The sequence below is a fragment of the Nodosilinea sp. P-1105 genome, assembly GCF_012911975.1.
Lineage (GTDB): Bacteria > Cyanobacteriota > Cyanobacteriia > Phormidesmidales > Phormidesmidaceae > Nodosilinea.
In genome coordinates this window covers 1-219,555 of sequence record NZ_SMDQ01000001.1, presented here as the reverse complement: position 1 = coordinate 219,555, position 219,555 = coordinate 1, and the positions used below count along the sequence as shown (strand labels likewise).

Annotated in this window: 188 protein-coding genes, 1 tRNA gene, 3 pseudogenes, 1 CRISPR repeat array and 1 riboswitch; of the genes and pseudogenes, 94 read left to right on the top strand and 98 right to left on the bottom strand. The window is 55.4% G+C overall.

All coding sequences use genetic code 11. The features are described 5' to 3' along the window. The first annotated feature begins 150 nt into the window (after positions 1–150). Positions 151–423, top strand: coding sequence for a DUF3493 domain-containing protein (locus E1H13_RS00950; RefSeq protein WP_169611505.1), 273 nt, complete (start codon positions 151–153; stop codon positions 421–423). A 144-nt stretch (positions 424–567) separates the two neighbouring features. Here the strand turns inward: E1H13_RS00950 and uvrC are convergent, their stop codons facing one another. Beyond that, a complete protein-coding gene (gene uvrC / locus E1H13_RS00945; RefSeq protein ID WP_169611504.1) occupies positions 568–2,478 on the bottom strand; it encodes an excinuclease ABC subunit UvrC in 1,911 nt (636 codons plus the stop codon). Positions 2,479–2,830: 352 nt separating this feature from the next. Between uvrC and E1H13_RS00940 the strand changes: the two genes are divergently transcribed. Continuing rightward, positions 2,831–3,031, top strand: coding sequence for a hypothetical protein (locus tag E1H13_RS00940; RefSeq protein ID WP_169611503.1), 201 nt, complete (start codon positions 2,831–2,833; stop codon positions 3,029–3,031). A gap of 46 nt (positions 3,032–3,077) precedes the next feature. On the opposite strand, the gene E1H13_RS00935 is transcribed toward E1H13_RS00940, so the two are convergent. Both E1H13_RS00935 and E1H13_RS00930 read right to left on the bottom strand, forming a co-directional pair. Continuing rightward, a complete protein-coding gene (locus E1H13_RS00935; protein WP_169611502.1) occupies positions 3,078–4,241 on the bottom strand; it encodes an LL-diaminopimelate aminotransferase in 1,164 nt (387 codons plus the stop codon). A gap of 11 nt (positions 4,242–4,252) precedes the next feature. Continuing rightward, positions 4,253–5,026 (bottom strand): PspA/IM30 family protein, encoded by a 774-nt coding sequence (locus E1H13_RS00930; protein ID WP_169611501.1) that lies wholly within the window; start codon positions 5,024–5,026, stop codon positions 4,253–4,255. 355 nt (positions 5,027–5,381) lie between these two features. Between E1H13_RS00930 and E1H13_RS00925 the strand changes: the two genes are divergently transcribed. Continuing rightward, on the top strand, positions 5,382–5,588 hold the full coding sequence (locus E1H13_RS00925; RefSeq protein WP_169611500.1) for a hypothetical protein: 207 nt from the start codon (positions 5,382–5,384) through the stop codon (positions 5,586–5,588). A gap of 30 nt (positions 5,589–5,618) precedes the next feature. Here E1H13_RS00925 and E1H13_RS00920 read toward each other — a convergent pair whose 3' ends face one another. Then, positions 5,619–6,113, bottom strand: a complete 495-nt coding sequence (locus E1H13_RS00920; protein ID WP_169611499.1) for a hypothetical protein — start codon at positions 6,111–6,113, stop codon at positions 5,619–5,621. 282 nt (positions 6,114–6,395) lie between these two features. Next, positions 6,396–6,890, bottom strand: a complete 495-nt coding sequence (locus E1H13_RS00915) for a DUF1269 domain-containing protein (protein WP_169611498.1) — start codon at positions 6,888–6,890, stop codon at positions 6,396–6,398. Positions 6,891–7,055: 165 nt separating this feature from the next. Between E1H13_RS00915 and E1H13_RS00910 the strand changes: the two genes are divergently transcribed. The 3 genes from E1H13_RS00910 to E1H13_RS00900 all read left to right on the top strand — a co-directional run bounded on the left by E1H13_RS00910 (position 7,056) and on the right by E1H13_RS00900 (position 8,918). Beyond that, entirely contained in the window at positions 7,056–7,646 is a 591-nt protein-coding gene (locus E1H13_RS00910) for a GIY-YIG nuclease family protein (protein ID WP_169611497.1), read from the top strand. Between the two features lie 90 nt (positions 7,647–7,736). Continuing rightward, positions 7,737–8,015 (top strand): hypothetical protein, encoded by a 279-nt coding sequence (locus E1H13_RS00905; RefSeq protein WP_206069828.1) that lies wholly within the window; start codon positions 7,737–7,739, stop codon positions 8,013–8,015. Positions 8,016–8,450: 435 nt separating this feature from the next. Further along, positions 8,451–8,918, top strand: coding sequence for a hypothetical protein (locus E1H13_RS00900; protein WP_169611496.1), 468 nt, complete (start codon positions 8,451–8,453; stop codon positions 8,916–8,918). 76 nt (positions 8,919–8,994) lie between these two features. On the opposite strand, the gene E1H13_RS00895 is transcribed toward E1H13_RS00900, so the two are convergent. Together E1H13_RS00895 and E1H13_RS00890 are read right to left on the bottom strand one after the other, a co-directional pair. Further along, complete coding sequence (locus tag E1H13_RS00895; protein ID WP_169611495.1) at positions 8,995–9,231, bottom strand: CDGSH iron-sulfur domain-containing protein; 237 nt, start codon at positions 9,229–9,231, stop codon at positions 8,995–8,997. A 37-nt stretch (positions 9,232–9,268) separates the two neighbouring features. Then, positions 9,269–9,973: a pirin family protein gene (locus E1H13_RS00890; RefSeq protein WP_169611494.1), complete on the bottom strand. Its 705-nt coding sequence runs from the start codon at positions 9,971–9,973 to the stop codon at positions 9,269–9,271. Positions 9,974–10,174: 201 nt separating this feature from the next. Between E1H13_RS00890 and E1H13_RS00885 the strand changes: the two genes are divergently transcribed. Further along, the gene (locus tag E1H13_RS00885; RefSeq protein ID WP_169611493.1) at positions 10,175–11,080 is read left to right on the top strand and encodes a LysR family transcriptional regulator; all 906 of its coding nucleotides are present in this window, start codon (positions 10,175–10,177) and stop codon (positions 11,078–11,080) included. Here the strand turns inward: E1H13_RS00885 and E1H13_RS00880 are convergent. The 9 genes from E1H13_RS00880 to E1H13_RS00840 form a co-directional block, all read right to left on the bottom strand. Further along, positions 11,077–12,384 (bottom strand): D-Ala-D-Ala carboxypeptidase family metallohydrolase, encoded by a 1,308-nt coding sequence (locus tag E1H13_RS00880; RefSeq protein ID WP_206069826.1) that lies wholly within the window; start codon positions 12,382–12,384, stop codon positions 11,077–11,079. The genes E1H13_RS00885 and E1H13_RS00880 overlap by 4 nt on opposite strands. A gap of 273 nt (positions 12,385–12,657) precedes the next feature. Then, positions 12,658–13,437 carry an ABC transporter permease gene (locus tag E1H13_RS00875; protein WP_169611492.1) on the bottom strand — a complete coding sequence of 260 codons (780 nt, stop codon included), beginning with the start codon at positions 13,435–13,437 and terminating at the stop codon, positions 12,658–12,660. Then, positions 13,434–14,357: an ABC transporter ATP-binding protein gene (locus tag E1H13_RS00870; RefSeq protein WP_169611491.1), complete on the bottom strand. Its 924-nt coding sequence runs from the start codon at positions 14,355–14,357 to the stop codon at positions 13,434–13,436. The genes E1H13_RS00875 and E1H13_RS00870 overlap by 4 nt, the downstream gene beginning before the upstream one ends. Before the next feature lie 320 nt (positions 14,358–14,677). Beyond that, a complete protein-coding gene (locus E1H13_RS00865) occupies positions 14,678–16,015 on the bottom strand; it encodes a ferric reductase-like transmembrane domain-containing protein (protein WP_206069824.1) in 1,338 nt (445 codons plus the stop codon). A 407-nt stretch (positions 16,016–16,422) separates the two neighbouring features. Then, positions 16,423–16,644: a hypothetical protein gene (locus E1H13_RS00860; protein WP_169611490.1), complete on the bottom strand. Its 222-nt coding sequence runs from the start codon at positions 16,642–16,644 to the stop codon at positions 16,423–16,425. Positions 16,645–16,801: 157 nt separating this feature from the next. Then, positions 16,802–16,975 carry a hypothetical protein gene (locus tag E1H13_RS00855; protein ID WP_169611489.1) on the bottom strand — a complete coding sequence of 58 codons (174 nt, stop codon included), beginning with the start codon at positions 16,973–16,975 and terminating at the stop codon, positions 16,802–16,804. A gap of 81 nt (positions 16,976–17,056) precedes the next feature. Further along, a complete protein-coding gene (arsB, locus tag E1H13_RS00850; protein WP_169611488.1) occupies positions 17,057–18,208 on the bottom strand; it encodes an ACR3 family arsenite efflux transporter in 1,152 nt (383 codons plus the stop codon). An 18-nt stretch (positions 18,209–18,226) separates the two neighbouring features. Then, positions 18,227–18,559, bottom strand: a complete 333-nt coding sequence (arsD, locus tag E1H13_RS00845; protein WP_169611525.1) for an arsenite efflux transporter metallochaperone ArsD — start codon at positions 18,557–18,559, stop codon at positions 18,227–18,229. A gap of 69 nt (positions 18,560–18,628) precedes the next feature. Further along, positions 18,629–19,000: a helix-turn-helix domain-containing protein gene (locus tag E1H13_RS00840; protein ID WP_169611487.1), complete on the bottom strand. Its 372-nt coding sequence runs from the start codon at positions 18,998–19,000 to the stop codon at positions 18,629–18,631. A gap of 91 nt (positions 19,001–19,091) precedes the next feature. On the opposite strand from E1H13_RS00840, the pseudogene E1H13_RS00835 reads away from it, so the two are divergent. After that, a pseudogene (locus E1H13_RS00835) lies at positions 19,092–19,361 on the top strand (hypothetical protein); the annotation flags it as partial. Between the two features lie 105 nt (positions 19,362–19,466). Here the strand turns inward: E1H13_RS00835 and E1H13_RS00830 are convergent. Beyond that, positions 19,467–19,643 (bottom strand): hypothetical protein, encoded by a 177-nt coding sequence (locus tag E1H13_RS00830; RefSeq protein ID WP_169611486.1) that lies wholly within the window; start codon positions 19,641–19,643, stop codon positions 19,467–19,469. Between the two features lie 100 nt (positions 19,644–19,743). Beyond that, positions 19,744–20,535: a M15 family metallopeptidase gene (locus E1H13_RS00825; RefSeq protein WP_169611485.1), complete on the bottom strand. Its 792-nt coding sequence runs from the start codon at positions 20,533–20,535 to the stop codon at positions 19,744–19,746. A gap of 351 nt (positions 20,536–20,886) precedes the next feature. On the opposite strand from E1H13_RS00825, the gene E1H13_RS00820 reads away from it, so the two are divergent. Next, positions 20,887–21,876 carry an AEC family transporter gene (locus E1H13_RS00820; protein ID WP_169611484.1) on the top strand — a complete coding sequence of 330 codons (990 nt, stop codon included), beginning with the start codon at positions 20,887–20,889 and terminating at the stop codon, positions 21,874–21,876. Next, the gene (locus tag E1H13_RS00815; protein ID WP_169611483.1) at positions 21,873–22,376 is read left to right on the top strand and encodes a peptidoglycan-binding protein; all 504 of its coding nucleotides are present in this window, start codon (positions 21,873–21,875) and stop codon (positions 22,374–22,376) included. The genes E1H13_RS00820 and E1H13_RS00815 overlap by 4 nt, the downstream gene beginning before the upstream one ends. A gap of 89 nt (positions 22,377–22,465) precedes the next feature. Here the strand turns inward: E1H13_RS00815 and E1H13_RS00810 are convergent, their stop codons facing one another. Together E1H13_RS00810 and E1H13_RS00805 are read right to left on the bottom strand one after the other, a co-directional pair. Beyond that, positions 22,466–23,167, bottom strand: a complete 702-nt coding sequence (locus tag E1H13_RS00810) for a pre-peptidase C-terminal domain-containing protein (RefSeq protein WP_169611482.1) — start codon at positions 23,165–23,167, stop codon at positions 22,466–22,468. 80 nt (positions 23,168–23,247) lie between these two features. Beyond that, positions 23,248–25,113 (bottom strand): ABC transporter ATP-binding protein, encoded by a 1,866-nt coding sequence (locus tag E1H13_RS00805; RefSeq protein WP_169611524.1) that lies wholly within the window; start codon positions 25,111–25,113, stop codon positions 23,248–23,250. A gap of 168 nt (positions 25,114–25,281) precedes the next feature. Between E1H13_RS00805 and E1H13_RS00800 the strand changes: the two genes are divergently transcribed. After that, a complete protein-coding gene (locus E1H13_RS00800; protein ID WP_169611481.1) occupies positions 25,282–26,334 on the top strand; it encodes a hemolysin family protein in 1,053 nt (350 codons plus the stop codon). Positions 26,335–26,459: 125 nt separating this feature from the next. On the opposite strand, the gene E1H13_RS00795 is transcribed toward E1H13_RS00800, so the two are convergent. Beyond that, entirely contained in the window at positions 26,460–26,951 is a 492-nt protein-coding gene (locus E1H13_RS00795) for a CsbD family protein (RefSeq protein ID WP_169611480.1), read from the bottom strand. A 202-nt stretch (positions 26,952–27,153) separates the two neighbouring features. On the opposite strand from E1H13_RS00795, the gene dnaG reads away from it, so the two are divergent. Continuing rightward, a complete protein-coding gene (gene dnaG, locus E1H13_RS00790) occupies positions 27,154–29,094 on the top strand; it encodes a DNA primase (protein WP_169611479.1) in 1,941 nt (646 codons plus the stop codon). 55 nt (positions 29,095–29,149) lie between these two features. Here dnaG and E1H13_RS00785 read toward each other — a convergent pair whose 3' ends face one another. The 9 genes from E1H13_RS00785 to E1H13_RS00750 all read right to left on the bottom strand — a co-directional run bounded on the left by E1H13_RS00785 (position 29,150) and on the right by E1H13_RS00750 (position 40,787). Then, positions 29,150–29,698, bottom strand: coding sequence for a GAF domain-containing protein (locus tag E1H13_RS00785; protein WP_169611478.1), 549 nt, complete (start codon positions 29,696–29,698; stop codon positions 29,150–29,152). A gap of 420 nt (positions 29,699–30,118) precedes the next feature. Next, positions 30,119–30,418, bottom strand: coding sequence for a hypothetical protein (locus E1H13_RS00780; protein ID WP_169611477.1), 300 nt, complete (start codon positions 30,416–30,418; stop codon positions 30,119–30,121). A gap of 661 nt (positions 30,419–31,079) precedes the next feature. After that, positions 31,080–31,862, bottom strand: a complete 783-nt coding sequence (locus E1H13_RS00775; protein WP_169611476.1) for a transglutaminase family protein — start codon at positions 31,860–31,862, stop codon at positions 31,080–31,082. A gap of 27 nt (positions 31,863–31,889) precedes the next feature. After that, a complete protein-coding gene (locus E1H13_RS00770) occupies positions 31,890–32,660 on the bottom strand; it encodes a sterol desaturase family protein (protein ID WP_169611475.1) in 771 nt (256 codons plus the stop codon). Positions 32,661–32,726: 66 nt separating this feature from the next. Next, positions 32,727–35,084: an amylo-alpha-1,6-glucosidase gene (locus E1H13_RS00765; RefSeq protein WP_169611474.1), complete on the bottom strand. Its 2,358-nt coding sequence runs from the start codon at positions 35,082–35,084 to the stop codon at positions 32,727–32,729. Positions 35,085–35,191: 107 nt separating this feature from the next. After that, positions 35,192–36,298 (bottom strand): glycosyltransferase family 4 protein, encoded by a 1,107-nt coding sequence (locus tag E1H13_RS00760; protein ID WP_169611473.1) that lies wholly within the window; start codon positions 36,296–36,298, stop codon positions 35,192–35,194. Between the two features lie 1,127 nt (positions 36,299–37,425). Further along, positions 37,426–38,616: a GNAT family N-acetyltransferase gene (locus tag E1H13_RS00755; protein ID WP_169611472.1), complete on the bottom strand. Its 1,191-nt coding sequence runs from the start codon at positions 38,614–38,616 to the stop codon at positions 37,426–37,428. Positions 38,617–38,684: 68 nt separating this feature from the next. Beyond that, positions 38,685–38,813 carry a hypothetical protein gene (locus E1H13_RS27615; RefSeq protein WP_256378475.1) on the bottom strand — a complete coding sequence of 43 codons (129 nt, stop codon included), beginning with the start codon at positions 38,811–38,813 and terminating at the stop codon, positions 38,685–38,687. Between the two features lie 63 nt (positions 38,814–38,876). Beyond that, positions 38,877–40,787 carry a bifunctional diguanylate cyclase/phosphodiesterase gene (locus tag E1H13_RS00750; protein ID WP_169611471.1) on the bottom strand — a complete coding sequence of 637 codons (1,911 nt, stop codon included), beginning with the start codon at positions 40,785–40,787 and terminating at the stop codon, positions 38,877–38,879. A 351-nt stretch (positions 40,788–41,138) separates the two neighbouring features. Between E1H13_RS00750 and E1H13_RS00745 the strand changes: the two genes are divergently transcribed. The 7 genes from E1H13_RS00745 (at position 41,139) to E1H13_RS00715 (ending at position 48,168) form a co-directional block, all read left to right on the top strand. Continuing rightward, a complete protein-coding gene (locus E1H13_RS00745; RefSeq protein ID WP_169611470.1) occupies positions 41,139–41,618 on the top strand; it encodes a DUF309 domain-containing protein in 480 nt (159 codons plus the stop codon). Positions 41,619–41,858: 240 nt separating this feature from the next. Continuing rightward, on the top strand, positions 41,859–43,025 hold the full coding sequence (locus E1H13_RS00740; RefSeq protein WP_169611469.1) for a cysteine desulfurase family protein: 1,167 nt from the start codon (positions 41,859–41,861) through the stop codon (positions 43,023–43,025). Positions 43,026–43,044: 19 nt separating this feature from the next. Continuing rightward, the gene (locus E1H13_RS00735) at positions 43,045–43,770 is read left to right on the top strand and encodes a DUF1995 family protein (RefSeq protein ID WP_169611468.1); all 726 of its coding nucleotides are present in this window, start codon (positions 43,045–43,047) and stop codon (positions 43,768–43,770) included. Between the two features lie 115 nt (positions 43,771–43,885). Next, a complete protein-coding gene (gene cphA, locus E1H13_RS00730; RefSeq protein WP_169611467.1) occupies positions 43,886–46,591 on the top strand; it encodes a cyanophycin synthetase in 2,706 nt (901 codons plus the stop codon). Between the two features lie 51 nt (positions 46,592–46,642). Further along, positions 46,643–46,942: a hypothetical protein gene (locus tag E1H13_RS00725; RefSeq protein ID WP_169611466.1), complete on the top strand. Its 300-nt coding sequence runs from the start codon at positions 46,643–46,645 to the stop codon at positions 46,940–46,942. 212 nt (positions 46,943–47,154) lie between these two features. After that, a complete protein-coding gene (locus tag E1H13_RS00720; RefSeq protein ID WP_169611465.1) occupies positions 47,155–47,475 on the top strand; it encodes an RNA-binding protein in 321 nt (106 codons plus the stop codon). A 333-nt stretch (positions 47,476–47,808) separates the two neighbouring features. Next, entirely contained in the window at positions 47,809–48,168 is a 360-nt protein-coding gene (locus tag E1H13_RS00715) for a hypothetical protein (protein ID WP_169611464.1), read from the top strand. Positions 48,169–48,301: 133 nt separating this feature from the next. Here the strand turns inward: E1H13_RS00715 and cobS are convergent, their stop codons facing one another. Further along, a complete protein-coding gene (gene cobS, locus E1H13_RS00710) occupies positions 48,302–49,093 on the bottom strand; it encodes an adenosylcobinamide-GDP ribazoletransferase (RefSeq protein ID WP_169611523.1) in 792 nt (263 codons plus the stop codon). A gap of 286 nt (positions 49,094–49,379) precedes the next feature. Here cobS and E1H13_RS00705 point away from each other — a divergent pair, with 286 nt between their 5' ends. Next, on the top strand, positions 49,380–49,835 hold the full coding sequence (locus E1H13_RS00705; RefSeq protein ID WP_169611463.1) for a hypothetical protein: 456 nt from the start codon (positions 49,380–49,382) through the stop codon (positions 49,833–49,835). Between the two features lie 112 nt (positions 49,836–49,947). Continuing rightward, positions 49,948–50,340 carry a plastocyanin/azurin family copper-binding protein gene (locus E1H13_RS00700; protein WP_278002489.1) on the top strand — a complete coding sequence of 131 codons (393 nt, stop codon included), beginning with the start codon at positions 49,948–49,950 and terminating at the stop codon, positions 50,338–50,340. Positions 50,341–50,462: 122 nt separating this feature from the next. Here E1H13_RS00700 and E1H13_RS00695 read toward each other — a convergent pair whose 3' ends face one another. The 5 genes and pseudogenes from E1H13_RS00695 to E1H13_RS00675 form a co-directional block, all read right to left on the bottom strand. Next, positions 50,463–50,639, bottom strand: a complete 177-nt coding sequence (locus E1H13_RS00695; RefSeq protein WP_169611461.1) for a hypothetical protein — start codon at positions 50,637–50,639, stop codon at positions 50,463–50,465. 315 nt (positions 50,640–50,954) lie between these two features. After that, a pseudogene (locus E1H13_RS00690) lies at positions 50,955–51,548 on the bottom strand (transposase); the annotation flags it as partial. Positions 51,549–52,073: 525 nt separating this feature from the next. Further along, positions 52,074–52,145: transfer RNA gene (locus tag E1H13_RS00685), tRNA-Gly, on the bottom strand. A gap of 105 nt (positions 52,146–52,250) precedes the next feature. Then, positions 52,251–55,373: an efflux RND transporter permease subunit gene (locus tag E1H13_RS00680; RefSeq protein ID WP_169611460.1), complete on the bottom strand. Its 3,123-nt coding sequence runs from the start codon at positions 55,371–55,373 to the stop codon at positions 52,251–52,253. Positions 55,374–55,867: 494 nt separating this feature from the next. Beyond that, the gene (locus E1H13_RS00675) at positions 55,868–57,091 is read right to left on the bottom strand and encodes an efflux RND transporter periplasmic adaptor subunit (protein ID WP_347404098.1); all 1,224 of its coding nucleotides are present in this window, start codon (positions 57,089–57,091) and stop codon (positions 55,868–55,870) included. 396 nt (positions 57,092–57,487) lie between these two features. Here E1H13_RS00675 and E1H13_RS00670 point away from each other — a divergent pair, with 396 nt between their 5' ends. The 8 genes from E1H13_RS00670 (at position 57,488) to E1H13_RS00635 (ending at position 65,776) form a co-directional block, all read left to right on the top strand. Continuing rightward, positions 57,488–58,336 carry an Npun_R2479 family HD domain-containing metalloprotein gene (locus tag E1H13_RS00670; RefSeq protein WP_169611459.1) on the top strand — a complete coding sequence of 283 codons (849 nt, stop codon included), beginning with the start codon at positions 57,488–57,490 and terminating at the stop codon, positions 58,334–58,336. A 91-nt stretch (positions 58,337–58,427) separates the two neighbouring features. Next, positions 58,428–59,471: an ABC transporter permease gene (locus E1H13_RS00665; RefSeq protein WP_169611458.1), complete on the top strand. Its 1,044-nt coding sequence runs from the start codon at positions 58,428–58,430 to the stop codon at positions 59,469–59,471. A gap of 534 nt (positions 59,472–60,005) precedes the next feature. Beyond that, positions 60,006–60,554: a bidirectional hydrogenase complex protein HoxE gene (gene hoxE / locus E1H13_RS00660; RefSeq protein WP_169611457.1), complete on the top strand. Its 549-nt coding sequence runs from the start codon at positions 60,006–60,008 to the stop codon at positions 60,552–60,554. 416 nt (positions 60,555–60,970) lie between these two features. Further along, positions 60,971–62,611 carry a NuoF family protein gene (locus tag E1H13_RS00655; protein WP_169611456.1) on the top strand — a complete coding sequence of 547 codons (1,641 nt, stop codon included), beginning with the start codon at positions 60,971–60,973 and terminating at the stop codon, positions 62,609–62,611. A 167-nt stretch (positions 62,612–62,778) separates the two neighbouring features. Further along, positions 62,779–63,495, top strand: coding sequence for a bidirectional hydrogenase complex protein HoxU (hoxU, locus tag E1H13_RS00650; RefSeq protein WP_169611455.1), 717 nt, complete (start codon positions 62,779–62,781; stop codon positions 63,493–63,495). Beyond that, positions 63,483–64,034, top strand: coding sequence for an oxidoreductase (locus E1H13_RS00645; RefSeq protein WP_169611454.1), 552 nt, complete (start codon positions 63,483–63,485; stop codon positions 64,032–64,034). Before hoxU ends, E1H13_RS00645 begins: the two co-directional genes overlap by 13 nt. Positions 64,035–64,054: 20 nt before the next feature. Next, positions 64,055–64,288, top strand: a complete 234-nt coding sequence (locus E1H13_RS00640) for a Calvin cycle protein CP12 (RefSeq protein ID WP_169611453.1) — start codon at positions 64,055–64,057, stop codon at positions 64,286–64,288. A 63-nt stretch (positions 64,289–64,351) separates the two neighbouring features. Then, positions 64,352–65,776: a Ni/Fe hydrogenase subunit alpha gene (locus tag E1H13_RS00635; RefSeq protein WP_169611452.1), complete on the top strand. Its 1,425-nt coding sequence runs from the start codon at positions 64,352–64,354 to the stop codon at positions 65,774–65,776. A 219-nt stretch (positions 65,777–65,995) separates the two neighbouring features. Here E1H13_RS00635 and rbsK read toward each other — a convergent pair whose 3' ends face one another. From rbsK to E1H13_RS00610, 5 genes are all read right to left on the bottom strand, one after another. After that, positions 65,996–66,955, bottom strand: coding sequence for a ribokinase (gene rbsK / locus E1H13_RS00630; RefSeq protein ID WP_169611451.1), 960 nt, complete (start codon positions 66,953–66,955; stop codon positions 65,996–65,998). 2 nt (positions 66,956–66,957) lie between these two features. After that, on the bottom strand, positions 66,958–67,233 hold the full coding sequence (locus E1H13_RS00625) for a hypothetical protein (RefSeq protein ID WP_169611450.1): 276 nt from the start codon (positions 67,231–67,233) through the stop codon (positions 66,958–66,960). A gap of 75 nt (positions 67,234–67,308) precedes the next feature. Further along, positions 67,309–67,467, bottom strand: coding sequence for a hypothetical protein (locus E1H13_RS00620; RefSeq protein ID WP_206069816.1), 159 nt, complete (start codon positions 67,465–67,467; stop codon positions 67,309–67,311). A gap of 169 nt (positions 67,468–67,636) precedes the next feature. Next, on the bottom strand, positions 67,637–69,199 hold the full coding sequence (locus tag E1H13_RS00615; protein ID WP_347404097.1) for an ATP-binding protein: 1,563 nt from the start codon (positions 69,197–69,199) through the stop codon (positions 67,637–67,639). A 1,517-nt stretch (positions 69,200–70,716) separates the two neighbouring features. Further along, positions 70,717–71,937 (bottom strand): TIR domain-containing protein, encoded by a 1,221-nt coding sequence (locus E1H13_RS00610; RefSeq protein WP_169611449.1) that lies wholly within the window; start codon positions 71,935–71,937, stop codon positions 70,717–70,719. A gap of 403 nt (positions 71,938–72,340) precedes the next feature. On the opposite strand from E1H13_RS00610, the gene E1H13_RS00605 reads away from it, so the two are divergent. The 3 genes from E1H13_RS00605 (at position 72,341) to E1H13_RS00595 (ending at position 77,003) form a co-directional block, all read left to right on the top strand. Beyond that, positions 72,341–72,883 carry a DUF3122 domain-containing protein gene (locus tag E1H13_RS00605; RefSeq protein WP_169611448.1) on the top strand — a complete coding sequence of 181 codons (543 nt, stop codon included), beginning with the start codon at positions 72,341–72,343 and terminating at the stop codon, positions 72,881–72,883. Between the two features lie 166 nt (positions 72,884–73,049). Beyond that, entirely contained in the window at positions 73,050–74,105 is a 1,056-nt protein-coding gene (locus tag E1H13_RS00600; protein WP_169611447.1) for an aromatic ring-hydroxylating dioxygenase subunit alpha, read from the top strand. Between the two features lie 189 nt (positions 74,106–74,294). Next, complete coding sequence (locus E1H13_RS00595) at positions 74,295–77,003, top strand: cation-transporting P-type ATPase (RefSeq protein WP_169611446.1); 2,709 nt, start codon at positions 74,295–74,297, stop codon at positions 77,001–77,003. 135 nt (positions 77,004–77,138) lie between these two features. On the opposite strand, the gene E1H13_RS00590 is transcribed toward E1H13_RS00595, so the two are convergent. Next, entirely contained in the window at positions 77,139–77,699 is a 561-nt protein-coding gene (locus tag E1H13_RS00590) for a Uma2 family endonuclease (RefSeq protein WP_347404096.1), read from the bottom strand. Positions 77,700–77,785: 86 nt separating this feature from the next. Between E1H13_RS00590 and E1H13_RS00585 the strand changes: the two genes are divergently transcribed. Together E1H13_RS00585 and E1H13_RS00580 are read left to right on the top strand one after the other, a co-directional pair. Further along, positions 77,786–78,574 carry a DUF4058 family protein gene (locus E1H13_RS00585; RefSeq protein ID WP_169611444.1) on the top strand — a complete coding sequence of 263 codons (789 nt, stop codon included), beginning with the start codon at positions 77,786–77,788 and terminating at the stop codon, positions 78,572–78,574. A gap of 24 nt (positions 78,575–78,598) precedes the next feature. Continuing rightward, positions 78,599–79,510 (top strand): NAD(P)-dependent oxidoreductase, encoded by a 912-nt coding sequence (locus tag E1H13_RS00580; RefSeq protein WP_169611443.1) that lies wholly within the window; start codon positions 78,599–78,601, stop codon positions 79,508–79,510. A gap of 56 nt (positions 79,511–79,566) precedes the next feature. Here the strand turns inward: E1H13_RS00580 and E1H13_RS00575 are convergent, their stop codons facing one another. The 3 genes from E1H13_RS00575 to E1H13_RS00565 form a co-directional block, all read right to left on the bottom strand. Next, positions 79,567–79,935 (bottom strand): hypothetical protein, encoded by a 369-nt coding sequence (locus tag E1H13_RS00575; RefSeq protein ID WP_169611442.1) that lies wholly within the window; start codon positions 79,933–79,935, stop codon positions 79,567–79,569. Between the two features lie 221 nt (positions 79,936–80,156). Then, positions 80,157–80,792: a type I restriction endonuclease subunit R gene (locus E1H13_RS00570; protein WP_169611441.1), complete on the bottom strand. Its 636-nt coding sequence runs from the start codon at positions 80,790–80,792 to the stop codon at positions 80,157–80,159. Positions 80,793–81,309: 517 nt separating this feature from the next. After that, positions 81,310–82,599, bottom strand: a complete 1,290-nt coding sequence (locus E1H13_RS00565; RefSeq protein WP_169611520.1) for a glucose-1-phosphate adenylyltransferase — start codon at positions 82,597–82,599, stop codon at positions 81,310–81,312. A gap of 186 nt (positions 82,600–82,785) precedes the next feature. On the opposite strand from E1H13_RS00565, the gene E1H13_RS00560 reads away from it, so the two are divergent. From E1H13_RS00560 to E1H13_RS00545, 5 genes are all read left to right on the top strand, one after another. Beyond that, positions 82,786–83,478, top strand: coding sequence for an isochorismatase family cysteine hydrolase (locus tag E1H13_RS00560; RefSeq protein ID WP_169611519.1), 693 nt, complete (start codon positions 82,786–82,788; stop codon positions 83,476–83,478). Between the two features lie 145 nt (positions 83,479–83,623). After that, a complete protein-coding gene (gene nadC / locus E1H13_RS00555) occupies positions 83,624–84,487 on the top strand; it encodes a carboxylating nicotinate-nucleotide diphosphorylase (protein ID WP_169611440.1) in 864 nt (287 codons plus the stop codon). A gap of 237 nt (positions 84,488–84,724) precedes the next feature. Next, the gene (locus tag E1H13_RS28240) at positions 84,725–84,913 is read left to right on the top strand and encodes a hypothetical protein (protein WP_240966336.1); all 189 of its coding nucleotides are present in this window, start codon (positions 84,725–84,727) and stop codon (positions 84,911–84,913) included. A 92-nt stretch (positions 84,914–85,005) separates the two neighbouring features. Then, complete coding sequence (locus tag E1H13_RS00550; RefSeq protein WP_347404095.1) at positions 85,006–86,061, top strand: ATP-binding protein; 1,056 nt, start codon at positions 85,006–85,008, stop codon at positions 86,059–86,061. A 3-nt stretch (positions 86,062–86,064) separates the two neighbouring features. After that, positions 86,065–86,646: a hypothetical protein gene (locus E1H13_RS00545; protein WP_169611439.1), complete on the top strand. Its 582-nt coding sequence runs from the start codon at positions 86,065–86,067 to the stop codon at positions 86,644–86,646. 100 nt (positions 86,647–86,746) lie between these two features. Here E1H13_RS00545 and E1H13_RS00540 read toward each other — a convergent pair whose 3' ends face one another. After that, on the bottom strand, positions 86,747–87,130 hold the full coding sequence (locus E1H13_RS00540; protein ID WP_169611438.1) for a DUF2237 domain-containing protein: 384 nt from the start codon (positions 87,128–87,130) through the stop codon (positions 86,747–86,749). Between the two features lie 139 nt (positions 87,131–87,269). Between E1H13_RS00540 and dusA the strand changes: the two genes are divergently transcribed. After that, positions 87,270–88,277 (top strand): tRNA dihydrouridine(20/20a) synthase DusA, encoded by a 1,008-nt coding sequence (gene dusA, locus E1H13_RS00535; RefSeq protein ID WP_169611437.1) that lies wholly within the window; start codon positions 87,270–87,272, stop codon positions 88,275–88,277. Between the two features lie 94 nt (positions 88,278–88,371). Here dusA and E1H13_RS00530 read toward each other — a convergent pair whose 3' ends face one another. Beyond that, positions 88,372–88,761, bottom strand: coding sequence for a nuclear transport factor 2 family protein (locus E1H13_RS00530; RefSeq protein ID WP_169611436.1), 390 nt, complete (start codon positions 88,759–88,761; stop codon positions 88,372–88,374). A gap of 123 nt (positions 88,762–88,884) precedes the next feature. Between E1H13_RS00530 and E1H13_RS00525 the strand changes: the two genes are divergently transcribed. The 3 genes from E1H13_RS00525 to E1H13_RS00515 all read left to right on the top strand — a co-directional run bounded on the left by E1H13_RS00525 (position 88,885) and on the right by E1H13_RS00515 (position 90,879). Further along, the gene (locus tag E1H13_RS00525; protein WP_169611518.1) at positions 88,885–89,826 is read left to right on the top strand and encodes an ABC transporter ATP-binding protein; all 942 of its coding nucleotides are present in this window, start codon (positions 88,885–88,887) and stop codon (positions 89,824–89,826) included. After that, on the top strand, positions 89,823–89,993 hold the full coding sequence (locus E1H13_RS00520) for a hypothetical protein (protein WP_169611435.1): 171 nt from the start codon (positions 89,823–89,825) through the stop codon (positions 89,991–89,993). The genes E1H13_RS00525 and E1H13_RS00520 overlap by 4 nt, the downstream gene beginning before the upstream one ends. A gap of 109 nt (positions 89,994–90,102) precedes the next feature. After that, the gene (locus E1H13_RS00515; RefSeq protein WP_169611517.1) at positions 90,103–90,879 is read left to right on the top strand and encodes an ABC transporter permease; all 777 of its coding nucleotides are present in this window, start codon (positions 90,103–90,105) and stop codon (positions 90,877–90,879) included. A gap of 39 nt (positions 90,880–90,918) precedes the next feature. Here E1H13_RS00515 and E1H13_RS00510 read toward each other — a convergent pair whose 3' ends face one another. Beyond that, the gene (locus E1H13_RS00510) at positions 90,919–91,734 is read right to left on the bottom strand and encodes a pentapeptide repeat-containing protein (RefSeq protein WP_169611434.1); all 816 of its coding nucleotides are present in this window, start codon (positions 91,732–91,734) and stop codon (positions 90,919–90,921) included. Positions 91,735–91,945: 211 nt separating this feature from the next. On the opposite strand from E1H13_RS00510, the gene E1H13_RS00505 reads away from it, so the two are divergent. The 3 genes from E1H13_RS00505 to E1H13_RS00495 all read left to right on the top strand — a co-directional run bounded on the left by E1H13_RS00505 (position 91,946) and on the right by E1H13_RS00495 (position 94,854). Next, positions 91,946–93,250, top strand: a complete 1,305-nt coding sequence (locus E1H13_RS00505) for a lipid-A-disaccharide synthase (protein WP_169611433.1) — start codon at positions 91,946–91,948, stop codon at positions 93,248–93,250. A gap of 101 nt (positions 93,251–93,351) precedes the next feature. Beyond that, positions 93,352–94,008, top strand: a complete 657-nt coding sequence (locus E1H13_RS00500; RefSeq protein ID WP_169611432.1) for a VWA domain-containing protein — start codon at positions 93,352–93,354, stop codon at positions 94,006–94,008. A gap of 9 nt (positions 94,009–94,017) precedes the next feature. Next, positions 94,018–94,854, top strand: coding sequence for a PP2C family serine/threonine-protein phosphatase (locus E1H13_RS00495; RefSeq protein WP_169611431.1), 837 nt, complete (start codon positions 94,018–94,020; stop codon positions 94,852–94,854). 280 nt (positions 94,855–95,134) lie between these two features. On the opposite strand, the gene E1H13_RS00490 is transcribed toward E1H13_RS00495, so the two are convergent. The 3 genes from E1H13_RS00490 to larE all read right to left on the bottom strand — a co-directional run bounded on the left by E1H13_RS00490 (position 95,135) and on the right by larE (position 97,866). Then, the gene (locus E1H13_RS00490; RefSeq protein WP_169611430.1) at positions 95,135–95,902 is read right to left on the bottom strand and encodes a YebC/PmpR family DNA-binding transcriptional regulator; all 768 of its coding nucleotides are present in this window, start codon (positions 95,900–95,902) and stop codon (positions 95,135–95,137) included. Between the two features lie 66 nt (positions 95,903–95,968). Further along, positions 95,969–97,030, bottom strand: a complete 1,062-nt coding sequence (locus E1H13_RS00485) for a glucokinase (protein WP_169611429.1) — start codon at positions 97,028–97,030, stop codon at positions 95,969–95,971. A 23-nt stretch (positions 97,031–97,053) separates the two neighbouring features. Beyond that, positions 97,054–97,866, bottom strand: coding sequence for an ATP-dependent sacrificial sulfur transferase LarE (larE, locus tag E1H13_RS00480; RefSeq protein WP_169611516.1), 813 nt, complete (start codon positions 97,864–97,866; stop codon positions 97,054–97,056). 170 nt (positions 97,867–98,036) lie between these two features. Here larE and E1H13_RS00475 point away from each other — a divergent pair, with 170 nt between their 5' ends. The 4 genes from E1H13_RS00475 to E1H13_RS00460 all read left to right on the top strand — a co-directional run bounded on the left by E1H13_RS00475 (position 98,037) and on the right by E1H13_RS00460 (position 100,661). Continuing rightward, complete coding sequence (locus E1H13_RS00475) at positions 98,037–98,741, top strand: GUN4 domain-containing protein (RefSeq protein WP_169611428.1); 705 nt, start codon at positions 98,037–98,039, stop codon at positions 98,739–98,741. Positions 98,742–98,744: 3 nt separating this feature from the next. Beyond that, positions 98,745–98,885 (top strand): DUF2256 domain-containing protein, encoded by a 141-nt coding sequence (locus E1H13_RS00470; RefSeq protein WP_169611427.1) that lies wholly within the window; start codon positions 98,745–98,747, stop codon positions 98,883–98,885. 188 nt (positions 98,886–99,073) lie between these two features. Next, positions 99,074–99,574: a hypothetical protein gene (locus E1H13_RS00465; RefSeq protein WP_169611426.1), complete on the top strand. Its 501-nt coding sequence runs from the start codon at positions 99,074–99,076 to the stop codon at positions 99,572–99,574. Between the two features lie 160 nt (positions 99,575–99,734). Beyond that, complete coding sequence (locus E1H13_RS00460; RefSeq protein WP_169611425.1) at positions 99,735–100,661, top strand: YihY/virulence factor BrkB family protein; 927 nt, start codon at positions 99,735–99,737, stop codon at positions 100,659–100,661. A 244-nt stretch (positions 100,662–100,905) separates the two neighbouring features. Here E1H13_RS00460 and E1H13_RS27605 read toward each other — a convergent pair whose 3' ends face one another. Next, complete coding sequence (locus tag E1H13_RS27605) at positions 100,906–101,037, bottom strand: hypothetical protein (RefSeq protein WP_256378474.1); 132 nt, start codon at positions 101,035–101,037, stop codon at positions 100,906–100,908. A gap of 14 nt (positions 101,038–101,051) precedes the next feature. Between E1H13_RS27605 and E1H13_RS00455 the strand changes: the two genes are divergently transcribed. The 4 genes from E1H13_RS00455 to E1H13_RS00440 all read left to right on the top strand — a co-directional run bounded on the left by E1H13_RS00455 (position 101,052) and on the right by E1H13_RS00440 (position 104,156). Beyond that, positions 101,052–101,303 (top strand): hypothetical protein, encoded by a 252-nt coding sequence (locus tag E1H13_RS00455; RefSeq protein ID WP_240966335.1) that lies wholly within the window; start codon positions 101,052–101,054, stop codon positions 101,301–101,303. An 8-nt stretch (positions 101,304–101,311) separates the two neighbouring features. Further along, positions 101,312–102,973, top strand: coding sequence for a tetratricopeptide repeat protein (locus E1H13_RS00450; RefSeq protein ID WP_206069815.1), 1,662 nt, complete (start codon positions 101,312–101,314; stop codon positions 102,971–102,973). A 548-nt stretch (positions 102,974–103,521) separates the two neighbouring features. Continuing rightward, positions 103,522–104,040 (top strand): Uma2 family endonuclease, encoded by a 519-nt coding sequence (locus E1H13_RS00445; RefSeq protein ID WP_169611514.1) that lies wholly within the window; start codon positions 103,522–103,524, stop codon positions 104,038–104,040. Beyond that, positions 103,998–104,156: a Uma2 family endonuclease gene (locus tag E1H13_RS00440; protein WP_347404094.1), complete on the top strand. Its 159-nt coding sequence runs from the start codon at positions 103,998–104,000 to the stop codon at positions 104,154–104,156. Before E1H13_RS00445 ends, E1H13_RS00440 begins: the two co-directional genes overlap by 43 nt. A gap of 179 nt (positions 104,157–104,335) precedes the next feature. Here the strand turns inward: E1H13_RS00440 and E1H13_RS00435 are convergent, their stop codons facing one another. Next, positions 104,336–104,590 carry a peptide ABC transporter substrate-binding protein gene (locus tag E1H13_RS00435; RefSeq protein ID WP_169611424.1) on the bottom strand — a complete coding sequence of 85 codons (255 nt, stop codon included), beginning with the start codon at positions 104,588–104,590 and terminating at the stop codon, positions 104,336–104,338. Positions 104,591–104,686: 96 nt separating this feature from the next. Between E1H13_RS00435 and E1H13_RS00430 the strand changes: the two genes are divergently transcribed. Further along, positions 104,687–104,935, top strand: coding sequence for a helix-turn-helix transcriptional regulator (locus E1H13_RS00430; RefSeq protein WP_169611513.1), 249 nt, complete (start codon positions 104,687–104,689; stop codon positions 104,933–104,935). 1,179 nt (positions 104,936–106,114) lie between these two features. Next, on the top strand, positions 106,115–106,294 hold the full coding sequence (locus E1H13_RS27825; RefSeq protein WP_169611512.1) for a diguanylate cyclase: 180 nt from the start codon (positions 106,115–106,117) through the stop codon (positions 106,292–106,294). Here the strand turns inward: E1H13_RS27825 and E1H13_RS00420 are convergent. The 5 genes from E1H13_RS00420 to E1H13_RS00395 form a co-directional block, all read right to left on the bottom strand. Next, a complete protein-coding gene (locus E1H13_RS00420; protein ID WP_169611423.1) occupies positions 106,232–106,540 on the bottom strand; it encodes a ssl1498 family light-harvesting-like protein in 309 nt (102 codons plus the stop codon). The genes E1H13_RS27825 and E1H13_RS00420 overlap by 63 nt on opposite strands. 437 nt (positions 106,541–106,977) lie before the next feature. Further along, complete coding sequence (locus E1H13_RS00410; RefSeq protein ID WP_169611421.1) at positions 106,978–107,490, bottom strand: response regulator; 513 nt, start codon at positions 107,488–107,490, stop codon at positions 106,978–106,980. Positions 107,491–107,907: 417 nt separating this feature from the next. Continuing rightward, complete coding sequence (locus E1H13_RS00405) at positions 107,908–108,393, bottom strand: allophycocyanin (RefSeq protein WP_169611420.1); 486 nt, start codon at positions 108,391–108,393, stop codon at positions 107,908–107,910. Between the two features lie 138 nt (positions 108,394–108,531). After that, a complete protein-coding gene (locus E1H13_RS00400) occupies positions 108,532–108,801 on the bottom strand; it encodes a GlsB/YeaQ/YmgE family stress response membrane protein (RefSeq protein ID WP_169611419.1) in 270 nt (89 codons plus the stop codon). 305 nt (positions 108,802–109,106) lie between these two features. After that, positions 109,107–109,289: a CsbD family protein gene (locus E1H13_RS00395; protein WP_169611418.1), complete on the bottom strand. Its 183-nt coding sequence runs from the start codon at positions 109,287–109,289 to the stop codon at positions 109,107–109,109. Between the two features lie 318 nt (positions 109,290–109,607). On the opposite strand from E1H13_RS00395, the gene E1H13_RS00390 reads away from it, so the two are divergent. Continuing rightward, positions 109,608–110,939, top strand: a complete 1,332-nt coding sequence (locus tag E1H13_RS00390) for a DUF2254 domain-containing protein (protein WP_169611417.1) — start codon at positions 109,608–109,610, stop codon at positions 110,937–110,939. Positions 110,940–111,148: 209 nt separating this feature from the next. Here the strand turns inward: E1H13_RS00390 and E1H13_RS00385 are convergent, their stop codons facing one another. From E1H13_RS00385 to cobU, 8 genes and pseudogenes are all read right to left on the bottom strand, one after another. Then, positions 111,149–111,817, bottom strand: coding sequence for a hypothetical protein (locus tag E1H13_RS00385; protein WP_206069814.1), 669 nt, complete (start codon positions 111,815–111,817; stop codon positions 111,149–111,151). 421 nt (positions 111,818–112,238) lie between these two features. Further along, the gene (locus E1H13_RS00380; RefSeq protein WP_240966332.1) at positions 112,239–112,964 is read right to left on the bottom strand and encodes a fatty acid desaturase; all 726 of its coding nucleotides are present in this window, start codon (positions 112,962–112,964) and stop codon (positions 112,239–112,241) included. After that, on the bottom strand, positions 112,954–113,163 hold the full coding sequence (locus E1H13_RS00375) for a hypothetical protein (RefSeq protein WP_169611416.1): 210 nt from the start codon (positions 113,161–113,163) through the stop codon (positions 112,954–112,956). Before E1H13_RS00375 ends, E1H13_RS00380 begins: the two co-directional genes overlap by 11 nt. A 243-nt stretch (positions 113,164–113,406) precedes the next feature. Further along, the gene (locus E1H13_RS00370; protein WP_169611415.1) at positions 113,407–115,716 is read right to left on the bottom strand and encodes an NACHT domain-containing NTPase; all 2,310 of its coding nucleotides are present in this window, start codon (positions 115,714–115,716) and stop codon (positions 113,407–113,409) included. 308 nt (positions 115,717–116,024) lie between these two features. Further along, the gene (ureC, locus tag E1H13_RS00365) at positions 116,025–117,734 is read right to left on the bottom strand and encodes an urease subunit alpha (RefSeq protein WP_169611414.1); all 1,710 of its coding nucleotides are present in this window, start codon (positions 117,732–117,734) and stop codon (positions 116,025–116,027) included. Positions 117,735–117,917: 183 nt separating this feature from the next. After that, a pseudogene (locus E1H13_RS00360) lies at positions 117,918–118,190 on the bottom strand (Uma2 family endonuclease); the annotation flags it as partial. Positions 118,191–118,231: 41 nt separating this feature from the next. Continuing rightward, positions 118,232–119,599, bottom strand: coding sequence for a mechanosensitive ion channel family protein (locus E1H13_RS00355; protein WP_240966331.1), 1,368 nt, complete (start codon positions 119,597–119,599; stop codon positions 118,232–118,234). 72 nt (positions 119,600–119,671) lie between these two features. After that, positions 119,672–120,259 (bottom strand): bifunctional adenosylcobinamide kinase/adenosylcobinamide-phosphate guanylyltransferase, encoded by a 588-nt coding sequence (gene cobU / locus E1H13_RS00350; RefSeq protein ID WP_169611412.1) that lies wholly within the window; start codon positions 120,257–120,259, stop codon positions 119,672–119,674. A gap of 588 nt (positions 120,260–120,847) precedes the next feature. On the opposite strand from cobU, the gene mgtE reads away from it, so the two are divergent. From mgtE to ftsY, 4 genes are all read left to right on the top strand, one after another. Further along, on the top strand, positions 120,848–122,224 hold the full coding sequence (gene mgtE / locus E1H13_RS00345) for a magnesium transporter (RefSeq protein WP_169611411.1): 1,377 nt from the start codon (positions 120,848–120,850) through the stop codon (positions 122,222–122,224). A 342-nt stretch (positions 122,225–122,566) separates the two neighbouring features. Then, positions 122,567–123,367 (top strand): DUF502 domain-containing protein, encoded by an 801-nt coding sequence (locus tag E1H13_RS00340; protein WP_169611410.1) that lies wholly within the window; start codon positions 122,567–122,569, stop codon positions 123,365–123,367. Between the two features lie 93 nt (positions 123,368–123,460). After that, positions 123,461–124,114: a transcription antitermination factor NusB gene (gene nusB, locus E1H13_RS00335; protein ID WP_169611409.1), complete on the top strand. Its 654-nt coding sequence runs from the start codon at positions 123,461–123,463 to the stop codon at positions 124,112–124,114. 136 nt (positions 124,115–124,250) lie between these two features. Continuing rightward, on the top strand, positions 124,251–126,053 hold the full coding sequence (gene ftsY, locus E1H13_RS00330; protein WP_169611408.1) for a signal recognition particle-docking protein FtsY: 1,803 nt from the start codon (positions 124,251–124,253) through the stop codon (positions 126,051–126,053). 504 nt (positions 126,054–126,557) lie between these two features. On the opposite strand, the gene E1H13_RS00325 is transcribed toward ftsY, so the two are convergent. The 5 genes from E1H13_RS00325 to E1H13_RS00305 all read right to left on the bottom strand — a co-directional run bounded on the left by E1H13_RS00325 (position 126,558) and on the right by E1H13_RS00305 (position 132,928). After that, the gene (locus tag E1H13_RS00325; protein ID WP_169611407.1) at positions 126,558–126,974 is read right to left on the bottom strand and encodes an aspartyl protease family protein; all 417 of its coding nucleotides are present in this window, start codon (positions 126,972–126,974) and stop codon (positions 126,558–126,560) included. Between the two features lie 82 nt (positions 126,975–127,056). Further along, complete coding sequence (locus E1H13_RS00320) at positions 127,057–128,145, bottom strand: iron ABC transporter permease (protein WP_169611406.1); 1,089 nt, start codon at positions 128,143–128,145, stop codon at positions 127,057–127,059. Positions 128,146–128,518: 373 nt separating this feature from the next. Beyond that, a complete protein-coding gene (locus tag E1H13_RS00315; RefSeq protein WP_169611405.1) occupies positions 128,519–129,304 on the bottom strand; it encodes a metallophosphoesterase in 786 nt (261 codons plus the stop codon). Next, positions 129,301–130,602 carry an ABC transporter substrate-binding protein gene (locus E1H13_RS00310; protein WP_240966330.1) on the bottom strand — a complete coding sequence of 434 codons (1,302 nt, stop codon included), beginning with the start codon at positions 130,600–130,602 and terminating at the stop codon, positions 129,301–129,303. The genes E1H13_RS00315 and E1H13_RS00310 overlap by 4 nt, the downstream gene beginning before the upstream one ends. 43 nt (positions 130,603–130,645) lie before the next feature. Next, positions 130,646–132,928 carry a TonB-dependent receptor gene (locus E1H13_RS00305; RefSeq protein ID WP_169611404.1) on the bottom strand — a complete coding sequence of 761 codons (2,283 nt, stop codon included), beginning with the start codon at positions 132,926–132,928 and terminating at the stop codon, positions 130,646–130,648. A 542-nt stretch (positions 132,929–133,470) separates the two neighbouring features. Beyond that, positions 133,471–133,675, bottom strand: a riboswitch (cobalamin riboswitch). A 156-nt stretch (positions 133,676–133,831) separates the two neighbouring features. Between E1H13_RS00305 and ligA the strand changes: the two genes are divergently transcribed. Next, positions 133,832–135,895 carry an NAD-dependent DNA ligase LigA gene (gene ligA, locus E1H13_RS00300; RefSeq protein WP_169611403.1) on the top strand — a complete coding sequence of 688 codons (2,064 nt, stop codon included), beginning with the start codon at positions 133,832–133,834 and terminating at the stop codon, positions 135,893–135,895. Between the two features lie 318 nt (positions 135,896–136,213). Here the strand turns inward: ligA and E1H13_RS00295 are convergent, their stop codons facing one another. The 4 genes from E1H13_RS00295 to cas4 form a co-directional block, all read right to left on the bottom strand. After that, on the bottom strand, positions 136,214–136,525 hold the full coding sequence (locus E1H13_RS00295) for a hypothetical protein (RefSeq protein WP_169611402.1): 312 nt from the start codon (positions 136,523–136,525) through the stop codon (positions 136,214–136,216). A gap of 115 nt (positions 136,526–136,640) precedes the next feature. Beyond that, positions 136,641–138,620: a CRISPR direct-repeat array (repeat unit 37 nt; unit sequence GTTTCAATCCCTGAGAGGGTTTGGGGGGGTTTGGCGC). A 265-nt stretch (positions 138,621–138,885) separates the two neighbouring features. Then, a complete protein-coding gene (cas2, locus tag E1H13_RS00290) occupies positions 138,886–139,158 on the bottom strand; it encodes a CRISPR-associated endonuclease Cas2 (RefSeq protein ID WP_169611401.1) in 273 nt (90 codons plus the stop codon). A gap of 108 nt (positions 139,159–139,266) precedes the next feature. After that, entirely contained in the window at positions 139,267–140,268 is a 1,002-nt protein-coding gene (gene cas1d / locus E1H13_RS00285; protein ID WP_169611400.1) for a type I-D CRISPR-associated endonuclease Cas1d, read from the bottom strand. A 201-nt stretch (positions 140,269–140,469) separates the two neighbouring features. Continuing rightward, a complete protein-coding gene (gene cas4, locus E1H13_RS00280; protein ID WP_169611399.1) occupies positions 140,470–141,063 on the bottom strand; it encodes a CRISPR-associated protein Cas4 in 594 nt (197 codons plus the stop codon). Between the two features lie 69 nt (positions 141,064–141,132). On the opposite strand from cas4, the gene E1H13_RS00275 reads away from it, so the two are divergent. Then, positions 141,133–141,516: a four helix bundle protein gene (locus E1H13_RS00275; RefSeq protein ID WP_169611398.1), complete on the top strand. Its 384-nt coding sequence runs from the start codon at positions 141,133–141,135 to the stop codon at positions 141,514–141,516. 69 nt (positions 141,517–141,585) lie between these two features. Here the strand turns inward: E1H13_RS00275 and cas6 are convergent, their stop codons facing one another. Further along, complete coding sequence (cas6, locus tag E1H13_RS00270) at positions 141,586–142,506, bottom strand: CRISPR-associated endoribonuclease Cas6 (RefSeq protein ID WP_169611397.1); 921 nt, start codon at positions 142,504–142,506, stop codon at positions 141,586–141,588. Between the two features lie 112 nt (positions 142,507–142,618). On the opposite strand from cas6, the gene E1H13_RS00265 reads away from it, so the two are divergent. Continuing rightward, entirely contained in the window at positions 142,619–143,020 is a 402-nt protein-coding gene (locus tag E1H13_RS00265; RefSeq protein WP_169611396.1) for a hypothetical protein, read from the top strand. 4 nt (positions 143,021–143,024) lie between these two features. On the opposite strand, the gene E1H13_RS00260 is transcribed toward E1H13_RS00265, so the two are convergent. The 10 genes from E1H13_RS00260 to E1H13_RS00215 form a co-directional block, all read right to left on the bottom strand. Beyond that, positions 143,025–143,636 carry a hypothetical protein gene (locus tag E1H13_RS00260; protein ID WP_169611395.1) on the bottom strand — a complete coding sequence of 204 codons (612 nt, stop codon included), beginning with the start codon at positions 143,634–143,636 and terminating at the stop codon, positions 143,025–143,027. Between the two features lie 33 nt (positions 143,637–143,669). Next, on the bottom strand, positions 143,670–144,116 hold the full coding sequence (locus tag E1H13_RS00255; RefSeq protein ID WP_169611394.1) for a DUF86 domain-containing protein: 447 nt from the start codon (positions 144,114–144,116) through the stop codon (positions 143,670–143,672). Then, a complete protein-coding gene (locus E1H13_RS00250; RefSeq protein ID WP_169611393.1) occupies positions 144,113–144,556 on the bottom strand; it encodes a nucleotidyltransferase domain-containing protein in 444 nt (147 codons plus the stop codon). Before E1H13_RS00250 ends, E1H13_RS00255 begins: the two co-directional genes overlap by 4 nt. Positions 144,557–144,558: 2 nt before the next feature. Continuing rightward, a complete protein-coding gene (gene cas3 / locus E1H13_RS00245) occupies positions 144,559–146,889 on the bottom strand; it encodes a type I-D CRISPR-associated helicase Cas3' (RefSeq protein WP_169611392.1) in 2,331 nt (776 codons plus the stop codon). After that, positions 146,882–147,667, bottom strand: a complete 786-nt coding sequence (gene cas5d, locus E1H13_RS00240) for a type I-D CRISPR-associated protein Cas5/Csc1 (RefSeq protein ID WP_169611391.1) — start codon at positions 147,665–147,667, stop codon at positions 146,882–146,884. The genes cas3 and cas5d overlap by 8 nt, the downstream gene beginning before the upstream one ends. Positions 147,668–147,670: 3 nt before the next feature. Next, positions 147,671–148,678, bottom strand: coding sequence for a type I-D CRISPR-associated protein Cas7/Csc2 (gene cas7d, locus E1H13_RS00235; RefSeq protein WP_169611390.1), 1,008 nt, complete (start codon positions 148,676–148,678; stop codon positions 147,671–147,673). An 11-nt stretch (positions 148,679–148,689) separates the two neighbouring features. After that, positions 148,690–151,389 carry a CRISPR-associated protein Csc3 gene (locus E1H13_RS00230; protein WP_169611389.1) on the bottom strand — a complete coding sequence of 900 codons (2,700 nt, stop codon included), beginning with the start codon at positions 151,387–151,389 and terminating at the stop codon, positions 148,690–148,692. A 68-nt stretch (positions 151,390–151,457) separates the two neighbouring features. Continuing rightward, the gene (locus E1H13_RS00225; protein WP_169611388.1) at positions 151,458–151,646 is read right to left on the bottom strand and encodes a hypothetical protein; all 189 of its coding nucleotides are present in this window, start codon (positions 151,644–151,646) and stop codon (positions 151,458–151,460) included. 335 nt (positions 151,647–151,981) lie between these two features. Then, complete coding sequence (locus E1H13_RS00220) at positions 151,982–152,167, bottom strand: hypothetical protein (RefSeq protein WP_206069811.1); 186 nt, start codon at positions 152,165–152,167, stop codon at positions 151,982–151,984. Positions 152,168–152,287: 120 nt separating this feature from the next. Continuing rightward, on the bottom strand, positions 152,288–152,545 hold the full coding sequence (locus E1H13_RS00215) for a DUF433 domain-containing protein (RefSeq protein WP_169611386.1): 258 nt from the start codon (positions 152,543–152,545) through the stop codon (positions 152,288–152,290). A 104-nt stretch (positions 152,546–152,649) separates the two neighbouring features. On the opposite strand from E1H13_RS00215, the gene E1H13_RS00210 reads away from it, so the two are divergent. Next, positions 152,650–153,516: a WYL domain-containing protein gene (locus tag E1H13_RS00210; RefSeq protein WP_169611385.1), complete on the top strand. Its 867-nt coding sequence runs from the start codon at positions 152,650–152,652 to the stop codon at positions 153,514–153,516. A 10-nt stretch (positions 153,517–153,526) separates the two neighbouring features. Here the strand turns inward: E1H13_RS00210 and E1H13_RS27820 are convergent, their stop codons facing one another. Further along, positions 153,527–154,438 (bottom strand): transglutaminase family protein, encoded by a 912-nt coding sequence (locus tag E1H13_RS27820; RefSeq protein WP_169611384.1) that lies wholly within the window; start codon positions 154,436–154,438, stop codon positions 153,527–153,529. A gap of 163 nt (positions 154,439–154,601) precedes the next feature. Continuing rightward, positions 154,602–156,374: an NACHT domain-containing protein gene (locus E1H13_RS00200; RefSeq protein WP_169611383.1), complete on the bottom strand. Its 1,773-nt coding sequence runs from the start codon at positions 156,372–156,374 to the stop codon at positions 154,602–154,604. A gap of 252 nt (positions 156,375–156,626) precedes the next feature. Between E1H13_RS00200 and E1H13_RS28235 the strand changes: the two genes are divergently transcribed. Continuing rightward, positions 156,627–156,908, top strand: coding sequence for a DUF2949 domain-containing protein (locus E1H13_RS28235; protein ID WP_169611382.1), 282 nt, complete (start codon positions 156,627–156,629; stop codon positions 156,906–156,908). Here E1H13_RS28235 and E1H13_RS00190 read toward each other — a convergent pair. After that, a complete protein-coding gene (locus E1H13_RS00190) occupies positions 156,869–157,225 on the bottom strand; it encodes a rhodanese-like domain-containing protein (protein ID WP_169611381.1) in 357 nt (118 codons plus the stop codon). The two genes, E1H13_RS28235 and E1H13_RS00190, sit on opposite strands and share 40 nt — an antisense overlap. 145 nt (positions 157,226–157,370) lie before the next feature. On the opposite strand from E1H13_RS00190, the gene E1H13_RS00185 reads away from it, so the two are divergent. Continuing rightward, entirely contained in the window at positions 157,371–158,060 is a 690-nt protein-coding gene (locus E1H13_RS00185; RefSeq protein WP_169611380.1) for an aspartate/glutamate racemase family protein, read from the top strand. Between the two features lie 53 nt (positions 158,061–158,113). On the opposite strand, the gene E1H13_RS00180 is transcribed toward E1H13_RS00185, so the two are convergent. The 3 genes from E1H13_RS00180 to E1H13_RS00170 form a co-directional block, all read right to left on the bottom strand. Beyond that, entirely contained in the window at positions 158,114–160,471 is a 2,358-nt protein-coding gene (locus tag E1H13_RS00180) for a sensor histidine kinase (protein ID WP_169611379.1), read from the bottom strand. 78 nt (positions 160,472–160,549) lie between these two features. After that, positions 160,550–164,014 (bottom strand): response regulator, encoded by a 3,465-nt coding sequence (locus tag E1H13_RS00175; protein WP_169611378.1) that lies wholly within the window; start codon positions 164,012–164,014, stop codon positions 160,550–160,552. A 133-nt stretch (positions 164,015–164,147) separates the two neighbouring features. Then, positions 164,148–165,299 (bottom strand): response regulator, encoded by a 1,152-nt coding sequence (locus E1H13_RS00170; protein ID WP_169611377.1) that lies wholly within the window; start codon positions 165,297–165,299, stop codon positions 164,148–164,150. A gap of 497 nt (positions 165,300–165,796) precedes the next feature. On the opposite strand from E1H13_RS00170, the gene E1H13_RS00165 reads away from it, so the two are divergent. From E1H13_RS00165 to E1H13_RS27815, 25 genes are all read left to right on the top strand, one after another. Continuing rightward, on the top strand, positions 165,797–166,849 hold the full coding sequence (locus E1H13_RS00165) for an EAL domain-containing protein (protein WP_169611376.1): 1,053 nt from the start codon (positions 165,797–165,799) through the stop codon (positions 166,847–166,849). Positions 166,850–166,895: 46 nt separating this feature from the next. Next, a complete protein-coding gene (locus E1H13_RS00160) occupies positions 166,896–169,025 on the top strand; it encodes an EAL domain-containing protein (protein ID WP_169611375.1) in 2,130 nt (709 codons plus the stop codon). Between the two features lie 355 nt (positions 169,026–169,380). Continuing rightward, entirely contained in the window at positions 169,381–169,638 is a 258-nt protein-coding gene (locus E1H13_RS00155; RefSeq protein WP_169611374.1) for a hypothetical protein, read from the top strand. A gap of 174 nt (positions 169,639–169,812) precedes the next feature. Beyond that, entirely contained in the window at positions 169,813–171,906 is a 2,094-nt protein-coding gene (locus E1H13_RS00150; RefSeq protein ID WP_169611373.1) for an ATP-binding protein, read from the top strand. Then, a complete protein-coding gene (locus E1H13_RS00145) occupies positions 171,903–172,940 on the top strand; it encodes a diguanylate cyclase (protein WP_169611372.1) in 1,038 nt (345 codons plus the stop codon). The genes E1H13_RS00150 and E1H13_RS00145 overlap by 4 nt, the downstream gene beginning before the upstream one ends. 10 nt (positions 172,941–172,950) lie before the next feature. Then, complete coding sequence (locus tag E1H13_RS00140; protein ID WP_169611371.1) at positions 172,951–177,351, top strand: PAS domain-containing protein; 4,401 nt, start codon at positions 172,951–172,953, stop codon at positions 177,349–177,351. A gap of 40 nt (positions 177,352–177,391) precedes the next feature. Continuing rightward, entirely contained in the window at positions 177,392–178,909 is a 1,518-nt protein-coding gene (locus tag E1H13_RS00135) for a response regulator (protein ID WP_169611370.1), read from the top strand. A gap of 111 nt (positions 178,910–179,020) precedes the next feature. Then, positions 179,021–179,398, top strand: a complete 378-nt coding sequence (locus E1H13_RS00130; RefSeq protein WP_169611369.1) for a response regulator — start codon at positions 179,021–179,023, stop codon at positions 179,396–179,398. A gap of 563 nt (positions 179,399–179,961) precedes the next feature. Continuing rightward, the gene (locus E1H13_RS00125) at positions 179,962–180,285 is read left to right on the top strand and encodes a hypothetical protein (protein ID WP_169611368.1); all 324 of its coding nucleotides are present in this window, start codon (positions 179,962–179,964) and stop codon (positions 180,283–180,285) included. Between the two features lie 89 nt (positions 180,286–180,374). After that, on the top strand, positions 180,375–181,946 hold the full coding sequence (locus E1H13_RS00120; protein WP_169611367.1) for a response regulator: 1,572 nt from the start codon (positions 180,375–180,377) through the stop codon (positions 181,944–181,946). A gap of 9 nt (positions 181,947–181,955) precedes the next feature. Then, positions 181,956–185,852 (top strand): ATP-binding protein, encoded by a 3,897-nt coding sequence (locus E1H13_RS00115; protein ID WP_169611366.1) that lies wholly within the window; start codon positions 181,956–181,958, stop codon positions 185,850–185,852. Further along, positions 185,845–188,955 carry a CHASE2 domain-containing protein gene (locus E1H13_RS00110; RefSeq protein ID WP_169611365.1) on the top strand — a complete coding sequence of 1,037 codons (3,111 nt, stop codon included), beginning with the start codon at positions 185,845–185,847 and terminating at the stop codon, positions 188,953–188,955. Before E1H13_RS00115 ends, E1H13_RS00110 begins: the two co-directional genes overlap by 8 nt. A 115-nt stretch (positions 188,956–189,070) precedes the next feature. Further along, a complete protein-coding gene (locus tag E1H13_RS00105; RefSeq protein WP_169611364.1) occupies positions 189,071–190,186 on the top strand; it encodes a response regulator in 1,116 nt (371 codons plus the stop codon). Positions 190,187–190,439: 253 nt separating this feature from the next. Beyond that, on the top strand, positions 190,440–192,887 hold the full coding sequence (locus E1H13_RS00100) for a hypothetical protein (protein ID WP_169611363.1): 2,448 nt from the start codon (positions 190,440–190,442) through the stop codon (positions 192,885–192,887). A 103-nt stretch (positions 192,888–192,990) separates the two neighbouring features. Further along, the gene (locus E1H13_RS00095; protein ID WP_169611362.1) at positions 192,991–193,575 is read left to right on the top strand and encodes a DUF11 domain-containing protein; all 585 of its coding nucleotides are present in this window, start codon (positions 192,991–192,993) and stop codon (positions 193,573–193,575) included. 317 nt (positions 193,576–193,892) lie between these two features. Next, a complete protein-coding gene (locus E1H13_RS27110) occupies positions 193,893–196,280 on the top strand; it encodes a hypothetical protein (protein WP_240966329.1) in 2,388 nt (795 codons plus the stop codon). Beyond that, a complete protein-coding gene (locus tag E1H13_RS00085; protein ID WP_169611361.1) occupies positions 196,277–199,801 on the top strand; it encodes a TonB-dependent receptor in 3,525 nt (1,174 codons plus the stop codon). The genes E1H13_RS27110 and E1H13_RS00085 overlap by 4 nt, the downstream gene beginning before the upstream one ends. 432 nt (positions 199,802–200,233) lie before the next feature. Further along, positions 200,234–202,705, top strand: a complete 2,472-nt coding sequence (locus E1H13_RS26740) for a DUF11 domain-containing protein (protein ID WP_206069810.1) — start codon at positions 200,234–200,236, stop codon at positions 202,703–202,705. A 181-nt stretch (positions 202,706–202,886) separates the two neighbouring features. Further along, the gene (locus E1H13_RS00075; protein WP_169611360.1) at positions 202,887–203,954 is read left to right on the top strand and encodes an NAD(P)-binding protein; all 1,068 of its coding nucleotides are present in this window, start codon (positions 202,887–202,889) and stop codon (positions 203,952–203,954) included. A 246-nt stretch (positions 203,955–204,200) separates the two neighbouring features. Next, positions 204,201–204,446, top strand: a complete 246-nt coding sequence (gene psaC, locus E1H13_RS00070) for a photosystem I iron-sulfur center protein PsaC (RefSeq protein WP_012307203.1) — start codon at positions 204,201–204,203, stop codon at positions 204,444–204,446. 168 nt (positions 204,447–204,614) lie between these two features. Then, positions 204,615–205,253, top strand: a complete 639-nt coding sequence (lexA, locus tag E1H13_RS00065; RefSeq protein WP_169611359.1) for a transcriptional repressor LexA — start codon at positions 204,615–204,617, stop codon at positions 205,251–205,253. Further along, positions 205,250–205,936, top strand: a complete 687-nt coding sequence (locus E1H13_RS00060; RefSeq protein WP_169611358.1) for a glutathione S-transferase N-terminal domain-containing protein — start codon at positions 205,250–205,252, stop codon at positions 205,934–205,936. Before lexA ends, E1H13_RS00060 begins: the two co-directional genes overlap by 4 nt. Positions 205,937–206,028: 92 nt before the next feature. Further along, positions 206,029–206,595, top strand: a complete 567-nt coding sequence (def, locus tag E1H13_RS00055; RefSeq protein ID WP_169611357.1) for a peptide deformylase — start codon at positions 206,029–206,031, stop codon at positions 206,593–206,595. Between the two features lie 68 nt (positions 206,596–206,663). Next, positions 206,664–206,861, top strand: coding sequence for a hypothetical protein (locus E1H13_RS00050; RefSeq protein ID WP_169611356.1), 198 nt, complete (start codon positions 206,664–206,666; stop codon positions 206,859–206,861). 23 nt (positions 206,862–206,884) lie between these two features. Continuing rightward, positions 206,885–207,778, top strand: a complete 894-nt coding sequence (locus E1H13_RS27815; protein ID WP_169611355.1) for a M23 family metallopeptidase — start codon at positions 206,885–206,887, stop codon at positions 207,776–207,778. Positions 207,779–207,961: 183 nt separating this feature from the next. Here E1H13_RS27815 and E1H13_RS00040 read toward each other — a convergent pair whose 3' ends face one another. The 4 genes from E1H13_RS00040 to E1H13_RS00025 all read right to left on the bottom strand — a co-directional run bounded on the left by E1H13_RS00040 (position 207,962) and on the right by E1H13_RS00025 (position 212,389). After that, positions 207,962–210,274 carry a nitric-oxide reductase large subunit gene (locus tag E1H13_RS00040; RefSeq protein ID WP_169611354.1) on the bottom strand — a complete coding sequence of 771 codons (2,313 nt, stop codon included), beginning with the start codon at positions 210,272–210,274 and terminating at the stop codon, positions 207,962–207,964. Between the two features lie 68 nt (positions 210,275–210,342). Next, positions 210,343–211,182: a YwiC-like family protein gene (locus E1H13_RS00035; protein WP_169611353.1), complete on the bottom strand. Its 840-nt coding sequence runs from the start codon at positions 211,180–211,182 to the stop codon at positions 210,343–210,345. 11 nt (positions 211,183–211,193) lie between these two features. Further along, positions 211,194–211,523, bottom strand: coding sequence for a cupin domain-containing protein (locus tag E1H13_RS00030; RefSeq protein ID WP_169611352.1), 330 nt, complete (start codon positions 211,521–211,523; stop codon positions 211,194–211,196). 83 nt (positions 211,524–211,606) lie between these two features. After that, the gene (locus tag E1H13_RS00025) at positions 211,607–212,389 is read right to left on the bottom strand and encodes a class I SAM-dependent methyltransferase (protein WP_169611351.1); all 783 of its coding nucleotides are present in this window, start codon (positions 212,387–212,389) and stop codon (positions 211,607–211,609) included. A gap of 96 nt (positions 212,390–212,485) precedes the next feature. Between E1H13_RS00025 and E1H13_RS00020 the strand changes: the two genes are divergently transcribed. Then, a complete protein-coding gene (locus tag E1H13_RS00020; RefSeq protein WP_169611350.1) occupies positions 212,486–213,178 on the top strand; it encodes a Crp/Fnr family transcriptional regulator in 693 nt (230 codons plus the stop codon). A gap of 218 nt (positions 213,179–213,396) precedes the next feature. Here E1H13_RS00020 and E1H13_RS00015 read toward each other — a convergent pair whose 3' ends face one another. Then, complete coding sequence (locus tag E1H13_RS00015) at positions 213,397–215,709, bottom strand: bifunctional metallophosphatase/5'-nucleotidase (protein ID WP_169611349.1); 2,313 nt, start codon at positions 215,707–215,709, stop codon at positions 213,397–213,399. Positions 215,710–216,072: 363 nt separating this feature from the next. Between E1H13_RS00015 and E1H13_RS00010 the strand changes: the two genes are divergently transcribed. Next, entirely contained in the window at positions 216,073–217,629 is a 1,557-nt protein-coding gene (locus E1H13_RS00010) for a mercuric reductase (protein WP_169611348.1), read from the top strand. A 207-nt stretch (positions 217,630–217,836) separates the two neighbouring features. Here E1H13_RS00010 and E1H13_RS00005 read toward each other — a convergent pair whose 3' ends face one another. Next, entirely contained in the window at positions 217,837–219,348 is a 1,512-nt protein-coding gene (locus E1H13_RS00005) for a hypothetical protein (RefSeq protein ID WP_169611347.1), read from the bottom strand. Between the last annotated feature and the right edge of the window lie 207 nt (positions 219,349–219,555).

Sequence of the window (219,555 nt, the reverse complement as noted above, 5' to 3'; positions counted from 1 at the left end):
TCAACTTCCCGGTGAGTATTTACACTCGGCTGGGGCCAGAATCTGAGGAACCTCCTTAGAAATGAGCGAACCGGGAGGTATAACAGTGCCAAGCAGCAAATCTTAGCGCTACTTGGGTTGTTCTATGTACTGACATTACAGGTTTTGTTGATGACCCCTAACCCTTCCCCCAGAGAGACACCACCTAAAGGCATGAGCCAGGAGAAATACGCCCGCCTCAAGGCAGAGGCAAAAGCGCCCTATAAAGGCTTACGCAAGTTTATCTACGGGGCCGTTGGAGCTTCAGGGATGATTGGAGCATTTATTTTTTTCACCCAGTTGCTGGCCGGACGAGATGTGAGTAGTGCTTTACCGAACCTGGCGGTACAGCTGGGGGTAATTGCTTTGGTGGTAGTCCTCTATCGGCTTGAAAAAAAAGACTAATAGTCTGTGACATCAGCCGCCCTGCCCTACCTGATACCTGGCACCTAGAACCTGACGCCATCGGCAAAGGTGGTCATATTTTTGGCAATTGGTATCGATACTTCCCACCTGCTCTGGGCAATCGCTCTATCAGGCCTGGACCGGTCAGCTGACCGGGTTGACCGACTCATCTGCGGGTTCAGCCTGGGGGTGAAAGTACTCATAGATTTGTCGAGCCAGTTGAGGCCCAATCCCTGGTACCTGGGCTAGTTGTTCGGTACTGGCTTCGCGAATGTAGTCGATGGAGCGAAAGGCGGCTAACAGTTCTTTTTGGCGGTGCTGCCCTAATCCTGGAATGTCAGAGAGGCGCGATCGCCGCATGCGGTCTGTGCGCTTTTTACGATGAAAGCTAATGGCAAAGCGGTGGGCCTCATCCCGCAGGCGGCGCAACAGTTGCACACCGGGTTGCTCGGCGTCGGTATTAAGGGGGTGAGACTCACCGGGCAAAAAGATTTCTTCTCGCTTTTTGGCCAGACTGACCACCTTTAGGTCTTGCAGCAGGTTGAGGTCTTTCAGCACCTTGACGACCGCCGACAGTTGCCCCTTGCCGCCGTCAATCATCACCAGGTCTGGCCAGTCGGGGTTACCGACTCTGGGTTGGTCGGGGTTAGCGGCATAGCGACGAAAGCGGCGGCGAATCACCTCAGCCATACTGGCAAAGTCGTCGGAGTGCCCGGCCTTGACCTCGGGATTTTTAATTTTGTAGTGGCGGTAGTGCTGCTTGGCGGGCATGGCATCCACAAATACCACCTGGGAGGCCACGGCGTCTGAGCCTTGAATGTGGGAAATGTCGTAGCCTTCGATGCGCTTGGGTAGATCAGGTAAATCAAGGGCGATCGCCAGATCCTGTAGCGCCTGGGTATTGCGATCGGCCACCGCCTGGGTGCGGGCCAGTTCATACTGGGCATTGCGCTCGACCATATCAATTAGGTCGGCCTTGCTCTGACGCTGGGGGATCTCCACTGACACTTTGCGGCCCCGTCGCTGGCTCAGGTATTCTGCCAGGATGTCCCCGTCTGGCAGGTCATGCTGGGCCAAAATGACCGAAGGAATTTCCACCGCATCAACGGTTTGGTAGTGGTCTTCCAAAACCCGTTGTAAAATTGCCCCCGGTGAGCCCGATTCAGCATCGGCTACAAAGCCCAGGCGACCCACCAATCGGCCGGCCCGCACCTGAAAGATCTGGACACAGGCATGTTTGGCGTCTGCCGCCAGGGCGATCGCGTCTCGGGAGACCGTATCGTCCGGCAGGGCGACTTTCTGGTCGGCACAAAGGCGCTCTAACCCACGAATCTGGTCTCGTAGGCGGGCCGCCTGTTCAAACTTCATCTCCGCTGCCGCCTTTTCCATGTGCTGGGTCAAAATATCCACCAACTCAGTGGTGCGGCCCTGAAACACCATCACCACCCGCTGCAGGGTCTTGTGGTAGTCCTCTGAGGAAATCAGCTGCTGACATACCCCTGGACAACGGCCAATGTCGTAGTTGAGGCAGGGTCGGTCTCTATGGACTGGCTGGGGCCGTTGCCGCAGGGGGAAAATTCGCTTTACCAAACTCAGGGTGCTGCGCAGCAACCCGACATCGACGTAAGGGCCGTAGTAGCGGTCTTTCAGGCTTTTGCGCCGCTTCCGGGTAATAAAAATGCGGGGATAATCTTCGGACCAGGTGACGCAGAGATAGGGATACTTTTTGTCGTCTTTGAGTAAGACGTTGAAGTGCGGTTGGTACTGCTTGATCAGATTGGCCTCTAGGGCCAGCGCTTCCGCCTCAGTGTCGGTGACAATAAACTCAATCTCCACCACCTGCATCACCATTACAGCAATGCGCGGCATGTGGCCGTGAAAGTCCCGGAAGTAGGAGCGTACCCGAGTACGCAGGCACTTGGATTTACCGATATATAGGGTTTGGTCCCGGGCATCCTTCATGAAGTAGACCCCAGGCTCCTTGGGGATCTCCTTGAGGCGAGCATCTAGACGCTCAGGATCATTCACTAATGTGGGCTGAACCGCAGAACTCACTAGGCTATGACAACTGTTAAACCACTGTATTTACTAGGATACTGGTAAACCCCCTGACCGTGATCGTGAGGCTGTGCCCTCTTGGCTACTTAATTCTGGCTCCTGGCCTAGTCAGGATTTCTCGGCTTAACTGTCACGCCTTTAGAGCAAACCCCTGCTGTCTCTGGCTGATCAGTACTTACACGGAGTCGATCCCACCGCCAACCACTCAATAGATAAAACGGGTTCAGCCATAACAACTAACTTTTGCCAGAAAATCTAGACTTTTGGCCCTATTCCAGGAAAGCGTCTTCAGCTAGAGTGTAGTAATTGTCACATCGTTTCTGAATGGTCGTCACAAGGAATTATGATTATGGATTGGCAAGAGTTTGAGACCAGCTACCGAGAGCAAACACGGGATATTTTGAACCGTTTGCAGTCAACCATGTTGGTATCGTCCCAGTTGGAGGCCGCCCTAGCGGAGATTCACGAGTCGGTACAAAGCTTAACCCGTGATGTGGAGGCGTTTCTAGCCGAGCAACGGCCAGATGCTAACTCGGAGAATGGGGTATAGGGAGGGGTCCTGAACTCAGCCTTTCGCGGTTGAGCAGAAACCAGCCCTACACAAATTGAGCCAGCTTTTGGATTGCAGCTTCTAGCGTTTCAGGGGGATGCACTAGGGCAATGCGCACATACCCCTCACCAGTTTTGCCAAAGCCAATCCCAGGGGCTAAGGCCACCCCGGTTGCTTGCACCAGTTGGGTGCAAAACGCCATGGAGTTCTGGGACCAAGCTTCGGGAAGTTTGGCCCAGATGTACATCGTGGCCTGGGGCTGGTCCACAGTCCAGCCGATCTGGTGAAGTGCCTGTACAGCCACATCTCGCCGTTGGCGGAAGGTGTGAATCATGTGCTGTACGGTATCTTGGGGACCGGTCAAAGCGGCGATCGCCCCCCGCTGAATGCCGGGGTATTGGTTAAAGTCCACATTGGCTTTCACTTGGCGCAGGGCCTTGATGATGGCGGCGTTGCCGATGGCATAACCGATGCGAAACCCGCCCATGTTGTAAGACTTAGACATGGAGAAGAACTCGATGGTGCAGGTCTTTTGGGGATCCGCCTGTAGCACCGACAAGGCCGGTTGGCCGGTAAAGGTCAGGTCGGCATAGGGAAAGTCATGGGCCAACACCAGGTTATGGTGCTGGCAAAAGGTCACCGCCTCCTGCCAAAAGCTCAAGGGAGCCATGGCGGTAGTGGGGTTATGGGGATAGCTCAAGACCATCAAGCGGGCTTGCCCTAGAACAGCCGCAGGAATATCCTCAAAGTTGGGTAAGAAGCCATGGTCAGCCCTGAGGGCCATGGGATAAATCTGACCATTAGCCAGATAAACGCCGCCAGCATGGGACGGGTAGCCCGGATCCATCAGCAGGGCAAAGTCCCCGGGGTTGAGCACCGCCAAGGGAAGGTGGGCTGTACCTTCCTGAGAGCCAATCAGCAACAGTACCTCGGTCTCGGCATCCACCGGCACACCAAATTTACGGGTATACCAGGCAGCGGCTGCTTGACGAACGGCCTGGGTGCCCGAGAACAAGCAGTAGCCATGGGTACTGGGATCGGGCAGGGCAGCGGCGATCGCCTCTAACACATGGGGCGGGGTCGGCAAGTCTGAAGAGCCTAGAGACAAATCGATAATGGTCTGTCCTGCGGCCCGGGCGCTGGCCTTAGCCCGATCCATGTCGGCAAAGACGTTCCCCTGCAGCGGCTGCAGTCGTTGGGCAAGTTGCATGGTGTTTTAGCTTAATCCAGCTGATCAATTTGGGCCCTGAGCTCTTCTAATTCAGCATCCACGTCGGCCCCTTGGGGAGAGGACTGAGCGGTTTCGCTGCCGGGCAACTGCCCTTGATCGACGCTGCCCCCAGATAGCTGAGCCTTCATCGCCGCCAACTCTAAGTCCACATCGCCGCCAGCTTCCAACTTGGCAAACTGACTTTCTAGATCTGACCCGGCCAACTCTGCGGCTGCTTGGGAGGTGGCCTCCATTTGCATCACTTTTTCTTCCATGCGCTCAAACGCAGCCATGGCACTGCTGGTGTTCATGCTGGCAGTGGTGTTTTGCAACTGCTCGTTAGCCTTAGCGGCACTGGCCCGAGCCTTGAGCATATCTTTCTTGGTCTTAGCTTCTGAGAGCTTACTTTCAAGGCCAATTAAGTTGCGCTTAAGCTGCTCTACCGTAACACTCTGGGTGTCAAGCTGGGCTTTCAGGGCGGCGGCCGTTTCCGCTTGGGATTTTTTGCGGCCTAGGGCCTGACGGGCCAGGTCTTCATCGCCTTTTTGCAAGGCTAACTGAGCTCGCTGCTGCCAGGTGTTGGCATCATTCTGAGCCTTATCATATTGCTGCTGAACCCGCTTCTGACTGGCGATCGCGCCAGCAACAGCCTGACGCATTTGCACCAGGTCCTCTTGCATGTCGATGATGGCCTGATCCAGAATCTTTTCTGGATTCTCCGCCGAACTCACCGCGGCATTTAGGTTAGAGCGAATCACTCGGCTGACGCGATCAAATAACCCCATGATGTGCTGCTTCCTTAATCTGGTGTTGCCATGGTCCATCCCTAGTCTACAAAAACTCTGGACGATCGACTGACCGAACCGCCCAACTAAAACTCATTGCCTGATTTTAGGACGGCACAAGTAGGACGGCACAGGAGCAGTTGAGTAGAGGCCGTCGCCAACATGGGACAAGATACTGCAAGTGTGTAATCAGCGATGACGGACAACGACGTTTCCCCTACTCCACCGCCCCAGCAGGCTGTTGGAGCTAAGCAAATTGCCCTCGGCTGTGGCGGATGTTTAACCCTATTGTTGCTCATCGGCCTCGGGGTAGGGGTGCTGAGTAGAAGGCAATTATCAGCTGGCGGAGGAACGGGTGGAGGAGCGCACCCTCTGTGGTCAGCCAGTCGCGGTTGTGGCGCAAACTGGACGGTTTGAGCAAGCGCAAAGTACCCATGACGCCACCAGCCTATTGGCCTTTGTGGAGCACAACGACCAAGCCCAGTTTGCCTGGATACTAGCCCAAGGAGAAGCGCCTGAAGCCACAGCCGATCAGGTCTTCAACAGTTTGGATTGCCACTAAGTATCGGCCTATTTGTACGAGGAAAGGTGATTAGGGGCAAGCAGCCACGCCAATCGTATAGACGTTGCCATTAACGCCCCCTACCCGGACGTTGACCACTGATGGCTGTCGTCCAGTGGGTGACTGAAACGGAATTGAGAAGGTGACCCCAGCTTGCACATCCGCTCGGGTGCTAAAGGCTGGTTCTGAGGCCCCTGTGGGCAACCGCAAATTAACCGACATTTCGTAGGTGGCGGTATTTTCGGGGGTAATAATGGCCACAAAATACCGAAAGGGTTGGTTACCAGGCACTAAGAAATCCGTATTCCAGTTGTTGCTGCCCAGCACCCGATTTTCAATCCGTTTACGGACTTCAGTATCCCCAGTAGTGATTTCCTGTAGGGCCACACAGGTAGGGTCTGCGGTAGCTTGTGCCACTGCAGAAGGGGACGGCGATGGCTTGGCGGCGGCGATGGCTAGCCCTGGTAACAGGGTGAAGCCAAGGCCAAGGCTGATGCCTAAAACCCCAATCTTGCGCAGATTCATGATAGCGGTCCTTAAACTAGCGAAAATGAAAGATTAAATCTACAGGCTGGCGAGAGACATGAAAACTAGCGGCATTAATAATACCTGAATGTCCCCCCAATGGCGGTGGACATTCAGGCATTGTTTCGACGATGGTTAAGCCCACGGCGATCGCAGTTCCCGGCCATGACACCCTACTGTAACAGCGGGCTGACGGGCTCTGTCCCCTCCCTCGGAGGGGTGTTCGGAGGGCAGGGTGGGTCACTACAGCTGTCGGCCCTAAAATTAAAACTTGACGCCACACTAGATTTCAGCGCCGAAGTCTTCCCGCAGTTTTGCTTCCTGCTCAGTGGAGAGGTTGGATTGAATTAGCTCACCTTTTTCTGAATCAGAAAAGGCCGCGCTAACTTTATCCACTGTGACCTGGCCGGTCAGCAGGAATAGGGCCGAGGTGCCTTCGGTGACCTTGTCCCGCAATTCTTTGATGAAGTCGTCGTCAATGCCATAGTCGGTAAATTTGCCAGATAAAGCTCCTGCGGTGGCACCGACAATCATGCCGAATAGCGGCACCAAGAAAATCAGGCCAAACAGCATCCCCCAAAAGGCACCCCCTAAGGCCCCAACGCCCACTGTGCTGACCGCTTGATAGGTTTTAGGTTTTTTCCGCCCTGTGGGCCACGTGACGACGGCGGCGTCTAGCACCTGAATCAACTCTTGCTTGGTTAGACCTTTCAGCTTTTCCAGGGCATTTTCAGCCCCGTCAGCGGTATCAAACTTCCAAACCGTTAACGTTGACATATGATTCTCCGAATAGACAGCAAAACATTGGCAGACCAACCATAGGACAAGAATGTAAGAAAGTTATAGGGCCATGGGCTCATACCTGTGAATATTTTCTTCTGGGCCACCACACCTAGTGAATTTAGCCTATCATCAGGACCGATAACCGCTATCCCTAGGTCTATGCCCTCCGACTATCAACCCTCTTTATTGTCTGATGCTGATCAACGGGCGGCCGATGTGTCGTGGGCCTATAACCGCTCATCGGCCTCAGCGATTCCCCGATCGGAGTTGGTCACCTGGAAGCAGCGGGTGGCCCAGTATCAGCACCAGGTGCGATTAACCCCTCAGGCCCAACAAGGGGCATTGTTTGACATGGCCCCGGCCCCGGCCTCGGTGGAAACCATCGATCCCTTTACCTTGCCCCCTCAAAATGCAGCGTTTTGGCGCGGGCAGTTCGACGAAGCCGGGGGGCCGGCTCTCTACTTTGTGATTGATGACGCCGCGGTTGTACTGCTGTACGTGGGTGAAACGATTAAGGCGAATCAACGGTGGAAAGGGGTGCATGATTGTAAGCGCTACATTCTCAGCTACATTGAGGCCCACCGTAGTCACCAACTGTCGGTAGCGGTGAATATTAGCTTTTGGCCCCATGCCGCCGCCGATCGTCAGGCCCGACAACGGCTAGAACTAGACCTGATTCGACACTGGCGATCGCCCTTTAACAAAGAAAATTGGACCCTGTGGAATACCCCATTTGTGCAAGCGGAGTAGGGGGCTTGTTCACGACTTTTTAAGTTTTCCCGACTTGCCCGGTGTCCTTCGTTAGGCTAAAAGATGATCCCCCTTCAGGCAGGTGCTGCCGTGAGCATTACGAACGATTTGTTTCAGCGGGCCAATGACCTATGTCGTCGCCGTGCCTACGAACAATGGCACCGTGGTCAGAGTAAGCAGCAAATTCTGCGATCGCAAGTTGGCTTTAAAGATCCCACCTCCAGCCGCCCTAAGCCTTGCCAGGGGTGTCAGAACTACCACGGCATCGCCTACGGTCAGAGCAAAGCCAAACGGCAACTTTTGGTATGTGCCCTGCACCCTTACGGCTGGGCAGCCCCCGCCCCTTGCCCCGACTGGACGGGTGATTGATCCTAGTACATTGTGGCATGAGTCGGTCAACTATTCCTGATACCTGACACCCAGAACCTAACACCCTCTATGAATGTGGTCGTATTTCTGCTAAAACGCCGGTACAGATCCCAGGGTTCTGTCCTGGAGTGCCCCAAAGTTAATGGTCAATGAACTCAAGAACCCTGGGATCTTGGCATACTGTACCGATTCCCTAGGCGTTACTAACGCCATACTAAGACTTGTAAAGGAGAATGTAGTGGCGTTTTCTCGTTGGGAACCTTGGGTAAGCAGTGGTAAGGTGACTTCTAGGAAACTTTCTCCCGAGTGGTGGGCATTGCCCACCCTACGAAAGCTATGATCGCTGACAACAAGCGGGATTGTCTTTCTCAGAAATCTCCTAAGTACTGCATTGATAGAGTGGCCCCAGGCCAATTGCACCCAAGGAAGGACGCCATGAACAATACATTAATGGACGCGATTAAAGAAGCCGATGGACGTTATCTAAACGACATTGAACTACGCTCTTTTGACGAGTTAGCCACAGCGTTTCAGACTCGGGTAGCGACCTACACCTCTATCAAAGAGCAGAACAAAACGCTGGTACTCAATGCCCTCCGCCGCCTGATTCAAACCCCCCATCGCCAAGTCGTACAGGAGCATGGCCCCCAATGCCAGCGGGATATGATGTTTACCCTGGAATATATTGCCAAAGGGGTGCTGCTAAACGATCAAGATGGATTTATGGAAGAGTATTTAGTGTGGATGCAGAACATCATCCGGGCTTTTCACCGTCAAGACGCTTGTGTGGTGGCCTATCGCATGTTGAAAGAGGAAGTGCGCAGCAACATCCCTGGGGAGCAGGCGAATTTGATGGGTATTTATTTAGATAAGTTAATTGAAGCGCTGGATACCGGTATCTAAGTCCTTGTGATGTCCCGATGGGCACGGAAGCTTTGCCTACAGAGGCATGGTGTTATTCTGAAATTCCCTTAAGCCCTCACAGCTGGGCGTGGTTACCGTCGCAGAAGGGCGGGTTATCGGTATGCTTGCAGGCACACAGAGCCACCTGCTGCTTTTCTTCAAGGGTAAATTTCATGGGAGTAAAGTCAGTGCCCTGGTGTGACCCGTCACAAAACGGCTGATTACTGGATTGACCACAACTACACCAAAAATAGTCTCCCGCCTCCAGTTCCATCACCACAGGCTTTTTGTCGGCAATAACTGGTTCAGACATAGTTCTCTCCTTAAAACAATAACAATCGGATCAAACCCTACACAGCCAGATCAAACAGCAGCACTTCGGCTTCAGTGGCGGTGCCTACCAGGGTTAAGCCCGCCACATCTGTGATCTCAGCCCCATCCCCAGCGGTTAGGGGATGACCATTGAGGGTAATGCCTCCTCGGACGACCTGCACCCAGACGCCTCGTCCAGGGGCAATGGCATGGTCCACCGTTTGCCCCGCAGTCAAGATCGCTGCATACAGGTTGACATCTTGATGAATGGTGACTACTCCATCCCCCCCCTGGCGTGAACCAATCAGGTGCAGGTGCCCTTGTTTGGCTTCAGGGGAAACATGAATTTGCTCGTAACTGGGCCGAAGCCCAGCGGTTTCTGGCAGAATCCAAATTTGGAGGAAGTGCACTGGTTCTGTGGCGGAGGCGTTGAATTCGCTGTGGCGAATACCTGTGCCGGCAGACATCCGCTGCACGTCGCCAGGGTGAATGGTGGAGCCCCCACCAAGGCTGTCTTGGTGGTCTAGCCCCCCCGATAGCACGTAAGTCATGATCTCCATGTCGCGGTGGCCATGGGTGCCAAATCCCTGTCCAGGGGCTACCTTGTCTTCGTTAATCACCCGCAGGCTGGCAAAGCCCATGTGGCGAGGATCGTAGTAGTGGCCAAAGGAAAACGTGTGGCGACTATCTAGCCAGCCAAAGTCAGCAACGCCGCGATCGCTGGCTGGACGAACAGTAATCATCAGATACCTCCTACCTGGGTCATGTCCATCCATGTCACCGCTATCTGTGTCAATGGATGGTCTTTGTTCGACTCAATGATCCAATTAAAATCATCCTATACTGATTCTGTTTAAGAGACAATAGTAGATTTTATTGACGTATTGTCTCTTTTAGGTCGACAATTGAGATCGTCTTTCTGTGACCAGTTGGCACGTTTACCCATGGATAAGCTTGAAAGCCTCCGCGCCTTTACCCAGGTGGTTGAGTCTGGCGGGTTTGCCGCTGCGGCCCGGGCTATGGGGCTGTCGCGATCGGCCGTCAATAAGTTGGTGCTAAACCTGGAGGCCTATTTGCAAACCCAGTTGCTATACCGCACCACTCGCAAAGTCACCCCCACCGATGCCGGTCGCGCTTTTTATCAACGGTGCACAGCGATTCTGGCCGATTTAGAAGAAGCGGAGCTTGCCCTTTCGCGCTTGCAAGCAGAGCCCAAGGGGAGCCTGCGCATCAATGCGCCGATGACCTTTGGCACCCTGCACCTGGCCCCCAGGCTGGGGGAGTTTATGGCCCAGTACCCTGACCTGAAAATCGAGTTAGTGCTCAACGATCGCTTTATTGACCCAATCAATGAAGGTTTTGACGTTACTGTACGCATTGCCCAAGCACCGGTAGCCAGTGGTCTGATTGTGCACCAGCTGGCCCCCAGTCCAGTGGTGCTTTGTGCGGCCCCCGCTTACCTGCGCCAACACGGTAGTCCCACCACCCCCGAACAGTTGCAGCAGCATGCCTGTCTACATTACGGCCCGATGGCACCAGGTATCCCCTGGTACTTGACGGGGCCTGATGGCACCAACCATGGAGTTATGGTGCAAGGTCCGCTGTGCAGTAATAATGGTGAAGTGCTGCAAGCATCTGTTTTAGCTGGGTTAGGCATTGCCCTGTTGCCCACATTTATTGTGGGCGATGATTTGCGACAGGGGCGCTTGCACCGTATCCTAACGGACTACCAACCGGCACCGTTAAGCATTTATGCCCTGTACCCAGTGAACCGGCATCTATCCACCAAGGTGAACGTATTCATAGAGTTCTTGCAACGGCGTCTGGCCAATCCAGAGGCCATCCCTTAAAACCCCCAGGTCCGGCGGGGACCAATATCCAGGTGAATCACCCTAGGCATGTTGCTGTAAATGCCGATGCCCCCAGGCCAGGTGAGCATAATCGCATTGGCGACCTGTCGGCCATTCAGCCCTTGCACCTGCACATCAACGGCACGACCTGAGAGATGTTGACTGAAGGGGGCACCACCCACTGAGGCATTAACATCCGGCGGGCGATACCAAGAGTTGACCTGAAATGGACGACCCAGGCGGTTGCGTACAGGTTGCAGGGCACTGGCTAGGGCCAGAATGTTCTCTACAATGTCGCGGGTGGGTGGAATTCGAGTGGCGTTGCGGGTGGCCTCACCCCAGGTGAAGCTACCATTGGGGATGATTGGCTGGTCGGTGTAAAAGGTGGAGGTAAAGCCGGGTAGCCGAAACGGCGTGCCGGAGTATTGGGGAGCGGTGGGTGGCGGGGTTGGGGGTGGGGTGGTGGGGCGAGGATAGACCACCTGTCCGGCCTGTTCGACCCGGGCGTGGCCGTCGAAGATGTACCAGGTGTTGAAGCCAAAAATATTGTCTTTGACATATTTCAGAGAAAACCGAATGTGGCGGTTGAAGGATCCCTGGGCATCGGCAAAGGCATAGCTGCCCAAAACCAATTCGGTACCGGCACTGGCGGGGGGACGCTCGTTGGCGGGAAGCTCAGCGGCAGGCACTGGGCGGCGCTTGAATACCGTGTTCTCTGTCACCCGTAAAATGAAGGCGTTGGGATCTTCGGGAGGGTAGACAATATCGTCGTCAAAGGTAACGAAGGCGTGGGGGGTAAACACAAACCAGGTGCTCAGGCCATTCACAAAGTCGATGGTGTTGCGAATGGCAAACTTGATGTGGTTGTTAAAGTTGCCCTGGGAATCGGCAAAGGCATAGGAGTGGAGTTGGAAGGTTTGCCCCCGCTGCACCGGTACTGTCTCACTGGAATCCAGCAGACTTGAGTCCAGGGGGCGGCGCTTGAGTAGCGTGTATTGGTTTATCCACAGAATCGGCATACTTTCCTGGTCTTCCAGGGGGTAAACCACTTCCCCGTCCGCTTCCACCTGGGCGTCGAGGCTAGAGACAAACCAGGTGTTGAAGCCGTTAATGGTGCGATCGCGCAGGGCAAATTTAATGTGGCCATTAAAGCTACCGTCAATGTCGGCATAGGCGTAGGAGTGCAACGGGTAGGTACTACCCGCATTGATGGACACTTGCTCGTTGGGTTGTAGCAGTGCCGTGGGTTCAGGCCTGAGCTTGAACACGGTGGCTCGATTCACCCGTAATACTTTTTCAGCCATAGGTTTGCTGTCTATCCTTCGCGATCGCTGGTCAGCCTGGCCGGCTGAGGGATATGGCGCTGGTTAGATAGCTGGGCATCAGCGAGCTGGTTAGCTCAGACCTGGGGTGCTATCTGACTGGCAATGGCCATATCACCCGTAGGTGCTGTGGTTTGCCCCAAACTCGGTGGCAATGGCCATAGCAGAGCTACAAATCCCACCCATAATAGCGGAGGGATCGACAACCGCTTATACCCAAGGGCATATACTTGGGGCTGCCCTGCTGCCATGGGCTTAGCTGAACAAGCGGGGATAGATGCGCAGAGCGGCCAGGCGGGCCATCAGCACCAGCCACCCCAGCAACCACAGCAGGGACCATGGCCACCAGGGGGGCAGCCCCAAAGGCCAGCGGAGTAAATCTACCAGGGCGGCGAGGGGCAGCAAATCAGCCACCCTTTCCAGTAAGGGAGGTAGGGTATCCCGGGGAAAGTAGGTGCCTGAGAGGGTAAACATGGGAATCACCACCAGGAAGATGGGCACATTCACCTGGTCAACCTTGTTTACGGCCCCCGCTACCAGCAGGCCAAAGGCCCCAAATAGCAAGCTGCCCAACACAATCAGCGGTAGGGACAGCACCAGGCTAGAGGGGGCGTAGAGGTTGGCAATCACCGCCACCAGGCCAGTCAGAGTGCCAGCGATGGTACCCTTGGTGGCGGCCCAAAACCAGTCTCCCAAAAAGACATCTGTGAAACTGAGGGGGGCGGTGAGCAGCGCCTGCCAGGTCTTTTGGAAGTTCAGCCGAATAAAACTGCTGTAGGCTCCCTCAAAAAATGATTGAAACAGTACGCCCACGGCAATCATGCCGGGGGCAATAAAGGTGGCGTAGGGGACCTGCTGGCCCAAATAGTCTACGCCGCCAATCAGGGGGGTGAGGCCGTAGCCAAAGGCCAGCAAATAAACCACGGGCTCTGAAATTGGCGGCAGACAGTTGACTAACCAGGTGCTGCGATACACCTGAAAATGTCGCCACCAGACCGAATAGACGCCCCAGGGGGTGGCACTGGTTAATTTCATTCCAACAAACTCCCGGTCAGGCGCAGAAACACATCTTCTAAGTTAGCGGGTCGCCGCAGCAACCGCTGGGGGTGGTGGGCCTCGATGGCATTCCACAGCAGGTCGGCGGTGGGACTGGGTAGGGTAACCAGGTGACCGCTGCCAAAGCTGCGACACCAGGCCCCATGGCGCTGGGCCAGGGTTTTCAACAGGTCGGCGGCGATGCCCTCCACCTCGGCTACCTCTTGGCCAATCACCCGTTCCACCAACGCTTCTGGCGAGCCTTCATCGATCACTTTCCCCTGTTGGAGCAGGAGAATGCGATCGCACAGGCGCTGAGCCTCATCCATGTAGTGGGTGGTGAGCAAAATGCCACAGCCGCTGGCCTTGAGGTGCTGCACCAGGCGCCAAAAATCCTGCCGGGCATCGGGGTCAAGGCCGGTGGTGGGTTCATCTAAGAACACCAGCTGAGGTTGGTTGAGCAGGGCTCGGGCCAGCACCAACCGCCGCTTCATGCCGCCGGAGAGTTCATCCACCTGGGCCTGGGCGCGATCGCTCAAGTTTACTAGGGCCAGTAGTTCGCCGGCCCGTTGTTTGGCCGCTTGACCGGTAATCCGGTAGTGGTGAGCAAAATGGGTGAGATTTTTAAACACCGTAAAGTCAGGGTCCAGGTTGTCTTCCTGGGTGACGATGCCCATCTGGGTGCGAGCCTGGGGGCCCTGAGTCGGCATCTGCCAGGGGCCAAACTGGACAAAACCGCGACTGGGGACAACGGTGCCAAATAACATACCCACGGTGGTGGTTTTACCGGCCCCGTTGGGTCCCAGTAGGCCGACAATTTCCCCCGGCTGTAGGGTAAAACTAATGCCCTGCACTACGGGGGTGTCGCCGTACTGCTTCCATAGGTCATAGGCGGTTAGATTCAGCATTTCAGTAGCCATCGGGCAGCTTGGAAACAGAACATTATGGAAACTTTATCTAGATAACATTCAAATCATCCTGATTAGTCTAGCGATTTGAGAATGATGAAACGGTAGATGCACCCTGATTAATTCCCTGGCCTCTGGTTGGGGAATTTTTTTTATCTGCAATGCAGGCACCAGACTATAGGCATCAGGCCCCTGCTATCCCTTCATTCTTTGGGGGCGCTGCGCGTTTCACGTCGCTTGCGCAACGACATTCCCCCTCCTGCGACAAGCTCAGCACATCACCTGGGGTTGCTGCGTAAACAGGGCATGCTTTTGTCTTCTGCCTGACTGTTTTAGGCCAAGTTAAAGTGTTCCATATGGACGTGGGTGACTGGTACCTCCAACTCAAACAGGGCCCGCTCTACCACATCCATCATCACAGGAGCAGCGCAAATGAAATACTGACGACTGCCACGGTGGTGAGGAATATGGCGTTCTAGGAGGGCTTTGTCCACATAGCCGGTTTCCCCCTGCCAATCTTTGGGGCCTTCACGGGGAATGTAGACAATGGTCAAGTCGAGCTTGGCTTTGAATGCTTCTAAGTCTTCGCGGTAGGTAAAGTCGTCCCACGATTGGGCCGAGTAAATCAGCAAGAAGGGGCGATCGTCTTTGCGTTCGGCGGCGGTCACCAGCATGCTATGCATGGGGGTAATGCCGACCCCACCAGCAATTAACACAAACCCAGCAGTATCCCAGTAGCGCTCGGTGGTAAAGACGCCGTAGGGACCGTCCAGGTAGGCCTTGGTACCCGGCTTCACATCTTTGATGCGGCTAGTAAAGTCCCCTAGGGCTTTGATGCCAAACTCGATGCGATCGCCGCGATCGCCATTGGAAGACATGGAAAACGGATGCTCTCGCATACTCAGGGGCGTAATGCCTAGGGTGAGCCAAGAAAATTGCCCCGGATCAAAGGTGAAGCCGTCATGGCCCATGGGCCGCAGAGCCAGGGTCCAGACGTTACCCCGCTGGGGTTTAACCTCTTCTACTAAGTAGGGCTTTTTGGTTAGCATCCAGGGTTTGACCAACCGCACATACAAAATCAGCCACAGGGCGATCGCGATAAACCCAGACCAGAGCACAATGGTCCAAAACTGACCCAGATAAAACCCCACCCCAATACCATGGCCAAACCCCAGGCCAACAGCCACCACGGCCAGTCCGGAGTGAGCGGCTCGCCAGGGTTCGTAGGGAATACGCAACTGTCTGCGCCAAATGGTGGTCACCACCATGAGACAGAACGCCAGGGTGCTGATCACCGCCAGGCGGGCTCGCCATGGGGCCTCTGGAAAATTGAGCAGTTCTAAGGTTTCCGGCCGAGTGACAAACAGAATCAGCGGATGAATGATCACCAGGCCAAAGGCAACTACCGAGGTGTAGCGGTGAAACAACAGCAAAATATCAATGCCATAGGAGGCTTCGATGCGGTTAACTCTGGCGGCTAGAACAAACTGTAAGGCCATTAGAGCCAGGCCAATAAACCCCAGTGCCACGGAAAACTCAGTCCAAAAGCCTCTGGGGTCTGGGGCAGGATGCAATAGCACTACCCCCAGGGGCAGCAGACAGATCACCATATAGGCCAAAATCCACAGGGCGGCTAGGGCAATGGGGTTGTGCATCAACAACCGTTGCATGGTAAGGGCTCCAGATACATTCAGCGGTTTTTCTCTGACCGGATTACCTCTGCGCTAGTCGCCCAGGTTAATGCACCCAAGGGATGACCGATTTGAGGACAGCGATCATGCCCCTAAGCTTACTCGGAACCCTGGTTCCTTCGATATATCCCAAGATAGACATCCGCAGAGCGTGGCTTTTGATGCCAACGGTAACCAGTCTTATTTTGGGTTTCCTGCCCATTCATCTCTTTGTTTGAGGAGGCGATCCTTAGGGTCTGCCATTTCCCCGGCCCCAGCACCAGCGAGTAGTGGGGCGAGACTTGACGGTGCCCCACTGGCGATCGCTCAGGTACGGCCCCCACTTTTGCTAGGGAGTCTGGGGGTTTTGGGCCGCTTGCAGACGCTGATGTTCTGGGATCATGGGGTCAGCTCGTGAAATAGGTCCACACATCGATACCGTCAAAGATTAACGAGATTGTCGTCAGCCCCGACCAGAGGAGCAGATAGCTCTGAAACAGACCGCTGGCATTGGGAATGGCCAGCAACACCACGATCAGCAGGGGCACCCACAGACTATGGCCCAACCCCAAAATTTTGGTGAACCCAAACTGGGCATAGAGGGCCATCATCGCCAGGGCAGAGACCATAAATATGGCCAAAATAGCTTGAGCTAGTGGCTCAGCTCAAAAGGCAAGGCTGATCAGGTTAACGGCCATTAGCAGCATCACCCAAATTGGTATCCAACGGGGCTGCTGAAACAATTCTGTGAAAAAGTTAAGGGAATTTTTCATGTTACCTATCGGCTTAAATTTCGCGCTCGCCCTCAAGCCTGAACCTGGGTTCTGGGGCGGGGGCCTGGGTGGTGCCAAAGGACAGTCCTTCGCTGGAATAGCTGGTGCCAAAGTTTTCAGCTAGTTTCACTACCTGGTGTAGGGCTGAGCGCAGATCGTTCGCTTGCAGTGAGGAAAGCGGGTGCATAAACGCTGCCCCGCACCGACACCACGGAACCGCTATTGCTGGGTGGCTCGACTGGGTTCGGCAGGGGCGTGATCATGCTTCTTAGCTCAAGATTTGGCAGCGGGGATCGTGCAGACTGGCTTTCTCGGGTTCGCGGGGAAACCAGAAGGCGGTGCGTTTACAAATTTCCACCAGCATCAGCATTACCGGCACTTCAATTAGCACCCCGACCACCGTAGCGAGGGCCGCACCAGAATTGAGCCCGAACAGGGTAACTGCCGTGGCGATCGCCACCTCGAAGTGGTTGCTGGCCCCAATCATCGCCGCCGGGGCCGCATCTTCATAGGATAGCTTGAGTTTTTGGGCCGCCCCGTAGCCAATTAAGAAAATGAAGTTGGTTTGAATAAACAACGGTACCGCAATCAGGACAATGTGCAGCGGGTTGTTGACGATCAGCTCGCCCTTAAAGGCAAACAGCAGCACCAGGGTAATCAGCAGGGCCGAAATCGCCACCGGGTCGAGGTACTTCAAAAACTTGGTGTCAAACCATTCTTGCCCCTTGTGTTTCAAAATCCAGTGGCGGCTGTAAACCCCACACAACAGCGGCAGTCCCACATAGATCAGCACTGATAGCACAATGGTGGCCCAGGGCACCGATAGATCGCTGGCCGAGAGCAACCAGCGGCCCAGGGGGGCATAGATAAACAGCATGGCCAGCGAATTCACGGCCACCATCACCAGCGTTAACCCCTGGTTACCAAAGGAGAGGTAGCCCCACATCAGCACCATTGCCGTGCAGGGGGCAATGCCCAGCAAAATGGCCCCGGCAATGTAGGAATCTGCGATCGCAATCTCTTGCCCTCGAATTAGCTCGGTGCCGGTGATCAAAGGCCGAAACAAATAGCCCAGAAAAAATTGGGCAATCACCAACATGGTGAAGGGCTTGATCAACCAGTTGACCACCAGGGTGAGGGCCACGGGCTTGGGAGCGCGAAAGGCTCGATCAATCTGGGTGAAGTCAATTTTCACCATGATCGGATACATCATGAAAAATAGGCAGATGGCGATCGGGATCGACACCTGGTAGATGCTCATGGCATCTAGCGCAACGGCCACCCCCGGTAACAACCGCCCGATGGCAATTCCCACCACAATACAGATCAGCACCCACAGGGTGAGATAGCGCTGAAACACACTGAGTGTTGCATTGGGTTGATTGATGGACTGCTGGTTATTAGGATCTGAAAGACTCATGCATCACTCCTGAATTATTCAATGGCTTGACCCATGAGCTGAACTAGGGGCAATCCCAATCCAGGCGCCCAGTTCCTCCCGAGTGGGATAGCGACCCGACAGCAGCGCTTCGCCATCTACCAGCACCAGGGGTAGCGCAGCTTCCCCGGTTGTTTCTAAGGCGCTTTTCACCACTGGGTTTTCGGCAAAAGCCAGGGGCTGCTGGGTCAGGCTGAATCGCTCGATCTGCCCTCCAGCTTGCTGTGCCCAATCCACATCCGCCGCAAAACTGACTAACGCTTGATCGACATCGGCACCACACACCCCGGTGTTGCAGCACAAGGGCGGGTCATACAGTTGGATCATTTTGATTTTCCTTGAAATATTGAAATAAAAGTCATAGGGCAGAATTGGCCAATCTGATCGCGCTCCTGTCAGAGGTCAGGCATTCTCGAGGGCTAGAGCGATCGAGGGCTGTACCGCTTCTGAGCAACTCGACATCACAGGTACCTCCGGGCAGGGGCCAAGGCTATCCACACAACATTCCGCCGTTAGGTAGTTAACCAAGTCCATCATCAACGCCGTGTTGGCCCGATAACGCTGAAAGCGTCCCTCTTGCTCGACGCTCAATAGGCCAGCGTGGGTCAGCGCCTTAAGGTGAAAGGAGAGATTGCTGGGCGGCACATCAAGGGCGACGGCAATATTCCCTGCGACCATGCCCCGCGCTCCCTTCCTGACTAGCAACCGGAACACATCGAGCCGCACACCGGAGGAGAGGGATTCAAAAATAGAGGTGGCTGTATTTCGTTCCATAGGCACAACCATACCACTCTATTCAACTATCCAATAACTATTGAAATATTTTTTCATGAGTAGATATACTTAACTACATAATATCTGGGCAGCGTTGGCCATGGTGATGGGTTTAGCGGTGATGGTCTATACTCTGGCCCAACGGCAACTCCGGCAGGCGTTGGCAGAGGCCAATGAAACGGTGCTCGACCAGCGCAAGCAGCCTACCCAAACGCCTACTTTACGCTGGATTTTTCAATCGTTTCAGGCCATTCATCGGGTTGGGCTCAACGGCCAAGTTCACATCTCTAATTTAACCCCTGAACGACTGAAGGTCTTGAGGTGCCTCGGGTGCATCCCACTTTTGCAGCCCTCACCCTAAATCCCTCTCCCAGAGCGGGAGAGGGACTTTGAATCCGGCCCCCCTTCTCCCAAAATGGGAGAAGGGGCTGGGGGATGAGGGCCAACTTACAAAACTGGGATGCACTCAGGTTCCTCGGCGCTCCTTGCCAAAAATATTATCTGACGGGTTGATCAACCTGCGGAATGTCCGCTTTAAGGTTCCATCAACTAATTTTTGGGAGTGATCAACGGTGCCATTCTGGTAGGCCAGGTAATCTTCAAACCTCAGCACCTGATTCACGTTAGGGTTGGTGGCAGCCATCAGACCAGGGTTGCTATGGGCTAGCGCTACTAAGAATTATAGTTATTTTCCTATGCCCACCTGGGGGGCTGGCGTGAAATTCAAGCCAGAAAATTAACGATTAATCACCGTAGAATGTTTCTAGGCTGTGGCGATCGCCCACATAGCGCCAGTGCCAAGGTTCAAAAGCTACCCCTTGAAAATTGTCGGGTGGAAAGGATAGTTCAAACCCAAACCGCACCGCATTCTCCTCTAACCAGGCGTAGGCGCTGGTGTCGGCAAAGCTGGTATTCAGGTGGGTATTGGGCTGGTTGGCATCGCCCACATCGATAGCATAACCAGTATGGTGCTCGCTGTAGCCGGGGGGGGCGCTGACTTCGGCCCGGGTTTCGGGGGTTTGGCGACGCTGGGCCCTAAGGCTAAAGAAAATCGTTTCTTGCTCGGCGTGGGAGCGATAGCCCGACAGGGGAACCAGCCGTATGCTGGCCGCGGCTGCCGCCTGGGTCATGGCCTCAAATTCTCTGGCCGCTGCGGGTCGCAGGCGAATGCTGCGGTTGGCGGACAAACTAACCAGATCGTCCTCAGGGGCTTCCTGATGGGCGCGATGGCCCAGTAAGAACCGACTAGAGGGAGCCCATTGGACGGCCCGATCGCGATCGCTAGGTGTTTCCCCCTCAATATCGCTCAGTGCCCCTGGATTGACCATCGTTTGAAACGGGGCCACAAATACGGTGCTAGACACCCGACTGGCTTGCAGCCAAACGACAAAACTGGTCACAGCGATGGCCAGCAGTACCAGTCCCAAGAGCTTGCCCAGCAGCTTAGAGCGCCGGTACCACGGCAATGACTGCCCCGCTCCAGGGGTTAGGGGCAGGTCGCGGGTGGCCTGGGGAATGTCGTCGAGGTGCGCCATAGATCAACCGTTGCTGAGACCCGTCAAAACTCTACTATTATGCCTGCTGAATTCCCCACTCAAGTCCACCGTCGCCATCAACTTAGTGGACTTCTGGAAAACTGTCTACCCAATGATGGCCACAACCCACCCCAACTAACCATCCCTGACCCCTGACCCCTAAAACGCCGGTACAGATCCCAGTGTTTCCTGGGGCTGGTGGGCAGAACCCTGGGATCTTGACATACTGTACCGATGCTCTAGAGCCCGACATCCTCCGCCTGGTCTTCGAAAAGCTGCGATCGCTCGCCCCTTGACGTCACCCAGTTATCCCCCCACCATAAAGACGCCGTCACACCATCATGGACTGCCGTGCTGCCACCACTCTGGGTTTTGCTCCAGCTTTATTTGCCCATTGCCATGGGGGTGTTGGCCGGGGTTGGCCTGGGAACCCTGTTGGCCCGACTGGCTTACCGGCCTGGCTATATAAGTACCCTGCACCAGCAAGTTCCCCTCACCCTGGGAAAATTTCTATTTTGGGTGGGCATTCCCCTGAGCATTGTCGGTTTTATGCGGCGGGCAGACCTGTCGGGGAATCTCTATCTGGCCCCAGCGGTAGCTTGGGCGGCTATTTTTTTAGGGCTGGGGTGCAGTCGCCTGTGGATTCACCTGCACCACCGTCAGTGGCCACGGCCCACCCAAGGTAGCTTTTCCCTGGCGGCCATGCTGGGGAATACGGGCTACATTGGCTACCCTGTGGTGCTGCTGCTGCCCCAACTGGGGGTTGAGGTGTTTGGCTGGGCCCTGTTTTACGACGCCCTGGGTACCCTGCTCGGATCCTATGGTCTGGGGGCCGTGTTGGCCTCGACCATGGGCCGGCAAAGCCCTAAAGCAACCGGCCAATGGTGGCAGTGGCTACGGGAAATTGTGCGCAACCCGATTATTCTGGCCTTTGGCGCTGGGCTGGGCCTCCAAGCTCTGACCCTGCCAATTTGGTTAGACGACGGGCTTTACCGCCTGGCTTGGATAATTGTGATGCTTTCATTGGTGTTAATGGGTTTACGAATTCAGCAGCTGACCTCCTGGCGGTTACTGCGCCCGGCTGCCGCCGCTGTGGGCATTAAGATGCTGGTTTTACCCCTGGCGGTGGGCCTGGGGTTAACCGCCCTCGGGGTCGATGGCCCTCCCCGGTTAGTGATGATTTTGCAGGCCGGTATGCCCTGTGCCTTTTCTAACTTAGTCTTGGCCGAGGCCTACAACTTGGATCGGGATCTAACCGTCACCTGCGTGGGGTTAAGTTCTGTCAGCTTATTGCTCACCCTGCCCCTGTGGCTTTGGGGCTTTGCTGGAGGCTGGCTATGACCCTTCCTGCAAGCCAACTCCCCCTTTTCCTGATGGTCCCGCCTTCCGTTGATGGACTGATCGAGGTCGGGAACCAGGGGGATGTGGTCGCCCAGGTGCAAACGATCTTAGTTTACCTAGGCTTTTACGATGGCCCCGTAGATGGGGTCTACGGCCCCAGTACTGTGGCGGCGGTGGTGGCCTTTCAACAGCAGCATGGCCTCAATGGTGATGGCATTGTAGGGGCTAGGACCTGGCAGGCTCTGGCGATCGCTCAGGTCCCGCAATCGGCCCTACAGTCGCTGACGACGGTCAATACCCAGACCCTAGACTTCACCCCAATGATCTTTAATTACGGTACACCGCCCCCTTCTCCCCTGTGGTTGGTACTGATGCCCTTAGTGCCGGTGACTGGCGCGGGGCTCACCTATCTGTATCATCAGTGGCATCACCGTCGGTCTGCCTCTGTCTCCCAACGGCGCAAACCACGAAAAAAGCGCAAAAAAAATCCCATGGCATAGCCGATGGGACTTTCTGGGTGCATCTACCATTCACCTCTTCTTCCCTGACGCTGGCCGATCCGGAAAGGTTGCCCGAAACGCCGGAATTTCTATGGGTCAACCAGGCGGAGTAGTTGCGCTTGTTCCCGTAGCGACTCAGCCCAGTTGTCCGACCCACTGGCTTCCATTAAGTCGGCGGCCTGCTCAAAGTCGGCAATCACCGCTTCCCGGGCCGCCGCCGGAATGTCTGCGGGGCTTTCAATTTGATCCCCTTGTTCCAGATAGACTTGACCTAAAACCGCCTGGGCTCGCCCCAAATAGGCAGAGGACTGCTCAGGGTCCAGATCAATGGCTTCGGTGTAAGCGGCGATCGCCCCGTCAAAGTCTTCCACCATCATCAAGTCTTCGGCGGTGGCAAAGGTCAACTCAAAGGGAGTGGAGGCGCGCACCACCAAATCATAGTCGCCACCATCGCCGGCAAAGGAACGGGCGACGACAGTATAGGTATCATCGGCGGGCAGGGTGACAATAATCTTGGAGTTTAAAGACCCGCCAAAGTCGTCGTTAAAGGCAACCTCTTCACCATTGGAGTCCAACAGCAGTAACACTGGATCAAAATCATCACTCTCCAGGGTGATGGTCAGTTCCTGCCCTTCTGTGCCCTCAAAGGTGTAGGTGGCCTCGGCCGGGGTAATAGTACCCTGATTTTCCAGTAGGGTTTCAGCTAGCAGCGGTTGGGGCATCGCCATCCCCAGCCCGCTTAAGGTGACTGAGATCGCGATCGCCTGCAAAAAGCGCCGTGCAGAACCCATGGGGCCTCCAGAATAAGAATAATAAGTGTCAGCAGCCTAACACAGGCGGTCAGCTGGAGAAAACCGAGGTGGACAGCCGCTTAACTGGCTAAGGCACGACTTGCTTGCAGCATCTGAATCCGCTCCAGAGTACCCACCGGAATAGCATTGATCAACTGTTGAGTGTAAGGCTTTTGCGGCTGGTGATAAATGGCATCGGCGGGGCCGATTTCTTCCACCCGGCCCCGGTTCATTACCATAATCCGATCGCTCATAAATTTCACGACCGCCAGATCGTGGGAGATAAAGATATAGGTGAGGCTGAATTCCACTTGCAGTTCCTTCAGCAAGTTCAAGACCTGGGCCTGTACCGAGACATCCAGGGCTGATACCGACTCGTCACAGATAATGAATTTGGGATTGAGGGCCAAGGCCCGAGCGATACAAACCCGTTGCCGTTGCCCCCCAGAAAACTCGTGGGGGTAGCGATTCATGCAGTCGGTGGGGAGCCCAACTCGCTCTAGCAAATAGGCCACCCGCTGCCGCTGGTTGGCTTTACTCTTGACCACCCCATGAATTCTAAGCGGTTCAGCAATGGCCGCCCCCACGCTCATGCGCGGGTCGAGGGAACTGTAGGGGTCTTGAAAGACAATCTGCATATCTCGCCTAAGTTGGCGGAGTTGGCGTGAATTTTGAGCCAGCACATCGCGCCCTTCAAACCAGATTTTGCCCCCCATAGCCGGGACCAGTCGCAGCAGGGCTCGACCCAGGGTGGTTTTACCACAGCCCGACTCTCCCACCAGGCCAAAGGTTTCCCCTTTCTGGATCTGAAAGGAAACATCGTTCACCGCCATCACATAGCGGCGAGTTTTGCCAAATACCCCCCGCACGGGGTAACCCACCTGCAAATTTTCCACCGCTAGCAGGGGACCGTTGGTGTCTAACCGGTGGACCCGAGCTTGCAATTCGGCGTCAGTCACCGGGGCAAAACGCACCTGGTCATCGGCATCCAGGGATTTTTCTTGGCCATCAGCCGCCATAAAGTCGGCCACGGTGGGCAATAGTCGCAGTCGCTGGTCTGGCTGGGGGCGACAGGCCAGTAGCCCTTTGGTGTAGGGATGTTGGGGATGGGCAAAAATATCAAACACTGACCCGGCCTCGACAATTTCCCCCTGGTACATGACCGCCACCTGGTCGGCAATTTCGGCAATGATGCCCAGGTCGTGGGTGATGAAGATTAACGACATGCCCCGGCGATCGCGTAATTCCCGCAGCAGATCCAGAATGGTCGCCTGGACAGTCACATCCAGGGCGGTGGTGGGCTCATCGGCAATCAGCAGGGCCGGGTTACAGGAAATGGCCATGGCAATCATCACCCGCTGAATTTGGCCCCCCGACAACTCGTGGGGGTAGCGCTCCAGTATGGCCTGCTGGCGCTGGGCGATGTCAGCCTGCACAGCTTCCGGGTCTAAGTTAGGAGAGTCTTCTAGAATCGTGGCCCGCAATTCTGCCACGGTCGGCAGTAGCTTCACCTCGGTGAGTCGGGCGATCGCCTGCTGACGAGCCGCCTCCTTGGTGATGGTCTGGTGCTGGCAAATCGCTTCCACCATCTGAAAGCCAATGGTATACACCGGGTTCAGGGAGCTCATCGGCTCCTGGAAAATCATCGACACCTGCCCGCCCCGATACCCTTGTAACTTCTGCTCAGGCAAGGTGGCCAAGTCAACCCCGGGGTCCTGGCCTGGTTTAAACCAAATTTCCCCGCCCACAATCTGCCCCGGAGGAGAAGGCACCAACCCCATCACCGCCAAAGAGGTGACCGACTTACCCGAGCCCGATTCGCCGACAATTCCCAGGGTTTGCCCCCGACCCACCTGAAACGAAATGGACTTGACGGCCTGAATCAGCCGATCGTCCACATGGAAATGAACACTGAGATTTTTAACGGCGAGAATGGTGTCATTCATCGGGTTTGTGTCAGACGTATCCACAGGCGTACAGTTTACTTATTATTTAGCGCTAATCTAAGTCCAAGAGTGGTGCTCTATCTGGAAACCGGTCAGATTCCTGCCTGGACTGGATATGGATGCATCATAGCAGTGTCTTTCTTTTGGTTTGTGGGCCCCGGCTGACCTATGCTAAATCTGGCGATCGCAATTTCCGTCATGTTGCTGGGGTCGGCACTGTGTTCAGGCACTGAAACGGCTTTGTTGTCAGTGCCTTTGCTCAAGGCGCGGCAGTTGGCTCAATCCAACCGCCCGGCTGAAACGGCCCTCTATGCCATCCGCGAACAGATTAACCGCCCCATCGCCACCATTGTTATCCTCAACAACCTGTTCAATATTGTGGGCAGCATTGCGATCGGCAGTATTGCTGCCCAAACCTTTGGCGATGCCCTGCTAGGAGTATTCTCTGGCATTCTCACCTTTTTGGTGATCGTCCTCGGAGAAATTTTGCCAAAAACCCTGGCAGAACGCTACGCCATCCCCATCGCCCTGGGGGTGGCTATTCCAGTGCGCACCCTCACCTGGCTGTTTAGCCCGGTGGTGTGGTTTTTAGAAAAAATTACGGCCCCGTTTATGGCCCCTGGCCGCCATCCCATCACTAACGAAGCGGAAATCAAGCTGATGGCCGCCATTGGCCATCAAGAAGGGATTATCGAAGCGGACGAGGCAGAAATGATTCGCCGGGTCTTTCGGCTGAATGACATGAAATCGATGGACATTATGACCCCCCGGGTGGCGATTACCCACCTGCCCGGAGACCTGACTATCGCCGAAGCCGAGGAGCAAATTCTCAACTCTCAACACAGCCGCATTCTGGTCAGCGACCACGATATTGACCGCATTGTTGGCTTGGTGCTTAAAAATGAGCTCCTGTCTGCCCTGATCCAGGGGCAGGGCGATCAGTTCCTGTGCGAAGTGGCGCGCCCAGTAAGGTTTGTGTCTGAAACCGAGCGAGCTGACAAGCTGCTGCAAGACTTTCAAACCGCCCGTGAGCACTTGGCGGTGGTGGTCGACGAGTACGGCGGCGTGTCTGGGGTGGTTACCCTGGAGGATGTGCTGGAGGTGTTGACGGGCGAAATTGTGGACGAAACCGATCGCAGCATTGACCTGCAAACCCTAGCCCGCCAGCGAGGACGACAGATTTTGCGCACCCGGGGGTTCAACTGGCCTTCTGAGGGCTAGGGCAGAAAGGCAAAAGGCAAAAAGGGCACTACGCTCTACGCAAGGACTTGGGCTAGCAGAATCACAGCCGCTATCCCGGCTAGCCCCCATAGCCTATGCCTAGCTCAATGAGTTACATGGTGCCGCTACTGACCAAAGAAACTCTTGATAGAATCCACAAACCCGCCTGTGGAATCTTCCACGGCATCGGCGGCGTCTTCAGCGGCGGCCTGGGTGCGGCCAATGTCTTGCTGGGCCCGACCTTGAACTTGCTTCGCCGCCCCTTCCACGGCATCGGCGGCGTCTTCAGCGGCGGCCTGGGTGCGGCCAATGTCTTTTTGAGCTTTACCTTGAAGTTGCTTCGCGGCCCCTTCCACCTGACTGGTGGCTTTATCCACTTCTCGCTGGACCCGGCCTAGGTCTTCCTGGGCTTTGCCTTTAATTTGGTTGGTGGTACCCGATCCGGCCACGCTGTCGATATCTTGTTCAGCTCGGTTTTGAATGGCGTCCATGGCCTCTGCGGCATCTGATGCGGCGATCGCAGGGGCGCTAATCCATACGCTAGCGCCAAGTACCAGGGCGACCAGGGCCAGTCCAAGCCACTGCTTGCCACGCGATACTATTGAGGTAATCAACATAATTAAATCTCCTGAAAATAGATTGGTTTTCTAAACCTGTTACTGCTCAACTTATAGAGCAATTCAACCCATTGCGAATCGCCCCTGGGACATAGTCCTTGTAACTATCTGGTGTCTTAGGACACAAACGGACGCTATATCTAGATTTCAGGCTACACTGAGACAGCGCCCCTGCCTGCTGTTGCCCCCGTTCGTCCCGGCTATGGATACCCCTCGCCTTCACCCCGACACCATTGATGCAGTGCGCGATCGCGCCGACATTGTGGATATTGTTTCCCAGCATGTGGTGCTCAAAAAGCAGGGTAAAGACTTTGTCGGCCTCTGCCCCTTCCACGACGACAAATCCCCCAGCTTTAGCGTCAGCCCTGGCAAGCAGTTTTACTATTGTTTTTCCTGTGGGGCCGGGGGCAATGCCTTCAAGTTTTTAATGGAGCTAAACCAGCGCTCCTTCGCTGATGTAGTGCTGGATCTAGCCCAGCGTTACCAGGTGCCGGTCAAGACCCTGGAACCGGCCAAGCGCCAGGAACTGCAACGGCAACTTACCCTGCGAGAGCAGCTGTATGAAATCGTGGCGGTCACCGCCCGGTTCTACGAACATGCCCTGCGCCAGAGCGATGGGGCCACTGCCCTCAGCTACCTGAAGGACCAGCGAGGGTTGGACGATACCACCATCCAGCAGTTTCAGCTGGGCTTTGCCCCCGGCGGCTGGCAAACCCTCTATGGCTATCTGGTGGAGCAAAAACGTTATCCGGTGAACCTGGTGGAGCAGGCGGGGTTGATTGTGCCCCGGCAAAAGGGCAGCGGTTACTATGACCGCTTTCGAGAGCGGCTGATGATCCCGATTCGTGATGCCCAGGGGCGGGTGATTGGCTTTGGCGGTCGGGCTTTAGGGGATGAAAAGCCCAAGTACCTGAACTCCCCCGATACAGAGCTGTTTGATAAGGGCAAAACCCTGTACGGGCTGGATTTGGCCAAAGGGGCGATCGCCAAGCAGGACCGGGCCATCGTGGTCGAAGGCTACTTTGATGTGATTGCCCTACACGCCGCCGGGTTTGCCAATACCGTCGCCGCCCTGGGGACGGCCCTAAATGCGGCCCAGGTGCGCCAGTTACTGCGCTATAGCGAATCAAAGCAGGTGGTGCTTAACTTTGATGCCGACGCCGCCGGGGTGAAAGCCGCCCAGCGGGCCATCGGTGAAGTGGAAGATATGGCCTACCGAGGGGACGTGCAACTGCGGGTGCTAAATATTCCCGATGGCAAAGACCCGGACGAGTTTCTGCAACACCACAGCCCTGCCGACTACCAGGATCTGGTGAATAGCGCCCCCCTCTGGATTGATTGGCAAATTCACAACCTGATCAAGGGCAAAGACCTACGCCAGGCGGACCAGTTCCAGCAGACCACCCAGGCGGTGGTCAAACTGCTCAGCGATATCGCCAACGCCGATACCCGCACCCACTATGTGCGCTACTGCGCCGAAATCTTTAGCAATGGCGATAGTCGCCTGGTGCCCCTACTGGCCGAAAACCTCATCACCCAGGTGCGCCGTCAGCGGCGGGCTACCTCCAGCCCGCCCCAGCGGGCGGCCCCCACCCCTACCCCCAGCACCACTGGCCTAGAGCAGGCAGAAGCTGCCCTACTACGGGTGTTTCTCCATGCGCCTGACCAGCGCGACCCCATCTGCCAGGTGCTGGAAGACCGGGATCTGCAATTTAGCTTTTCCCACCATCGGGCCCTGTGGCGACAGATGCAGCGGCTACTGAGTGAAACCGATGCTGGGGATTTAGTCAGCCTACTGCGCAATCACCTGGCCGAGTCGGGGCTGGCCAGTACCCCCCTGCAAGCCTTACTACATCTGAGCGAAAAGTCCAAGCGCGACATCTTGCGCGCCCCCTTAATTGTGCGGGCTGCCGCCGCCTGCATGGAGAAAAACCTGTGCGAAAAGCGCTATCGTCACTTCCTGGCCCTGTGGGAAAAGACCGACTGCAGCGCCGCCCCGGACCAAGTGGCCTATTTTCAAAACCAAATCTATGCCGAAAAACGCCGAATTGAAGCCCTGGAGCGCGATCGCCAGGTCACCTTTGAAGATCTGGTGGCCATGCCCTGGGTCGGGGAGCAATACGACTCGCTAGACCGCTTTTAGGACTCATGAGGATGTCTACGCAGTCCATCAGACCCCACAACCCTAAAGGCATTCCCTATGGCTCTACTGTCCCTCGAATGGCGGGAGCCATGGACAGCGTCTCGGCCCCGTGACGCATGGCGGCAATATCCACATCTGCCCAGGCCCGGGTAGATTGACAATGGTGGGCTACCAGTAACCCCCAAAGACCATCGGGAACTAGAACCGGCACGACTAAATTGGCCCGAACCCCCAGATCCCGCAGAAAATCGCGATGACAGTCAGCAATGGGTTCAGCGTCAATATCAGCGATCGCCCGCACCCGCCCAGCTAAGTACAGCGACGCATATTCGCCGTTAAAGCAGTCATCTGGCCCGGTCGAGCCAAGAATAGAAAATTGCTCATCGCTGAGGGCTTCAAAGGCCACACGCCCTTGCCATTGGCGATAAAAATAATACAAAAGTACGCGATCCACGGCGAGGGTTTGCCGCAAATCACGGATAACTTGGGTCACTAGACTGTCTCTCTCCAGGGTTGTAGAGAGATGGGTGATGATCCGCTGTAGACCGGAATCTGCCTGCAAGGATGCATCAAGATTAGGTTTCTCAGGAAAGGGCTGTTGCACAAATTGAACCGCTGTAACCGCTAGGGAGATAATGATTAGTCTATGTTAAGTTAGCGACAGCGATGCCACAGGTTTTTATGGACTAGTGCACACACAAAGGCAGAAGGATGAAGGATGAAGGCAGAAAGTGGATTTTCTGTATCCTAGGAGTTCCGCTGCTTAAGACTAGCAGGGCTATTTATGCCGCAGAGTACTAGTAATCTGGCCTATTACTCTATGGCATAAGTCCTCTATGGCATAAGTCGGCCAACCCTTCCTGATACCTGATACCTGACACCCTCAGCAACGGTGGTCATATTTCTGCCTTCCTGTACTAAACCAAATCCAAGTCCAGACCTGGAGCTCTGCCTGTGGGAAAACTCCAGATCTCGAACTGGACTTGCTATGGTTGTAGTCGCGTCTGCAATCGGCTTTCAATCATTAGTCAAACAGACCTTCTACGGTTTGGCGAAAGACAATTAGGGCGTGGGTGTCTTGAAAGGGCTTTAGGGCTTCCAGCAGCTGATCGGAGAGGTCGGCGGTGACCAGGGTTTTAAGCTCGATGTTGGTGTTGTAGCCAGCAATATCACCCATACGTCTGCCGTGGCTGCCAGCCCCCTGGGCTGGCACCAGGGTATAGCCAGAGACCTTAAGTTCAGTGAGCAAGTTGATCAGCCGATTTTGCAGCACGGCTTCGCCAATGATAGTGACAAGAGTTCCTTTGGCTAGGGAAGATGACATAGTTGAAAGCCTCCAGGCTGGGTGGTATTGCAATGGGATCCATTAGAGACTAGTACTTCACGGCAGCAATGACTCACCTACTTCCGTCAGCCCAAACCTCTGCCTAGAGCGGGATTCCCTTTCTGCCGACTGCGCACGGCCCATGTCCTTCGGACAGCAAGCAATGGCCTACGACCAGGGATCGTCGCTCCAAAGGGGCGCCAGCATAATCGTTGCCAAAGGGGCGCCAGCATAACCATTACCGCCCTGGACCCAACGGAAAGGTACCACCAGGACAACATGTCCGGTGAATACCATGCTTTCGGTGAATACTATGCTTTCAATGTGTTTCTTCCACATTGTGCTCACCCCAGCGGGGGTAGCGGGAAGCTGCCTTTCTGTAGATTGACTATGGAAACTTATGAGGGAAAGTCGTAGCGCTTAGGATCTTTCTTCGGCTTTTTATCGCTGGCATCGGCTTTCGGCTTCTTAGCTTCCTTATTGCCTTTCTTTTCTTTTCCCATGACCGTTTACCTGGTTAAGGACTTAAAAAAATCGTCTTAGAAGTTAGTTCATGGGCAGCCAGAATGGATGCCTTGCTAATGTGTAGCGTTGTTGCTTTGGTTACCTTCCATTCTAGTGGGTATTGATCGGCTTGAACCAATCGCCGTTTAATGATTGATTAGGACGTAGCCTGCACCCAGACCTCCATCTCGGTTAACGTGACGGGGCCATACTGGGTAGCCAGGGCCACGTCGGCGGCGTCGCGACCGTAGGCGATTATAATCCGATTGCCCCGGGGTTCTGCCTGGGTGGGGTCAAAGGTGTACCAGCGATCGCCCACGTAAGCCTCAAACCAGGCATGTAGATCCATCGGCTTCAGGTCGTAGAGGTAGCCCACCACCATGCGGGCCGGAATGGCGAGGCTGCGGCAGAGGGTGAGGCCAAGGTGCACAAAATCGCGACAGACCCCGACCCGGTTTTTCTCGGTCTCCAGGGCCGAGGTGGAGGCATCGCTGGTGTCGTAGCGGTACTCGATGTGGGTATGAATCCAGTGGCGGATGGCGTCGACCTGGTCGTAAGCGGGCTCGATGTTAGCCACAATGGCGTTGGCTAAATCGGCCATCAGGTCTGATTGGCAGTAGCGGCTGGGCAAGAGAAACGGCAGCGTGTAGGCGGGCAGATCCTGCACGGGCACAAACTCGGCCCCAAACTGGACATCAATGCTGTCAGCGACATCAGCGGTGACGGTGCTGCGCACCCGCAGTTGACCTGGGGGCGCCACCAGCCGCTGACAAAGGTTGCCGTAGCTATCCGCATAGTCGATGACGGGCACCTGGGGGTCAAACTGGAGGTGGTTTTGAATAATCCGCTGGGCATCACCATCGCGCGATCGCAGCATCAAAATCAGCGGCGTCGGTTCCGCTGTCTCAAACAAAAGCTCGCACCCGGCATTGAGTCGCATCACATCTCCTGGTATTTTTTAGGCGACCTACTTATCTGGCAAACAATGGCTAAGGGCTTGGGTATATCTAGGGTCTTGGGTGCCCAGCAGGCGATCCCAAAACGTAAAGTAAAGCCCATAGTGAACGGTATATTTGAGGTGATGAATAGAGTGGTGAGCCGGGCCAATCACCCACGGCCCTAGCCAGTGGTGCGGGAACGAGGCCGGTAGGCGATCGGTGCCAAGATGATTTAATACGGCCCACACAGTCATGGTGCTTAAGACCGCGATTAAGGTGATGAAATGTAGGGGAACGGCACAAATGATGCCGATTAGAAATAGTGATTGCCCCGCTGCCTCAGTTGGGTCAAAGGCAAAGGATGTCCAGGGAGTTGGATAGCGCGATCGATGGTGCCCCTGATGTACCCAGGAGAAGAGCCTAGGGTGATGAAAGAGCCGATGGGTAAAGTAAAAGTAGGTATCTTGCAAAATCAGCACTCCCCCATAGCTTATGCCCAGATACCACAGCCCATAGCGATACGGATCGGTATATAGACGAGTAAAGCCCTGATGGTAGGCGGAGAAAATAACGGCCGCTGCTAGGGCAAACACCGCTGCTGAGAACACTGAAAGCTTAATATCGTGGCCAATGATGCGCCAGGAAGGGTAGCGACGCTTCAGTGTCTGGTTTGCAAATGACTGGCTGCACGGCGAATAAAAAAACCAGTAAGTTACTCCTGCCACTAAAAAATATCGAAACAGAATGATGCCAAAAAAGGCAATATTGTAAAACTCGAACGAATGATGCCTTAATTCCATGTTTTATTACGTTACGTGTTTATAGTGCAGCGCCCTTCATCTACTCATCTATTATCTCCTACCCCCTCACACCTCGATTACTACCCGCAGGTTGCCCCGCTTGCGGACGACGCGGCAAGCGGTGGCTTCGTGCGATCGCTCAAACTCCAGATCCAAGAGCGTCTGCCCCACCTTAAAGTTGTTGATCGCCATGTAGCTCACCGAAGCGGGCAGTGTCGGCTGTACAATTCGCAGGCAGTTGTTGGCCACATCGGGCACCAAGTTCACCATAATCTGCAACAGCTGAAACACCGTGCCCGTGGCCCAGGCCTGGGGCGAACAGGCCACCGGGTAGCGCACGGGCCGGTTGGTAGGGGTGCGATCAAAGCCGCAAAACAGCTCCGGTGGGCATTGGTAGGGTTGCAGGCTGGTCATGTCAAAAATACCCTGGGCAATTTCCAGGGCCTGGTCGGTGTAGCCCAAGGCCCGCAGCCCGGCGGCAATGATGCCGTTGTCGTGGGGCCACACCGAGCCCACGTGGTAGCCCATGGGGTTGTACGCGGGGGAACTGCTGCTGAGGGTGCGAATGCCCCAGCCGCTAAACATATCGGGGGCCTGCAAGCGCTCTGCCACACTGCGGGCTTTTTCTGGCGAGAGAATGCCCAGCCCCAGGCAGTGGCCGGGGTTAGAGGTAATGCTGTCCACTGGGTGGCCCTCTCCGTCGAGGGCGAGGGCGATGTAGCCCTGGTCAGGCAGCCAAAAGTCTTGTTCAAAACGACTTTTGAGGGCCTGGGCCTCTATCCGCCAGCGATCGCCCAAATCCGGTCGCTCCATCAGTTCCGCCAGGGGGGCCAGTCGCACCTTAGCGGCGTAGACATAGCCTTGTACCTCCGAGAGGGCGATCGCCCCCGTCGCCAATTTCCCCGCTGCATCCACCATGCAGTCCCCCGAGTCCTTCCACCCCTGGTTGCCCAGCCCCCCCGGCGATTTGCACAGGTAAGTGACATAGCCGGTGGGCGACCGGTTGCGATCGATCCAGTCCATGGCGGCCAGGGCATGGGGCCACAGTTGGTCGAGTAAGGTGCGATCGCCCTTCCAGGCGTAGTAGTCGGCATAGAGCATCAGCCACAGGGGAGTGGCATCCACCGTGCCGTAGTAGGGGGTGTGGGGTACCTCGCCACTGCGCGACATCTCGCCAAAGCGTAGCTCGTGGAGAATTTTACCTGGTTCTTCGTCCCGCCAGTCATCGGTTTTTTGGCCCTGGTACTCGGCCAGCACCATCAGGGTTTGCCGCGCCAGGGCCGGGTTAAACATCAAGGTCTGCATCGCCGCAATCAGCGAGTCGCGGCCAAACAGGGTGGCAAACCAGGGAATGCCCGCCGACAGCACCTTGCCATCGCCAAAGGTTTGCCCCAGCAGGTAAGTATCCTGCTCGGCCCGTTCGATAATCTGGTTCAGGGCCCGATTGTCGGTGCGAATGCAGGTCACCCCTTCGCGCCACTGCTGCTCTTCCATGGTTTCTGCTGCCAACGCCTGGCTCAGGGTGGCCGGTAGGCTCACGGTAGAAGCTGGGTGGCTGTCGAGAAAGGGCTGCAGCCGGTACCCCAAGACTTCTGTCGCCTGGGGCTGAAGCACCACCCGCCAGATCGCCGTATGGCCCTTGAGTTGATCGGGTGGCCGCTGATAAAACCGAATTCTCGCCTCCATCAGCAGTTGGTCTACCCCCTGGTAAGCCAGGGTGAGTTCGTCCTCTTCCCCCGGCGGGCTGTCATCAGGCAGCGCCAGAATCGATGCCGCCGAGTTTTCTGGTAGGCGAATGGACCGCAGCAGCGTGCCTGTGTGCTGTCGTGCCCGTCCCCGAATCTCAAACAGGTCGGCAAAGTCGGCGTCAAAGCTGAGGCTGAGCTCAAACGTCACCGGCTCGGTGCTGTAGTTGGTCAGGGTCAGCTCCTCGAACAGACCCCCTTGCAGCACTAGATCCCTCTGAATACCAATGGTCTCGGCCCGAATGTCGCGACCCGTGACCTTCTCTCCGGCAATATAGGGGTTGGCGCAGAGGGCCGACAGGGCAAACCCCCGCTGGGAAGTGCTGCTGAGCAAAATCGGCGGTAGCCCCTCCACTTGCAGATCCAGGCGGCTGAGATACCGGGTATCGCGGCAAAACAAACCCAAGCTAGAGGCGGCCTGATCGTCACCACAGGCAATGTTGCCTAGGGTGTCGGTAATCAAAAATAGGTCGTTGTCTTTAATGGTCAATGTCGGTTGCTGTCGCCGGGTGGTGGTGCAGGGCCACTCGGGAATCGGCACCTGCTGGGCCGGGGCAAAGGTGCGCCCATCCACTTCGACAATATTTAGAGACTTTAGAGATGCACTATTGAAAGCAGGATTGAGGGCTGAGGCGGCTAAGTCAGCCCCCGGCGTGCCCTGATGGGAAGACTCGCTCATGGTCATGTCCTTAAAAAGTATCTGGCAGGCGGAGAGAGGGAGGGCATTACCTACCCTCAGGACAGCGGGATTGTTTTCCAAACGAATTGTCTTATGCTGAGTCCTGGTTAAGTGGACAATAGATTGGGGCGGCGGGGATGTACATTGATGACGCGATCGCGGCTTTCACCCGCAGGCCGGTGGTGCAGGTTGATGACCTTGCGGTACACCGCCTCATAGCCGTCTACCATACGCCCCACGCCAAAGTTAAGGGCCACATGGTCGCGACAGGTCTGGCGACTGATTTGGTGAGTTTGCTCTACTGCCGCCACGCAGTCCTCCACGCTGCGGCACAGAAACCCGGTCTTACCGTGGGCCACCACCTCCGGAGCCGAACCCAGGGCCATGGCAATCACCGGAGTGCCGCTGGCCATCGATTCAACCATCACCAGCCCAAAGGGCTCGGGCCAGGTAATTGGGAACAGCGTCGCCGTGGCGTCGCCTACCAGGGCTTTTTTCTGCGATTGACTGACCTCACCAAGGTACATAATTTGCTCGCCATCAATGTGGGGGGCCACCTCACGGTCAAAAAATTCCTGGTTTTCAAAATCGAGTTTGCCCGCCATCTTCAGCGGCCAACCGGTGCGCTTGGCGATCGCGATCGCCAGGTGAGGGCCTTTCTCTTCTGACATACGCCCCAAAAAAGCCAGGTAGGGCGGGTCTTGGGGCTGGGGATAAAAATTGAATTGATCAATGGCGATCGCGTTGTATACCGTGGCCACATAGTTCAGCCCTAACTCGTGCCGCTGCTGAGAGTTCGACACGCTGACTAAATTCTGCCGCCGATGCTGGCCAAAACTCTGTTCAGAGGCAACGCTAAACGACCCATGCAGGGTGTGCACCACTGGCGTCAGGCTGCGGTGGGTGTGGGCCAGTGCCGCCGCATCCATATGGGAGTGAATGATGTCAAAGTTGCGGGCGTGGCCAAAGACGTGGCCCAACTGCCGTTGCTCGTAGCCCTCATAGGCGGGGGGTAGTATTCCCAGGGGGCGTAGCGCCTGCTCACATCCTGGCTCCAACAACGCCAGCGTCTGCGAATCGCCCGAGGCAAACAGCGTCACCTGGTGCCCCCGCCGCACCAACTCTTCTGTTAACAAACTCACGACCAACTCTGTACCACCATAGGCCAAAGGAGGAACCTGTTCCCACAGCGGTGTAACCTGGGCAACGCGCATAACGCCTCTCAATAAAATAAGGTGAAGCTAAAAATATGAAGCTAACCTGCTCAGCACAGAGCTGAGGGTCTTGGTTCATCAACAACGGTTCAGCCTAAGACCAGCCCAACGATGACTCATAACAGTCACTAGTACTCAGAGGCAGAAATAACCCACCTATTTCCGTCAGCTCAAACCTTTGCATGAGTGAGATTTTCTTTCTGCCTTCTGCCTTTTTGTACTAGGACGTGTTGACATTTAACATTTCTACCCAATCAGTAGTGCTTTAGACTAAACGGCTCACGCTATGACTAGAGCCAAGGATGAGAATGTTAACAGAACCTAGTACTGGCTACTTAAAATCTTTTAAAATTTGTCTTTTGAAATTCCAATGGATCAAAAACCGACGTGACAGATCTAAAAGAAGCTGATATTTCTGACCTCATCTACTGTCTGAACTGTTATATCCTCGAAACCTGATTGACTGACAAAGCTTGTTGGGTGTATCCCAGTTTTGCAAGTCTGCCCACCCTTTCCTGCGGAACGCTTCGCGAACGGGAAGCGCAAGCTCTACATCCCCCAGCCCCTGCTACGCACATCCTACGGCCTACTCCCAAAATGTGAGAAGGAGAGCCGGATTCAAAGTCCCTCTCCCGTTCTGGGAGAGGGATTTAGGGTGTAGACGCGAAGCGGCTTCTCTGGGAGTGGGCCATAGGCTTCTCTCAGGCGAGGTGTACCTGATGGGTCCAGGAACCGATATAGAAGGCTATTTAAGAGATATGTCATGAAAAAACAACTTCATAGCAAGTCATTTATTTCTACAGTTGGTCAAGCTATTAGCTTGAAATCAGTGTTTTTCGTTATTTATCATTTGTTATCTTTCACCATAAAATCGTGGTTTTCAGTGATTGCCGTCACGCACTCAATGCCAGGTGAAATTCATTATTGACCTGACTCATGCTGTTATCATAGCTTGTTTAATCTCAGGCATGTGATAATTATGAAACGAGGAATATATCTAACGTCGCCGTCATTTTTTCTACATAACGGTAGATTACAACGAGACTGTTACGGGTCGGGTTAAAATCCAAATTGAAATCCAAACTGAAATTCAACAAAATGACAGTTCCGTTTATCCGTTTATCGGTTTAAAAGAAGTCAGTCATCCAGGGGGAGTCTCCGGCAAACAAGGCCGTGGCCAGGCTGGCGGCTTCTGGGGTAGCGTCTATGAGCTTCAGGGTACGCAGGGTCTGGGCCGACCTCAGGCCGGTAAACAGGGTGGCCAAGGCATCAATGGGAACCACCAGATCTCCCCACCCCCCAGGGGTTACCTGGCCTCGACCATGCCGTACGGTCAGTACAAAGCGCCCCTGGTTGGTGGCCACCAGCGAATCCTGAATATCCAGATGCAACTCCACCGCCAGACCGTGAGGGTAGCCCCGCTGGGCCAGGGCCGTCTCTACGGTCACAATCCGGGTCATCCACTGGCTGCTAGACCGTAGGCTAGCCCGCTGTTCTGGCAGCGCCATGGCCAGGGGATCGACCACGCCCCCGGTCCACTGAATCCGATCAATTTGGGAGCGGTGCTGAGCTAAAAATGCCCAGAGACTGGCGATCGCAGCTTGGGAAGCCGCCGCCCAGGCTTGAATGGTTAGGGTAGTTTGGCCCTGGCGATCGCGGTTTTGCCGATACATCACATAGCCTTGGGGCGATTGACTGGACCCCAGGCCATAGGCAAAACTATCGCCCTCGCCAGGGTTAACCAAGCGCTGCCACAGAAACGGATGGCGATCGAGGCCGCCGGCATGGGTTTGGCCCCAGGACTGCTGGCGGTCGGCCTGTAGCAGTTGATCCGGATCTAGGGCGAGTGGATATCGATCTAAGCTAGGGCGCTGCTCAGGGAGCTGGGCGGTGGCTATGTCCCACAGACAATAGGTGCCCCCTAGCCCGTAGCCCACCTGTTGATAAAGCCGTTGCACCGCCGGATATAGCGTCGAGATTGGCACTCCAGCCTGGGCCATCTCCTGCACCGCTGAACCCATCAGAAACGTGGCCGCCCCCTGCCCCCGTACCTGGGGAGCAATGGCCACAGAGCCCACCCCGGTCATGGCCACCCGCTGGCCGCCAAACCATTGACCCATGGGCAATAACACCAGCCCGCCCAAAATATCGTTCCCCTGGTGTACCAGCCGCAGGTTGTCGTGACCCAGGGTGTCTATGTAGGTTTGCTCTTGCTCGACAGTGACCACAAAGCTCTGGGCCATGATGGCTGCTCCAACAGCGGCCTCCCCTGGAGCGGCGGGGGGGCTATAGCGGTAGGTTTTATCGGTGCGATGCAATAGGTTTCACCTTTGCCCTGGATTGGCTGTGCATTACTAATACTACTGATAATATCTGCCCCTATATCTCAGTCATCGCTGAGTCTGGGATCACTGCGGTTAGCCCTCAAACAGGCGATCGCCCCGGTGTAGGCGGTAGGCAATGTCGTAGGTTGGGGCCTGGGATCGCTAGGATCAAAAGTATGGGGACTACCCACAGCTTATCCCCTGAATTTGTTGACAGCAGAAGCATATTGCAAAGTGTGTATACCCCACTCCCCTCACTGCGGCGACAAACAAATCCCCTTCTCCAGCAGCGTCGTCAATTTTTGAGGCGTCATCGGCTGAGAAAACAGGTATCCCTGGCCGTACTGGTACTTGAGGCCCAGCATCAGAACGCGCTGGTCATTGTGCTCGATGCCTTCGGCCACCAGGGTAAAGTTAATGCCCTCTGACAGGTTGGCGATCGCCCGACAGATCGCCACTTTCTCTAGATCCTGCGCGTTGGTGGGAATGAAGTAACGATCGACTTTGACCTCATCAAAGCGAAACTGCAACAGCTGGGCCAGCCCCGACTGCCCGGTGCCAAAGTCATCGACCTTGAGCCGCAGCGACATATCGCGTAAGCTTTGCAGACTTTGCAGGTAGCGATCCAGGTTTCTGTAGATACCCCGCTCGGTGATCTCAATACCGAAGTGGTTGCTGTCGATGCCCGCCCCCGAAACCCGCTGCATGATCCGGTCTAAAAAGTCGTCGTCTTCCAGCTCTAGGGGGCTGATGTTGATCGAGAGGGTGAACTGGGGAGCGATATCTTGCCATTGGGCCAACTGCTCTAGGGCGTTGCAGAGCACCCAGTCGCTGATCCGGTGCACCAGCCCGGTGGTCTCGGCTACCGGAATAAACTCCGATGGCGATACTCGGCCCAGCCGAGCTGAATTCCACCGAATCAGGGCTTCGGCCCCGACAATGGCCCCAGTTTGCATATTGCAGATGGGCTGGTAGACCAACGAAAACTCTGTCTCACTACTGCGCTGCGCCAGATAGGCTTCGAGGGTAATCTGGCGCAGCCGCAACCGGGCCAGGTCGCTATTCCACACCTGAATGCGGTGCTGAGGCAGGTTGGAGCGACGGTTGCGTTTGGCTTCCCGTAGGGCGGTTTCGGCGGCCTGGAGCAGCCGGTTAATCGGGGTGTCTTCTTCAAAGGCGTCAATGGTGCCGCTGGCCACCCCGATGGAGGCCCCCACATTGGCCCCCTCGATCTCGATCGCCAGGATGCCCTTGAGCACAGTGGCGGCGATCGTTGCTGGGGTAGGACAGAGCTCGACCGAGTCGGAGGCAGGCAACAGCAGCAAAAATTCGTCGCCACCATTGCGCACGGCAATGCCGTTGTAGGTCTGAACATGGTCTTGGAGTACGGTGGCCACTGCCACCAACAGCCGATCGCCCAGAATGTGGCCCCGCTGATCGTTGATCAACTTGAAGCGGTCTAGGTCAATGAACAGGCAGACCTCCCACGGGCCGAGATCCATCTCTAGCACCCGGCGGTTGTAGAGACCAGTGAGCGGGTCGTGGATGACGCCACTGACCTCGGTAAAGGTCATGTAGAGCAACTCGGATGACAGCGGCGTGACCAGGGTCATGTACCAGCCCGAGATCTCGTCGCCCTTGTACTGGTATTCCAATTGGCGCGCCTCGCCCGACTCCAGGACTTCTAAGTAGAGGTCAATCAGGGGCATATCATAGGGGTAGACCTCTTGCCGGTGAACGGGCATTTTTTCGCAGAGGCGATCGCCCGGCTTGAGCAAGTCTTTAGTGATCAGCTTGGCGGCAGGGTTAAGCTTAATCATTTTCAGGTCATTGCCACTGCGCTCGCAGAGCAGCTTGCCCGTCAGCGCCTGTTCCCAAGTGGCTTCTAGCAGATGAAAAGTTTCGCCCAGGTAGCGCAATCGATTGCGGCTGCGCAGCAGAACAATTACTGCCGCCCACGACACCCCGGCGGTAATCCAGTGCCAGGGGGTGCTGTGCCGGTGCATGGCGCTGAAGATGTGACCGACGCCGCAGCTAAAGACAAACGCAACCAGCAGCAGCAGGTTGAGCCAGATGGCTCGCTTGGCGGTCAACAGCAGCGGCAGTAGCGTCAGCGGAATAATAAAATACGCCGCTGCGATCGCACCATTGGCGAAAGTCTCCATGCCCTTTATTCCCCTTCAACAATTCCCCTTTGGCTTTTTCAGCCTAGGAGCTAGGCAGCACTTTGGCATCCGCCCAGTGAAAAGACTTAATCAGAGTCAGAGTAAAAAAGGGCGTGAAATTTAAGCCGGGAAATTCTAAATAGGCCAGATTCCAGGAGCCAGAACCCAGCCACATCTACGGGTCATTCAGCTCAGCCATCCCTGACCCGCGATCGCATCTAACCCCCTGTTGTGAAGCACAACTGTGAAGTACAACCAACTTTGAGGCGGCATCAAGGGTCGGCTTTTGCCATGGTTGTTGGTCAACCACTCAAACAAAAATAGAATCTATTTAAGTTCAAAACAAATCCCATGGAATCTGACCCGACCCTAAAGACTGGCATCACCCTGTTCAATCAGGGAGATTACTACGCCTGCCACGATGTGCTAGAAGCGATCTGGATGGAGGCCAAAACCCAGGAAAAGCCCTTCTACCAGGGCATTCTGCAGATTGCCGTAGGGCTGTACCACCTGGGTAACCACAACTGGCAGGGGGCCAGCATTTTGCTAGGGGAAGGGGTCAACCGCCTGCGCCCCTTTGAACCCACCTACGCCGGGGTCGCCGTTGCCCCCTTAGTGGACTGCGGCTGGGCTTGGCTAACCGCCCTACAGCAGACTGGCCCGGACCAGGTCGCTGCCCTCGCCGCCGCGATCGCCTCCGCCCAGGTGGATGACATCGCCGTCCCCAACCCAACCCAGCAGACGATTACCTGGTCGGTCAACAACCAAACTCTCTCTCTCCCCGTCCTGTACATTCAAAAGGAAGAACGAAGAGGGAAGAACGAAGAATGAAGAACGAAGAGGGAAGAACGTAGGGCGTAGCCCGTGCGCAGCAGAATCCAAAATCCAAAATCCAAAATCCAAAATTCCCCATCCACCCATCCACCCATCCACCCATCCACCCATCCACCCATCCACCCATCCACCCATCCACCCATCCACTCCTCCACTCCCCACCCTGCTAGGATTAACCTGTACCGTGACAGCGCCACCGTCCAACCACTCCATTCGTCGCTAACCTTCCAGGTCGCCATGCAAATTTATCTGGACTACAGTGCCACTACCCCACCTCGGCCCGAGGTGATGACGACCATGCAGCAGGTGATGGCTGAGCAATGGGGCAACCCCTCTAGTCTGCATGCCTGGGGCAACCGAGCCGCGACGGTGGTAGAGCGGGCGCGACTGCAGGTGGCGGCTTTAGTCAATGCCCCGGCAGAGGCCATGGTATTTACCGCTGGAGGGACCGAGGCTGACAACCTGGCGATTATGGGGATCGCCCAGCGCTATACCCAGCCGCAGCATCTGATTATTTCTGCCGTAGAACATTCTGCTGTGGAAAAACCAGCCCAGCAGCTCGCCTACCAGGGGTGGGACGTCACGCGCTTGCCAGTGGATCGCCAGGGTCGGGTGGACCCGGCTGACCTGCGTCGAGCCCTACGGGACAATACGGTGCTGGTGTCGGTTATCTTTGGCCAGAGTGAGGTGGGTACCCTGCAGCCCATCGAAGCCCTGGGCCAAATCACGCGGGATCATGGGGCGTTATTCCACACCGATGCGGTACAGGGGGCAGGGCGACTCCCCATTGATGTGCAGACCCTACCGGTGGATTTACTCGCCCTGTCTAGCCACAAAATCTATGGTCCCCAGGGGGTCGGGGCGCTATATGTGCGGCCAGGGGTAGAGCTGGAGCCCCTACTGCGGGGCGGCGGTCAGGAGTTTGGCTGGCGATCGGGTACCCAAGCGGTGGCCAATATCGCTGGGTTTGGGGTGGCGGCAGAGTTGGCCCAGCGGGATATGCCCAGCGAAACCCTGCGGTTAATCCAACTGCGCGATCGCCTATTTGATCAATTAGCGGCCATCCCAGGGTTAACCCCCACCGGGGATAGGCGACAGCGTCTGCCTCACCATGCTAGTTTTTGTATTCAGTCTGCCGATGGCGATCGCGTCAGCGGCAAGACCCTGGTGCGCCAGATGAACCTGGCTGGCATTGGCATTAGTGCCGGGTCGGCCTGTCACAGCGGCAAGCTTTCCCCCAGCCCTATCTTGCAGGCCATGGGATACAGCGATCGTGCCGCCAAGTGCGGGATTCGTCTAACTCTGGGGCGACACACCACCGCCGCCGACATCGACTGGACTGCCCTGGTCCTGCGGCAGGTGCTAGACCGCTCCCTGGCCACCCTTCCTTTGTCTCCTGTCTAACCCCTTAGTCAACATGCCCATGACCGACATTCCCACCAGCCTGGAAACGGCCATTGCCCAAGCCCGCGAGGCCACCCGGGCCGCCATCCAGGCCGGTGTACCCCGGATGACCGTTGAATTTGTCTACCCCGAATTAAAGGGAATGCCTGTAGCCCAGCAGTTTTATCCAGTCCTGCAAGATCTAGGCTTGAGCTTCAAACTCTTTTTTCCCGATGCCGGAGCGGCAGCCTTGGCCCGCCGGGATTGGCAGAATCCCGAGTTTGTGGTGCGGGGGATTGGTGAACTCCAGGGGCAGGTAGAAGCCGACGATCAGGCCTATATTTTTGTGGAGCCATCTTCCATCGAGGTCTCCCAAGTGGAAGATATCTGTAACCAGGCTGGGGACAAGTTTGTGATCATGCTCAACCCCAAGCTGGAGGATGTCGCCACCATTGGCATTGGCTATGCGGGTCGCCAGCTACGGGAGCGGTTTCTCAACACCCTGGAGGCCGTGTATTATCTGAGGCCCATGGCCGATGCCGTACTGTTTCGCTGCTATCCTAACCCTTGGCAGCTGTGGCAGGAAACTGACGCTGGCGCTTACACCTGTCTAGCCGAGTTTCCCCAGCGGCCTTCTGGGGAAGCCCTAGATCGAATTTTGTTGGGTGAGGCAGCCACTGGTGCGGATGGCGAATCCGTTGTCAAAGCCAAGCGAGGCGGTTTTTTATCAGAACTGCAGAGCTTCATTCGGGCCTTAACCCAATAGGGTTGCCCTAGATTTCTGTTGCAAATGGTCTAAACGGCTACATTGAGCACGACGAATCTGTCCGAAAGTCCGCATAATACTCAAATATCACTCGACCGGTAAGGGACTGCACCCCATGCGTATTCTGAAAACCCAGACTTTGCGAGGCCCTAACTATTGGAGTATCCGCCATCCCAATTTGATTCTGATTCGGCTTGATTTAGAAGATCTAGCCGATCGCCCCTCCGACCAAGTTCCCGGATTTTATGAGGCCCTTGCGGATACCCTGCCCAGCCTAATTGAGCATTTTTGCTCGCCAGGGCATCGGGGCGGCTTTCTCAGTCGGGTGCGCCAGGGCACCTATATGGGTCACATTGTTGAGCACATTGCCCTAGAGCTACAAACCATCGCCGGTATGCCTGTGGGGTTTGGCCGTACCCGTAGTGTGGTAGACCCTGGGGTTTACCAGGTGGTGTTTGAGTATCAAAACGAGCAGGCGGGGCGCTATGCGGCTCGTGCGGCTGTGCGGCTGTGCAATAGTTTGGTGGAAACCGGCCACTACCCAAGCGCCGAACTCGAACAAGACCTGGCTGACTTAAAGGAGTTCCGCCAGGAGGCTGCCCTTGGCCCCAGTACCGACGCGATCGTACAAGCCGCTGAGAGTGCGGATATTCCCTGGATGCAGTTGCCAACCCGAGCCATGATTCAACTGGGGTATGGCCGCTACCAACAACGGATACAGGCTACCCTCAGCAGCAAAACGAGCATCCTGGGGGTGGAGTTAGCCTGCGATAAAGAAGGCACTAAACAAATTCTACGGAATGCAGGGGTGCCCGTCCCCCGAGGCACTGTCATTTACTATTTAGATGAGCTAGAAAACGCCATTGAAGATGTGGGCGGATTCCCGATTGTGATTAAGCCCCTAGATGGCAACCATGGACGGGGTATCACCATTGATATTGACACCTATGGCGATGCGGAAGAGGCCTATGAAGCGGCCAAAGATATCTCTAAAGGCGTGATTGTTGAGCGTTTTTATCGGGGACGCGACCACCGGGTACTGGTGATTAACGGTCGGGTGATTGCTGTGGCCGAGCGGGTGCCTGCCCATGTGGTCGGTGATGGTCACTCCACCATTGAAGAATTGATTGACCTGACCAATCAAGATCCCCGGCGGGGTGAAGGTCACGACAACCTGCTAACCCGGATTGAGGTAGACCGCACCACCTGGCAGCTGCTCGATCGCTTCGGCTATAGCCTGGACACCGTCTTGCCAGCAGGCGAGGTGTGCTATCTGCGAGCCACCGCCAACCTCAGTACCGGGGGAATTGCCATTGACCGTACCGATGACATTCATCCTGACAACCTGTGGGTGGCCCAGCGCATCGCCAAAATCATTGGTCTGGATATTGCCGGCATTGACATTGTGACCACCGATATTTCCAGGCCCCTGCGTCAGGTTGATGGTGTCGTGGTTGAGGTGAACGCTGCCCCAGGTCTGCGCATGCATGTTTGCCCCAGCGAAGGCATTGCCCGCAATGTGGCCGAACCCATTCTGCATATGCTGTTCCCCCCCGGTACTCCCGCCCGCATTCCGGTGGTAGCGATCACCGGTACCAACGGCAAAACCACCACCACCCGCCTGATTGCCCATATTTTCCGGCAAACGGGCCAGGTGGTGGGCTACACCACCACCGACGGCATCTACATTGGTGACAACCTCGTGGAACCAGGGGATACCACGGGGCCTCAGAGTGCTCAGGTGATCCTCCAGGACCCCACGGTAGAGGTGGCGGTGCTCGAAACCGCCCGAGGGGGCATTTTGCGATCGGGGCTGGCTTTTAAAGATTGCGACATTGGGGTGGTGCTAAATGTGGCGGCTGACCACCTGGGCATCGGTGACATTGAAACGGTCGAAGATTTAGCCCACCTCAAGAGTGTGGTGGCCGAAACTACCCGACCCAGCGGTTATGCCGTGCTCAATGCTGATGATCCGCTGGTGTCGGCGATGGCCCAGCGGGTGAAAAGTCAAGTGGCCTACTTCTCCATGGATCCCCATAACGACCTGGTCCGCAACCATACCCAGCAGGGGGGCTTGGCGGCCATCTACGAAAATGGCTACCTGTCTATCCTGAAGGGGGACTGGCTGTTGCGCATCGAGCAGGCCGAGAAAGTGCCGCTGACCATGGGGGGAATGGCTCCATTCCAGATTGCCAATGCCCTAGCCGCTAGCCTGGCCGCCTTTGTCCAGGGGGTGGATATTGACCACATTCGTCAGGCGCTGCACAGTTTCCAGGCGTCCTCTCAGCAAACCCCAGGGCGCATGAACCTATTTAATTTGGGTCAGTTCCATGCCCTGGTGGACTATGCCCACAATCCAGCCAGCTACGAAGCCCTGGGGGGCTTTGTGAAAAACTGGCCTGGCCCCTGTGTGGGGGTTGTGGGGGGACCTGGCGATCGCCGAGATGATGACTTCATTACCCTGGGCCGATTGGCCGCCCAGATGTTTGACGAGATTATTATCAAAGAAGATGATGACACCCGGGGTCGGCCCCGAGGCGATGCCGCCAAGTGGATTACCCACGGCATTGAGGAAATCGAGTCTTCGGCCCCCTATCGCACTATCCTGGACGAAACTGAGGCGATTAACACTGCCCTCGACAGCGCAGCAGCGGGCAGTCTGGTGGTGATTTTGCCAGAGAGTGTAAGTCGGGCCATCGGCCTGATCAACGCTCGTAATCCGCTGCCGCCAGAGGTGGATGAGGTCGGCATCCCTCAGCCTGAGGGAGATACCGTCCTATCAGAACCCGTGAGCGATCAATTCGTAAATGTTCACAGTTAGCGCTTGTCGACTACTATATCGATCAACCTAGTTGTAGCAGGCTCAGCGATCGTGGCGACCAAGAAATCTTCCAGCAAAGGGAGCAGCAAGCCCAGCGACAGTACAACGGCTAGTGTATCGGCAGGCAAGGGATACAAAGTCCAGGTCTTTTATCTGGCGGCCCGGAGCAATAGCCCCAGTGCCCCGATTAAAGACGCGCTTTGGTTTGCCACCTACCCGATTATTCCCCGGATTGGTGACTGTGTCTTTCGAGACGGGGTCTATTATCGCGTGGAGCGGGTTTTCCTCTACGAAAACATGGCAGCCGGTTGGTGCGCTGATGTAGAGGTTTCATTCTATGGCAGACGCTAGGGCTAGGGCCTATAACTCTTGCTGACACTGTGTTACAGAAGTATGTCTGTCTAGAATGCTTGTGCTAGAGTAAGCGGGTAACATGTTTTGCTTTCGGTAGACTGGTTAATCACAGTCTGATCTCAGCCCCCGGTTAATCGACGGGTCATCGATGTGTACCACTCCGAATCGAACTTGTCTACATTTCATGTCTAATTTGGAGTTGATGTACCATGTCGATTTATGTAGGGAACTTAGCCTACAGTGCTACAGAAGGGGATATTACCGAAGTCTTCTCTGAGTATGGGGCTGTGAGCCGGGTGACAGTACCCACCGACCGAGAAACCGGTCGTCCCCGTGGATTTGCCTTTGTCGAAATGGAGAAAGAAGCCGACGAGGACGCTGCCATTGAGGCGCTCGACGGAGCTGAGTGGATGGGCCGCGAGCTACGGGTTAACAAGGCTCGCCCCAAAGAAAAGCGCGGCTCTGGTGGCTCCCGAGGCAGTTTTGGGGGCAGTCGCGATGGAGGCAGTCGGGAGTTTTCTCGCTGGTAGACTGTTCATTGCCGATCACCTAGTGCGGTCTGGCAGAACTATCGTCGCCGTTACTGAGGGTATCAGGGTGTCAGACTCCAGGTGCTAGGTACCCAGAAAGGTTGGGCAATTTATGCTCCAGGGTACTAGCGCAACGAACTGGCACCACGTACTGGTATCGCAGGCTGGTACAACAGAATAATCGCGGTGGTATAGCAGTTATATAGCTCAGCTATACGATACAGCGGTATAGGGTAACCATCCTATGCCGCTTTTGTTTACCCTAGGGCTAAGGGAGAGCTGACGTTAACGCCCGCTTATACCGAATTCCTTGCCTTTGCTGAAGATTGTGCTATGCCATCGTGCCCCCGCTGTCAAACGGCGATCGAATCAACAACCATTCAGTGCCCTAGTTGTGGGCTCACCTTCAAAGCCCATGGACATCCTGGTATTCCCCTTCATCGCAGCGATCGCGACAGTCAGTCCCTCTGTGCCACCTGTCGCTATGATGCCGATGACACCTGCAACTTTCCCCAGCGGCCCCATGCCCAAACCTGCACCCTTTACCGGTCACAGAATGCTGACTTAGAGGCTGAGCTCCCCCCGCTACCCCTAGGGCAACAGGTCAGTGAATGGTTGCGCCGTCACCGGGGGGCGGTGGCGTTGGCAGGGTTGCTGCTGGTCAGTTTAGCCCTCGTGTTGCTCGGCAATTAGTGGTCTATCAAGTTTCTATCAAGCAAGTTAAAGATGTCGGACTGGCAGGGTTCACGGTGAGCGGTAAACGGTTTAAGGTGAGCCGTTGACTGCTCACCGTAGACCGTTCACCCTTTGTTGACTAAGCCATAAGCTACAGAACCGTGGCCAAACCCAGCACCAGGGCCTCGGTCCACTCCACCACGGCCCCGTAGGTGTCACCGGTATGGCCCCCCAGACGACGGTAGAGCCAGTATCCAGTCAACCAGGCTAGCCCAGCGCCGCCCCCGAAGCTGACCAGCCCCAGGGAAAGGCTGGCGACAGGGTACCCCAGGGCCCAGCTACCGAACCACAGCCCATAAAACCCTAACAGGGGCAGTGTTCCTAGCCATAGGTCGTGCGGTAGGCGCAGGAACTGGCGGTGTAGGGCGCCCTTGCCTTGGGCTTTGAGATAGGGGTAACGGGCGATCGCTAGCAACTGCCCCCAGCGCCCCCACAGGGGCGCCGCCACCAACAACCATGGCCCTGCCTGATCGAGCTCTGCCAGGGCAACTGTCTTTAAGCCCAAAATAGCGATCGCCACCATCACCCCAAAGGCCCCCGTATGACTGTCAGCCATCACCGTCAGCCGTCGCCGGGGGTCAAGAACAGCCAGGCCATCTGCGGTATCCATGGCACCATCCAAGTGTAGCCCAGCAGTCAGCCACAGCCATAGCCCCACCACCAGTGCACTGCGGGTTAGGCTCGGCATCCCTAAGCCGGCCAACCCCACAATCCCTAGGGCCAGACATGCCCCCAGCCCTAACCCCACGGTCGGCGCTAACGCGGCAATTCCCTCAAACTGTGGCGGCCACCAGCGGGGCAGCGGTAAACGGGTGTAGAACAAAATGGCTCCCCCCAACCGAGCCCCCAGGCTAGGTCTTGGGGGCTGAGGTGGTCGTTCCATAGCCGCTCCATCCGAAGTTGCCCGTGCCCCCGACTCTGAGGGTGACTGGTCAGCCATACAATACCTCTTAGAGAAATTCCGCAGATTTGAATTTCTGGGTCAAAAGGCTTATGCCGAGAGGATTTGCCACAAATAGACCCACTTTACAGAACAACCAGGTCAATCCTGAACGGATCATTCCCTACGAGATCGAGTATCGTGGATATAGAGCAGCACGGACAAAAGTGACCAACAAAATGGTTATCAGCCCGGCTTATTGAGCTGACGTAGCGTGGTTAAAAACACCATGAATCACGAGCGTGTTAGTGACTTGAGCATGCCGGCCCCTTGTCTAGTAGATACTGGCGTCGTCGTTAATAAAAACGACATGCTGAGACTACTGCAAGACCTGAGCCAGGTAAGCTACCGTCATTTACAGGACGATAGGGTAATGGCTGAGGGCCAGGGGCTGGTTATGGAGGTGTTTGCTGACAGCCAGCAGGCTACGCTCGTCGCCAATCATACCCTTTATATCAACGTTTACAGCTTTGATTTTCTAGAAATTGGCAAAGCTGGTGCTGATCAGAGTTATTTTGACCTGGTACAAGATAATCGACGGTTGCGTTTGATCCCCATGTCAAACCCGATGAAAGATCATTTAACCCGCACTGCTAATACTGCGGCCTTTGAGGCCATGGTCGTTGACGTGCTATCGGCCAGTTGGGATGCTTGCCTGGATGACGATCGCAATTTTTTAGATTAAGCTTTCCGATTAAATGCCATTAAAATACACGGTACGGATAGCCATGCTGACTCTCAGAGACATCCTCCGCCCCCTTTGGGTCCTAGGCCTAAGTCTCAGTTTGGTGGTCTGGATGGGATGGTTAGGGTGGGGTGGAATGGCGATCGCGGCCTCAGCCCCCGCCGAAACCGTCTTGGTTCACTTAGGGGCTGCCGACGGCCAGCTCGTCTTTCAGCCCAACCAGTTCGACTTTACAACAGGGCAGCGCTACAAGTTGGTGCTAGATAACCCGAGCGATCAAAAGCATTACTTTACCGCTAAAGATTTTGCTGACGGCATTTGGACCCAAAAAGTTGAGGCGGCTGGGGTCGAAGTTAAAGGGGCCATCCACGAACTGGAACTGAAGCCTGGGGCTAGGGCAGAATGGGTATTTGTTCCCCAAAGACCTGGCCAATATGACTTACGTTGTACAATTCCTGGCCATGCCGAAGCCGGTATGACCGGCCAGATTACCATTCAAGGGTAACTGGTCAGGTACTTCAATCGGCTCAGTGTAGACACTATGACCGGTACATTTGGCTGTTGTCTCAGGTAGATCTACCACGACTAGCCAAATGCACCGAATCTATTCACCGGTCTATCTGCTACCTATGGGGTTTCGCCGCCTGGGTCAGCCGGGTCAGCTGGGTCTTCAGGGGTTTCCATCGGCTCAGTCGGGGGTGCTTCTTCCGGAGGGGGAGCCATGTCGCCACCACCATCACAAGCTACCCCAAGCACAGACAGACTAATTAAAACAGGCAATGTAGCCCAAAGCTTCATTCGCATTTTGAATACTCCAATACGTCATCTGACATCACAAAACAAGCTTTCGCGTACCTACTCTAGGCGATTTCAGAGCAGTAAATATCTATCTCAGGGCAAGTGTCTTGGTTAAAACACCCAGCGCCTGAGTACTCAACCAGGTTAACATTAGACTGCTACCATTGAGGATCCACTGCTTCGTAAAAGCTATTAACTAACCCATGGGTTTAGTGATTGCGAAATTTGTCCAATATATATTAGTCAATTCAGTTGACAAAATCATGTCAAGCCCATGTCATTTCCATGACTAGTACTCTAAGGCAGAAATGAGTCTATCATTCACGAGACTAAGGGCTTACCGGTATAATTCCACTTGAAGGGCTTGGCCAAGGTGCGATTAAAGTAGTCTACGAAGGCGAGGATCTTGGCTTTGAGGTCAGCCTGACTGGTGAAGCTAGAGCGGCGTAGGAGTTTGTGCACCAGGATGCTGAACCAGACTTCGATTTGATTGAGCCAGGAGCACTGTTTAGGGGTGAAATGCACGACCAGCCGATGGGAGGGGTCTTGCAAGAAATCCGAGCGAGTGGCCATTGAGGCCAGGATGCCCGATTTACCCTTTTCGCCTAGCTCAATGGGCTCAGGTTCAAGTTCAGCGACTAAGCGCACCAAGGACTCGGATTGATGGGTGTTGAGACAATCCATCACGAGGTGAATTTTTGGGGCGGTGGGTGCTGGGCCAAGGAGGGCTTTGAGATGAACATCTAAATCAGCCTCCGTCCGGGCATCCCCGACGCTGGCCTGGTCGATCTGTTCGGTCGCGACATTCAGCAAGGCAATTAAGGTCTGGGTGCCATGACGGATGTACTCAAACTCGACCTTTTCACAGCGCCCTGGATTCATCTCCAGATTGGGCATGGTTCGCTCCAGAGCTTGAATAATGGCATCTCGCTCCTGTAACGAAAACGGATTGATGTCATTCAGTCCATCTGTCGCTACTGACTTAGGTTTTTTGAGCTTGCCAGCCACACCAAGAAACGGATACGGATTCAACCTATCGAAAGCCATATCAGCTTCTATAAGCTTTGCCTTGGCCTCGACAATCCTTCGATTAATGACCGTGTCAGGCAGCTCAAGGCTTAGGTAGTGACGCTGCCCGCCATAGGAGGAAACCAGTTGCAAGCGGTTATTTGACGACTTGACCTGAACGGTTCCCTTGGATGCTTTTGGATGCTTTGCGTTTCTTAGGGGAGCTAGTCATGGGCATCTCCGCAAAATTAATGCATGTGTACTGCTTTTGGCCATCTCGACTCTACCCCAAACTTACCCCAATAATGGGCTTAAAGTGGTGCAAAATGACCTAACGCTTACCCCAATTTTCGACGATTTTGAGGGTTGACGAGTTCCATCAAGAACTTTAAGAGCCCTGGAAACAAATGTTTCCAGGGCTCTTCAGATTAAAGCGGGTGATGAGACTCGAACTCACGACATTCAGCTTGGGAAGCTGACGTTCTACCACTGAACTACACCCGCAGGGAGAAATTTTGAGCTGTAAATTTTAAGTTTTGAATTAGGATTGCCGCCCGAACTCAAAACTCAGTACTCAAAACTCGCTTCCCCATTATACGGCCTGGGCCGCTATTTGCTCAGGGTATATTCCTTCGTCGCAGGCTCTGGGGGCGGCGGCGGGGGGGAGCCAGAATCTTGGCCGGTCAGACCATCGAAAAGCTTGGCGATCGCCCCATTGGCCCGGTCAATATACGTAAATAGCACCGGCACCACCACCAGGGTCAGCAGGGTAGAAGTGGTAAAGCCGCCGATCACCGCGATCGCCATGGGGCTGCGGGTTTCCCCTCCGGCCCCCAGTTCCAGGGCAATGGGCACCATCCCGGCCATGGTGGAAATGGAGGTCATCAGAATCGGGCGCAGGCGGGTCACCCCAGCTTCCATCACCGCTGTCTTACGGGATTTGCCCTGCTGCTTGGCCATCAGGGCATAGTCCACCAGCAGAATCGCATTTTTGGTCACCAGGCCCATCAGCAGCACAATGCCGATCAGGGCAAACAGACCCAGGGGCTTTTGGAAAATCAGCAGACCCATCAGCGCCCCGCCCACAGATAGGGGCAGGGCCGCCATTACCGCCACCGGGTAGATAAAACTGTTGTACAGCAGCACCAGCACCGCAAAGATCATTAGCACCGCTGTGCCCAGGGCCAGGGCAAAGCGACTAAAGATATCCCGCATGATCTCGGCTTCCCCGGCAGGTTGTTGGGTAACGCTGGCGGGCAGATTTTGCATGGTGGGCAGGTCATCCACCAGGGCCATGGCCTGGCCCAGGGTAATATCCACCAGGTTGCCCCCCACAGTGACCTGGCGAGACCGGTCAAAGCGGTCGATCTGGGCGGGGCCACTGCCGAAGCGGACGTCAGCTACGGCCGCCAAAGGCACCAGGCGGCCATTCTGGCTGGGCACCCGCAGGGTCTCCAGCAGGGTGGGGTCGTCGCGGAAAGCAGGGTCGATTTGCACCCGGATTGGGATTTGCCGGTCTTCGAGGTTAAAGTCGGCCAGGTTGGCATCGCTGTCTCCCAGGGTGGCCAGGGAAGCAGTAGAGGCGATCGCCTGCACGGTCACCCCCAAATCCGCTGCCCGCTCTATATCCGGCACGATTTGTACCTCGGGCCGCACCAGGCTGGCGGTGGAGCTGACATCCACCAACCCCGGAACTTGCCGCATCTCCCGCGTCAGTGAGTCCGACACCTGACGCAGGGCCACTGGGTCATCACTCTTCAGCACCACGGTCAGGTCCTGGCTTTCACCCCCTGCCCCCTGGCTCTGGAAGGTGATGCGAGCCCCAGGGACTTCGGCAAACAGAGGACGAATCTGCTGCTCAAACTGGTTCTGGGAAACATCCCGCTGATTGCGGGGCAACAGACGGGCGAAGACCGTGGCCCGGTTAACGCCGTCCTCGCCACCCTCTGTAGCCAGCACCGCATCCACCGCCGGATTAGCCAGCAGTTCTTCAGTCAGCCGGGTGGTGACCTGCTGGGTATCGGCCAGGGTAGCCCCGGGCGGTAGTTCCACGGTGATGGTGGACAGACCGGCATCGCTGGCGTCAAACAAGTTAGTGGGGATGAAGGGCACCAGCCGCAGACTGCCGATGAAGAACACCAGGGCGATCGCCAGGGTCAGCCCCCGGTGCCGCAAGGCCCAGCCCAGGAGACCCCGGTACGGCCCTGGTCTGCCGCTAAAGGCCTCCATTGATTCCCCGGCCTGGATGGTGCGGGGTTTAGATTTGAGCAAATAGGCAGCCATCATCGGTGTCACCAGTCGGGCCACCACCGTAGAGAAAATCGTCGCCGTGGCCACCGTCACCCCAAAGGGTTGGAAGAACTGTCCCGGCACCCCGCCCATAAACGCTACCGGCAAGAACACGGCCACGATGGTGGCGGTGGTGGTCAACACCGCCAGGCCCACCTCTGCCGTGGAATCCAGGGCCGCCTGGAAAGGCCGCTTACCCATGCGAATGTGGCGCTCCACATTCTCAATTTCCACGATCGCATCGTCGACCAAATTCCCTACGGCCAGGGTCAGGGCCAGCAGGGTCATGCTATTAAGGGTGTAGTCAAACCAGCGCAGCACCAGAAAGGTCGGGATAATCGACAGGGGCAGCGCCGTGGCCGTAATTAGCGTCGCTCGCCAGTCCCGCAGAAAGCAGCCCACCACCACCACCGCCAGGATACAGCCCAGGATCAGAGCGTTGATGGAGGCCTGGTAGGAGTCACGAATGTCTGTGGCCCGGGTGAAGATCAGCTCGATATCGATGTCCTCGGGCAGGGTTTGATTCAGCCGTTCTACCGCCGCTATTACTCCGTCCTCCACCGACACCAGAATGCTGCCCGTGCTGCGGAAAATCTGAAAGGCCACCACCGGCTGATTGCTGAGCTGGGCGGCCTGGCGCGCCTCGGCATAGCCCAGGTCAACCTGCCCCAGACTGGTGATAGGAACCGTCGTGCCACTCGGTAGGGTGACTCTTGCCGATTGCAGGGCTTCCACGGTCTCAGCACTGCCCAGGGTGCGAAAGCTCTGCTCTTGGCCCCCCAGGGTGGCCCGCCCGCTGGGCAAATTGATGTTGAGGGCACGAATCTGATCATTCACCTGGGTGGCGGTAATGCCCAGGGCGTCCAGCTGCTCCGGGTCCAGGTCAACGCGAACTTCCGGGTCAACCCCCCCCACCCGGTCCACCCGCGCTACCCCCGGTACCGTCAGAATTTCCTGGCTAATGGTGCGATCCACCAGGTCACTGAGCTCCTCCACAGAGCGCTGGGAGGAATTCACAGCGTAGGTCATCACCACGCCGCCACCAAACTCCAGCCGCTGAATCACCGGCTCTTGAATCCCCCCCGGCAAGTCCTGGCGAATGCGAGTGACCGCGTCCCGCACATCGTTGGTGGCCCGGTCCACATTGGTCCCCAGCACGAACGAAATCACCGTTGTAGATGACCCATCCCTCACCGTAGAGCGAATCTCGTCAATGTCCCCCAGCCCTGACACCGCATCTTCGATCGGCCGGGTGACCTGGTTCTCTAGTTCCTCTGGCCCCGCCCCGGTCTGGGTGACGGTGACAGTAATGGCCGGAAACTCAATGTTCGGGTTTTCGTCGATGCCCAACCGCCCAAAGGACACCAACCCGGCCAGGGTCAGCACCAGAAAGAGGACGATGATTGGAATGGGACGTCGGATAGACCAGCCGGAGAGGTTCATAGGGGAGTGGATGGGTGGATGGGTGGGCGGGTGAAGAAGTGGGGAGATGAAGGGTGGATGGGTGTAGACGCGGAGTGGCTTCCCGCAGGGTAGGGGGGATGGGAATGGGGTAGGGGCAGACCTGTGTGTCTGCCCTAGCGATGAAATTGTAGGTGGGGAGGTGGGGAAGGTGGGGAGGTGGATGGGTGGATGGGAATGGGGTAGGGGCAGACCTGTGTGTCTGCCCTAGCGATGAAGTTGTAGGTGGGGGAGGGTGGATGGGGGGAAATTGGGCCTGTCCACTCCTCGGAGGGGGTGGGTCAGTGGTGGGGCAGCCAGGAAGGGGCGTAGGCCACATCAGGCGTTACAGAGACTGGTGCAGTCACCGGTAAATTCTAGGCTCGCTACCCATCCACCCTTCGACAAGCTCAGGGCAGCGCCCATCCACCCATCCACCCATTACCCCACCACCCCACCACCCCACCACCCCATCACTTCATCACTTCATCACTTCATCACTCCCCCACCCTAACCACATCACCGTCTTCTAAGAACCCGACGCCAGAGGTGACTACCTGTTCCCCGGCGGTCAGCCCTTCGCGAATCTCCACCCGGGCGGCTTGGTCGCCGTTGGCGGCGATGCGGTTACCTGTTTCCACGGTGCGGGCCTCCACCACATCCCCTTCCCCCAGCACAAACACCTGGGTGGTGCCGTCGGGTTGGGGCTGTAGGGCGGCGGCGGGAATGGTCAGCCCCTGACGGGAGCTGGTGGTGATTTCGCCGCGCAGGAAGATGCCGGGCCGCAGCAGGTCGCTGGCTGGCAGGGCGATGTTGACTCGGGCGACGCGGGTTTCAGCTTCCACCAGAGGATCGATGGACTGGACGGTACCCTGCAGTTGAATGCGGCTATCAGCCCTGGATCGAATGGCCACGGGAGCCCCCACAGAAACTTGCTCTAACTGAGCCTGGGGCACTTCGGCGACCAGTTTCAGTTGATTGTCTTGAATCAGGGTAACAATTGAAGTGCCAGAGGCAGAGACATCGCCGACGGTGGCCTGGCGTTCGGCCACCACCCCGGCTACGGGGGCACGGACGGTGGTTTGGTTGAGCTGGGTTTGCAATCGGTCGATGGTGGCTTGCTGCGATCGCACCCCCGCCTCGGCACTGTCCACCTCCGCTCGCGACAGGCTGATGGCCTCTTGGGCCGTGACCACCTCGGTCTGTTGACGGGTTAACTCCTGCTGGCTAATGGCCCCCTGTTCAGCCAGGGTGCGCAGCCGCTCCAGGTTTTGCTGGGATTCTGACAGACTGGCCTGGGCCTGGGATAAGGCCGCCCGTCGCTGGGTCACCTGGGCCTGGGAGACCGACAGCTGGGCCTGGGCCTGGCGCAGATCGGCTTGCAGGGTGGCATCATCCAGGGTAGCCAACACCTGTCCGGCGGTCACCTGATCCCCTTCCCGCACCAAGATTTGTTGAATTTGCAGGCCACTGGCCTGGGGCGACACCGTCAGCAGATCGATCGCTTGCACCGTCCCATTCACCGTCAGGGTATCGGCGACGGTGGCAGATTCCACGGGGGCCACGGTAACGGTTTGGGAGGCGACAGCCACCTCGGGTTGAGGGTCAGCATCGTTGACTGGGGCAGCGCGATCGCCCCATAGACGGGTACCCAGGAGGGTTAACAGCACCCCGGCTCCAAGGCCTGCCAGCACCCCCCACCAGCGCCCTTTAGACGCCACTGGCCCGGCGATTGTAGCCGAGTCATGTGAGGTTGGCTCATCTCCGTTGGTTGTTGGGGTTTGGGATGGCAGCCCAGATTGGGGAGCGTGGATATTGTGCACAACGGGATCCTTGGATGCGGTGACCAAAAAAGGTTACGAAATGTTTATTTTCCATTATGGCTTAAACTCTGTCATCCCTGGGATCGTTGATTGGGCTAGGGATCGCGCCCCCAGGCCCGATTGTTTAAGGGAATGCCAGCGGTGGAGCTGATTGGAATCACAGCGCTATATCAACCCGGTTTGGTGTAATACAACAAGTAATCAGTTGCGTGAGTATCGTTCGGACCCTGTCGTCACTCTCCCCCTCACGCCAGTGGTTAACCCCATTCGACTCAGAGAAGGCAGGTCTTAGGCATGTTTAACGCCACCGAAATCCTAATCAGCGACTTTGTGACCAAGTTGCGGATTGGCTACCACCGCACCTATGGCGGTCAGAATCCCGACTACGAAGACATTATTGCCTGGGCCGGCAGTATGGCCCTAGAAAACATTGCCAATAGTGATGCCCTTTACCACAATGTCGAACACACCATTCTAGTTACCCTGGTGGGTCAGGAGTTGCTGCGGGGCAAGCACATCCGGGAAGGGGGCGTCACCTGTAAAGATTGGCTGCACTTTATTATTTCCCTGGTGTGCCATGACATTGGCTACGTCAAAGGGGTCTGCCGCTGCGACCAGGACCGCAACCACCTGTACTCCACCGGTCAGGGGGATGAAATGGTGATGCTGCAGCCGGGGGCTTCTGACGCTTCCCTCACCCCCTACCATGTGGACCGGGGCAAGCAATTTATTGAAGAGCGGTTCGGCGCCAACCCACTGATTGAGGCCAGTGTGGTGAAGCACAATATTGAGCTGACTCGCTTTCCGGTGCCCAAGGAAGAAGACCACCAGGACACCCAAAACTTTCCGGGGCTAGTCCGCGCCGCTGACTTGATTGGCCAGTTGAGCGATCCGCGCTATCTGAAGAAAATTGCGGCCCTATTCTATGAATTCGAGGAAACCGGCCAGAACAAGTACCTGGGCTATCAGAACCCTGGCGATTTGCGAGCCAACTACCCCAAGTTCTACTGGAATGTGGTGCATCCTTACATCCAAGATGGGTTACGTTACCTGTCCCTAACCCAAGAAGGCAAGCAAATCATTGCTAACCTTTATTCAAATGTGTTTATGGTGGAGAACGAGCAAACCGTAATCCACATCTAAACCCAATCCAAGTTCAGGCCTGGAGCTCTGCCTGTGGTAAGTCTCCAGGTACCAAACTGGACCGCATACACTTCTAACCTTAATTCTGGCTATGACCTGGTGGCGCAAGCTTAAAACCAATCGCCTGGCCCAACTCGGGGCAATGCTGCTGATTGTCCTGTATCTGGCCGCCTTAGGGGCTGGCTTTGTTGCCCCCTACAGCCCCTACGAGGCCCAGCTAAATGGCTCCTTGCTGCCCCCCACCCAAATCTACTGGCGCGATGCGGACACGGGGCGGTTTTTCCCCCATGTGTATCCCACCACCCAGGGGCCGGTGGATTTGGTAACTGGCGATCGCGAGTTGGTGGTCGATCGCAGCCAGCCCTCCCCCATCCGGCTGTTGCACCGTAACGAAGCTGGCCAACTGAAGTTGTTTGATACCGCTGGCCCCGGTCGCCTGAACCTGCTGGGGACCGACGAGCAAGCCCGAGATCAATTTAGCCGCCTGGTGCATGGCAGTCGGGTCAGCCTCAGTGTGGGGCTGATTGGCATTGCTATTTCTTTTCCCCTGGGTATGATTGTCGGCGGCCTAGCCGGCTATTTTGGTGGTGCCGTAGATGCGGTGCTGATGCGGCTGGTGGAAGTGATGATGACCATCCCCGGCATTTACCTGCTGGTGGCCCTGGCGGCGGTGCTGCCCCCCGGCATTTCCAGTACCCAGCGATTTCTCTTGATTGTGCTGATTACCTCATTGATTGGCTGGGCGGGCCTAGCCCGGGTGATTCGCGGCCAGGTGCTTTCCATCAAAGAGCAAGACTTTGTTCAGGCTAGTCGAGTGATGGGGGGCCAGCCTCTGTACATTATTACCCGCCACATTCTGCCCCAAACCGCCACCTACGGTATCATTGCCGCTACCCTGGCCATTCCCGGCTTCATTCTGGCCGAAGCCGTGCTCAGCTTCATTGGCCTGGGCATTCAGCAGCCGGATGCCTCTTGGGGTAACATGCTCAGCCTGGCCACCAACGCCTCAATTTTGGTGCTGCAACCCTGGCTGGTGTGGCCCCCAGCCATTCTGATTGTGGTGACGTCCCTGGCCTTTAACCTGCTGGGGGATGGTCTGCGAGATGCTCTTGATCCCCGAACATTGAAGCAGTAGCCATTTAGTGTATTTCTGTAAATTGACCCCGCTTTTTCTGGTGGGATCAGATAACGTGAACGTGGGTTCAAAAGCCCAACCAAAGGACTTTTGCAACCCCTAGATTGTTAAATTAAAGGGCTTAAGTAAGATTGGTGAAAGAGGTCTAGAAAGTTCAGATTGGGTTCTGATTAAAACGTCTATAGACATCCGAAAACCCTCTGAGGTTACGCCAACCAGCTATAGCTAAATACCACAGAGCCAAGCGGCTAAGCTGTCTCTAGGAGGATGTTCACGACATCTACCACAGTGTGTCAGGAGATGATAACGGCTCCCCCGACAGTCCAACCAGATCGCCGAAAACTATGGCTCAGACCGTGTAGCCAGCCCACTGCTGATCGCTTTACAAAAGGCATAACAAGCCTGAATAAAACCTTAATTATTTTTAGGTCTACTGAAGGCTTTGATAGTCTGTTTTTGAGGTTTCTGATCAACGCTTTATTGGAGGATTAACCGTCACTGCAACGCTAGATTTAATGTTTAACGGTTTTCGCTATGCCACCTACCGCCACTACCTCGCAGGTTGAGTCTGCCCAAGCCAAATCGGCTGCCCAACCGACCAAAGCCAAGGCCAAACCCGATCTCCGCTTCAAGCGCCTCGACATCACCATGAAGCGGCACCAGCATCAGCCCGATGCCTTGATCGAAGTCCTCCATGTGGCCCAAGAAGCCTTTGGTTTTTTAGAAGAAGATGTGCTTCAGCACATTGCCCATGGCCTGAAGCTTCCCCTCAGCAAGGTGTATGGCGTCGCCACGTTCTATCACCTGTTTTCCCTTAAACCCAGCGGCGCTCACACCTGTGTGGTGTGTATGGGCACCGCCTGCTACGTCAAAGGTGGGGACAAAGTGATGGAGAAATTACAGGAAGAATTGGGCATTGAACTGGGTGAAACCACCCCCGACGGCAAGGTCTCCCTAATGGCCGCCCGCTGTCTGGGGGCCTGCGGTATCGCCCCCGCCGTAGTGTTTGATGGCACCGTCGGCGGCAAGCTCTCCCCCGAGCAGGCCGTCGCCAAGGTCAAAGTCTGGGAAGGGGAGGGGTGATTGGGTAGGGCGTAGTTGAAGAACGTAGGGCGTAGCCCGTGCGTAGCAAAAGGAAGAATCCAAAATCCAAAATCGAGCTGACCCACCCCTGCCTACTTCGGCAAGTTGCCCCTCCGGGGCCGCTACACGAACAGCACAGGCCTCCCAGGAGGGGATGCCAAAATCCAAAATCCAAAATTCCTCACCGCCTCCATTCCCCCGCCAGGGCGGACACACAGGTCCGCCCCTACGTATTTGAAGAACGAAAAACGAAAAGGGAAGAATCCAAAATTCAAAATTCCTCACCGCCTCCATTCCCCCGCCAGGGCGGACACACAGGTCCGCCCCTACCCATCCACCCATCCACCCATCCACCCATCCCCCCATCCACCCATCCACCCATCCACCCCTTCACCTCCCCCCCAAGGAACACTCCCATGGACCTACAAACCCTCCAAGATATTGCCAAGGCTGAGCGCGATCGCCAGAAACCGGTGCGAGTCCACTGTTGTACCTCCACGGGCTGTCGGGCCGCAGACGCCATGGGTATCTATGGCAACCTGCAACAGGCGGTCAAAGACCAGCACCTGGACGATCGGGTGGAGGTGGTGGGGGTAGGTTGCATGGGGTTTTGTGGCCGGGGGCCGCTGGTGCAGATAGACCCGGATGATCGGCTGTATGAAGAGGTGGTGCCTGACGAAGCTGCCAGCATCATTGAGGCAATGACCGGTGGCGAGGCCAAGCCGATTCAAGGGGATCCTCAGCATCCATTTTTTGCCCGTCAGATGCGGGTGGTAAGAGAGTACAGCGGCAAAATTGATCCCGAACGGATTGAGGACTACATTGCGGTGGGGGGCTACCAGGCGTTGCACAAGGCCATCTACGAAATGACCCCCGCTGAGGTGGTGGATCAGGTTTCCCAGAGCGGCCTGCGGGGGCGGGGCGGGGGCGGCTACCCCACTGGACTAAAGTGGGCCACGGTGGCCAAAATGCCCGAGGGCCAGAAGTACATCATCTGCAATGGGGATGAGGGTGACCCCGGGGCCTTCATGGACCGCAGCATTCTAGAGAGCGATCCGCACCTGGTGCTGGAGGGGATGGCGATCGCAGGCTACGCCGTCGGGGCCAACCACGGCTACATCTATGTGCGGGCCGAGTATCCACTGGCGATCGCCCGACTGCAAAAAGGGATTCAGCAGGCCAAAAAGTATGGCCTGCTGGGCAGCCAGATCTTCGACTCCCCCTTTGACTTCAAAATCGATATCCGCATTGGGGCCGGGGCCTTTGTCTGCGGCGAAGAAACCGCCCTGATTCAGTCCATCGAAGGCGGGCGAGGCAACCCGGTGCCTCGGCCCCCATACCCTGCCGAAAAGGGCCTCTATGACTACCCTACCTTGATCAACAACGTCGAGACCCTGGCCAATATCACGGCGATTATTCGCAACGGGGCCGACTGGTACGCCAACATCGGCACCGACAACAGCAAGGGCACCAAAATCTTTGCCCTCACCGGCAAAATCCGCAACAACGGCCTGATCGAAGTACCCATGGGCATTACCCTGCGGCAAATTGTGGAAGAGATGGGTGGCGGTGTGCCCGACGGCGAGGTGAAAGCCGTCCAAACTGGGGGTCCTTCCGGCGGCTGCATTCCCAAGTCCATGCTGGATACCCCGGTGGACTACGACTCTCTGCGGCAAGTGGGCTCGATGATGGGGTCTGGGGGCATGGTGGTGATGGATGACGCCACCAGCATGGTAGGCATTGCCCAGTTCTACATGGAGTTCTGCCGGGGAGAAACCTGCGGCAAGTGTGTCCCCTGCCGCACCGGCACCGTACAGCTCTATGCCATGCTGTCTAAAATTCTCAAGCGCCAGGCCACCGCTGCCGATTTGACCAAAATGGAAGCCCTGTGCGAAATGGTGCGCGATACCAGTCTCTGCGGCCTGGGCCAAACTGCGCCCAACCCCGTCCTCAGCACCCTGAAATATTTCCGGGAGGAGTATGAGGAACTGCTAGTCGAGCCTGACTACCTGAGCGCCCTCAACGGCCAAGCCACCCCCAGCGAGGTGAACGCATGATGCCAGACCAAAGACCCCAGGATGCTGCCCTAACCCCCGACTCTTTACCCAAGTCCCTCCCTAGAACCCTGGATTCTGGAACCGCCCGGAGGTTGCCATGAGCTATCAGCGCGTGATCATTCCCCGGCACGGTAACGCCGAAGTGCTGCACCTTAAGGAGATTAACCATGGCCGTAAGAACCCTAAGTATTGATGGCAAGGATATTGCCGTAGAGGCGGGCACTAGCATTATGGATGCGGCCAAAGAAGCGGCAGTACCCATCCCCAAACTCTGCCATCTGGAGGGGTTGACCCCGGTGGGGGCTTGCCGCCTTTGCCTGGTGGAAATTGAGGGCTTAAACAAGCTGCTGCCCGCCTGTGTCACCGAGGTGTGGGAAGGCATGGTGATCCACACTCAGACCCCGAAACTGCAAGAGTATCGCCGCATGGCGGTGGAGCTAATTTTTGCTGAGGGCAACCATGTGTGCTCTATCTGCGTGGCCAACGGCAACTGTGAGCTACAAGATGTGGCCATCGAGGTGGGCATGGACCACAGCCGCTTCCCCTACCGCTTCCCCGATCGCGGCGTTGACCTGTCCCATCCCCTGTTTGGCATTGACCACAACCGCTGCATCCTCTGCACCCGCTGCGTCCGCGTCTGCGACGAGGTAGAAGGGGCCCATGTGTGGGATGTGGCCCAGCGGGGGGCCGCCTGCTACATTGTCTCAGGTCTAAACCAACCCTGGGGGGAGGTGGACGCCTGTACCTCCTGCGGCAAATGTGTGGATGCCTGCCCCACGGGGGCCATCTTCAAACAGGGCAGCACCACTGGCGAAAAGCAGGCCGATGCCGACAAGTTAGAATTTTTGTACACCGCCCGGGAGAAGCACCAATGGACAAGATAAGGTTTGCCACGGTTTGGCTGGCGGGTTGCTCGGGCTGTCACATGTCGTTTTTAGACCTGGATGAGTTTTTGATCGACCTGGCGGACCAGGTAGAGGTGGTCTATAGCCCCGTGGGCTGCGACCTGAAGCACTACCCCGAGGCTGTGGATGTCTGCCTGGTGGAAGGGGCTGTGGCCAACGAAGACAACCTGGAATTGATCTATCAGGTACGGCGCAACACCAAACTGCTCATTTCCTTTGGAGACTGTGCCGTCACCGCCAATGTGCCCGCCATGCGCAACATGCTGCGCAACAGTGCCGAGGGGGTGTTGAAGCGGGGCTACCTGGAACTGGCGGATGCCAACGCCCAACTGCCCCACGCCCCGGGCATTGTGCCCGAGCTGATCGACCGGGTGACCCCGGTGCACGAAGTGGTACCGGTCGATATCTTTATGCCCGGCTGCCCTCCCTCAGCGGATCGCATCCGGGCTACCATTGAACCGCTGCTACATGGGCAACAGCCTGAAATGGCAGGTCGCGAGATGATTAAGTTTGGTTAGTTAGTTTGAGGAACCTATCTATGAGCGTTGACAGCAAAGAGTTCAACGAAGAGCTGCAAAAGGCGATTGACTACGCCCACCAGGTGACCGCAGAAAAAGGGGAAACGTCCTCCGAGGCCGCCGCCGCTTGGGACGCCGTTGAAGAAATGCGGGCCGAAGTCTCCCACCAGCACCAGCAACCGAAGAAAACCAACTTCGATAAGTACCTGGAAGAAAACCCGGAAGCGATCGAAGGGTTGATGTACGACACGTAATCGCGATAGCGGCGCACTGCCGTGCGCCGCTATCGATCCTTTCTTAAAGGCCGGAGAACAACCATGGCAAAAACCGTAGTTATCGACCCCGTTACCCGCATTGAAGGCCACGCCAAGATTTCGGTCTTTTTGGATGATGCGGGTGAAGTGTCTAATGCCCAGTTTCATGTGGTGGAATACCGGGGGTTTGAGAAATTTTGTGAGGGTCGCCCCTATACGGAGATGGCGGGAATCACAGCCCGGATTTGTGGCATTTGCCCAGTGAGCCACCTGATTTGCTCGGCCAAGACTGGGGATAAGATTCTAGCGGTACAAATTCCTAAAGCGGCGGATAAACTACGTCGCCTGATGAACCTGGGCCAGATCACCCAGTCCCATGCCCTGTCCTTCTTCCACCTCAGCAGTCCTGACTTTCTGCTGGGTTGGGATAGTGACCCGGCCAAGCGAAATGTATTCGGCCTGATTGCCGCCGACCCCGACCTGGCTCGGGCAGGCATCCGTCTGCGCCAGTTTGGCCAAAAGGTGATTGAGATTCTGGGGGGTCGCAAAATCCATGCCGCCTGGACCGTACCCGGCGGCGTGCGAGAACCCCTGAGCGAAGAGGGGCGAGCCTGGATTGTCGATCGCCTGCCGGAATCCTTTGCCACCATTCACAAGGCCCTGGATATTTTCAAGGGGTTGATCACTGGCCCTATGCAAGCAGAGGTGGAGGTGTTCGGCGAATTTCCCTCCCTATTTATGGGCCTAGTGGGAAAAGATGGCCAGTGGGAGCACTACGACGGCCATCTGCGGTTTACCGATAGCCACGGCAATATTGTGGCCGATGGCCTCAGGGAAGATGATTACCAAGACTTTTTGGGGGAAGCGGTAGAGAACTGGTCTTACCTGAAGTTCCCTTACTACAAGCCCAGGGGGTACCCGGATGGCATCTATCGGGTGGGTCCGTTGGCGCGGCTGAATATCTGCGATCGCATCGGCACCCCCCAAGCCGACACTGAACTGCAAGCCCTGCGGGACTATGCTGGCGGCGTCCCCACCTCGTCGTTCCTGTATCACTACGCTCGGCTGGTGGAAATTCTGGCCTGCCTGGAACATATCCAGCTGTTGATGGATGACCCCGAGATTATGTCCCCCCGGGTGCGATCCCATGCTGGGGTGAACGCCCTGGAGGCCGTGGGCGTCAGTGAGGCCCCTCGCGGCACCCTATTCCACCACTACAAGGTGGACGACAACGGCCTGATCCAGAAGGTGAACCTGATCATCGCCACGGGCCAGAATAACCTGGCCATGAACAAAACCGTCACCCAAATCGCCAAGCACTACATCCACAGCGAAGATATCCCAGAAGGATTTTTGAACCGGGTAGAGGCAGGCATCCGTTGCTATGACCCTTGTCTCTCGTGCTCGACCCATGCGGCGGGGCAAATGCCCCTGCATGTGCAACTGATGGCGGCGGATGGCGGTGTGATCAAAGAGGTTTATCGGTAGTACAGAAAGGCAGAAGGCGAAAGGCAAAAGGCAGAAGGCTCGCTATCCTTTCCTCGTGTTCAGTTGAACAGGAAAGGGCGGGGTGGTCCCCTCCCACGGAGGGGTGCCCGGAGGGCGGGGTGGGTTCTTCGGATTTGCTTGACCCACCCCTGCCTACTTCGGCAAGCTCAGCACAGGCCTCCCAGGAGGGGATTTTGGACCTTGGCCAGGTCAAATGATTCATTCACCGTAACTTTCGGGGCCACTTGGGGCCGCTCCCTTCGCCATCACCGCCTCCACCTGGGGGCGGCTGGGCATAGCCGCCTGCGCCCCTGGGGCCATCACCGCACAGGCGGCTACTGCTGTGGCGAATTCACAGGCCGCAACTAGGGACTGCCCTGCCCCCAGGGCGGTGGCTAACCCGCCATTAAAGGCGTCTCCGGCAGCTACCGTATCGACCACCGGCACCGCCAAGGCGGGCTGGTGAAACCAGGTCTCTGGGGTGGCCACCACCGTCCCCTGGGCTCCCAGCTTAACGATCGCCACCGCCACCCCCCGCTGCACTAGGGCTTGGGCGGCTTGACAGGCGCTGGGGATGTCGTTGACCTCAAACCCGACCAGGTGGCTGGCCTCTAGTTGGTTAGGGGTAATGATGTCGATATTGGCCAAAACTGTATCGGGCAGCTGGGGCTGGGCCGGGGCTGGGTCGACCATCACCCTGGCCCCTTTCGCTTTTGCCGCTGCTGCTGCCGCCATCACCGCATCCAGGGGAATTTCAAACTGAAGCAGCAGCCAGTCCTGGGGGTGGACCTGGGCCATCAGCCGGGCCACATCGGTGGCGTCCACCTGGCCATTCGCCCCTGGTACCACCACAATTTGATTATCCCCGGCCTGGTCCACCACGATGGTGGCAATTCCGGTGGCGGTAGTGGGGTCTATGGTCACCGCTGTCGTATCAACCCCCGCCTGGTTCAAACTGGTCAGCAGAGGTGGCCCAAAGGCATCATCCCCCACCCGACCCACCAGCCGCACGACTGCTCCCAGTCGAGCGGCGGCCACCGCCTGGTTAGCACCTTTGCCCCCTGGCACGGTGACAAACTGGCTGCCCAGCACCGTTTCGCCCGGGGCTGGCAACCGGGGAGCCTGGCACACCAGATCCATATTCAAGCTGCCCAGGATATGTAGGGTGGGGCTGGCCATGGCTAAAACAATCCATCGTCATCCAGGGTGCTGGTTTCAGCGTCGTAGGGGGAGGGGGGGCGATCGCTGCTCCAGGCCCACCAGGGGGTTTCGCATTCCCCACAGTGGTAAAACTCTTGCCATTTGCGTCGGTGGTGCTCTCCATAAACCGGCGATCGCCGGTTGATCCACACCGCCTTGGCTTGCTGGCTGCTGGCCCCACAGCGGGGGCAACAAAATTCGGTGGCGTGGGTGGCGGCCTGGGTCCAGTCGGGAGGCAGAGGTGAAAAAGCGTCCATAGGGTTCTTGCTGGGATAGATCCATTATGGAGGCATTGATCCAGATTGTCCCCCGCTGATCTTACTGGCTCTGGCTTACTGGCTCTGGGCTCGCAGTCCCTGCTGAAAGGTCTTGGCTGCTGCTAAATCGGCCACCAGGGCTTGATACTGTTCCCAAGACACCCGACTGAGTACGCGCCGTTCTTCGGGGTCGTCCAGGGCGATTCGATTGGCCAATTCGTTCAGGAGAACCATCACTGTCAACCCCAGGGTATTTCATTCAGCAATTCTCAGTATGACTTGACTGATTGACGAAAGACCGCTCAGGCTGAGCTTGTCGAAGCCCGTTCACCCTTCGACAGGCTCAGGGCGAACGGCCAATTTACCAAAATGAGAATTGCTGTATTTCATTTATTGGTTTTGTTTATTGTAGATGCGTCTGCAATACCCAGCGGCGAAACACCTCAACAATAATCGCTACCTGCCCCTGGTCTTGGCGCACCACATCGTGATTTTCTAGGGTTTGTACAGCCGCCGCGCAGGCGGCCTCGTCCAGGTCAACCGCTTCCCAGAGGGCTTCTATGGGTAGTCCATCCGGGTGGGGAGCCAGGGCCGCCAGCAGCGCCTGCTGACCGGCTGGGTCCTGGCCCGCCTGAGCCCACACCCCCTGGAAGTAGGGCTTGCCCTTGTCAAAGAAGTCGGGCTGGTCGATCACCGCCTGCACGTCTGCGACCATGAATTTAGGCTCGCGGGACTGCTGGCGCTCGAACACCTGGTCGTTGTAGCGGCGCACCAGTTGGAAGCCCACCAGTTGGGTGAGGTAGGGCTGGCCAGCGGTGAGTTCCCAGATGGCATCGAGGGCATCGTAGTCGTAGTCGAGGGGGAAGTCGCCGCCGGGGTTGGGCAGCAGGTCTTGCACCGTAGTGGGCTGAAAGAAATCGACTTTGATCGGAATGACGCTGGCGAAAAAGGGCTGAAAGTAGTCGGCGGACATTTCTTCCAGGGTGTGCAGCCCGGCAAAGGCAAAGCCCACCCTGGGGCTATCCTGCACCAGCCCCCGCAGGTAGGCCAAAAAGCTGGCCTCTAGCTTACCGGCGTCGATCAGTTCTTCAATTTTCTCGAACTCATCTAGGGCAATAATTAGCCCCTTGCCGTCGGCAAGGGCGTCGGTGGCCCGCTGCATAAACCGCTGGAAGCTGCGGGCCGGGCTGGTTTCCATGTCGGCATCCCTGGGGGGCGCAATGACCAGGGTCGCCGCCACCTGGTCGCTGATGGCAGACAGCACATCGCTGAGGTTTTCGGCCATGGCGCTTTGCAGCAGGTTGACGTAGGCGATATGGATACCTGAACCCAGCCGAGACTCGATGTTTTTGAGAATGGAGGTTTTACCCATGCGGCGATGGCCGAAGATCACCACCGATTGCAGATTGTGATCTTCGGCCATCATCCACAGCTCTTGGAGTTGCCGCATGATGTCGTCGCGGCCTACAAACTGCTCCCCCTCGACGGGATCGCCGATGACGTAGGGATTTTGCACCGGCTGGGTAATCGCCAGATCGCCTACTTCAGCGGTGATTTCCAGCAAGGCATTACGCCAGGTTTTGGCAATTTCGATCACCAGGGAACGTTCGGCTTCGGGCAGGTCGGCTTCGTTTTCAATAATGTGTTGCAGTTCGCCAAGGGCACGATTGGTGGCGAAAGCGCGGGCAGTGCGGGAGGCGCTGATCTGGACAGTTTTGGTATCTTTGACAACCTGGTAAAACCGATGGATGGCGGCCCAGGTTTGAGAACGGAAGGTGCAATCCTGGGGGAGTTCAGGCAGCTCGATGGCGGCAATTTCCTTGACCATCCTAGCAGCATCGAAGCGAGCGAGGAGCCAGGCAAGGCCATACATTTCTTCGCCATGGCGAATATTGCGAATGTTTACGAAAGCTTTGACGGCGGCGGCGGCTTGTTCTTCATGGAGAAGCCAGAAGCCAGCGGCCACAGCACGGGCGGGGGTATCAAAGCGGAGAGGAGGATATATAACAAATGAATGAAAGAACGACCTCTTATATTTAAGAGCTGCATCCAAGGATATGGAATTGAATTTAATTAAAGACCATGCAAAAGAGCTCTCGGCCAGCTGAGCCATGTGTTCGACTAGTTGACAAGTAGGTGTTTTAGCTAAATGTTCGTTAAAAAGGCTAATAACAGGGATAAATTGACGAGTATAAGTTATAATTTGATCGGTGTTTTCAAGACTAGCTTCCCAGCTTTCATTCATATTTTTTCGCAAGTACCGGCAAATGAAGGGTAGCGACAATAGTGTAACTGAGCCAGCTTTTGGGATATGCCTTTCGCAAAAAAATGGACTTAGCAACATGGCAATGAGCCAGCTGTCAGGCCGTGAAAACACCACATCAATAATAATTGCTGAAGCCAGGGTAAGCACTGTAAATCCTGCCATGTAGGAAAGCATGGCTCCTGTGAAGATGAGAGAACCGATGAACGTGCCGAACTCTGTTACAGAAGCTTCCCGAAAATTGCTTGCCGCGACACTACCAGTTACCCCAATTAACGCAGTTGACATCAAGGCTGAGAAAGTTAAAGAATTTATGATTTTGACATAACTGAATTCCATTCTCAACGCCATGCCTGTCGCCACGCTCAAAACTACTCCATAAGATGCGCTCAAGGCTGCAACGAATGAAATGCTTGATGCAACTGTTTCTACCCCTCCTATTGACATGAATTCAGATATGACAAATGCAATGACTCTAGCAGGGTCTTTTAATAAGTATTCTGCTACGCCGAGCACTATATCTTTTGCTACAGCTTCCGTTACAGGAAATACAGCAGAAAAGGTAATAACAAACGCCATGCCTTCAGATATACCTCTCGCTACCCCTCTCGCTGCGCTCAATACTGAAATCCCCATCACGCTCCCTACTAGACCTCCTATTACAATGAGCCACCTAATAGGAATCCCGGCTTGCTCTGCTAGTAGTCCCAGTAATAGCGACATCGAGATTGTAAGTAATATTCCTTGGATCATAAGGCGGCGCTGCACCCAATTGCTACTTAAGGCATCACGTAGGATATACATCTTTTCGCGCCAGCTAAATTCGCCATTTAGTATGTAACTGCCGCCAAAGCGATCCACATACCACCGCAACGCCTGGGGAAAATAAAACACCCAAAACAGCAGCCGCAGGTAGTCGAGGGGGTTCCACAGCGACAGGGGGCGATCGAGTTTGGGGGCCAGGTCCAGGCGCAGGTTGGCCAGGTCGTCTTTAGTCATGGCAGGGCACCTCCGCTTCCAACATCCCCTCCTGGGGAGGCCTGTGCTGTTCGCGCAGCGACCCCAAAGGGGTAACTTGCCGAAGTAGGCAGGGGTGGGTTAGCTCAGTCTGGGGGACCCACCCCTCCCTCCGGGCACCCCTCCGAGGAGGGGATGGGGGATCAGTTGCTAGGGAGTTTGCCGTTGAGATAGTCATGACAGGAACAAGGTGAAACGATGCCCTACGGGAGTTTGGTGCGAAAGCAGTCGTTGCAGAGGCGCATTAGCTGTTTGGGTTTACCGGCAGAGGCGGTGAGGCAGTGGGTGATCTCATTGTCACTGAAGGTGACTGGGGTGGTGGCCAGGCGATCGCGGATAAACGCCCGCATCACCTCTGGAGACCAGGGTTGCAGATATTCTTCGATACAAACATCCTCAAAAGGCGACACCATCCCTTCTGCGTGGCTATCGGGAAACAGGCGCGCCAGGGGGGTGCTGGCGGCAATTACCAGTTTAAGGGGGGCATCGCCACCTTCGGCCAGGCCCCGCAGTTGCTCGCGCACCCGGCGACTAAAGTCGTCCTGGCTAATGCGTTCCACTTCATCCAGCAGCAGTAGCAGGCGCTTGGGGCTAAGAATCCGGTCTAGCTCGCGACCGTTGCAGGGGGGAACCCCAATTGCTTCGCAGAGGGCATGGTAAAAGTCATCTTCGCTGTAGATGCGGGTCAGGTTGATTAGCACCGTTTGGCGGGGGCGGTGCAGTCGCTCTGGGACTTGCCGGTGGACGGCGCGCAAAATCGATGATTTGCCCAGGTTGCGATCGCCGATCAACGCCACACTACTGCCACTATTTAGCAGCTCAAAGATACGGCTAAGGGTGGGTTCGCCATTGAAAAACTGGGCCGGGTTTTCCACCGCTCCAGACAATGGCAGAAAGGGATTCGACATAGCCCCTTTCGCGTGACTACGGCTCAAATCTTGGGTTGAAAGTGTAGGCTCTGCGGGAAACGCCTTGTCTTCCAAGCCAGGAAACCCTGGTTCCTTGGCAGGTTTTAGTCGATCGGGCAAGGCGTTGAGAACGGCTTCCCTAGCCTCATCCTGGGACTTGCCCACCAAATCGACATACACAATCGGGGCTAGCAAGCCCTGGGGCTGACAGGGTTTAACTCGAATGGGAATCAGCTTTCGCTCGATGGACTCGGCATCTTGCTTCAAGGCAGCAGCCCATTCTGGCTGGGTATAGGTCGCGTTTAGGTAATCTTCGGATAACACGGCAATGGTGCGATCGCAGCCAGTAGCCCGTTGCATATCCAGGATAAAGTTACCCCCTGGACGAAAGTCCCAGCCCTGATAGATAACGCTATGGCCAGCATCTTCCAAAATCCAGGCGATCCATTCGGCCCAGGCTTTGTCAGCGCTGTTGTAGCTGACAAAAAAGTCATGGGGCGGAGCGGCATCAGGCATTGGGCACAATCTTGAGCAGGGGGGGCGCTAGGGCCATTGCTCCCTATTGTGCCGGATGAATCGCTAAAATTCGAGATTTTCCTAGTTATTCCCAGGTGGTTCTCGGCGGCTGGTTCTGGATGAGGCAGGCAGGCCCGTGGACCGGCCTCAGGGAAGACTTTGCTGTTAACTCGCCGTCCTACCGGCGGGCATCACTGTTCCATAACCTCAAACCCCAGTACCGATCAAACTGCCTTGCAGCTATATAGCCATTTAGCTATATTGAAAGCAATCATAGCCTTGTGCTGATGCTAATACCCTGCGGCAGAGGTCGACCAACCCTTCCCGTCGTCTGTCCCCTGGCACCTGCCCCCTCAGCCATGGTTGTCATAAGTCTGCTGTCTTGCTTTGAGGATATGTCTCTATGAAATACTGGCGGCAAACAATATTTCCTTGGGTATCCAAGCTGAGTCTGCTGCTGTTGGCCATTGCCTTTGGCTGGGGATGGTTAAGCTCTCCGCCTGCTATGGCCACGATTCGCCAACTCGAAGAAGCCCCGGGTCAGGTAGTGTATCAGTCTCGGCAAACATTGCAAGATCAAAATAGAAACCAGTGGCAGGCGATCGCCTTCAAGCGCATCCGTCCCGATGGTCATACCAGCCTTGCCTTGCGACTGGTGGGCTTCCCTGGCCTGGCCGCCATAGATCGCAGCCAACCGCTTACCCTGACAAATTCCCTGGGTCAGACCTGGACGGCAGCGGGGGATTTTGGCCAAATGTTTACCGACCAGGGGGCCCCCAAGCCCAATGTGGGACAATACGACTTACAGCCTTTACTGCCAGAGCTGCGGGCCGAAATTCCCCTACAGTTGGCACTCCCTACCCTAAACGGGGAAGCGATTACGCTCAACATTCCAGCGGCACTGCTCAAAGAGTGGCAAACAATGGCAACGATGTCTCAATCGTAGCGATTATGCGGTCTGTACCCAGTCCAGCCCTGGCGTTGTCCCACCAATAGATATACCAAGTCCAGCTCGGGATCTGGCCTTTTCCCACAGGCAGAACTCCAGGTCTGGACTGGGATTTGGTTTAGATCAAGCCATCCTGTTATCGTCTTGAGGTTGAGAAAATACTGTGGTCGCCGCCAACGACATCTACCTGCTACGGAATATTTGGTATCACGCCCTGCCCAGTCGCGAGCTGAAGCGCGGCCAGGTGGTTGCTAAGGTGCTGCTGAATGAACCGATTTTGTTCGGTCGTACCCGCCAGGGCCAAGCCTTTGCCATTCGCGATATTTGCCCCCACCGGGCCGTACCCCTGAGCTGTGGCCGGTACGACGGTGACACCATCCAGTGCTGTTACCATGGCTGGCGATTTAACGCCAACGGCCAGTGCATCGATATTCCGTCTCTGATGCCTGAACAGGCGATGGACCTGAGCCGGTTCGATGTGCCGCGGTATGACCTGAAAGAGGTGCAGGGCAATATCTGGATTTACATGCCCGATGGCGATCGCCACCCGGTTAGACCGCCTCGGTTTGATGTGCCTCGGGTACCTGGCTTTGACGACACCCAGCTACCGGCTATTAGCTACACTATGCGGTTTCCCTGCTACCTGGATCATGCGGTGGTGGGGTTACTGGACCCGGCCCACTCCCCCTTTGTGCATCGCTCCTGGTGGTGGCGGAGCGACAGCCTGAACGAGGAAATCAAGTGGTTTGATCCCTCTCCCTATGGCTTCACCATGCGCAAGCACCGGATGGCTAACATGGGTCGGGCCTATTGGTTGATCGGGGGGGTGCCCCACAACGAAATCAGCTTTTACCTGCCAGGGGTACGCACGGAAGAAACCACTACGGACCAGTATCGCGTCGTCAATTTGACCACCGTCACCCCCATAACCGAAGACCAAACCGATGTCACCTTCCAATTTTATTGGCACCTGCCCTGGGGAAATGTGCTGAAGCCCCTGCTGCCGTTTTTTATCCACAGCTTTTTGAAACAAGATCGAGACGTGGTGATCAAACAACAACAGGGGTTGCAGTACGAATCAGTGCTACGGCTGATTAAGGATTCTGACACCCTGGCCCGCTGGTACTACCAACTGAAGCAGGAATACCAGCGATCGCAGCAGGAAGATCGGGAGTTTGTCTCGCCGGTAAAAACCCAGCAGCTCAAGTGGAGAGCTTGACATCGCAGGGGAAAGGGGATCTCGTACAAAACATATTGCATTGTGATGCAGCTTTGCTCCAGCGCCTCCCTGGCGTCCTAGGCTAGGGTTAATGTATATCAAGTCCAGCTCGGAATCTGGGATTTGTCTCCAGGCAACCCCCCAGGGCTGACTTGGGATTTGTTTTAATTCCTTTGTCCCCGCCTTTCTATGGCCTTTGACCTCAATACCCGCCAGGACACCCCTACGGCCCAGGCTGCTTCAGTGGCCTGGCACAGTTTGCCCCTGGAAGCCGTGCTGAATCAGTGGGAGGTGGATGGCGATCGCGGTTTGAGTCCCGAAACTGCCCGCGATCGCCTGGAACGGTATGGACCCAACGCTCTCGCCGCCAGCCAATGCCGCTCGGCCCTGGGCCTGTGGGTCGAGCAGTTTATCAGCTGGCCGGTGGGGCTCTTGTCCGTGGCGGCACTGCTGTCGGTGGCCACCGGCAACCCGATTGATGCGGTGGTGATTATGGGGGTCGTGGTGATCAACGCAATCATTGGCTATACCACCGAGAGCCAGTCCGAACGGATTATTCGGGCGTTACAGGACGAACTGCCCCCCACCGCCCTGGTGCGGCGGGATGGTCAAGACCTGACCCTAGACGCGACTCAGGTGGTCCCTGGCGATCTGTTGCTGTTGCGGGCGGGGCAGGCGGTGGCCGCTGATGCTCGCCTGGTTGACAGCGATCGCCTGGCCCTAGATGAATCGGCCCTGACCGGGGAAAGCTTGCCCGTCACCAAACAGCCGGGGCAACTGGCCGAGGATGTGCCCCTGGCGGACCGGTGCAACCTGGTGTTTAAGGGCACCCTGGTGACTCGGGGGGTGGGGCAAGCGATCGTCGTCGCCACGGGCACCGACACTGAAATTGGCCAGATCCAGGCCCTAGTCAACAGCACCGACACCCTAGATACCCCCCTCCAACAGCAGCTGGGGCGGGTGAGCGGTCAACTGGTGCTGCTTTGCAGCGGCGTCTGCGCTGGGATTTTTGCTGTGGGGGCGCTACGGGGCTATGGCCTGCTGCACACCCTAAAAATTGCTATTTCCCTGGCGGTGGCCGCTGTGCCTGAGGGGCTACCGGCGGTAGCCACCACCACCCTGGCTCTGGGGATTCAAGCCATGCGACGGCACAAGATTCTGATTCGCGCCCTCAACGCTGTGGAAACCCTGGGGGCGGTGCAGGTGGTCTGTCTCGACAAAACTGGCACCATTACCGCCAACCACATGGCAGTGCAGGCGGTGGCCCTGGGCCAGGGGGATGTGCCGGTGGTGGCGGTGGATCTCCCTGGCCTGGCGATCACGACCCCTGCTTTTGATCGCTTACTGACGGCGGCGGTGCTCTGTAACGAAAGCCAGGTGTTACCTGGGCTAGAGGGGGATGCCCAGATCCAGGGGTCAGCCACCGAAAATGCCCTGGTCGCCCTGGCCCTAGAGTCTGGAATAGCGGTTGATTCTCTCCGCCAGCGGTTTCCCCTGGTGGCCCTGACCCCCCGCCAGGAAGATCGAATGTTAATGAGTACCCTGCACCGTACTGCCACTGGCGAGGGGCTGGTGGCGGTCAAGGGTAGCCCCAGTCAGGTGCTGGAGCGCTGTAGCCACTGGTTGGTGAATGACCAGGTAATGCCTTTGCAAGGGGCCGATCGCCACGCCCTCAAGCTCCGTAATCAGACGATGGCGAACCAGGCCCTGCGGGTCCTGGCGATCGGCGATCGCCCCCTAGAAGCCGCCCCTGCCCTAGACAGCCTTGCCCCCACCCACTACGAGCAAGACCTGATCTGGTTGGGGCTGGTAGGCCTGGCCGACCCGGTCCGGGAAGAGGTTCCAGACCTGATCGCCGCTTTCCACCGGGCGGGCATTGACACGGTGATGGTCACCGGGGACCAGCGGTCCACCGCCAAGGCGATCGGCGAGCAGGTTAACCTCGGCCGCAACGGCGAATTGGCCATTGTCGATGCCTATGACCTGGCGGCCCTGACCGACGGCGATCGCCATGCCTTGACCCACCGCATCGATATCTTTGCCCGCATCACCCCCGCCGATAAGCTGTTGGTGGTGCGCACCCTGCAATCGGCCCAGAAGGTGGTGGCCATGACCGGCGATGGCATCAACGATACCCCCGCCCTCAAGGCGGCCAATGTGGGTCTGGCCATGGGGTCTGGCAAAGCCGATGGGGTCCACGATGTGGCCGATGTGATTATCCAGGACGATAACTTAGGTACCCTGATTGACGCGATCGCCCAGGGCCGCACCATTTACACCAACATCCGCAAGGCGGTCCACTACCTACTGGCCACCAACCTGAGCGAAATTGTCGTGGTGGCGGTGGCCACCCTGGTGGGCCTGGGGGAACCCCTCAACGCCATTCAACTGCTGTGGCTGAACCTGGTCACCGATATTTTTCCAGGCCTGGGTCTGGCCCTGGAACCCGCCGACCCCACGGTGCTAGAGCAATCCCCCCGCCCCGCCAATGAACCGATTATCAAAACCAGCGACTTTGGCCGCATGGCCTGGGAAGCCAGCGTCATTTCTGTCGCTGCCCTGGGGGCCTATGGCTATGGGCTGTCTCAGTACGGGGCCGGGATCGCCGCCAGCACCATCGCCTTTATGGGGTTAACCCTGGCCCAGGTGCTCCATGCCCTCACCTGCCGCACCGAAACCCGCCTGCCCCCTGGCCGTTCCCCCCTGGCCCCTAACCCTTTCTTGGCCGTAGCGGTGGTGGGCTCCCTGGCCCTGCAACTGCTGCCCCTGGCGATTCCGGCCCTGGGGGACATTTTGCACATCACCCCCCTGGCCCTGGGAGATTATGGGGTAATTGCCGTCGCGGCCCTGGTACCCCTGGCGATCAACGCCGTGACCAAGCCTGGTGCAAAAAACTAGTACCGCTACGCGGAATTCAAAATGCAAAGTTCAAGGTGAAAAATTATTGCTGTGCATTGAACAATAGTACAGAAAGGTAGATAGAGTTGTGAGCTGTACCCCGCCCTAGAAGGGCGAGATACAGCTCACCAGCAGCTAGCCCAGCAAACCCGCCCGCTCGAACAACTCATTAGGGGTAATGCTCAAATCGGGAAAATAGTCATCGTTCAGGGTGCGATCGCCCCGGTAGGTCATAGGCAATGCAGCCGGGGCAAAAACCGTAATGGTTTTGGCTTTGGGGTCTACCACCCACACTCGCACCACCCCCGCCGCCAGATAATCGGTAGCTTTTTCGGCTATAACGCCAAAAGCTTGCTCTGGGGAAATGATTTCAACGGCTAAATCGACTGGTACCGGGCAGGCCTCATCCCCCAGGTCGGCGGGTAGGCGCTCAGCATAGACAAAGGATAGATCGGGCACAGGTACCCAGTCTTTTCCCCGTCGGGTGAGCTGCACCGCCCACTCTACGCCGATCTCTCCTTTACTGTCGCCCCAGGCTTCGAGGTAGCGCAGCAGCGCTCGCTGGGTTTTTGAGTGAAAGCGCTTTGGGGCCACCTTGGGAATAACGTCTCCATCAACAAGTTCGCAACGGTTGCCCACCTCCGGTGAGGCCAGAAAGTCTTGGAGCGTGATTTGGGTTTTAGCAGTATGAACCACGGGATAAGCTGGCGAGGGTGGTATTGCAGACCTATAATACCTCCCCATGCCCATAGAATAAAGGAACAGTAGAGTGAGGTAAGTTGATGCCGTCGCCGCTGCCGGGTATGGATCTGTATCTTGAACAGCCTGCTTTTTGGGCATCGTTCCAAAGTCGATTCGTGGTGGCTATGGCCGATGCGATCGAGGTCTTGCTAGACTCCGCTTACTATGTCGAGGTGGAGGTGCGCACCTACCTCAGTCAGACCGATGGCAGTATGCTGATTGGCATTCCTGACGCCGTGGTGGCGCAAGCTGCCGATCTGCCGACGGGGGTAAATCCCGCTACGGCATCGGTGGCGGTGCAGGCTCGTCCCCAGCGGGTGACGGTCCCCTTACCAGAGACGGTGAAGGAACGTTATTTAGAAATTCGCGAACTTGAAACCGGTGCGGTGGTAACGGCCATTGAGCTGCTGTCTCCGGCCAACAAGCGCCCTGGCCCAGGGCGCAATGCCTACGAAGCAAAGCGCAGGCAGATTCTAGGCAGCCTGACCCACCTGGTAGAGCTAGACCTGTTGCGCGGGGGGCAGCCGATGGCGGTGGGAGGCCACACCGCTGACACCCCTTATCGAATTTTGATTAGTGCCAGTGACCAGCGCCCTGCGGCCGATTTGTACGGTGTTTGGTTACAAGCGCCTTTGCCCACGATTCCCATCCCCCTCAAACCACCCCATGGGCCGATTTTGCTTGACCTGCAGTCGGTGTTGAATGGGGTCTATAATCGCGGTCGCTACCATGCCAGGCTTGACTACACCCAGCCGCCCCCGGCCCCAGCTCTCTCTCCGGATACCCAGGCTTGGTTAGACGACGTGCTGAAGCAGGCCGGGTATCATTAGGGATCGTAGCGGCAGGGGGGCAGGTTGACTCAACTATCGGGGCAACGGCGTTTACTGATCACCGGGGTTAGTGGCTTTTTGGGCTGGCCCCTGGCTCGCCTGGCCCAGGCCACCTGGCAGGTGGAGGGCACCTACCACCGCCACCCCATTGATCTGCCGGGGGTGGGCCTGCACTGGGTCGATCTCACCGATACTGATGCCCTGATGGCGTGGCTTCAAGCCCTGGCCCCGGATGCGGTGATTCACACCGCCGCCCTTTCCCAGCCCAACCGCTGCGAACAGCAGCCGGAGGTCTCCTACACGGTCAATGTGGAGGCGACTCGCACCCTGGCTACCTATTGTGGCCAGCGGGGGATTCCCCTGGTGTTCACCTCCACGGACCAGGTGTTTGATGGCCAGGGAGCGCCCTACGATGAAACCAGTGCCCCCAACCCGATCAACCGTTATGGTCAGCACAAGCTGGCCGCAGAACAGCTGATTCAGTGCCTGCATCCCCAGGCGGTCATTTGTCGGCTACCGCTGCTGTATGGCCCTGCCACCCCCACCGCTGAATGTTTTTTGCAGGGGTTCCTTCGTACCCTGGCCGCCAGACAGCCGCTGCGGTTGTTCATCGACGAGTTTCGCACCCCCGCCCATGGGGAGGATGTGGCCCAGGGCCTGTTGCTGGCCCTGGAAAAGGCGTCGGGGCTACTGCACCTGGGGGGACCAGAGCGCCTGAGCCGCTACGACTTTGGTCTGAAGATGGCGGCGGTGTTTCAGCTAGAGGCGGGGTTGATTGTGCCCAGTCGCCAGGGGGATGTGGCGATGCCAGCGGCTCGACCGGCGGATGTGTCGACCCACAGCCGGTTAGCCCTGGGGCTGGGGTATCGTCCCCGGGGAATTGAGGCGGGGCTGCGGGCGGTTTTGCAGACTATGACCCAGGAGCCTAGGCCATAAAAAAGGGACGAACTCGGTCCGTCCCTGCAATGCGCGATCGCAAGACCACGGATGGATTACCACCACTGGCGATCGCCGGATTCATCGACCCGGGCCTGGCGAATAACGTCGGAAATTTCCTCGGCGTCTTTCACGTGGTGTAGAGCTTTTTTGCCTTCCTCAGGGTCATCAACCACAAAGTAGGTGGGAACCACAACGCGATCGCCGACAATGTCCCCGACATTAACCGCCACTTGCTGAGCCTTCTCCTGCAAAGACTTCTCTTCGTTTACCTGATCTCCAGGGTTTACGGTGGGATTGCTGTTATAGAGCACCTGGCGATGGGCCGCTTGCTGCTCGGGGGAGACTTCCTCAGGGGTCAAGGGCTGGCGAATGTCATCAGAGTTAGACGTGTTAGGGCTAGGATTCTTGTTGTGCTTATCCATAATTTGAGCTGATTTCAACAGTTATTTTTACCTTAGTCAACAGCCATTCAGGTGCCATCCCTCAAAGGGGACAAACCTCCATAGCACCTCGCCCGTGCAGACATCTTGTGTGGCAAGCTTTAGGCCTCGCTATGGTGAACATGATCGCGACTAACTGAGCCCCCAATGATGGACCTGAGAGCTTGGAGTTCAGCCACACTGAGCTGCTGAGGCGTAATCTCCTACATTTCTTTAGTCACTTGCTCTCCCAAGCCCTTCATCACCTGTAGCACCTGGTGCAGAACATTCCGCCCCGGCAGCAACAGCATGACATCGGAGATCTCGTAAACAGGATCAGGAGTCTGAGCCAGCTTCAAAAACGCAAAACTGCTTCCGTTCGTGATCAGTCCATAGGTAAATCGATCCGGATTGGGATTTGCCAGCATGTATCCCAAAGCTTGGGGAATGGCGATATCGATTCCGAATGCTGAGTGCTTAGCCCCAACCACCAAAACCCAAAAATAATCCTGAATCACCAGGGCATCAATCCGCCCTCTCCACACCTCATTGGCCTCAGTCGCTTCAACCTGTACTGATTCCTCCAACCTGACTTCGAACGGTCGCCGATAAAACCCCGCCAAATGCAGCAGTGGAGAGATGACAACCAGCTTGACAAGCCCTTCAGAGATCTGCCCATTCCGGGTTTGGTCAAAATACTCTCTCTGCACCTGATCAAGGTAGCGTGTTTCCTCATCATTGAGATCGGGCAACTGCTGCCGCCACTCGGTAAAAAAGTCTGGGTCATCCGCCAGCTTGAGGTGCTTGGCTTCCTCCAACTGAGGTAACGTCAAATTACTGATAGCCAGACTTTGTACCATTACCTGTTTCCCGAAGGTTGGCGGTCAAGCAGCTAACCTTTGTTCTCCTTAACTCAATACTGCCTCAAATCGACGTCCGCTGCCGTGAAAAACCTATACCCGTGATCGGAACGTTCACCCTAAGCGAGATGCATCCCGACCAACTATTCAGCAAATCTTCCGCGACAAGCTAGTGGTCTGTCAAGGCTAAAAATTAGGGTGAGCGGTTTGCAAAAGCCTTTTATCTTCAGGGAGTTTGCTTCAACACATCAGGACTTACCATCCCCTCCCACGGAGGGGTGCCCGTTCGCGTTCGCGAAGCGTTCCGAGGAAAAGCGTTCCGCAGGAAAGGGCGGGGTGGGTCCCCTCGGGCTTGCTTGACCCACCCCTACCTACTTCGGCAAGCTCAGCACAGGCCTCCAAAGGAGGGGATTTCGGACCTTGGCGGCACCAAATCTCTACATCTGGAAACCCTAAATTCAAGACTTGACGCTGCACTAGCCTGATGTACCCCGTAGAACCTTCCTCGACCCCTTGCCTAAATGACAGTGCCATTGGGGATAGTCGCCCCCCGCATCACAGTCACAATGCCGCTGCGAATGCAGAACCCCAAATCCTCTCGATCAGCCTCTTGTATGCGCTCTTTATTCACGATGTGCACATCGCAGCCGATGCGAGCATTTTTATCGACGATGACGTTGTCGATGGTGCTGCCCGCCCCGATCCCTAAGGAAACAGGGTTAAGGTTACACTGGCCCTGCTGTTCAAACCCTGACTGGTAATAATCAGCCCCCATGATCAAGCTATTGGTAATTGTGCAGCCAGATTCAATTCGAGAACGAATACCAATCACAGAATTAGAAATCCGACAGTCCTTAAGTACACAGCCCTCACTGATCATCGACTGACTGATCTCACACTCTAGATATTTGGTCGGGGGTAGATAGCGCGCCCGTGTGTAAATTGGGGCAGACTCGTCATAGAAGCTAAACGCCGGCTTTGGCTGTTTGACCAGGGCCAGATTTGCGTTATAAAAAGATTCAATGGTGCCAATATCTTCCCAATAGTCATTAAACAGGTAGGCTTGCACATTCAGCGACCTAGCAGAGGTAGGAATGATCTCTTTGCCAAAGTCAGTGTGGTCAGGGTTCTGACTCAGTAAATTGATCAATACCTCCCGTTTGAATAGGTAAATTCCCATGGAGGCAATGTAGGGTTTCACCCGAGCTTCCTCGGAATTTAGTCCCAACACCGTGGTGTCTGCCTGCATGTGCTGCAAGGCCTCCCCCTGGGGCTTTTCACTAAAGTCAATGATCCGTCCAGTTTGGTCGATCTTCATTAAGCCAAAGCTGGAGGCTCGGGTTTGATCGATCGGCAAAACCGACAGGGTGATATCTGCATTGCTATCACGGTGGTGCTGGACAAAATCCCGATAATCCATGCGGTACAGATGGTCGCCGGAGAGGATTAGATATTCATCCACATCTAAACTCTTGAACAACCACAGGTACTGCCTGACGGCGTCGGCTGTGCCCTGAAACCACTCCCGATTTTCGGGGGTCTGCTGGGCTGCCAGAACATCCACAAAACCCTGTTGAAATCCAGAAAATCCATAGGCTCTTGCTATGTGTTGGTTCAGAGAGGCAGAATTAAACTGAGTCAGTACATAAATCTTTAGAATATCTGAGTTGATACAATTGCTGATGGGAATATCTATCAATCGATGCTTGCCGCCCAGGGGCACCGCAGGTTTGGCACGGGTTTTCGTGAGTGGATAAAGGCGAGTTCCAGCGCCGCCCCCCAGCACAATTCCTAACACACGTTTCATCATAAGACTATCCTTTAATTTGCTTAGCCTAGGCCCTTATTGTCAGGGTGAAATAGTGATGGCAAACCAGCATGTACCCATGGGCAGAGTTTTCAGTCTAGACCTGTATTTTGGTAATTACTCCAGGTATGATCGTCTAAATTCTCGCCAGCTCAGATCTTAGTAGATGTACATTATTTGTTTATGTTGGTAACAATCCAGGCTCAACCGTATCCCTATGTGGTGCCGGATTCGTCGAAGCTGGCCCTGGTGATCATGGATATGCAGCGGGATTTTTTAGACCCGGGTGGCTTTGGCGATGCCCTGGGCCATGACGTATCGCGCCTGCGGACGATTGTGCCAACGGTGCAGCGGTTGCAGCAAGCGTTTCGACAGCAGGGGCTAACGATTTTTCAAACCGTAGAAGGGCACCGTCCCAATCTGGCGGACTGTCCCCCGGCTAAGTTGCAGCGGGGCCGAAGGGATCTCACTATCGGCGATCGCGGCCCCATGGGGCGAATGTTAGTGCTGGGGGAGCCAGGCAGCGCCATTATTCCTGAACTGGCTCCTTTACCGCAGGAAACGGTGATTACGAAGCCAGGCAAGGGGGCGTTCTACAACACCCACTTGGGGTTTTTGTTGCAAACCTACGACATCAGCCACCTGATTCTGGCAGGGGTGACCACTGAGGTCTGTGTGCAGACCACCATGCGGGACGCTAACGATCGCGGCTATGAGTGCCTGCTGGTGGACGATGCCACCGAGAGCTATGTCCCAGAGTTTAAGCAGGCTACCCTGGCGATGGTGCGGGCCCAGGGAGGGACGGTCGGTTGGACGGCCACTGCCGACCAGGTGTTGGCCGGATTAGGGGCAAGTCCTCTATCCACCACCACCAGCTGACGGATGCCGGAAACAAACGGCAGTGTTAATGGATTTAGAATTCCTCTAAACTAAATCAAATCCAAGTCCAGACCTGGCGTTCTACCTGTGGGAAAACGCCAGATCCTGAGCTGGACTTGGTATAAATCTGCGTGTAGTGCTATCGATGTTTCTGCCTTTACCCTTACCGATTCCGGCGATCGCCCTCGACCCCCACCTCCAAACCTGGCTACAGGAAGACTTGGGTCGAGGGGACTGGAGCACCCTTGGCCTCGGGGCCATGGCCCAAAAACCCGGTAAAGCGGTGTGGGTGGCCAAAGCCCCTGGGGTGATTGCCGGCTTACCGATCGCGGCCCGGGTATTTCAGCTGCTGGATGCCACCATTGAGTTTGAAGCTCAGGTGGCCGAAGGTACCCCCTGCCCCGCTGGCACCGCGATCGCCCACCTGACTGGCCCGCTGAACGCCCTATTGATGGGGGAGCGGGTTGCCCTCAACCTGGCCATGGCCCTGAGCGGCATTGCCACGGCCACCCGGAACTATGTCGATGCGATCGCGGATTTACCGGCCCAGCTGGTGGATACCCGCAAAACTACCCCTGGCCTGCGCCAGCTCGAAAAGTACGCCGTCCGGGTGGGGGGTGCCCTAAACCACCGCCTGGGCCTGGACGATGCGATCATGCTCAAAGACAACCACATCGCCGTAGCAGGGGGCATCCAGGCCGCCGTCGCCCAGGTGCGCCAGAACGTGCCCTACCCCCTGGCGATCGAGGTGGAAACCACCACCCTGGCGCAGGTGGCAGAGGCCGTGGCCTGCGGGATAGACATCATTATGCTGGATAACATGGATTTGGATACCCTGGGGCAAGCAGTGCAGCGGATTCGCCAGGGCAACCCCAAAATCAAAATTGAAGCCTCGGGCAACGTTACCCTAGACACCCTGCGCCCCATCGCCCTGACCGGGGTGGACTATATTTCCAGCAGTGCCCCCATCACCCGCTCCCCCTGGCTCGATTTGAGTATGCGGATATAGCAAAAGGCAGAAGGCAAAAGGATAAACTGGGAAAATAGCTGTGACAAGGATTGGGAAAATTCAGAGTGTTCTAACGTGAGTTCGGGGTCAGGACGTTCTCTTGATAAAAAGCGTTCATAAGATCCTCAGCCTCGACAGTGGTAGCAGCTGGTTGCGCGTAATCTGGCTACTCACTGACTGGACTCATCCCTTAAAATGGCGGTAATCGGTGTCTGCACGCTATTGAACCATGCTGCTGTGAGCGAAGATCTTCTTGTCCAAATTTATAACGCCTTCGACCCCAAGCGCCCGTTGGAGCCAGATAGCCCTTTCTATGTCACCTGCCATGATGTGCGCGGACAGGAGAACATCATCAATGAGGTGGGCAAAAATATTGTCCTCTCGGATCAGCCGACATATCAGCTCTATACCGGGCACCGAGGGTAGGCAAATCCACAGAGTTACGTCGACTGCGCCAGTATCTAGAACGAGAACAGTGCAAGGTCGTCTATTTTGAAGCCACCGATGACCTGGATGATATGGACGTGCAGTACACCGATATTTTGCTGTCCTGTACCCGTCATCTATTAGAGTCGTTGAAAAAAGAAGCCGATCCAGGACCGCTGGTGAACTGGCTGAGGTCTCGCTGGCAATCGCTGAAAGATCTAGCTCTGACGGAGGTGGAGTTCGACAAATTACAAGTCGATGGGCAGATTGCCCAATTTGCCAAACTAACGGCGACCCTGCGTCAGGTACCGAGTACGCGCCAGAGAATTCGCGATCAGGTGGATATTCACTCTGTATCCCTGATTGAGGCGCTGAATGAATTTATTGGTGAGGCTCAGCGAAATCTACACGCCCAGGAACTGGTGATTATTGCCGATAATTTGGATCGCATTGGGCTGATTCCCCGTGAAAATGGCAAGAATAACCACGACGAGATTTTTATTGACCACAGCAGTCAAATGTGTCGGTTAGCCTGCAATGTAATCTACACGGTGCCGATTTCTCTGGTCTATTCCAATCGAGCCTCTCAATTGCGGGATAACTATGGCAATTGCCATGTGCTGCCAATGGTGATGGTGCGATCGCAGGATGGAGCTATCTATCCACCAGGCCTAGCCACGATGAAGCAATTGATTCAGCAACGGATAGGGGAGTTCACAGCTATGGCCCTGGTGCCAGAGGTATTTGAAAGTGAAGCGGTGTTGGATAGCTTGTGCTTAATCAGTGGTGGTCACATGCGAGAGCTGATGCAGTTGGTGCAAACGGCCTTGAACTGGACCGACCAACTGCCGATTCGACGACCAGCCATGCTACGCGCCATGGCCAAAGGGCGGGATGACTATCGCAATACAGTGGACGAGGTGGACTGGGACAAATTAGCGGAAGTGGCCCAAACTAAGCGGATTCCTAACGATGATGACTATCGGGGTCTGTTGTTTAACCGTTGTGTGTTAGAATATCGCACCGTCGAAGAGAGCGATGACGATTTCCGCACTGTGCGTTGGCATGATGTACATCCTTTAATTCGTAAAATCGAGGCGTTTGAGCGAGCCGTCGAGCGCTATCAGTCATCTCTCCAGGAGGGCTAGGTCATGGTGTTAGATCCCCTAGAGCATCTCGATTTATCGGACTTACCTGACTACGACGCCGACCAAGAGTACCAGGCCCTGTTACGAGCGGTGCGGCGACAGCAGGGATTCGGCATTATTTTTGTGCGCTGTTCACCTGATCGGGGCAATCGGTTGATCAAGGATTTGACCCGTGACTTACCCCGCAAGCATTGTGACGTGTTGACCTTAACTGAACCATTGCCAGAAGGCGATTTCTTTAGCCGAGCAGAGAGCTTCCTGGCTGAACATCCTGCCGATGTGGTATTTGTCCAAGGACTAGAACATTCGCTGTTGGACTATGAAGAAACCAAACGACAAAGTGGTTGGACAGCTGCAGAAAGTCGAGGCTATAGCTGGAAAGGAGTACCGCCCATTCTCCGCAACCTCAACCAGCAGCGGGATAAGTTTCGCAATCAGCTTCCGGTCTGCTTTGTGTTTTTGGTGCCGTTGTTTCTGGTGCGCTATTTAACCCGTCGAGCCCCAGACTTCTTTGATTGGCGATCGGGCGTGTTTGAATTTCGGGAGGATTTGGCATCGATTCAGCCTCAACCCCATAAGTCTTAGCGTATCAGTACATTCGACCTAGATTCCAGGTTCCTGACTGAGATGACTCCCAAGGTTTTGCCAGTGGACCAATACCCCTGGGAGCTTTGCTGGCTAACGGTTAAGACCCTACTGCGTGAGCTTTCAGTTCCGCCATAGAAACATATTCCAGGGCCGAGGCGTGGGTGGCCTCCAACACCACCGGGGGAGCCACGCCAGCGTCCAGGGCTTCCTGCCAGCGGGGGGCACAGAGACACCAGCGATCGCCGGGTTTTAGCCCTGGAAACTGAAACGCTGGCATGGGGGTCGACAGATCATTACCCTGCTGTTGGGTGAAGGTCAAAAACGCCTCCGTCATTTGGGCACAGACCACATGGGCGCCCATGTCGCCAGCGCCGGTATTGCAGCAGCCATCCCGGTAAAAGCCGGTCATGGGGGCGGTGCAGCAGGTGCCCAGGGGGGTACCCAACACGTTGCTAGCTTGGGTGGTGGCGGAGTTAGTCATGGGTAGTTGTCTCGCAGCAGTACTTTCCCCTGTTGTACTACGGTTCCTGGGCGGGCGGGGAGAGGGGCAGCGGGAAACCGCTAAAATCCCAGACGAGATAGGATAGGCTGGATGGGTTACGCCGCCTGAGTTAGCCCGGATGATCGCCCCTTTGACCTCACCTGTACCCTCAACCGCCGCCATTGAGGTGCCCCTGAGTGTGGCCCCGATGATGGATCGCACCGATCGCCACTACCGTTACGTCATGCGGCAGATCACTCGGCGCACCCTGCTGTACACCGAAATGGTGACGGCCCAGGCGATTTACCACGGCGATCGCGATCACCTACTTGGTTTTACCGCCGACGAAAAACCTCTGGTACTGCAAGTGGGGGGCGACGACCCCAGGTTGCTGGCGGAAGCGGCCCGGGCGGCGGTGGCCTACGGCTATGACGCGATTAATTTAAATGTGGGTTGCCCCAGCGATCGCGTCCAAAACGGCAACTTTGGCGCTTGCCTGATGGCCCAGCCCCAGCGGGTCGCCGACGTCATCGCCGCCATGATGGCAGCTAGCCCCCTGCCGGTCAGCGTTAAGCACCGCATCGGGGTGGACGAGCTGGATAGCTATGACCACATGGCCCAGTTTGTGGCCACCGTCGCCCAAACCGGCTGCCGCCACTTTACCGTCCATGCCCGCAAAGCCTGGCTGCAAGGGCTCAGCCCCAAAGACAATCGCACCATTCCCCCCCTGCGCTATGGCGAGGTACACCGACTCAAGCAGGACTTCCCCCAGCTGTGGATTGAGATTAATGGTGGCTTTACCCACCTGGCCCAGGTGACAGAGCAGTTGACCCAGGTGGATGGGGTGATGATTGGTCGGGCCGCCTACGACAATCCCTATCTGTTTGCCACGGTCGATCAGCAGTACTTTGCCGGCCCCAGCCCACCACCTAGCCGCCAGCAGGTGGTGGAGGCAATGCTACCCTACATTGATCACTGGACCAGTCAGGGGCTGAAGCTGAACAAAATTACCCGCCATATGCTGATGTTGTTTACCGGGCAGCCGGGCAGCCGTCAGTGGAAGCGAATGTTAACGGAGCAATCCTGTAAGCCTGGGGCTGGGGTGGAGGTGGTGCAGCGGGCCCTGGCAGCGGTAATGAGTTACTAGTGGTCTGCGGCATAAGTCAGCCAACCATTTCTGATACCTGACACCTGACACCTGCCACCCTCGATAACGATGGCCGTATTTCTGCCAGGTGGTACTAGTCAATCACGGGGCTGCCATGGTGATGAATCATGTACCAGCGCCCGGCCATGCGCTCAAACCCGTTAGTGGCCATCGATCGGGCTTCCAGGCGGCGACCATTGCTAATTTGCAGAACATTTTCTATCAGCACCACGTAGGCCAGGTCGCCACTAACTTCCACGGTCAAAATATCAGTATCAATTTCTAAGTAGCTGGTGTTCTTAAAGATGCGGGCCCAGGCGTCACGGATGTCATCCCAGCCTTTCAGGGCGTCGCGTCCAGGATGAATACAAAGGCAGCCCATCCCTTTCGACCATAGTGCTTCCATTGCCTCCAGGTCCTTCTTCTCGAAGGACCGATAAAACGTCTGGTTCGCGGCTAAAACAAGTTCACGGTCACCAGCCATAGGGTCCTCACTGATAAGATACAAGGGCTTTCCTTGCCTCCAGTCTTGAGCATAGCTAACGGCAAGGGGGTCTAACCAGGGTTACCCAAGAGATTTCATACCTCGACGTTTAAATAAATGCCTATGCTTATCCTCGATCGCCTCTGCAAGCACTATGGCTCTAAGCCAGTTCTGCAAGATCTCAGTCTGGCCTTGCAACCTGGGGAAATCTACGGATTGCTGGGACCGAACGGGGCCGGCAAAACCACCACGATCAACATTATTTGCGGGCTTTTGCAGGCCGACTCGGGCACGGTCATGATTGACGGTAAGCCGGCTGGCCACAGCACTAAGCGGGCGGTGGGCATCGTGCCCCAGAGCAACTTGCTGTACACCAGCCTCACCTGCCGCGACAATTTGGCTTTCCTAGGGCGGTTGTATGGCCTGTCTCGCCAGGAATGTCGTCAGCGGATTGAGGTCTGCCTGGAGGCGGTGGACCTGCTGAGCCAAAAGTACACCCCGGTGGAACGGCTGAGCGGTGGCATGCAGCGGCGGCTGAGTCTGGCGGCCGCGATGTTACATCGACCCAGACTGGTGATTTTGGATGAACCCACCACTGGCCTAGATATTGAAGCCCGCCATGACCTCTGGCAGTTGATTCGCCAGTTCAAGGCGATGGGGGTGACGGTGCTGCTGACCACCCATCTGTTCGACGAAGTGGAGCGACTGTGCCAGCGGGTCGGCATTTTGCGAGAGGGGCAACTGTTGGCTGAGGGCACCTTAGGGGATCTGCGATCGCAGATTCCGGCCCATGAAATTGTGACCATAGAGACCGCAGACCCCGAACAGGCGATTGCCCGCGCCCGACACCTGGGCTATACCCATCGCAACTATGGCGGCGATCTGGCCTTCTGGGTACCCGACAAGCTGACTCTAAAGGATCTCCTGGATCGGTTCGACGGTGTTCCCCTCGACTCCATTGCGCGCCACCCGGTGAAACTAGAGCATGTTTATTTAGAGGTAACGCGCCAGCTCGGGGCCGATACCCCCGTTCAGGTGGCAGGCCCCCTGGGAGGCCGAGGATGACCTCAGTGCGCTCCTCAACCTCTATTCTTTGGGCTCAGGTGTGGGGGTTGGGGCTGGTACAGGGGGCTACGGATTTGCCCCCCACCCTAGCGACAGGGTTGGCGGCCTTAGCGTTTCTAGGTGCAGGGGTCTGTGTGTGGGGCAGCCGCTATTGGGAACTGCGCTGACTTTTGGCGGGAAGTCCCCCAGGGCGTAAACTATTAAGAAAGGTTACAGGATAGTGTTGTGGTAAATACCCTTTCTACCTCCAAGGCTCGTCAAACGGTACGGCTATCCCTGCGCACCCTGTGGAGCGATACGTTGACGATTTTCTGGGGCGACTGGTTGGATCTGCGGGTGCGGATTCCCCAGGTGGCGGCCTCGGGGTTGGTGTCGCCGCTGATCTACATCCTGGCTTTTGGTCTGGGGCTGGGCAGCGCCATTGACCAGGTGTCTACGCCCCCGGTTGGGGATACCTACCTGGAATTTATTTTGCCGGGGATGGTAGCCCTGTCGTCTATGGTGATTAGCTTTGGAGGCACGACCTTTTCCATCTGTGGCGATCGCCTGTTCACCAAGACCTTTGAAGAAATGCTGCTGTACCCAGTGCATCCCCTGGCGTTGCACCTGGGTAAGATGCTGGCGGGGATTGTGCGAGGTATGATGACCGCTGGAGCCGTGATCCTGGTGGCGGTGCTATTTACCGGCCGGTTTTGGAGCTTCTTGAACCCGCTGTTTTTGTTGCTGGTGGTGCTCAACTGCGCCGTCTTTGCGGGGCTGGGGGTAATTGTGGGACTGAATGTGAAGTCCCTGGAAAGCGTGGGTCTTTTCAACAACTTTCTGATTGTGCCCATGTCCTTCTTGGGGGGGACCTTCTTTGACCCCAGTACCCTACCCCTGACCTTGAAGGGGATTGTCTATCTGTTGCCCCTGACTTACACCACGTTGGGGCTGCGGGCGGCCGCCTACAAGCCAGTGCTGGAGTTTCCCTGGTTTACCATTCCAGTGTTAGTGGCGGTGGCTGGAGGGTTGGCTGCGATTGGAGCTCACCAGTTTGCTCACCAGCAAGACTAGTATGGGAAGGCAGAAGGCAAAAGTCAGAAGGGTGAGCCTCTACTTGTTAATCAGGCCCAGGGTCTGGCAGTCACGGTTGGGGTCTAGCTTAATCCCTCGGGGCAGGATGGTATGGCAAAGCTTGGCCAACCCCGGTAAGGTGTGGCTGAGGTTAGCCTCGCTGAGGTTGGCATAGCTGAGGTTAGTGCGGCTGAGGTTGGCGTAGCTTAAATTGGTGGCCTTGAGGTTGCCATGGCTACAGTCGGCCTGGCTGAGGTTGGCCCGAATCAGTACGGCCCGCGTCAGAATGACTTCCATCAGGGTGGCCCCATGCAGGTTGGCCTGAATCAGAATCGCCCCTCGCAGGCTGGCATTACTTAAATCAGCATGGCGTAAATCGGCCCAGTCCATGGTGGCGTTGTTCAGGTAAGCCCCAATCAAACTAGCTTCGGTGAGGCTGGCTTCGATCAGTTTGGCCCCGGTTAAGTCCGCTTCAATCAGAATCGCTCCTTTAAGGTTGGCTTTCTTGAGCAGGGTTCTGAACAAGGTGGCTTTAATCAGAATCGCCCGAAACAGCGTCACCTCACTGAGGTTGGCCCGGCTCAACTCGGCCCCATGTAGATGGGATTCTGACAAATTGGCCCGACTTAAATCCGCTCGACTAAAGTTAGCCTGACGCAGCATGGCCTGACTGAGGTTGGCCTCTCTAAGGTCGGCACCGCTGAAGTCAGCTCCGGTCAGGTTAGCCCGTTTCAGGTTGATCTGGCTGAGTTCCGCATCCCGAAAGTCAGGGCTGGGGGCGTCATGGTCTTGTCTCCAGTTATTCCACTGTGGAACACCCTGTTTTAAAATGTTGAGATGTTCAAAATTAGCCACGGTCAGTCACAGCGTGAGTCTGGTGTCAAGTCGAATGAGTAGCGCTCTAGGGCTCAACATTTGATTGCGATGCTTAGACGATTTTGCTGATGTGAATTAACCCATTGGATCTCCCCTCGTTATGTCCATAGGGCATAGTGCCTGTTCATCAGGTTATTGTGGCATTGATTGACGGTAACAGAACAATCCAGATGCCGCCCCGTATTCGATTATGGTTCCCTACGATATTTTAATTTTGTCCAATGGGCCGGGGGAGGTATCGACCTGGGTCAGACCGGTGGTTAAAGCCCTGCGATCGCAGCTGCCTGGCTCCGCCCAAGCTCGTATTTCTGTGGTCCTATCCCCCTGTACCAATGCCTCGGGCCGTGAAGCTGACATTGTCCGTGGCTTCCCAGAGGTGGACCGGGTGCAGGGGGCAAACCATTTCTTCCCCTTTTTGCTGAGGGGTAAAACGGCCACCAACTGGGATTGGCGTCCCCAGGGGGTGGTGGTGTTTTTAGGGGGAGACCAGGTCTACCCCCTGGTGATTGGTAAACGCCTGGGCTATCGCACGGTGGTCTATGCCGAGTGGGAGGCCCGCTGGCACCGCTGGATCGACCGGTTTGGCTGTATGACCCCTAAGGTGATGGCGGCCGTACCCACCCAATCTCGCCCCAAGTGCGCGGTGATTGGCGATTTGATGGCCGATGTTGGGGCCGACGCCACCGCCACCCAGTCGATTCGCCAGGAGCTGGGCCTAGAGCCCGGCGATGACCTGGTCGGACTGATGCCGGGGTCTAAGAAAAATAAGCTGAGTGTGGGTTTGCCCTTTGCTCTAATGGTGGCGGCGGCCATGCAGCAACAACGGCCCCAGACCAAATTTGTGATTCCCGTGGCCCCGATGTTGCCCCTAGCAACGTTGGCCCAGTTGGCTGATCCGGGCCAAAACCCTGACATTGGCCTGTTGCAGGGAGAGGTCCTGGGCCAACCTGCCGCCCCCCTAGCCACCCTGGTGGAGGCCGATTCTCCCTTACCGAAGCTGCGTACCCCCGCTGGGCTGGAGGTACTGCTGTGGCAGACCCACCCGGCCTACGACCTGCTCAGTCAATTTCGCCTGTGTCTGACCACTGTGGGGGCCAACACCGCCGAGTTGGGTGCCCTGGGGGTGCCGATGATCGTCCTGCTGCCCACCCAAAAGCTGGAGGCGATGAAAGCCTGGGATGGCATCCCCGGTATGCTGATGAACTTGCCAGGGGTAGGCAATCCCCTGGCTAGGGTGATCAACCGCCTGGTGCTAAAGCGAATTTACCGAGAAGGACAGCGGTTCGCCTGGCCCAACATTTGGGCAGGCCGAGAGGTTGTGCCGGAGCTGATTGGGCCTTTAACCCCGGACCAGGTGGCCAAGCAAGCCGTGAACTACCTGGAGCAGCCGCAGCAGCTAGAGGCCATGGGCCAGGACCTGCTAGCGGTGCGGGGGAAACCGGGAGCCTCAGACAAGCTGGCCGCGATCGTGATTGAGGAATTAACCAGGGCTTGATTGCTAAGAATCTTCGCTGCTGCCTTGGGGAGTGACCCATCGGCTAATATGATTAGCCCATGACAAATCAGACGGTAGCTTGACGTCGAAGGGGGAATTCCATGCCGGTAGGCTTACCCGAATTCGTTGAAAACCCAGAGAACCGCTGCCCGGTGATCTTGCTGCTGGATACCTCTAACTCCATGGCGGGGGAGCCGATCCAGCAGCTGAGCCAGGGGGTACAGGTGTTTAAGCAAGATGTGCTGAAAGACACCAAGGCAGCCCTGAGTGTAGAAGTGGCGATTGTCGCCTTTGGCCCGGTGCGACTGGTGCAGGACTTTACCACCATTGACCACCTGACGCCCCCCGAGTTGGTGGCTGATGGGCTAACCCCCATTGGAGGGGCGGTTGAATACGCCCTGGAATTACTGGAAGGGCGCAAAGAAGTGTATAAAACCAATGGCATTCAGTACTATCGGCCCTGGATTTTTTTGATTACCGATGGGGCCCCCACCGATGTTTGGCAAACGGCAGCCGAAAAAATTCGGGCCGGGGAAGCGGCTCGCAAGTTCTGCTTCTTTGCGGTGGGGGTCGAGGGGGCGGATATGAAGACCCTCAGCCAGATTGCCCCAGCCGAGCGACCGCCACTCCTGCTGAAGGGGCTCGACTTTAGCCCTATGTTTGTCTGGCTGAGCACCTCGATGAAACGGGTGTCGAGCAGCAAGGTGGGGGAGGCCCTGGCCCTACCCCCGGTGGAATGGGGTCAAATCACGACATAGGAAACCATTGTGGGTTGGAGAGCAATTGCCCGATCGGCCACTGGCACTCGCCATCAACAGCAGCAGCAGCCCTGTCAGGACTATGGGGCGGTGATGGTGCCAACGGGCGATCGCCAGGGGGTGATTGTGGGGGCCGTAGCCGATGGGGCGGGCAGTGCCCCCCATGCCGATGTGGGAGCCAAGCTGGCGGTATCCACCAGTTTGAATTTTTTGACGGCCAGTGAAGCGTGGCTGCAAAAGCACCAGCGATCGTGGCAGCGCTGGCCAGAGTCGCCCTCGGCAGAGCTGATTCAAAATTTGTTTTTGAAGGTGGTAACGCGGGTGCGATCGCGACTGCAGCAACAGGCGGATAGCCAGGGCTATGCCATCGATGATCTGGCCTGCACCCTGCTGGCCTTCCTGGCCACCCCAGATTGGATAGCGGCGATGCAAATTGGCGATGGGTTTATGGTGGTTCGCTGTACCCCCCAGGGTACCCGCTCCATCGGCATGCCAGCGGAGCCCCAGTACCACCTGATGTTTCAGCCAGATCGGGGGGAATTTGCCAACCAGACCACCTTTGTTACCGCTGCCAATGCCCTGGAGGCCATGCAGGTGCGGGTGGTCACAGAACCGCCGCAGTTTATCTGTGCGGCCACCGATGGCATTGAGCGGGTGGCCCTGCGCTTTAAAGACTGGCAGCCGTTTACCCCCTTCTTTCGCCCCCTGGAGGAGTATCTGTGGGAGACGCCTCATCCTGAGGCGGATGACGCCTATTTAGTTAGCTTTTTGACTTCCGAGCGGCTGAATCAAAAAACGGATGATGATAAAACGTTGGTGTTGTGCTGCTACGATCGCCAGACTTAACGGCCGGTTTTCAGGTTAAGGCTGTTGACTAGTTTTTTGCTCACAAGCATGAAACAGCCCTGCTCCCACGGCGGGGTGCCCGTTCGCGTTCGCGTTCGCGAAGCGTTCCGAGGAAAAGCGTTCCGAGGAAAAGCGTTCCGCAGGAAAGGGCGGGGTGGTCCCCTCCTGGGAGGGGTGCCCGGAGGGCGGGGTGGGTTCTTTCGGGCTGGAGTTGACCCACCCCTACCCACTTCGACAGGCTCAGCGCAGGCCTCCAAAGGAGGGGATTTCGGATCTTGCCCTAGGCGGCCATCGCCTCTAGTAGTTCCTCCGCCAGGTCAAAATTGGCCGTGACCGACTGCACGTCGTCCAAGTCCTCCAGGGCGTCCATCAGTTTCAGCAGCAAGCGGGCTTGATCCGGGTCGTCGACCATCACAGTGTTACTGGGGATCCACCGCAGTTCCACTTGCTTGACCGGGTAACCATGGGTCTTCAGGGCGGTGTCCAGCTGTTCCAAATCAGCAGGATCGCAAAACACATCGGCGCCGGGGGTGTCGTCATCCAGGTCCGTGGGTTCATAGGACTCAGCACTACCGGCCATGGCGGCTTCCAGCAGGGTGTCTTCGTTGCCGGGCTCAGCGATGGTGACCACTCCTTTTTGATCAAACATCCAGCCGACGCAGCCGGTTTCCCCCAGGTTGCCATTGCTTTTGCTAAAGGCGGCCCGGAGATCGGCGGCGGTGCGGTTACGGTTATCGGTCAGGGCTTCAATTAAGATGGCCACTCCCCCTGGGCCATACCCCTCGTAGCGAATTGCTTCGTAGTTATCGTCTGCCCCCAGTTGGCCGGATCCCTTAGCGATCGCCCGATCGATGTTGTCATTGGGTACCCCGGCGGCCTTAGCTTTATCGATGGCGGTGCGCAGTTGAAAGTTGCCAGCGGGGTCGGGGCCGCCCAACCGAGCGGCCACAATAATTTCCCGCGACATTTTGGCAAAGACTTTGCCCTTGACCGCATCGACTCGGGCCTTTTGTCGTTTGATATTGGCCCACTTGCTATGACCTGCCATACCCCACAGTTAAAACAACAGCATGGTTTATTTTATCTTGTGGGGTTGGGATTCTTGAGGCGATCCCTAGCTGGCCGCCGCCCGCATCGCTGCCCCAATCAAACCCACCTGGGGATTGAGCACAATGTGGACCGGCACTTTGTCCAGCAGGTGACTGACGCGGCCCTTGTGGCCAAAGGCCTGCATAAATAGGCCCGCTTGGATCAGGGGCAGGTTTTTAGCGGCAATACCCCCAGCCACGTAGAGGCCACCATAGGGCAGCAGTTTTAGGGCCAGGTTGCCCGCTTCCGCCCCATAGGCTTCGACAAAAATTTCCATCGCCTTGTGGCAGAGGCGATCGCGCCCTTCTGCCGCCGCCTGGGCAATCACAGCGGCTGGGTCTATGGTTTTGGTCTTCAGCCCCGTTTGTCGCTCCCACTGGGTGATGGTGTCAGCGATGTCAGGGGATTCGCTGGCAAATTCGCGATCGCGCAGAAATTGATAGATCGAGACAATCCCCTGGCCCGACACCACCCGTTCCACTGACACCCGCGAAATTTGGTGCTTATCCAGCAGGTAGCGCAGCAGTTGAAACTCCAGCTCAGAGCGGGGGGCAAAATCCGCATGGCCCCCTTCCGAGGGAAACACCACCTGCCGCTGCCCCTGGGGAAGGGCAAACCCCTGGCCCAGGCCTGTCCCCGCTCCCAAAATCGCGACGGGGGCCTGGGGATGGAGGTCTCCCGATTGCAGGGTGTGTAAATCCTCTGCTTCTAGGCCAAACACACCATAGCCCACTGCCTCAAAGTCGTTGATCAGCTCAACGCTTTGCAGCTCCAATTCTGCTTGCAGGCGATCACCCTCCAGGGACCAGGCCAGGTTGGTCAAACTAGAGCAGTTATCAACCACCGGACCGGCAATGGCAAAGCAGGCCCGCTGCGGCAGGTAAGCCTGACCCAGGGATGCTTCCGCCTGCTGCAAAAACGTTTTGACCATGGGCACCAGGTCGGGGTAAGCCTGGCTGGAGTAGGTGGCTTCAAAGCAGTTAGCGAGGCTAAGCTTTTCAGCCCTGGCGGTATCGGTGGTGGTGTACTTGACCAGGCGCAGAATGGTTTTGGTGCCGCCAATATCACCGGCCAGTAAATAGGTCATTGGACTTGCTTACCCTAGAAACACTAAACAACAACTGGTAAGTCTTGATTGAGCTTGCCGCTACGAAAGCCTTCCAGATCCAGTGTGACATAGGTAAACCCGTAACTTTGAAAGGCGGCCACCAGACTGGCCATGTCGGTATTGGCAACAAAGGTTTTGATGTCGGTAGCAGGTAGCTCGATCCGGGCGGTATCCGCCGCTGACCTCACCCGCAGGGTCCGCAACCCCAACTGGCGCAGGTAGCGTTCGGCCCGCCCCACCCGCTGTAATTTTTCCTGGGTAATCGCCTCGCCATAGGGAAACCGGGAACTGAGGCAGGGTTGGGCGGGTTTATCCCACCAGGGCATCCCCAGGGCCTGGGCGATTTGTCGTACCTCCAATTTACTGATGCCCACCTCAGCCAGGGGCGATCGCGCCCCCCGCTCTTTGGCTGCCTGAATGCCTGGGCGATAGTCGCTGAGGTCGTCGGCATTCACCCCATCTACCACGTAGGGGTAACCCCGCTCTAGGGCCAGGGGGCGGAGGGTGTCGTGCAGCTCGCTCTTGCAGAAATAACAGCGATTCACCGGGTTGCTGGCGTAGTTGGGGTTATCCAACTCGTGGGTCCGGACAATCTCGTGGGCAATGCCAATGGTGGCCGCTTGCAACTTAGCGTCCTCCAGGTCCTCGGGCAGCAATGATGGCGAGTCAGCGGTGACGGCCAGGGCGCGATCGCCCAACACATCGTAGGCCACCTGGGCCACTAGGGTGCTGTCAATGCCGCCAGAATAGGCAATCAAGGCCTTATCCATGGTGGCAAAGAGGGCTTTAAGCTGGTCAAGTTTGTGGTTCACCATAACAATCAGGGCGGGGTACCGTGCTGCAATCATTCAAATCACTACCATCCTAGTGGGATTAGCTGCCCCCCAGGGGCAACCCATGGACTCATCCTCCCTTCCCCAACAACCGCCGATATTGCCATATCATTGAACAAGGGCAAATTTTCGGCACATATCACTCAGTATCTATGGTTTCGGATAGCGACACATTGGAGGGACTACGGGCGCAGCTCGGGGGCGATTCACTTAAAAAGCAGCTCTCGGCTGTCCATGAGCTGGCCGCCTTGGGGGGTAGCGGCATGGAGGTGTTAACCAGAACCTTGAGCGATCGCAACGATCAGCCCGCGACGGTGCTGGATGGGCGGATCGTCCAAGTGCTCTACGCCTCTCAAAATGAAGACTTGCGTGATTTTTTGGCCCAACATTGGCCCCAGGGGCGGCTACCGATGGCCACAGCCTCTGGCGTTGACTACTGGCCCCTACAAGACAGCTTGATTCGGCAAGACTTTCAAACCGCTGACCGGCTCACCCTCGAAAAGCTCTGTGAGTTGGCTGGACCTGGGGCGGTGCAACGGAAGTGGGTATACTTTACCGAAGTCGACCAGTTCGCCTCTGTAGATTTACAGACCATTGATCAATTGTGGTTAGCCTACTCTGAAGGCAAGTTTGGATTTTCCGTGCAGCGGCGGATCTGGCTGGGTCTGGGGCAGAATTGGGACAAGCTTTGGCCTCGCCTGGGGTGGAAAGATGACAACATCTGGACCCGCTACCCCGGTGAGTTTATTTGGGACCTCAGCGCCCCCGACGGTCACCTGCCCCTATCTAACCAACTGCGGGGGGTGCGGATGCTGGCGTCGTTACTGTCTCATCCTGCCTGGAGCCAAGGGAGTTAGGCGGTGGCCAAGCAACGGCGCAAAGCTGATTTGCCCACCAAAGTCTGTCCGGTCTGCCAGCGGCCCTTCACCTGGCGCAAAAAATGGGCTGGCTGCTGGGAGCAGGTGAGGTACTGTTCTGAACGCTGCCGCCGCCGCCGCTAGCCTTGGCTAGATATGGTCAGTATGCTCTGGTTGTACTAGACCACCGGACAGATCCCAGGGTTCTTTCCTGGGATACCCTGAAGTTCCTAGCCAATAGGCTCCAGAACCCTGGGATCTTGGCATCGGGATCTCGGCCTTGTGTACCGGGGCACTAGCGGCAACGTTCTTACCCCCAGGAGGCCCCTGAAATGACTCACGATGAAACCAATTACGACAGAGACGTGCAGCAAGAATTGCGCCTAGGACGTCAGTTTTCCCTGGCCGATGCCATTGGCCAAGAGGCCGGAAATTTCATGAAAGGGGAGTCGCCGGTCCCTCGCCTGGTGCAGGCCAAAAGCCAGGTGCGCCAGTGTTTAGCCAGCCATCTAAAGGATTTACATGGAGCGCTATACCAGGTGTTGTTGCGGTGGATTGATGGCGATGACAGCCGCATCAGCCGCCACTTAGATGACCCTGAAAATGCTCTAAAGGAGCTGTTAGAAGGGGTATTGCAATCCTCTGAAACGCTGTATGAACTGGTACGGCAGGCTGATGTCACCTGGGGTCAGCTCTACGATGAGCGCCCCCACTTTCAGCAGCCAGGGCAAGCTCCCCACCCTGATGACGAGTACACCCATGAGTCGGTACGAGTTGCCCTGCAGGCGTGTTTGCAAAGGCTGGCCTCTGAAACTAAAGGGGAATTGTCATGATGTACCTTACCCAAGTGAGATTCGCTACAGGCTAAAACCCACTACTATTAGGTAGAAATATGAATTCTGAAGACAGATTTCCCCAGGCTTTCTTATTCAAACCTAAGCCATTTTGTGCAGGGTTCATACGTCAGAGAAAAGTAGCTTAGACATCAAGCCGATGATTGATTACGTTCGACACACTCTCCTGCCCTCGAAGCCAGCCCAGCTGATGATCAAAACTGTGATGAAATGGTTACAGGATAACTGTCTAGAAATGGGGGCCGCCCTGTCTTACTACGCCATATTTTCCCTATTTCCAGTGCTGCTAGTGATTTTGAGCGTGACCGGTTTTTTGCTGGGACCAGAGAGCGATGCCTTTCCCCAGGTGCTGAATTTCGTTGATGAAACCTTGCCACCGGGGGCAGTGGGCATCGTCGAAGATACACTAACAAACCTGAACCAGGATAGCGTCGCCGCTGGAGCTATTAGTTTTGTGGTGCTGCTGTTTACAGCAAGTAGTGTTTTTGGGGCGCTCGATCGATCGATTGATCGGATTTGGCAAATAGAACCCTCTCAAAATGATAATGAAGGTCTTAAAGCAACAGCGATCGCGGTGGTGAGTAAAAAGTTGGTTTCCTTTGCCCTGGTCTTGGGTACGGCGGCCTTACTCTTACTCTCCCTTTTGTCTACGATCATTATTCGAGTGGTGATGACAGTGATTGCTCAGTTTGAAGACACAGTGCAGTTCGTAGACCTCGATAACCTGCCCATTGCTCGGTTGTTGCAGCTCGGGTCTTCGACGTTGATTTTAGCCCTAGCGGTGCTGCTACTCCTGCGATTTTTACCCTCCACTCATACCCCCTGGAAGGATGTATGGCCAGGGGCGTTACTATCGACGGTGTTGTTGCTTGCCTTGCAACAACTAGTGAGTAACAGTGTGATTGAAATTGGGGCCCAGTACAGCTCCTACGGGGTGATCGGCGGGGTGATGATTTTGATGATGTGGATCTATTTAACTTTTCAGATTTTTTTCTTGGGGTGTGAGTTTTCTTATATCTATGCCTACCTGTTTGGCAGCCGTCGCAACCGCTCTCTAGAGCTGTAGGAAGGCAGGAGGAAGGAGACAGGAGACAGGAGACAGGAGACAGGAGGCAGAGGAGCAAGATCCCAGGGTTCTGCCTCAGGGTGCCGGGTAACTCACACCCATGAGTTCAAGAACCCTGGGATCTGTACGGGGGAGTTAGTAGCCAGATAGCCCATCTCTTGTTGATACTCGGTGAACTCTTTTTGAGACCCAAATTGAATCACCTGAGTCTAGCTCTAAGAGGGATTACCAGTTCGATGGAATCTCATGCAGTAGGACAGTCGGCCACATCCCCTCCTGGGAGGGGTGCCCGGAGGGCGGGGTGGGTCTCTTCAGGCTTGAGTTGACCCAAGCTGACGCAGCCATGGGCTTTGGCGGTACCATAGAGGGGTTTCATCGGTGTTGGGTGGTATGGATCAGGCGCTTTTAGAGCGATTTCAGCAAGCCTACAAAGACTTGGGCCTGTTCCCCCTGGTGGAGCCGGAGGATATCGAGCGGTTTCGGGTGGACTATGGCTTGGCGGTGATGGTGCGGCTGAAGCGCGAGATCGAGGCGTCGGTGAAGAATGGCAAGTTTGTGTTTGCCGGGCACCGGGGCTGCGGCAAGTCGACCCTGCTGAAGCGGTTGGCCATTGACATGCAGCCGAAACAGCTGATTAAGTGAGGTTGTCCATGGAGGATGGGGCGGCCGAAAATCAACACCAGTTGCGCCGGTTGGTGTGGTCGATTCAGTCCAGCTATGGGCGGCTGAACCTGCTGGTGGCAATCTGCGATAACTGGAAGTATCGAGATGAGATTATCGCTACCTATGAAACGGAACTGCGGGGTAAAGGAGCCCGCTGCGATCGCCTGCGCCTGGACCCCCAGCAACCCAGCCTAAAACGCAGTCTGCAAGCACATCTGGCACAACAGCCCGACCTGGCCACCCATCCGGCAACGGTGGTGACGGTGTTGGGGGCCGACGAACTGCTGGGGTTGCGGCTAAACCAGGACAAATCGGCCCTGGAGCAGTTTTTGTTTTCGTTGCAGTGGACTCGGGAGTCGTTGCGGGGGTTTCAGTTGCCCCTGGTGCTGTGGCTGACCCCCAGAATTGCCGCCGCCCTGGCAAACCAGGCCCCAGACTTTTGGAGCTGGCGGGGAGGGGTGTTTGAGTTTTCCCAGCCGATGGCCTGGGCCTTTGCCCCAGAGCGTTACCCGAGCCAGACCCAGATACAACGCCAGGAGCAGACCGCCACCACCGCCGACCCGGCTAACTTGCAGCGGCAGATTGATGAGTTGCTGGTCCAGGACCCCGACTCGCCGCTGTTGGCGAGCCTGTATCACAGTTTGGGGCAAGCCCTGAAAGACCAGGTGCGCTATGCGGAGGCTGAAGGGGCCTATCGTCAGGCGCTACAGCGGCGGGAGCAACAGCTCGGGGCAGATCATTCTGATGTGGCCACCAGCTTGAATAACCTGGCCGAGTTGTATCGTGCAATGGGCCGCTATGGGGAGGCGGAACCGCTATACCTACGGGCGTTGGCGATTTATGAACAGCAGCTCGGGGCGGACCACCCCTCTGTGGCCATTAGCCTGAATAACCTGGCTGCGTTGTACTACGCGATGGGCCGCTATGGGGAGGCGGAACCACTCTATGAGCGATCGCTGGCGATTCGAGAACACCAGCTCGGGGCAGATCACCCTGATGTGGCTAACAGCCTGAATAACCTGGCCGAGTTGTATCGTGCAATGGGCTACTATGGAGATGCCGAACCGCTTTATGAGCGATCGCTGGCGATTAAGGAACACCAGCTCGGGGCAGATCACCCTGATGTGGCCCAAAGCCTGAATAACCTGGCTTTGTTGTACAAGTCGATGGGCCGCTATGGGGAGGCGGAACCGCTCTTTGAGCTGTCGCTGGCAATTTATGAACACCAGCTTGGGGCAGATCATCCTGATGTGGCCACCAGCTTGAATAACCTGGCCGAGTTGTATCGTGTGATGGGCCGCTATGGGGAGGCGGAACCGCTTTATGAGCGATCGCTGGCGATTCGAGAACACCAACTCGGGGCAGATCACCCTGATGTGGCCACCAGCCTGAATAACCTGGCTGCGTTGTACGAGTCGATGGGCCGCTATGGGGAGGCAGAACCGCTCTATCTGCGGGCGTTGGCGATTTTTTCAAAAGCTCTCCCAGAAAATCATCCCTCTCTTAAAACCGTTTACAACAACTTCAAGACCTTTATCCAGGCTGTCCTGGAGGCGGGACAGGCGGATCAACTCTCGGACCATCCTGTGACCCAGGCGCTGATTAACGGCGAAGAGGCCTGGGCGATGATTGAGAGATCTGCGGGTTAATAGTGTACCCAGTGGCCAGGTTTCGACTTCGCTCAACCTTCAGTGATCGAGGGCTGAGCGAAGTCGTTCATGTCATGGCTCCCCTGGGGAGCAAGCCCGATCAGCGGGTAGTTTATTTGCCTGCACGTCCCTAAACAAGATCTATCTCAACCTGAGACCAGTCCTGCCAGTTAAAAGACCCAATAAAATACGCTTGAGTCTCATAACTGACTTTCAAATCGGTTAAGCGGTGGGGAGCTAGGCCACCGGTATAGATCCCAGCGGTTGACTAACGGCGGTGCCCTTCGATGGAGCGGGCAGAAACCTTGTGAGGGTGTTTCCTGGGGCTGGTGGGCAGAGCCCACCCTACGATTGGAGCACTGTTTCCTTAGGAGGGTTCTGCCCTGGAATACCCAGAAACTCATGGCCAATCAACTTAAGAACCCTGGGATCTTGACCTACTGCACCGCTGCTCAAGGTAGGTGGTTAGAATGGGGAAAAGTTTTCACAAAGGGGAACAGTTTTCACCACGCTTAATGCCCAGTAGTGGTTATGAGGCCGCGATCGCAATGATGTCTGCCAACACAAATGTCCGTTGGACGGTTGCGGATTTAGAGGTGTTGCCTGAGGACGGGCGGCGCTACGAAATTATTGATGGAGAGCTGTTTGCGACCAGAGCCCCTCACTGGAAGCATCAAAATGTCTCTGTCAAAATTGGTATGGCTTTAGAAGGCTGGTCGGTACAGATCGGCTTGGGCGAGGCCGCAGTCAACCCAGGATTGGTGTTTTCTGAGATTGATAGTGTGATTCCAGACATGGTGTGGGCCAGTCATGAGCGGTTAGATACCATGCTGGACGAGGCCGGGCACTTGATTGCCGCCCCAGAACTAGTCGTGGAAATTTTGTCGCCTGGGGAAAAGAACGAACGGCGGGACAAAGACGCAAAGCTGAAAATCTACTCTGCCTATGGGGTGTTGGAATATTGGATCGCAGACCGCAAACAGCGTAAGCTAGAGGTCTATCGCCGCGAGAGCCTGCCTATGGGGTGTTGGAATATTGGATCGCGGACCGCAAACAGCGCAAACTAGAGGTGTATCGCCACGAGGGGGGGCTACTGAAGTTAGCGGTTTCTCTCTATGCTGATGATCAACTGACGAGCCCCGTTCTGCCTGGGTTTAGGGTGACTGTGAGTCAATTCTTTTGACGGTGCGCTGGGGTCAGGGTTAGGCCACGCAGCGTCAAGACTGTAGCGTCAAGACTAAAACTAATGCTCCGCCTGGACACCAGGGTGGGGACTGTCAGCATTATTACTGGGCCGCTTTCATTGGCCCCGAGAATTAGCGGCCCTGACAAATAGGGCAATAGGGGCTTGTCGATCAGCGCTCAATCAACCCACACTCGCTTTATCAGAACTGTCATAACCTCACCTACCTTGCCAGTGGGTACTAGGGGGCACCAGTCGTTAGCTTCAGCAAAGCGGCGGCTGTGCAGGTCGTAGATGACGGCTTTTACCCCTTCAGGGGAGCCGGTGACGGTAATGCGAACGGTTTCTTGATGGGGCTGGGGCACAGGAGCAGGCTGCTCCAGAGGGTTTAGGGATTTGGATTTCGCGTCAGTGGCCTGGAAGTTAGAGATCATGATGGACACTCATTGGCTTACACTGTCATCATATAGTGAATGTACGCCATTAAGTGTCCATTTACGACGTTTCTTCCCTCTGAGATCATTCAGGGCATGGGAAGAGCCGGGCATGCCTTGAAAACAGTTTTGGAAACCTACGAGATTAGCCAGAACAAGTTGGCGACGCTTTTGGGCGTGCGTCGGTCAGTGGTGTTTCGGTGGTTTCACGAGCAGCGAGATCCTACAGCGGAGACTGTCTCCGAGATTGTGAAGGCGCTAAATTCTGTGAATCCCAAAGCGGCACAGGAGTTTGTGACGCTTTACTTAGGAGAGCTAATCAGCCCTGAGGATTTGGAGGACTGATCTCAGGGGCTATGGCAATCCTGCATGAATCGTGAGGATCCGTATAGTAGGTGGCCCGCCTATATAGGCAAGATGCTCATCCCACTTTGACGAATCACCTCGATTGCTAACGCCAGATAGAGTACATCTCAAAATGAGACTAATTCATATTTTATCTAGTCTTCTTTTGGCTTGCTCTGGTCCCAAATAAAGATAGTGGAGATGCTTAATTCCCGGACTGGTGCTTAGTGCAGCGTCAAGACTTGAATTTAGGGTTTCCAGATGTAAAGGTTTGATGGCATCAAGGTCCAAAATCCCCTCCTTTGGAGGCCTGTGCTGAGCCTGTCGAAGTAGGTAGGGGTGGGTCAAGCAAGCCAGAAGAACCCACCCCGCCCTCCGGGCACCCCTCCGTGGGAGGGGACCACCCCGCCCTTTCCTGCGGAACGCTTTTCCTCGGAACGCTTCGCGAACGCGAACGGGCACCCCTCCGTGGGAGGGGATGAAAGGTCCTGATGTTCAGTTCACCCATCCCGCACCCTGTCCGTGAATAGACACTTTAATGTGACGGTTGAGTAGTTGTGGGTAATGCAAATAGTCAAATTGCTAGAACTGCTTCTTGAAAAGGGTTTCAGGGCGGGTTGATATTGACAGGACTATAAATGGACTAAATTTTTGGCCCCTGCAGACCCTGTTTTGGCCCATTACTCTGGCGATCGCACCTACATGAGCCCCTTTACCTGCCTGGGCGATCGCTGCTTTCACCCTCGATCTTATCTAACCCCAGCAAACATTACCCGCATTTTTCACGTCCTCTGGGTAGCTACCAGGCGGCTGACTAATTGCACCAATATGAGACTCAGCGTTGTTTTCATGGGACTCATTACTCCTAAGCCTAGTCTTGGAATGAGATCCTTTGATTAGTTTTTCCTGTCTTTAGAGGAAAACGTTTAAACCCCTGGCAAAATCACCGTGAACCCAAAGTACACCTAGAAGACTCATGGGTCTTATATGGAGACCCATTTTAGGATACTAGAGTCTTTTTGTAAGACTAGATCCCAGATCTTGTTGTCGGTCCATCAATCGGCGGTCGTTCTATGCCAGCAACCTGACCCGTGACCAGTGGGATTTCTTATCCTCCTTGTTACCTGGCCCAAAAACCACCGGTCGGCCTCGAACAGTTGACCTCTACCTTCGCCATCGATAACCATCAGCTGCACATCAGCACCAGCTATTGGCATTACCCTATTTCCGCAAGATGGTGCTAACCTCACTACCCTGCTTCGCCACGCCGATCAGGCCCTCTACCAGGCCAAAATTTTAACTAACCGAGACAGAAATCAGCACCAAAATAGCCACCAGCAAAATGGCTGCGGCCCCTAGAAAAATATATCGTCGCTGCTGCCGGGGTGAAGGGTAAGTCGAGGGGTATACCGTGGGCTCGGTGGCGAAATTGTTAATCAGCCCTTCATCGTCTACCGTCGTACCTGGGATGGCAACATCGCTAGTGAGCTGATCATCGTCGTGGCGAAGATTGGCCTTCACCTCAGCGGGAATCAGCTCGCTGCCGTCACTAGCATTTTTAGGAATTGAGTTTGCATCCTGTGCCTGGGCTTTTTCATTAGTCATGGGGCCTCCTGAGAAAAACTACCGTTAGGGATTTAGCTTTCATTGACCTGAAACAGTCTGCACTCAGATCGAGTTATTCGAGCCCCATCTGGAAGAGGTGAATAAATTTCTAGATAAGACTCTAAAAATGCCTCAAATAAGACTCTCTCTTCTGGAAAGACGATGCGCTCAAAATAGTGTACTGAATCACTTATCATCCGAATAATTTGCGTATCTACCGTATTGTTGATGTAGTAGCAAAGAATCGGTGAAGAGACTGGACTCGGTAATTGATCGGGCGATCTAGACTTTAATAGAGAAAGGATGTAAGCCATGATTTTTAGAAGGCTATGCCGACATAAATGATTACCTACAAACTTCCCACCGGGCTGTCTAATTGGATGTATGATTTGTTTGACAATGTAGCTAATGTTTACATTTAGACAAGCTCCTTTAATTCAGCATGCTGCCAAGTGAGCTGTGGCTGCAGCGTGGGACTTCTTCCAGGCTCTGGGCTTGACAACTCGGTCTTGGCTGTTGACGGTCTGGAGTACCTGTGTTGGGCGAACTAAGTTCTGAACCTCGTCGACGAGATCGCCAATGTCAATGGGCTTGAGCAGGTGGCCTTCCGCCATTGCCAGCAGGTCATGAGAAAAACTAGCTGCACAGAAGGCTGAAACCATCAAGATTGGAATCGCCTCCTTCTGGCCTAAAATAATATTTTTTGCTTTCTGAATCAGTGGTAAAAAGTCTTCATTGAAAAACCTAATTTCACAGATCAATATATCGGGAACTAGGTAATCTAAAAGAGTCACTGCATCGGCGATCGACTCCAGGGTTGTCACCTGAGCGCCGCAGGTTTCAAACAAAGTTTTGCAAATACAGCGGCTGTCGTCATCGTTGTCAACGACCAGTATCTGAGCACCCGCTAGAATGCTAGGGTTGAGAAGAAGCTGACTGTCATAGATCATCGTGACAACCCACTATAAGGTATAAGGAATTCTTCAGGGGCAAAGACTGCCATGGGGTACGGATTACGTAACCGTCCCCTGAGCGGAGTCGAAGGGAACTTTCGACTAGGTTTTGGCTTCGACTTCGCTCAGCCAACATAGTTCTAGGGACGCTTACCGGATTACCTAGATCGTAAAGTCTACGCTATCTCCGAGTAAGGGCATGGTTTGATAGCAGTGGCCGCAGCGCCAGTAAACCTGGTTTGATCGTGCATGCCGCAGCAGTACATTTGAGCAGCAGGGGCACAGGTGTCTAACGCCTAGGGACCGCTTTTGCGCGATCACGCTGGGACAACCGTAGGTTTTCTCCAAAGTCGATACAGCTGTGGCAAGGTTGGTGTTCATAAAATAATCTGTCTAAAGGTCAGGCTGGGCGACCTACCGAAATACCTGAATCAGGTAGTCGAAATACGCGCCCACTTCACTGCTGTCAGCCGAAGACAGCAGTGAAGTGGTGGCGGTTTTCATGGCGCGAATGCTTTCGCCTATTCCCGCCAGCGGGGTGCCCAGGGAGTTGTACATTTGGCGCACGCCAATTACGCCAATCTCTTCGATGGGGGTGGTGTCTCCGGCGGCGACTCCGTAGCTGACCAACCGCAGGTAATAGTCCATATCGCGCAGGCAGGTGGCGGTCATGTCTTTGCCGTAGGCGTTGCCGCCGGGGGCCACTAAACTGGGGTTCTTTTGAAAGAGTTGGTTGGCCGCTTGTTTGACGATGCGATCGCGCCCATCCGCCAATGCCTGCACCAACCGCACCCGCCGGCTACCGCTAGCGACAAAAATCTTGATCTGATCCACTTCCCCAGGGGTCAGGTAGCGGCACTCGGCATCGGCATTGACAATTAGAGTTTTTACAATGCTCATTTCTATCGCCTTTTTAGGTTGCTGGACCACGGGCAGCGGAGCCGTCCGTCCTAAATAGTTTGCTGGGATGGGCGGTGCCCTGCACCTCTTCTGATCGCAGCTCGGGCCGTGGCCAAAGCTGCGATCGCCTGCACCGATCTACACATTTCTGTGCGTCAGTGTGCCGTAGAGGAAAATCGCAATGATTGCCCCCAGAACGGCTAAAAACACCCCAAAAAAGCTCAGCCCTGGGGCCGTAATTTGGAAGTTGCCATTCTGAAGAAACGTGTGCAGGGTGCCGCCGATAAACGCGCCGACAATGCCCAGCAGCATGGTGGCTAGCCAGTTGCCGCCCTGATAGCCGGGGACGATTGCCTTTGCGATCGCTCCCGCCAGCAGCCCTAAAATAATCCAGGCAATGATGTTCATAACTTACTCCTTAAGGTTGACTTGCTTTCGCGTGACTTGCTTTCGCAGCAGTAGTGCTGGCCCCAAAAGCATCGCTGACAAGCACAAGGTGCTACCTTCCTCCCAGGGCGGAAGGGGCTGGGGGATGGAGGGAAAGCCCTGTCCGCGAGGGTTTCGGGACTTATGTGACTTAGTAGCCCTCCCTGGGAGAGGGTCTAGGGTGTAGCTTGCTTCTCTGGGAGTGGGTTACAAAAGTGGGATGCACCCTGAGTTGATTCCCCGGGGAATCAACTCAGACCGTTGATGTTGGTGGGCTAGTCGATGGGCTAGTCGATGACTTTTTTGACCTTGTCTTTGCCGTCTTCGACGGTGTTGCGCAGGTCACCTTCGGCCTGTTTAGCCTTTCCCTTGGCCTGGGTTTCGTGGTTTCCGGTTAGATCGCCAGCAGTTTCTTCAACTTTGCCTTCAACTTTTTTGGCAGCGGCCTTAGCTCTATCTTCAATGCTCATGGAGGTATCCTTCTGTAAGTTGGTCTAGACCGACTCTGTCTGTCCAGATTTATCGGCCTATGGGTCTATTGTTACCTGTGGAAGTTCTATTTCATGCATGAGTTGTTTGACAGCGTCAACTGATTACAGGTTGAATCAGTCAACTTAGTCATCGAGAAAAAAAGCGTTGAGACTTTGCGTATACCTGGGGTCTTGGGTGCCGAGAAGTTGAACTACTGTTTTAGTCCTGTTCGAATTGATTGATTTAGCTAAAAATGTAGCAAATTTCCTCAATTCTATTATTAGATTAAGGAAGGTTCTCAGGAGGTTTAACGTTTGATGGAAGCTGCAAAGTTAAGCAAATGGTGGGATTCCTTAAACTCTAGCTTTTGGTTTTTGCCGTCACTAATGGTAGGGCTAGCCATCGGGCTTTCGTTTTTTACCATTGGTATTGACCACTGGCTAGGGTCTGACGTCATCAGTGAGGTGAACTTGATATATTCATTGGGGCCTAGCGGGTCGCGGGCGGTGCTCTCTGCGATCGCGGGTTCTATGGTGAGTGTGGCCACCACCGCATTTTCCATCACGATTGTGGCGCTGCAGCTGGCCTCTTCCCAATTTGGGCCGCGTCTGCTGCGAAATTTTATGCAAGATACTGGCAACCAGGTAGTGCTGGGTACGTTTATTTCTACCTTTGTGTACTCCCTGATGGTGCTGCGCACGGTCAATGAATCAGAGGGCCGCGAGTTTGTGCCCCATATAGCGGTAACCTGCGCCATTGGCTTAGCGATCGCCAGCATCGGCGTGCTAATTTATTTTCTGCACCATGCCGCCTCATCCATTCAGGTGGATAACGTGATCACAGCCGTCGGCGACGACCTAGAGCAAGCCATCCAGCGGCTGTTTCCTGAAGCTACTGAACACAGCTTCTTAAGCCAAAGAGCCGCCGCCGCCGCCGATATACCCGCAGATTTTAACCGCCACTCTTACCCCGTCAATGCTAAAGGTGACGGCTATCTCCAGGCTTTTGACGATGGCCGACTCATGCAGATTGCCACAGAGAACGATCTGATGATTCAAGTGCAGTTGCGGGCCGGTCGCTTTGTGGTGCAGGGTAGCGAACTGGCGCGGGTCTTTCCTAAAGACAAGGTCAATAAGTCCCTGAGATCCCAAATTGATGGGGCCTTTGTACTTGGATCTAAGCGCACCAACCAGCAAGACCTAGAATTTTCCATCAACCAGCTGGTCGAGATTGCCGTACGAGCCCTGTCGCCAGGCATTAATGATCCGTTTACGGCCATCCGCTGTATAGACCAAATCAGTGCCACCCTGTGCCATCTGGCCCGGCGTGACATTCCCTGGTCCCACCGCTACGATAATCAAAACCAGCTGCGATTGGTGACGGTATCTCTGTCATTTGAGGATGTCACCGATGCCGCCTTTAACCAAATTCGGCAGAATGGGCGGTCAAGTGTGGCGGTGACCATACGGCTGCTGGAGGCGATCGCGGTGATTGCCCCCTTTACCTACCGACCCGCCGACCGCGCCGCCCTTAGGCGCCAGGCCCAGATGATTAAGCGGGGCAGCCATGATGCCATCGTCGAAGAGCTCGACCGCCAGGATATTAAAGCGCAATACTTAGACACTATTGGTGCGATCGAGCAGCTTTAAGAAACTAGTAGTCAGTCAAAAAAATAATGACGAGAGATGCGATTTAGGGGCCACGGTTTACGGTAGGCGGTTTAAGGCGAGCCGTAGACCTTGCACCGTATACCGTAGACCCTGCCTTCGTAGGTTGGGTGGCGCGATAGCAGGCATTTCACAGGTTTTGTCAGCCAATCAGGCCAATAGGGGTTACCTTTGCCTCAGAGTACTAGGTTCTAAACCCTAGCTTTAGCTGGAGCGTACTTTGAGTTGGTGCGAACGCTACGAGTGCCGGTACTGGCACCAAATAGAGCCGCGGCCAGGGCTAACAAAGAGCCAATAAAGAACGACCAGCCTGCTTTTGCAGCATTACCCGCAGTATCTCTGGTTTGATCGGCTGTTACATTGGGCGCTGTGTCCGGTAACGTTAGCCCACCCTGCTGAGCCTGACCAATGGCATCACCGGCGTTAGACGCCACGATGCCGAAGGCTCCAGAAACACCAGCAGAAAGTAGCCAAGCACTAATGGCGAGGGTTGTAGCCCATAGAATAGTGGCATTTAGCAGGGCGCTGCTTTTATTCATCGGGCCAGCGGCTCGCGCAGTCACCCAACCCCCAATAAACAGGGCAATTAGCAGGCTAATAATCGACCAAATACCCACAGCCGAACCTACATCTCCGAGGTTAGATCGGGGTGCACCTGAATTGGCAATGGTAGTGAGACCAACGGCAACCCCCAGGGCACCTAGAACGAGTTGAGTGGCGATCGCAGTAAACAAACCAGCAAAAATTGGCCCCCAGCGCACGATATCGTGATATTCCTGACTCGGGCCAACAACAGCAGGCTCAACATAATTTCCCAAGGGCTGACTATCTCGGGGTTGATCGCCAATGTTGATCGCCAATGGGTTGATTAGAGTACGTCATTGTAATCTCCTGATAGAGTAAAAGCTGACAATTAGTTGAATGATGCAGTGGAAGAGCTCGTCAACATTTTTTAATTTTTATTGCTGCCGCTTCAAAAGGTCTACATCCACTCAAAATCTGAGACTGCTCAAACTGTTTTTTAAGTTCTCGAAAGGCACTTCCTTAAAGCATTCTGTGTAAAGTCAATAGCAGAATCACTAAAATCAGAACGGCGATGAAAGTCTACCTGTGAGACCATCGAAGCGCTAAGCAAACTTGGTATTTACGTTTGTATGATACAGAGTTAAGCAAAAACAATAACCTGTCTTTCGATATAGATAGATTTTAAAATATGTTATTTTTTCTTACTTGCTTAATCTCAATATTTAACTGAGATCGCTGGGGGATAGAGTTATGTCCCTATTGATGTTGACGTACAGAAGGCAAATTATACCAAGGCAGATCAGGGTATTCATGGTGCTCCCAATGGTAGCCAAAGTGATAGCAGGTTAAGAGTGAAAGAAGCAGCGGATAATTGCTGCTAACGGCATGATGGTCGCATCCAGCAGTCTCTGAGCCATGAGGCAGATAGGTGCCGAAAAAGAATAGCTGCATTGAACTGAGCGCGATCGGCAATAGCCAGAACAGGAATAGATTGGCAAAGACAATGTGAAACCCAACACTAGCTACTAAAACTATGGCTGCTATTTTGAACAGCATGACAACCTTTTCCCTGCCATTTATATAGCCGTCCATAAATTTCCAATACCAAAAGAAAAAGCTGCGATCAGTGCCATTGTGAAAGTCGGGGTCTTTGGCTTGACCAGGATATCGGTGGTGCTTCCAGTGGTTGAGAGCAAGCTTTTCGTAAGGCAATAGAGCATAGAGCGTAACGGCTAACCGCCCAACGCCCTGATCCAGACGGCGATCGCTGGGTATGACCACCCCGTGAATGGCATCATGGGCCAAAATAAATAAACCAGTTTGAATATAAATGCGCCCCAAAACGGCAGGCAGAACCCAGAGAAGGTTGTGCTGACCGATGTCAACCCACAAGAGCGCCCCTAGACTGACCACCCACAGCAACAAAATAACTGAGGCAATTAAAACCCCTGTTAAGGGATCTGGGTGCGAGTCATACCGCATGTAAGTCGGCCTCGCTCAGCAATATGGCAGTCTCTCCACCAACTCTGCCAAAGTCTGGTTCTGGCCCCGGCATCATTTCAATAATGTAGAACCAAGTTTCAGCTTCATACTTGAAGCTTGTTACAGAACCTTCGCCACCCAAAAAACTAACGTGTTGGGCAGGGCAAAAGCTGGGCGATCCGATCAATCCTTTATTCATAAGACAATCTCCATAATTTGTCACGGTAATAGAGGGGCGCTTGATTACTTGATTAAATTGGTTGACCCCATTGGCCCAATGCAAAATTCAGTACGCCTCGGGTTGGTTTAGGTACAGAAATAGCTGATTCAAATACTGAAGTCAGTAAAACGCCTGAATATGGTAGGGTGCGTCATCGCTCAGCGTGACGCACTCAGCCCGGACTTTCGCCCCTACGAGGTATCGGTAGCCCAGCAATTTTTCTCAATTGCCCTGCCATTCCCGCTCCTCCAGTTCTTTCTGGGGCAGCAGCAGCGTGGCTTCAATTTCCTGGCGAATGGTTTCGGTCACTTCGCAGTTGCTGTTGAGGCAATCCACCAGCAGCTGGTTGGCGTCGTAGTAGCGCTTGAGCACCTGCTCTTGCTCGGGGCTAAACTGCCAGGGGTGGTGAATATTGCGGTAGTGAATAATAGTGCTTTTGAGCTGTTCAACCCAGGTCGAGTAGTTGTCTTGCCACCAGGCTTGCAGCCGCTCCTGGTGTTGGTTAGAGGCGGGCAGCTGGTCTTTAATTTGCTGTAGCGACTTGTAAAACCCTGCATCAAGCACCATCACCAGAATGTTCTTGAGGGCTTCGCTACAGGCATGGGCGTAGGCAAAATCTTGGCTGTGGTCACTGGCAAACTCCATCAGCAAATTTTCCAGCGCCGCATCGAGAAAGATACCCTGGTCGAGGGTACTGGCCAGGGCAAACTGGTCGGCGGTGTGGGTGCTTTGGGCCAGGGCCAGGTAAAAGGCGCGGGTGGTGGCCAGCTTGGGATCGGGGGGAATGGTCTGGGATTTCTCGCTGGCCCACCGCAAAAAATCTTGCAGGTGCGGGTCCTGGGCTACTAGGGCGTCGATCTCCTGCTTCATCAGCTGCACCAGCGAGTCGGCGCTACGCAGCATGGCAGCGGTGAGCAAAAACACCTCGTGCCAGTGGGGGTCGGTGATGTGGCTGACCAGCCCTCCCAGAGCCTGCTCTAGCGCCCGCAGGTTATGGGTGGCAACGATTTTGCGGGCGGTCAAATATTCTTGAAACGCTAAATAAGAGAACGAAAAAATGCCCCGGGCCCGCTCAATCAGCAGCCCGTGCTGGGCCTCGATCGCCTTCAGCATGGCCTCGCTTTCGAGCTGAAGTTCTTCGGGTTCGAGGCCCGCCCCGGGCAAATTTTGCAGGTAGTCTTCGATGTATTGCTCGATGGTGCGCTGCTCAAAAAAGTATTGCCCCTGCTCAAAGGTGACAGCGGCCAGCTGACTCAGCAGCCGCATTTTTTGGGGCAGCAAAAACCCTCGATAGGCGTCGTCGCGCTCTACGCCCTTGGTCTCATCCCACTTGCCCAGCAGCAGGTCGAGACCCTGCTTATAAAACGCTGTGCGCTTGGTGGGGAACTGCCCCTCCCCCTGAAACACCCAGCAAGCCAGGTGCAAAAACAGGGGCGTCACCACCAGCTGGCGAAACTGCCAGTTTTCGGGCAGATCTAATTTCTCGACAAACTCTGCCGCCTTGGCCTGTCCCTGGGGGGTGGCGGCTTTGCCCAGGGCCACAAACCACTTTTGGACAAAGGTGGTGATCTGCGCTTCGCTAAAGGGAGCGATTTCCACATCGGTAAAGCCGTGCAGAGCCAGCTTTTGCGCTGCCGTGCGGCACGACACGACATACCGATTGCGATGGTACTTGTCTGAAAAGCTGCGAATTTCTCGCAGAACGGCGTTAATGTCCTGATTTAGCACCTCATCCATGCCGTCCATCAGCATCAATACCCGCCCCTCTGTGAGCAGGGTTTCAAGCTGGTCGGGGCTGCTGAGGCTAAGGGCTTGGCGACTGTAGTTGAACAAACTAAAATCACCCTGGCGTTTGGACGTTTCGACAAACTCCCGCAGAGCAATAAAAATGGGCACTTGATCGGCGGCGAACTCGCCCTGGTTGCACTGCACGGCTAGGTGCTGCAAAAAGGTGGTTTTGCCGACGCCTGGTTTGCCCAGCACCCGCAGCTTGCCGTAGTTTTTGACCGCTTCCACGCCGGGGATCTGAGGCTGATCGATGATCCCCAACCCCATGCGGTTAAAGTTGGCGGGGTCTAGATTGTTGAGGGCAGCCACCTCCAAACACTGCTGGTTGGCAACGGCTTCGAGAATGTTGATATCCACATAGATGTCGTCAATGTTGACGGGGTACCTGATGTCGAGCAGTTGCAGCACGCCGCACTGGTGCTGAATAGTGTCGTAGTGCTGCGATCGCACCTCTGCAACCAGCTCATCCACCGTCATCGGCTGGGGCTCTAGGTCTTCCCCTGGCTCCAAAAAATCGGCGGGCGGGTTGAGGGCAATCTCGCGCCAGTCCAGATCTAAAACCTGGCAAAGTTCCATAAATACCTGCCGATCGACCGGCTGCCCGGTAAAAAATCGCCAGACTGGCTGCCGGGTTTTGAGATTCACCTCTCCGGCCAAATTGTCCTGGGTCCACCCCTTGAGCGCAAACGCGCGTTTAGCCCGCTGAATCCCGGCGGGGGAGGCCTTTAGCGATCGCTTGGCCATACAGTAAAAAAAGCATCCTAAAGGTGAGTTGAAACAGCCGAAAAAAGTAGTCTTTTATATCACGTTTATCTTACCTGACCTGACCTCGAGAAATCAGCAGCGAACCCAACGCCAGCTAGCGCAAGTCCTTAGTTGGCAAGGGACGCCATTGATCGCTACGATGCCACTCTCAAGACCCATCCAGATTCCACCACCGCCCTGGCCGGATGCGCCCAGGTCCCTGTTGGTCAGGTGCGGTCCAACAGGCTATTGCCCTCTACCAGCCAGCCATTGAGCAGTTTCCCGACGCTCCCGATCTCCGACTAAAGCTAGAAAAGAAAGTACCGCTGGGCCATGGGCAATACATCAGCCGGTTCGCAGGTGAGCAACTCCCCATCGGCCCGCACCTCGTAGGTTTCTGAGTTCACCTCAATGCGGGGTTGGTAGTCGTTAAGTTTCATGTCAGCTTTGCTGAGGTTGCGGCAATTGGTAGAGGCTACCGCCGGAGTGGTCAAACCAATTTGAGCCGGAATTCCAGCATCCAGGGCCACTTTTGAGACAAAGGTCAGGGATGTGGCCGCGATCGCGCCGCCAAAGCTGCCAAACATCGGTCGCATATGCACCGGCTGTGGAGTGGGAATGCTGGCATTGGGGTCGCCCATTTGAGCCCAAGCGATCGCCCCGCCCTTAATCACAATTTCGGGCTTTACCCCAAAGAAAGCAGGCTTCCACAGGCAAATGTCCGCCAGCTTGCCCTCCTCCAGGGAACCCACCTGGTCGGCAATGCCGTGGGTGATTGCCGGGTTGATGGTGTACTTGGCCACATAGCGCTTGGCCCGGTGGTTATCGTTGCGCTCTGAATCCTCCGGCAGCGGTCCCCGTTGCAGCTTCATTTTGTGGGCCGTCTGCCAGGTGCGCAGAATCACTTCCCCCACCCGCCCCATGGCCTGGGAGTCGGAAGCAATCATGCTAAAGGCCCCCAGGTCGTGGAGAATGTCTTCGGCGGCGATGGTCTCCCGACGAATGCGAGATTCGGCGAAGGAAATATCTTCGGGGATGCTAGGGCTGAGGTGGTGGCAGACCATCAGCATGTCCAGGTGCTCGTCCAGAGTGTTACGGGTATAGGGACGGGTGGGGTTAGTGGAAGAGGGCAGCACATTGGCCTCGCCACACACCTTAATAATGTCCGGGGCATGGCCGCCCCCGGCCCCTTCCGTATGGTAGGTGTGAATCACTCGATTTTTAAAGGCAGCAATGGTGTCCTCCACAAAGCCTGCCTCGTTCAGGGTGTCGGTGTGGATTGCCACCTGCACATCAAACTCATCGGCCACCGCCAAACAGGTATCGATCGCCGCCGGGGTGGTGCCCCAGTCCTCATGCAGCTTCAAGCCCATGGCCCCAGCCTTTACCTGCTCCACCAGGGCCTCGGGTTGGGCGCTATTGCCCTTGCCCAGAAACCCCAAATTCATCGGAAAAGCATCCGCCGCCTGCAGCATCCGCCAGATGTTCCAGGCCCCGGGGGAGCAAGTGGTGGCGTTGGTGCCCGTGGCCGGGCCGGTGCCGCCGCCGATCATGGTGGTGACGCCCGAGGCGATCGCAGTTTCAATCTGCTGCGGGCAAATAAAGTGAATGTGGCTATCGATACCCCCAGCGGTGACAATCATCCCCTCCCCCGCCACGACTTCGGTGCCAGGGCCAATGATGATGTCTACATTGTCTTGAATGTAGGGGTTACCCGCTTTACCAATTTTATGAATCTTACCGTCTTTGAGGCCAATGTCTGCCTTCACAATGCCCCACCAGTCCAAAATCAGGGCGTTGGTAATCACCGTATCCACCGCCCCCGCCTCGCGGCCAATGGGAGACTGGCCCATGCCGTCGCGGATGACTTTGCCGCCGCCAAATTTCACCTCGTCGCCATAGGTGGTGAAGTCTTGCTCCACTTCAATGATTAGCTCCGTATCAGCCAGGCGAACGCGATCGCCCACCGTAGGGCCAAAGGTCTCTGCATAGGCACGACGATCCATCCGATAGCTCATGGGGACTCCTTTTGGGACGGGGCAGCAGCCAAACTCTAGAATGCGGGATTTTCCGCCGTTGGTCAATTAAATCGCCCAGTTTTAGGGAATTCAGGGGCCGCGATCGCCCTGGTTAGCCCACATCCTCCAGCCGGAGCGATAACTCTGGAAACGTAGGGGACACTAACGGCTCTCCCAGCCGAAAGCCGCCTCGTCTAGCACCACCACATCTGGTCTCAGGGCCGTGACTATGGCTGCTGGGGGCTGAATTAAGCAGGTTTTAGGAACCGTCCAAGGTCGGTTGAGGCGCAAAATTTCCGCAAACAAGTACCCGGCAATTTTGCCAGCCACTAGCTCATGGGGGCCGGTAGGTTCCAAGTCGCGCAGCTCTCCATCGATCAGTTCGTAGCGGGGGTTATCGCCATACTGGGCGAGAAAGGCTTCCAGGGTGAGGGTTTTGGCTGGGGTGTAGGTCATCTCGTACCTTGACGGCTACCAACGTCCATTCCTTTATAAGATTATGGCAACTCGGAAGATATGGCGGTTTCATCAGTCTTACTGGCAGCATGCGGTTGCAATATGACTGTATAGATCTCGGTGGGCATATCAATTTTGGCCCCCTCAAGGGCCGACTTAATCGCCTTGAGCACCCTAGAGGTCACCTCTAAAAATGACTGCCGCCGCGAGTTGACCCAAAACCAAATTTCTAAGTTGACCGTACTTGGCCCCAGTTCTCGCACCAGCACCAGCGGGGACGGAACCGTCTCTACCCCCTCCACCTGGGCCACAGATGCCTGAATAATCTGCATGGCTTGCTCAATATCCGCCTCGTAGCTAATGCCCACCATGGCTGAACTGCGACGCACGGGTGAGGCCGTATTGTTGGTAATGCTGCTACGGAACATCGCCTGGTTGGGGATATATATCAGGCGGCCATCGTAGGTTTGCAGGGTGGTAGCCCGCAGCTGAATTTGGGTGATGGTGCCTTCATAGGTTTGCACCACAATTTGATCGCCAATGCGAAAGGGCCGAGCCGCTAGCAAAATAACGCCAGAAATATAGTTACTCAAAATGTCCCGCAGACTGAAGCCAATGGCCACACTGGTAAGCCCCAGGGTACCCAGCAAGGCGGTAAAGTTAAGGCCCATAATGCCCAGGGCCACGATGCTACCCAACACCCAAACGCCACCGTAGCAGAGGCGGCCAATGAGTAGCTCAGTATTGCGATCGCCCTCGGTGCGCTCCGCCCAAAGTAGAGCTGCATGGCGCACAAGCAGGGCCACCAGCCAGGTCAGAATCATCACCAGCAAGGCCCCCAGTAAGAAAGGCAGGTTCTCAATGAGGCCATTCACCAAGAGCCGCGAAGTGCCCTGCAACCGCTGGGCCACATCCACCGCTAAATTAGGCTGCTGCATGGCTTGGGTCAAATCCTCGGCCCAGCCCTTGGCCAGCTCCGGTACCGAGGTGCCAAAGTCCAGGGCGTCTTGACTGGTGACCGTCATCAGCACCCGGTTGCTGATCTGCAAAGTGGCAAGCTCCTGATCAGGATCAACATTGACCGCAATCGGTTCCGTAACCTGCTGGTTTAGCAACCCTGCAATGCGGCGGTTAATCCGCTGGGCTCGATCCACCGCACTAAGGCCCTCCAGGCTACCCACCTGCAACACCGGTCGACCCCGCACCAGCACATCGGCAAAAAATTGCTCTCGGGTATCTTGGGGACTAGGGGCCGGGGCCGCTTCCTCCGCCGGTTCTGGAAAGAGGTCCGGCAGCTCGTCCTGGCCCAGCACCACCGCCGGTTGCCCCAGGGCGCAACACAGCCCCACCAGAAAGGCCAGCCCCAGGCCAATAACTCTAAACCGCACACGAATCATCGTCTCCCCCATCTCCCCATCTCCCCATCTCCCCTACCTCCCCTACCTCCCCATCTCCCCATCTCCCCTACCTCCCCATCTCCCCTACCTCCCCATCTCCCCCACCCCTTCACCCAAACGTCGTACATCCAACGCATAGCCCGCCACCACTAAATAGACTGACCCAGCGATCGCCCCCACCTGACGGGTTAAACTCCCCAGGCGATCGCGAAACAAGCGCCCCACCGGATAGGCCGGTACCAGCCCCCAGCCGGTTTCTTCCGCTACTAAAATCACGTGGCTGGGGGTGCGTTGCAGACTATCCAGGAGCGTCTCCACCGTACCTCGCCAGGTGTCGTCGTCTTGGTCTAGGGTATTGGCCAACCAGGTGCCGAGGGAGTCCACCAGCAAACAGTCCTGGGCCGTAGCCGCCAAAATCGCCTCCGGCAGGGCCAGGGGCACTTCCCACAATTGCCAGTGCTCGGGACGGCGATCGCGGTGTTGTTGAATCCGCCGTTGCCATTCTTGATCCGCTGGGTCCAGCTTAGAGGTGGCTACATAAATCACAGATTGGCCAAACTGGGCGGCCAGGGCCTCGGCCCATTCGCTTTTGCCCGATCGGGCTGGACCGGTAACCAGGTAAAGAGTGCTTTTGATCAGCAAGATCAAAGAGAGAAAAGCAACACTTCTCATCCTAAGCCTGCTAGGACAACTGGAGTCATGTCAATTTTGTCATTCTGAGCAGAGCATTCGAAACCGGGATGCAGCCGACCAAATTTGATAGTTTCGGGAATCTCTTACCTGGTGCTTGTAGTGAAGTAAGTAAACCCAATGCCTAGTACTCTGAGGCATAAGTCGGCCCACCACTCCTGATACCTGTGTAACCCACCCCTGCCCCTCCCAGGAGGGGATGCCGACACCTGACACCCTCAGCAACGGTGGTCATATTTCTGCCAGGCAGTACTAGCTATTTGGGATTTACCTCAATGGCCTTGCAATAGTTCTCCAGCCTCTCAGAACATGTCTGAAGATAAATTGGGTCAATGTACATTTCCCTGCATTGAGGTTTGTTCTCGGGCAAAATGTCCTCACAAAAAACCACCTCCTAAAAAATCTTTTCCAACTTTTGGACCTACGAGTTTATCAATGTTGTCAGGCACCATGACCAAAACCCTCAATAATCTTGTGGCTAGCTCTTCTCTCCAAGACCATGGCCCACTAGACTAGAGTGACATTTAGCGTAGGGGACCAGCGTTGAGCGAAGCGCCAAACATACCCTCTATGGTGGCGGTAGACCGTCGGGAGCTGCAAGATCTGGTGCGATCGCAGCTACAGGTGCTGCTGGAAAAAAATAACCTGCAAGGGGCCAAGGTCCTGCTAGTGCCCGTTCAGCCTGCTGACATTGCCGAGGCGATCGAAGGCCTGCCCGAGACTATGCAAGCCATTGCCTTCCGCCTGTTGCCCAAAAGCGAGGCGATCGAAGTCTATGAAAACCTCGACTCCACCGTGCAGCAGGCCCTGATCGAAGACTTTAAGCGCCAGGACGTGCGGGACATTGTGGACAAAATGTCCCCTGACGATCGGGCGCGACTGTTTGACGAATTGCCCGCCAAGGTAGTGCGCAATTTAGTCGCCCAGCTCAGCCCCCAAGAGCGGCAAGCCACCGCCCTGCTGCTAGGCTACGGGGCAGACACCGCCGGGCGGATCATGACCCCCGAGTACATTGCCCTAAAAGAGCAGTGGACCGTGCTCCGTGCCCTCGACTATATCCGTAGTCGCGCCTTTGTCAGCGAAACCATCTATTACTTATATGTCACTGACGCCGCCCGGCGACTGACCGGCATTCTCTCCCTAAGACATCTAGTCACCGGGCACCCCGAGCAAACCATTGGCGACCTAATGACCCGAGAGGTAATTTCCGTACGCACCGACGCCGACCAGGAAGATGTAGCCCGCCTGGTGCAGCGCTACGACTTTTTGGCCGTCCCTGTTGTGGATACTGAAAATCGACTGGTGGGCATCATCACCATTGACGACTTGATCGACGTGATCGAGGCTGAAACCACCGAAGATATCTATACCTCGGGGGGCGTCCAGACAGGCGGAGATAGCTATTTCCAATCCAGCCTGTTCAATATTGCCCGGCGACGAGTAGTGTGGCTGTTTGTGCTGTTGATTACCAACACCTTGACCACCACCGTAATTCGCAGCCAGGAGGATGTCCTACAGCAGGTGGTGGTCCTAGCCGCCTTTATCCCACTACTGATTGGCAGCGGTGGTAATGTCGGGGCTCAATCGTCCACCGTGGTGATCCGGGGTCTCAACACCGCAGACATCACCACCAAGCAAGCCCTATCTGTGATTTGGCGGGAAGCGATCGCTGGTCTGATTTTGGGCATTATGCTAGGGGTTGTGGTGATGGGTTGGGCCTATTTGCTCCAGGACAATGCAGAGGTAGCCTTCACCGTTGGCATTAGCTTAATCGCCATTTCGGTTTTGGCGTCTACCACGGGGGGAGCCCTGCCGATTCTGTTCCAGCGCATTGGCTTTGACCCGGCCTTGATGTCGGCACCCTTTATCACCACCGTTGTGGATGTGCTGGGGGTGCTGCTATATCTCAGCTTAGCCCGCTATATTTTGGGCATCGGGTCGTCCTAATGGGCGACCCCGTCACAACCCCGGTCAAGTTGCCATGGGAGTGAATGGTTAGGTGGTATACCGGTTTGATCTACCATAGGGAAAGATCACCCTGGCTAAGTTGGCCGGTTTAGTGACCGTTTTAGATACAAATGTTTACACTATAGTTATTGCATTGTGATTCATTGAATGTTGCCCTGTGGGCATCTGGGTTGTTCTAAGTCAATTTGCATCGGCGCACTGACCTAAGAGTGGGCTTTTGCCCTCTTCACCACCTATCGCTGTTGTGGACCTATGGATCTAAACGGTTCTCCTATCCTCAATCAATCACCGTTATCAGGGCAAGACCCCCATTCTTTACCCGTGCTACAAAAAATCAAGCAAGACCTCAAAAACGACTTGATTGCCGGTCTCCTGGTGGTGATTCCGTTGGCCACAACTATCTGGCTGACCATAACCATCGCCAATTGGGTGATCCGACTACTGACGCGCTTTCCCAAGCAGCTCAATCCATTTCAGGGGTTCAACCCATGGCTGGTGGATGGCATTAACCTGCTGGTGGGTTTAACCGTACCCCTGCTGGCCATTTTGATCATCGGTCTGATGGCCCGTAACATTGCTGGGCGGTGGCTGCTAGACCTGGGAGAACGCACAGTCCAGTCCATCCCCCTGGCTGGTTCGGTGTACAAAACCCTGCAACAGCTGCTGCAAACTGTCTTTCAGGACTCTAAAACCCGCTTTCGGCGGGTGGTATTGGTGGAGTATCCCCGGCGAGGCATATGGGCGATCGCCTTTGTTACCGGCGCCATGACCGCCACTAATCCTGGCCTGCCCAAAATGCTGAGTGTGTTTGTCCCCACCACCCCAAACCCCACCAGTGGTTGGTATGCCGTGGTGCCCGAAAGTGATGTGGTCAACCTGGCCATCTCCATCGAGGAGGCTTTTAAAGTACTTCTCTCTGGGGGAATTGTCGGACCTAACCTGGCGGCAGCGGTCCCCCCAGAGCGAATTGATGCCGCCCTGGGAGAGTCTACTGTTGATAGTGGTCCCCCCAACAATCCTATATCCCTAAGCAAGGGGAGCCAGAACCTGGCCCCTGTAGAGCCCATGGATCTTACCCAAGACCAGCAACTTTCGGTCCTACCCCTGGACGAAGATTGCTAAGATGGGGGTCGTTTCATTGTCCATAGAGTCAGGTTAGGCCAGAAATTCCTGGCCCTAGCTTGATCGTTGCATCGCCTCTGGGAGATACCGATTATGCAGGCTCGCAGTATTGCCCGCGAGTTAGCCCTACTGGGCATGAGTCAGCTTTCTGACAAACCCGGCCAACTCGCCCACCAAGATTTTCAGGCGCTGCTGCAAGCGGCTGTCAACACCCTCACCGTAGAGGCTAAAGATACCCTGGAAACCGCTGCCGACGAACTCAAGCGGGGGAGTAGTCAGCTCGTCGATAGCGATATTAAGGCGAATGATTTAGACAGCGGTCGCTCCATGGTAGAACAGGCCATCACCCTCACCCAGGCCGCCATTAACCGTTTGGCCACCGCCCTAGAGCTACCTGAGTTCATTCAGCTAACCAACCAAAAAGAGGTGCGCGCCTTTGCCCAAGAGTTGCTCAGCAATGCCGCTAAATACCAGGCGGACGTCGACGAACGGCTGAACACCGCCATGGTAGCCTGGCAACTCAAACGCCTCCCCCGCATCGATCGCGACATTTTGCGCTTGGCCGTGGTCGAAATTGAATACTTGGGCACCCCCGACCGGGTCGCGATCAACGAAGCCGTAGAACTGGCAAAACGCTACAGTGGCGAAGACGGCTATCGGTTCATTAATGGGGTGTTACGACGGGTAGTCAGCGGTGAGGTGGCCGCCCCGTCTGCGGCTAAAGTACCCGATGCGCCGATCAACTAGACCCGGTCCAGCTCGCGATCTGGCGTTTGCCCACCAGCAGCATTCCAGGTCTGGCGCTGGATTTGGTTAAACCCGCTATCCGGATAGTAGAGTGGCATCATAACAAACTGTAAAACGTCCCTAAGGTAACGCTGGCATGGCATTCAACTGGTTTCGCCGTAGTTTCGACAAGTCTGACGCCTCACCATCAGAGGCGACTAAGCCTGAGACCGCCAAACCAGAGGCTCCCACCCCGTCAGAAGCCGCCCCTAAAGCGGAGGATGCCCCTACGGCCCTATCCCCAGAGGACTATCTGCAGTGGGCCAAGGCGGCTTACCAGAATATTCAAAAGCAACAGGCTGCCCCAGCGGAGGCCGAACCAGAGGCTACAGAACCAGAGGCTACAGAACCAGAGGCTACAGAACCAGAGGCTATAGAACCAGAGGCTGCAGAACCAGAAGTTATAGAACCAGAACCCCAACCAGAGCTCACAGCATCCCCAGACGCCCCCGGAACCGCACCAGTCGCTGACCTGGAGCCGCCCCCTGCTCCGGAGGCCACTGAGGAAACGGCTGCCGGTACAGAGACTGCGATCGCTCCGGAGGCCCCAGCCCCTGCAGAAACGACGGCGGTGCCCGAACCCCCTGAACCCGAGCTCCCTGAACCAGAGACCAGCTCGCCCACAGTAGAAGCAGAACCCCAAGCGGCACCCCAAGCCGCCACTCCCTCCACCGCCCTGGATGACGCCCCAGTAGAGCCAGAGCCAGCCCCAGAACCCGCCCCAGAACCCGCCCCCCAAGCTGCGGCCACCCCCTTTTGGGCCAAAGCTGAAGCCGAGCGGCAGCAGCGGTTAGAGCGACTAAAAGAAACCGCCATTACCGAGCCAGAGCCGGAGCCCGTAGCCACAGTCCCTGATACTTCTGTACAGCCCGCTCCTGTCCTCCCCGATCTTGATCTAGACGAAGCCTTTCTCTGGTCAGCAGAGGTGCTCGCCGCCCAGGGTCGCCGCCCCGACGACATTTCCGCCGAAGAAATCACCTGGCTGAACAAACTACGCCAGGGGCTCAACAAAACCCGGCTGGGCCTGGTGAACCAACTGAAAGCAATCGTCGGGCAGGGGCCGCTCAACGACGATGCGGTGATGGAAATTGAGGCGCTGCTACTGCAAGCGGATGTGGGGGTAGCCGCCACCGATAAGGTGATCGAGGCGTTGCAAGCCCAAATGCGAGAAGAAGTGCTACCCCCAGACCAGGCGATCGCCTACCTCAAGTCCATTCTGCGAGAGATGCTGGATGCCCCCTTGGGCAGTTCCCATAACCTCACCTTTGTACCCGAAAAAGACACTTTCAACATCTGGCTGATGACCGGGGTCAACGGAGCCGGTAAAACCACCACCATTGGCAAGCTGGCCCACATTGCCAAAAAGTCGGGCTACAACACCCTGATTGCCGCCGCCGACACCTTTCGAGCTGCCGCCGTCGAGCAGGTGAAAGCCTGGGGGGCCCGCAGCGACGTGGAGGTGATTGCCAACCCCGCCAAAAATACGGACCCAGCGGCGGTGGTCTACGATGCGATCGCCGCCTCCCAGTCCCGTAATATCGAGCTGCTGCTTGTCGACACCGCAGGTCGTCTGCAAAACAAGAAAAACCTGATGGATGAGCTGGCCAAAATTCGCCGCATCATCGACAAAAAAGCCCCCGATGCCAACATCGAAGCCTTGCTGGTGCTGGACGCCACCCTGGGCCAAAACGGCCTGCGCCAGGCAGAGGTGTTTGCCGAAGCCGCTAACCTGAGTGGGGTGGTGCTCACCAAGCTCGACGGTACCGCCCGGGGTGGCGTGGCCCTGGCCGTGGTAGAGCAACTGGGCCTGCCCATCCGGTTCATCGGCGCCGGGGAGGGCATCGAAGACCTGCGACCGTTTTCCAGCTACGAGTTTGTGGAAGCCCTACTCAGTGGCTGAAGTATACTTGCTCGGGTAAGGCTTCCCTCAGTCCTGGCTCTGCCCTCACCCCAAACCCCTCTCCCAAGCTTGGGCTACTAAGTACACATAAGTCCTGAGACCCTTGTGGGCAGGGCTTTCCCTCCATCCCCCATCCCCTTCCTCCCAAAACGGGAGGAAGGGGGGCCGGAAACAGCCAGAAATGCTTGTCTTGCTTCCCCCTCGCCCATTTTTGGGAGAGGGGGACTGAGGGGGTGAGGGCCAAGATGTGTGTACTTAGTAGCAAGCTTGGGAGAGGGGCTTTAACAGCTTCTGGCCTTCCTTCTTGCAGTTTTGGGAGTAGGCCGTAGGACGGGCTTAGTGCAGCGTCAAGGCTAAAAATTAGGGCTTGCTCCCAAAGGGAGCAACGTTGTGTTTCATGTCGCTTGCGAAACGACAAGCTCAGCCCGAACCGTACTGTTTACGTTCGCCCTGAGCTTGTCGAAAGGAGGGGTAACTTGTCGAAGGAGGTAGGGGTGGGTCAACTCATAGCGAAATGTAAGAGTCTTTAGGCGTCGCCGGTAGCAGGCGCAGTTGCTGATTTTGCAGATCTGGCTCCAAGCCCAGTTGCTCTTGGGGAATCACACCCAACAGCGGGTCAACCCCTTCTGGCAGCTCCAAACAGTCGAACGTACCTTCACGCCCCTGAATGTCTAGCAGCACCCCCTGGAAAAGACGAGCCACCCCAGACCCCGTCGTCGTCCGGGTGGCCACGTCTCCGGCATAGCGCAACCCCAGAGCCTGGATCACATTGGCAGGCAAACAGAGCATTGATGCCCCTGTATCCACCACCACCCCATCTACGCTCTGGCAGCGCACCTGCTCCGGGCGAATAAACCCCCGTTCTGCCAACACAGTATCTACAAAGTTAGCAACCTTCAGGGTTGTAACAACTTTTCCCATAGACTCCAGATCGGTCGCTAGCATCGGCTTTCCCTCTGGCCAGTGCCATGCACATTAACGGTAAAAATACCTTTTCTCCATCTTAAAACAGGCGAAATTGCTTGAGCATGAGCCAAATCAAAATCGGTGCCCCAATCAGGGCCGTCACGGCATTTAAGGGCAACACCGTCTGACTGCCCGGCAGTTGGGCCACCCCATCGGCCACCAGGGCCAGCAGCGCCCCTAGCAGGGCCGAAGCCGGTAGCAGCAAACGATGGTCGAAGGTGCGAAACAGAGTCCTGCCCAGGTGGGGGACAGCTACGCCTAAAAAGGCAATGGGGCCACAAAAGGCAGTCACCGTCCCCGCCAGTAATGAGGCGCTAAAAATTAGATATAACCGCACCAGGCCCATGGATAACCCCAAACTTTGGGCCTGCTCATCGCCCAGCAATAGCAGGTTCAGCGATCGCCAGAATAGTAGCGACATCCCCAGGCCCAGGCCAATCACCGGCAGCAACACTGGCATTTGCTGCCAAGTCACCCCGGCAAAGCTGCCAAAGGTCCAGCTGATGTAGGCAACAGTCTGCTCGATGGTACTGAAGTGCAGCAAAATCGTCACCAAAGCAGTGGTGGTGTAGCCCAACATCAACCCAAAAATCAGCAAAGCCAGAGAACTGCGCACCCGCTGGGCCACCAGCATCACCAACCCCATGGCCAGGGCGGCCCCCAAACTCGCCGCCCCCGCCAGGCTCAGCTGCGACCACCAGCCGCTAAACCCATAGCCCACCGCGCTACCCGTTAGCACCACCAGGGCCGCCCCCAAACTGGCTCCAGCGTTAATCCCCAGCACCGACGGCCCCGCCAGGGGGTTACGGAACAGGGCCTGCAATTGCACCCCGCTGATTCCTAGGGCCGCCCCCGCCGCCGCCGCCGTCAACGCCCGAGGCAGGCGAAATTGCCAGATAATGTCCCCCCAAACCGGGTTACTCGCCTGGCCCCCCAACAACACCGTCACCACCTCCGCAGGGGGAATCGCCACCGACCCCAGAGCCAAACTGGCCACAAACCCAACCCCCACCAGCAGGGTCAGCAGCCCCAGGCCACCACAGCGGATCAGCCGAGCCGAGCCGGTGGCGGCCTGGTTCAACCGCTTGGCAGTGAGGGATTTGGGCCAGGGGGTGTTGTGGAGCATGGTGGGATGGGGGGATGCCTGTCCTGAGCGAAGTCGAAGGGGGTGGATGGGTGGATGGGTGGATGGGTGGATGGGTGGATGGGTGGATGGGTGGGGAAGATGGGGGGGTGGGGAGGTAGGGGCGGACCTGTGTGTCCGCCCTGGGGAGGGAATGGGAAAACGGGTGGATGGGTGGTAGACGCGGAGCGGCTTGCCGCAGTCCGGTTCCCCTCTTGGGAGGGGCTAGGGGTGGGTTTGCGAGGATTTTGGCTTCTGGCTTCTGACTTCTGACTTCTGCTGCGCACGGGCTACGCCCTACGTTCTTCCTTCTACTGCGCACAAACTACGCCCTACGTTCTTCCTTCTTCGTTTTTCGTTTTTCGTTCTTCCTTCTTCACTCCTCCCTTTCCCCAACCCTCACCATCCTGGTGTGATGACTGCCATCGTCGTTGAGGCTGAGCAGGCGGAAGCCGGGTTGGTGGTGGTCGGGGGTGGGGTGGGGGTGTTTCAGCTGCAGGCCGGTGGAGGGGGTGCCGTAGACGGCGATCGGAGCGGCGGCGGGGCGCTGGTGGCGGTGGTGCAGGTCCAGGTGAATGTGGCCGCAGACGACCAACTGCACCTGGGGATGGGGGTCGAGGATGGCCCAGAGGTCATTGGCGTTTTGCACCTGAATCTGGTCGAGCCAGTCGATGCCGGTGGGGACCGGGTGGTGGTGCAGAGCGATGGCGGTGGGTTGGGCCGGGTGGCTGGCCAGGGTATCGGCCAGGGCGGTTAGCAGCGTGGGGGACAGTTCCCCTTCGCCGTACCGGGCGGGGGATTTGACTGAGTTCAGTAGCACCAATCGCCAGGCTCCTAAATCGATGGATTGCAGCCCATGGGCGGCTGGTCCCTGCAACCAGTCTGCCTGGAACACCTGTGCAGCGGTGGCCACATTGTCGTGGTTGCCAGGCAGCCAGTAGGCCGGGCGGTTAAACGGAGCGATCGCCTCGCGCAACCGTTCATAGGCGATGGCATCGCCCCGCTCGGCCAGATCGCCGGTCAGCAGTAAGCCGTCCGGTTGGTAGGGGGCGACCTGCCGTAGCACCGTCTGCAGGGTCTGCCAGGTGGGGCAGCCCCGCAGTCGGGCGTCGGGGTCGGACAGCAGGTGGGTGTCGGTGATCTGGGCCAGGGTGAGGGTCATGGTAGTAGGGGTTGGTAGTAGATCAACTCGTGGTCTGGTAGCAGTGCAGGGTGGAAAATAGCAATCAAATCCGCCAGCACCCGGTGGGGGTTGACGGGGCCACTTTCCCAAAAGTCGTTGCCGCCACTGGGGTTGACCCGGGCATTGTTGTTGTAGGCCCGGTTCCGTTGCAGGGCTTGGAACTGGCCATAGCGGGGGTCAGCGGCGATCGCATCGGCTTGGGTCTGCCAGTCCTGGCTGAGGTTCACCCAAAAGTCGGCTGTGGCCGCCCGACCATACACCGCCTCAATGTCCAGGGGGGTACTGCCGGTACCGGGGACATCGGCCCACAGGTAGTCGGCCCCGGCATCCCGCAGCAGTTGGGCAGCATAGCTTTCCCCCTGGGCCACATGCCAGGTGCCCTCATAGCTAGAGCCGGTAAACACCGTCGGTCGCTCCGCCGGCGTCTGGGCCAGGTCCACCAGGGCGTGGTACTCCTGGGCAATGGCAGCAAACTGCGCCTGGGCCTGGGCTTCTTGGTTCACCAGCAGGGCCGTAAACTTTAGCCATTCGGCCCGGGCCAGGGGGGACGCCTCCCGATACTCGGCGACGAAGGCCACCGGTACCCCTGCCTGCATCAGCCGCAGGTACGGGTCGTTGTCATTGCCCATACTAAAGGTCATCACCAGGTCAGGGGCGGCCACCAGCAACCGCTCCCCATCTAAGCTAGCTCCCGAGGTGAACTCAGTCAGCTCTCCCTGGTCGATTTTGGCCCGCACCCCGGGGCTGCTGATCTGATCAAACTGACCCACCCCCACCAGGGCATCCACCCGATCCAGCTGCTCGAAATGGGGCAGATGGGTCGTGGAAAGGGCCACTACCCGCTCTACGGGCACAGTCACCACCTGGGCCTGGTCATACCCATCGGGAACCGGCGCTCCGCACTGCACCAGCAGATACTCAAAGCGCTGGCTCGCCCCTGGCCAGGGGTCTGTGATGGTGACCCGCTTGTAATGGTTGTGGTAGTCCACCGTGAAGCCAGTGGCATAGTCCAGGTCGACTTTTTCCGGGAAGTAGTCGATCCCTGGGTCAAAGGGGGCGGCGCACCCCTCGGCGGTCGGCTCCGGTGCAGGGTCTAGGGTGGCCGTGGGGGGGGCGCCCTGGCAGCCGGTCGCCACCAGACCGACCAGGCCCAGGCCCAGGGCCAGCGGGAACCGCTGACCGTTCCTCCCCCTGGCAGCCTGGGAATGGACCCGGGGCCAGAGTCTACTGCCGATGCGATCGCTGGTCTTGACGTTACGGTGATCCATGGTGCTCATATCTGGGGCGCTGCTCCGCTCTGCTCAGGCTAGTCAACCGGGCTTAAAACTGGCCCCGGATTCCCACCTGGAAGCTGCGTCCTACACCGGGAAAGCCAGGAAACAGTTCAAACTGAGTGTCGAACAGGTTATCCACGCTAGCATTTAGGGCCAGGGTCTGGGTCAGGGGCAGCCGTAGTTTGGCATCCAGGGTGGTGCGCCCCGCCAGGGATTCGCTGTTACTGCGGTCTACAAAAAAGTCACTGATGTGGCGCAGGAACAGCGCCCCGTAGAGCCCCTGGGGCGTTTCATAGGCCAGGCCCAGGTTGAAGCTGTCGGCGTGGGTAAACGGCAGTAGGTTGCCATTGTCTGCCGGGTTGGGTCCAGCCTGAATAGTGGGCTGGTTCCAGGTGTAGTTGGCAAAGGCAAACAGGTTGTCGACCACCTGCACACTGACTTCGGTCTCGATGCCAATCGCCTTCACCTGGCCGATATTTTGGGGAGTAAAGGTGGCTAAATCAAAGCTGATGGCATCACGGATATCGTTGCGGAAAAAGGTAAACCGCCAGAGGCCGCGATCGCCCAGTTGTTGATCAAAGCCCACATCAAAGCTAATGCCGGATTCGGGGCCTAGATCAGGATTGTTGAACGGGGCAAAGAACAGATCCCCCAGGGTGGGTACCCGGAAGTTGCGGGCCAGATTGGCTCGAAAGTTGGTACTGTCGGTCACGGCTATCTGGGTACCCAGGCTAAAGGAGGTAAAGGCGCCATCGGCCAGATCGTTAAAATCTTGGCGTACCCCCAGGTTGGCGCTAAAGCGATCGGTAAAGGCCGCCTGGTAGCGGGCAAATAGGCTGCCCTGGTTGATCCGATCGCTGTAGTTTTCCGTCGTCAAGTTGGTGAGCAAATTCACCGTGTTGTTATCGGCCTGCACCGTGCGGTAGTCGGCCCCGTAGGTGATGTTTTGATTGGGGGCAAACTGCCAGGCGTGCTGCACCTGCGCCCCAATGGAAGTCTGGTTCACCTGATCTTGAATGGGGGACGCAAAGGGGTTGTTGGGGACTGGGGAACTAAAGGTAAAGTCCAGCAGGTCCGCAAAAATCCGGGCCGTCAGCCGGGAATCATCCCCCTGGCCCAGGTCTGCCTCGTAGGTGGCATCGATCAGCCAGTTTTCGCTGTACTGGCGATTGGTGGCACTGAGAGTATTAAAGCCCCCCGCCCCACTCCCCGGTACCGGCACCCCCCCAGGAGCCCCCTGGTCCTTAGTCAGAAACAACAGCCCGAACCGTAGCCGACTGCGATCGTTAATATTGCCCACCAGTCCCAGGTTGACGTTGTTGTAAAGCACATCGGCATTGGTCCGGGTGCCCTCCACATCGGCCGTGGTCAGGCGAAAGGGGAAATTCCCATCTGCCGAAGTGCGATTAAAGCCCAACACCCAACTGCCCTGTTCATCCGCCCCGCGCAGTTGGATTGTCTGGTCGTTAAAGCCAAAGCTACCCACCGCTGCCGACACAGAAACCTCCTCCCCCGGTTCCGTTAGGGGACGGCGAGTGATGATGTTGATTACCCCGCCAATGGCGTTAGAGCCGTACAGCACCGAACCGCCACCGGGCAACACCTCAATTTGCTCCACCGCATCAGTAGTAATGCGGGACAGGTCAAAAGCCCCAAAGGTGCCAATTTCGTTGATCGGCCGACCATCAATCAAAATCAGCGTTTGGGATGAGGACCCACCTCGAATGAATTGGCTACTGGGGGCGCCTAGCTGTCCCCCCGTGGTGCCGTCGCTGAGGATGCCCGGCAAATAGCGCAGGGCCTCCTGCACCGTGCGCGCCCCCTGGGCTTCGATCTGCTCCCGGTTAATCACATACACCGGCTGGCTGGCCTCCCGCACCGTCCCTTCCCGCCGAAAGGGGGAAAACACCGGCTGGTCCAGAATCCGCTCGATCACCTGAATTCGGATCGGCTCCCCCTCTTCCTGAGCCTGGAGTTGCCCCAGGTCAGTATCAAAAAATTGACCCTCATCCAGGGCAATTTGGCTATCGGCCCACCGATCGGCTTGGAGCTGGTCGGCCCATTGATCGGCCTGGATCTGCTCCGGCTCCGGCTGGGTGAGGGGTTGCAGAGCTGCAGCCTCCGTGGCTGGTGGGTTGATCCGGTCGAAGGTGATCTCTGCCCCAGCCAGGGGGTGGGGATCGAAAGCAGGCTGGGGAGACTCGGCCCGCCCTGGGAGTGGCAGCCATCCACAGGTCACGGCCCAAACCAAAAGCGCCCCTGGCCGAGGCAGAGCTTTGATCCACTCAGGTCTAATCAGGCGAAACGTTGTCGGTTGAATGTGGCGCATAGATTCTGACGCTAATGAAGGGTAGTGATGGATTAAAAAACTTGGGATGGACCGCTCCCAAACGGGGCGTCCATGGGCTAAAGCACCTGGTAGCTCGGGCAACGCGATCGCAGAGCATGCCTGTACAGATGCCAGCAATTGGTAAGCCGGGTGGCGTCGCGGTCAGGCTAGAAAAACATCGGGTGATGGTATGCCCCAAGGCCGTGGAAACCTTTCACCCCTGGGCATCGGACCAGATGTCAAGATCCCAGGGTTCTTAGGCTGATGGGCCATGAGTCTCGGGGTATCCCAGGGCAGAACCCTGGGATCTGTGCCAGTGTCTAGTGCTCCGATCGTAGGGTGGGCTTTGCCCACCAGCCCCAGCCCCAGGAAACGCTGGGATCTGTTAGCGGCCCCGGAGGGGCAACTTGTCGAAGTGGGCAGGGGTGGGCTACCCAGGTGCCAGGAAGGTGGACAAAACCTCAAGTCTGGCCTGGGCGTTGGCTTAAAACAGCGACGTAAAAATCTAAACCAGTCATCATCCGTACCTCGCAGATGTTGTAGAGCATGAACAGGCCATCGGCGGGCATTCTGACTTACACAATTTTAGATTTGCGATTTTGAATTTTGGAGAGATATCCAACCAAAATCTAAAATCCGAAATCTAAAATCGGCTTACAGCTGCGGGACAGTGGCAGACTTGCACTGCACTTTCCCCGTTTCCTCTAGTGGCTGTTCCCCACTAGAACCGACAGTGCTCTGCATCATATCACCGAAAGCAACACCCCCCCGCCCACCCCCTGGGAAAAATCAACATATCGTTGCGGTTAACCGGCAGGACAGCGCTACACTAACCACTGGGTTACGCTACTTTCCAGCAGAACCTCTGGGATAGGGATCAATAACATCAAAGGTTCTGGAACTATGGGGCAGAACAGTCACCACCAAGATATGGCCGCGCGGGTACAGACCCTGCGGCAACAGCTACAGCAAGCCAGCTACGAGTACTACGTACTGGATGCCCCCACCCTGCCCGACGAGGTGTACGATCGCCTCTACCGCGAACTCCAGGAGTTGGAAACCGCCCACCCAGAGCTGATCACCCCCGACAGCCCCACCCAGCGAGTGGGGGAAAAACCCGCCACCCAGTTCACCTCGGTGCGCCACAACATCCCCCTCTACAGCCTCGAAAACGCCTTCGACCTGGCTGAATTTCGGGCCTGGGAAGACCGCTGGCGTCGCCAGGCCCCCGAAGTCGGCCCCGTGGAATATGTGGCCGAACTAAAAATCGACGGGTCCGCCCTGGCCCTCACCTACGAAAATGGTCTCCTCACCCGCGCCGCCACCCGGGGGGACGGCATCACCGGCGAAGAGATTACCCAAAACGTCAAAACCATCCGCACCATTCCCCTGCGGCTGAATACCGACACCCCACCCCCGATCGTAGAGGTGCGGGGGGAAGCTTTCTTGCCCCTGGATGTGTTTGCCACCATCAACCAGGAACGCACCACCAACGGCGAGCCCCCCTTCGCCAACCCCCGCAACGCCGCTGCCGGTACCCTGCGCCAGCTCGATTCCCGCATCGTGGCCCGACGACGGTTGGACTTCTTTGCTTACACGGTGCATATGGGTTCTCCCACGCCCCATCCCCCCACTTCCCCACCTCCCCACCTCCCCACTTCCCAATGGCAAGCGCTCCAACTCCTGCAATCCCTCGGTTTTCGGGTCAACCCCAACCGCCAACTGTGCCAGTCGGAAACTGAGGTCCAGGACTTCTTCAACACCTGGGCCACAGCCCGCACCCGGCTGCAGTACATGACCGACGGGGTGGTGGTAAAGCTGAATGACTTTGCCCTGCAACAACGGTTGGGCTTTACCCAAAAGTTTCCCCGCTGGGCGGTGGCCCTCAAATACCCAGCAGAAGAGGTGCCAACGGTGCTGGAGCAGGTGAGTTTCCAGGTGGGGCGCACCGGGGCCGTCACTCCCGTAGCTGAATTAAGGCCGGTGCAATTGGCTGGAACCACCGTGGCCCGGGCCACCCTGCACAATGCCGATCGCATGGCAGAACTGGACATTCACCAGGGGGACACGGTGATTGTGCGCAAGGCCGGGGAAATCATCCCCGAGGTGGTGCGGGTGCTGGCGGATCTGCGCCCCGCCGAGGCTCAGCGAGTCACCATGCCCCAATCCTGCCCGGAGTGCGGCTCGACCCTGGTTAAACCTGAGGAAGAGGCGGTAACCCGCTGCATTAACACCTCTTGCCCGGCGATCGTGCAGGGGGCGATTATCCACTGGTGCCGCCGGGATGCCCTGGACATTGAAGGGCTGGGGGAAAAGTGGGTGAAGCAGTTTGTGGAACAGGGCCTGGTGCAGTCTGTGGCAGACCTCTATGACCTGACGGTGGAGCAGTTGCTACCGCTGGAACGCATGGGGCAACAACTGGCGGAGAAACTGGTGGGGGCGATCGCGGCCTCTAAAACCCGCCCCTGGGCCTCGGTGCTCTATGGTCTGGGGATTCGCCATGTGGGCACCGTCAATGCCAAAACCCTGACCCAACATTTCCCGACCGTCGAAGCCCTGGCCAGTGCCGACCCTGACGCGATCGAGGCGGTTCACACCATTGGTCCGGAAATTGCCCAGGCGGTATTCCAGTGGTTTCGGGTACCCGCCAACCAAACCCTGATTCAGCGGCTGCAACAGGCTGGGTTGCAACTGTCAGCCTCGCAGGCAGAGCCGCAGAACGCTGATCAGGGCGCCCTGGCGGGTAAAACGTTTGTGCTCACGGGCACCCTGCCCAACCTCACCCGCACCGCAGCGGCGGCGTTGATCGAAGCGGCGGGGGGCAAGGTGACTAGCAGCGTCAGTAAAGCCACGGATTATCTGGTGGCGGGGGAAAAGGCGGGCTCGAAGCTGACCAAGGCTGAAACGTTGGGGATTACGGTTTTGAGTGAAGCCGAGATGGTGGAGATGGTAGGTGAGGGAAGTTAAGTTTCAATCCCTGAGAGGGTTTGGGGAATGGGGGGGGATTTTGAGTTTTGAGTTTTGAATTTTAAGTTTTGAATTTTGAGTTTTGAAGTAGCCGAGGCTAATCAAATGTCACACCCGCCGCTGATTTTCTCCCGAAGGGAGATGCTCACGCGAACGACTCCGCTCAATTAGCTAGATCCTTTGTCCGGTAAGGATTTGAGGGTTGAGCGAAGCCGAAACCCGTCTACAAAGTAATTGAGCCTACCTACTTACTGCGCTTTCATATTCAGAAGTTTCAATCCCTGAGGGGGTTTGGAGGGTTTTGGCGCCTACATAAATTCAGAATGGTCCTGGCCCTCTGGGTGACTCTGGGTGATGGGCATCTCTGCGCATGTTCTCCATACGGAAAACCTGATCGTAGATCGCATCAAGTTCTGGCTCTGTAGGCTGCAAGATTTCGTCGTAGGCCCAAAGCAGATCCTCCAGTTCGCTGGCCCTTTCTCGCTGCTCTAGCATCTCCCACCAAGTAAAAAACAGAAGCACAAAAAGGCATACCGATAAAATTCTGAAGCCACCGTAGTCCTTCTTTTGTTCTGGCTTTGGCCAGTTCTGGAAACCGGCAACGGTATCAGGATTATAGTTCTCGCTCATTTCTCTCTTGCGTTTGGGCTGAGGGATATCCCCTCTATCCGGCACACCCCTAGGCATGTGGAAACAACACATCTACCTTACTACGCTCAGCCTCACGATGGGGCCTATGTATCCAGTTTCAATCCCTGAGAGGGTTTGGGGGGGTTTGGCGCCATCCGAAGGGAGACGTGTAGCGCGATAAGTGCTGGTTTCAATCCCTGAGAGGGTTTGGGGGGGTTTGGCGCCAGGGCGATCGCCATTGCAATGAAACTACTGAAAAGTTTCAATCCCTGAGAGGGTTTGGGGGGGTTTGGCGCCCCCACGCCCATGCCGGGGTACCCTCTGCTGGCGGGTTTCAATCCCTGAGAGGGTTTGGGGGGGTTTGGCGCAGGGTTGATGACGGTAGATCCTACGCTATTGGTTCGTTTCAATCCCTGAGAGGGTTTGGGGGGGTTTGGCGCTCCTGCGATCGGATGAGCTGGGGGACGAGTACACCGTTTCAATCCCTGAGAGGGTTTGGGGGGGTTTGGCGCTTGAGCAGGAGCAACGGGCTGCCTCGGACGCCTTTGTTTCAATCCCTGAGAGGGTTTGGGGGGGTTTGGCGCCATCCTGCCTATCCCCGTTCGACCCATCACCCAACGTTTCAATCCCTGAGAGGGTTTGGGGGGTTTTGGCGCATAAAGGAAACTCCCAGGGCCAGGAGCTACTTGGTTTCAATCCCTGAGAGGGTTTGGGGGGTTTTGGCGCCTTAAAAGCACCGTAAGGGGAATGTTTGGCAACCGGTTTCAATCCCTGAGAGGGTTTGGGGGGTTTTGGCGCAGCGCACCGAATGAAATAGCAAAGCCGTCAAGTCTGGAGTTTCAATCCCTGAGAGGGTTTGGGGGGGTTTGGCGCGCTACCACCGGAGCTACAGCAACGGCTTGGCAAGGTTTCAATCCCTGAGAGGGTTTGGGGGGGTTTGGCGCCATCACCGACGGGCACCGTCCTGGCCCACGGCCTAGTTTCAATCCCTGAGAGGGTTTGGGGGGGTTTGGCGCCTTGAGAGGAATCAATTTGTACAGCTTGATAATGAGGTTTCAATCCCTGAGAGGGTTTGGGGGGGTTTGGCGCGAATCAGGCCACATCGTTTTTACCATCGACCCAGTTTCAATCCCTGAGAGGGTTTGGGGGGGTTTGGCGCATCGCTAACCAGCACATTTATTTCACCGGGACCGGTTTCAATCCCTGAGAGGGTTTGGGGGGGTTTGGCGCTGCGTTGTGGGCGGCTGTGGTAGAGCGGCGTTTTGTTTCAATCCCTGAGAGGGTTTGGGGGGGTTTGGCGCTAGAGAGAAAATGATCATCAGTTAATAGTTCAAACTGTTTCAATCCCTGAGAGGGTTTGGGGGGGTTTGGCGCTTGATGCCAGTGACCCTGATTTTGATACTGCTGGAGTTTCAATCCCTGAGAGGGTTTGGGGGGGTTTGGCGCACTAAACCCGGTCACTGGCGCGATCGAGTACATTCCGGTTTCAATCCCTGAGAGGGTTTGGGGGGGTTTGGCGCAGTTGATCCGTATCGTCGGCAGCAAACTACTGGCTGTTTCAATCCCTGAGAGGGTTTGGGGGGGTTTGGCGCGGAATGGGAATGTTCGTTTTGGCGAAATTAAACTGTTTCAATCCCTGAGAGGGTTTGGGGGGGTTTGGCGCGGTCGATGTCGATGCCCGCTAACTCTGCCAACCTTGTTTCAATCCCTGAGAGGGTTTGGGGGGGTTTGGCGCTTGGCCGTTTTGCAGATGACAACGGTCACATCGCCGGTTTCAATCCCTGAGAGGGTTTGGGGGGGTTTGGCGCCTATGCTCATAACGCAAATCGGAAAATCTTACATGTTTCAATCCCTGAGAGGGTTTGGGGGGGTTTGGCGCGATCGCTGAGATGCGCTACTGCATAGGGCTATTGCCGTTTCAATCCCTGAGAGGGTTTGGGGGGGTTTGGCGCGGTGTTGCTGAAAATAAATATCCCGCATACGCTTGTTTCAATCCCTGAGAGGGTTTGGGGGGGTTTGGCGCCTGCTACTGCGGCGGCGCGTTGGTTGAGTTTGATTGTTTCAATCCCTGAGAGGGTTTGGGGGGGTTTGGCGCCTGCTACTGCGGCGGCCCTCTGAAAGCCTTGCTATATTTAGTTTTCGAGGTCCAAAAGCGCGAACCCTCCAATCCTAGCATCCCTACCCCAGAAAAACAGCCTCCAAGACAAACCCTAAACTCCTCAAACAGCCTCAGAGCAAACTCTAGAACCATTGCGCGAACCCCAACTCAGTACAAAAGTCTCCAAACCCACCATTAACCAGCACTTTGGCCAATACGAAGCGCGATCGCCCCAGCACACCCCCCTGCTCGCGCCAAGCCATCAGGCAAAAAACACCGTCTCATCCCGCACCGCCTCGCCGCCAATGCGCTCCACCTTTTGCTGGCAGCATTCACAGAGAAAGTAAAATCGAATGCTATCTTCCTCAGCCTTGATCAACTTGTTGAGGCGATTCCGTAACTTAGTGTATTGCGTCGGCGTCAAGCTGCATTCAAACACACTGAACTGCATCCACTGCCCATAGGACGAGAGGATCTTGTGGATCTTAGTGCGACGTTTGTCGTCGGAAATGTCGTAGGTGACAACGATGTGCATGGAAGAGGGGGAGAGTGGATGAGTGGGAGGGTAAGGGGGGGTGGATGAGTGGGAGGGTGGAGGGTGTTCATGGCCTAACCCCATCTACCCATCTACCCATCCACCCATCTACTTCAAAATTAGTGGCGGATACTGTTCGGTCTCGGCCATCAGGTATTTGGCCAACAGGCGGGCCTGAATTTCAAAAGCTTCCTGATAAGTGCATTGACGGCCCATGACTGGGTGCTTGAATTTTGACTGCTTTTTTTGTTCATAGAGACGGAGAAACTTACGACGACCCTCATCGGTGAGCGCCACCGCATGGCTGACGGGCTCGCTAGCAAAATCCTCGGGGGTGAGGGCTTTACGGTTGATAGCAGCCAGCACCATGGCATCCACCACCAGGGGGCGAAACTCCTCCATCAGGTCAAGGGCCAATGAAGGGCGACCATAGCGCTGGGTATGGAGATAGCCCAAATAGGGATCGAAGCCAACAATATTGATCGCCCCCTGGACATCGTGGCCTAGCAGGGCGTAGCCAAAGCTGAGTAGGGCATTGACCGGGTCAGTGGGTGGGCGGCGGACGCGGTTGGTAAAGCTGAAGTGGCCATTGCGAAGTAGCCGACCAAAATGGCCAAAGTAGGCGGCGCTGCCAGCTCCTTCTAACCCTCGCAGGGCATCGATGACGGCGGTTTGGTTAATCGGGTTGATGGCCTGCTCCAGCCGGGTGATGCCGGGCTCCAGAGCGGTGATGCCCTCCCGCTGGGCGCGCAGTAGCAACGTGCGGTAGTTCTTTAACTTGCCCCGAATGAATCCCTGCACCGCGTGGATGGCGCGATCGCTTTCCCCAGCCGCCCGCCACTGGGCCGATCGCACAAAGATATTCTTATTTAGCTCCGGCTCTAGCCGCCCCAAAAACCGTCCGGTGCCGGTCATAAAGCTCAGGGGAATCTTGCGCTCTAGCAGTTCAATCAGCGCCGCCGGGGAGACAGTGGCCCGCCCCAGCACCACCACCCCATCAACTTTGATCAGCGGCACATCCAACAGGGTTTCTTTTTGAGCCCGCACCCGCAGGCGTTCGTCGGTCTTGCCAATAAAGGCATCGTCGGTGGAGATGTAGATAGTTCCCATGGTTTTTGTTGGAGTGGATGAGTAGATGAGTGGGAGGGTGGATGAGTGGGGGAGTGAGGGAATGGATGAGTGAGGGAGTGAGGGAGTGAGGGAGTGAGGGAGTGAGGGAATGGATGAGTGAGGGAATGGATGAGTGAGGGAGTGAGGGAGTGGATGAATGTTCAATGCCTAACCCACCCACCCATCCACCCCTCTACCCCTCTACCCGCCTTCCCGATATCGGCCGACCTTCTTTGCCGCCTGGGGTAGGCATTGGCTGTAAAGGCTACAGCCGCGACAACGTTTGCTGTAGATCGGTGGAGGCATGGTGCCGGTGTGCAGTAGGGTGCGGACGGCGGCGATGGTGGCGATCGCATCGTCTCGCAATTCATCGGTAATCATCACTGGCTGGCGCTGGTGGGACTGGGCGTAGTAGATAAAGCCCTGGGTGATCGTCTGACCGGTCATATCCTCCAGGCAGAGGGCCTGGGCACAGACCTGGAGTTCGTCATTGTCAAACTCGCCTCGGTGGCCACGCTTGTATTCCACGGGGTAGAGCTGGCCATCGGTTTCTTCAATCAGATCAGATTTGCCGATCAGACCATAGCGATCGCTCTTCAGCCAGATCGCCCGCACCTGCCAGGTGTCTTCTCGATGATTGCTGCTCAGGGTGTGGACGCGATCGTGCAGGCCGGTGCCTTCCAGGGTGTACTGGTTGTCGGTGAATTCGCCAGCGCAGAACATTCGCCAGCAGCGGTGGGGGCAGTAGGCGTATTGGTTGAGGGCGGCGATGGGGATGGGGTCGGGAGGGTGCATGAGTGGATGAGTGGATGAGTGGATGAGTGGGCGGGTGGGCGGGTGGGCGGGTGGGATGGGGTTTTGGGCATGGCAAAGGGTTTGGTGAAGGTTTATCGGGATTTAGAGGTTTATCAGGCGGCGTTTGCAGCGGCCATGGAAATTTTTGAGATTTCAAAGGCATTTCCGATTGAGGAACGGTATTCACTGACGGATCAAATGCGGAGGTCGTCTCGATCTGTTTGTGCAAACTTGGGTGAGGCATGGCGCAAACGCCGTTACCAAGCTGCTTTTATTGCCAAAATCAGCGATTGTCAGGCAGAGGCCACTGAAACGCAGATTTGGCTGGAGTTTGCGGTGAAATGCCACTATCTTGATGCCGAGGTGGGCAGAACCTTCTATCGCAACTCCGACCAAATCTTGGGCCAGCTCGTCAACATGGTCAGAAACGCCCCCACCTGGACAATCCAATAACCCATCCACCCATCCACCCTCCTACACATCCACCCTCCTACACATCCACCCTCCTACCCATCCACCCTCCTACACATCCACCCTCCTACACATCCCCATCCCCATTGGTGTCTTTCTCCCGACCCCGGCGTAGAGCGCAAAATCGGCTAAGGTATTGAGTTGCTTGATAGTGGCGCGATCGCAGTTGCCTAAAATTTGGTAAGTGACTTTGCCGACGCAGCCCATGAACTGATTGGCGGGGTTGACCCTGGCCCCGGTGTGTTGAAACTGGGCACGGGGGTCTTGGGCCAGCTCAGTACGAATGTTGAAGTAGCTGGGTTGGAGCGCGTCGATAATCTCGGGGGAGAATTCGATGTTGCTGTAATGGTTCCAGCGGCGCAGCAGGCTACTGAAGACGCTGGTAGGGGTGGGCATGGCTGAGTCATACTTGCCCTGACGGAAGGCGGTGGGGGTGTAGAACTGGAGGGTGAGCTTGCGGTCTGTCTCAGACGCCTGGTCGTAGAGCTGCGGGTAGTTGCAAAAATTGGCCCAGGGCTGGGTGCTCTGGGGGGTGCCGAGAATGCTGGTGATATGCAGGTCGGCGGGGCCGAGATGCCAGGGTTGGTTAGGGTTGAGGTTGAGCCAGAGGGGGCTGAGCTGGCTGAAGAGGCGATCGTCCAGCAGGGAGATGCGCCACCAGCAGGGGGTAGAGGGGGGGATAGGGTGGGGGTGGTGCCAGTGGAGGAATTTTGAGTTTTGAGTTTTGAGTTTTGAATGTTGAATTGATGATTTCCGGCTTGAATTCAAAACTGAGAATTTAGAATTCAAAATTACTTGCAGGGGGCTGAGGGTAAAGGATTTGTTGCCTTCGTTGGCGTGGAGCTGGTTACCCATGGCCGCATCGACGGAGCTGACCAGGCTGAGAAAGAGGGCATGGAGGTGTTTGCCGGTGGTGAAGCCGGGGGGAATGGGGGAGTCGGGCAGCAGGTTGAGGACGAGGCTGTGTGGCATAGTGGTGGATGGGTGGGAGAGTGGATGGGTGGATGAAGGTTTGAGTTGACGGCTGTGGGCTTTAATTCAAGGCTAAAAACTCAGCGCTATTAACTTTCTATTGAGGGTTGGGATGCAGATTGATGACTATGGGCAGGCGATCGCGCTGAAGAATAAACTGGAGGCGGCGTTGCCGTTTCGGGTGCGGCCTGGAAAACAGTTGATGAAGGCGATCGAGGATAAGTCAATTACTCCGGCGACCTGGTTGGATGTCGATACGGTGATGTATCTAGGAGATGAGGGCGGCATAATGGTGAATTTGCTGCCAAGTGGGGATAGGACAAAAACGGTCTACTCGACGTCGTTGACCCATGTGGTGTTTGACCCGGAGCATGAGTTGGCGGCGGAGGTGTTGGAGTATCAGCGGCAGCGGACTCGAAGGCTAATGCTGCAAAATCGGCGGGGTTTTGCAGCGGAACTACTGGAGAAGGAGTCGCTGGGTAAAAGGAAACCAAAACGTAAGGGGTTTGGCTAGTAGGTTATTCGTAATCTGCTGGATAGAGCGCATTAATTAAAATCCTCATTAGGGGTTCAATATCATTGGGAATGAGATAGCTCTCAAGCCCTAGATCGATATGCCTACTGACTCGATGAAAGCAAGCAAATCGCCAGACAGTCCCGGTGGTGACAGCCCCTAACAATGTGGACTGTTTGGGGGTATGACTCCATTGATCTAGAGCAGTCATTGCAGCAGCCAATTTCTCTATTCCACAGTTATTTGCATCTTCTTCCACAGTTTGAATGGTAAAAATCTGGTTTTCCGTTCTCAATAAGTAATTTATAGCTTGGTAGGGTTGCCCAGATATTCTAAGGGAATACTCAATTCTCAGTTGTGCTTGGGTATAGTGGATAACTTCTGTAACAATAGGGGCAACCAGAATCTCTCGACGAGATCTCTCAGTAGTGAGGCTAACAAATGGTAGAACTTCTTTAATACGGTTGCTCAATTGATGGATTTTTTCTAATTCACCTTGACAACCGGAAAGACTGAGTCTTCGTTGAGAGAGCGAATACCCAAGGTCAGCAGATTCTGCATCTAGGTCAAAATTTCTATTAAGGTTACAGGGCTTGTTTGAGTTAGAAGTTTCCATTTTTATTTTCCAAGTTTCTGACAAAAATTGGTTTTATAAGGTATCAAGATAGGTTTGAATGGCTCTCACATATTGAGGATACTGGATCAGGGCTTTTTGGAAGGCAGCATAAACTTGGTTAGGATCTATGTCATCATATTCATGGGCAAGGATATTGCGGAAACTCCCAGAGGGAGCAAGCTGATCGGATAGTTCGGTTGGTAGGAAACCGTGCGCTCCCATTAAGAGAAAGGAATCAAAATTGCTCAAGACATTGGCACTTTCGGATGGACGAATACCTGCTACTCGTTTGAGCAGGGTTTTATTGATATCAACGGCTGACTGGATCAGTAGCTCAAGTTGACGTTCGATAATGTCTTGATAGTCTTCATTGGCTAGGTAGATTTCTAAAGTCACAGCCTCAAAGCCTATGAGCCGATCTAGGCGGTCGACCATACGGCTAAGTTTTTGGGCGATCGCCTCTCTGTCAAGCTGAGTCATACTCCCCACCTTACTAAAGCATCTAGAACTTTCTGTCGCTGGGCTTGGCGAAATTGCTGAAGTTCGTCTGGGGTCTTTAGAGCTTGCTGCTGGAAGCGAGCAAATTCACCGGGATGACGCTCGTAAATAAGTTGGCCATCGCGGGCAACGACATGGGCCAGAATATCGTTGCAGACACTCAGATCGACAAGGTCAATGCGATCTTGGGTGATACCAGCGAAGTCGCTTAAGGTGGTTAGTATCTCCAAGTCAGGGAACCAGGATGATGAATGCTTTGTGGAGATATTAGAATCTGACAGAAAAGCAATATCCCAATCACTTGTAGGGTCGTGGTCGCTTCTGGCCCTGGAGCCAAAGAGGATGAGCAACCTAAGGCCTGGATGGTGTCTAGACCATTGACTGAACGTTTGAAGTTGCTCTAGCGGTTGAGTAATAGACATGACTAGGCGACCCAGAATTCTTCATTATCAGGACTTTGCAAGGCGACTCCGGCAGCGGCGATCGCGAGAATACCGGAAAAACTAGGAAAAAAAAGATATTCCTTGGAACTTGGACTGTCGTAACCGGAGACATGAATGGGATAGCATTCTAAACCTTGCTTACGTAGTTTGACAATTGCCCATTTGGTTTGACCGTGCTCTTTGATGATGACCCCTGGAATGAGGTTGTCCCTCAACCCCTTTGCCAAAGGTTCAGGTAGCTTAGTGGGTCTGACAGCTCCACCAGATGTCCGCCTTACATTAAGTTTCGGGTACGCCCATAACTTTCCAAGTTTCGTAGCTTCAAAATCGGAAAGCGATTCAATATCAAGCGTGAAGCTGAGTTGATAGGTTTCTTCAGTTCTCGCAGAAACTTCTACCCGTGAATCGTCTGAAACAAATTCATAGAATCTAAGCAGGTGAAAAGGATCAAGATTGGTCTCTCCGATGTTATCTAAGAGAAAGTTATGTGGATCATATACAACTAAGCTATCAAACAAACCGTCTCGGAATCGAAATAGGGGTGACCAAACGGTTTTCCAGAAGACTGAAAATTCCTTTAGCTCAGAGGCAGAATCTTCATAATCCTTGATTTCCTTTTCAATCTCTTCTATCGAAAACTCTTGCCTGTTCAGTGATTCTAGCTGTTCTGGATAGTTGAAATCCAAAAACTTCTTGATGAAATTTTGGCGTATATGCTTTGGCTGCTTAAAGAGGGTCTTAATAAACGACCACTGCCCAGGTTTTGTTGGTTGGAGCGGAGCTTTAGCTAATGCTTCGGCAGTATTGATTTGCATCATTCGATGCTTGTAATATTTCCAAGAGCGAGAGCCGCCCAATAACTTCTGTAAAGTCGCGTATAGCTCTTGAATCAGCCTCTCTTCTTCTAAATTGTAGAGGGCGCTTTCAAGCTCTAGCAGTGGACGAGCGATTTCTAGGAATGCCTCGGATTTCCAGTAGATTTCTAGAAATGGGCGTTTCATACAGCTTAAGTTTTCAAGATTTTGTTTCAATGCATCACGACCACCAGCACAATCTAAGCTTTCGATGCCTTCTTCCCAGGCTTTTTCTGGAAGGTAGGCGATCGCTTCAGATGGCAAATCAGTCTGTGTTTTACCCAAAACTCGACCTACGCGTCCAATTCGTTGCCAGAAAGAGAAGCGATCGCGGGTCGAAAAGATCAACCAATCCAGATTTTGGCGCTCAGATTCAGCGTCTCGCTCAAAATTAAAGCCAACATCTACTGTACTAGTCGCAAGAATAACTTGTTTCTGTGCTGCCTCATGGCGCTCATGCTGAGATTTAACAGCACCTGTAATTCGCCCACGCAAATGTTCAATTCCTGATTTACATAAGTGGTCATTTAACTGATTGACTTGATCTAGTGAATCTAGAATAACGGCTCCAAACTGATCAGGTTTTTCCTTGAGTCTTGTCAAGACTTCGTTAGCTATTTCTAAAATAAGTGCTTTCTTTTCTAGCTGCTTCCGAATTTCTAGGCTGACAGCCGTTTGTGAGGGGATGACACAGTCTGTCTGGGTCTCACCATTAACGCGATAGATCTTGGCTCCTGCCTCTGCGAGAGTAGCAAGTGCTGCTTCACAAGCCTCTTCAGGTGTCGCAGTTAGAAGAACGACTTTGCGATCATCTCGAAAATAGCCAAATGAATGAGACAAGGCTAAGTAAAATAGCAAACTAACGAGCTGTTTTGAATCATAGAGGTGAAATTCATCAAAGATGACGGTCGCAAAACTGCTGTAGAAAGCGCTGGCGATATTACTGCGGTCTAGTCGGTTATAGGCAAAAAACGTCGAGTAGTAGAAAATATCTGGATTGGTTACTAGCAAAATTGGCTTGCCTGCACATTCTGGAAAAATGGTGGCGGGTTCTCGAAGAACGTTATAGAGTTTCTTACCTGAGCGATGACCTACCCGATCATTACTCCACTCCTTAACGTGTCGTGCAGATGCAGCCTTGACCACATGGGGAAGCCCTACTGCTCTGACGAACTTCTTGGCAGCTTCAGTCTGTTGCTCAATTAGGGCGTTAGTAGGGGCAATGTAAATAGCACTGCGATCGCGGTTTTGATGAATAACGCTCAAGCCTGCTTTGGTTTTGCCCGTACCTGTAGGAGCTAAGTCAAGAATAATATCGTGAGTCTTGGCTGCTTCATAGACTTCAGCCTGATGTTGGAGAACGCCATGGTCAAAGGCATTTAGCAGTTCATTCGGAAGTTTAGGGTTAGGGCAAGTGGCAATGCTGCGGGGTCCAAGTTGAATTTTGATGCTATCCATGGTTGCGACCTCCACAAAATTCTAGGTTGGCGGGGAGAGTATAGTCACCTACTTGCCACGCTGCTCCGCTAAATCGTAGATTTTTAAGCAACGAGGCGGGCGGAATTGAGATTAGGTCAAAACTCAATAGACTAAGGCCAGAGGGAAGATCAGCTGAGTTGAGGTAGGCATGGCAGTTGTATTCCCCTGGGGAAAGAGCAGTGACACTAAACGTTTTCACAATTTCAACCCTAACTTTGCTCATAAACTTGCCAACCCGAATGTACTCAGGCAGATCGCCATTGCCAAAAACAATGGTTTGAAAACGGTTGCCGCGCTCAATCACCCGTAGGCGACCCGTTTGCGGAAAATTGCTGGGTCGAAAGGTGCTGGGCTTTTTACCAGTGCGCTTCAAAGGCAGATCTTCTCTAGCAATAGCTACCCGGTTGTTGGTCATGGCGTACCAATAGGAGTCGGACAGGGCATTGAATCGCTCAAAGCGAAAAGAGGCTGAGGTGTCTAGAGGCCAAGCGGGGAGAATGTAGCGCTGGCCTGTTAAAGGGGTAAGGTCTTCGAGATAAGTGGGTCGCCCGGTAGCTGCCCCCAGTAAGCGATAGGGCGATCGCGCCCATCCGAGAGCATAGGCCAGGGCATAGTTTCCGATGGTGCCCTCGGTATAGTAAGTGTCCGATAGCTCTCTGGAGGCAAAAAAGACAGGTTCAGCACACCATAGCTCAATTAGTTGAGCCGTTGGATAGGGTAGCGGAGTAGTTTGAGGCTCTAGCTCAACTTGGGTCATCACTTAAGCCTCCTGATCTTTGCTCTTGCCTTTTTTCTTGGAGGTGGCTTTGACCTTACGTATGGGTTCGTAGGATGCGTTGAGTCGCTTGAGAAAAGCGGCTTGGTCATCGATCGAGAGGTGACGGTCTACGTCAGCGATTAACTCGTCTAGTTCGGTGGCCGAGAGCTGCACTGAAATACCTCGTTTATTTGTCCAGGTGGAAATTACATCTTGGGTGGCTGCAACTAATGCACCAGTATTGAGGGGGTGTTCTCGCTTATCCAGGGGTAGCTTGTCGTAGATGCCCTGCACTACTTCCAGGGAACTGGGAAGTTCGGCAATGCCGCCAAAGATGCCAAGAATCTGGTTCTCCATGCGGCCAACGCGGCTGGAGACAGCACCATAGCGGGTGGTCAGCAAAATGTTGCCCAGGGCGTAGCGCAACTCGTCGGCTGTCACATCTTTGAAGGTGACAATATCGAGGAAATGAACACCTGGTTTAATGTATTCGCTAGTGTTGAGGGCAGTGGAGGCTTTGCCTTCTTCGTCCCGCATCGTGCCCGTTTCAAAGATGGCATTGATGGTGCGATCACCAATCAGTTCCGTAGAAGGCAATACGCTAAAGGCATCTTCTGTCCACACCCGGCTTTTCTGTGCTCCTTCGCCACCAGCGGCAAAGCCGTAGAGAAAGCAGTCAACACACATCTCACAGGGGGCATTGGTGTTGAGGGAGCAAATGGAATTACCTTTGGGGTCGGGGTACAGGAGTTCGTGAACCCGCAAAAACTCGCGACCTTTGCGCCGCTCTGGGGCAATCTGCTTACGCTTGGTCATCACGAGGCGGGGAATAGTATCGGTATCTGCTACGCCCGCTTGTACATACTCGCTGCACATGGGTTCTCCAGTACCCTCGGTACGGAAGATGGTTTCTGATTGGGTGGTTCGCAGCACCACGGCACCAATGGTGCGACCTTTGGGAAAGTTTTCGTAGCTGGTGGCGAGAAAGGGTTGCAGTTTTTCAAAAGACATGGTGATTGCTCCTAAGCTTGGGTGGATTGTTGTTCAGTTTGGGCCTTCAGTTCTTTTCGGGCTTCCTGAAGGAAAAAGAGGTAGGCGGCTTCCAGCGTTTTGCTGTCGCTTAAGAGCCTGTCGGGGCGAGAGTTGTAGACCTCGACAAACAGTTCTTTGAGGACGTCATAGTACTGAGAAATTTGCTCGTACTTGGTGGCCCCAACCCCATGCTCTCGAATGCGATCGAGGCGATTGTGGTATTGCTGCACTAGAGCAGCAAAAACCGTATCCCAATCCATGTGAGGCTTCCGGGCACGGATAGCCTTGATAAACTCTGAAAAAGGTTCGGCTTGGGCCGTGCGGCGGAAGGAACTACCGCGCAGTTTACCGACCTCTGCAATGTGAGCTGCCTGCTTGAGGTAGCGCGAAACACGATCATGTTCTTCTGACATTAAACTCTCCAAAAGGATGGTTAAAGGTTCTTGAATTCGAGTCCAGGTAGCCTCCAAGTTGGGATCATCCTGTTCTCGCAATAGCCAGCGCAGGAGGACGTGATAGAGGTCTAGGGGGCGAGCAGCAGACCGAGCGAGGTCGTACAGGCAGTCGTCCTTTTTAGGCAGACTGGCTACGGCTATTGATAATTGGCCGAGGCATCGCAAACGATCTAATACTGCTTCGGCGGTCACTTGCTGCTGGCGCTCTTGCTCAGAGAGATTGCCTTCCCGGAGGTATTGACCTGGGCCTAAGAGCGGTTGGAGGGTAGATGGAATGCCCTCTACCCGACCAAAAATGTCCCAGCTAGGCTCAATTTCCAGGTTGGCACTGAGCACAAAGGGGAACCCAATATCCAAAGCTAGGGCCATCTCAAGGGCTAGTCGCAAGGACTTCAGCAACGCCAGTGAGTTATTCACATCGCCCCAAAGTACAGGAATGGTGACGGTGGAATGCATAAACTCAGGTCGCTTAGGTAGGGCAAGGCCAACGACTTTGTTGGCTTTGAAGACGATCTGGTGGTCTCGATAGAGCTGTAGCTCATCAACGGTGACGGTACCCTCTTCGTTCGTCTCAGCCGTGCGCTGGAGAAACTGCTTCCAAATGTGTTGGAGTTCAACACTAGATCCCTTGGGTAGAGCAAAGTGCAGGTACATCGGAGCCTGCTTGCTGGCTTTTGGGAAATTAGCTCCAACCCTTAGTAGTTGATACCCCAGGGCTGACAGTGCATCACCTCGGCGTTTGGGTTCTGCACTCATGCCACCCGGTAGCCGATTTGAAAACGACTGCACCTTTGTTTCTGGGGGCATTTTGGCGGAAATCAACTCCTCCACTGGAGCCGTTGACGTTGGCCCCAGGGAACAGCGCAGGCGAGGACTGGCCTCGATGTAGCTGGTGAGCTCAGCAAAACCCTGCCAGGTAGAAGGATGGGCAAAATTGAGCAACTGGGCAACCGCCGCCACTAACTCCTGAGGCACTGAGGTATCTTCGGTTTGCCGCAGTTGGAAGGAATCTCGAAGCAGAGGGGCGATCGCCTCTTGTCCACGGGACACTGCTTTGGCAGCAAACAGACATCGCCCGTACTGAGCATTAAAAGGCTCCAGAGCCGTTCGTTGGTCAGGGGTTAACTCGACTTGTTCGGCAATACGATCCCAGGCATCCTTAGGATTAAGTGCTGCTTCGCGATAGCTGAGGTAAGAGGCTTTGAGCCCTTCTGAAACCGCAAAATCTTCAGCGTTGGAAATGGGTAACAAGCCCAGTTCCGCTGCCGCTGCCACGGCTGTTGCTCCAGCTTCACCGCTGTACTTCTGAACATCCTGGGTAATCTTATCGGCCTTATAGCCACTAAATTTTTTAACCAACAGCGCATCGACCTGCTCGATCGCAGCCTCAGGATTTTGCTGTACGGCTTGCGGGTCAACCTTGATACCGTCTTTGCTGGCCTTGACCAATTGTTCAACATTGCCGCTGAAAACCTGGTTGATTTTTCGAGACCACTTTTGGGCAATCGCCAGGGTCAAATCTTCTTCAGGAAAGTGCTCTCCAATGAAAAGCTGCCCATCTGGATCGACAGATAAAGTCGCCAGCCCCCGCTCATGAAGAACCTCTTCACAAGCCGCCAAGAGTAGAGCCGTTAGGTAGCCTCGGTCTTCTGCTAACTGCACCTTAAAAAAGTAAGTATCTTTTTGGAGGACTACTGTTAGTTCAGTTTCAACCTTGCGAATACGCTGCTCTTCAGGAATGCCTAAGTCGTATAGGTCGCCCCCGATGAGCATTGCCGCCCAGCGCTTGATATTTGGATCTTCCGGCAGAAAGCGCATGCCATCACTGGCGTTGTGCCCGGAGTGACGTTCAATCAGGCGGCGCACCAGCTCTAAATCTTCGTCAGTTTTTACCCAGTCAGCTACGCCAGCTCTTTCAAGCTGTGCTTTGAGAAATTCGCGATCGCGGGCTAAGGTTTTTACATTTCTCTCTCTTGGATCTAGCTTGTTGAGATCATGAACCGCAGTTGCAGCAAGGATGAGCGATCGTTTATCGTCAGGTACGTTAGCAAGCTTGCTGACGGTGAGAACAAACTGACAAGCTGAATCAAGATGCTCAGCTAAGCTTCGTCCTTGGCGAGATCCATGTTGAGCATGACCAGCATGATTTTTATATATCTCCGGTCTAACTTTGCAAAAATACTGCTCATCTATCGTTTTTGGTAGTTGATATCGACCGAGAATTCTTAAACTCATTTTTCAAACCCGCCTCCACAGGGGATAGTATGAAAGATGAAATTACAGCTCAAAGCGGATTGATTCGCCTATTCCTCTTCACCTACGGCCTTTTCTAGGTAGTCCATCCAAGGAATCAGATTTCCTTCTCCATCTGGGAATGGCTCATATTCTTCTTCCCGAATGAGTCGATCTAGCTGAGCTAGCTCTCGCTCGCATTGCTCGCGCATTTCTCGGTATGTGGCCAGTCGCTTGTTCTTGTTGCTCCAGTAATCCATAAGACCTTTCCCCTATATAGGGCATGCCTACAGGATCTAGGCGGTATGCCTACGCAGAGCCCCGAGGATGCCTTAAGTCTGCACCTCCATACTAGCAACACAAATACGTCAAGTGGCAGGTAAATTACACCAGAAATTTTGATCTTGAATGTGAGATAGACTGTAGCTTAGGCTCTGAGCGGATTCTAAACCCTGCTTAGGGATTGAAATAAGTGCCACGTTACTTAGAGTCTCTTGTCTAGCCAATAACCCTCTTAGGGATTGAAAGCCATGGAATGCCCTGGCTTTGGTCTTTGTCCACCTTTCGCAAGCATAAGCTCATTCCTCCTAGCCCCCTATGACTGGTAGTTGACCAACCGATACTCAAACATCTGCTTATCTGCCCGTCGCTTTTCTACCTGCCATCCTTTTTGCTTAGCTCGGTGCAGCACTGCCGAAAACCGATGGCCCACCAATTCCACCAACTCCCTGGTGGAATGCCACTGGCCATCTCCTAGCACCTGTGCCAGCCTTTCTGTCATGGTCATTACGTTTCCCCTTGCATTACTCCCGATATAAAAGACAAACCCTGCAACCTTAAGCAAAGCGACACAAAACAGAATGCTCCGGTACAAGGTGTAACCTGCTGTTGCAAACCCACCTCAGTCCGGCGGCAAATCAGACTCCCGCAGTTGCCGGTAGACCACCAGGCGAGCCGCATACTCCAGGCAGGCCAAGATATCCTCCCGCTGCAACTGCGGCCATTCTGCCAGCACCGCTTCATAGGTCGCCCCATCCGCCAGCTTACGTAGCACCGCTTCCACCAACACCGTTTGCCCGCGAATGACTGGTTTGTTGTCACCAGCGCCCAGGGCAATCCGGCCCAGGGGCGATCGCCCCTCCCTATCTTTTGTCTCCATAACCTATCCGTACCTGCTGGTATGACCCCATGGTGGCAGAGCTACCATGGGGGTGTCCAGAGAAATAATGACAAAGTGTCCGTACAAATTTGACGCGACTCCCTATGACCCGCCAAAAACGCTCCATTACCCTATCGATTGACGAGGCCGAAAAAGCCCAGCTAGAGCAGCTTGCCCTAGACTTTGACCAGACCTGGGGCGATCGCCCCAATGTTTCAAAACTTATCAAAGCGATCGCCCAGGGCACACTGCGCCTGGCCGTCAACCACGACTGGAGTCCAGAGCGCATCAAAGCCCTAAACCTAGCTCGGGGTCAGCTCCACGACCAGGGCTATGGGGCCGAAGCCCTGGCGATCGCGAATCTGCTCTTAGAACGCAGCGAACTCAGTCACCCCCTGCGCCAAGACATTCAGGCTTTTGTCGACTATCCTGCCCCTCCCTGGCGGGCCGATATCGATCGCTGCTTGCGACGCCAGCGGCCCTTCCGCCTCACCTACCAGGATGCTGCGGGGCTACTGTGGAGCTTTTCCGTGCGCCACGCCAAAATTGCCGCCATTGAAGAGCGCCAGTACCTGGTGTGCTGGTGCGACGAAACTGACGGCAACCAAGATATCTCTCAGCTTCAGCACAACTGGACCCTGCGCTTAGACCGCATTCCCGAAGAAGCGGTGATTAGTCCGATCGATGGGCCTTGGCAGCCAGAGCTGGCATTTGTGGATGTGGAGATGCACTTGCTGGGTAGGCTGGCCTTGGCTTACCGCACCAAGTCAAAAGTGGATCGGGTTAACGAATGGGACGCTGAACGGCAAGTGCGGCGGGTCGTACGGCGGATTACCAGTACCTTCTGGTTCTTTCGAGAGGTGCGCCGCTACGGGGCCGATTGTGTGATTGTGGAGCCTGAGGACATCCGCCAGCGGTTTGTCAGTGAATTGCGCGTTTTAGTCGATCGCTATGGCGGTGGCTCGGAATAGGCGATCGCCCCTATCGCCCCTGTTGCTCAAACTCAGGTAGATTACCGAGCTTGCGAATGGCCACAGACACCTCCATACCCAGATAGGCATCCGCCGCTCCCATCCAAGAGCCAGAGAGGGGAATCACCTGGGCCGGGTGACGGGCGATCGCCACCGGGATTAAGTCAAACCCTTGGGTGATGCGGTTGGTCGGGTCATAGTTGCGCCAGCCCGCCCCCGGTAGATACACCTGTAGCCAGGCATGGGTCGCCCCAGAGCCAGTCATCCCCACATCGCCGCCGTCCAGAGCCGGGTCGTACAGGTAGCCACTGACAAACCGGCAAGCCAACCCCAGTCGCCGCACGGCTTCAATCATCAACCAGGCATAGTCACGGCAGGTCCCGGAGGCCAGGCGTAGGGTCTCACCTGGGGACTGGGTGCCCTCGGCTTCCCTAGCCTGGTAAGCCATGGTGCCGTTGATCGTATCCATCATCCGTTGCAGCACATCCAGGGTTTGGTCCTGGTCCCCGGCCACAAACGCTTTGGTCCAGGCGGCCACACTGCCGTCAGGGTCTTCCGCATGGGGACGAATAAACGCAGCCAGGTCCGTCCATTCATCGGGGGTATACTGCACTGGCAGTTCTTCAGCCCTGGCTTCTAGGGGGAAGTTAGAGATCGCCCGGTAGCCAAAATGCTCCCCTTTGACGCGGTAGGTGACAACCAGTTCTTTGGCTGGTTGTTCAAACTTCAGGATAGCCACATTATTCGATAGGGTATCCATCAACCAGCGCACATCGGCTGGAATGTTAGTGTCTAGGTCGTAGCTGAGCAAGCGTCCACCATGGCTGCCCCGGGGCAGAAAAATAGCCCGATGCTCGCCAAAGCTGACCGGCTGGCTGTACCGATAGGTGGTGACGTGCTCTAGATCAAAGATGACGCTCACGGGTATTGCTCCTGACTGGATAAGGACTATAGGGGTAAAGGCTGGTACCGGCTGGCAAAACTATGACTACCTTTGTTGAGGGTGTAAGGTTTCAAGAACAGTTGGCCGACTTATGCCACAGCCTAGTACCTGACCGCTGACTACTGCCCTGGTATTAATGGGGTCATGGTCGAGAAACTGGGCTAGGCGATCGCCCCGATTTTTGGTTTTGTGGTTGGGCCAGGGCTTCGCGTAGCAGGTCATGGCAGAAGCCGTAGCCGCCCCCCACCCGACGCAGGAGCTTCAGCTTCACCAGACGATGGAGTACTGGTTGGCTGGTTAGAGGCCAGCGGGAGGCTAGCAAAAGCCGTACCAGGGCCTGCTGCAACCCAAAGGACAGCCACACTACGGCCCCCACCAAACTGGCCAGGAGGAGTCGGCCGCGACTGGGGGACAATACCGTCAGGGGTGACTGGTTGTTGGCGATCGCTGGCAGCACCGCCAGTAGCACAATCACCAGCCCCAGCAGTGCCACCAGCACCAAACTATTGCGAAAGGCCATTTGCACATCCTGGTTGGGGCTGCGCCGCACCTGAATCGTGTTGTGCAGCCCTCCCCACATTAAACTGCTTAAGCCCAGACCCCAACCGGCGATCGCCCCCACCAGCCCCCCGCCCGCAAAGGCCTGGGTCCCCAGGTTCAGGGGACTCAGTAGGGTGGCACTGAGGCTGGCCAACCCCAGGCCTAAAATCCCTGCGCCCAGGGTGCTGACCAGGGCCAAACTGCTCAACCGGGCGAAGGAAGCCGTGGCCAGGCTGAAGCGTAGCCGGGGCAAGGACTCTAAATCCACCTGGGACGCCACTAACCCCAGGGCTAGCCCCAACACCACATTGCCCCCCACCAGGCCAAAGGTCAGGGCCAGGGCCAGCCCCAGCAAGAGCCGATAGAGCAGCCGGGTAGATTCAGGTAGCCAGAGGTGGCAGAGGTCGTCTAAGTAAAACAGGCGGGAACGGGTGGCCAGCTGTTGGGCCAGCCAGCCCAGGGCAGCGCGATCGCCCCGGTGGCCCCCCTGGGCCAATTGGTGGGTCAGGTAATGGTCGACTAAGCTGCTGCGATTGGTGATGGGTTGTCCATTGTCCTTGGTTGTCGTCCCAGTAGTCACCAGCATGGACAGCAACAGGGGGCAGCGGGCCAACTGTTGCAGAGTTTTGCTACTCTTGATGCCTTGCCACACCTCTGGCAAGGCAAACGCCATCACATAGTCTTTCACCTGCTGGGCCATCAGGGGCACGATATTGACCCCGCTGTTAAATTCACCAAAGGCAATACCACTTTCCTCCAGTACTTTGCGGCGGCAGCAGAGGAGAGCTGCTTGGTTGGGGTTAGTGCGCAATAGGGCATCGATCGCTTGAGCACAGGTGCGCTGCTGGCCAGAGGGCAAATGGTCAAAGCCGTCCAGCAGCAGAGTCAGCTGGCCAGTGTCGATCCACACCTCGGCCACGGTTTTAGCAATCCGATAATGCTGCCAAAAATAGTCAATTAACCAGTTGCGCAGGGTATCCCCAGACCAGGCGGAAAGATCTACCAGAATAGGGACCGGGGCCTGGTTGCGACTGGCCTGGTGTAGCAGCAGTTCGCCCACCGCTAGCAGAGTATGGGTTTTGCCCATCCCAGGTTCCCCCAGTAGCAGCAGCCGTCCACCCACCCCACCGCTGTGAAAGTAATCGGCGATCGCGCCGTAGGATTGCAGCACCTGGGTCGACTGCTGGCCGTATTGCAACCCCCAAATTTTGTAATTCAAGGGAATCTCGATCGCTTTTCCAGTCTCCCCCTCGAGCAAAGGCAGCCCCGCCCGATAGAACTGGAGCTGTTGCTTTGCCGCCATGATTAAGGCCTGCCGATCGGCCAGGTTAGGCGGGCGAATCGGAGCAAACTTGATAAGTGCGGTTAAAACCATGGGGGCAAGGGGCCTAACGTTACTCTCAGAACCCAACCAGGGCACTATGGCATCAAGGCCAAAGTCACCCAAATCCTTAGTGTATGCCCCTGCTCGCTCATTGTAGCGCCTGAAGTCAACCCCGAAGAATCCGCTCAGCCAGTGGCTCGACCCTACCAGATCCAGTCTAAAAATTCTGATTTTCTTCAAAAAAACATGGGATCAATTGGGCAATAGCCGATACACTTGCCTCAATTGTTCTTCATCGCTGATATGAGTCCGCAGCACCAACACCAGCTGGTCAATTTTTTGCAGTCAGATTTGGCTATTCCCCCAGAGTCAATCGCCCTAGGAATGCGCCAAACCCAGCAGGTGCCCAGCTTGCTACCGATGGTGTTGTGGCAATACGGATTAGTCACCACCGATCAGCTGGGGCAAATTTTTGACTGGCTAGAGCAAACCAGCTCTGTTTCATACGGTCCTGAACTACCGGTCATTCCGACGGCTTTGAGTCCTCAATATCGAGGTACTGAGCGATCGACCACCAGGGCATAGGCGTCAATGCCGCCGGTCACATTCTTCAGCTGAGAAAATCCTTGCTGGGCTAACCAGGTACACATTTGGGCCGATCGCATGCCGTGGTGGCACAGCACCACCGTCTCTTTATCGGCCTCAAATTGGCTGTGGATGCCCTCTGACCAGTGGCCAAATTGACTGAGGGGCAAGTTTACAAAGCCAGCCAACTGGGCTATGGCGACTTCGTCGGGTTCCCGCACATCAATCAGTTGCAGATCATCGCCAGCAGCCAACCGCTGGGCCAGAAGCTCAACGCTGATCGGTGCATAGGGGATGGCATCGGGGGAAGCTGTCATCGGGTTAGCCTATCGATTCGTTGCGGTTTTTCCATGGTGCCATGAAATTCACCGTTTCTAGAGAATAGTCTGGCCCTGGCGGTTTACCCTAAACAGTGGTATCCCCGATGCCACCTATCCTCTGCCCTTTACCCTAAATTTTTCGATGAAAACCATTGGCTTGATCGGCGGCATGAGTTGGCAGTCGTCTCTGGAGTACTACCGCATGATTAATCAACTCACCAGCGATCGATTGGGGGGGTTGCACTCAGCCAAAATTATCTTGTTTTCAGTGGACTTTGCCGATATCGCTATCGTGCAACACAACGATCGCTGGTCCGAAGCGGCCGCCATTTTGATTGAAGCCGCCCAACAGTTGCAAATGGCTGGGGCGAGCCTGGTGCTGCTCTGCACTAACACCATGCACAAGGTTGCTGACGCGATCGAGGGGCGCATTTCAGTGCCATTTTTGCACATCGCTGATGTCACCGCCGCCGCCATCAAAGCCCAAGGGCTCAGCCGGGTAGGGCTGCTAGGCACCAAATTCACCATGGAACAAGACTTTTATCGGCGGCGGCTCACCGAAAAACACGGCCTGGAGGTGCTAGTACCCCAACCGCGCGATCGCGATACCCTACACCAGATCATCTACGACGAGTTATGTCTGGGGGCGATCGCCCCTAACTCTCGCCAGCAGGTACACACCATCTGCACCACCCTGGCCCAAGCTGGGGCCGAGGGCATTATTCTGGGCTGCACCGAGTTGGAACTGCTGATTCAGCAGGCCCCAGTCCCCCTTTTCCCCACCACCCAACTCCACGCCGAAGCCGCAGTCAAGGGCGCCCTAGCAGAGTAACCTAGGCCCATGCAGCGGGGAGGAACTAGGCTATTCCTCCCATTAAGGTCTGGTCATTGACTAGACGCTGACCGAAACAGCTCCAGGATGTGGTCGAATTGATAGTCGGTGGCCCAGTGTCGGAGCCAGTCCTTGAGTTCCGTCCCCTCCGGTGGAATCGTGTCGACGAGGGTTAGCACAGCATTGTCGTCCCCCAGAATAGCCGCTTGCTGCAGCTGATCCTGCCAGGTTTTAGGCATGATAGCCAGGTGATCGGCTTCGGACAGGGGAGATAGCCGCGCGGCTGTGGTCTCACTCTGTTGCCCTAAATCGAGCCCAACCATGACCTGATCGCTACCTGGCACCGTCACCGTGAATTCAAAACAGCTGCCTCGGCCGAGTTGACTGTGGCACTGAAGCTGTCCCCCCAGTAGGCGGATGTATTCTTGACAGATAAAGAGCCCCAGGCCACTACCCTGCTGTGATTGCTGCCCAGATGTCGTTTGCTCAAATGGGCTAAATAGACGTTCTAGCTCGTTGCGCTCGATGCCGGGGCCAGTATCGATTACCGCAAAAGTCAGGCAGTGTTGGTGTCGAACCTCGGCTGCTTGGTCTGTGGCGGGAACCGTCCCCTGCTTTTGCCCAACGAGTCGCAGGGTCACTTGGCCAGCCGGGGTAAACCGAAAGGCATTATCTAGCAGATGGGTCAGACTTTGGTACAGCTTGGCTTCGTCGATACAGATGTGCTGAGGTACCTCCCCCTCGATCTCGATCCGGAACTCCACCGTCGAATGCGCTAGATGGGCGCAATGGGCTGAGAACTGGATTTGAAGATTGTGCAGTAGCAGTTCTAGGTCTAACCAGGCTGAGACAACGGCTGGCACCTCCTCCATATCGAGCTTTGAGGCCAGGAGCAGGTTGTTGATTTGCACCAGCAAGTAGTCAGCGCTGCGGTACATTCTGGCTAGCCCCTGGCGGTGGGGTTCGGCCACCGCTGGATCATGCTGCATCACCTGAATAAATCCCAGAATAATATTCAGCGGCGTCCGTAACTGGTGACTCATATTGGCTAGAAACAGATTTTTAGACTGGTTGGCGGCCTCCGCAGCTTCCTTAGCTTTAGCGAGATCAGCAGTACGCTCTGCCACGCGAATTTCTAGTTGGTCTAGGGCATCAGCCACCTGCGCGGTCATTTGGTTAAAGGCCATGGATAGCATCCTCAATTCACAGATGCCTTCAATTCCAACGGTTTGACTACGATAACCCGATGCGATCGCCCGACTGGCCACCGCCAGTTGTCGAATAGGGCGATTGATCCAGCGATCGCTCAGCAGCGCCATCAGCATCGCTATGGCCAAGGACAACAGGACCAGCAGTATGGTTGTGCGCAAGTAGGTATCCACCTGGGTCAAAAAATCAGCTTCAGGCACCACCACGACCACCAGCCAGTCCAGGCCCAGCTCATCCCTCCAGGGCACAGTGCTGACAAACTGTCGCCCATTGGGTCCTGGAACGACTAACTGCAACGGTGCTGTAATTGCTAGCCCGTTCTGCTGTACCAGGGACTGGGCGGCTGCTCTCACCAGAGGATTTGGACTTTCCGTGGCAGGCAAGCGATAGCTCGCGCCATCCACCACGGTGAACGGCACGCCACCATTGGAACTGGCCACCAGGAGACCACTGCGCTCCAGAATAAAAATTTGGCTGGAAGGACTCACCTGAATGGTTTGCAAAAACTGCCCCATTTGAGTCAAGACTAGATCTGCCCCCATCACCCCCAACAGCTCACCCTCGGATGTATACAGGGGATAACTAGCCGAGATTGAGAGCACGTCAGGCTGATCAAACCAGGGGTAAATTGGGCTCCACAGGGGTTGCCCTGCCGCCGCTGCCACCGCATACCACTCTTCTTCCTGAATTGGCTCAGGAGAATAGATGACCTCAGCTGCGGTGCGATCGCCCTGGTCATTGGTTTGGTAAATGGTCATGTGGTTGAGGTCGTCCCGGCGGGTTTCATTGATCACCAGGGTGTCATCCACTTGCCGTTCTACCCCAATGAACTCTCCGGCGGGATTGGCATAGTTGATGTAGTCGACCGGGTAAATCTGCATCTGTTGCCAAAAGAACCGTCCCATTTGCTCAAAGTTTCCGAAATCAAGCAGTTGGGTTTCCACAGCTGCGACATGGGTTTCATTTAGCCGAGTCACCATTGAGGTCTGATGTTCAATGTAAGCGGTAACCCGCTCTGTGGTCTCATTTTGCAAATTAGTGGCCAGGTTGGCCACCGTTACCTGCCGATATTGCACCAAGATCCAGCTGGCTAAGCCAACCACTGTCAGCATTTGCAGTAGATAGGGAACTTCTAGGACGACCATGAGTGGCAGCCGTTCTAGCCAGCGGGCGGGTTTCCAGCGAAATCGAGACATCACCATCGCCAGGGTCCTTGTGAGTCGGCATAAAGCATAGGATGCACCGGGGGTTATTCAAACGAGCTATGCAGAGGTTGGGGGCTATGGAGACGTGGTGGGCAAGCAGTCTAGGAGCCGATCAAACTCAAAGTTTTTAGCCCAGGTTGTTAGGGTTTGCGCGATCGCTTCAGGGATGGCTTCTGTATCCTCTAGCAGAGCTACCAGACGAGCGTCAGAGCCAGCCATGGCGGCCAGGGCCAGGGCCTGCTGCCAGTTAGAGGGCATGGTTTGTAGCCAAGTGGCAATGTCCTGGGGACTTGGTGGCGGTGACATTCCCTGCCCTCTGGGGGGAGTCTGGAGTGGGTAAGCTGACGTACCGTTAGCGCCAGTGTTATCAGCGTCAGTGGCGTAGATATACTGCACGGACAAATAGCTGGCTACTTTATGTAAAATCGCCTCTAGCTGAAAGGGTTTGCGCATAAAGTCATCACAGCCCGCCGCTAAGATGTTAGGCCGCTCTTCTTCAAAGGGACTAGACGTCAGGGCAATAATTACCGGGCTTGGGTGCAAATTGAGGGATCTGATTTGACGGGTAGCGGCGTAGCCGTCTAAAACCGGCATCCGCAGGTCCATCCAGATCAAGTGGGGATGCCACCATTGGGTGTGGTCGACAGCAGCTTGACCATCGGATACGTCATGCACCTCAAACCCTACCGACTGAAGCAGCCGGCTCAGCAAATGACGGCTAGCCAGGTGATCGTCCACCACCAGTAGGCGATAGGTTGGTTGATTAGGGGCCAGTTTTAGAATGTTAGCCTGGCCTGGCCTGTCGGCGATCGCTGTACCATCCCCGTTGTTGACCGGCAGGGTAAAGCGAAAAACCGAGCCCTGGCCCACTTGTGTGTCTACCGTTAGTTCTCCTCCCATAAGACGGACAAACTGCTGGCTAATCGGCAGCCCTAGCCCGCTCCCCTGGTGTGATTGTCGTCCGGCGTCAGCCTGGGTAAAAGGCTCGAACAGCTGGTTCATCTCCCCTGGGGCAATTCCAGGCCCCGTGTCGATCACCGCAAACTCCAGGGCTGCTTTTGCCTGCGGCTGGGTTCCCGGCAAGGGCGGTTGGCAGCGAACTCGTAGCATTACCCAGCCTGAGGGCGTAAATTTAATTGCATTCCCTAACAAGTTGATCAGCACTTGCCTTAGCTTGCCTTCATCGGCGGTAATGTAAGTGGGCATGGCTGGATCGCAGTCAAAGGCTAGCTCCAGACCTTTGGCCTCTGCTTGCAGTAGCAGCATTGCCTCTAAACCCAGTAATAAATAAGACAAATCGAAGGTGGTCACTTGCAAACAGGCGCGCCCCGCTTCAATCTTTGACATGTCTAGCACGTCGTTAATCAAGGCCAGCAAGTGCTCACCACTGTGCCGAATAATTTCCAGATAGCCAGCGGTCTCAGGATCTAAGGTCCAATCACGGTTAATCAGCTGAGCAAACCCAATAATGCTGTTTAGGGGGGTCCGCAGTTCATGGCTCATATTGGCTAAAAAGGTGCTTTTGGCCTGGTTGGCCGCATCTGCGGCTTCCCGGGCTCGCTGCAGGGCCTGCTCAGCCTGTTGCCGCTCCAGTTCTGCGGCCGCCCGAGCGGCAAAAATGCGCAAAATCATCTCACGGGTGGAATCTGCCACCATTGGTTTATTGTCAAGCACAGCCAGGTGGCCAATCACCTCGCTGTTGCGATTGATCAGGGGAATGCCGAAAAAGCTAACGGCCTCTAATTTTGACAACTCTGGATCGGTGGGATAAATCGATTGCACCTGATCGGGAATATAGGTTACTTCCCCGACCACCACTTGCTCACAGGGGGTGCCTGCAACCGCATAGTCTTGGCGGTTGACCAACAGTCCATTTTGCCAAAAGGCCAAGGTACTGACTCGATGATTATCTGGGCATAGGCACTGGGTCACTAAGGCATGGCGCACCTGCAGAATGTCGGCTAGATAGCGCACGAGGGATTCAAAAAAATCTTGGCCGGTTTTGGCGGCGGTCCCTTCCACGATTAGTCGCAGGGCTTCCTCTTGGGATTTGACTGGGGTTAGGTCTTCGACCACGCCTACCAGACGGTACACGGTCCCTTGATCGTTGTGAATGGGAAAGGCGCGCGCCCGAACCCATGCTTGCTGCCCCTGGGGCTGCACGATACGAAACTCTTCGTCGTAGCTAAAGTTAGCTAGGGCAGCCGCATCCCACGGTCTGGGCAAGCTACGGCAAACGTGACAGCGATCGTCGGCATGCACGGCATTCAGCCAGGCCATCGGGTTATGGTGCAACTCGTCCCGGTTGCGGCCCCAGATATTGTCGTAAGCAGGGGAGACATAGCTAACTCGGTGCTCTTGAATGTCATAGATCCAAAATACGCTGTCAATGTATTCAGCTAGCTGGCGAAATTTCTCTTCGCTGGCTTGTAGTTCGGCCTGGGCCTGTTGCTGCTGCTGCTCTAGCCGGTAGGTACTAATCACTTTGCCAATGCTCTGGGCCATCAACTCAATGATTTCTTTTTCATGCTGGTTAAAGCCCTGGGGGCGAGGGACGGTGTCAAAGAAGCAAAGGCTGCCGTACACCTTGCCGTCTACCCAAATGGGAGTACCCAGATATGACTCTAGTTGGAATGCTTGGTATAGGGGGTGTTGTCGGAGGTCAGGGTTGGCTCCGACATGGTCGAAGCAAATGGTCTGCCGTTGCCGAATCGCCATACCGCAAAAGGTATCGTCTAAGTTGCAGCGCAGGTTGGGTTGGAGGCCCGGAAAATTAGCGGCTATGGACTGGGCCACGTAGTGGTTATTGTCCACCTGGCCCACCAGGCCACCGGTAAAGCCCAGCACCTGACAGCCGGTCTGGAGGTAGTCAGCCAGCAAATCGTCAAAGCTGGTAAATCGGGCCAGACTAAGGCGATGCAGCTCTTTCAGGCTACAGCTAAATTGCTTGAGTACATCAGACTTTTGCACCAACAGCTGTTCTACTTGCTGATGGGTCGTGAGGTGCTGGATTAGGGCAGATAGGCGGTTAGAAGCCCGCCGCAACTGCAGGCTGTCGCGATCGCGATCGCAAATCTGCTGCCGCAGCTGTTGATTTTCTAAGATCAGCTGCCGCTGCCGTTGGTGCCAGCGCAGTTGAGTCGCCACTTGTGCCAGAAGTTCTGTGGTGGCAACGGGCTTAGCCAAGTAAGCAACGGCCCCCATTGACAATGCCTTAACCCTTGCGGCCTCAGTCTTTAACCCGCCTAAGATAATGACTGGAATTGCCTCTGTTAGGGGGTTAGCCTGCCATTGCTGATACAGCTCGTCGCCATTCATCTCTGCCATTGGGGTGACCAGTAAAATTAGATCGGGCGGCCTGGTCTGAACCGCTTGTACAGTCGTGACTCCTGTGACGCAGCGCACCTCATAGCCCTGCTGCTCAAGCGCCTGCGCCAACCCTCTCATATGCTCTGAAAGATCTCCTGCAACCATGACGATTGACTGGGTAGGACGCAGGTCAGCGGTTGGTTTACAAGTCGTTAAGTCAGAGCTACGCATGGCAAAATGCTTAAAAACAGTGAACAAACAGCCACTCATCCCCACTGGACTTGAGTCTGACCGCCAGCCCAAAAGCTAGTTTGTGCAATCGCCAGCTCGCCTATGGGTTAGAGTCGATGGACTTTGAGCCAGCCTAGTTGAGTTCTACTGCAGCTGGCTCAGGGGCATAGATATACTTCACGTCCAAACACCGAGCTATAGCTTCAAGCATTTGGTCAGGCTGAATGGGTTTAGGCAACCACCTGTTGCAACCAGCGACCTGAGCCTGATTTGCGTCGTCCTGATGCCGGTCTATCAGGGCAATAATCGGAGTGGGAATAAACCATTGAGGCGGCGTTTCAGGCTTAAGCTGCTTCTGCTCTATGGTACGCAGATGACGCGTGGTTGTATAGCCATCAAGGCCATCCATGGCCATGGCCAGGCAAATGAGATGGGGTTGCCAGTCGGCCCAGACAGTAATAGCTTCTTGCCCGTTGACGGCTATCTGAAGTTCAAAGCCTAAAGGGAGCAATAGAGTCTGCAACAGCACCCGACTGGTCCAATCATCATCCACGATTAAGATGCGACAGGGCATAGAACCAGGAGCCAACCCCACTACTCGCCGTGACGATCGCCTAGGTAGGACCTCAGGCCTGGGCTGGATGGTGTTAAGCGCAGCATTGATTATACTCAGGAGATACTCGCCGCTGGCATAAATCATATTCAATGTGTCCTGATGCTGGGGAGGCAGGCTAGCATCATCCGATAGCAACTGACTAAGCCCCAAGATTTTGCTAAGTGGGTTGCGCAAATCATGGCTCAGGTCAGCCATTAAACGATGGTTGATATGATTAGTCATCTCAGCCACATGCTTGGCCTGCCGGAGTTCTGCTGTACAAGCGGCAATTCGCTGTTCAAGCACTTGGGCTTGGGTCGCCAACCGGTGTACAGCGTAACAAAGGCGAATTTGAGAGAACTGCTGGCTAATCAAATAATCATCAGCCCCCTGGGCCAGCCAGTCAGCCACTTCGACTTCCTGCTCTGGCTCTAGTATGACCATGACTCCAGCGGTAGGCCACTGGGTTGTGAGGGCCGTCAGACGGTCAATTCCGGCTCCACTTCCTAGTAAAATCACGGCTGGCGACCAAGCTGGGCCAAGATTGACATTGACATCGCTTTGCCAAACTATCAAGCGGTAGCGACGATCAGCCTTGAGCCACTCCTGCCAGCGATCGCAGTTTTCCGAGCTACAGGCAATACATAGCACTGTGATTTGAGCAGGCGACGAAGATAAAGACGATTGCATAGAACTACAAGCCATAAAAATAGCGGCATGGCTAACTACCCAATAGCCTGGGTAAACCCGAGCTAGGGTAGCCAGCCATGATCCACTTGTCCGTTAAGGACAGCCAACGATTCCAGGAACAGTTTCATCATGGCGGATAACTGTGACAATCCTGTGGCAGCCCAAGACTTCAACACACCGTTATCTCCGCTTGACATTCAGAAGTTCACAAAAATGCCACATTTATCCTCTAGGTTAGCTATCAGGGTTGACCCAACCCTTAACCAGCGAATGGGAAATCGCTGTCTTAGCCCCTAGTTGACATTCCCTTCGTGGTCTTTAGCTAAAGCCAGTTCTGGTTGCCTTATGGACAAGTCCTGCCCGTTCCATGGCCCCTTCACGTATTGGGATGAGTCTTATAGCGTGCCATTTCATCGATCTCCCCAATCGGTCGTACGCTACGTCTTCTCTATTTTGATGACCACTATGCAGCCCATCACACCACAAACTATTCTTGTATGCTAGAGAGCTCTACCCATCTTACCCACGACAAATCCTTGCTCTTTTGTCACGAGTTGAGGACTCCATTAACCTCTATCCAAGGAGCACTCAAGCTGCTGGGTTATCAGCACCTTGACACATTGTCTGAGGATGCCAAAAACTTACTGACTATCGCTATCAATAATGCTGAGCGCCTCAACCGTCTAGCTAACACCCTTGAAATGCAACCAAGTCCGCCGATGACGGTGCTATCGCCATCTAAACTTGAACATTTACAGCTAGAGAATGATCTGCATCAAGCCGTTGAGAAAGAAGAGTTCTCTCTACTTTATCAACCCATAGTTTGCTTACAGACAGCTCAGATTATTGGTTTTGAGGCATTAGCCAGGTGGCATCATAATACCCGAGGCGAAATTTCTCCAGAAATTTTTATTCCGCTGGCGGAGAAGACAGACTTGATATATGACCTAGGGTTATTTTTATTGAGTGAAGCCTGTCGGCAATTAGGTCGCTGGCAGAACAACTTATCGTCCCAATCACCCCTCAATGTTAGTGTGAATCTGTCAGCAGCACAATTACGAAATTCTGGATTGGTCGATCAAATCAAAAAAATATTAGTAGAAAATCGAATTGCTCCTAACAACCTCAAGCTAGAAATTACAGAAAGTGTTTTAATAAAAAATGAACATATAGCTCTTAAAATATTAACTGAATTACGTTGTCTCGGTGTACAAATCTATATTGATGACTTTGGCACGGGCTACTCATCTCTCGGCAGGCTTCAAGAGCTACCGTTTGATACTCTTAAAATTGACCAATCTTTTGTTCGCAACAAAAACTGGATTATGAGTGAAGCCATCTTAATGTTAGCCCAACGACTAAGTCTAGACGTAATTGTAGAAGGAGTAGAAAGTTTAGAGGATTTAATAAATCTGCAAAAGCTAGGTTGTCAAAAAATGCAGGGTTATTTTTTTTCAAGGCCTATCGATGCCAAGGGAGTAGCGTCTATGCTTGCCCAGCAGTTAACAGAAGGAAAGTTTAGTTTTCCAAGAAAACTAACACTAGAATAATCACAACAAAATTTCAATGAAGTTCTAAATCGCTATCGTTTTAAATATGAAACTAAATCAGGGAAAAAGCTGTCAAACTACTCACATGAATCCTAGTGATTTCATGATTATAGTCAAAGATGGATTTAATCAGAAATCCATCTATCTAGAGCGAAGCTTTTACTCCATTGGACGCGATCGCGATCGCGATATTCATCTATCTTGCCAGGGAGTATCTCGCTATCACGCAAGTCTCATGTGGTTAAATAACAGTTATTTGATTACAGATGGTGAACCTGGAGGAGGTCCAAGCAAAAATGGCGTTACTATTAATGGAAAGAAAATCAAAAGTAAGATACTAAAATCCGGAGACAAAATAACCTTCTGCAAAGGTGCTTATGGAGAGGTAAAGGCTTTTCATTTTAATGAAAAACCAAAAAAATCAATAGCCTCAGAAAAAACAGAAATCGAATCTATAAACTTTATAGATTTTAAAAAATTCAATCTAAAAAATAATCTGACCCCTGATTTAAACTTGATGTCTGAACATCCTGACCTGTCTATCAGAACTGATTCTGAAGGTCGTATCATCAGTTTTCAAAACAGCATCGACAAAAACCTGCCAAAGCTATCCACGAAACATCTGAATAAACTTATCTCTGAATGCTTCCCAGTCAAATTTTCCCTTTGCATCTTAAGTCATTATAGAGAAGTTGAAAAGACACAATCCCTGGAAACATTTGAGTATTCATTTACTTATAAAAATCAAGTTTTATATTGCGAAATCAGAATTTCTCCTAATGAAAATGGTTGTCAAACCATTTTCATTAGAAATATTAACGAACGAAAAGCTGTCGAGAAGCAATTGTTGATAAAGGCAAATCATGACGATTTAACCAGATTGCCTAACCGTAATTTTTTCATGGAAAAGACAGCTTGCTCCGTTATTTTAAGGCAAAGGGATGAAAGATATCATTTTGCAGTCATCTTTATAGATCTGGATCGGTTCAAGATCGTCAATGACAGCTTGGGGCATCTAGCAGGCGATCGTTTGCTAATTGAAATTTCTTCTCGTCTAAAAGACTGCCTACGTCCTCAGGATATTGTTGCCCGTCTGGGGGGCGATGAATTTGGCATTTTACTACATGATATCCAAACCATTGATGATGCTACTGAAGTTGCTGAAAGGATTCAGGAAAAAATTAGTCTTCCTGTGGTGTTAGAGGGTAGAGAAATCTTTCCGAGTGCCAGTATTGGTATTGCTTTTAGCAACTTTGTTTATAATAGTGTTGAAGAAATTATAAAAGATGCAGATATTGCAATGTACCAGGCAAAATACTCTGGTCGTGCAAAATATGCCGTTTTTGAACCAGAGCAAGCAAATCAATCCTTAGAATTTCTGCGACTCGATAGTGCTTTAAAGCGAGCGATTGAGCGTCAAGAGTTTAAGCTTTTATATCAACCAATTTTTGAGTTCAAAACTCAAAAACTAATTGGATTGGAAGCTTTAATTCGTTGGTCTCATCCCCAAGAAGGCTTGCTGGAACCAAGTCATTTTTTAAAGCATGCTGAAGATGCTGGATTAACTGATTTGATTAGTCAATTGACACTTCAGGAATCTTTTCGACAAATTAAAGAGTGGGAGAGTCACTTTGGAAATGATTTACCCATATTTTTGAGCATCAATATTTCCAAGTGTCAGTTTTTTAATTCAGATCTAATTAACTTGCTTCGAAATCTAATTGAGCAATATCAAGTGAATGCCTCTAACATAAAGTTGGAAATCACTGAAGCTACCTTGATGGAAGACATTCAAATCGCTATTAATATTGCCAGGTGCTTAGATAATTTAGGAATAAAATTTTTAATTGATGACTTCGGCACCGGATACTCTTCATTGAATTATTTACACGATCTTCCAATTGATGCACTTAAAATTGATCAATCTTTCATTAGCGGAATTGAAATAGATGGCATAAACGCCGGGGTCACAATCATTCAATCGATTATTGGTTTAGCTCATAATCTTGGCATTGAAGTTATTGCCGAAGGGATAGAATGTGCTCGCCATGTGGCTTGGCTAAAGGCCTTTAAATGTGACTATGGCCAAGGTTTTTATTTTGGCAAGCCAATGACAACAGAGAATGTCGATTGCTTGATAGAGTCTAATTTTAGAGCCTGCATCAAAGCTCACTGAAGCTTATTAGTCATGTATAAACCAAGTTCAATTCTAGATTTTAAATTTCTCATGCTGGAAAATTTTAAATTCCTAAATCGAATTGACGTAAATCATGATTAACTCGATTTATATCTGATTCTAAACATCTGCCAAATCGATCAATGATCGAGTAGTTACCAGTGCTTCTTTTAAGCTAAATTAAATCCAAGTCCAGACCTGGATTTCTGCCTGTGGGGAAACTACGGATCCCGAACCGGAATTGGTATATGTGAAATCCTCAAAAATTGCGTTAATGGCGATAAGACACGCTTTATTTTGGCAATTTTGTAGTATTATTTGTTTATCGTAGTGTGCTATTTACCGATTTTCAGAAATGCGTTTTTCATCAAGAGACGAGAATTTCGAAGTTTATTCTGAAGTTCTCGATAAATTTCAGGGCAGGGTGAGCCATAATGTCAATAAAGATCAAGCAGATGGTGACGATGAAATATTGAATTTTGAAAAAGAGAAAAAGCGTCTTTCATCAAGAGATGAAAGTTCCGAAACCTGTCCTGATATTCTCGATAAACTTCGCTTAAATGTGAAACGCAATGCCCTTAAAAGAAAGAATGCCCTTAAAAGAAAGAATTGACTCATGAATTCTGACCTATTCTGGGATTTCCTAGCTTGAGTTTATATCAAGTCTAGACCTGGAGTTTTGCCTGTGGGGAAACTACAGGTCTAGACTTGGATCTGGTTTGACGTCAATTGGAACGATAATATTTAGCACTCTAATGCGTTGAAAACATAAATGGGAAGTCTAAGGATGTCACTAATACAGACTACGTCTACCAATGCTTCCCCTGTCCACTTAAATGGCTTGCCGCTAGATATCTATGAGCGTCTGCTGCGGGGTGTGGCGATCGCCACCAATGTGTTGCTGACCGAGAGCGATTACCATGCTGCTATTAACATTGCCCTCAGCATTTTAGGTGAGGCCACCGGGGTCGATCGCGTCTATATTTTTGAACATCATCCCCATCAGCCGACTCGAGTACCCGCACTGAGTCAACGCTGGGAGTGGGTAGCTGCCGGTGTGGCCCCTGAAATTGACAACTCAATGTTACAGAATTTGCCCTACAGCGATTTTTTACCGCGATGGCAAGTGGAATTAAGTCAAGGCCGCTCGATTGTGGGGCTGATTCAGGATTTTCCCCCGTCAGAGCAAGCATTGCTGGAGCCTCAAGGGATTTTGTCGATCCTGGTGGTGCCGATTAAATTGAAGGATCAAGTCTGGGGATTTGTGGGGTTTGATCAGTGCCAAATCGCCCATCAATGGAGCGAAACAGAAATTGCCACTCTTTGGGCGATCGCAGGTAGCTTTGGCGGCACAATTGCCCGCCATCAGATGGAACAGTCATTGCAGGAAATCAATCGCACCCTGGAAGAAAAAGTGGCGCTACGCACCCAGGAACTCACCCTCGCTAAGGACCAGGCCGATAAGGCCAACCAGGCCAAAAGTGAGTTTTTAGCCAACATGAGCCACGAACTGCGTACCCCCCTGAATGGCATTCTGGGCTATGCCCAGATTTTAGCCCGATCCCAAACCCTGTCTACCCAAGATCGCCAGGGTATCGATATTATTCATCAGTGCGGCGACCACCTGCTTAACTTGATCAATGAAATTTTAGATTTAGCCAAAATCGAAGTGGGCAAGATGGTGCTGCAGCCAACAGCCACCCATCTGCTGTCTCTTTTGCAGAGTGTGGTCGAAATCTGTAAAGTCAAGGCCGATCAAAAAGGGCTCAGCTTCTTTTATCGACCCAGTCACGATTTACCCATTGGTGTCGAGGTTGACGAGAAAAAGTTGCGGCAAGTCCTGATCAACCTGGTCGGTAATGCAATCAAATTTACAGAGAAGGGCTCGGTCACGCTTCAGGTGGATGTGCTCAGTGCCACAGATGATCGAGTATCGCTACGGTTTTGCGTGGTCGATACCGGCATTGGTATTGCTAAAACCGAATTCCAACGGATTTTTCAGGCCTTTGAGCAATTGGACACTGGACGCCCGACCGTGGAAGGAACCGGGCTGGGACTGGCCATTAGCCAGCAGATTGTGCAGTTGATGGCCAGCGTCATTGAGGTTAGCAGCCAACTGGAACAGGGCAGCACATTTGCCTTTACGTTAGAGTTGCCATTGGTCACGGAGTGGGGATCTCGGCAATTAGCACTCACTTTGGGCGATCGCATTGTCGGATATCTGGGGCCTCCCCGCCGCATCTTGATTGTCGACGATAACTGGCAGAACCGCTCGGTCGTGGTTGGCTTGCTGGCCCCCCTGGGGTTTGAGGTGCTGGAGGCAGACAACGGTGAGACTGGCCTGGTCCAGATGCGATCGCATCTCCCTGACCTGGTGATTACTGATTTGGCCATGCCAGTGCTGGATGGCTATGGCTTTATCCAAGCCGTACGGCAAGACGACCAACTCCGACACTATCCCATTGTAGTGTCCTCAGCTTCGGTATCCCAAGCCGACCAGCAACTGGCCCTAAACTGCGGCGGCGATATTTTTCTGGCCAAGCCTATCCAGGCTCAGACCTTGTTAGCCACCCTAGCCACATGCCTTAATCTGACCTGGGCTTACGCCACTCCCAGTCACACGGCCCCAGAAACAGGCACCACTGATGTCGCCCGGTTGGTGCCGCCTGTCGCTACCCTGGTCACCCTGTTGCAGCTAGCCCAACAGGATAATATCCAGAGCTTGCGAGAACACCTGACGGCGCTGAAGCAGCAAGATCACGGCTACAGTGGCTTTGTTGATCCCCTGCTGGGGTTGGCCAAGCAGTTTAGAACTGAGGAAATCGAGCAACACCTAAGCGCAGTTCTAGCCCAAGCCGGGCAGGAGGGCCTAGTGCTATGACCCATGGGCCAGAGATGTTAGCTGCGGAGATTTTAGTCATTGACGACAACATTGAAAATCTGGAGATGCTGACGGATACCTTGACCCAGACAGGTTACCGAGTTGCCGCCGTTAGCAGCGGTGAGCGAGCCCTAAAGCGGCTGCAGAGATACCATCCAGATCTGATCTTGCTCGACATTAAGATGTCGGGTATAGATGGGTTTGAAACCTGTCGCCAGATCAAGCAAAAGCCAGAGACCGCTGATATTCCGATTATTTTCATCACGGCCCTCACCGATGTGGAGGTGATTGAAAACTGCTTTTCCCTGGGTGCTGTGGACCACATTAATAAGCCTATCCAAGACATTGAGCTACTATCTCGGGTTAAAAATCACCTGGAGCTTCAGCAACTGAGGCAATCCCTCGAGCAGGCGGTAGTTCAGCGCACCCATGAGTTGGAAATGGCTCTGGTGTACTTAAAAGAAACCCTGATTCATCTCCAGACGGCCTATCTAAGGATGCTCCAGAGCGAAAAGATGGCCACCCACGATCCCCTAACTGAGTTGCCCAATCGGCGACTGCTCAGGGACCGTTTAGAACGGGCGATCGCCAAAGCCAACTATGAACGGCAAACCTTTGCGCTAATTTTTCTCGATCTAGATGGCTTTAAGCAAATCAACGACACTTACAGCCATCAGGTCGGCGATCAGCTACTGATTCAGGTCGCCCAGGCGTTGCGACTGCAGCTGCGTCGCGGCGACGATTTATTTCGCCTGGGCGGCGATGAGTTTGTATTCCTCATCGAGCAGGTGGAGTCCGCCACCACTGTTTTAGATCTGGCCCGGCGGTTACTTGGTCGACTACGCCAACCCTTTTCCATTGGCGTGCAGACTCTAACCCTTGGCGGCAGCTTTGGTATCAAGCTTTACAATGGCCAACCCCGCCAAACCATTGACCAAGTGTTGGCCGATGCCGACAGTACCATGTACCGGGCCAAAGCCCAGCGCGACTGTATTGCCTGCTATGGTGAGACTATCCTGTATCAGGTGAGCTAGTGACTGTCCCATGTTCCCATCGCGCCCCTCTACTGACAGCGATCGCCTGCGCCACATCGCCCGCCACATTCCCGGGGTAATCTACGAGTTTGTCCAGTATCCTGATGGTCGCATGGCCTTCCCCTACGCCAGCGAGGGCCTGGTAGACCTGTACGGCCTGTCCCCAGAGTCGATCCAAGACGATGCTGGCCCCATGCTAGCTGCCGTGCATCCCGATGACTTAGCTGATCTAATGCAGGCGGTGCAGGACTCTGCCACCCACCTTACCGCCTGGCACTGCGAGCACCGCATCTACCACGCAGATGGCCATCTACGTTGGGTGCAAGGCGATGCCTCTCCCCGACCTAGCCCAGATGGCAGCATCCACTGGTACGGCTACGTCCGCGATATTACCGAGCAAAAAACCAGCCAGCTAGCCCTTCAGACCAGCGAGCATAAGCTACGCCAGGTAATTGACACCATTAACGGCCTGGTGTTCATGATTGCCCCCGATCTCACCCTGAGCTTTCTCAATGATAAGGTGACCAAGGTGACCGGGTATGCCCTGGACGAGCTACTGCATCGCCCTTTCGCTGACGTTACCCATCCAGACGACCTGGCCCACTGTGTCGAGGCCCTGCAGGCTTGCCTACAGGGCGAAGGTTGTCAGAATCTAGAATTTCGAGCGCTACACCAAGACGGCCACTACCACTGGTATTCCACTAATCTATCGCCCTTTGTCCCTGAGGTGGGCGCCGCAACCTGCTGCTTAGGTATTGCTACCCACATTGACGATCGCAAGCAAGTTGAACTGGCTCTGCAAGCAAGCGACGCCCGCTTTCAACAGCTCACGGCTGCATCCCCAGCCGTGATTTATAGCGTCGTAGAAAGCGAGTCAGGCATCGTGCGCTTTGACTACATCAGTCCGGCAGTGGAAGAAGTCGATGAAATCTCAGTGGCTGCCGCGATGCAAAATGGGGCGCTACTTTCTGCGCAAGTCCATCCTGAGGATCGGGAACGATATCTGGCAACTTACCGGGCTAGTCTCCAGGCGATGACTACTTTTCGCTGTGAGTGGCGGATTATTACCTCGTCGGGCAGAACCAAGTGGCTTCAGGCTAGTTCACGTCCAGAACGGCGGCCTAATGGGGAGGTGGTCTGGCATGGCATTGTGCTAGAGACCACGGCCCAGAAGCAAGCCGAGCTAGAGCTGGCCAACCTGCAAGCAGCCCTGCTAGAGGCCCAGGAGATTGCCCACATTGGCAACTGGTCCTTTGATCTGGCGAGTCAAGCCATCACCTGGTCACCAGAACTCTTTCGGATGTTTGGTCTCGATCCAGCGGCAGGGGCACCGACCTACGACGCCTACTTAATGATGATCCACCCCGACGATCGCCCGCTGGTGGTCCAGGCGATTGAGCAGGCGGTTAGCCAGGGTACACCCTACCAAATTGACTATCGGGCTCTGCTACCCAATGGCGAAATTCGTTATCACGAAGGACGTGGCAAAATCGGTCGCGACGAGATGGGGCAAATAACTCGCCTATTTGGCACTTGTTTAGACATTACCGATCGCAAACAGACTGAGCTAACGCTACGGGACAATCAACTACGGCTAGAGCTAGCCCTACAAAGCAGTAGCACTGGTACCTGGGACTGGAATATGCAAACTAATGAGATAGTTTATTCCCAAAACCCCTGGAAAGAAATCGCGGGCTACGGTGCTGATGAAACAGCTGACAACACCCTTGCCGAGTGGGCAAACCGGATTCACCCTGAAGATCAGGCCCAGCTAGATGCAGATATTGCAAAACATGTGCAGGGGGAAACTGCAATTTATACAAATGAACATCGCCTCCGCTGCCAAGATGGTACCTATAGATGGAGCTTAGCCCAGGGAAAAGTGGTGGAGTGGGATGAAGCCGGTCAGCCCCTCCGATTCATTGGTCTATATCAAGATATTACTGATCGCAAAAACTCCGAAATATCCCTGGCAGACCTGCGGGAAAAACTGGAAAAGGCCCAAGAAATAGCCCACTTGGGGTACTGGTCTTTTGATTTAGCCACCCAGAAAATTACCTGGTCAGACGAGATCTTCCGGATCTTTGGTATGGCACCAGACCAGGATGAGCCGACTTTTAATGAGCACCTTGAGCAGATTCATCCCGATGATAGATCCTGCTTTTTAGAGCGGGTTACTGAGGCCAATCAGGGGATTCCCCAAAACTTTGATATGCGTATCCTTCGACCCGATGGTGAAGTACGCCATATTAACAGCCGCCTTGAATTCGAGTATCAGGGGGAGCGAATCGTCCGGATGTTCGGGGTGGTTATCGACATTACTGATCGCAAGCGGGTCGAGCATATTATTCGTCAGCAGGCGGCCCGGGAAACCCTGCTGCGGGAGGTGAGCCAGCGCATTCGCCAGTCCCTGGACCTATCCACAATTTTTACCACCGCCTGCCAGGAAATTCGTCGCTGTCTCCATGCCGATCGGGTGGGAATCTTTAAGTTCTACTCCGAATCGGGCTACGACGAGGGTGAGTTTGTCGCCGAAGCCTGCGTTGATGGTCTGGCCTCGGTGCTGGCCACCCCGGTCCATGACCACTGCTTTGGAACAAACTACGCCAACCTCTATCGGCAGGGTCATTATTTGGTGATTAATGATACCGACAAAGCCAATCTGGCTGACTGCCACGCCAACCTTCTGGCCCAGTTTCAGGTGCGGGCCAGCCTAGTGCTGCCCTTGCTCTGTGGCGATCGCCTTTGGGGGCTGCTGTGCATTCACCAGTGCTGTGGCCCCCGCCAGTGGCTATCGTCAGACATTGACCTGGGGCAGCAGCTGGCTAACCAACTGGCGATCGCCCTCCAGCAGTCCATTCTATTTGAGCAACTCCAGCGAGAGCTACAGGAGCGCCAGCGCGCCCAGCAGCAGTTGAGCGATCGCAACCAGGAGCTGGCGATCGCCAACCAAGACCTCAGTCGCGCCACCCGCATCAAAGACGAGTTTTTGGCCAACATGAGCCACGAACTGCGCACTCCCCTCAATGTGATTCTGGGCTTTGCCCAAATTCTCAATGCCGATTCCTCCCTTCAGGCCCAGCAGCGAGAATACATCCGCATCATGCAGCGCAGCGGCGACCATCTGCTACATCTAATCAACGACATTCTGGATCTGTCTAAAATTGAAGCCAATTGCATTACCCTAGAGCCCGAAAGTATCGATCTCTTCAGCTTGCTCCGCGATCTCCAAGCCATGTTCCAGGAGCGGGCAGAAGATAACGATCTAACCTTTACCCTAGCCTTGTCACCGGACTTGCCCCAATACATCGTGGCGGATCCTAACAAGTTGCGCCAGGTATTAATTAATCTGTTGGGCAACGCTGTGAAATTTACTGAAGTAGGGGGCATTGCCCTGCGGGTCAGCCTGCACTCCCCAGAGGAAATTGCCCCAGAGTCTGCAATAGACCAGCCCTCGGCGTACCTTGCCTTTGCCGTTGAAGATACCGGTACAGGTATAGACCCCAGTGACCTCGCTGCCATCTTTGATGCCTTTACCCAGGCTAAAGCAGGCAGAGTATCGCTCGAAGGAACCGGGCTGGGCCTAGCCATTAGTCGCAGCCTGGTGCATTTGATGGCAGGGAAGCTAACTGTCAACAGCACCCTCGGAGAGGGGAGCACGTTCCGATTCACTCTGCCCCTGCGGTTGGCCCAGGCCGAAGACGTCACCTCAACAGACAACCTGGGTACAGTGATTGGCCTGGCACCAGGGCAGCCCACTTACCGCATTTTAGTTGCCGATGATCAGCCCGAAAACCGCTATCTATTGGTAGCTTCTCTCTCTAGACTGGGCCTAGCGGTACAGGAAGCGACTAACGGGGCCGAAGCGATCGCCCGCTGGCGTCAGTGGCATCCCCACCTGATCTGGATGGATTTGCGCATGCCAGAGATGGATGGCTACGAAGCTACCCGTTGCATTCGGGCCGAAGCCCAGAAGCACGGCGAAGGGCTGGGGCCAGTCATTATTGCCCTGACCGCCCAGGCTTCTCGCGATCAGCGTTACCAGGCCCTCGGGGCCGGCTGTGACGACGTTGTCAGCAAGCCTATTCAGCTCAATCTGTTGCTGGCCAAGATGGCTGATCACCTGGGTTTGCGCTATCGCTACGCCCAGGCGGTCGCCCAGCAAACCCAAGATCTACCGCCAAAATCCTTGAGCAACCGCTTAGAGGCTAGTGCCCTTCAGGTCATGTCTGCCGATTGGATTAGTGCCCTACACCGAGCTGCAATGCTTTGTGACAGCCACGAAGTGGCCCAATTGGTTCAACAAATTCCCCCTGAACACAAGGCCTTAATCGACACCCTTGACCTGTTACTGCAAGACTTTAAATTTGAGGTTCTGATGCAACTGACCCTGCCCTCCGATCGCCAGTAGCGATCGCCTCGATGGGTATCACAGCGCTTGGAGACAGCATATGCGCATTTTATTGGTAGACGATGACGAGCTTTTAACCCAGCAACTTGCAGATTTCCTGGGTTCGCAACACTATGCTGTGGATGTGGCCGCCGACGGCGAAGCAGGCTGGGACTATGCCCTGGCAGCCGACTATGATTTGATCGTGTTAGACGTTAACTTGCCTAAGCTTGACGGCATTCGTCTCTGCCAAAGACTGCGCCAGGCCCGTTATGGCAAGCCGGTTTTGCTGTTAACCGCCCAGGGCGATACCGCCGATAAAGTTTTAGGGCTCGATGCAGGGGCCGACGACTATCTGGTCAAACCCTGCACCCTCAACGAGCTTTCTGCCCGCATCCGGGCTTTGCTGCGTCGCCCCGGCAATCTAGCGGATCCTATCCTGCGATCGGGGGATTTGTGCATTGACCCCAGCACCTGCGAGGTAACCTACCAGCATCAGCAACTTTCCCTATCGCCTAAGGAATATGGCCTGCTAGAGCTGTTTCTGCGGCATCCCCAACGGATTTTTAGTAGCACCAGCATTCTTGAGCATCTCTGGAGCTTTGACGATGCCCCCGGGGAAGACACCGTTCGGACTCACATTAAACGGCTGCGGCGCAAGCTCAAAGCAGTCGGGGCCGATACCATGGTTGATACGGTATATGGCATGGGCTACCGACTGCGACCCCCTGCTACTAGCTCCCCCGACCTGCAAAAAGCCGCCCGGCAGGATGAAGCCCGGGAAGCGGCGATCGCCCTGTGGGAAAAATTCAAGTCACCTACCCTCCAGCGGATAGCGAGCCTAGAGCAAGCGGTGGCCGCCCTGGAATCGGGAGCATTGCCCGAGGCGTTACGCCAGGTTGCCTTAGCGGATGCCCACAAACTATCTGGCTCCCTGGGCATGTTTGGCTTTTTGGAAGGATCCCGCCTGAGCCACGCGATTGAGCAAGAGTTAGCCACGGCTTCCCCGACAACGGTCAGTCAGCTGCAGGGCCTGGTCACGGCGCTCCGGCAAGCGATCGAGAAACCACCTCAGCCGTCCACGGAGCAACCCTCGTCCGCTTCCCAACCATCTCAGCCTGCAGCAGTGATCCTAACTTCCTCGGCCCCATCCCCGGCTGAAGGCCAGGCACCGATTAAAGTCCTGGCCATCGATGACGATGACACTATTCTGGCGACACTGCAAACCATGCTATCTTGCTGGGGCATCGAGGTTCTAACCCTGGATGATCCGCTTCAGGTGTGGACCCGATTAGCCCAGGAAGCACCAGACCTGCTGATCTTAGACGTGGATATGCCTGAGCTAAACGGCATCGACCTTTGCCAACAGGTCCGCGACCATGATACCTGGAACGGGTTGCCTATCCTGTTTTTGACTGCCCACCGGAAGCCAGAAACGATCCTGAAACTCTATAATTCTGGCGCTGATGACTATGTGGCCAAGCCCTTCACCGAACCTGAAATCATCACTCGCATTTTCAACCGAGTAGAACGCCATCGTCTTTTGCAAACCTGGCGTAAACCACCCCCAGTTGGATAGGAGGGGAAACGCTTTGCTGGCTTAGGAACTTCCTGCGCCAGAATTGAGCAGAGGGGCCTAACGGGAAATATCGGTTACAGTTTTAGGCATAACCAGCATCTTGGTCTGAGTATGAAGCAAATCTTAGTGATTGATGATGAAGATGATATTCGCGAAATTGCCAAGGTCAGTTTGCAAACCTTAATGCGGTGGCGGGTGCTGACCGCTGGTTCTGGACAAGATGGAGTGGCGATCGCCGCTGAAACCCAGCCTGACGCCATCTTGCTCGATGTTCTCATGCCTGAGGTTGATGGTCTGAGCACGCTTAAAACGTTGAAGCAAACCCCTGAAACTCAATTGATTCCGGTGATTATGCTTACCGCTACAGGGGGCATTGTATCAGAACAGCAATATGCCGAATTGGGTGCAGAAGCCATTATCAGCAAGCCTTTTGACCCTGGGATGTTGGGCGATCAAATCGCCCTGGCCCTGCAGTGGGATAGCGAGTAGTACTCCACGGCAGAGATGTCTCACCTACGTCCATCAGCGCCAACCTGTACGTAGGGCGAGATTTCCGTTCTACCTGTTGTGCACGGGCAATAGTTCTACTGTCTGCGGCCTTCCTGCCATAGTCTCCACAGGGATGTCACATTTAGCTTCTACACTGCAAAGTAAGCCATAAGCCATCACAGTCCGACATTTACCATGACCTCTTCTCACGTCTATCACGTTCACTATGGAGTCACCACTAGTCATAGACCACAGCCTAGTTCACCCCTTTAAGTATTGGCACCATGGGATTCAAGATGGGTGTAGTTATAAAAATAAGCTGTACACCCGGTTCCGCTTATTCCCCGCAGCAGAGCGACTCAGGGCTTATGAAGTTGCTTTTGTTCAGGCCGCAAAAGGCAGCCATGTCTGTATATCAACTTCTCCATCGGAGTATACTGTTTGGCTAAGCCTGCGATCGCTCAATCACAGTATTCATTCATAACATCTCCCAAGACACATAGAACAGTCTTTCAAACTCAATTGACCGCGCATCTACCAAATCATTCGCTTTGACCGCAACCATGAAAACTCACACGGTATCTCAAGTTCGTCTATCTCCCACAACCAGCTACTATATCCGTAAGTTGCTCAGTCAAACCCGGTCCCGGGAAAGCATCAATATTAACGATTTATTTTTTTCTATTGAAACACTGACCAGTACAGATATTCTAAACCCAAGCCTTTCATCATCTAAAACTAGAACGACTCGGACGATCCAAAAGCTTGAAGATCTGGTATTCCTTCATCAAAATTTGCATAGCCAGATGGCCTTATACAAGAGTTATGAACATGAGGTGATTGTCCTAGAGCAAGCTATCTTTCAGATCTTGAAAAATATTGGATGAAGGGTGTTTAATTGAAGTCAGAAAATACCGCTTTATCAATGTCTGCTCTACCTTTTTAGCGTCTTTTGTCTCAACTCACTCTAGTTTAGATGGATTCACAACCAGCGAACACCTATAAGGGAAGCATTCTAGTCGTAGACGACTCTCCCGACAACCTGCGGATTTTGTCGGTAAGTCTCACAAACCTCGGCTATAAAATTCGCTGTGTTACTAACGGTGAAATGGCACTGGTGAGTGTTAAATCGTCCCCCCCAGACCTAATCTTGCTAGACATTCGCATGCCAATACTGGATGGTTATGCAGTCTGTCAACAGTTAAAGACTGATCCAGATACAAAAGACATTCCCATCATATTTTTAAGCGCCTTGGATGATGTAATTGATAAAGTCAAGGCCTTTGAAATGGGTGGAGCAGATTATGTCACCAAGCCATTTCAGGCCGCAGAAATCATAGCTCGCATTGCTCATCAACTAACCATTCAGCGTCTACAAAATCAGCTATCTAGGCAAAACCAGCAGTTACAGCAAGAAATTGAGGCCCATAGACGCACCGAAGCAGCACTGCAAGATGCAAAAGAGTCTGCGGAAATGGCCAACCGTGCAAAAAGTGAATTCATCGCTAAAATGAGTCACGAGTTACGAACACCCTTGAATACGGTTCTGGGTTTTTCAGGATTGATGGCGAATGATGAAACCCTCAAACAAGAACATCAAGACTATGTTTCTAGCATTCACAAAAGTGCTCAAAGTCTCCTTGGAATGATCAATCAAATTTTGACGATTACTCGCACCGAGTCATCTCAAATCAGTGTCAGCAAAAAAGAGTTTGATTTTTACTTATTTCTTGGTGAAATTATTTCTGAATTTCAATCTCAAGCTCAAAAAAAAGGACTAAATCTCAACATTGCTATCAGCCCTAATATCCCTAAGTATATCTATTCAGATGACAGTAAGCTACAGCAAATTCTGACTCAAGTTTTGAAAAATTCAATTCAATTTACGACATCAGGGCAAGTGAACTTTGAGGTTGTCCTAGGAGATAGTGACTGGCAAGGCTTACCCTTAAACGGCCACCCTAATCGCCACAGCCAACGACCTGTTGGCGTCTTATCTTTCACGATCGAAGATACCGGCTGCGGTATCAATCATCATGAGATAAATCAGCTATTTCAGGCCTTTACTCAGTCTGATTCACAGCCCCAGTCCGAAGGGGGGCTAGGGCTCGGCCTCTATATCAGTCACCAATACATTCAAGCTCTGGACGGACAGATTAATCTTACCAGTACCCCTGGGCAAGGGACCAAAGTGGCATTTCACCTGCCTATTCAAATGGCAACAGCAGTGTTGAATGTAACGCCAGTGGCTAATTCAGTAGAGATTGAGACGCTGGCGAACGAAGCTCCGGTCGGTTCGGCCTTATCCCTAGAGGCTGTTTCAGCTCTGATGGCTGAAGCCTTAGCAAATAAAGCGCTATCGATGGACTGGGTTGTCCGATTACATAGAGCCGCTACCCAGGGATTTGATCAGCAAATTGCAAGTCTGCTCCAACAGGTTCCCGGCGTTTATTTACCCTTGGCCAAGGTCTTAGCTGAGTGGAACGGAAACTTCCAGTTTGAATCAATCCTTACCATCACCCAACGGGTTTTAGATCAAAGCCAATGATGCCAGTCTATGGATAGTGTCCTCCACCAGGTGATTGAAGAGCAATGGTCTACTGTGGCAATTACGGCCTCTGTGGCAGAGGCGATCGCGTTGCTTAGTCAGACTCAACAGCCTTGCCTGGTGGTCATCGAGCCTGAGAGTTGTTGCTGTCTAGGTTTATTTACCGAGCGAGATGGCATAGCGCTAATAGCAAAGGACTGCAATACCCTGCATCAGCCTTTATCAGCGCACGTCAATTCTACAGTTCCCACGGTATCGATATCAGCCCTAGACTCCTTAGACACAGTTGCAGCGCTGTTTGATCAGCATCAACTCCCGGCACTACCTGTGGTGAACGATGCCGGCCAACCCATAGGCCTAATCACCCTAAGCAGCCTCTGGCGAGGGCTACGCCAGACCACCCAGCAAGCGACTGCCTCCCCCCTGGCAAGCCCTTCGCCATCTTCTGCAACCCTTGACCTAGAGCTAAATTTAGATCCGTTGGTCACTCTGGCACCCCAGGATATTCTCCAAGAACTCCAGCAGGCAAAAGCTCGGCTTGAGCTTTTTTTCACCCAGTCCCTGGATGGATTTTTCTTTATGATGCTGGATCACCCTGTCCGCTGGGACAACAGTGTGGATAAAGACCGCACTTTGGACTATGTCTTTGTCCACCAGCGCGTTACCAAAGTTAACGATGCGATGCTAAAGCAATATGGTGCTGAGCGAGAGCAGTTTATGGGGCTGACACCGGCAGTTTTTTTTGCCCATAATCTAGAGCATGGGCGGCAGGTCTGGCGACAGTTCTTTGATGCCGGCCAACTCCATGTGGAAACCCAGGAACGTAAATTTGATGGCACCCCGATGTGGATCGAGGGTGATTATATTTGCCTATACGATGAGCAGGGAAACATTACTGGCCACTTTGGGGTTCAGCGAGAGGTTACCAGTCGCAAATGTGCTGAGGCCAGCCTTAGGGAAAGCGAAGCCCGCTGGCAGTTGATTATTCAAGCCAGCCACGACGGCATCTTTGATATTGATCTGGCCACAGGTGTGGGGTTCTATTCCGATCGGTTTAAGGCCATGCTGGGCTATCAGCCCCATGAGTTTGCTAATACTCGAGAACAGTGGGTAGAACTGCTGCACCCTGACGATCGCGATCGCGTCCTTACCGCCAAGGCGGCCTACCTGGAACACAGACAGCCTGAGTTAATCCAGGAATATCGCCTGCGATGTAAGGATGGTAGCTATCGATGGATATTTGATCGGGTTTTAGCCGTTTGGGATGATGCCGGCAACCCCATCAAAGTCGTTGGTTCCTGCACAGATATTACCAGTCACAAGCAAACCGAAGCTGATCTAAAAAAGCGAGAACGCTACCTCGCCGCCCTGGTCGACATTCAACGGCAGTTGTTGGCCACCCAAGGGCATCATCACTACTATCAAGCGGTTCTTGAAACCCTGGGAGCGATCTCGGAAGCCTCCCGGGTTTACCTGTTTGAAAACCATTGGGATACTGCTGGAAATATGTTGATGAGCCAGCGAGCCGAGTGGTGTGCCGAGGGCATTCTCGCCGAAATCGACAACCCCGACCTGCAAAACATGTCCTACCTAGAGCTTTTCCCGCGCTGGGCTGCATCTCTGTCACGGGGTGAGAGTATTCATGGCCGTGTAGCCGATTTCCCGGCATCCGAGCGGTTGATCTTGGAACCCCAAGGAATTCAGGCTATTTTGATTTTACCGCTGCTATTAGAAGATCACTTTTTCGGCTTTATTGGGTTCGATAACTGCGAGTCAGGTCGCGGCTGGAATGCCGTGGAAATTGACCTTTTAAGCGCTGCGGCTGCCGCTATTTCCCTGCATCAAAGACATTTTCAAACCCACCAAAAACAACATCAGATGGAGCAGGCACTGCGGTTGATTGTAGAGGGTACTGCTGCCAAGATAGGCCAAGACTTTCTGCGATCGCTAGTGCGTCAATTAGCTAAAATCCTAGATGTTCGCTATGCTTTCATTGCTGAGTTGGTTGGACCAGACAAAAACCGGGCTCGCACCTTGGCCTTTTGGCAGGGCGATCAATGGGGGGATAACATTGAGTATGATTTGGCTGGAACTCCCTGTGAACAGGTGGCCGTCGGGGAAATTATTTACTACCCGGATTCTGTTCAATCCAGGTTTCCTCAGCATCAACATTTAGCTGATTTGGCGGCAGAGAGCTATCTCGGTATACCGCTGAACAATGCGTTGGGGGAGGTGTTTGGTTATCTGAAGGTATTGGATGATCGCCCCCTGCGAGATCAGGCGTTTTCCGAGCAAATTCTCCGGATTTTTGCGGCCCGGGTCGGGGCTGAACTAGAACGGAAACAGGCTGAAGACGCCATGGCGATACTGCTGACCCAAGCCCAAGACCAGGCTAGGGATCTAGAAAAAGCGAAGCAAGCAGCGGAAATCGCCAGCCGAGCTAAAAGTGATTTTTTGGCCCATATGAGCCACGAGTTGCGCACTCCTCTCAATGCCATTCTCGGCTTTACCCAGATTATCAACCGGTTACCTAACTTACCTGGGGATGTCCAGGACTACATCACCATTATTGGTCGCAGTGGCCAGCACCTGCTGACTTTAATTAACGATGTTCTAGAAATGTCTAAAATCGAAGCTGGTCGCCTCAGACTTCAGGTCCATGACGTTGATCTCTACCAACTGCTCGACAACATCTACGAGATGTTATCCCTCAAGGCAACGGCCCAGGGGCTAAACTTGACCTTTGAACGATTGTCCCAAGTCCCTCAATATATTACTGTCGACGAGGGTAAGTTGCGCCAGGTCTTGCTCAACCTGCTAGGGAATGCGCTTAAGTTTACCAGCCAAGGCCAGGTAAGCCTGCACATAAAAGCCACAGCTATCCATGGCGATCGCACGGCGACCATGACCCTCAGTTTTGCGGTGGAAGATACTGGTCCAGGCATCGCCCCTGAGGACGTACCTCGCCTGTTTAAGCCGTTTGTGCAGACCCGCACTGGGAAACAGTATAACGAGGGTACTGGGTTGGGGCTGACCATTAGCCAGAAGTTTGTACAGCTGATGGGCGGTACCATCACCGTCGAGAGCGTCGTTAACCAGGGCAGTATCTTTCGGTTTCAAATTCCCGTGACCTCAGCCTCGACAGCGATACATGCCGCAGAGCAACCAACGCAACGGGTAGTTGGCGTACACCCTTGCCATCTCCCCTGTCGGGTGCTGATCGTGGAAGACCATTGGGACAATCAGCAGGTATTACTAAAATTGCTGCAGCCGTTAGGGTTCGACTTACAGGTGGCCCAGAATGGTCAGGACGCAATTCTGCTGTGGGCGCAGTGGCAACCCCATGCCATCTTAATGGATATTCGGATGCCGATCATGGATGGCTATGAGGCCATCCAGCAAATTCGGGCTCAAGAGCAACAGTCTAGGGTTGCGACTGAGTTTTCCACTCATTTCGCGGCTCGCCCAACCACCAAGATCATTGCGGTTACCAGTGGTGCTTTTGATCAAGAGCGCTCGATTATTTTAGAGTCGGGCTGTGACGATTTTATTAGTAAACCGTTTCAGGAGCAGGAACTACTAACCAAATTAGCCCAGCACCTGGACCTAACCTACCAGTATGTCGCCCATAAGCGTCTGGAAAGAAAGGCCAATCAGGAATCAACCGTCACTTCCCTAGAACCTCCTAGACTGCTGACAGAGGCTCTCACCCTAGACGGCCTTCCGAAGGAGTGGGTGTTTCAGCTACACCAGGCGGCAACCCTAGGCCGAGATACGCACATCTTGCGGCTAATTCAGCAACTACCTGAGCCCCAAAGCCAGTTAAGTCGGGCGCTCAGCCAATGGGTTGAAGACTTTGAGTTTGAGCCCATCCTAGCGTTGACCAGGGCGGCTGGCTATGATTAAACACTGGGCCCAACATCTTTGGCGGCTACTGCCAGGGACAATCGCAGCGATCGCGATCGCGCTACTTTTACAAGGGCAAGCCTTTCAACCCTTAGAACAGATGGCTTACCGCCACCTCTTTGAGCTGCGAGGGTCGATGCCTTTAGACGAGCGTCTGGCTGTCATTGCCATCGATGATGCCAGCCTGAGGGAGCTGGGACGGTTTCCTTGGCCACGCCACTACTATGCCCAACTGCTCGATCGCTTAACTCATCAGCAGGCCAGTGTTGTGGTGATCACCCTGCTCTGGTCAGAACCCAGTGACGACGACGCCCAACTGGCTCAAGCCTTACAAAGGCAGGGGGTAACGGTGCTGGCCCAGGCCTGGGATACTGAAAATACGGCTTTAGTACCGGTGCCGGAGCTAGAGCAGGCCGCGATCGCCGTGGGCCATATTATGCGGCGAGAAGATACCGATGGGATCGTGCGTTCCCTCCCCCCCCTGTGGCAGGGGCAACCGGCGCTAGCGTTATCCGCGATCCAGTCCTATGGTCTGGTTTCGGGGCAAGTCACCCTGCCCAGTGTCGAGCAACCCCTGGGGCTCAATTGGGTCGGGTCAGCCACAGAATTCACGCCCTATTCCTTTGTGGACGTCCTGGAGGGCCGTATTCCGGCAACTGCCCTCCAGGACAAAATTGTGGTTGTGGGCGCAACGGCAGCCGGGCTCGATCCCCTGATCACCCCCTTTGATCGCAATCCACCCACCAGCGGCGTCTACCTCCAGGCCACAGCCATACACAACCTGCTGCAAAACAATGCCCTACGGCCTTTGGGTGGCCCCCGTCTCTGGCTAATATTGCTAGCGATTGCCCCTGGCCTCAGTTGGCTGATGGCCGGGTGGAACACGCCCCAGCAGCTGGTTGCCATGGTTGGGCTATGTAGCAGTTGGGGATTACTCAGCTTGCTACTGTTTCAGACCGATTATTGGCTGCCCACAGCGGCTCCCATTAGCCTGTTTATCGCCACTGCTGCCTTGGTTGCCCTCAGCGATCGCCTACGCGAAGACTACCTGCTGCGGCGTCAGGTCGCCCACCTGTGGCAAAACTATCACCAAGATTTACTCACCCATGCCCGCACTAGTGGGGTGAACTGGGAGTCCGCTGCCCCGCTGCCCCGCCCCCAGGGAGCGATACCGCAAGTCAGCCAGCTGGCCGACTTAGCCCAGCAGCTAGGGCGTTCCCAGGCTATGCAAATTGCCATTGCCCGCACCCTGCCGGTTGGCTTGCTAGCCGCCGACAGTGATGGTCGCATCTGGTTTTGCAATCCTGTAGCCAGCCAACTGTTTGCCATTCAGGTGGGCAACTCGATGCAGTCAGCGGTGGTGCCCACCTGGCTGAGTGCCGATCAGTGGCAAACTAGTCTAGAACAGCTCAAAACTGGGAACACTAGTCAATACAGGGGGCTGCATCGAGACCACCGCTGGTTTGACCTCAGCCTACAACCCTTACCCAGTTGTGTATCCCTTAACCGTCCTACTGTTACTTTTCCCTCCTTTGGCATCTTGCTACTCCTAGAAGAGATTACCGAACACAAGCAGGCTGAAGCGGCCCTACGCCAAGCCAAAGAGGCCGCCCTACGCGAGGCCCAACGGAGCGCAGCCGCCAGTCGGGCCAAGGGCGATTTTCTCGCCCATATGAGTCATGAATTGCGCACCCCACTGAACGTCATTCTAGGGTTTACCCAGGTGATGGGGCACGATCAGTCCCTCCACCTGGACCACCGCAACCATCTCAAAATTATTAACCGTAGCGGGCAGCACCTGCTGGGGCTGATCAATGACGTTTTGGAAATGTCTAAAATTGAATCGGGTAGAATTCAGCTTAATGCCACTCGCTTTGACCTGCATCATCTGTTGCGCGACTTAGTAACCATGGTTCAGGCCAAGGCTAAGGCCAAGGGGCTGGAACTGCGGCTTCAAACTGCCGATGACTTACCTCAGTACATCACGGCCGACGAGGGTAAACTCCGGCAAATTCTGCTGAATTTGGTTGGCAATGCGATCAAATTTACCAAGGCTGGCAGCATCACCCTGCGAGTTCACCAACGCCATGATCTGCCCCCGGCCCGGGCCATTACCTTGGCCTTTGAGGTTGAAGATACCGGTATTGGCATTGCCACGGAGGCCTTAGGGCAACTGTTTCAACCGTTTACCCAAGTCAATGCTAGCCACCAGACCGAAGCTGGTACGGGCTTAGGTCTGGCCATCACCCATCGGTTTGTGCGCCTGATGGAGGGAGACATCACGGTCCAAAGCACTTTAGGCCAGGGTAGCCTGTTTAAATTCCACGTTCAGGTGGCCCCTGCCCAAGCACCACTGCCCCCGACGGACTCACCCCAAGGGCGGGTGGTGGCGTTGGCGGCTAACCAGCCTACCTGTCGAATTCTGGTGGTCGAAGATCAGTGGGAAAATAGCCAGCTTTTAGCTAAATTGCTGACCCCTTTAGGATTTGAACTCCGTTTTGCCCAAGATGGTAAGGCGGGAATTACCCTGTGGCAACAATGGCAGCCTCACTTGATTTTGATGGATTTACGGATGCCAGTCATGGATGGGGTGCAAGCCACCCAAGCAATCCGAGCTATAGAATGCGACCAAGCCAATGCCCAGAGTTCACCCCACTCACTTGACCAACCGTCCTGCGGTCGCACGAAGATTATTGCCTTAACTGCCAGCCCTTTTGAGGAAACCAGGGCCAATGCGATCGCCATTGGCTGTGATGACTTTCTGCGCAAGCCGGTTCAAACCGATCTGTTGCTAGATAAACTTGCGGAACATTTATCCATTACCTATCGCCATCAATCCCCCCTTGATGCGGCCAAAGAAGCTAATTCTTCTGTAAATTCAGATATTTTATCGCCCCAGGCCCTAGCGACATGGCTAGCAGATATGCCGCCTGAGTGGGTTCAGGAATTGCACGATTTAGCCGTCAAAGGAGCCGATCGCCCAATACTGCAACTGATAGCTCAGCTCCCTTCCGCCTATGACCCCATGATTAAAACTATGACCCATTGGCTAGATAATTTCAACTTCGATAAGATAATTCAAATCACCCAGTCAAAACGTTAATCAATCTGTCTTCAACGATATAGAATCCCTATTTTTTGCAAAGAAAATATCACGGCATCAAACCTGGCTAGCTCATAAGTAATTATTCCTTAAGTCGCAACTTTGTAGTTTTAATATGGTTGACTCTTCAAAAGATGACCTACGAGACGATATTCTCTTAGTAGATGATACCCCAGATAATCTGCGGGTTTTGTCTGCCATGCTAACTAATAAAGGCTATGAAGTGCGGAAAGCCCTGAATGGCCAGCGGGCGATCGCCTCGGTCCAGTCAGATCCCCCTGATTTAATTTTGCTCGACATCAGAATGCCGGGAATGGACGGGTATGCTGTGTGCCAGCAATTGAAATCTGACCCTAAAACCTGTGATGTTCCGATTATTTTCATCAGCGCCCTTGATGACGCCTTAGACAAGGTCAAAGCCTTTGCTGTGGGCGGTGTCGATTATGTCACCAAACCCTTCCAGGAAATGGAAGTGCTGGCTCGCATTGAGCATCAACTCTGCATTCAGCGACTCAAACAACAGTTGCTACAGCACAACCACGAATTAGCTCGCTCGAATCGAGAATTAGAGCAATTTGCCCATGTGGTCTCCCACGACCTCCAGCAACCGCTTCAAAGCATTACGGGCTTTGCCAAGCTGATGCTAATTAAATATCAAGATCAGCTTGATGCCACAGCCCTGGATTACCTGAACCGAATCCAGGTTTCTGGCGATCGCATGCAGCGTTTGATTCAAGACCTATTAGCGTATTCCAAGGCAAGTTTATGGGAGTACCAAGACATGCAGGCCGTAGATCTAAATGGCGTACTTCAGCAAGTTCTCGAAAACCTCGATAGTACCATTAAGCATAGCCAGGCTTCCCTAGTTTTCGACTCACTACCCACCGTGATGGGCTACGAAACTCAGCTAATTCAGCTTTTTCAAAATCTGATTGGTAATGCCATTAAGTTTGTTGCCCCTGGGGTCAAACCTGAAGTTGAGATTTCCTGCTTATCTCAGGGGGAAAAGTGGCTATTTCAAATACACGACAACGGTGTTGGCATTGATGCCCAATCCCTTGAGAAAATCTTTGATATGTTTCAACGGACCAAGGCCACCCAAGGGTACTCAGGCACAGGCATTGGCTTGGCCACCTGTAAGAAAATCATTAAAAACCATGGTGGCCAACTATGGGCAACCTCTCAAATTGACAGAGGTACTACGTTTCACTTTACGGTAATGGGCGCTTAGGTCCTTAACAACTTAACAGTCATTGTAGCTTCACCGGCTTCTTTAGCGTCCCCACCAACTGGAGGACGATTTTTCAGTAATATGGCCCGTCACTTCCGTATTTCCCCCTACGTATTTTCCCGCAAAACCTCAGTGATTTAGCTTTTTCCTGTGGAAAACACGGTCCACGTTGATGTCACATTCATTTTTTAAGCTGTGAATTAAGTTGCACCTCAGAGCGACAAAAAATTTCACCTATCACGAGATCAGCTTAATGACATCGTCTAAATCCTATACAAAACCTCGCGGGCTATCCTGCCGCCCGTTGTTCGTAACGCTGCTGGTGGTCGGTAGCACCCTGCAGATTTTGGGGCCGGTGCTAGCTCAGGTAGCGGCCGGTACCGCCATTCGCAACACCGCTACGGCCACCTACGAAGACCCCGCCGCCCCTGGGGTGCAAATTGACGCCACATCAAACACGGTAGAAGTGGTGGTTGCTGAAGTGGCCGGTATTACCGTCACCGGAGACGCCGTCCAGAATTTGACCAACTCCGGCGGCCAAATTTTGCCCGGCGATCAGTTGGCCTACGATTTCGAGGTCACTAACGCGGGTAACTTTGACACCAATTTCTTCATTCCCAATAGTGCCACGATCACCGGGGCCGCTACGCCAGGTGCCATTGAGGTGTCCCTCGATGGGGGAGCAACTTTTGTCCCTCTGGCCGATGTTTCGACGAACGGTGTTTTGAATGACGTTACTCCCGCTGGTGACTCCATCCTGGTGCGGGTGCTGGTCACCGTGAATGCCAATGCCCCGTCCGGTGCCGATATTCGGGTGCAACTGGGGGACACAGGGCCGAACGACAACAGCCCCGCCACCCAAAACCAGCCCACCGATGGCACCAACGCTAATGAAGTCCGCGCCATTGGTGATGATCCGATTAATGGCCTGGTGGCCGCTAGTGCCGTATTGGTCAGCCAGGTGGGCAGCCAACCCCAGGCCTTTGCCACCCTGCTCAAGAGCCGCATCAATACAGACTTAGGTGAACCCGACGATCTAACCGATGTGGTCTTGACCTATGGGTTATCCCTGCGGGTAGAAGGGACCGCACCAGCTGGTAGTCCTGGCTTTGTGGCAGCGGCGTTGGCCGGTCAATCCATCAGCGTCAACGGTACCGTTGGCAACTACATCCTGGTCGCCGACGCGATTCCCGCTGGCACTGTGTTAACGGGTGTTCCCTCGGCCCCAGCCGGGTGGCAGGTGGTTTATACCACTGACATAACTGGCACCTTGGCCAATGCTGCGAACTGGACTACGGCAGCACCTGGGGACTTGAGCACCGTCACCCGAGTCGGCTTCGTTCGCAATACCGCTACTGAGACCGCCATTGCTGCTGGCACCACCGTGACCGGCTTCACCTTCCAGGTGGTGACCTCTGGGGTTGATCCGGTGGCAGGGCAGAGCATCGAAAACCTGGGCCAGGTGTTTGGTGCCACCGCTGGCAACCCTGATCGACTGGTCTACGACGAATCGGGTGACCAAAACCCCAACAACATAAACGATGACGGCACCCCTGGCCCCGGCATTTCCGACGGGGTGGCCAACAGCGCCACGCAAGGGGTAGACCCCAACAGCGGTGACAACAACCCCGCCACCGACAACCAAGGGATTGGCCCGGGGGGTGAGGTGAATATCTTTGTGTTGCTGCCCCCCGGTGCCCTGCTAAATGGCCCCCAGGGTCAGCCCGCCGCCGTTGGCCCCACCAACAACAACGATGACTTTACTAACCAGGCTCTTCCTGGCAATGTCACCCCCGACCCTGGCGCTGGCCTAGCAGCTCCGGTGACTGTCAGCTTTACCAACACGGTGCAAAATCCCGGCACAGCGCCGATTACCAACATCCTGTTGGTGCCGAGGGATTTAGCTGCGGTTGCTGGTATTGACGACACAGATTTGCCCGATGGCACGATTGTAGAAATTGTGTACGACGGCATCAGCGCTCCCTACAGCTATAACGAGGACACTGGCACCTTTACCTTTACCGGTGGGACGGGTACCGACACAGTGCGCATTAACAGCCTACCGGCGGGCACCTCGGTGGACTACACCGTGAATGTGACCTTGCCTACTGGCACGGGGCTATCAACGGAAAATGACCAAGGGGGCTATCCGGTGCCCGTGGTGGCCTTCTCCGATACTGGTGTGGTCAATGGCCAGCCCGACCCTGGCGAACCCCAAAACCTGACCATCAACCGCACCTACGTGGGCTATCTGCGCCTGTCGAAAGAGGTTCGGGTTCTGAATGCCAATGGCACAACAGAAATTGAGGGCTGGACCGATAGCCCTAACCCAGCCAACATCGTGCCAGGCAACATTCTGGAATACCGCATTGTTTACGAGAACATTTCCGAGGCCTCGACCGGTAGCGGCAACATTACCCTGAATGCCAACAGCGTGGTGATTGTTGAGAACGGCACCACGGGTGATTTGGCTGATGACACCAACCCCGGTAACACCTGGGCTCTGGAAGCCGATGGGGTGATTATCACCAGCAACGTCCAAGGTACAGCTACAGCCACCCAAGGTCCAATTGTGTTCGACAACGGTGGCGATCGCTCTGGACCGACCCAGGGCACCGATGTCGTTGAGTACCGGAACAATGTGGGCGTCGTGCAGCCCCAGGATGACGGTAGCTTTACCTTCCGTCGCCGCATCAACTAGGTCACCGGTGGGGAGCGGTCTGCGTTGATGCCTCCCCACCACCTTGACCGGTTCACATAACTCGTCCCATGGTTTTGCAAATTTTCTGCAGAGGTAATTGAACATGAAACGTCTATCTAAGCTCATTAGTGTAGGGGCTGCTGCTGCACTGGTCACAGTAACTGTCCCCTTGCTCGGCGGCACCCCTGTTTGGGCCAGCCTACAACAGGCCAGCCAATCGGTGATTGAGAGTTTGCAACGCCAACCAGCGGTGCAATTGGAGTTGGCCGCCACAAAGCAGGTGATTGAAACCGATGACCAAGGGCAAACCAAGGAAACCTGGCAACCCCTCAGCGGTGAAAAGGCCGTGGTACAGCCTGGTGATCAGTTGCGATACCACCTGTCTGGGGAAAATACCAGCGATCGCAGCCTCAAAAACCTGGTGGTGACCCAGCCGATACCCGCTCAAACCATTTATGTGTTGGGGTCGGCTGAGGTCGGCGACAACGCTGGAACCGCCATCACCTACAGCATCGACAACGGCGAGACCTTTGTGGAAGAGCCCATGGTAGAAGTCACCCAGCCTAACGGTGACATTGTGCTGGAACCGGCTCCGGCGGACGCTTACACCCACATTCGCTGGGACTTTGGCGACCAGGTTCAGCCCGAAGTTAGCTTAACCGCCTCCTACGACGTGACGGTGCGCTAACGCCCCAGTTCCCGCTCCTAGGGCTACCCATTGCCCTGGGGCGGGGAACCCAGCCGGGGCAATCGCCCCGGCCCCAACCAGAACTAGCCACGATGTCCCCCTGTGATCTGCAGACGAGCTACCCCGAGCCTCGTCTGGATGGAGCTGAGCGCCCATTTTTCCCATTTGTTTCTCCGGTGCATGGCTCAGTTCAGCCTCATCGCTAGCCTTCCCTGCTTGTTTTGTTCTGCCGCAATACCGTCCCTCGCAAGTCTTCGGCAATGTCTGTAATTCTGCCCGCTCGTTTTAGTACTGCTTATCCCAGGCGACTGTGGCCCTTGGCGACCACGCTGTTACTGGGAAGCCTCACCTGGGCCGTCCCCGCCTGGGGCCAAACCCAGCTTTCCTCGGCCCAGCTTCAGTGTGCTGCCCCTGGGGAAGCTGGGTTTACCCTGCGCAACCAGGCTGACTATACCCACAGCACCCTGCGTCGGCAGGCGATCGCCACCTACGACCTGGCCCCGGAATCTGTGGACGGGCAAACCCCTTCAGTCAGTAGCCAAATTACCAACAGCGGTGCGTTGTCCTTGACACCCCAAGCGACGCGGGACACCGACGGCAACCTGGTGCATGGGGTGGGCCAAATTGCCACGGCCCTACAGGCCGAGTTACGGGACTGGGGCTGGAGTGAGACAGAGGCGAACCAGGGCAGTTTAGCCGCAGTTAGGGCCTTTGCCCTCTTGCCCGATGCAGCACCCATCCAGCAGGTGCTCACCGCTACCCAGCAAGCTATGGCTACAGCTGTACCGGCCCGAGCCACCCAGATCAATGGGCTGGGGGCAGACGCCACCCAAGCCTTGACCCTGGCCCTGATTGGTCTGCGCCCCTCGACGGTAAGCCCCTTAGGAATCCCCGCCGCCGAGGCTACCCTGGCTGCCGAGGCCGCTGCCACCGTGGTGCAAGCCAAAACTGACGAGGCCACCTGGGCCAACTTGAGCGATGCGGCCTATGACGCTGCGATCGCCGCTCTCCCCGCCCATAGCGATCTCCTCACCCAAGCGAAAGACAGCCTGGCCCAGGACCGCCGCCGTCTTCTCTCTGGAGAGGAAACCAGCCTCAACCCAGGGGATGTGGTGCGCTTCAGCGTTGGGTTGCAGAATACCGGTCGTGCCCCCCTCCAGGTACAAACGCCCTCTATCGCTGAGTTACAACAATCTGGTCTGGTGGGGCCAGGTACCGTGGTGGCCATTCGCCTGGATGGGGCTGAGCCCGGCACCACCGTCAGCCTGGCCCCCAACCAGCAGGTCACCCTACAGGTGGATGTGCAAATTAGCCACCTGCAGGCCACCGCTGCCCCCCTGGCGATCGCTTTGAGTAGCACCTGTGGTGGTGACAGCCAGCAGACCATTACCCTCTTACCCCCGATTAGCCCGGATGGGTTAATTGACCCCCTGGGACGCATCACGGGGTGCGCTGGCGAACTGTTGCCCGACTACCGGGGCTTTAGCATGGGTGTCTATTTTGCCGCCAGCCCCCTAGGGGATTTAGGGGAGTTGGTGCCCCTCACCACCACTGAGGTGCCTGACAACCCCAACAATGCCATCCCCGCAGGCTTACCCCCCAACACCCAAAACAGTAATCCGTTCTTTCTAAGCCAAAGCGATCAGGGGGGCTATAACTTCCTGCTCGACCCCAGCCGGGGGCAGCTTGATCTGGGTACCACCTACATCCTGATGATCAATCCCCCCGCTAACAGCACCTACCGCCAACGACGGATTCGGCTGGTGATTGGTGAGCGGACTGGCGACACCTTTGCCTACACAGCCACCTCCCTGGATGGTCTGCCAATCAGCGCCACCGACAACCTGACCACCGTGGCCGGCACCATCAACATTGGCGATGCGGCCCAGGTGGGGCTGGTGCTGGCGGTACTGAACCTAGGGGCCAGCGTCTGCGATGCCCAGTCCATTCAGATTATTAAAACCGGCGATCGGGTGGCAGCAGAACCGGGGGATACGGTGCTCTATCGCCTGGTGATTCGCAATCTGGCCACCACCCCCGTCAGCAATCTGGCGGTCACCGATACCCTGCCCCTGGGCTTTAACCTGGTGGCTAACTCGGGCCGAGCCGCCCTGGGCAATACCCCGGTTCCCCTAGAAACCACCCCCAACGGTCGGACGGTCACCTTTCAACCCCAGGTCACCCTGGAACAGGGTCAGGGGCTGACGGTGGTCTATGCCGCCCAGCTTACCCCCGAGGCCCTGCGGGGCAATGGCGTCAACTCGGCCATGGTTTCGGGTCGCCGTAGCGACAATGGCCAGGTGGTGCGCGATGGTCCGGCCCTGCACCGCCTGCGGGTGCAGCCCGGCATTGTGGCCGATACCGGCACCATTGTGGGCCGGGTCTTCTGGGATCAAAACTTTGACGGCGAGCAGCAGTCCGGCGAGCCGGGGATTCCCAATGCCGTAATTTTCCTAGACGACGGCACCCGCATTACCACCGACGAAAATGGCCTGTTCTCGGTGGCTAACGTGCTGCCAGGCTACCGGGTCGGCACCTTAGACCTCACCAGCCTGCCGGGGTACACCCTGGCCCCCAATCAGGTTTTTATCGAGCACAACACCGATTCGCGCCGGGTGCAGTTATCCCCTGGGGGCCTGGTGCGCATGAACTTTGGCGTTATGCCACTGGCCCCAGCGGACGTCCCGGCGGAGGCAGCAGAATGAGCATTCAGCAACCGTCCCGCTTGGGGCTAGGTAAAGGATTAGCGGGCCTGACCGCCGTCGCCCTGATTCAGCTACCGGTGGCTGGGGCAGAGCTATCCGCAGCTGAGCAGCAGACCGCTGCTCAGGAGGCGATCGCCCCGCCCGAGGCCAGCGCTGCCCCCATTCCCCAACCTGAGTCAACAATGGCTCCAAGTGAGATTCCGGCAGCACCTGTGGCACCAATTGCCGCTGTACCCCTGAGCATTCTCTCCCCCGCCATGGATGCTGTGGTGGATACCCCAGCGGTGAGTGTGACCCTGCAGTTTCCGGTGGATAGCCAGGTGCGCCTGGTGGTGAATGGTGAAGCCGTCGATCCGACTCAGATTGGTCGTACCGAAACCGACCACGCCCAGGGGGTGGTAACCCAAACCTGGTACGCCGTGACCCTCCAGGCGGGGCAAAACACGATCCTGGCGGAGGGCACGTTACAGGGTGCTCCCTTACCGCCGGCCCAGGTGACCGTAGCCGTGCGGGGTCTAGCCACCGCCCTGGTGCTGGAAACCGTTGAGGCCCGCATTCCCGCCGACGGTCGCTCGACCGCTACGGTGCGGGGCCAGCTCTTGGATGCCGAGGGCAACCGCTCTAACCAGAGGGCGGTGGTCACCCTGGAGGCCAGTGCTGGTACCTTTATCGGGGTAGACCACAACCCCGATCGGTCAGGGTTCCAGGTGGAAGCCGAGAATGGTGAGTTTATCGCCACTCTGCAGGCGGGGCTACGGGCCGAGGTGGTTACCCTGCGGGCCACCACGACAAATTTAGAAGCCTTTACCCAAATCGGGTTTGAGACTGCCCTGCGCCCCAGCTTGCTGAGCGGGTCCGTGGACCTGCGCCTGGGGGGACGGGGCACCAACTATTTCGGCAGCTTTCGTGATTTTTTGCCCCCCGATGGCGACCACAGCCCCGAGTTCGACGGTGGGGTGGCGGTCTTTGGCACAGGTCGCCTGGGGGACTGGCTGGTGACCGGGGCTTACAATAGCCGCCGCCCGCTCAACCAAGACTGTAGCGGCACCGCCTCGCTGTTTCGGGCCGCTCAAGCCTGCGATCGCACCTATCCGGTCTATGGGGACGAATCCACCAGCGAGGTCGTCACCCCCTCCATCGACAGTCTCTACCTGCGGTTCGAGCGTACCTCCCCGGTGGAGGGGGCCGGTAGCGACCACCTGATGTGGGGCGACTACACCACCACCGACTTTGCCACCCAGTCCCAGCTGTTTACGGCCACCACCCGGCAGTTGCACGGGCTTCAGGGTAATTACAACCTGGGCAACCTCCAGATCAGCGGCTTCTACGGCACCAATATTGACGGGTTCCAGCGGGATACCCTGGCCCCCGACGGCACCAGCGGCTTTTACTTTTTGTCGCGTCGGTTGTTAATCGCCGGTAGTGAGAACGTCTTTTTAGAACTAGAAGAATTGAACCGCCCCGGCACCGTTCTAGAACGGGAACCCCTGCGCCGGGGGCTGGACTACGACATCGACTACGACCGGGGCAGTCTGCTGTTTCGCCAGCCCGTTCTGCGCACCGATATTGACGACGAAGGCCGTACCCTGGTGCGCCGAATTGTGGTCACCTACCAGTACGAAAGTGACGACAGCGCCAACATTTACGGGGGGCGGCTGCGCTACCACCTCTCCCGGCAGACGAACCGGGAAAGCTGGCTGGGGGCCACCTACCTGCAAGAAAATATGGGCGATCGCCAGTTTGAGCTCTATGGGGCCGATGCCCTGATCTCCTTCGGCAGCGATGGTCAACTGATCGCTGAATATGCCCGCTCCAACCATGACTCGGCCTTCACTGGCCCCGTCAGTGGCTCCGCCTACCGGTTTGAGGCCCAGGGCACCCTGTTTGAAGGGGTGCGAGGTCGGGCCTACTGGCGCACCACCGATCCAGGCTTTGCCAACAATGCCACCACCAGCTTTGTCCCCGGCCAAACCCGATACGGGGCCGAACTCCAGGCCCAGGTTTCCCCCACCACCCAACTGCGGGCGCAGTATGACCACGAAGACAACTTTGGTACCGCCCCTCGCCCCCTCAGTGCCCTGGAAGATCTACTCAATCCAGGTTCAGAAGCCATACCGGGTAGCCCAGTCAACAACTCCCTCACCACCCTGACGGCAGGGGTGCAGCAGCAGATTGGCGACGCCACCCTGGGGGTCGATTGGATTCACCGCCACCGTCAAGATCGAATCGAGCCCAATGCCCTCAGTGCCACCTCTAACCAACTGCGATCGCGCCTCACCCTGCCGATTTCCAACACCCTATCCCTGCGGGCCCAAAACGAAACCACCCTCTCCAGCACCACAGACCCCCTCCATCCCGACCGCACCCTGGTGGGGCTGGACTGGCTGGTGCATCCCGGCATCACCCTTAGCTTCAACCAGCAATTTATCTCGGGGGGCCAGTTTCAACCCCAGGCCATCACCAGCCTGGATCTAAATGGTGAATACCAGTTTGGCACCGACACAACCCTGAGCAGCCGGGTGTCCCTGATCAACGCCCAGGCCCTGGCTGGGGCCATCGGCATTAACCAGGGAATTACCCTGGCCCCCGGCCTGCGGGCCAACCTCAGCTACGAACATACCTTTGGCAACGGCTTTGGTACCACCGCTGCCGGTAGCCAGTTCGCCCAACCCTTTGCCGTGGGCCAAAGTGCCGCCGGGTTGGGGCTAGCGGCGGGGCACAACTTCAGTGTAGGCATCGATTACACTGGCAACCCCGACTTTCAAGCCAATGCCCAATTGCAGCATCGGACCTCCTCGGCGGGGTCGAATACGGTGTTCAAAGCCTCAGCCCTAGGGCGTCTGACCCCCTCCCTCACCGCCCTGGCTAACGTCCAGCGGGCCAGTGCCTCCAACCAGGGGCTGGAATCCCTGGGGGCCAGCACTAACCTACGACTGGGGCTGGCCTACCGCGACCCCGACAACGACCGCTGGAATGCCCTGCTGCGCTATGAATATCGCCGCAACCCGGCCCTGGTACCCGAAAGCATCTTGTTTGGGCGCGGCACGGGCTCAGAGGATCACGTTCTGGCCCTGGAGGCCATCTATGCCCCCAGCTGGCAGTGGGAATTCTATGGAAAACTGGCCCTGCGCCATAGCACCGCCTATCTGGCGGACGATTTCTTCAGCAGCAGCACCGTGGGCCTGGGCCAGGTGCGCGCCACCCACCGCTTTAACTACCGGTGGGATGTCTCCGCCGGTGCCCGCTGGATCAGCCAGCCCACGGCAGGGTACAGCGAAATGGCCCTCAACCTGGAAGCGGGCTACCACCTATCGCCTAACCTGCGGCTGGCCGGGGGCTATACCTTTGGCCGCATGAGCGATCGCGACTTTAGCCAGTCTCGCTCGGCGGGTGGCCCCTACCTGGGCATCAGCCTCAAACTAGACAACAACCTCTTCAGAGACTTTGGTTTTGGTAACTCCGTGTCTCCCCAAGTACCAGACTCACAGCTTGAGACCACTGCTGTTGAGGGATCATGGTGATGGTGAACGCACAAAAATGGGTAGCCCAGAGTTCAAAGCCAAGCAAGACACACCCCATATCAACAAAAAATATTGAGTTTACTCATGCTCTGTAGAAAAAGTCAGTTTTATAGGCGTAAGAAATTCTCCCTTAAGGGGCAGGAATTTTTAAGAAAACTCAGCGGATTGGCACTGACACTAGTTTTTATCTTTTTCTGGATTGGCGTTGGAATTGGCAGACCACCAGCGATCGCATTGGCACAGCCAGCCACTATTCCCTGTGCTTCTCCTGGACAAGATGGCCCTGGTGGAACATTAACAGGAATCATCAATACCTATTACCCACCGACCACAACGGGAACAGTCTTGGCCGGAGAGAATACTCTACAACTTGGTTCTCCCTTTGGGGCAACAACCCCTATTAGCGTTGGTGACCTGATCTTAGTGATCCAAATGCAGGATGCTGATTTTAATGCCACCAACACCGATGCCTACGGCGACGGTATTGGTGGCGATGTCCCACCCTTTCCAGACTCTCAACCCTCAGACGGAGCCAGCGGCTGGACTGAACTAAACAATGCCGGTCGCTATGAATTTGTTACCGTGACCGCCGTATCTGGCAATACCCTATCTGTCCAGGGCACGGGATTGAATAATGGGCTGAACTACGCCTATCGCAACGAGAACGCTAGCACCACCCACGGACGGCGCACCTACCAAATTGTGCGGGTGCCCCAGTACGCCAGTGCCACTCTATCTGGGGTCACAGCTCTGCCTTGGAACGGCCAAGTAGGAGGTATTGTGGTTCTGGATGTGGCGGGTGAACTAACCCTCGGGGGTGGTACCGTGGTCGATGTCAGCGGTCATGGCTTTCGGGGCGGCGCTGGGCGCTTACTGTTCGGAGGCAGCGGCCAAAATACTGACTATCGCACCCTGGCGACCAATAACACCAATGGTTCCAAGGGAGAAGGCATTGCCGGTACACCGCGCTATGTGCTCGACTACTTCGATCTCAATAATCTGGATGCAGCAAATAATCCTCCCCTGGCGGCAGTTTCAGTGATCGATAACGGGGTGGAAGGCTACCCCAACGGCAGTTATGCGCGGGGGGCACCGGGCAATGCCGGGGGCGGCAGTACCGATGGCCGACCCAGCAATAACGATCAAAACAGCGGCGGCGGCGGCGGCAGCAACGGCGGGCGCGGCGGGCGCGGCGGGCGGACTTGGTCCAGTCAACGTCCGGTTGGGGGCTTTGGCGGCAAAGCCTTTAACCTCGCTGAGATTAACCAGGGAGAACGGTTGTTCATGGGCGGTGGCGGCGGTGCTGGCACCACGAATAACGGTGCTCGTTCGATTTCTCGCGTCCGTGGGACCAGCTATAGCGGCGTACTAGACTTTGACGCTAGCAACCAGGATTTTGCTGGCGGCAGCAATCCCTCGGCGGTGGGGGCTCTCTACAGCAGCGGCGCTGCTGGCGGCGGCATCGTCTTATTGCGCGCTCAGAGCCTGGGCGGCTCTGGCCTGGTTGCAGCGCGGGGCGCGCCTGGGCTCAACACTGGACAGGATGGTGGTGGTGGTGGTGGCGCTGGTGGCACGGTCTATGTCGCCACCAATGAAGGCATCGCTAATCTAACCGTTGATGTCCAGGGGGGTGAGGGAGGCTGGGCCACCTTTCGGGCAGCCCATGGTCCGGGCGGTGGTGGTGGCGGCGGCGTTGTGATCAGCACAGAACCTGGCGTAAGTATTGCTCCTAATGGCTTGGCAGGCGGTCAAGCTGGGGAAACAGGACTATCTGGTAATAGTAATCCGCCGAATTTTGATGGTCAGCAGGGAACAGGGCTAGCGGCGAGAATTACAGCCAGCCAGAATCCAGGGATACAACCAGGCAGTGCCTGTATACCAGCCTTGACTGTAACGAAAACAACGAGCACGCCCAGGGTTAACAATCAACCCAATGGCTCAACAGCAACCTACAGCATTGCGATCGCGAATGCTGCAGAGCGGGTGGCGGCGACCAATGTTGCCGTTATTGATACGCTGCCAACGGGTTTTACCTATAGCAGTACCGAGTCGGTTGATCTGGCAGGAGGAGCGCTTCAAACCGACGTCAGCGATCCTGCGGATGACAGCACCATCCCCACCTGGGGAAGCTTTGAGATTCCCGGGGGAGGCCAGGTCACCATTACCTTTACAGTAACGATTGACCGTCGCGTAGAGTCGGGAACCTATCAGAACCCTGCCGAAGCAGTCTACTTAGATCCGCAACGACAGCTTGCTGATGGACAGGCAACGGCAGCCTATGATGCCCTGTCCAGCGACGGGGAGGATGTCACCGTCGCTGGGGGAACCCTATTATTGAAAAAACGGATCACAGCTATCAATGGTCTTGCTGTTAATCCTAATGATCAGACGCCACTTAACGTCGTCACTGAAGAAGCTGGTCTCTGGCCTAATAACGCCCTGGTGGGGGCTACCGAAGGAGGCTTAGTAAAACCTGGCGATGAACTGGAATACACCGTTTACTTTCTCTCCAGTGGCACCGGGCCGATCACCAATGTGAGTATTTGCGACTTGATTCCGGCCAATACTCGGTTTGTGGCCAATGCCTTTAACGGCCAAACACCCCTAGACAGCGGCGCTCTCAGCGGCACCGATGTGGGCATTGCCTTAGCCTCCAGCAGCGAGACGGTATCTACGACCCCCACGGTGTATCTAACCAATGCCCAGGATGGCGATCGCGGTCAGTTTTACCCCGCCGGAGCCACCCTCCCGAGTTCCTGCAGGGAGGCCAACACCAACGGAGCGGTGGTCGTGAATGTGGTCAGCAGTCCAGACACTTTACCCGCCGCCACTGCTCCCGGCACCCCACCCAACGCCTACGGCTTCATCCGGTTTCGAGCTCAGGTGGTAACCGGACCGGACTGATCGGCTTGATCGCCTTCAGAATAAAGCGCCAATAACAGCGTCTGGCCATTCCGTCCTCCCCTGTCCATGGGGCTCAGTCCGGCGTTCATGCTAGGTATGTTGTTTATGGAAGTCTCTAAGCACAGATAGGGCATGATCATTATGCTTAAAGCATCGGCTTTTCCTGTAAACCTCTGCTGATATGACCGCCCTGCCATCCCCGCAACGTAAATCACGTCAACGGTTGATTGCCCTTGGTGTCATGCTTGCCCTGGTGATTATCGTAGGGCTAATGGTGTGGCAAGAAGGCATGGCCTCGGGTAGACGGCCCTGGGAGGTGCTGGAGAACATCTTCATCACCCTGATGGGAGAGTACCCCGACAAACCCAGGTCCCCGACCGGGCGGGTGCTGCAACTGATGCTGCTGGCGTCAGGTACATTTGTTTTTGGCGCCATCAGCGGTAAGATTTCTTCCGTTTTTGTCACCCGTGCCCTACGCCAGGAGTCGACCTTGAAAACCTTTCAAAATCACATCATCATCTGCAACTGGAACACCAAGGCCGCTAGCATTGTCGATCAATTAGTGGAGGGTAACAAAGCACAGCCTATCGAGATTTTGGTGGTTTCTGCCTCGGCAGTACCTGACCGGGCTGATTTTGCCGATCGCCCCTATGTGCATTTCATCCAGGACGACCCCACCCACCACGACACCCTGGAACGGCTGCAAGCCTCCTCCGCCAAGGCGGTGATTTTACTGGCTGACGATGAGAGCGAAGGCCCCGACGAAAAAAACGCCTTAATTGCTCTGGCTGTTAAGCATCTGGAGCACATCCCTGGTCGCCAGAAAGATATCCATGTGATTGCCGAATTGGTCAACCTGAACCGTCGTCGTCACCTCCAAGAAGCCGGGGCCGACGAAGTGGTCTCCGCCCGAGATTACAGCGCCGGAATTATTGCCCAAAGCGCCATGTTTAGAAACATGTCGGCGGTCTATCAACAACTATTGACCTATTCCGACGATTCCAACGAGTTTTACTTCATTGAGCCAGGCTGCTATCCCAATCGGCTGTGGGGTAAAACCTTCCCAGAAATCAACCACTGGATCAGCGACTACACGGCTAACCACCCCGACACCCCTATCCTGCTGATGGGGGTAAAGCGGGGGGATGGCACGATCTTGCTGAACCCGAAACCCCACAGCTTCGATCGCCTGGCAACGGACGACAGTCTGGTGGTGATGGCATTTCGTAACATAGAAAAACTTGATTAGTACCATTAATTGAGGCTTATCATAATTCCTGGATCCGTTGCTGTGGGCCTGGTTTAGCCTGCGATCGCCGCTGTTTTATTACGATCCATTAAGGTTTATGGGGGCTAAGGATATGAGCTTAAAACTCTCGCTATAGACTGGTCATGATTAGGAAACCCTTACTGAATAGACAGTTTTGACCAATCTTTAAGGGACTCCTTAAAGCTGTCAAACCCAGTAGTGACCCACATTGGAGTTTTTAATTCAATGTCCCATTCCGTCAAAATCTACGATACCTGTATCGGCTGTACCCAGTGTGTGCGAGCCTGTCCTTTAGACGTCCTGGAAATGGTCCCCTGGGACGGCTGCAAGGCCGGGCAAATCGCCTCTTCGCCTCGGACTGAAGATTGCGTGGGCTGCAAACGTTGCGAAACGGCTTGCCCCACCGATTTCTTGAGTATCCGGGTGTACCTGGGTGCAGAAACCACCCGCAGCATGGGTCTGGCCTACTAGCCCCTAGCTGCTGATGGCAACATCATAGTTTCTAAGTCTCAAATCCCCGCTAGCGCTGCTAGCGGGGATTTTTTTTTGGCTTCCATGCTTCTCCTCGTTGTTTGTAACAGACCACTAATGAGTAGAATCACTTAATGGTATAGTAATACAAATAAACTAGTTTTGTTTATGCGATTACTTCCTGAAGAACGACGCCTCTATAAGGTGCTGAGGCAATATTTTGATGATTATGGTTACCCTCCCAGTATTCGAGACATCAAGGCTTCCTTGGAGGAGAGTTCAACCTCCAAGGTGCAAGATGGGTTGCGTAGTTTGGAGCAGAAGGGTTTGATTGTCAGGCACCCCCGTAGACCCCGGGCTATGCGATTGCTGTCGTCCCAGGTAAACCTAAAAGGACTGATTCAGGCAGGCTACCTGACGGATCATCCGAGAGGCCATAACGAATCCATCCGCCTTGATGGACATCGCTACGCCCCCCATGACTATGCCCTAAAAGTCGTCGGTGACAGCATGGTCGAGGCGCACATTCTTGATGGTGATATCGTTGTGATTCGCCCCACCACAGACCTGTGGGCGATGCGACCTGGAAACATTGCTGTCGTTTGGATTAAGGGTGAAGGAACCACTCTGAAACGCATTTTCTACCAGGAGGGGGATAATCAAGTGACCCTCAAGCCGGCAAATCCAGACCACCCGATCCGTACCCTAAAACCTGACCAGGTGGATCTTCAGGGGCTGCTAGTTGGCCACCATCGCCAGCAGGATGGCCTGTGGTTGAATGTTATAGAAGTAAAAGGATACCCATGATCGACCTCTACTACTGGACCACCCCCAACGGTCATAAGGTGACCATCTTTCTGGAAGAGGCCCAGGTGCCTTACACCATCAAGCCCATCCACATTGGCAAAGGGGAGCAGTTTGACCCCGAGTTTCTGAAAGTTTCCCCCAACAACCGCATCCCGGCCATCGTTGACCATGCCCCCAGCGATGGCGGCGTGCCCATCAGCCTGTTTGAGTCGGGGGCAATCTTGCAATACCTGGCGGAAAAGACCGGCCTGTTTTTACCTAAGAACAGCCGCGATCGCGCCAAGGTGATGCAGTGGCTGTTCTGGCAGATGGGCGGCCTGGGGCCGATGCTGGGGCAGAACCACCACTTCGTCAGCTACGCCCCAGAACACATTCCCTACGCCATCAACCGCTACGTCAAAGAAACCGAACGGCTCTACGGAGTGCTAGACACCCAACTGCAAAACCACGAGTTTATCGCTGGGGCCTACTCCATTGCCGACATGGCCGCCTATCCCTGGATTGTGCCCCACCAGACCCAGCGCCAAAACCTGGACGACTTTCCCCACCTGAAGCACTGGTTTGAATCCATCCAGGCCCGTCCAGCGGTGCAAGCCGCCTATGCCAAAGCCCAAACCATTAACGCCGACAACACCATGACCGACGAAGCCAAAGCGATTCTGTTTGGTCAAGGGCGGCGGTAGCGGGTAGGGTATCACCACCAAATTGCTATCTCGAAGTCAGTCTGTGTTGTTAGGATAGATCACAACACAGACGCATACTTAATCCGAGTCCTATGACAGCTGCCATTCACGTCGAAAAAGCCAAAGTTAAACGCCCCCCGCTGGACATTCACACCATGGGAGACCGGGTGCTGCGCCAGCCAGCAAAGCGGGTCGCCAAGGTGGACGACGACATTCGCCAACTGGTGCGAGAGATGCTGCAAACCATGTACAGTGCCGATGGCATTGGCCTGGCTGCGCCCCAGGTGGCGGTGAATAAGCAGGTGCTGGTGGTCGATGTGGACCCCGAAAATGCCGCTGCGCCCCCCCTGGTATTGATCAACCCCAAGGTGCTGCGCATGTCTAAGGAACTGGCCACTGGTCAGGAGGGCTGTCTGAGTATTCCTGGGGTGTACCTGGATGTGATTCGTCCGGCGGCGATCGAAGTGTCATTTAAAGACGAAAATGGCCGACCCCAGAAACTGCAAACCTCTGACCTGTTGGCCCGCTGTATTCTCCACGAGATGGATCACCTGACTGGAGTGCTGTTTGTGGACCGGGTTGATAACCGCCTGGCCCTGAATCAAGAATTGAAAAAGCATGGCTTCTATGCCAAAGATGTGCAGCCCGTGAAAGCTTAGGGCTGCGATCGGCTGCCCCGGCGCAAATTCAAGCCATGAGCCCCTGTTAACCATTTCGGAGAAGCCCCGTGACCCCAAAAAGTGGCCTGTTGTTGGCTGGTTCTTGTATCGCTGCGATCGCAGCCGTCGGCTCAGTTTTTGAGCTATCCTCGGGGAGTCCCGACTGGGGCACCGTACCCACGACTGCAATTTTGGGACTCTGTGTGCCTCTGGTGGGTGTCTTGTTTTATGCGGCTGTCAAAGACGCCAAAGCAAATCAAGAATAAGTTCCCTGTTTGAGGAAAAGGCTATGGACATTAACCCAGGCTGGCCAGGGGTAATTACCCGTCGTCGTTTGCTGGTGGGGCTTGCCGCCGGGGCAGGGGTGCTGCTGCTGGCCAACCAGGCCCAAGCCTATGAGGTCTCCCTATCCCCCACAGACCCACAAATGGGGGATACGATTGTGGTGATGGTGCAGGCCACCGATCCAGCCGCCACCACACCCCCCACGATTGTGGTCGATGGTAGTACCCAATATCCCACCTTTGCCCTAGGCGATGGGCGCTTTCGGGGCTTTGTACCCACCAGCCCTCTGAGTTCCCCTGGCCGCAAGGTGATTCAGGTGACTGGTAGTGGCGACACCCGCAACTTGGCGGTGGGCCTGCGCAATCGCAATTTTCCGGTGCAGCGGATTAACCTGCCCCCTGGTCAGCGCAGCCTGGGTACCCAACACGAGTTTGACCGGGTGGCGGCCTTTAAAGACGTGGTTAGTCCCGACAAGTTTTGGCAGGGTTCTATGTTGCGGCCTAACTCTGGTCGGGTGACCGCAGGGTATGGTATACGCCGCTACTATAACGGCGTCTTTGCCGAAAACTATTACCACCGGGGGGTAGACTATGGTGCTCCCACCGGGTCCCCGGTGATTACTCCTGCAGCCGGGCGGATTGGCCTGGTGGGTCGTGTGTCAGACGGGTTTGAACTGCACGGCAACACCATCGGCATTGACCACGGCCAAGGGGTCCTCAGCATCATGTTGCACCTCAGCCGCATCGATGTTGCCGAGGGGGACTTTGTCCAGGCAGGGCAGCGCATTGGGGCCGTAGGCACAACCGGGGCTTCCACCGGCCCTCACCTGCACTGGGGGCTCTATGTCAACGGCATTTGCATAGACCCAGTGCCCTGGCGCAACGGCAGCTTTGTGTAGGGACAAAAGGCATGGTCCATGTGCCCGAAGTCGTGATAGAAAACCTGGCTGCCCGTGCCGCTTAATCAGGCAACAGAACTTTCGGGCGATCGCTGCTTCCCTGGCTGCCACTGAAACCGGCTTGGCATGTGGGGAGGTGGTGGTTAAGTCTCCGGGGCCTTTAATAACCCGGAGACCTGTGGATTAGCGACCTTCTACCACCGGGGTTACAGGCTGGGGCTGCTGCCGTTGGGTAGGTTGTTGAAAGACGGCATACACGGTGCGCACCGTGAATAGCACCATGCCGATCGCGCCGATGGTAAACACAATATCGCCAGGGATGCGCAGCCAGACGGTCCACTGCATCCAGGGGGAGCCGATTACCTCGGCACTGCGGGCGTACCAGGTGCCGTGGTTGACTGACTGCATCAGTTGGTAAAAGCCGTTGGGAATTAGGCCGAAGATCATCATCATGCCCAGGCCACCGTTCAGGCTCCAGAAGGAGACCCGCAGCAGCGTTTCATTCCAGGCGCGATCGGGCACAATTTCCCGCAGGGCAAACAGCATCAGGGCGATGGCCAGGCAGCCGTACACCCCAAACAGAGCGCTGTGGGCGTGAATTGGGGTGGTGTTGAGGCCCTGGGAGTAGTAGAGCACGATGGGCGGGTTGATCAAAAAGCCGAAGACGCCAGCCCCCACCAGGTTCCAGAAGCAGGTGGCCAGGAAAAAGCGCAGGGGCCAGCGGTAGAAGTTCTCCGCCTGTTCGGACATGCGCAGGGTTTTCACCACTTCAAAGCCAATCAGGGTCAGGGGTACCACTTCTAGGGCAGATGCGACGGCTCCCATCGCCGCAATAAACGAGGGTGTGCCCGCAAAGTACAGGTGGTGCAGGGTGCCGATCACACCGCTGCCCAGGTACAGGATGGTGGTCAGGTAGGTGGCTTTCAGCGCCGAAGACTTTTTCAAAAAGCCCAGTTCGCTACAGAGGTAGGCGATCGCCACCGTGGCAAACACCTCAAAGAAGCCTTCGACCCACAGGTGCACCACCCACCAACGCCAGTATTCCGCCACGCTGACCGGGGTGTGGTTGGTGTACATCAACCCGGAGGCGTAGAACAGGGGAATGGTAATGGCGCTGTAGAAAAAGAAGTGGTTGAGCCCGGTTTTGCTGCCTTCGTTTTTCAGGGCGGGCCGCAGGGCGCGGAACATCAGCCACAGCCAGAACACCATGCCGCCAATCAGCAACACCTGCCAGAGGCGACCCAGTTCGACATATTCGTAGCCCTGGTGACCAAACAGAAAGCTGTTGTCGCCGGTGAGAATTCCTTGCACACTGGCCCAGGCCCCGACCAGAGAGCCGACCACGACCACGGTGAGGGCGATCAGCAGGGCACCATTGCCCCACACCTGGCCCTTGGGTTCTTTTTTGCCAAAGCGCGGAGCAAAGTATAGGCCCGCTGCCAGCCAGCAGGTGGCAATCCAGAACACCGCTAGCTGTAGGTGCCAGGTGCGGGAGGCGGCGTAGGGCAGGTACTGCTGTAGGGGTATCCCGTAGAAGCCATCTCCCTCGACCGCATAGTGGGCGGTAACCATACCCATGGCAATTTGGACGCCGAACAGGGCCATGGCCACCCCAAAGAACAGGCTGGTGGCTTTTTGGCTGGGGGTGGCCAGGCGAATGGCGGGCCGCTCATTCACCGTTTGTACGTCTTCAGCGTCTTCCTGGGTCAGGTAGAGGAAGAGGAAAGCGGCGATCGCAAAGATCAGCACCATCACCGACACAATTGACCACACCAGGAACTGTCCTGGAGCCTGGTTGCCAATCAGGTCATCGTGGGGCCAGTTGGCGGTGTAGGAAAAGGGCGCATTGGGGCGATTGGCTGAGGCGGCCCAGGCGGTCCAGGCAAAGAACGAGGTGACATCGTGAATGTCTTGCTTGCTCTTAAACCAACCATCCGGAATGGAGTGAATCACCGAACCGTGGGCCAGCAGATCTTGGTAATCGCCATACACCTGCTTTAGCCCCTGCACCTGGGCGTTGGTCAGCACCAGGGTATCGGCCTCGGCATCGTAGCGGTTGGGCTTAAACTGCTCGCTCACCTGGGCTTGCAGCACCGCCCGCTCGGTGGGACTGAGGGCCTCCAGATCCGCCTGGGAAAAGCTGGGGTCGTTGGCATAGAGCACCCCAGCGGTGGCCAACCCCCAGCGGTGCAGCACATCCGCCGTCCAGTCGGGGGCCAGGTAGCTGCCGTGGCCCCAAATACTGCCCACATGCTGACCGCCCCGGCCCAGGTAGGTGACCTGGCCGTTCTCTACATCAGCGGCGGTAAAGACCACCTCATGCTGGGGCGACTCGACCATGGCTGGATGGGGTGGGGCAAACTTAGAAATCGCGGCCCCAGCCCCCAACAACACACTGAAGGTGACCACACAAATCAGCACTAGCCAAACGGGTAGGCCGAAATTTTTTAGTCGAGACCGGGCTGCTGCCGCAATCTCTATGGATGGATTTGTCATAGGTCGAAAACCTCAATGAACTATAAAAGTAATCAGCCGGTAAAGGGTGCCGTTGACGCTATTTTTGACTACCCGATGCCCCCATAAACCGGCAGTGCGGAAATGATTACGATGGAGCCAAACAGAAGTGCTAGGGTCGTTTCTAACGCTGCTACGGGGCCAATGGGCAAGGTTTGAAACGTCTCTAAGCGCCACCCAATACCCAGAAACTTCACCAGGGCAACGGTAAATGCCAGGGCTGGCACCAGGGGCAATAGCCCCACCCCGTATAGCCCCGCCACCAGCAGCGTGGCCAGGCCGTGGTAAGCGATCGCCCGTCGGATCGGGGCCGCATCCGGTTCTCCCCGGTGGGATTTGCGCAGCTTCACCGTGAAAATGGTGCAGCAAAAGTAGAGGCTGCACAGCGCCCACAACCCCAGTACCGTCGGCGTCAGGGTGCCGGTGCTAGCCACGTAGGCCAGGGGGGTCGCCAGACACACTGCCCAAAAGGTGATCAACTCATTCAGGATGGACTTTTGGCCCCGGCGGAACACGGCGATCGCATCCACCAGTAATGCCGCGATCGCCGCCCCATAGATTCCCAGTAGCGGCGACCACCCCAGCCCCTGCTGCCAGTACAGGCCGCCCGCGAGCAGCGCCGCCAGCCCACCATAGACCCCGCCCCACACCAAAAATCGTGGTTTCCAGGTTTTACGCTGCTTAATTTGCAGCACGAGGGGATGTTCCGCCTGAAACCCCAAAAAAGCGCAGAATAGCGCTAACGTCGTTGCCCAAGTCCAGGTTTGGGCCGCTGCCGCACCGACCAGAAAGGAAACGGCCAACACCACGTAAACGCCATATTCCGGAGACACGGTGGGACGATACCACAGCTGGGCACGACCGGCGGGGGAGATGGTGGGGGAGGTCATGGGTGGAGAGGTTAAGGGTTGGCCGATGAGAGGGTGAGCAGAAAGGCGAGGTTGGCTGTTGCCTCCAGCCCATGGGGGGCATTGGCCGCCATGAAAATAAATACACCAGGCTCCAGAGGGATAGGCTGGCCCTCCAGGGTGAGGGTGCCGCTGCCGGCAATCACATGGACTGTCGCGTTGCGGGTGGAGGTGTGCTCCGAGATTTCGGTTCCCGCCGCCAGGCAGAACAGGCTGTACTGACAGGTGGCGTCCTTCCAAATGACCTTATTCAGAACACCGGATTCGGGGAATTCAAGCTGATCGTGGAGTTGGATGGTGGTGGTGGGTGGGGTGATGAGCATGGGAGGTAGGGGGGGTGGGGGAATTTTGGATTTTGGATTTTGGATTCTGCTGCGCACGGGCTACGCCCTACGTTTTTCGTTGTTTACTCCGGCTTTTGGGCACAGAGCACGATATACCCCAGGTGGTCGGCATGGCGCTGGAAGACCTGGCGCATGGTGAGGATGCGATCGCGCATGACTGGGCGGGTTAGCACATTCCAACCGATGGTGAGCAGGGTGGGTAAGCCTTCCTCCTGGGCGATACGTTGGGGGTTGAGCAGGGCCATGGGGCCAGTGGCCTGTTGAGTAACGGTGAGGCCCGCCTGTTGGCAGGCGGTGATCCAGTCGTCGCTGGAGAGGGGTTGGGCATTGACCCGAATCGCGGTGGTTAGATCCTGTCGAATGGTCTCGGCGTCGGGGCCATCGGCCAGGAGTTCGTGGCTGAGGAAGCGGCCACCGGGCTTGAGGCGATCGCAGATCCCTGCCAGCACTTTGGCCTTGCCAGGGGCCGACTGCATGGTCAAAATCGCCTCAGCTAAAACGCAGTCGAAGCTTTCATTGACCTGATCCAGATGAAAAATATCGCCTTCGCAGATGGTGACCTGGTCGGTGAGGCCAGCTTTTTCCACATTGGTTTGGGCTTGGGCCACGCTATCTGGGTTTTTCTCAATGCCGATAACCCGCACGCCATAGCGTTGGGCCAGGGCAATGGCGCTGTAGCCAAAGCTGGCGGCCAGTTCCAACACGGTTTCGCCCGGTTGCAGATTGGCCCAATTTAGCAGTTGCTCGGTGGCCCCATAGCCACCGGGACGTAGGGTTTGTTTACCAGCGGCGGCTAGGACCTGGTGGCCAGGGGCGGTCTTGAGGTTAATGGCGGTTTGAACCATAGTCTTGCCCTGAGTGCAATGACTCAAGTTTGACAAAGATTCTCAATTAGCTCTATGAGATAGCTCATAGTGACGAATTAAATTTAGGCTTTACCGATGTCGCGCCCTGTAGAAATTTCTGTCCTGCAGAGCCTTGAGCTATTTGCAGACCTGACCCCTGATCTGCTGAAGCAGTTGGCCACCGCCAGTCGCCTGACCGACTACGAGGTCGATGCTGTGGTGTTTCAAGAAGGAGACCCGTTACCCCCCTGTCTGCACGTGGTCGTCACAGGACAACTGCGGGTCGTCAAACTGGCGGCGTCGGGCAAGGAAACCATTCTGCGCCTGTTACCCCCCGGGGAGGTGTTTGCCGCCCCAGCTCTCTTCGGCAACGGCCAATCTCCAGCCACCGTGGTGGCCGCTACCGCCGCTACAGTGCTGACCCTGGAACGACAAGCCCTGCTTCAGGGGTTTGCCCAGACGCCAGAATTAGCCGTGCATTTACTGGTGGTGTTTAACCAGCGACTGCAAGAGCTGCACAGCCGGGTTCATGGGCTCGTGTCGGAGCGGGCGATCGTGCGCCTGGTGCACTACCTGGAGCATGTCGCCGCTGAGCAGGGCACTGTGACAGTAGCCGGAGGGGAGGAACTCAAGGCAAAGCTCACCTACTACCAGATAGCTCGCACCATTGGCATCACTTACGAAGAGTGTGTGCGGCTGTTCAAGCAGCTCCAGCCTGGGGTAAGTTATCGGCGGGGTGGCAAGATCACGGTGACGGATTGGCAGGGGTTGAGGGAGATGAAGGGATAAGGGCTGGGCTCAAGTGCCCTTCTGCGGTCGTAATTCTGGGGGACTTTGAAGTCCAGTTCCCCCCGGTATCGGGAGGCAAGGAGGGCCATAGCTTTTGACAGTCAAATAGCCTCCTGTGACTGCCGTTACTCACAGATGCGCCATCATTCTGGGTAATGATCGATCGCTGTCTAGCAGACTTCCTGTAAATACAGGACCCAGGAGTGCCCCTTGTGTCCTTAGCGTAAAGCCGCCTCCACCTGAACGGTGACAGATTGACGGGTCGTATCTAGCGTCACCCCGAAGGTAAAGTCACCAACAGCGAATGGGGTGTCTCCAGTGAGCATGGGCTGATCCCGCTGACCCAGACTAGCTTCCAGCAGGGGTAGGGCCACCTGCCGCAGGCGTTCAGCCAGGGAGTCAGCAAAGACCCTAGAGTTATCGAGGGCGGCATAGATATCCTCAAAGCGATCAAGAGCGATGTCTGGATTAAGGGCAAAGTCGAGGGTGATTTGCCCTTGAATAGAGCGCAGATCCAGTAACGGTCGGTCACCAATCCCTGGTAACTCACCATCCATAGGCGGTAACAAGCTATCAGGAATCACCGAGTCTTCGCGGAAGCTCAGGTTTTGGATGCGGGTATCTTCGGTGATTGGGGTATCGGCCTGGTTGAAGGCGGTACTGACATCACCATCGGCTGGAAAGTTGTTAAACAGGTATTCGGCTAGGGCATCTTGTTCTGAGCCATCTGGGGCAAAGGTGGCCAGGTTACCCGACGGGGGCACCACATCCAGCAGGTCCAACCGATCCTGGCCAAATAGGGCAAAGGGGTAGGCATCACCGCCGCTGGCTAAAAAGTCCAGGGTGACCAGGCGAATCTCCCGGTTGGGGTCGCCGACAATTTCCCCATCTTGGACCAGCAGGTCAGTTATTTCTCCCGCCTCGTCTACTAGGGCCAAACTGCGCACCCGCTCACCGTCAACCATTACACCAGTGGCCCGCTGATTATCATCGCGGCTAAACTGAATGGCGGTTTGGTCTGGATCAAAGGAAAAGATTAAGCCACTGACTTGGGGAAAAGACCCCGGTGTGGCCCCTGGGGCGACCCCGGCCACTCCATGTTCTAGAATTTGGCGTAGCTCGGTGGCCGTGACCGTTAACAGGGCCAAGCCGTTGTTAAACCGTAGGGCATTTTCAATGTCGAGTTGGGAAATTTGGCCCTCAGCTTTGACTCCCGGAATAGCTTGGGGAGGCAGTTGCACTAACTCGTCGTCTAGCCCACCCGCTGGGATAAAGGCAACACCAATGCTGTCACGGATGCCGCCACTATTTTTGATCGACACAGCAACGGTGGGATCGTAGGTCTGGGCGATCGCCAGGTTTGCATCAGCGGTCAAGTTCCCCAGGTTCGTTTCCTCAGAGCGGACACTAATCCGCGCCCCGTTCAGAAAAACATTGGTTAACCCAAAGACGTTGGCTTCCTTGGCAAAGGTTTCGTCAACAATGGCCTGGGTAATTTCAATAATGGCTGGGTCGGCAAAATCCCTGGGATCAAACCCCTGATCTTCTAACCCATAGACCCGGGCTACCCCGGCCAAGTCAGTGGCATAGGCACCGCTTTCAGCCAAAATTGCAGTAATCACGCCATTGGCGTCAAACTCAGCCACCAACTGTCCGACGTATTTATAGTTAGCGTCGGTATTCAAAATGTAGACTGGGTCACCGGTAGGCGAGGTGCGTACCAGGGGATAGGGACCCACCGGTACATCCCCATCCCGCAGAGGATCGTCAGGATTGGCCAAAATACTATCAGAGCCACCAGCGATAATAATGTCCACACCCCGCAGGCGTTCAGCTAGCTGCTCTTCCACCTGTAGCTGCTGCATGTGCCCCATGAAGATAATCTTGTTGATACCCTGGGCCTTGAGTTCGTCAATAGCCGGTTGAGTTTCAGCAGCTAGGGCGTCAATATCGGTGCTGTCTGCTGGTCTTACTCGCACATCCCCCACGCTGGAAATAGTTGGGAGGGTTGGGGTAACAGCCCCCACGATACCGATGGGCTCCCCATTGACATCGATGACGACGCTTCTGGCGATGGTATTGGCTAGGGGGGCTTGGCCATCGGCCACCACAATATCATCGAAGACGGGCACCTCGCTGAAGTCGAGGTTAGCGGCTAAGAAGGGAAAGGCTGTACCGAGATAGCCCTCTGCCCCAATGCCAGGGCCAGTGATGTCTGGGTTAGGCTTAATCAGGTTGGCCAGGGTTTGGGGGCCAAAGTCAAATTCATGGTTGCCCAGGGCCACGGCCTGAAACCCCAGGGCATTATTGATTAAAATATCGGCGACTCCAGGCTGGCCGTAGATATCTTGACTGGCCGCAAAAAATGGACCCGGAATGTAGATATCGCCGGAGGACAATCGCAGGGTATTAGCAAATTGTTGATCAAGGCCGTCAATGATCGCCGAGAAGTTGATAATGTCGTCAACATCAGCTAAACCAGCTTCCTGGTCTGCCGCGTGGAGCACTTGCAGGACAAAGGTTTCTTCCATGGATTTAGGGCGGGGAATGGATATAGGGCAAAAGTTAGAAGCGCTCTAGGGCGATCGCTGCCGTACATACCATTCCACAGGCACCTTAACCCTCTGCTAACAGATGATTAAAGGTAACCGTAGCCTAGTTAAGGTTGAATCCCGCTGGGAAGCAGGAGGGGTGGTGACTTTGTTGAGTACCAAGTTCAACTCGGGATCTGGAGTTGTCCCACAGACAGAACTCCAGGTCTGGACTTGGATTTGGTTTAGTACCTCCAACCGCAAATACTTCGCAAACGCTCAGGATATTCTCAGGCGAGAGTTTTAGGGTTGTAGCAGCAGTAAACTGTGCCTTAAAACTCCCGACCTTAGACCTCATAAACCATGACCTCCCATCCCCTCAACCTTGAACCGGCCCTACGCCCGCTCAACCACTACAACCGCACCTTACAGGCCTACGTTCAGCCGCCTAACTGGGCGAATCCTACCCCAGCCCACCGCTATGATCTGGTGGTGATTGGGGCCGGTACTGCTGGCCTGGTCGTGGCGGCAGGGGCAGCGGGCCTGGACCTGGGGCTGAAGGTGGCCCTGGTGGAAAAAAGTCTAATGGGGGGCGACTGTCTGAATGTAGGCTGTGTGCCCTCTAAGTGTGTAATTCGCTCCTCGCGGGTGGTTGCCGACATGCGCCAGGCCTCCCCTTTCGGCATTCAGCCGCCGCCGTCCATCGAGGTAGACTTCGCGGCTGTGATGGATCGGATGCGCCAGATTCGGGCCAACATCAGCCACCATGATTCCGTAGAGCGCTTTAGCAACCTGGGCATTGATGTGTTTTTGGGCCAGGCCCACTTTGTCGATGGCAAAACGGTGCAGGTGGGTGAACACCGCCTGCCCTTCAAAAAAGCCGTGATTGCTACCGGCGCCCGTGCCCATCGCCCCTCGGTACCAGGGCTGGCCGAGGCTGGATTTCTGACCAACGAAACCGTGTTTTCCCTCACCGAGCGACCTCGCCGCCTAGCGGTGATTGGCGGCGGCCCCATCGGTTGCGAGTTGGCCCAGGCCTTTCACCGCCTGGGTAGCGAGGTAACGCTGTTGCATCGCCATGGCCACCTGCTGGACCGCGAAGACACTGATGCAGCTGACATCGTGCAGCAGCAGTTGCTCAAAGAGCAGCTCAACCTGGTGTTGGATGGGACCCTAGAGCGGGTCGAAACGACGACTACAGGCAAGCTGCTGCACTACAGCCAAACCGGCTCGTCAGCCCCCCAAACTGTCGAGGTCGATGAGATCTTGGTCGGGGCTGGTCGGGTACCAAATGTCGATGGTTTAAACCTAGAAGCCGTCGGGGTCGAGTACGATCGCCGCCGAGGGGTAGTGGTCAACGACCATCTACAAACCACCAATCCCCACATCTTTGCCGCTGGCGACATTTGCATGAACTGGAAGTTTACCCATGCTGCCGATGCCGCAGCTCGCATTGTGATTAAAAATGCTCTGTTTTCCCCCTTTGGTCTGGGACGAAGCAAACTCAGTAATCTGGTGATGCCCTGGGTGACCTACACCGACCCTGAAATTGCCCATGTGGGGCTGTATGCCCACGAGGCCAAGCAGCAGGGTATCGAAACAGATACTATCCAAATTCCCTTTTCATCGGTGGATCGGGCCCTGGCGGATGGGGAGAGCGACGGGTTTTTGAAAATTCTCCACAAAAAAGGCTCCGACAAAATCCTGGGGGCCACCATCGTCGCCCGCCATGCCGGGGAAATGATTAGCGAAATTACCCTGGCCATGGTCACCGGGCAGGGGCTGAGCGCCATTAGCGGGGTAATTCACCCTTACCCCACCCAGGCAGAAGCGATCAAAAAGGCCGCTGACGCCTACCGCCGTACCCTGTTGACCCCGCGCACAAAGTCATTGCTAACGCTACTTACTCGCTTTAGCTAATGGTCTGTCAACTCTAAATTTGTAGGTTGGGTGGCGCGCCAGCAGAACCCAACAAGGCTGACTGCTGTTGGGTGACCCTGCGTTTCACCCAAGTTTACGATTCTACCTTAACCCACCCTTACCGCTCCCACGAGGGGATTTTGGACTCAAACTTCTACATCTATCAATCCTAATATTTAGCGTTTCTCAGGCAGGTCCAGAAAACCCCTAAAACCCCAAATTCAGGTCTTCAGGGTTGCGATCGCGCAGATCTTCAGGCCGCACTAGCCCTGGTTCCCGTTGATTTTGGGCATCCCGCATACTGTCCCCCAATGGATCCAGTCGCTGTTGGGGCTGATTAGACGGTTCTGCCGGAGCGGTACCTGGGGCAACAGGGGCCTGGCCGGGTTCCCCATGTTGCAGCACGATCGGAGGATTGGGATTGGGGTTAAAGGTCTCAAAGGTGATTGCTCGAATCAGCGGCGGATTTTGCCCATCGGTGACCCTTAGGGTGATGGTGGTACTGCCTGAGGGGGACAAGCGCACGGGCAACGTTCCTTGGGGGCCAACGCTGCCAGGGCTGGGTAAGATCTCTACCCTGGCCGTCGAGCCTGCCTCCACCTGCCAGTCCAGCCGAAATTCTGGGAGCCCCTGCCCCGGCGGCACCGGAATCATGTAATTGGGCTGGGCCGGCTGTCCGTTGACGTTAAAGGCGGCAATTCGCACTGGCCGGGGCTGCACTTCCACCACTTCACTCATTTTGGCTTCAGGGAAGTCCTCCGACTCTGGGCCTACCCCAATCGGGATTGGGGTCAACTCAAACTGATATTTACCCACTTCCCCCATGCCCGTGGGTACCCCTTGGCAGACCAAATCTTCCCCCAACTGGCAAAACGGCTGCAATTCCTCGGGCAGGGTGACCTGGTTGGGGGACTCACTATCTCGCAGCAAAAACTGTCGCGCCCCCAGGGCACCACCCCCCGGCTGTTTCACCGCCAAGCGTAAGCCCTGTAAGGTTTGGGGATTGTTCACTACCCAGTTAACTAAAATCCCGGCTTCGTTTACCGGCGGAGCCAAGGTAGGGTTGTTGGCCGATACGGGGGTCCCCAGTTCAGAATAAATCACCTGTTGGGGAAACAGTTCGACCACCGAGGGTAGCGGCAGGTCAGCAATGGTGACCAGACTGCTACTGGCCTGCTCCGGCGGTAGATTTAAGCCAGCCCGGGGCAGCAGGGTGAGCTCGAAGCGATACTGACCGGGCTCTTGCACCTGGGTAGGCACCTCTTGACAGGTAAGGGCCTGGCGGGTTTCGCGGCAGTAGGGTAGCAAGCTGACCGGCAAAGACCCGGACAGGTCATATTCCTCGGGGCCGCTGAGCAGGGTGCCATCGGGGGCGTAGCCCCGCACAATCAGGGCATCGATTTGACGAGGGTTGCTAATGTGCCAGTTTAGGGAGGGACTGCCCTGGCTGTCCACGGAATACTGACTCTGGCTGGGGGAAAAGTCAATCACGTAGGGACGGGGCGGAGTGCGCAGGAAAAACCACCAGACCAAGCCCCCTAGACCACCTAGGGCGATAACAGCCGCCGCGATCGCACCTCGCCGTTGCCATCGAGGTCGCTCGGGCTCTAAATCGGGTTGGGGCGACAAGACGATGGCTGCTGCGGTGGCCGGGCCTTCTGGAGGCTGATTCAGGGCATCATCTTCCCCCTGCCACTGGTCTAACTGAGACTGTGCCATAGCCGTTACCTGTCCTCACGTTCCCAGGCAGCATAGCGAGTTAGCCTTGTACTTGCCAACTGGGGGGATTGCGTTGGGGATAATCCGCTGAGGGTGAGTCGTGGGTTACCCGGATCTAACTTGAGCATAGGGAGCACTCCACAAGGCGGGACGTTAAGGGGTTAATTGTCGTGTATCAATAGATACTTGTAAAGAAAAGCTCTGCGG

What these genes read in the sequence shown, in the direction of transcription:
- E1H13_RS00950 (WP_169611505.1), top strand. Translation starts at nt 151, where the DNA reads ATGACCCCTAACCCTTCCCCCAGAGAGACACCACCTAAAGGCATGAGC.
- E1H13_RS00940 (WP_169611503.1), top strand. Translation starts at nt 2,831, where the DNA reads ATGGATTGGCAAGAGTTTGAGACCAGCTACCGAGAGCAAACACGGGAT.
- E1H13_RS00935 (WP_169611502.1), bottom strand. Translation starts at nt 4,241, where the DNA reads ATGCAACTTGCCCAACGACTGCAGCCGCTGCAGGGGAACGTCTTTGCC.
- E1H13_RS00930 (WP_169611501.1), bottom strand. Translation starts at nt 5,026, where the DNA reads ATGGGGTTATTTGATCGCGTCAGCCGAGTGATTCGCTCTAACCTAAAT.
- E1H13_RS00920 (WP_169611499.1), bottom strand. Translation starts at nt 6,113, where the DNA reads ATGAATCTGCGCAAGATTGGGGTTTTAGGCATCAGCCTTGGCCTTGGC.
- E1H13_RS00915 (WP_169611498.1), bottom strand. Translation starts at nt 6,890, where the DNA reads ATGTCAACGTTAACGGTTTGGAAGTTTGATACCGCTGACGGGGCTGAA.
- E1H13_RS00910 (WP_169611497.1), top strand. Translation starts at nt 7,056, where the DNA reads ATGCCCTCCGACTATCAACCCTCTTTATTGTCTGATGCTGATCAACGG.
- E1H13_RS00900 (WP_169611496.1), top strand. Translation starts at nt 8,451, where the DNA reads ATGAACAATACATTAATGGACGCGATTAAAGAAGCCGATGGACGTTAT.
- E1H13_RS00895 (WP_169611495.1), bottom strand. Translation starts at nt 9,231, where the DNA reads ATGTCTGAACCAGTTATTGCCGACAAAAAGCCTGTGGTGATGGAACTG.
- E1H13_RS00890 (WP_169611494.1), bottom strand. Translation starts at nt 9,973, where the DNA reads ATGATTACTGTTCGTCCAGCCAGCGATCGCGGCGTTGCTGACTTTGGC.
- E1H13_RS00885 (WP_169611493.1), top strand. Translation starts at nt 10,175, where the DNA reads ATGGATAAGCTTGAAAGCCTCCGCGCCTTTACCCAGGTGGTTGAGTCT.
- E1H13_RS00880 (WP_206069826.1), bottom strand. Translation starts at nt 12,384, where the DNA reads ATGGCTGAAAAAGTATTACGGGTGAATCGAGCCACCGTGTTCAAGCTC.
- E1H13_RS00875 (WP_169611492.1), bottom strand. Translation starts at nt 13,437, where the DNA reads ATGAAATTAACCAGTGCCACCCCCTGGGGCGTCTATTCGGTCTGGTGG.
- E1H13_RS00870 (WP_169611491.1), bottom strand. Translation starts at nt 14,357, where the DNA reads ATGGCTACTGAAATGCTGAATCTAACCGCCTATGACCTATGGAAGCAG.
- E1H13_RS00865 (WP_206069824.1), bottom strand. Translation starts at nt 16,015, where the DNA reads ATGCAACGGTTGTTGATGCACAACCCCATTGCCCTAGCCGCCCTGTGG.
- E1H13_RS00860 (WP_169611490.1), bottom strand. Translation starts at nt 16,644, where the DNA reads ATGGTCTCTGCCCTGGCGATGATGGCCCTCTATGCCCAGTTTGGGTTC.
- E1H13_RS00855 (WP_169611489.1), bottom strand. Translation starts at nt 16,975, where the DNA reads ATGCACCCGCTTTCCTCACTGCAAGCGAACGATCTGCGCTCAGCCCTA.
- arsB (WP_169611488.1), bottom strand. Translation starts at nt 18,208, where the DNA reads ATGAGTCTTTCAGATCCTAATAACCAGCAGTCCATCAATCAACCCAAT.
- E1H13_RS00840 (WP_169611487.1), bottom strand. Translation starts at nt 19,000, where the DNA reads ATGGAACGAAATACAGCCACCTCTATTTTTGAATCCCTCTCCTCCGGT.
- E1H13_RS00830 (WP_169611486.1), bottom strand. Translation starts at nt 19,643, where the DNA reads ATGGCTGCCACCAACCCTAACGTGAATCAGGTGCTGAGGTTTGAAGAT.
- E1H13_RS00825 (WP_169611485.1), bottom strand. Translation starts at nt 20,535, where the DNA reads ATGGCGCACCTCGACGACATTCCCCAGGCCACCCGCGACCTGCCCCTA.
- E1H13_RS00815 (WP_169611483.1), top strand. Translation starts at nt 21,873, where the DNA reads ATGACCCTTCCTGCAAGCCAACTCCCCCTTTTCCTGATGGTCCCGCCT.
- E1H13_RS00810 (WP_169611482.1), bottom strand. Translation starts at nt 23,167, where the DNA reads ATGGGTTCTGCACGGCGCTTTTTGCAGGCGATCGCGATCTCAGTCACC.
- E1H13_RS00805 (WP_169611524.1), bottom strand. Translation starts at nt 25,113, where the DNA reads ATGAATGACACCATTCTCGCCGTTAAAAATCTCAGTGTTCATTTCCAT.
- E1H13_RS00800 (WP_169611481.1), top strand. Translation starts at nt 25,282, where the DNA reads ATGCTAAATCTGGCGATCGCAATTTCCGTCATGTTGCTGGGGTCGGCA.
- E1H13_RS00795 (WP_169611480.1), bottom strand. Translation starts at nt 26,951, where the DNA reads ATGTTGATTACCTCAATAGTATCGCGTGGCAAGCAGTGGCTTGGACTG.
- dnaG (WP_169611479.1), top strand. Translation starts at nt 27,154, where the DNA reads ATGGATACCCCTCGCCTTCACCCCGACACCATTGATGCAGTGCGCGAT.
- E1H13_RS00780 (WP_169611477.1), bottom strand. Translation starts at nt 30,418, where the DNA reads ATGTCATCTTCCCTAGCCAAAGGAACTCTTGTCACTATCATTGGCGAA.
- E1H13_RS00775 (WP_169611476.1), bottom strand. Translation starts at nt 31,862, where the DNA reads ATGCGACTCAATGCCGGGTGCGAGCTTTTGTTTGAGACAGCGGAACCG.
- E1H13_RS00770 (WP_169611475.1), bottom strand. Translation starts at nt 32,660, where the DNA reads ATGGAATTAAGGCATCATTCGTTCGAGTTTTACAATATTGCCTTTTTT.
- E1H13_RS00765 (WP_169611474.1), bottom strand. Translation starts at nt 35,084, where the DNA reads ATGAGCGAGTCTTCCCATCAGGGCACGCCGGGGGCTGACTTAGCCGCC.
- E1H13_RS00760 (WP_169611473.1), bottom strand. Translation starts at nt 36,298, where the DNA reads ATGCGCGTTGCCCAGGTTACACCGCTGTGGGAACAGGTTCCTCCTTTG.
- E1H13_RS00750 (WP_169611471.1), bottom strand. Translation starts at nt 40,787, where the DNA reads ATGGAGACTTTCGCCAATGGTGCGATCGCAGCGGCGTATTTTATTATT.
- E1H13_RS00745 (WP_169611470.1), top strand. Translation starts at nt 41,139, where the DNA reads ATGGAATCTGACCCGACCCTAAAGACTGGCATCACCCTGTTCAATCAG.
- E1H13_RS00740 (WP_169611469.1), top strand. Translation starts at nt 41,859, where the DNA reads ATGCAAATTTATCTGGACTACAGTGCCACTACCCCACCTCGGCCCGAG.
- E1H13_RS00735 (WP_169611468.1), top strand. Translation starts at nt 43,045, where the DNA reads ATGACCGACATTCCCACCAGCCTGGAAACGGCCATTGCCCAAGCCCGC.
- cphA (WP_169611467.1), top strand. Translation starts at nt 43,886, where the DNA reads ATGCGTATTCTGAAAACCCAGACTTTGCGAGGCCCTAACTATTGGAGT.
- E1H13_RS00720 (WP_169611465.1), top strand. Translation starts at nt 47,155, where the DNA reads ATGTCGATTTATGTAGGGAACTTAGCCTACAGTGCTACAGAAGGGGAT.
- E1H13_RS00715 (WP_169611464.1), top strand. Translation starts at nt 47,809, where the DNA reads ATGCCATCGTGCCCCCGCTGTCAAACGGCGATCGAATCAACAACCATT.
- cobS (WP_169611523.1), bottom strand. Translation starts at nt 49,093, where the DNA reads ATGGAACGACCACCTCAGCCCCCAAGACCTAGCCTGGGGGCTCGGTTG.
- E1H13_RS00705 (WP_169611463.1), top strand. Translation starts at nt 49,380, where the DNA reads ATGAATCACGAGCGTGTTAGTGACTTGAGCATGCCGGCCCCTTGTCTA.
- E1H13_RS00700 (WP_278002489.1), top strand. Translation starts at nt 49,948, where the DNA reads ATGGGATGGTTAGGGTGGGGTGGAATGGCGATCGCGGCCTCAGCCCCC.
- E1H13_RS00695 (WP_169611461.1), bottom strand. Translation starts at nt 50,639, where the DNA reads ATGCGAATGAAGCTTTGGGCTACATTGCCTGTTTTAATTAGTCTGTCT.
- E1H13_RS00680 (WP_169611460.1), bottom strand. Translation starts at nt 55,373, where the DNA reads ATGAACCTCTCCGGCTGGTCTATCCGACGTCCCATTCCAATCATCGTC.
- E1H13_RS00670 (WP_169611459.1), top strand. Translation starts at nt 57,488, where the DNA reads ATGTTTAACGCCACCGAAATCCTAATCAGCGACTTTGTGACCAAGTTG.
- E1H13_RS00665 (WP_169611458.1), top strand. Translation starts at nt 58,428, where the DNA reads ATGACCTGGTGGCGCAAGCTTAAAACCAATCGCCTGGCCCAACTCGGG.
- hoxE (WP_169611457.1), top strand. Translation starts at nt 60,006, where the DNA reads ATGCCACCTACCGCCACTACCTCGCAGGTTGAGTCTGCCCAAGCCAAA.
- E1H13_RS00655 (WP_169611456.1), top strand. Translation starts at nt 60,971, where the DNA reads ATGGACCTACAAACCCTCCAAGATATTGCCAAGGCTGAGCGCGATCGC.
- hoxU (WP_169611455.1), top strand. Translation starts at nt 62,779, where the DNA reads ATGGCCGTAAGAACCCTAAGTATTGATGGCAAGGATATTGCCGTAGAG.
- E1H13_RS00645 (WP_169611454.1), top strand. Translation starts at nt 63,483, where the DNA reads ATGGACAAGATAAGGTTTGCCACGGTTTGGCTGGCGGGTTGCTCGGGC.
- E1H13_RS00640 (WP_169611453.1), top strand. Translation starts at nt 64,055, where the DNA reads ATGAGCGTTGACAGCAAAGAGTTCAACGAAGAGCTGCAAAAGGCGATT.
- E1H13_RS00635 (WP_169611452.1), top strand. Translation starts at nt 64,352, where the DNA reads ATGGCAAAAACCGTAGTTATCGACCCCGTTACCCGCATTGAAGGCCAC.
- rbsK (WP_169611451.1), bottom strand. Translation starts at nt 66,955, where the DNA reads ATGGCCAGCCCCACCCTACATATCCTGGGCAGCTTGAATATGGATCTG.
- E1H13_RS00625 (WP_169611450.1), bottom strand. Translation starts at nt 67,233, where the DNA reads ATGGACGCTTTTTCACCTCTGCCTCCCGACTGGACCCAGGCCGCCACC.
- E1H13_RS00620 (WP_206069816.1), bottom strand. Translation starts at nt 67,467, where the DNA reads ATGGTTCTCCTGAACGAATTGGCCAATCGAATCGCCCTGGACGACCCC.
- E1H13_RS00610 (WP_169611449.1), bottom strand. Translation starts at nt 71,937, where the DNA reads ATGCCTGATGCCGCTCCGCCCCATGACTTTTTTGTCAGCTACAACAGC.
- E1H13_RS00605 (WP_169611448.1), top strand. Translation starts at nt 72,341, where the DNA reads ATGAAATACTGGCGGCAAACAATATTTCCTTGGGTATCCAAGCTGAGT.
- E1H13_RS00595 (WP_169611446.1), top strand. Translation starts at nt 74,295, where the DNA reads ATGGCCTTTGACCTCAATACCCGCCAGGACACCCCTACGGCCCAGGCT.
- E1H13_RS00585 (WP_169611444.1), top strand. Translation starts at nt 77,786, where the DNA reads ATGCCGTCGCCGCTGCCGGGTATGGATCTGTATCTTGAACAGCCTGCT.
- E1H13_RS00575 (WP_169611442.1), bottom strand. Translation starts at nt 79,935, where the DNA reads ATGGATAAGCACAACAAGAATCCTAGCCCTAACACGTCTAACTCTGAT.
- E1H13_RS00570 (WP_169611441.1), bottom strand. Translation starts at nt 80,792, where the DNA reads ATGGTACAAAGTCTGGCTATCAGTAATTTGACGTTACCTCAGTTGGAG.
- E1H13_RS00565 (WP_169611520.1), bottom strand. Translation starts at nt 82,599, where the DNA reads ATGAAACGTGTGTTAGGAATTGTGCTGGGGGGCGGCGCTGGAACTCGC.
- nadC (WP_169611440.1), top strand. Translation starts at nt 83,624, where the DNA reads ATGTTTCTGCCTTTACCCTTACCGATTCCGGCGATCGCCCTCGACCCC.
- E1H13_RS00550 (WP_347404095.1), top strand. Translation starts at nt 85,006, where the DNA reads ATGGACGTGCAGTACACCGATATTTTGCTGTCCTGTACCCGTCATCTA.
- E1H13_RS00545 (WP_169611439.1), top strand. Translation starts at nt 86,065, where the DNA reads ATGGTGTTAGATCCCCTAGAGCATCTCGATTTATCGGACTTACCTGAC.
- E1H13_RS00540 (WP_169611438.1), bottom strand. Translation starts at nt 87,130, where the DNA reads ATGACTAACTCCGCCACCACCCAAGCTAGCAACGTGTTGGGTACCCCC.
- dusA (WP_169611437.1), top strand. Translation starts at nt 87,270, where the DNA reads ATGATCGCCCCTTTGACCTCACCTGTACCCTCAACCGCCGCCATTGAG.
- E1H13_RS00530 (WP_169611436.1), bottom strand. Translation starts at nt 88,761, where the DNA reads ATGGCTGGTGACCGTGAACTTGTTTTAGCCGCGAACCAGACGTTTTAT.
- E1H13_RS00525 (WP_169611518.1), top strand. Translation starts at nt 88,885, where the DNA reads ATGCTTATCCTCGATCGCCTCTGCAAGCACTATGGCTCTAAGCCAGTT.
- E1H13_RS00520 (WP_169611435.1), top strand. Translation starts at nt 89,823, where the DNA reads ATGACCTCAGTGCGCTCCTCAACCTCTATTCTTTGGGCTCAGGTGTGG.
- E1H13_RS00505 (WP_169611433.1), top strand. Translation starts at nt 91,946, where the DNA reads ATGGTTCCCTACGATATTTTAATTTTGTCCAATGGGCCGGGGGAGGTA.
- E1H13_RS00500 (WP_169611432.1), top strand. Translation starts at nt 93,352, where the DNA reads ATGCCGGTAGGCTTACCCGAATTCGTTGAAAACCCAGAGAACCGCTGC.
- E1H13_RS00490 (WP_169611430.1), bottom strand. Translation starts at nt 95,902, where the DNA reads ATGGCAGGTCATAGCAAGTGGGCCAATATCAAACGACAAAAGGCCCGA.
- E1H13_RS00485 (WP_169611429.1), bottom strand. Translation starts at nt 97,030, where the DNA reads ATGACCTATTTACTGGCCGGTGATATTGGCGGCACCAAAACCATTCTG.
- larE (WP_169611516.1), bottom strand. Translation starts at nt 97,866, where the DNA reads ATGGTGAACCACAAACTTGACCAGCTTAAAGCCCTCTTTGCCACCATG.
- E1H13_RS00475 (WP_169611428.1), top strand. Translation starts at nt 98,037, where the DNA reads ATGGTTTCGGATAGCGACACATTGGAGGGACTACGGGCGCAGCTCGGG.
- E1H13_RS00465 (WP_169611426.1), top strand. Translation starts at nt 99,074, where the DNA reads ATGACTCACGATGAAACCAATTACGACAGAGACGTGCAGCAAGAATTG.
- E1H13_RS00460 (WP_169611425.1), top strand. Translation starts at nt 99,735, where the DNA reads ATGATTGATTACGTTCGACACACTCTCCTGCCCTCGAAGCCAGCCCAG.
- E1H13_RS27605 (WP_256378474.1), bottom strand. Translation starts at nt 101,037, where the DNA reads ATGAAACCCCTCTATGGTACCGCCAAAGCCCATGGCTGCGTCAGCTTG.
- E1H13_RS00455 (WP_240966335.1), top strand. Translation starts at nt 101,052, where the DNA reads ATGGATCAGGCGCTTTTAGAGCGATTTCAGCAAGCCTACAAAGACTTG.
- E1H13_RS00450 (WP_206069815.1), top strand. Translation starts at nt 101,312, where the DNA reads ATGGAGGATGGGGCGGCCGAAAATCAACACCAGTTGCGCCGGTTGGTG.
- E1H13_RS00445 (WP_169611514.1), top strand. Translation starts at nt 103,522, where the DNA reads ATGATGTCTGCCAACACAAATGTCCGTTGGACGGTTGCGGATTTAGAG.
- E1H13_RS00435 (WP_169611424.1), bottom strand. Translation starts at nt 104,590, where the DNA reads ATGATCTCTAACTTCCAGGCCACTGACGCGAAATCCAAATCCCTAAAC.
- E1H13_RS00430 (WP_169611513.1), top strand. Translation starts at nt 104,687, where the DNA reads ATGGGAAGAGCCGGGCATGCCTTGAAAACAGTTTTGGAAACCTACGAG.
- E1H13_RS00420 (WP_169611423.1), bottom strand. Translation starts at nt 106,540, where the DNA reads ATGACTAATGAAAAAGCCCAGGCACAGGATGCAAACTCAATTCCTAAA.
- E1H13_RS00410 (WP_169611421.1), bottom strand. Translation starts at nt 107,490, where the DNA reads ATGATCTATGACAGTCAGCTTCTTCTCAACCCTAGCATTCTAGCGGGT.
- E1H13_RS00405 (WP_169611420.1), bottom strand. Translation starts at nt 108,393, where the DNA reads ATGAGCATTGTAAAAACTCTAATTGTCAATGCCGATGCCGAGTGCCGC.
- E1H13_RS00400 (WP_169611419.1), bottom strand. Translation starts at nt 108,801, where the DNA reads ATGAACATCATTGCCTGGATTATTTTAGGGCTGCTGGCGGGAGCGATC.
- E1H13_RS00395 (WP_169611418.1), bottom strand. Translation starts at nt 109,289, where the DNA reads ATGAGCATTGAAGATAGAGCTAAGGCCGCTGCCAAAAAAGTTGAAGGC.
- E1H13_RS00390 (WP_169611417.1), top strand. Translation starts at nt 109,608, where the DNA reads ATGGAAGCTGCAAAGTTAAGCAAATGGTGGGATTCCTTAAACTCTAGC.
- E1H13_RS00380 (WP_240966332.1), bottom strand. Translation starts at nt 112,964, where the DNA reads ATGCGGTATGACTCGCACCCAGATCCCTTAACAGGGGTTTTAATTGCC.
- E1H13_RS00375 (WP_169611416.1), bottom strand. Translation starts at nt 113,163, where the DNA reads ATGAATAAAGGATTGATCGGATCGCCCAGCTTTTGCCCTGCCCAACAC.
- E1H13_RS00370 (WP_169611415.1), bottom strand. Translation starts at nt 115,716, where the DNA reads ATGGCCAAGCGATCGCTAAAGGCCTCCCCCGCCGGGATTCAGCGGGCT.
- ureC (WP_169611414.1), bottom strand. Translation starts at nt 117,734, where the DNA reads ATGAGCTATCGGATGGATCGTCGTGCCTATGCAGAGACCTTTGGCCCT.
- E1H13_RS00355 (WP_240966331.1), bottom strand. Translation starts at nt 119,599, where the DNA reads ATGGGGGAGACGATGATTCGTGTGCGGTTTAGAGTTATTGGCCTGGGG.
- cobU (WP_169611412.1), bottom strand. Translation starts at nt 120,259, where the DNA reads ATGAGAAGTGTTGCTTTTCTCTCTTTGATCTTGCTGATCAAAAGCACT.
- mgtE (WP_169611411.1), top strand. Translation starts at nt 120,848, where the DNA reads ATGGTGGCGGTAGACCGTCGGGAGCTGCAAGATCTGGTGCGATCGCAG.
- nusB (WP_169611409.1), top strand. Translation starts at nt 123,461, where the DNA reads ATGCAGGCTCGCAGTATTGCCCGCGAGTTAGCCCTACTGGGCATGAGT.
- ftsY (WP_169611408.1), top strand. Translation starts at nt 124,251, where the DNA reads ATGGCATTCAACTGGTTTCGCCGTAGTTTCGACAAGTCTGACGCCTCA.
- E1H13_RS00325 (WP_169611407.1), bottom strand. Translation starts at nt 126,974, where the DNA reads ATGGGAAAAGTTGTTACAACCCTGAAGGTTGCTAACTTTGTAGATACT.
- E1H13_RS00320 (WP_169611406.1), bottom strand. Translation starts at nt 128,145, where the DNA reads ATGCTCCACAACACCCCCTGGCCCAAATCCCTCACTGCCAAGCGGTTG.
- E1H13_RS00315 (WP_169611405.1), bottom strand. Translation starts at nt 129,304, where the DNA reads ATGACCCTCACCCTGGCCCAGATCACCGACACCCACCTGCTGTCCGAC.
- E1H13_RS00310 (WP_240966330.1), bottom strand. Translation starts at nt 130,602, where the DNA reads ATGAGCACCATGGATCACCGTAACGTCAAGACCAGCGATCGCATCGGC.
- E1H13_RS00305 (WP_169611404.1), bottom strand. Translation starts at nt 132,928, where the DNA reads ATGCGCCACATTCAACCGACAACGTTTCGCCTGATTAGACCTGAGTGG.
- ligA (WP_169611403.1), top strand. Translation starts at nt 133,832, where the DNA reads ATGGGGCAGAACAGTCACCACCAAGATATGGCCGCGCGGGTACAGACC.
- E1H13_RS00295 (WP_169611402.1), bottom strand. Translation starts at nt 136,525, where the DNA reads ATGAGCGAGAACTATAATCCTGATACCGTTGCCGGTTTCCAGAACTGG.
- cas2 (WP_169611401.1), bottom strand. Translation starts at nt 139,158, where the DNA reads ATGCACATCGTTGTCACCTACGACATTTCCGACGACAAACGTCGCACT.
- cas1d (WP_169611400.1), bottom strand. Translation starts at nt 140,268, where the DNA reads ATGGGAACTATCTACATCTCCACCGACGATGCCTTTATTGGCAAGACC.
- cas4 (WP_169611399.1), bottom strand. Translation starts at nt 141,063, where the DNA reads ATGCACCCTCCCGACCCCATCCCCATCGCCGCCCTCAACCAATACGCC.
- E1H13_RS00275 (WP_169611398.1), top strand. Translation starts at nt 141,133, where the DNA reads ATGGCAAAGGGTTTGGTGAAGGTTTATCGGGATTTAGAGGTTTATCAG.
- cas6 (WP_169611397.1), bottom strand. Translation starts at nt 142,506, where the DNA reads ATGCCACACAGCCTCGTCCTCAACCTGCTGCCCGACTCCCCCATTCCC.
- E1H13_RS00265 (WP_169611396.1), top strand. Translation starts at nt 142,619, where the DNA reads ATGCAGATTGATGACTATGGGCAGGCGATCGCGCTGAAGAATAAACTG.
- E1H13_RS00260 (WP_169611395.1), bottom strand. Translation starts at nt 143,636, where the DNA reads ATGGAAACTTCTAACTCAAACAAGCCCTGTAACCTTAATAGAAATTTT.
- E1H13_RS00255 (WP_169611394.1), bottom strand. Translation starts at nt 144,116, where the DNA reads ATGACTCAGCTTGACAGAGAGGCGATCGCCCAAAAACTTAGCCGTATG.
- E1H13_RS00250 (WP_169611393.1), bottom strand. Translation starts at nt 144,556, where the DNA reads ATGTCTATTACTCAACCGCTAGAGCAACTTCAAACGTTCAGTCAATGG.
- cas3 (WP_169611392.1), bottom strand. Translation starts at nt 146,889, where the DNA reads ATGGATAGCATCAAAATTCAACTTGGACCCCGCAGCATTGCCACTTGC.
- cas5d (WP_169611391.1), bottom strand. Translation starts at nt 147,667, where the DNA reads ATGACCCAAGTTGAGCTAGAGCCTCAAACTACTCCGCTACCCTATCCA.
- cas7d (WP_169611390.1), bottom strand. Translation starts at nt 148,678, where the DNA reads ATGTCTTTTGAAAAACTGCAACCCTTTCTCGCCACCAGCTACGAAAAC.
- E1H13_RS00230 (WP_169611389.1), bottom strand. Translation starts at nt 151,389, where the DNA reads ATGAGTTTAAGAATTCTCGGTCGATATCAACTACCAAAAACGATAGAT.
- E1H13_RS00225 (WP_169611388.1), bottom strand. Translation starts at nt 151,646, where the DNA reads ATGGATTACTGGAGCAACAAGAACAAGCGACTGGCCACATACCGAGAA.
- E1H13_RS00220 (WP_206069811.1), bottom strand. Translation starts at nt 152,167, where the DNA reads ATGACAGAAAGGCTGGCACAGGTGCTAGGAGATGGCCAGTGGCATTCC.
- E1H13_RS00215 (WP_169611386.1), bottom strand. Translation starts at nt 152,545, where the DNA reads ATGGAGACAAAAGATAGGGAGGGGCGATCGCCCCTGGGCCGGATTGCC.
- E1H13_RS00210 (WP_169611385.1), top strand. Translation starts at nt 152,650, where the DNA reads ATGACCCGCCAAAAACGCTCCATTACCCTATCGATTGACGAGGCCGAA.
- E1H13_RS00200 (WP_169611383.1), bottom strand. Translation starts at nt 156,374, where the DNA reads ATGGTTTTAACCGCACTTATCAAGTTTGCTCCGATTCGCCCGCCTAAC.
- E1H13_RS28235 (WP_169611382.1), top strand. Translation starts at nt 156,627, where the DNA reads ATGAGTCCGCAGCACCAACACCAGCTGGTCAATTTTTTGCAGTCAGAT.
- E1H13_RS00190 (WP_169611381.1), bottom strand. Translation starts at nt 157,225, where the DNA reads ATGACAGCTTCCCCCGATGCCATCCCCTATGCACCGATCAGCGTTGAG.
- E1H13_RS00185 (WP_169611380.1), top strand. Translation starts at nt 157,371, where the DNA reads ATGAAAACCATTGGCTTGATCGGCGGCATGAGTTGGCAGTCGTCTCTG.
- E1H13_RS00180 (WP_169611379.1), bottom strand. Translation starts at nt 160,471, where the DNA reads ATGGTGATGTCTCGATTTCGCTGGAAACCCGCCCGCTGGCTAGAACGG.
- E1H13_RS00175 (WP_169611378.1), bottom strand. Translation starts at nt 164,014, where the DNA reads ATGCGTAGCTCTGACTTAACGACTTGTAAACCAACCGCTGACCTGCGT.
- E1H13_RS00170 (WP_169611377.1), bottom strand. Translation starts at nt 165,299, where the DNA reads ATGCAATCGTCTTTATCTTCGTCGCCTGCTCAAATCACAGTGCTATGT.
- E1H13_RS00165 (WP_169611376.1), top strand. Translation starts at nt 165,797, where the DNA reads ATGCTAGAGAGCTCTACCCATCTTACCCACGACAAATCCTTGCTCTTT.
- E1H13_RS00160 (WP_169611375.1), top strand. Translation starts at nt 166,896, where the DNA reads ATGAAACTAAATCAGGGAAAAAGCTGTCAAACTACTCACATGAATCCT.
- E1H13_RS00155 (WP_169611374.1), top strand. Translation starts at nt 169,381, where the DNA reads ATGCGTTTTTCATCAAGAGACGAGAATTTCGAAGTTTATTCTGAAGTT.
- E1H13_RS00150 (WP_169611373.1), top strand. Translation starts at nt 169,813, where the DNA reads ATGTCACTAATACAGACTACGTCTACCAATGCTTCCCCTGTCCACTTA.
- E1H13_RS00145 (WP_169611372.1), top strand. Translation starts at nt 171,903, where the DNA reads ATGACCCATGGGCCAGAGATGTTAGCTGCGGAGATTTTAGTCATTGAC.
- E1H13_RS00140 (WP_169611371.1), top strand. Translation starts at nt 172,951, where the DNA reads ATGTTCCCATCGCGCCCCTCTACTGACAGCGATCGCCTGCGCCACATC.
- E1H13_RS00135 (WP_169611370.1), top strand. Translation starts at nt 177,392, where the DNA reads ATGCGCATTTTATTGGTAGACGATGACGAGCTTTTAACCCAGCAACTT.
- E1H13_RS00130 (WP_169611369.1), top strand. Translation starts at nt 179,021, where the DNA reads ATGAAGCAAATCTTAGTGATTGATGATGAAGATGATATTCGCGAAATT.
- E1H13_RS00125 (WP_169611368.1), top strand. Translation starts at nt 179,962, where the DNA reads ATGAAAACTCACACGGTATCTCAAGTTCGTCTATCTCCCACAACCAGC.
- E1H13_RS00120 (WP_169611367.1), top strand. Translation starts at nt 180,375, where the DNA reads ATGGATTCACAACCAGCGAACACCTATAAGGGAAGCATTCTAGTCGTA.
- E1H13_RS00115 (WP_169611366.1), top strand. Translation starts at nt 181,956, where the DNA reads ATGGATAGTGTCCTCCACCAGGTGATTGAAGAGCAATGGTCTACTGTG.
- E1H13_RS00110 (WP_169611365.1), top strand. Translation starts at nt 185,845, where the DNA reads ATGATTAAACACTGGGCCCAACATCTTTGGCGGCTACTGCCAGGGACA.
- E1H13_RS00105 (WP_169611364.1), top strand. Translation starts at nt 189,071, where the DNA reads ATGGTTGACTCTTCAAAAGATGACCTACGAGACGATATTCTCTTAGTA.
- E1H13_RS00100 (WP_169611363.1), top strand. Translation starts at nt 190,440, where the DNA reads ATGACATCGTCTAAATCCTATACAAAACCTCGCGGGCTATCCTGCCGC.
- E1H13_RS00095 (WP_169611362.1), top strand. Translation starts at nt 192,991, where the DNA reads ATGAAACGTCTATCTAAGCTCATTAGTGTAGGGGCTGCTGCTGCACTG.
- E1H13_RS00085 (WP_169611361.1), top strand. Translation starts at nt 196,277, where the DNA reads ATGAGCATTCAGCAACCGTCCCGCTTGGGGCTAGGTAAAGGATTAGCG.
- E1H13_RS26740 (WP_206069810.1), top strand. Translation starts at nt 200,234, where the DNA reads ATGCAGGATGCTGATTTTAATGCCACCAACACCGATGCCTACGGCGAC.
- E1H13_RS00075 (WP_169611360.1), top strand. Translation starts at nt 202,887, where the DNA reads ATGACCGCCCTGCCATCCCCGCAACGTAAATCACGTCAACGGTTGATT.
- psaC (WP_012307203.1), top strand. Translation starts at nt 204,201, where the DNA reads ATGTCCCATTCCGTCAAAATCTACGATACCTGTATCGGCTGTACCCAG.
- lexA (WP_169611359.1), top strand. Translation starts at nt 204,615, where the DNA reads ATGCGATTACTTCCTGAAGAACGACGCCTCTATAAGGTGCTGAGGCAA.
- E1H13_RS00060 (WP_169611358.1), top strand. Translation starts at nt 205,250, where the DNA reads ATGATCGACCTCTACTACTGGACCACCCCCAACGGTCATAAGGTGACC.
- def (WP_169611357.1), top strand. Translation starts at nt 206,029, where the DNA reads ATGACAGCTGCCATTCACGTCGAAAAAGCCAAAGTTAAACGCCCCCCG.
- E1H13_RS27815 (WP_169611355.1), top strand. Translation starts at nt 206,885, where the DNA reads ATGGACATTAACCCAGGCTGGCCAGGGGTAATTACCCGTCGTCGTTTG.
- E1H13_RS00040 (WP_169611354.1), bottom strand. Translation starts at nt 210,274, where the DNA reads ATGACAAATCCATCCATAGAGATTGCGGCAGCAGCCCGGTCTCGACTA.
- E1H13_RS00035 (WP_169611353.1), bottom strand. Translation starts at nt 211,182, where the DNA reads ATGACCTCCCCCACCATCTCCCCCGCCGGTCGTGCCCAGCTGTGGTAT.
- E1H13_RS00030 (WP_169611352.1), bottom strand. Translation starts at nt 211,523, where the DNA reads ATGCTCATCACCCCACCCACCACCACCATCCAACTCCACGATCAGCTT.
- E1H13_RS00025 (WP_169611351.1), bottom strand. Translation starts at nt 212,389, where the DNA reads ATGGTTCAAACCGCCATTAACCTCAAGACCGCCCCTGGCCACCAGGTC.
- E1H13_RS00020 (WP_169611350.1), top strand. Translation starts at nt 212,486, where the DNA reads ATGTCGCGCCCTGTAGAAATTTCTGTCCTGCAGAGCCTTGAGCTATTT.
- E1H13_RS00015 (WP_169611349.1), bottom strand. Translation starts at nt 215,709, where the DNA reads ATGGAAGAAACCTTTGTCCTGCAAGTGCTCCACGCGGCAGACCAGGAA.
- E1H13_RS00010 (WP_169611348.1), top strand. Translation starts at nt 216,073, where the DNA reads ATGACCTCCCATCCCCTCAACCTTGAACCGGCCCTACGCCCGCTCAAC.
- E1H13_RS00005 (WP_169611347.1), bottom strand. Translation starts at nt 219,348, where the DNA reads ATGGCACAGTCTCAGTTAGACCAGTGGCAGGGGGAAGATGATGCCCTG.